Origin of the sequence: Kyrpidia spormannii (assembly GCF_002804065.1) — a bacterium.
Taxonomy (GTDB): Bacteria; Bacillota; Bacilli; order Kyrpidiales; family Kyrpidiaceae; genus Kyrpidia; species Kyrpidia spormannii.
In genome coordinates this window covers 1,783,901-2,014,586 of sequence record NZ_CP024955.1, presented here as the reverse complement: position 1 = coordinate 2,014,586, position 230,686 = coordinate 1,783,901, and the positions used below count along the sequence as shown (strand labels likewise).

The window sequence follows — 230,686 nt, the reverse complement described above, 5'->3', positions numbered from 1 at the left end:
CGAGGAGATTTTCAATATCGAGCCAAAAGCTTTTCGCCTCTGTATGACGAAGCACCTCCAGCCAGCTCGAATCCGCGTCCCTCAGCTCCTCGTCGGCGTCTAGCCACAGGACCCACTCGGCCTGAACATGGGCGAGGCCCGCATTGCGCGCTTTCGAAAAATCGTCCTCCCAAGGGACGTGAATCACCCGGGCTCCGAAGCTCCTGGCCACCTCCGCCGTTCGGTCCCGGGATCCGGTGTCTACCACGATCCATTCGTCAGCCACACTGCGGGTGCTTTCCAGGCTTCGCAAAATCGTTTTCTCCTCATCTTTTGCCAACATCATCACGCCGAGCAAGGGTTTGCTCACCGGGCATCCCTCCTATGGAACGCCCGGGGATCAGGTTCCCTGGGCGTTGAAAAATACGTCAATGGTGGTGGAGGCCCCCGTCGTCGCCGAAGCGTACGACAGCCGCGTGTATTTTAAGAAACGGCTGGGAACGAGCACGTCTACAGACCCAGCAGCCAAGCCGGGTGAAGACACATCGATATACCAGTTGGTCCCATTCGCGCTGATCTCAACGTTTAGATTGGCGGGGTTGGGGCCCGCGTTATAGACAAAGAAGGAATAGGTTCCTAGATTTGCTGTGGTCACGGGAGGAAGGGGCGTAAGGGCATCTGCCGTGGGTGTAGGAGGATAATCGATCTCGGTGAAACTCTTTTGCGATATCGAGGTGACGCTGCTCAGGGTCCCCGCGGTGATCGTCGCCCCCAGTAGGTTAGAGATGGTTCCGTCCAGGAGGTTCGACAATGTTCCGGCGGTCAACGTGGCCCCAAGAACGCTGGAGATGGTCCCGCTGAGCAGGTTGCTCAGGGTACCGGCGGTGATGGTGGCCCCTAAAATGTTCGAAAGGGTCCCGTCCAAGAGGTTGGAGAGCGTTCCTGCCGTGACGGTTGCTCCCAGGACAGAGGAAATGGTGCCGTTCAAGAGATTGTTGATCGTTCCTGCGGTGACCGTTGTGCCGAGGACGCTGGTGATGGTGCCGTCCAAGGCCACGGTGGTGAGGTTGCCCGAGGGGTCAGTCGCGAGGATTCGGCTGGTATTGGTGGTATCTCGCCCGAAAATCAGTGCCCGCAGGTCGTCGGGATTTGGGTTAAAAACAGCGAAGTTTGGCAAAACAATCGATCCTTTCCCTGAAAGTCGATGGTGGGGAGCCATCGCTGGGAGACAGGATACGGAAGCATGTTCATAAAGGTGTGGACGAACACCGCCAGATCGGAAAATGTGCACATGGTCTGGGAGGAAATAAACCGGTGAAATGTAAGGGTCACGGGGGTGGAAGGGGACATAGCATAAATGGAAGTCTGATTATCGATAAACGAGGGGATTTACATGTTCCGCCAGTCGGTTGAAACGTACACAACTTCCGATCAACTCACGGGATCTCGTTTTATTGAGCTGGCAGGCCTCAATATCTACACCTTTGTGGTGATAAATGCGGGTACGGCCCCCGCCACTGTGGGCGTCCAGGTGAGTCCCGATCAAGGGACGCTGATTGCGGATGGCCTGTTGGAGAATGTCATTCCTCAAGGGGCGGTGGCCTTAGTTCCCAGACTTTTTCTCCGCTATGCCCGGGTGGTGTTTCAATCCGCCGAACCCGGGCGGCCCACTGACGTGATCATCGTTTTTAACGGCCAGTGATGCCAAGTCCACAGTCAGCGGACAAGCTCCGGGTCGATGTCTCCCACATCCACCACCCAGGAGGCCAGCCACCCGTGCTCAATGGCGGTTTCACCCCAGATCTCGAACAAAACGGACCGCAGGCGGATATCCTTCGTGCCGTCGATGATCCGCTCGTACAAGGCGAACAGGTGGGCCCAGGTCACATCAGAGATTTCCGATCGAGTGGGTCGCACCTGGACCTCGGGCTCGCCCATCCGGCGCATCTGCCGGCGCAGGCGCCGCACGTGTGCCTCCAGCCGCTGTTTCATTCGGTACCAACCGAGCCGCGTCTCGTCATGGGGCGCCCGACTCATTGGACGGTCCAATCGCCGGATTAAGCGCTCCAGCATCTCGGCGGCTAGAGCCAAGGCGTGGATCGTTTCCTCCGGGGTGAGGGGAAGCCGGCGGCGGATGTCCGCGATGTGATCCCGGGTGATGAGGGGCGGCGAGGCCGGGCGGGGGGCCGCCGAGGAGCGAGCATCAACCGGATCCTGCCGAATCCCCTTTTTTCGAATCATGACCGCTCCCTCCAACCGGAACTTTTCTGCGACCATACGTTGTCGCGCCTTCGGGTTCGATCTTTTCGGTACAGATCCCAGCGGGCCTCCCCGGCGTAGCGGATGCCCGCCGTTCGGGCCACTTCCGGATCCAGGGCAAACAGGTCCGAGGCGCTGACTTCCCGGATGGACATTTTCCCCATGGCCCGAATGCCCATGGCCATCTCATCGGCACAGGATTTGAGGAACAGCGCGAGAGAACGGGCCCCCTCCAGGGGATCGAACCGGTCTGTGCGTTTTCCCACCATGAGCACCAGTTCGGTCGGAGGTTCGAAAGGCAGGGCTTTCTGGAGTTGGCCATGGCTGGCCGCGTAGAGGGCGGGGGATCCGATGGCGACGGCCGTGGCGCCAAGGGCGATCGCTTTTAAAAAATGTCCCGGGGTGGCGAGTCCGCCGGATATAATGAGGCTGACGTCCTTGACCCGATGCGCGTCAAAATATCGCCGGGCTCGGCTCAAGGCGAAAAAGGTGGGCAGGCCAAAATCATCCTCGGCGATGGGCTCGCTGCCTTTGGTGCCCGCTTGAGCCCCGTCTATGGTGATAAAATCCACGCCACACTCGAGCAACGCCTCGAGGCAGGCTTCGATGTCGTCGCCCGGAGCGATTTTGGCTCCAATGGGAACCCCGTTAGACATTTCCCGCAGAAACGTGACCATGCGCGAAACATCCCGCACCCCGTGTACCCCTGGAAATTGCTCTCCGATCCGCGCCCATTCCCGAGGTCCAAGCTTCATGGCAGATCGGGCTTCTTTCAGTTCCTCCGGGGGGATGTGGATCCCAAGCCCCGTGGAGGCCCCTTGGCCGAAATGAATCTCCACTGCGGAGCAGGCCCGGACCAACTGCGGTTCCTTTGCCCAGTGCGCCCGACTCCATTGAAGAATAAAACGTCCGCCTGCTGCATCGACATCCTCGAGGTAAACGACTCCTTCTCCGGTGTTGACCACCGTTCCCATCGCTGTGGCCCCGCCGAGCAAGGCGCTCCACGCTTGCCGGGTGATGCCGACGCCGTACCCCATGCCACCGATCAGGATGGGGATGGCGAGGTGAAGAGGGCGCTGGGCGCCGGGCCCGATGGCCACGGACAGGTCGATGACCCCCGCAGAGGCCGCCCGGGTGACCTGGGCCGGGGTGAAGCCGATGGCGTCGAATTGGGGGGAGGGTTTGGGTGAACCCATCGGGCGTTTGATCACTTCACCGGTGGCGGCCCGCATGCTGTTCTCGATAAGGAGTTGAACGCCGCTGCGCCGGCTGGCGCTGATGAACTCCCAGAGATTATGACGGTAGGGATCCGTCACAAGGATGTCCAGAGTCCGGTCCGCCACAAGATCGATCCAGCGGCGTCCCGTTCGCCACAGAACGAGAACGGCGAGGAGTACGGTCAGGAGGGTGCCGACCAGGGAAGCGCTCAAAAAAACCAGCCACGCATTCACCGGGCATTCAACTCCCATTTTTTGAACAACTGCCGGTGAGAGCGCTCGTCTGCGGCGTGTTCCAGAAACATTTTCCGCACCGCCGGTTCGGTGGTTTGGCGAACCACTCGTTCATAATGGGCGATGGCCAGTTGTTCTGTCCAGGCGTCCCATTTGGCCATCCATCGTTCGGGGAAAACCATGCTCATGGCGATAGTCACCCATCCGGCCACGTGGCCCAGGCGGTTTGGGGCGGAACGACCGTAAAGGTGATGGTAGAGAGATCTCAAACGGCGCACATGCACGTGTTCGATACGGGCGGCCGCGTCGAGAAACGCCACCAGGTAGTCGGAGCTCCCGGCCCGATGCAGTTTGCTGGCTTGGTAGTGGAACATTTTCACCTGCTCCACCTCCAGGCCGATCATGAATTTGAAATTATGGTTGATTTCCTTTTTCTTCAGGGGCACGTTCGGTTCGTGAAATTTGAATTTATAGCTCGACATGTACCCCCGCCACCACCGCCATAGTATAAACACGCCCATGGCGAGAACCGCGATGAGAAGCAGGGCGAGGAGTGTCCCTCCGATCCACCAAACAAGAGGCATGGTCGGTCACCGCCCGGTTTCCTTTGTTTAGACAAAGGTTCTGGGTCTAGTCTGGCCAAGCTCGATTCCGGTTAAAACCTGCACAGCCGCCTAGAATCTGGCGTACAGATAAAAGTGACACGGCCGACGGTGGGAAAATGGCGGCTGGCAGGCAGCGTCGGGGGTGTTTGATCTTGCGCGCAGGATTTGGGGAGTCCGGGGCGGGCGGACAGGGGGGACCAGGGTGAAACGCCGGAAAAAGGCCGCAGGTCCCTGGCTGCAGCGATTTGTGCAGATCCGCGGCGACGGGGGGGCCGCGGGCGACGATGGGTTTCGTCGGGCCCCTAGGGACCCCCAGGTGGTGGAAGTGGGGGAAGGAGAGGCTGCCGATGCGGGAAAGGACGGCCTCATGGACCGGGTGAGGCCTGTGGTTCTGTATCGGTGGGAGGAGGGTACCACGCGGTGGATGGCGGCCGACATGTTGGAACAGGTCTGGCAAGTCGACTGGCTGGCCCCGGTGCCCGGTGTCATGGGGGAGATCGGTGAAAGGGCACAGTGGGAGGCGGAGGTCGAGGTCCAAAGGGCCATACCTCGTTTCGGCAGCGGAGTGCGTGTGGAAGGGACCCTTCGAGTGACGGCGGTGGGCCCCGCCCCGGGGGAATTCTCACTTGAATCCACACCCCTCCACTACGAACGCCGGGAGATCCCCTTTACGCTGATCCTGGGGGAAGAGGTGTTCCCGGGACCTCAGACACGTGCACCTCTCATGGCCGATCTGCCGAAGGTGGGGCAGGCTTCTTCGGGTGAGTGGGGTGATCCCGAGGGGCTTCTTGAGTTCGATGAGCCCAGGCACGTCACCACCTCCGACTGGAAGGCGCACGTCCTGATATATTCACTTCCTGGGCGGCATGCCGGAGGATCGCCGACAGCTTGGGTTCGGGTGACGGGGCGGGCAGCGTTATGGATTCGGGTGGTCAGTCCGATGCCAGGGTAGCGACGGGGGGGGTGAACATGCGGGTTACGGTGGTGGCGAAGGATCTTGGATATGGCGGCCATGCCCGTACGGTGATCGAGCTGGCACATGGACTTCAAAGCGCCGGTCATCGGGTGACTCTGGCGGTGCCGGAGTCGGCGGCGGTGGACTGGCCGGTGCAGTGTCCACTGGTCCGGATCGCTCCGGACGGACCGAATAACCTTCAGGGGTCGGAGGTGGCGGTGGCCGCGGACACTGAATCCTTCGATGTCGCCGCCCGTTGTGCCGGAGGTCGGGTGATTCGCTTTCTCGGGCGGTTTGACCCTTTCTACGTACCTGACACTGCGGCTGCGGAACGAAGTATCCGGGAGGCGGCGGTGTGGGTGACCTCGGAATCAATCGGAGCTCTTGTACGGTCCCGATTCGGGAAGGTCGCAACGGTGTTGCATCCGGGGGTCGATCCTTCGGTGTTTCGAGTGCGGCCGGAACGCCGCCCCGCGGGTGTCGGCCAGAAGGTGTTGCTTCTTGTCGCTCCCGAAGGCCCGGGCTTGCCGCCCCGGGGCCTCGGCGTCGCGTATGCCGCCCTGGATCGGGTGAGATCGGCACTGCCCGGGGTGGAGTGTCACGCTCTCTGCCGGGGGGGCGTCCGGCCCCCCGGAGAAGGCTGGGTCTTGCACGGCCGGCTGCCCGATCACCAGCTGGCCCTCCTGTACAACTCCGTGGACCTGTTCATTCATCCGGCGGGTGGCGAAAGGGCCCCGATTTCCGTCCTGGAAGCGATGGCCTGCGGCACCCCGGTGGCCGGCGTGTATGGAGACGGTATGAACGAAATCGCCGTGTCCGGGTACAACGCCGTGCTCGCCCCACCTGGTGATGTTGAGAGGCTGGCCCGGATGATCCAACTTGCCCTCACAGACCTCACACTGCGAACCCACTTGATCGCCGGAGGGTTGGAGACCGCCCGAGAGGCCCACTGGACCCGACTGTATCAAGAGGCGGTCAAAGCGGTGGTGAGGGCGGCGTCCACTTGGCGATAAAAACGCTGCCAAGTCCACTGGGCGGCAGTGCGAAGCCCCGCCCGGCGCAACCGCTCCCGGAGAAAATTGTTAGTGAGTACCCGTAGGATCGCCCGGGCCAAAAGTTCCGGGGACCGGGGCGGGACCATGAGGCAGTTCTCGCCCGGCACGGCAAAATCCCTCACCCCTCCGGAATCGGTGGTGACGACGGGGGTCCCGCAGGCCATGGCCTCAAGGGCGGGCAGGCACAAAGCCTCAAACCAGGACGCCGAGACGAACAGGTCGCTCCCTGTGTAGAGCTCGGCCATATCCCGGTCGGTGTCCGCCCGGGCCAGGGTGAAGGGTAAATCGGTCTGAATCTCGACCCCGTCCGTGGATACCATCACGATCTCCACGTCCGGGATCACCCGGCGCACGATATCCATCGCTTGAAAGAAATCTGCCGATCCTTTATAGAAATAGCCGTAACTCTCGGCCCGATAGATGAAAAAGACCCGGTGCCTGCGCCGGGGAATCTCGGGGTAGGGCCGAAATACCGATGGGTCGACCCCGGGCTGGACGAGATAACTGGAGCGACCTACCGCCTGGCGGATTTGCTGCTGGAGCACCCGGGAGATGGCCAGGACGGGAACGGGGAGCCGGTACGTTTCCAGGGCGGCTCCTTTATCCGGAACCCACAGGGGTTCGTAGCCGTTGGACAGGCGCACGACCCGAGCTTTTCCCGCTTGATAAGCGGGCATGACGGTCGGGTAAAAATTTGGAATGTAAACGTCCGCTTCCGGCAGGACTTCCGGGATCAGGGCCGGCACGCGGATGATCGGCACCCGGACGTCGTAAGCCAGCTCTGCATTCTCCAACAGTACGATGGACACCCGGTGGCCATAGGCCTGCAAGCCATTGGCCATTTCGGCGATCACCCGGCATCCCCCGCCCCGGTGAAGGCTCATCACCGGGATGACGATATTCACGACGTACCACCTCCAAACTGTTGTCTTCGACGGGCAGCCCGTTGTCGCACGAGATTACTGTAGTAGCGGTCGGCGGCGGGGTTGGCGCTCATGTTCGACCCGTGCCACCGGTAGGACAAGAGCGGTTCCGGGATACATCCCACCTCGTATCGCTCAAACAGCCGCAGCCACAGGTCGTAATCGTGGCCTTGAACCAGTGCCGGATCGAATCCCCCGACTTGGAAAAAGGCATCTTTCCGCACGATCGTGGTGGAGCCGTTAATAAAACAACCTTCCAATAAGGTGGCGTAGAGGCGGTTTCGGTCCGAATCCCAGGGTGAGTCCACCGTATACTGGCGGACGCCGTGGCCGTCGATCACATGAAACGACGTATAGCACAGGGCCGTACAGGGGCGACGGGTGACGTATTGCCACTGAGCGGCGAGTTTTCCCGGCTCAAACCGGTCGTCTGAGGATAACCAGCATACGTAGGGCGCCCGGGCGGCGGCGAACCCCCGATTCAGCGCGGTGGCGGCGCCGGATCTGGGCTGGCGAATCACCTGGATACGGGGCCCAAAGGTTTGCAGAATGCGCGGCGTCCGGTCGGTGGAGCCGTCGTCCACCACCACGACTTCAAAGGGGGGAGCCCCCTCTTGCATCAGAGCGCTGTCCACGCACTCAAAGATATAGCGCTCGTGGTTGTACACCGGCACCACCACGCTGATGAGCGGACTCCCCGTTCCGGCTCCCACCGCACTCACACGTGATACACCTGCCGCATCCACTCCAAAGTCAAAGGGAGGCCTTCGTCCAGGGTGATCTTCGGATCGTGGCCGAGATCCCGCTCGGCCCTGGCGATGTTCGGGCGCTTGTTGACCGTGTTGTGCGCATCTTCGGGGAGATAGGTCACAAGATCTTCCGACGCCCCGGTGAGGGCGAGAATTTTGTCGCTCAATTCATGCACGCTTCGGTATTCCCGTCCGCCGATGTTGTACACCTCTCCGGGGCGGAATCGATCGATGCACCGGACCAACGTCGCGATCAGGTCGTCCACATACATGAAGACCCGGTGGTAGCCTTTATACACGGTATACGGGAGCCGGTGGAGGGCCCGGTACAGGAACAGGCACACCACACTGCGGTAGGGGTGATAAAATTCTCCTGGGCCGTAGGCGTTGAACAGGCGCAACCGCATGACGGGCACCTCGTAACGCTGTTCAAAATTCATGATCTGCACTTCATTCACCCATTTGGTCATGGCGTAGTCGTTATGGGGAATGACCGGCTGGCGAGTCGGCAGATCTTCATCAAGGACTGGCTCCCGGCTTTGCCCGTAGATCTCCGAGGAACTGGCAAAGATGAGCTTAAATCCCTTTTTCCGCTGAAATTCCAAGATATTCCGAGTGCCCACGACATTGGTCTGCCACAGGGTGTCGTAATACTCCTCGCCATTGATTCGCCCGAATTCTGCAGCCAAGTGGTAAACGAAGTCGTAATCCTGCTCGAACACCCGCTCCAGTTGGCGATAATTGCCCACGTCAGCGCGAAAATATTGAGGCTCAGCGGTGTGGTGCAGGTCGCACTGCCACACATCGTGACCAGTTTGCCGCAAGGCCGAGACGAGGCGTTTGCCGAGGGTTCCCCGGCTTCCCGTCACCAACACGGTGCTCACGACGGTTCACTCCTTTCGTTTCACCTTGGATGGGGACGGCAAAAAACGGCCCTTGTCGGCCGCGAACAGTTTTTGCGCCCGCCTGAAGTCTTCCATTCGCCCGACATCGATCCATACGCCGGATAGCGGGTAGTGGCATACCCGGCGGCCTTCGGCGATCAGCCGCTCGATAAGGTCGGTCATATCGTAACGCCCATCCGGAACCATGGCCAAGGCGTCCGGGGAGAGTACGTAGATCCCGGTGCTGACCAGAGCCGGAAGACGCGGCTTTTCCTCCACCCGGAGCACGCGCTCTCCCTCGGTGTGGAGGACGCCAAAATCCACGGGAATCTCCGATGGGTAGGAAACCAGGGTCAACGCAGCACCGTATTCCTCGTGTTTGGCGACGATGTCACAAAATCCCGCCGTGGTCAGGATGTCGCCGTTGACGACGAGCAGCGGCTGATCGGCAGACAACTGGCTGAGACTTCCGGCTGTACCCCGGGGTTCCGTTTCTTCGATATAGGTGATGCGGGCGCCTAAGGCTTCGCCGCCGCCCAGGTAGGTGCGAAGAAGATCAGCCCGATAGCCGACGGTCAACACCAGGTCGTCAAAACCCTGGGACTTAAGTTGCCGGATCAGGATTTCCACCATGGGAACTCCGTCCAAGGGGAGGAGGGGCTTGGGAATGACGTCGGTGAGCGGGCGCAGCCGCTGACCCCGCCCCCCCGCCATAATGACCGCTTTCACAGGACTCCCCCCTCACACGACATAGTTGTCGGCGGGAAACCGGTCCAGGTGGTCGTTGACCCATTCTAACGTTCGTTCCAGCCCTTCCCGAAGGTCGACCTGGGGGCGCCAACCCAGGATTCTCGCGGCTTTCGAGAAGTCCGCCCACAGTCGGCGCACTTCGCTCCGAGTGGGCCGCAGCCGCTTGGCCTCCTGTTCCAAAGGCAGCCTTCGCCCGGTGATCGAAAAGACTTCCTCAACGAGATCGCCGATGGTGATTTCCCGGCCGCTCCCGATGTTAAAGACTTCTCCTACGGCCTCATCCACTTCCGCGGCCCGGACGAAGCCGGCGGCGGTGTCCTCAACATAGGTAAAATCCCTTTTTGTCGACAAATCGCCCAGTTGAATCCGGTCCCGGGTCAGGGCCTGCACGAGAATGGTGGGAATGACACCCCGCAGGGATTGGCGAGGCCCGTAGGCGTTAAAGGGCCGCACGGTGACCACCGGAAGCTCATAAGAGCAAAAAAAGCTCTCGGCCAATTTGTCGGCTCCGATTTTGCTCGCCGAATATGGCGATTGGCCCTGAAGGGGATGATTTTCATCGATGGGCACAAACCGTGCGGTTCCGTACACCTCACTGGTGGACGTGTGGATGACCCGCTTGACGCCTAGGTCCCGGGCGGCGGTGAGAATGTTCAGGGTGCCGATCACGTTGGTCTCCACCACTTCCCGGGGGTGGGCGTAGGAGTAGGGAATCGAAATCATTGCCCCGAGGTGAAAAATCATTTCCACCCCCCGGGCAGCTTGAAGAACGGCCTCGGCATCGCCCAGATCGCCGGCCACCACATCCAATTCCTGCTGGATGGCCGGGTCGAGGTGGGCGAGCCACCCGAGATTGCGGGTGGAGTTATACCGGACAAAGGGCCGCACCCGGGCTCCGCGCCGGACCAAAAGCTCCGTCACGTGACTTCCGATAAATCCTGCGGCTCCGGTGACGAGGACAGGAACTCCATTCCAGTTCATGGCGTGCTCCTCCTCTCTTCCCATTTGCCCCGCCAATACACCACGTCCACGTCCACGCCGTCCCGATAGGGCAGAAAGCCGAGCTTCTTGAGCTGATCCTCGGTGAGAAGGGGATCCTGAGCGAACACTTCCACGCCCTGTTGCTGCAGCTGTCGGCCCAATTCCACCGCCCGGCTTCCCTCCACCACCGGGACCCCGGGCTTATACGTGAGCCCCGCCAAAAGGGCCGCCCGCCTGCCCCGGGCGATTTCCAACAAGTGGCGCCGGTACGCCTGATCCGTGTTGGCGGCAGCTTCAAGGAGAGGGGCGTTGAGCCATTGCTGCAGAAAGCCAAGGTCCTTGGGCAGACACTCCCCGCCGATGCCATAGTCGACATCCGCCAGTCGGACGTTGTCTTTGGTGCCCACAGCCAGGCGTAATTCGTCAAAATCGAGACCCCCGGCGTCACAGCCCATCTTCAAGGCTTCGGCAAAGGCGATCTCCATGTACCGGGCGGAGTTTTCGACGAGTTTGGCCAGTTCGGCGATCTCCGGGCGGCTGACGGGAAAAAGGGGAATTTGGCAAGCGGTATAAAATTGGATCCCCGCCTGAAGGCAGGTCTCCGTGACTCCTGCGATCACCCGGGTGGTGCCGGTCGGGTCTTCGTCTACCCCAAATAACACCCGGTGAGGGACATGGGTGAGATAAAAATCCTTGCCGGGGGTGTATCCCCGGGCGCGAAACCTCTCCGCCGCCTTCGCCGTTGTTCCCACCGGAAGGGTAGATTCGATGCTCACCAGAGCCCCGGGTTTCGGGCGGATACCGTCCAGGGCTTGAAAGAGCCAGGACAGCCCGGGCCCGGTGGAGACGCAGACAATCCACACGTCGACCTGGTCGGGATCCCGACAAATGCCGTCTGCAGAAATGCCCTGCTCTCGCAGGGCGGTTACTTTATCGGGATCGATGTCCACCGCCGTGAGAACGTCGGCGGGTTGAACGCGCCTAAGGTGAGTGAGAACGTGCTGCCCGATATGGCCCGCGCCAATCACACAGATGTGCACGGGGCACCACCTCCAAGGGATGAGGTGTTGCCAGTGTATGAGAGACGGGCAGCCCGCCGTGTGGACGTGTGCGGAAGGGGAGAAAACAGGGCGACGGCCTTGGACAGGGGCCGATTCGTTTTAAGAACCTCGGCCATACCATTGTGGTGAATCCCGATTCTCAAAGAAAGGGGAGGAAATGAGGAATGAGTAGAACACGCAGCCGTCTCGGCTCCCGGACTGCCGACGTCGATGTGCTCGGGATTCGTTCGGAGTGCCGTGAGGCGGAGGTGTTGGAAGCCAGAACACCTCCCGAAGCGCCGAGCACGCTGGTGACCCCTGTGCCCACCGTGGGTCCTGTGACGATCAAGACCCCGGTGTTGTTGGCGCAACTCACTATGCAGATCGACCTGGACGCCTCGATTCGCCTGCCGGATCCGGCCACCGACATCCTTCGCATCGATAAAACGGTCTTCCTAGATCAATGCGACCTGCTGATGCCCACCAATCGGCTGTTTGTCCGCGGGCGGGTTCGGGAGGATATCCAGTACGGCACGGCTTCTCGGGTGACCCGGAGAGCCGTGAGCGGAGATGTGCGCCACACCATCGTGGATGTTCCATTTGAGAGTGTCACCGCGGTGACTTTCCTGGCGCCGCCCATTGAGCCGGCTCCGGAAATTTACGAGGAGTTCCAAATGGTGGGGCGGTTTGGCCGGCCGCTTCGGGAAACGGACTCCATTACCATCGTTGACTATGACAGCAAGCCTTTTTGTGAATTGGTGAGCGCCGCCGTGCTCCAGGCGGATGTCCCTCGCCTCTACGGGGAAGGCAGCTCTACGCCCCTCGGGGAGCGCGACTCCCAGGCAGGGGACCCGCCCATCGGAGAGCGGAGTTTCCGCACCTTTCGGGAGCAGATGATGGTGTTACTGACCATTCAAGTGTTGCAACGCCAACTGGTCCTGGATCCGGCTCCTCCGGTTGGGCCGACCCCGACCCCGACCCCGACGCCGACGCCGACGACACTGCCGCCTCTGCCGCCGGTCTGAAACGTTTGCCGGCTATCGGGGGCCGCTCGGGAGCGACCGAAGCGGCCCCCGCAGGAGGGGCGGTATCCGGATGATGGGCTTCATCGGCGGGTAACGCGGGCCACAAAGGGATGTGTCGAGGTGCCGCCGTTACTCCAAGGGCAGCGCGAAGGTTTGGACAAGCCACTCGTCGCTATGGACCCGGGCGTTAAATAGTTCTTGACGGCGTTCCAGGGTCTGGTGTGAAAGGACCTCCACCAGCAGGTCGAAGCGCATGGGGTGTGTGGACAGCCCCCGTAGGAGCCGGGCCAATCGGGGTCCGCTAAAATGGCTGAGTGCCATTCGAGCCAAGTTGTAGTAGTAATCGTAGGAGGGAACGGCGTAGGGATGAACTTTGCGGAACACGTGGCGAACCACGGTGTTCGGTGTCGTGCCGAGGCGACATCCCATGAGCCACATGCGCAATGACCATTCGATGTCTTCGAACCCCCAGGTGCGAAAGCCATCGTCGAATCCCCCCACCTGTCGAAAAACCTCTGAGGAAACGGCGATGCAAGCCCCGGGGAGAATCGGTACTGCCTGCGGCTGTTCGGGCTTTGGCAGCCAGCGAATCTCTCCGGACCCGGACAACGACTGCCCGAATCCCGCCAAGTCCGTCCGGTCGTGGGCAGCAATCCCCGGACACACCGCATCCCAGTCTCCGGAGCGCAGTAACTGTACCAACTCATCCAGCCAGCCATCCTCAACAAACACATGGGCATCGCAGAAAACCAGAATTCGCCCCCGGGCCGCTTCGGCACCGACATTTCTTGCCCTGGCCGCCCCAAGACCGCCGGTGTGGATCACGTTCAGGCCCGCGGCGGGCGGACTTTCGTGCGCGTGTGGGACAGGCACTTTTGAACCTTCCGGGCTTCTTTGGGCCAATTCGCGGGGCAGAGCCGCGTGGGCGAGGCTATCGGCGATCTCCGGCGTGGTGTCGGTGGAACCGTCCTCCACCACAATCACTTCATAAGTCACGCCGGATCTGGCGCCCCAAATCGACCGAACCGTTTGTTCCAGATGATCCCGTTCATTCCTGGCGGGCAGGATGATGCTGACCTCGGGGTCCACAGCAACCCCTCCCGTAGGCAAATATGGCACGGGATAGTATATGAGGCGGGAAATGCCGTGTGTGAGGAAGACTCCGACCGAGACCGCGAGATCCAGAAAAATTTTTTCTCAACATGAAGGAATCGTGAAGGGACGTGGCGAAATATTTATGTGCAGTTTACTTACAGGCAATGGCTTGGAATGGAAAAGAAAAATTTTTCATGATCCAAGCCGGCCAGTGGTGGTCATCTGTGAAGAATCCCGTTGAAAACAAGGGGGTGAATGTGCCGATTGCGCTGGGGGTCGAACGGTAGATGGCTCATCTTTTGTATACAAATACGTATACAAAAACAATGCATCGTGGATGGGGAGGGCTGTTGTGCTTCCTAACATCGGACGAAACGGTACTCTGTCGGAGCAAGCCTATCAAATTCTCAAGAAGCGTATTATCGACTCAACTTTTCTTCCCGGTCAATTATTGACTGAGGAGATGTTGGCAGAACAACTCGGCATTAGCCGCACACCGATCCGGGCAGCGTTAAAACAGTTGGAACATGATGGCCTTGTGGCCCTTCGTTCCGGCCGCGGGGTGGAGGTGGCCCGCGTCTCCCTGCGGGATGTTCAAGAATGGTTTGAATGCCGGCTGGCACTTGAACCCTTTGCCGCAAAATTGGCAGCCATTCGAAGGCAGCCAGAGCAGATGGCGCGCCTTGGTGAACTCATAGCCGATCAAGATCGTGCAAGACAAGATGGGGAGTACGTTCGATATGTGGAACTCGACCACGATTTTCATGTGGCCTTGGCTTCTCTCGCAGGAAATTCTCGTCTCGTCGAGATGATCGATCGGTTGAATGTTCAGGTACAGCGTTTTTTGATTCTCTCCCAAACACTGTATCAAAGTTCTCTGGCGGCTTTGTCCGAACACGAATCTATTCGGGCAGCCGTAGAGTTGGGGAAACCGGAGGCAGCGGCGAGTTTCATGGAACAACACATTCGTGAGGTACTGTCGCGAATATCTCGCGGCACGATCTTGGACTGAGGAGGAGACCGGGATTTGAAAACGATGAAATGGCTTGGAGCCGTCGCGATGATGGCCTTACTGGCGGGATGTGCGTCGCCCCAGGGCGCAGGGCAACAAAGTGCTTCTTCGTCCAATCAAGGTCCGATAAAAATCGGCCTTGTCACGGCTCTATCCGGAAGTGGTGCGTTATACGGGAAGCAGATGGAAAACGGTGCTCAGCTGGCCGTGGATGAAATCAATCAATCGGGTGGGCTTCTTGGACGGCAATTACAGCTCGTTGCCTTGGACGACCAACAAAATTCGACACAGTCCGTGACGGCCACCCAACGCCTGATCAATCAAGAACACATAGACGCGTGGATGGGTACCCTAAAAAGTCCCGATACGTTGAGTGACGCTGGATTGACCGCGAAAGCCAGCATCCCGACCCTGGTTCCGGTGGCTGTAGCTGACAACATTGTCACGACCGGTTATCCCCATGTGTTTCGAAACGTTGCTGACAACACCATGCAGGTCAAATCTTTAGTGGACTATATCTTGCAAAAAACTTCGGACCGGAACGTGGCAATCATTGCGGAAAACACCGATTATGGCCGGGGAATTGCCTTGACGTTCAACCAGAATTTCCAAGCTGGCGGCGGTACGGTGAGCGACATGGAGTTCTACAATGTGGGCCAAAAGGAATTCACAAACGAATTAACCAAAATGAAAGCGAATCACCCCCAAGGCTTGGTCATCGCGGGTCTTGTGGCGGAAGGTGCCTTAATCGCCAAACAGGCCAAAGACCTGGGCATGAACGTTCACCTCTATAGTTTCGGCGGGTTCATGGGCAGTCAGCCGATCAAATTGGCCGGGAGCGCCGTGGATGGTTTGATTCATACGGATTACTTTTCACCGGTTCAGGGCGACCCAAAGATTGAGACTTTCGTGGCGAACTATAAGAAAAAATTCGGCGAGGTTCCTGATAGCTACTATGCGGCCGCCCCTTATGACGCAGTGTACTTTTATGCGGAGGGCGTGAAAAAAGCGGGGACTACAGACCCGAAAAAGGTCGTGGAGGCTCTGCATGCGATCAAGCAGTTCCAGGGTGTCATGGGCAACATCACCTTTGACGACCACGGACAAGCGCAAGCAAAAGTATGGATTACTCAAGTTCAGAACGGCCAACAAGTTGTCATCTACCGCCCCAAATCGTAAGTTTTATCTCATGTCGGACGAGAGGTGTGAGGGGTCGTGACGGTTTTTGCCCAACAAGTCGTCAACGGTCTGATTAACGGGACGGTGTACGCTTTAGTGGCGTTGGGGTTGACGTTAATCTATGGCGTCATGAACCTTTCGAACTTTGCTCAAGGGGAGTTTGCCATGGTGGGCGGGTTCGGTACCTACCTGTTGGTCCAAGCGGGGTTACCGTACCCCTTGGCGGTGGCGGCCGCTTTCCTCCTGGCCGGAGCGGTCGGATTCGTGGTTCACCTTCTGGCTTTTCATCCGTTGCGCCAAAATGATCCGATGACGATGATGCTCAGTTCGTTGGGTGTTTCTTTATTCTTAGTGAATCTCGCCCAATACCTGTTTTCCCCCGATCCCCAGGTGGTGCACAGCCCGCTGTCTGGGCAAACGCTTCATCTGTTCGGGATCTATCTATCCGAACAAAGACTTCTGGCGGCCCTGGTGAGCCTGGTTCTCTGTGGGCTGATTTACGGGCTACTCCAGTACACGTCCTTTGGGCGATCGGTCCGGGCGGCGTCCCTCGACCCCGATACTGCGACGTTGTACGGGATTCAGACTCGAAGGATCTCGATTCTAACGTTTGTGCTCGGCGTGGCACTGACCGGGGTGGCGGGGGCCCTCCTCGCCCCCCTGTACAACGTGTACCCCACCATGGGGATATCCCTGACCCTGAATGCGTTTGCCGTGGTTGTGCTCGGTGGAATGGGAAACGTGCCCGGGGCTATTGCAGGGGGCCTGCTGGTGGGATTGGTGCAGAGTCTGGCGGCCGGCTATATCTCCAGCGGGTTTCAAGATGCCATTGTTTTCGGAGTGCTCATTGCGGTGCTCATTTTCCGGCCGCAAGGCATTCTAACGAAGGTTCGGGGGGAAAAGGTGTGAAAGAAGGGGTGAAACGCTGGCTTGGTGTTGCGGTGGCCGTCCTCTGTGTGGGAGCGAGTCTCTACGTCCAGAATCTTTACATCCTGAATGTATTGATTCTGGCGGTGATTAGCGCGGTTTTGGCTGTGAGTGTAAACCTTTTGGTGGGATACACCGGGCAGATGTCCCTGGGGCAGGCGGGTTTTTACGGAATCGGCGCTTACACGGTGGCGGTTCTTACAACGACGTACCAATGGGGATATTGGCCTTCGTTTGTCATGGCTTGTTTGATGCCGGCAGTGGCGGGGTTTTTGCTGGGACTGCCCACCACCCGTCTGCGGGGGCATTTTCTTGCGATTGCCACCCTGGGATTCGGCGTGATTGCCAACGTGGTGCTCAACAACTGGACGGCCCTCACCAACGGGCCCTCTGGCATTCGAGGCATCCCATCTCCGGAATTGTTTGGGGTATCCCTTCAGTACCCCAACTTCTTCCTGGCCTTTGCCCTGGCCTGTCTCGCACTAATCGTGGGTCTGGTGGATATTCTGGTGCGTTCGTCCATCGGCCGGGCCTGGAAGTGCATCCGGGGGGACGAAATTTCTGCCCTGACGAGCGGGATTCACGTGCATCGGTACAAGCTTCTCGTGTTTTCTCTGAGCGGTGCTATTGCCGGCTTGGCTGGCGCCTTGTATGCGGGTGCCATCAATTTTGTGAGCCCGGATGTCTTTGATTTGAACCAGTCCATCATGATTTTGATCACCGCCATTATTGGCGGAGTGGGAACGTTATTCGGCCCGCTCGTCGGTGCGGCCTTGTTGTCGTTCATCGGGGAGCTGCTCCGAAGCTTGGGCGGTTTGCGACTGGTCATTTTTGGTGCGCTTCTGGTTGCAGTGATCGTGTTTATGCCTGAAGGGGTTTATCCGGTTCTTTTCACAGGCTTTCGGCGCAATCGACTTCCGGTGAGTAAGGCCCGGGCGAGGAGGCCGGCGGCATGAAGGAGGTCCTTGCGGATATCCAACAGGTTTCCGTACGGTTCGGAGGACTGTGGGCGGTACGGCGTGTTGACCTGCAGATCAGGAGTGATGAGATTCTCGGGATCATCGGGCCCAATGGTGCCGGGAAATCCACGTTATTAAATGTGCTGTCGGGTTTACAGCGACCGTCCGAGGGGTCGTTCGTCGTGGCAGGGCGGGTCAATCCACCACCATGGGTCCTCGCTTCCTTGGGAGTTGGACGGAGTTTTCAAACCGTTCGTTTGTTGAGGGGTGGAACGGTGATGGAAAACGTTCTGGTCGGGGGTCATGTTCACGCCGACCGAAATTTGGTGGATATTCTTTTTCGTCGCCGTGTTTGGAAACGGTCCGAACAGCAACTGGTGGAACGGGCCCGGGAGGTTTTGAACTTCGTGGATATGGCCGGCCAGGAGTCAGTTATAGCGGATCACCTTTCCCTTCAGGAACGGCGACGCGTAGAAATGGCCAGGGCGTTGATGATTCGGCCGAAGATCCTCCTTTTGGACGAACCGACGGCAGGTTTTAATCCTCAAGAATCCTTGCAAATGGCCGACCTGATCGTGCGCTGCAAAGAAGCGGGGATTGCGGTGGTGCTGGTGGAACACAACATGCGAGTCTTGATGCGGGTTGCCGAACGGGTAATGGTGATGGATAACGGGGAAAAAATTGCCGAAGGTCTACCCGAGGCCATAGCCCGGGACAAGCGGGTGGTCGAGGCGTATCTGGGGGGCGCGGGCGGTGCTTGAGGTTCGGAATGTGGTCGGCGGCTATGGAGAAATCCAAATCCTTCACGGTGTGAATTTGACGGTTCACCGGGGTGAGGTGGTGGGGCTGCTGGGAGCTAACGGTGTGGGGAAGACGACACTTTTGCGCGTGATTTCCGGTTTGATTCGCCCAGGCGGCGGCCAGGTCTTGTACCAGGGACAGGACCTCGTCGGGATTTCCCCGGCGCGGCTCTTGCGCATGGGGATCGCTCACGTTCCTCAAGGCAGGCACATCTTCTCCGATATGACGGTTAAAGAGAATCTTTTGGTGGCTTTAGACCGGGTGAGGGATCGGGTGAACGCCGGAGAACGTCTGGAATACGCCCTCAACCTGTTTCCCCGCCTTCGGGAACGTTACCACCAGTTGGGAGGTACGTTGAGCGGCGGCGAACAACAAATGCTGGCCATTGCCAGGGCTCTCGCCCCGAAGCCCGATCTGCTCATGCTGGATGAACCGTCGATGGGACTGGCGCCGGTAATCGTGGAGAGTGTGTTTAAAACGATTCGCCAAATCGCCGAGGACGGTACCACGATCCTATTGGTGGAACAAAACGCCACTGCGGCTCTTCACGTCGTGGACCGGGTTTACGTGATGGAAACTGGCACCATTGTCCACCAATCGGAACGCCTGGACGATTCGGAACTTCAACGGATCAAGGAAGTGTACCTGGGTTTGAGCGACTCCTGATGGGAGGGAAAGACGAGAGGGGATCCGGTGATGGGTGTGGGGCATGAAGAATCCGTGTTATGGATTTCTACTTTAGAAATTGATGCGGCGTTGCTCGGGCGCATCGCTGAGAAAGCCCGCCCTTTTCGGGTGATACAAACGGGGGAAGGGGACGGTGATGCCGTCCCTCTACAAGACGTGGAAATCTGGGCCACCTACGGAGACGATGTGTCAACTGGGATCCTGCGCTGCATGCCTCAGCTTCGGTGGATCCAGTTGCTCCAATCTGGATATGATCGGGTTCCTGTGGATGAGCTCCGCCGGCGAGGGATCCGGATGACGACGACCCATGGTGTCCACGCGGGGGCGGTGGCCGAATATGTGCTGTTTATGACATTGTATTTTTTACGTGATATGGCACATTTTCAAAGACTACAGGTGATCCGGCGCTGGGACCGGAGCATTACAGGCACAGAGTTAGCAGGGAAAGTGTTAGCCGTGGTCGGAACTGGGGCCATCGGTAAAGAAATTGCGAGGCGGGCCTCAGCTTTTGGGATGAAGACCATCGGGATTAACCGCTCGGCTCGGCCTTCACCTTGTTTTGAACAGGTGGTGGGCATTCAGAATTTGGACTGGGTTCTGAGCGAGGCGGACGTGGTGGTTTCCACACTGCCCGGGGGACTGGAAACTCGACACTTTTGGAACAGAGAGCGTCTGGAAAAGCTTCAGCGGGACGCCGTTTTCATCAACGTTGGACGGGGGTCGAGCGTCGATACCGAAGGTCTGCTTTCGGTGGTGCGCCGAGGGGGCTTGAAGGGAGTCGCCCTGGATGTGTTCGAACAAGAACCACTACCCGCCCTCCACCCGCTGTGGAATACTCCTGGAGTGGTTCTTACCCCGCACATGGCGGCGAAAACCCGTGAATATCTGAGTAGGGCTGTTAGTTGTTTTTTGGAGAACCTGGACCGCTATAGGAGAGGATTACACCTGGTTCACGAAATTGCCGTCCAATGAGTGGCGCAGCCGGGTCCATTGAGAGAGGTGCGAGCAGTGAAAGCAGTCAATGACGTGGAAGGTTTCGTGGAGCTCACCAAGCAATTGGTGGCCATTCCGTCTGTGAACGGCACCCCAGGCGAAGTGGATGTGGCGGAATTTGTGGTGACTTGGTTAAAAAAGTTACCCTACTTCCGCCGTTTCCCTCATCGCGTATGGACACAGGAGATTCCGGGGGATCCCTTGGGGCGGAAAAATGTATTTGCATGGGTGAAAGGACAGACGCCGGCCACGGTGCTTCTGCATGGCCATTTGGACACGGTAGGCATCGAGGATTACGGTCCGCTCCAAGAACTGGCTTTCCAATCCGATGCGCTAAAGAAGGAGATCGAAAGGTTTTCGGGTGCTGATGATCGGGTCAAGGAGCAGGCTGCGTCAGGGAACTGGTTGTTTGGACGGGGCGCCCTTGATATGAAGGGTGGCGTAGCTGTACACATGAAATTAGTTGAGTTTTGGTCTAACCGTCCGGAAGAGCCCCCGGGAAGTATTCTGTTCATGGCTAACCCTGTGGAAGAGAATCAACATAGTGGGATCATGGCGGCTCTCTCGGAACTGTTGCGGCTTAGGGAACAAGAGAATCTTCAACTCATGTGTGCGGTCAACGCGGATTATGTCACGGCGGGCTACGAAGGCGATTCGGCGCGTTACCTGTACACCGGAGCAACGGGCAAGCTGCTGCTCAACGTTTTGATACGTGGGCGAGAAACCCATGTTGGAGAGGCCTTTGGTGGCCTCGATCCCGTTTTCGTGATGGCGGAGTGTCTGCGGGAGTTGAACTACAACCCGGAGCTTTGCGACCGGGTGGGACTTGAGACCGGTCAGCCACCCGTCGCTCTTTATGCGCGGGATCTAAAACCGGCTTACAATGTGCAGACGGCCGGGGGAGCCTGGCTGTATTTTAACTGGTTTGTATTGAATTCGACTCCTGAGGCAGTGCTGGCACAAGTGAAGCGGAAAGTCGAGGCGGCTCGAGACCGGGCATTGGCCCTGAGAAATGGCTATATGGACCAGTATACGGAATTCGCCGAAGTCAAGGGGCAGATGCCGCGTTATGAAAGGGAGGATATGCCTGTTCTGACCTTTTCGGAGTGGCTGGAGGGCCTCGAAGATGGGGTTCGGGCTCGGGTTGATGATGTTCTCCGAAACACCCGGTACTCCGTTGAAGTAGACCAGAGGGAAGCTACCCGGGATCTGGTGGAGCGGTGCTTGGCGGCTGCGGGGCAAACCTCCCCACTCATCCTGCTTTACTATAGTTCTCCCTTTTGTCCGCGGAATCGCCTTCAGGAAGAACGACCGGATCACCGAAGGGTGCTGAAAGCTGTGGAGGCGGCGGCTGGGGCCGTGGCGGCGAGATACGGCGAGGTCTTAAAGATCCGCCCTTTCTTTCCTTACCTGTCCGATAGCAGTTATTTAAATATGGTCGATGAGCCCCGGGCCGTTCACATGTTTACAGCGAATTTTCCCGGCTGGGGAACCACGTATTCTGTGCCCCTTGATGAAATCAGAAAGTTATCGATTCCGGCTATAAACCTCGGTGTTTATGGTTTTGATGCCCACAAATGGACTGAGCGATTGTACATTCCGTACAGTTTTGGTGTTTTGCCGAAGTTGATCCAGCGAGTGGTAGAGATGCTGTGGGAGAATCGACAATGGGAGGAAGAAAATTGACGACCCTGTACGAACGGGCCCTCAGAGTGTTTCCGCCGGTGGCTTCCCGGGCGACGAAACTGGGTATCGTGAGGGCTGAAGGATGCTGGGTTTATGACGAGAACGGGAAGGCTTACTTGGATTTTGCCAGCGGGGTGGCGGTGACCAATACGGGTCACAACCATCCAGCGGTGGTTCAGCGGGCTGCGGAACAGATGCGCCAGATGATTCACGTGGGCCACAATGTGTTTTACTACGAACCGTATGTCCAGCTGGCGGAGAGACTGGTCGAGGTTACGGGCGGGGACACCAAGGTTTATTTCAGCAACAGTGGGGCCGAGGCGAATGAAGGGGCTGTCAAACTGGTCCAGTACGTCACGGGGCGCCCGGAAGTGATCGCCTTTGCTCATTCCTTTCACGGGCGAACCCTTGGCAGCCTCGCCTTGACCGGTTCGAACGCCGCCTACCGCCGCATGTATGAAACGGCTCTTCGGCGCGTGTATTTTGCCCGGTATCCAAAACCCGCGCCGGGAGAAGATCCGGAGGAAGCCGTGCGCGCAAGTCTTGAGAGTATCAACGATCTCTTTGAATTGCAGGTCAGCCCGGACCGGGTGGCGGCAATCATTGTCGAGCCGGTTCAGGGGGAGGGCGGATATGTCATCCCTCCCCGAAGCTTTCTGGAGAAACTGAGAGGCATCTGTGATGAACACGGCATTCTGTTAATTTTTGACGAAGTTCAGACCGGATTCGGGCGTACGGGACATCTGTTTGCTTATCAAACCTTTGGGGTGAAGCCCGACATTCTCACTCTTGGAAAAGCAATCGCCTCGGGCTTTCCCCTCAGTGCCGTAATCGCTCGGCAAGATTTGATGGACCGTTGGCCGGCCGGGGCGCACGGCGGGACCTTTGGGGGAAATCCCGTGAGCTGTGCGGCGGGGTTGGCGACCTTGGACCTGCTGGAGGGCGGATTAATCGACAATGCCCGGGCGATGGGGAATTATCTGGTTGCACAACTGAGGGAATCCTTGGCGGAATTTCAAGAGGTTTACGACGTCCGGGGTGTCGGGCTGATGGTAGCTGTGGAATTCCGGGATCCCGGGTCCGGGGCTGAGCTTTCGGACATGGTGAAAGAAATTCTGGCACGGTGCGAACAGGGGGGTCTGATCCTCTTATCTTGCGGACCGGGTAAAACGGTGGTTCGCTTCATGCCGCCTCTCATTGTGGACAAGAAGGACATTGATCAAGCGGTTCAAGTGTTTCGCGATTCGGTCGCGGCTGCGGTGCGGTCGGTGAACTGAACGTTTCTCACCTCCCCACGCCGGATTGGGGGGCGCCGCTCGTCTGCGGGGTTGTGCCTAGGTGAGCCAGGGCGTTGACGATGTCGAGAACGATGGGCTCGGGGTAGCGCAGTCCCGAGCTGTCGGAGATGTCAAGGGCGTCCACGGCGATGGCGTAACGGGGGTGATCGTAGGGAAAATACCCCACAAACCACTGATTGACCCGGCGGGTTTGGCCGGTCTGGGCCGTGCCGGTCTTCCCCGCCACCGGCCAGGCCGCCTGGGCGAGAAGGTCCCCGGTGCCCTGGGGGGAGGCGATGACCTCCCGCATCCACTGACCAACTTCTTTGGCCACCGCCGGGTTGATGGCCTGAACCGGAGACTGGGTGGGAAATGTCCGATACGGATCTCCCTGGGCGGTGGTGAGTCCCATTACCAGCCGTGGGACCGGCCGCTTGCCATCCCCGGCGATGGTGGCGGCCATCACCGCCGCCTGGAGGGGACTGATGCGAACATTTTCCTGCCCGATCCCGGTGTTTGCCAACAAGCGCAGCGCATTGCCCGGCCCGACAAAGATTGAGCCCGGGTCTTCCTCATCGAACACATCCCGGCCATCCACCACTTGTCCCTGCCTCTGGCCCAAACCGAAGGCCTTGGCGTAATCCTCAATGTTCTGACGCCCCAGCTTCATAGAAATCTGCGCAAAGGCCACGTTGCAGGACTGGGCGAAAGCTTGCTCCGCGGTCTCATGCCCGTGCACCTTCCAACACTTGAGTATCCCGTCCCCGATTTGGATCGAGCCCGTGCAGTCGAAAGGAGTGTTGGCGGTGAGCTGCCCTTTGTCCAAGGCGGCGGTGGCATCGACGATTTTAAATACGGATCCGGGAAAATCGGCCTCCACCGCAAGGTTTTTCGGGTAGTTGGCGGCCCCGGACGGAATGTGATTCTGGTCAAAATTCGGCCGGGAGGCCATGGCCAGGATGTCGCCGGTATGCACGTCCATCACCACCGCGGCGCCTCGGGGCAGCGCCACTTTGTCCATGGCCGACTCCACGATCTTTTGCAACCCCATGTCCAGGGTCGTCTGGACGTTCAGCCCGGTATCCGGCCGGGTCGCTTCTCGGATCCCCAGCCCCGGCAAGGGCCGGCCTTCCCCATCCACATAAAAATGAAGGGTTCGAGCGGGGCCGTTCCCGCGAAGATCCTCCTGGAACACGCTCTCCAGACCCATTTTGCCCACTGGTTCGTTCAGGGGGTAGCGCCCGTCGTAAACCTGGGTGACCAGATTCGGGTCTTCCCCGATAAACCCCACGACGTGGCGGGCCAGAGATTGATTGTTGTATCTCACCGTGACCTGGCGGGGCAGGATCCCGTCTATTCCCAGAGATTGAACGGCGGCCGCCTGGGCGTCGGTCAATTCGATGGACGTGGAAGTTCCCCCTGGGCCGGGCAGGCTGAGCAGACCCGGTTGTTTCATCGAGGCCAGGGCGGATTGGATCTGGTTGACCGGGCGCCCCAAGATGGCGGCCAGCCGCGCCAGGTTCGGATCCTGAAGGTCTGGGTGCCAAGGAGGCAAGACCACCAGACCGAGGAAGGTGTGGCCGGTGAGGGATTGGCCGTTTCGATCTAAGATGTTGCCCCGGCCGGAGTCCACCACAAACTGCTCCTGGCGCTGTCCCACCGACAGGGCCAGGAGGTCGTGGCCTTCGTAGTTGCGGGCATCGGCCACCTGAATAAAAAACAGTCGCCCGGCGAGCAGTGCCACCAAGCTCGTCCAGGCTCCGGTCCAAATGAACAAGCGACGGCTGTGCCCCCAGCGTTTCACGGCCATCCCTCCCCGCTCCTTCACCACCTGTGTATCCTTCGACCTTTCCAGTATCGCCCGGTTTTTCACTGGGAAACCTTAGCGACCGCCTGTGAGTCTGCAACTTTTTGGCACCCTACTTCAAAGGTGGCGGGAACCTGGAGCCAACCCCGTGGCACGCCTGCGGACACTTTTGCGGGAACAAACATCTTGGCCCGGCCAATCGCATGCGTCCTCCGTACCGGGCGGACGTGGGACGGGAGTTGGAATCGGCAGACTGGCCAGCCGGTAACCCGGATGAACGAGGATACGGCACGGAAACTCACTTTCGAAAAATCCGTCAAAATTGAAGAGTTAACGGCGCAGCAGAAGGACGGCGTTTTTCCGCTTGGATCGCGGGTTGGAATGTGGTACCATTCCAGGTTGACAGGATGCGATGGAACGACTGCGATTCGCGGCGGGGAGTGGAAGCTGTGCTGCGCCTTTTTGTACCAGATGTGTACGTGCCGTCGATTTACGCCGTGAATGCCGAGGCCCTGGTCCGCAAAGGCTTGCTCGGAGTGGTCACGGATTTAGACAATACCCTGGTGGCCTGGAACGAGCCCCAAGCACCGGACAAGTTGGTCCATTGGCTGGACGATTTGCGGGATCGGGGGTTGAAGGTCTGTATCGTATCCAACAACAAGGAGGTCCGGGTGCGGCCTTTTGCGGAACAGTTGAATATCCCGGCCCTTTACGAAGCCGGGAAACCGCGCATGCGGGCGTTTATGAAGGCTTTGGAGATCACGGGCACCCACCCCCGGCAAACGGCGATGATCGGGGACCAGTTATTTACGGACATTGCAGGAGGAAACCGGATGGGGATGTACACGATTCTCGTGGTGCCGATTTCCGATAAGGAATGGGTGGGGACCCGGGTGATGCGGCTCGTCGAACGCCGGGTGTTGCGCTTTATTGCCCCGTCCCTGCATCGGATCTCTGAGGGGGAGCATCAAGGATGAAGGTCTGCAGTGGTTGCGGGGAGGAACTTCAAAGCGAAGACCCGGGAAAAGCCGGCTACGTCCCGGCGCATCGCATGGATGAACCCGGGGTGTTGTGCCGCCGCTGCTATCGCATCATCCATTATCAGGAAATCGCCCCTGCTGCGGTGCCTCCCGAGCGCCTGCGGGGAGTCTTGGCCCGGGCAAAACAGGAGCGGGCCCTGGTGGTTCAGGTGGTGGATATTCTTGATTGGACGGGCACGCGAATCCCGGACCTGAACGACGTGGCCGGGGATCGACAATGGCTGGTGGTCCACAAAATCGACCTTTTGCCCCGGGAAACGAATTACGATCGGGTTCGGCGGTGGTTTGAACGGCAGCTCGGGCGTGAGGGCTTCCGGGTGGAGCGCGTGTATTTGGCCAGTGCTCACAAGGGAATCGGGATTCCCGGGTTGCTCGCCGATCTGAACCGGGTCGACGGAGCGGTGTATTTTATGGGCGCCGCCAACACGGGAAAATCGAGCTTGCTCAACGCGTTGATGGGAGCCGCCGAAATCTCGTCGGATCGCCCCCTCACCACGTCCCGGGTGCCGGGCACGACTTTGAATGCGGTGACCATCGACCGCGGGGAAGGGCGAAAATGGGTGGACACCCCCGGCATTACGGCGGGCTACCGAGTGGTGGATCGGTTGTGTCCGACGTGCCTGCGGGCGGTGGTGCCTGTTCAGCCGATTCGGCCCCGGGTCTATTCGTTGGAGACCGGGCAAAGTATTTGGCTGGGGGGATTGGCCCGGTTGGACGTATTGGAGGGGGATCGACAACCTTTTGTTTGCTTTCTTTCCAATCGGGTTCCCATCCATCGGACGAATGTACTCCGGGCCCAGCCTTTCTTTGAAAAGCACGCCGGCAAGGACCTGGTCCCTCCCTGTGAGCGCTGTCTTGCGGAAGTTACACCCGTGGCGCGCACCGAGTGGAAACTCGAACCCGGAGAGAAAGTCGACCTGGCGGTGGCCGGCCTGGGATGGGTCTCGGCCCGGGGGCGGGGCGCCCGGGTGGCCCTCTTTGTGCCCGAGGGGGTTGAAACGGAGTTGCGCCCGGCCTTGGTTTGAGTCTAGGGGTGAAAACTTCCGCATATGGCTTGAGTAAGATCGCCGGTGAGGAGGTTGCCCCTTTGGAGACGTTACGGAGACGCAGGGTGGTTCGGGTCCTGTCGTTGCCCTCGGTTTCTTCCCAGCCGATCATCTTCGATGTTGACGGTTGGCTCGATTGGTTGCGCCGGGAGGTCCAGCGGGCCCGGGAGAGTGAGCCGGAGTTGCAGGATTATCATCTCCACGATCTCCACATCGCCTTTGAGGGCACGAATGTCAAACTGAGAATGGATTTTCGAAAATAGCCGTTGTCCCGATGCTCATGGTATGATGGGAGAAAGAGAGCGGCCGTACGGGAAAGTGGGGGCGGGGAATGGTACAGGTGGAAGGCCGCGTGGCCTTGATCGGTCATCCGGTGGGGCATTCTTTATCGCCCGTGATGCACAACCGGGCCTTCGAGCGGCTCGGGTTGGCGTGGCGGTATAATGCCTTCGACGTTCAACCCAAAGATCTCCCTGACGCGATGCGAGGTCTTCGAGCGCTGGGGTTCCGGGGATGGAACATCACAGTCCCCCATAAAGAGGCGGCATGCCGCCTAGTGGACGAGCTGTCCGATGAGGCTGCGGAGATTGGAGCCGTGAACACCGTGCTTGTTCAGGAGGGGCGGTTGACCGGTTATAATACGGATGGTTGGGGTTATGTGGAAGCCCTGCATGCGGAGACCGGTTTGACGGTGGAAGGGAAGGTCTGTGTCGTGGTTGGCGCCGGGGGCGCTGCCCGAGGCATTGCCCACGCTTTGGTGCGGGAGGGGGCCCTGGTACGAGTGGTGGCCCGGCGCCCGGCGCAAGCCGAGAGGCTCGCCGACGAGTTCAGCCGCCTGGGGCCCGGCCGAATGCAGGCCGGGGGCTGGGACAAACTGCAGGTGTGGCTTCGGGAAGCGGACCTCTGTGTCAACACGACACCCGTCGGGATGAGCCCGGGCACGGGCGCAATGCCCTTCGATCCGGGGTGGACCCGGGAGGACTGTGTGGTCAGCGATATCGTCTACAACCCAAGGGAGACCCTGTTGCTGAAGCGCGCCCGAGAGTTGGGACGGTCCACCTGTGACGGGGTGGGCATGTTTGTCTTTCAGGGTGCCGCGGCCTTCCGGATTTGGACGGGACTGGCGGCGCCAGTGGCGGACATGCGGGCGGTGGTGGAAGAAGGTTTGGACGATGGGGCGGTCAAAGGGGGCTCCGATATATGAAACGGATCGGGCTCTTCGGAGGCACCTTTGATCCCGTTCATATTGGACATATCGTCGCGGCGGAATACGTGTTGGATGCCTGTGGTTTAGAACGCGTACTCTTTGTTCCAACCCGAATTCCGCCACACAAAGAGGCGCCGGATACTCCGGCCGAAGATCGGTTTCACATGGTTGAAGTTGCCGTGGCTGACCGTCCGGGCCTCGGGGTGAGCCGGGTGGAACTCGACCGGGAAGGCCCATCGTATACCGTGGATACCCTTCGTTATCTGAGGACTCGGCACCCGGATGTGCGATTCGCATGGATTATCGGCGCGGATCAACTCCTGGGATTCCCGATGTGGAAATCCCCCGAAGAGATTGTTTCTTTAGCCGACTTGATTGCGGTGGTCCGGCCGGGGTATAACGAGCATAAGGGGATGGACGTTGTTCGCAAGCAATTTCCCAGAGCTGCTCTCGAGGTGGTGGAGATGCCCCGGCTGGAGGTTTCATCTTCAGAACTGCGGGCTCGTCTGGAGGCAGGGAGAACGGTCAGTGTATTGGTGCCCCAAGCTGTTCAGGAATTGATCCGGGCAAAAGGGTTGTATAAAAGGGCGGGGCGGGTGCGATGACGGAAGAGCAGATCAAAGAGAAGGTCAAAGGGGCCCTGAGCCCGGCGCGATTCGCTCACGTGGAGGGCGTGGTGGCGGAAGCCGAACGACTGGCCAAGCGCTACGGGGCAGACGAGGATAAAGCGCGCCTGGCGGCTTGGATCCACGATTGGGCCCGGGAATGGCCCGCCGATCGTCTGGAAGAGGAAGCCCGGCGACTGGGTGTCGATCGGGAGCTCTTTGGACCCGTGGCCGTATTGCACGGACCCATCGCCGCCGCAAAGCTCGGGCAGGAATTCGGGGTGGAAGATGACGAAGTTGCAGATGCCGTCCGTTATCACACCACCGGGCGCCCGGGGATGGGGCTTTTGGAAAGGGTGGTGTGTTTGGCTGACGCTGTGGAGCCCGGGCGGGCCTATCCCGGAGTGGATCGGCTTCGCCAATTGGCCAGTCAGGATTTGGACAGGGCTCTGGCGGAGATGTTCGACGCCAGCCTGCGGGATCTTCTTGATCGCGGGAGACCGGTGGCTGTACTGACGGTGTTGGCGAGAAACGAATGCTGGTCCCGGGTCCGCGGTGGGCGGAGCCGCTAGTGGGGCAATACCAGCAATCCAACAGGGGAGGCGTGGGAATGAGTGCACAGATGGCCAGTTTAGCGCGCCTGGCGGCGGATGCCGCAGCGGACAAAAAAGCCGGGAATGTGGTGATCCTCGATATTGGAGAACTCTCCATCATCGCTGATTACTTCGTGATTTGCAGCGGTCAGTCCAGAACCCAGGTGCAGGCCATCGCAGATCATGTGCGCGAAAAAATGGAGGAACACGGGGCGGTGCTCCAAGGTCTCGAAGGACGTGATGAAGCCAGGTGGGTTCTGCTCGACTTTGGGGATGTGGTGGTGCATGTGTTCCGAGAGGAGGAACGGGAGTTTTATCAGCTGGAACGCCTCTGGGGCGATGCCCCAATGTTGTCCCAGTCCTCGTGACATCTCCCGACAACAAATTGACACCTTTTGTCGATCCATGTATAATATAGCATACAATTGGCAGTCGATCGCAGGGAATTTCAGTGTAGATTTCGCCCCAAACAGGCAACCAGCGGCGGGTGAGGGTTGATTCTTTTGGATACCTTCCGGTGTCCGTGGAACGCGACTCCAAGGGTGTGTGCGCGGTGACGGCCTCACCGCGGTCGGCAAGGGCCTCTCGTCCCTGGCACGAGCCGGGGCGAGAGGCTTTTGTGATGAGTGGCGTCAAGGAGGGGTACGTCGTGACCGAACAACAGTATGTGCCGGCAGAGATCGAACTCAAGTGGCAGAATCTGTGGGAGGAGACCGGGCTGTATCGCACCCGGGAGGATGCAAACCGCCCGCATTACTATTGCCTGGAGATGTTTCCTTACCCCTCGGGCAAGTTGCACATGGGCCATGTTCGGGTTTACTCCATCGGCGATGTGGTGGCCCGGGTAAAACGGATGCAAGGGTACAATGTTCTTCATCCCATGGGGTGGGATGCTTTTGGCATGCCCGCGGAGAATGCGGCAATCCAGCACGGTGTCCATCCCCGGCTGTGGACCTACGAGAATATCGACCACATGCGGCAGCAGCAGAAACGCCTCGGGGTCAGCTACGACTGGGAGAGGGAAGTGACGACCTGCGCGCCGGATTACTACAAGTTCACCCAGTGGATGTTCTTGCTTTTCTATCACCGCGGGCTCGCCTATAAGAAAAAAGCGGCGGTAAACTGGTGTCCACAATGTGTCACTGTGCTGGCCAACGAACAGGTGGAGAATGGGCGATGCTGGCGTTGTGGCACAGAGGTCACAAAGCGAGAGCTGGAGCAGTGGTTTCTGAGGATTACCGATTATGCGGATCGGTTACTGGAGGATTTGGATCAGCTCGACCGCTGGCCGGAACGGGTTAAAGTGATGCAGCGCAACTGGATCGGACGCAGCACCGGCGCGGAAGTTGAGTTCGCGCTGGAAGGACGGCCGGAGACGATCCGCGTGTTCACCACCAGGCCGGACACGCTGCTCGGGGTGACGTACATGGTCCTCGCTCCCGAGCACCCTTTGGTGCCTGCGCTCATCGAACACTCGAGTGAGAGGAATCGGGTGGAGGCCTTCGTAGAGGAGATGCGCAAGGCTTCGGAGGTGGAACGCACCGCTGCGGATGGGGAAAAGCGCGGGGTTTTCACCGGCACTTATGCGATTCATCCCCTCACCGGGGACAGAGTGCCGATCTGGGTGGCGAATTATGTACTTCTCGATTACGGGACCGGCGCTGTGATGGGTGTGCCTGCCCACGACGAACGGGATTTTGCCTTCGCCAAAAAATACAACCTTCCGATCCGAGTCGTGATTCGACCGCAAGATCAAGAACTTCCCACGCCCCCTACCGAAGCCTATGTTGAAGACGGAGTTCTCGTAAACTCCGGTCGGTGGGACGGGATGCACAATCGCGAGGCGATTCAGGCCATCACCGCCCACCTGGAGGAGATGGGAAAAGGGCGCTTTGCCACCTCTTACCGCATCCGCGACTGGCTCATCTCCCGGCAACGCTACTGGGGAGCGCCGATTCCCATCGTGTACTGTGATCATTGCGGCATTGTGCCGGTGCCTGAAGATCAGTTGCCCGTCCGGTTGCCGGAAGATGTCTCTTTCGAGCCGGGGACGGTATCGCCCTTGGCTACCAATGAGGATTTCGTCCAAACCACTTGCCCGAAGTGCGGAGGACCCGGCCGGAGAGAAACGGACACCATGGACACCTTTATGTGTTCATCATGGTACTATTTTCGCTACACCAGCCCAAAGGAAACCGCTCGCCCCTTCGATCCCGAAGCGGTTCGCAAATGGTTGCCGGTGGACGATTATATCGGCGGCATTGAGCACGCGGTGTTGCACCTCCTTTACTCGCGATTTTTCACCAAAGTCCTTCAAGACGCCGGGTGGGTCGATTTTTCCGAGCCATTCCGCCATCTTTTAACTCAGGGGATGGTGATCAAGGAAGGGGCGAAGATGTCCAAATCCAAGGGCAATGTGGTGTCTCCGGATGACATCATCAACCGGTATGGCGCCGACACGGCCCGGTTGTTTATCCTGTTCGCCGCCCCGCCCGACCGGGACCTGGAGTGGAGTGACCAAGGCGTGGAAGGTAGCCACCGGTTTCTCCATCGGGTCTGGCGACTCGTAAACCAGAATCGAGAGGTGTTTCATGCTCCGGCCGGAGACCAGATGGCGCCCGCTGCCAGGGAATTGCGCCGCAAGACCCACGCCACGATCAAAAAGGTGACCGAAGACTTCGCGGAACGGTACACGTTTAACACCGGGATCAGCGCCATCATGGAGTTGGTAAACGCCATCTACGCCTACCCGGCGGAGGCGGATCCCTTCACCAAGGCGGCGGCCATCCGGACCGTGTTGCTCCTGCTCGCCCCAGCCGCACCCCATATCTGCGAAGAGTTGTGGAGCCAGATTGGAGGAACGGGAAGTGTGCACCAACAGCCGTGGCCGACCTATGATCCTGCGGAACTGGTGACCGATGAAGTGGAGTATGCGGTGCAGGTCAACGGTAAGGTCAGAGATCATATCGTCGTCTCAGCTTCGGCGGGGGAGGAAGAAGTCCGCCAGACAGCTTTGGGTGCGGAAAAAATCCAGGAATGGACAGGTGGAAAACGAGTGGTCAAGGTGATCGTTGTCCCCAAGAAATTGGTCAATATTGTGGTGAAAGGGTAAACCGCAGTTCATCGAAACGCTACACGGGAGATCGGGGTGCCGATGGTGCTCCATTACCGCTTCCTGCGGCCGGACAAACGAGGTCCGGCCGTTTCACGTGATTCATGTCATTCATCCATCACTTTTAGATTTTCTGTGGAGCGATCTTCGGCCGTTCCGGCCTGTAACCGGCGAAAGCGTTCGAATGCTCGTTGATATTCCGGATACTCCTGAAAGAACAGGACGAGGCTCTGCAAGGAACGCATGGTGCTGGGGCTAATGTGGTGTTCAATGCCTTCCACATCTTTACGAATCGTGCTCTCCCCCACCCCGAGCAGGCGCAGGAAGTCCTCTAACATCCGGTGGCGCTGTTTCATATTCCGACCGAGCTGTTCCCCTTCCGGGGTCAGGACCAGACCGCGATATTTCTCATACGTCACAAAATTCTTTTCGTCCAATTTCTGAATCATCTTTGTGACGGACGAAGGCTGCACGGCGAGGATTGTCGCAATATCCGATACGCGGGCATAGCCTTTTTCCTTCATCAGTTCATAGATGGTTTCTAAATAGTCTTCCATGCTGGGTGTTAGCATGCGACAGGCCCCGCTTTCCAAAGGGTTCTGTTCCATTTTACTATTGCACTCCCCGATGTTGCAAACCAACCTTCCGTCTTAAGTGAAACTCAAGGATTTCAACACGAGGTACCGGACATCCCCTGTCGAATTGGATCTGTCGGAGGTGATAACCGGTGGAGGGGATCCGTATGGCTTGGGCACGAAATGTGGGAAGGGCGGTTCGAAAGGGCTGGTGGGCCTTACTGCTTGTTCTGGTGGCGGGGGCGTGGTTTCTGTGGAGTGAAGGAGTTCAGCCCGGTTCCGATGCTCTTCCGGCAGTGGTCGAAACGGAGCTCCTGGCCGGGCGGGGGCCGGGTGCCCCGAGCTCCCGAACGATCGCCGTGGACGTGAAGGGGGCGGTTCAAACGCCGGGGGTGTACCAATTGCCGCCTGGCTCTCGGGTAAAGGAGGCCCTGGATGCGGCGGGGGGAGCTCTAGAAGCGGCGGAGCTCGCCGGGATCAACCTCGCGGCCAAACTGGAGGATGGCGCCATGGTGGTGGTGCCCGTCAAACCCACGGCGGTCACCGAGGCAGGCCATCCGTCTTTGCCGGAGGCAAACCTTCACGGCGAACAGGCAGGCGGAACGAATGCGCAGGCCGCATTGACCTCGGCGGAATCAGCACCTGCAACCTCAGGATCAGGCGGGATCGTCCACATCAACTCTGGTAGTGTGGATGATATCGATCGCCTGCCCGGCATCGGGAAGAGCAAAGCCGAAGCGATTGTGCAGTATCGTTTAGAGCACGGGCCGTTTTCTTCTGTCGATCGCCTGGAGGACGTGCCGGGCATTGGGCCCAAACTGGTGGAGCGGATCCGGTCACAGGTTGATTTGCAGTGATTCCGCTTTCTACATCCCAGCTATTTCCCCTGTTTGGCATCTGGACCGCCGCGTGGGCAGCCTTGGGGCAGTCAGCCCCTGTGGGGTGGGGCGGGGCAGCCTTGTCGGCCGCAGTCCTGCTGTGGGGATGGATGATGGATACCCGTCGCCGACGGAGCTGGGTCCAACCTGAGGGTATATGGCCATGGATGCGTTTTTACTTGTATCGCTGGGAAAGTGTGGCTCTCGGGCTGGCGATGGCCGCGTGTTTTGCCGGGGGACAGGTGTCCGCCCCCGCGGTTCCACCGTTGGATGGGTGGATAGGTGAACCTGTTGAAGTGGCAGCGCGGGTCGTTGCAGTTTTGCCCCGGATACCCGGTGCCAATCCATCCGTGGAGGCGGAATTGGTACGACTCTTTCACAGCAGGGGTTCCGCCGAATCGTGCAGAGGGGTGCGGGTGCGAATGGAGATGCCTGTGCCCGTGGTTGAAGGGGACTGGATCGAGGCCCGGATCCGTCTCAGTCCCCCTCCGGCGCCCAGGGCTCCATTTCCTCATGGCGTAGCAGACCCGTGGGAAAGAGCGGAACTGTTGTACCGGGCAAAACTGGAGTCTCCTCCTAGCGTACGGTCGACTTGGCGCAGTGTGCCGGGGAAGGCTCGAAGGGCATTCGAAAAGGTGTGGTCGGGGAGGGTGAAGTCTTCATCGGAACCACTCCTCAAAGCGATGGTGTTAGGAGATACCAGCGATTTGGACCCCGCGCTCAGCGAGGCCTTTGCTTTGACCGGCGTGGCCCACGTGGTGGCGGTCTCCGGCGCGCATCTGCACGTGGTGCTGTGGCCTCTCAGGCGATGGTTGGAAGGGCGCACATCCCCCAGGACACGGTTTTTTTGGCTTGCCAGCACAGCGTTTTGCTACGCAGCCCTAACCGGGGGTAGCCCTTCGGCGATGCGGGCGGCGGCGATGGCGACTTATGTGGGGATGGGGGAGGCCTTGGGGCGGCGTCAGGGTCCGCTACACGCGTGGGGAGTGACTCTAGCGGCGGAATCCCTTTTGCACCCCAAGTGGGTCTTTGATCTCGGATTTCAGCTTTCGTACGCGGCCACGTGGGGCATCTTCGTTTTGGCGCCCGCTTTGCGAAGCGCGATGGGAAAAGGACCGGGCTGGATCCTGGAACTCGTCGCTGTGGCCGGCGCCGCAGAGATCGCCATTTGTCCGATTTCGTTTTCCAGCTTCTATGTGTGGAATGGATGGACGCTTTTGGCGAATCTCTGGGTTCCTCCTGCGGGTGCTCTGTTGTTGGGAACCGGTCTCGTGTCTTTGCTCACAGCGCCCAGTCCTGTACTCAGCGACGGAGCGATGTTGATCGCCGACCTTTTGGCCCAAAGTATCATCGGAGGTGTCACGGCGATGGACGGCGACCGGCGCTGGCTTCTCCGGCTGGGTGAACTCCCGCTATGGATCTGGGCCCTGTACGGGGGCGGGGTGTTGTGGGCATTGAGCCGCTGGGGAAAGGGCCAGCGCACGGGCCGATTTTGTACGGTCGTTTTTTGTGCTGTGGTGGTCCTCTCCGCCCGGGCGGTACCAGAGCAGATGGTGGTCTTTGCCCTGGACGGCGGTTCGGCAATCTTTTTGGAATCACAAGGGGTTCGGGAATTGATTTGCAGGGATGACAGAGGGGATCTCGAGATGGTGATTGTCCCGTATCTCCGTCGGTTGGGCGTGTACAAGTTGGACCGGGTGTGGCTGGCTACTTTTGAAGAGTCCGGGGGAACTCGGAGTTCCGGGTCGGGGTTAGAGGTTCTAAAACGCCGACTGGCTCCGGAGCGAGTATTACCATGGGATAGGAATCACTTTATGCGCGTAGAGATCGGCGGCCACCCGATATGGGTGGGCGGTTGGCCCCCACAGATTCTCCTTCCAGGTCGACTTGTCGTGGATGTTCACCCAGGGGAGCCCTTGCCCGGGTTTACAGGGCTAGAGCGTCGGTGGTCGACAAAGGCCTATTCAGGTCTTCTCATTCAGAGCGAGGGTCGGGGAAACGTGGCCATACGTGGAATCCGAGGGACCATTTCAACGCCTTCCCGCGGGCTCGGCCTGTCGTTCCCCCTCGGTCTGTCGCCCTCCGTCCGGCCGCGCCTTAACCTGAACTGCTTGCAGGCTGGCCTGTAAGGCCTCCATGAGGTCGACCACATTTTTTTCGGGAGGCCGCACCTGAACCACTTGGTTTTCGGACACGCGGGAAGCGATATATTCCCGAAGAGCCTCCCCGTACTCGTTATGGAACGCCTCGGGATGAAAGGGGCTCGACAGCCGATTGATCAGCTCCTTGGCCATTTCGAGTTCAGCCGCTTTAACTTCAATGCCGGCTAAGTTTGGAAGTTCCGCCGTAGATCGCAATTCATCGGGGAAGTGAAGCATCGACAGGGCGAGCACATGGTTATAACAGCGAAGGATGGCCAAGTGTTCTTTGCTGCGCAGGGCGATTTTGGCCAAGGCGGCGAGATCGGTCTCTTGCATCGCTCGGTGCAGCAACTGGTAGGGCTTTTCTCCGAATTCCTGGGGCGATAGATAATACGTTCTTTCGAAATAGATGGGGTCCACTTCGCCGACTCGCACAAACTGCGTGATTTCAACGGTGTGCAGGCTTGGAAGGGGCAGGTGTGCAAGGTCGTCGTCGGTGAGGATCACAAACTCACCCGGCCTCCACTCGTACCCGCGGACGATCTCGTCCGCTGTGACCGTCTCGTTACAGTGCGCACACCATTTTTTATACTGAATGGGTGTTTTACACCGGTTGTGCAATTGTCGGAAATGGATGTCCCGATCTTCGACAGCCGCATACAACTTGATGGGAATATTGACCAAACCAAAAGAGATACTGCCTTTCCACAGAGCCCGCACCTGGGATCCCTCCAGTTCCGGAGACTGAACCACTTTTATTGTGCCGCCGATGGATCGATTTCCAACCACGTACTTTGCTCCAAATGTTGGGGGTCGTTGTGGTTCGTTGAAGCGAGGAAGGATGTAAAAGCATCGACAGAATCCTGGGAAAGCACGCTTAACGATGCTTTTCGCAAGGTGTCAGAACCCAGGGAGGCCCCCAGTAACGGATGGTTGTTCCGAGTGATCAGTATAGTGGCGTTGGCAACAGGGACTCCGCTGCGGTAGATCGCCGTGATCACTTTTTGTGCTGTACTTTTTGCCGCTTGGATCGGATTCGGATCGTCCACATCTACGAAAGCCGTGGTGTAGACGATGACCCGACCTTGATTGTCTTTCTCCATGTACACTTCATCCAGGTTTCCGATGGTTTTCAGTTGAGCGAGAATCGGATCGGCCTCGGCGTTAGAAACGTCTTGAAGGGGGGCTTGAACCGGTACTGTGACCCGGGGGGCCGCCGATGCGTAGGCGATGACGAGGAGGATCAGGACGACTACGGGAATGGCAAGCCTGCGGGTTAACCGCTTCGGACGGGTTTTCAATGGCGGCACGCTCCTTTCCGGATTCTGATAAACTCTATGGCTTGGCCACCCTTCCTATGATTACTACGGCATAAAAGGCGCTGAGCCGACCATACTAGGCTCGAAATCAAGGGGGTGGCGCGGGGATGGAGAAGCAAATTTTGATTCTAGGTGCGGGTTACGGCGGTGTAAAAACGGCGTGTGGGCTGCAGCGCCAGGACATACCTTTTGCACTCGTGAACGATCAACCGTACCACCAATTTACTACTTTAATGCACGAAGTCGCGGGCGGCCGGGATCACCCCGACGATTACCGGATAGCGCTACAGGATCTGATCGACCCCCGGGTCGGCAAGATTCGCATCGGCACCGTTTCCGCCATCGATTGGAAAGGTCGGAGGGTACAAGTGGATGGGGCACCGTTAGAATATGATGTGCTGGTGGTAGCCCTGGGCAGTGAAACCGAATTTTTTGGAATTCCTGGACTGCAAAAGTACAGTGTCCAGTTGTGGGGGTTCGATTCGGCCCTGGATATTCGACGGCGGATGGTGGAGTTGGTGAAAAAAGCGACTGCGGAGCATCCCGTGAACGTGATCGTCGGCGGTGGCGGGTTAACCGGAGTGGAACTCACGGGGGAATTGGCAGATTGGATTCCCCATCTTTCTCGTCAGTACGGCGTGCACCCGGAACATATTCACCTGATCTTGATTGAAGCCATGGAGACAATTGTCCCCATGCTCGATGTTGAACTGCAACGCCGGGCGAGGCAGGTCTTGGAGCAAAAAGGCGTTCAAGTGAGAACGGGCACAAAAGTGGCAGAAGTGAAGGAGGGACAAGTGCTCTTCGACGATCACCCCCCCTTGAGTTATTCCTTGTTTATTTGGACCGGCGGGGTTCGGGGCAATCGCTTGCTCGGGGAAAGTGGTTTCCCGGTGGACCGAAAGGGGCGGGTCCCCGTGGATCCCGTATTTCATCCGAAGGGTATGTCCGATGTGTTCGTGATCGGGGACTGCGCGGCTTTCCCAGGTCCGGATGGGCGTCCTCTTCCACCGACAGCACAATTGGCGACCCAGATGGGCGATCATTTGGCTCAAAACATCGGGCTTCTCCTCAAGGGGCGGCCGCTGAACGCCTTTCACCCGCATCTGAGAGGGACACTTGCTTCTTTGGGCCGCGGCCAAGGCATTGGCGAGGTGGGGAATTGGAAGTTGGCGGGCGGAACGGCGAGATTTTTAAAAGAAGCCAATAAAGCGCGGTATTTGTGGAGCATTGGGGGATGGAAAACGTTCTCTCGCAAACGCGGACAGATCCGCTGGGCGTGATCTGTGCTTTCCCCTGTGTTATGCTGGGCTTGAGGTGGGGCGTATGTATTGGGATTCGTGGATTCGAGAGATCCGCGGTGGAATTCTGGCACCGGTCTACGTCTTGGGGGGGCCCGAGAGCTATGTCGCCCGCATGGTCGTCGAGGAATTGGAAAACGCCTGCGGGTTGTCGGCTCCGGAATTGAATCTGGGGCGATACGATCTGTCCGAAACGCCGATTCAGCAGGTCGTCCTTGAGGCGCGCACCACCCCGTTTTTTAGCGATCGCCGTCTCGTGATCGCGACCGGAGGCGAGGCCCTTTCCGGTCGGTCGAAAGTGCCTCACGATCTGACAAGTTGGGAAGAGTATGTGGCTGACCCCTCCCCGACGGCGGTCGTCGTGCTTCTCTTCGGCGATCACAAAATGGATGAGCGGAAAAAATGGGTCCGCAGAGTGAAGGAAGCGGGACGCTGGTGGATGTGTCCTTCCCCAAAGGAATCAGAACTGACCGCCTGGGTGAACAAAGAAGTCCAGCGCCGGGGTTTTCACATGGGAGCGGACGCCGTCAACCGATTGATCCTCCTGTCCGGCGGCCATTTGGAATTGATCGCTGGAGAATTGGATAAATTATCCTTGTATGCGCCGGGAAAAGCGATTTCTCGGGAAGATGTCGACCTATTGGTCGTCCCCTTCCCCGAACAGGATATTTTCCGATGGGTGGACGATGTGGTCCGTCTAGACATGGACCGGGCTTTAACCGGATTGGACCGACTCCTCAAGCAAAAGGAAAATCCCTTTAAGCTCTTGATGCTCCTGGCCAGGCAGTTTCGACTGATGTATCACGCGCTGAATGAATACAAATCCGGACATGTCAACACCGACCTCTCCGCACAGCTCGGCGTTCGACCTTATGCTTTAAAAATAGCTCTGGAGCAGGGGCGCCGTTATACACTCCGGCAACTGAGCGACGTGTTGCAATGGCTGGCCGACGCCGATGCGGACATCAAAACTGGGCGCCGTACCGATCGCGCCGCATTGAATGATTTCGTTGTCACCCTGCCAATTCGATTAAAAGGAGGAGAGTGGAATGCCCCGAAGACGCCGAATCCTCGTGCCGGAAGCCCGTCCCGCCCTGGATCGGTTAAAGCGTGATTTGATGGAAGAAGAAGGGCTTGCATCAAACAAGGGAAGTGACCAACCTCTTGAAGAGGAGGTGGCGGGCCAGCTAGGCATTCCCTTGGGGAAAGGCGATGACGGGGAGTTGACCACTCGTCAGGCCGGCAAGGTCGGGGGAGCCATGGGGGGACCCCTCGTCCGCAAACTCATCGAAATCGCCCAACAGCAGCTGGTTGAGACAGGCCAATACATGCCGGGAACAAAGCGGGAGGGATTGCCCCCTCGGGATGCCGGGCCGGGGCGATGAGGTCCAATTTCTCCTAAATAAAAAAGCCTCCGAGTCGAGGCTTTTTTATGTTCAGGCCGTTTGTTGGGTCTGCTGTTCCTTCACCGCTGCCTGGAACTTTCGAGTCAAGCGAGACTTTTTCCTCGCCGCCGCATTCCGGTGCAGAATTCCTTTTGTCACCGATTTATCGATGCGCCGGATGGCTTCCCGCAGTTGACGTTCCGCAGCCTCGAGATTCCCGCTCTGCAACGTCACGTGGAATTTTTTAATTGACGTCCGGAGCATTGATTTCAACGAGGCATTACGGAGCGTGCGCTTCCGAGTGATCTGTACCCGCTTGATGGCGGATTTAATGTTCGGCAAAGATTGGCCCTCCTTTCCCTCGCCCTTTGCGGCGCCGTTTTCAAGGCCGCCCACATACAGACAAAATGTATTCTACCACGCCATCCAACTCGGTGCAAGACGCGGGCGTCCGGAAAACGCGCATCTCCCCGGGCTCGGCCAGGGTCGAACACGCCCCCGGGGCATACTATGGGCAACTTCAGTTGCTTCAGCCTTAGCCTCAAGGAGGGAAGGACGTGCACAGAACGAACCCCTATGCTTGGAGGCGGTTTGGTGAGTTTGTGGAGTGGACACATCGGGGACAAGTGCCGGAACCCCAAGGGGAACAGCAGGCATCGGACCCCCGGGTGGACCTGGCGGTGGAAGCCCACGAGTTGGCCGGCGGCGGCGACATTCCCGGGGTGGACGTGGAAACCTGGTCCGAAGAAGGAATCACGGTGACCCGGATGCACGTACAGGATGAGCAGGCCGCCCGGCGGGTCGGCAAAGAGCCGGGACGGTACAGCACCCTTGAGGTGCCGGGCCTTCGCAAACGGGACCCCGACCTGCAAGAGCGGGTGTCGGCCCGGATGGCGGAGGAGTTGGCGAGGTTCATCGAACTGCCCGACACCGAGTCCGCACTGGTGGTGGGTCTTGGCAACTGGAATGTTACGGCGGACTCCCTCGGTCCCCTGGTGGTGGAAAAACTATTTGTCACCCGCCATCTTTTCCACCATATCCCCGATCTCATGGGAGACGGATACCGGAGCGTCAGCGCGGTGGCACCCGGAGTGCTCGGCATCACGGGCATTGAGACGATGGAGATCGTCCGGGGCATTGTCGAACACGTCAAACCCAAACTGGTGGTGGCCGTGGACGCTTTGGCTTCCCGGTCGACCAAACGGGTGAATACCACGATTCAAATTGCGGATACCGGCGTCCACCCCGGATCGGGAGTGGGAAATCGACGGAAAGGCCTGACCCGGGAAACCCTCGGTGTGCCGGTCATCGCTATCGGCGTCCCCACGGTGGTGGAAGCCACTACGATTATTCACGATGCCTTGGATTACCTGTTGCAACGACTAAGTCGAGAAGTTTCCGACCAGTTGCGCCCGGTTTTGAACACCTTCGACGTAGCGGAGAAACAAAAATGGATCACGGATATTCTCGATCCTTTGGGAGACAACCTGGTGGTCACGCCAAAGGAAATCGACGCCTTTGTGGACGATGCCGCCCACATCGTGGCGACAGGATTAAACGTGGCCTTCCATCCCGCCATTAGTCTGGAAGATGCTGCGCTGTTTACGCACTAACTCCGGGCCTTTCCGCAGGGCGGGGACCGCGCCCGACCGCTTCTCTCCGTTTATTTTCGTGAATCCATCACGATGGCATAGACCCGTCCATCCGAGCATAGCTTGTACCGAGGGATGGACAGGGGGTATCGGCCATGCGCAAATCGTCTTTCCGAATTGTGACATTTCACGCGCCCCGGAGGGGGTTGAAATTCTCCGTCACCGCATGGCTTGTCGTGGCTTCCGCGGCGCTTCTTGCTTCCGCATTGTGGTTTCTACCGGGACCCGCCGGAGGCTCTGGCTTGTTCGGTGCCGTGGACGCCCTAACCTGGTCCTCGGTGGTGCGCCAAGGCGTGCCGTTGATGGATCAATCCTCTAGCCCCGCCCAGGTGGCCGGTGAACAATCCTGGGCTGCCTTTCTTTTTTATCACTTGACTGACGTCGATCCGACCCGCCCGACGAGCATCCTGGGATGGACGGTACCCGGCATGGCTTTTACCGACTACCCCATCGCTGTCGATGGTCGGACTGTCGACCTGCGTCCTCCTGAAGACGGGGCTCCCTCCCCTGGACTTTTTCAACACGAACAGCCCACCTCCAGCTCTTCCTCCACGGCGCCCAACCTTTCGTCGACGTCGTCGGATCCGTTGGTTTACGTGTATCACACCCACAATCGGGAATCGTTTTTGCCCATGCTTCCTGGGCGCACCAGTTTTGATGACGCTTATGACAAGGCGAAAAACATCACCCTCATCGGGACCGCATTGGTGGATGACCTCAAAAAATTGGGCATTACCGCGATTCACACCACGGTGGACTACTGGCCCATGGGGGATTACAGCAAAATGTACGGCTTCTCCCGGAAGACGGTCAACGAAGTGCTGCAAAAATACCCGGGTCTTAAGCTCATCATCGACATGCACCGGGACTCCGACCCCCGGGATCTGACCACGACGACGATCAACGGTCAGACCTATGCGAAAATCCGCATCATCATTGGCGGCAATAATCCTAACTACCAGGCCAACGAGCGACTTGCCGAGGTACTGAAAGGGGAACTCGACCGCCTGTATCCTCATCTGGTCCGGGACATCTGGGCAAAGCGCAGCACCACCTACGACGCCACTTACAACCAGGACCTTTCTCCCAACATGCTGCTGATTGAAATCGGCGGTCCGGAAAATACCGAGGCTGAATTGGATCGCACGGCAACGTGTCTCGCAGACGGCATCGCGGCCTTGCTGAAGGACCAGGGAGATCTGCGTTTAGCCCGCTGAGCGCCCTGACCATACTGGAAGGTGGAGGGATGTGCGGTGCGAGGGTTTATCGGTCGTTTGCTGACCTATACGGCGCTTTTGCTCATGTGCGCAGGGGTAATCGCCATCGGCTTCGACATCGCCCAGAGGGGAATGAATGCCCTGGCTGGGGATCCGCCTCCGTCCCCCCCTTGGACACCCGTAGGTGAACGGCTCAACCAGCGCATCGAGACCGCGGCCGGCGATGTGTCGGTGGCGGTGGAACAAGTGGGTGTGGCGGCGGGGAGCTGGATGAAAGGTCAAACGCGCAACTTGTTGCTCAAGATGTTCGCTGATCGCTGATGCCGCCTGCGGAGGTCCCTTGCCCGCTCCGTCGGCACGGCGTATAATTCGGGATGATGCTGGCGGACAGGAGGAGGGGGCACTTGGATCCCCGGGACAGACAGAAGAGAATTCGCAACTTTTGCATTATCGCCCATATCGACCATGGCAAATCGACGTTGGCGGACCGGATCTTGGAGTATACCGGTGCCCTAACAGCCCGGGAGATGCACGATCAGGTTCTCGATCAGATGGATCTGGAACGGGAGCGGGGGATCACCATCAAACTTCAGGCGGTCCGTTTGGAATACCGCGCATCTGACGGAGAGGCGTATATTCTGCATCTTATTGATACTCCGGGCCACGTGGATTTCAGCTATGAGGTGTCCCGCAGCCTGGCGGCTTGCGAAGGGGCCCTTTTGGTGGTGGACGCCGCCCAAGGCATCGAAGCCCAGACCCTGGCCAATGTGTATCTGGCCCTGGAAAACGATCTGGAGATCATCCCGGTGATCAACAAGATCGATCTGCCCAGCGCCGAGCCGGAGCGGGTCAAACGGGAGATCGAAGAGGTCATCGGCCTGGATGCCGAAGGCGCGATTCTCGCCTCGGCCAAGGAAGGGATCGGCATTCGGGAGATCCTCGAAGCCATCGTCCACTCCGTCCCGGCTCCCGCAGGAGATCCCGCTGCGCCTTTGCAGGCGCTGATTTTTGACTCCCACTATGACTCCTATAAAGGGGTTATCATTTACGTCCGGGTGGTGAATGGAACGCTGCGCCCGGGGATGAAGATCCGGATGATGGCCACAGGGGCGGAATTCGAAGTGGCCGAGGTGGGAACTTTCCGGCCGAAGATGACATCGGTCCCGGAGTTGTCCGTGGGGGACGTGGGTTTCGTCGCCGCGGCCATCAAGAACGTGCGGGACACCCGGGTGGGGGATACGGTCACCGACGCCCTGCGGCCGGCCCGCGAGCCTTTGCCGGGATATCGCAAAGTCCACCCCATGGTGTTCTGCGGGCTGTACCCGGTGGACTCGAATGATTACCAAGATCTGCGGGAGGCCTTGGAGAAGCTGGAGCTGAACGATGCCTCCCTCAGCTATGAACCCGAAACCTCCGGGGCTTTGGGCTTCGGGTTCCGGTGCGGGTTTCTCGGTTTGCTTCACATGGAAATCGTCCAGGAGCGGCTGGAGCGGGAATACGGGCTCCAACTCATCACCACGGCACCCAGTGTGATCTACCATGTGTACACCACCGCCGGGGAGATGATCCCTGTGGACAATCCCAGCCGGATGCCGGATGCGTCGCGAATTGAGCGCATTGAGGAGCCCTATGTAAAAGCTTCGGTTATCGTCCCCAAAGACTATGTCGGGACGGTGATGGAGCTGTGCCAGGAAAAACGCGGAGAGTTCCAGGACATGCAATATTTGGACGAGAATCGTGCGACCTTGGTGTACAATCTTCCGCTGACGGAAATCGTCTACGATTTTTTTGATCGTCTCAAATCGAGCACCAAAGGGTATGCGTCCTTTGACTATGAACTGGCCAGTTATCGACCCTCTGACCTGGTGCGCATGGATATCCTGATCAACGGAGAGCCGGTGGACGCGCTGTCGTCCATCGTCCACCGGGACCGGGCTTACCAACGGGGCAGGGCGCTGTGCGAGCGATTGAAAGAGTTGATCCCACGGCAATTGTTCGAAGTGCCGATCCAGGCTTCCATTGGCAATCGGGTCATCGCCCGGGAAACTATCCGGGCCATGCGCAAGAACGTGTTGGCCAAATGTTACGGAGGCGACATTACCCGCAAGCGCAAGCTGCTGGAGAAACAACGGGAAGGTAAAAAGCGGATGAAGCAAGTGGGAAACGTGGAGATTCCCCAAGAGGCGTTCATGGCAGTGCTCAAAATGGAATGACGGCGCGCGGCCCATCCGGTCGAGCGCCGTTCCAATCTCGGTGGGAGGCGGTAAGAACGTGAACCGGCTGCCGGTGAAGGCCTTGTACTTGCACGTTCCATTCTGTGAGCGCAAATGTTATTACTGCGATTTTAATACCTATGTCGCCAGGCCGGAGGTGTGGCAACGGTTCGTTCAGGCGTTGGTTCGGGAAATCCGCGCCCTTGGCCGCCTCTATCCGGATACGGTCCTAGAGACGGTGTACGCCGGCGGGGGAACGCCGAGTCTCCTGTCTTGCCGCCAGTGGCAACAGATTTTTGAAGCGCTGCGGGGTTCGTTTCACCTCGCCTCGGATGCCGAGATTAGCCTAGAGGCCAACCCGGGCACGGTGGATCGTGAAAAATTGCATGTTCTTCGGGAGCTTGGGGTCAATCGGCTGAGCATCGGGGCGCAGAGCTTCAACAGGGAATTGCTCCGGAGGCTGGGCCGGTCTCACGGGCCGGAGGAGATTGTTCACAGCGTGGAGCTCGCTCGCTCGGTTGGGGGATTTTCCCTCAACCTCGATTTGATGTTCGGCATTCCAGGTCAGAGTATGGAAGATTGGCACCAGAGCTTGGCGGCGGCGGTGGGGCTCGGCCCGGATCACCTGTCCGCTTATGGCTTAAAAGTAGAAGAAGGGACGCCTTACAGCCGGTGGTACGACCAGGGGGTTCTCGACCTGCCTTCCGAAGATCTCGAGGCAAAGATGTATACCGCATTGATGGAATTCATGGATAAAGCAGGGTATGAGCAGTACGAGATCAGCAATTTTGCCCGGCCGGGAGCGCGCTGCCGCCACAACTTGGTGTACTGGCGCAATGAGCCGTACCTGGCCGCCGGTCCGGGAGCCCACGGGTATGTCGACGGGGTGCGGTACGCCGTCGTCCGGAAAGTACCCGTTTATATGGAGCTCGCCTGGAAGGGGAGCTCGACGGTCGAGGAGCGCCATGAGGTCTCTGACGAAGAAGAAATGGAGGACACCATGATTCTGGGGTTGCGGCTGCTGGAAGGGGTGGGGGATGATCGTTTCACCCAGCGCCACGGCCGGTCGCTGTTCGACGTCTTTGCAGAGCCGGTGGAGCGGTATTTGCGCTCTGGGCTCCTCCTTAAGGAAGGCTCTCGGGTTCGGTTGGCTCGGGAGGCGCTTTGGATCAGCAATGAAGTGTTCCAGTCTTTTCTGGCCCTATCCATTGACAAAGTCTGACCATCTCTGGTATTTTCATCGTATGGAGGTTTAGCACTCGTGATGTAGGAGTGCTAACAGACGGGGGTGTCGGAGGTGCTCACTGAACGGCAACAACTGATCCTGCGGTTGATTGTCGACGATTATATCCGTTCTGCCGAACCCGTCGGTTCTCGTACGATATCGAAACGGATGGAGACACATTTAAGCCCGGCCACCATTCGGAATGAAATGAGTGATCTGGAGGAGATGGGATACCTGGAGCAACCGCACACCTCAGCGGGACGGGTCCCTTCTCATAAAGGATATCGCTTTTATGTCGACCATCTGATGCAACCGCCTATGCTCAACGACCGGGAAGTTGCCGTGATTCGGCGACTGTTTCAGGAACGGTTGGAAGCCATGGAGCATGTGGTCAGACAGACGGCGGGAATTCTGTCCACGTTGACCAACTACACGGCTTTTGTGCTGGGCCCCATGGGCGAGGATGCCAAGTTGCGCCATATTCAGGTGGTGCCCTTGGGAGAGTGGGCGGCGGTGGCCATCCTTGTGACGGACACGGGTCACGTGGAGAAGAAAACGGTGATTCTTCCGGATCCGGCAGACCTGGCGGACATCGAGCGATTGGTGGAGGTGCTCAACCGCCGTTTGGTCGGGGTGTCTATCAGTGAGTTGAAGGAAAAACTGGAACAGGAGATCGGCCTGGAGTTGCGCCGGCACTTGGATCGGTTTGAACGCGGGTTGGCGCTGGTCGATGAACTGACGGCTTCGTCCGAGGAGAAAGTGTATGTGGGGGGCACGTCCAAGATCTTGGAACAGCCGGAGTTTAGGGATCTGGAGAAGTTAAAACCCCTGTTGGTCATGTTGGAAGACGCCCATGGTGTGGCCCGATTGGTGGGAGTGCCGCAGAAACAGGGTGTACAGGTTCGCATCGGGTACGAGAACGAACTGTCCGCGGTTCACGAGTGCACGGTGGCAACGGCCACGTACCGATTTTACGGCGGACGGATCGGAGTGATCGGCGTCGTGGGGCCCACGCGAATGGCGTACAGACGGGTGATCGGTGTGTTGAATGTGTTATCTCACGTGTTGAGCGATCTGTTCAATCGCGAAGGCGCTTGATGATGGGGAAAGAACCACCGGGTGTGGCGGAGGTTGAACTCTGCCCGCCCGTATTTTTGGGAATCTAAAGGAGTGTGGATGCGAGTGGAAGAACAGCGGCGAAGGGAGGCGGATTCCGGCCGGGAGTCCAGCGGGGGCGCAGACCGTCCCGAGGCGGGGACAGGCCCGGGACGAGAGGCAGAGCCCCAGGGATCAGAAGATCGCCGGGAGGCCGGGAAGGAAGAGCGCAGTGAAACCAGCGCCGGCGAAGAGATGGGTCAGCGGCGTGACGAAGGGGAAACGGGCCAGGGTCCCGATACCGGGGAGGGAGACGGGGCCGATGTGGCTGCGGAGATGGAGCGACTCCGGGAGGAGGTTGAGTCCTGGCGGGGACGGGCGCTGAGGATGCAGGCAGATTTTGAGAACTTCCGGCGCCGGACCCGGCAAGAGCGGGAAGAGTGGGCGGCCTCGGCGACGATGGGCGTCATCGAGCGGCTTTTGCCGGTGCTGGACCATCTGGAGCTGGCTCTCCAGTCCGGCCAGCAGTCCACGGATGTGCAGTCGCTTCTTCAAGGGGTCGAGATGGTGGTGCGCCAATTTCGAGAGATCCTGGAAGGGGAAGGCGTCCGGACCATCGAGACTGTCGGCATGCCTTTTGATCCGAATGTCCACGAGGCCGTTGCCCAGGTGCCCGATTCCGGGCAGCCGCCGGGCACGATTATAGAGGAATTTCGCAAGGGATATCGGTATAAAGATCGCGTGTTGCGGCCTGCGATGGTGAAAGTCAGCGGAGATACAGGAGGGAACTAGAGATGGGAAAAGTCATCGGCATTGACCTGGGTACCACCAACTCGTGCGTGGCGGTCATGGAGGGCGGTGAGCCCGTGGTCATCCCCAATGCCGAAGGGGGTCGCACCACGCCGTCGGTGGTGGCGTTTACAAAAACCGGAGAACGGCTGGTGGGGGACGTCGCCAAACGTCAAGCCATCACCAACCCGGATCGGACCATCATTTCCATCAAACGTCATATGGGGTCCGATTACCGGGTGACGATCGATGACAAATCTTACACACCCCAGCAGATCTCGGCGATGATCCTGCAGAAATTGAAAGCGGATGCCGAGGCGTATCTCGGAGAGACCATCACCCAAGCGGTGATCACCGTGCCGGCGTATTTTAATGACAGCCAGCGCCAGGCCACGGTGGATGCCGGCAAGATCGCCGGCCTGGATGTGTTGCGGATCGTCAACGAGCCGACGGCGGCCTCCCTGGCCTACGGCTTGGACAAAGAAGAAGATCAGACCATCCTCGTGTTCGACTTGGGTGGTGGCACCTTCGACGTGTCGATCCTCGAACTCGGGGATGGCGTGTTTGAAGTCAAGGCCACCAGCGGGAACAACCGTTTGGGAGGAGACGACTTCGATCAGAGAATCATCGATTATCTGATCGATCAGTTCAAAAAAGAGACGGGGATTGACCTCAGTCAAGACCGGATGGCTCTGCAGCGGCTGAAAGACGCGGCGGAAAAGGCGAAAAAAGAGCTATCCAGCGCCTTGACCACGACGATCTCCCTGCCTTTTATCTCAGCGGATGCCACAGGGCCGAAACATTTGGAGGTCAACCTCACCCGGGCCAAATTCGAAGAGTTGACGGCTGATCTCGTGGAGATGACCCTGGGGCCCACCCGCCAGGCCTTGGCCGATGCGGGCCTGAACCCTTCGCAAATTGACAAAGTCATCCTGGTGGGTGGATCCACCCGCATCCCGGCGGTACAAGAAGCGATTCGGAAATTTATCGGCAAGGAGCCGTCCAAGGGCGTAAACCCGGACGAAGTGGTGGCGGTAGGGGCGGCTATCCAGGCCGGAGTGTTGACCGGCGAGGTCAAGGACATCGTGTTGTTGGATGTCACCCCTCTGTCCCTGGGCATTGAAACGTTGGGTGGGGTGTTCACCAAGCTGATCGAGCGCAACACGACGATTCCCACCTCGAAGAGCCAGGTGTTCACCACTGCGGCGGATAACCAGACGTCGGTGGAGATCCACGTGCTCCAAGGCGAACGAGAGATGGCCCGGGACAACAAGACGTTGGGTCGCTTTACATTGTCCGATATTCCTCCTGCGCCCCGGGGGGTGCCCCAGATCGAGGTGACCTTCGACATCGATGCGAATGGGATTGTGAATGTCTCGGCCAAAGATCTGGGGACGGGAAAAAGCCAAAAGATCACTATCACGGCATCCAGCGGGCTGTCCAAAGAGGAAGTGGAGCGGATGGTGAAAGAAGCCCAGGCCCACGCCGAAGAAGACCGCAAGCGCCGGGAAGAAATCGAGATCCGCAACCAGGCGGATTCCTTGGTTTATAGCACGGATAAAACCCTTAAAGATATCGGGGACAAAGTGGACAAATCTGACGTGGAACGGGCCGAGGCGGCGAAGCAAAAGGTGAAGGATGCTCTGGCCGGAAACGATATAGAAGCAATCAAGAAAGCCATGGACGAATTGCAACAGGTCGTCCAGCAATTGTCGGTGAAACTGTACCAACAGACATCGGCGAACAGTACCCAAACGGGTTCTACGACCGGCGGGGCCGCGGGCGGCGTGAAAGACGAAAAAGTGGTGGACGCCGATTACACTGTGGTGGACGACGACAAAAAGTGAGCGATAACCGCTCGGGCAGCGATGAGAGGGAAACGTTGGCTTCTGAAGAAGTAGGCCGCGGCGAAGCTCCGGGGGAGGGGGTGTTCCGGTGAGCAAGCGCGATTATTATGAGGTGCTCGGCGTTGAACGGGGGGCATCCGCCGAGGAGATTAAAAAAGCCTATCGGAAACTGGCGCGCCGTTATCACCCCGATGTGAACAAAGAGGATCCCCAGGCGGCCGATAAATTCAAGGAGATCAACGAAGCATACGAGGTTCTATCGGACCCGGAAAAAAGGAGCCGATACGACCAGTTTGGCCACGCGGGGGTCGGGCAGGGGGCAGGCTTCGAAGGCGGTCCGGGCGGCCCCGGGGGAACCGGGTTTGATTTTGGGGATTTTGGCGGATTCGGGGATATCTTTGACATGTTTTTCGGCGGCGGCCGGCAGCGGACCGGTCCGCTGCGAGGGGCGGATTTGGAATACGACCTCTCCCTCGAATTCCGGGAAGCGGCTTTCGGGGTGGAAAAGGAAATTCGCGTGCCAAGGACGGAAACCTGCGACCGGTGTGGGGGCAGCGGCGCCCGGCCCGGGACCCAGGTGGAACGTTGCCCGGTGTGCGGAGGGACGGGTCAACAGGAGAATGTCGTCAATACCCCCTTGGGCCGGATGGTTACCCGAAGGCCGTGTTCCCGATGTAAAGGGGAAGGGCGGATTATCCCGGACCCTTGCCCAAAATGCCAAGGCCGCGGTCAGATACGGGTGGTGCGCACAGTGAGCGTCAAAGTTCCCGCTGGCGTGGATACGGGCAACCGCATTCGGATGGCGGGCCACGGGGAGCCGGGCACCCGGGGCGGTCCGCCCGGCGATTTGTTTATCGTGATCCACGTCCGCCCGGATCCGGTGTTTCAGCGGGAAGGGTTCGACGTGCATTGCCAGGTTCCCATTACTTTTACCCAGGCGGCTCTCGGGGACGATATCGAGGTGCCGACTCTGGAGGGTCGCGCACAGTTGAGGATACCACCGGGCACCCAGACGGGCACTGCGTTTCGGCTCAAAGGTCAGGGCATTCCCCGGCTACGAGGTGGGGGACGGGGCGATGAACACGTCCAGGTGTTCGTGGTGACGCCGACCCGCCTTTCCGACCGAGCCCGGCGTCTGTTGCGGGAGTTGGGCGAGGAGTTGGGGGAAGACATCCACGAACAGAACCAGACTTTTTTCGAGCGCATGAAAAGTGCCTTCAGCCGGGATGGGCGGAACGGCTGAAGGCCGTGATGGCCTACTGGCCTACGGATCTATCCGCTTCGGATCGAGTGGCCGGGGCGGGTTAACGCCCGAGTAAGCAAAGGAAATGGTAGGTTGCGGAAGCGGGGATGGAACCGGTGAATGATCTGTGGACCGTGGTGGAGTTGCGCACGACGAAAGAGGCCGTCGAGGCGGCGACGGCGAAGATGCGGGATCTCGGGGCGCAGGGGGTGGCCGTCGAGGAGGCCGACCCCTTGGGCCCTGATTTTGTGCCTAAATTCGGCGAGATCTACGAGCCAGAAGGAACGGCAGGAAAACCAGGGATGGGCAACAAGGATGTAGCCTCGGAGAGTCCCGGGGCTCCCAGGTGGGCGGAGGTCGCCACCCCGGCGGTGGGGCCCGGTGAGGCGGTGGTCACGGGGTATTGGCCCGGGGAACCGCATCGATGGCAGCATATCTCCGCTCTCCTCAAAAATTGGTTGGACTTGCTCCCCACGTGGGGTCTCGATCCCGGTAAGGGTGACATCGCCGTCCGCACCGTGCGGGAGGCAGACTGGGCGGATGCGTGGAAGCAGTATTATCGTCCGGTGACGGTAAGGGGCAGGGAGAGAGTCCTGACTGTCTGTCCGGCGTGGGAGACTTATATGCCGGAGCTCGGGGAAGTGGTGGTCCGAATCGATCCCGGCATGGCCTTTGGCACCGGCACCCACGAAACAACCCGTCTGTGTCTAGGATGGCTCTTGGACGAGGTCACCCCGGGGTGTCGGGTGTTGGACGTGGGGTGCGGGTCTGGTATTCTCTCGGTCTCGGCGGCGGCTCTCGGTGCCGGGCGGGTTCTGGCTGTGGATCTGGATCCCCTGGCGGTGGAAGCGGCCTGGCACAATGTAGAGGTGGCCGGTGTGGCGGATCGGGTAGAAGTGCGGCGGGGAGACCTACTGGACGGCATCAAGGAGCGCGGGGACCTGATCGTGGCGAACCTTTTGGCTGACCTTGTAGAGCGATTGCTGCCCGATGTCCACAGGTGCTTGACACCCAAGGGGCGGTTTCTCGCCTCCGGGATTCTCGTGGAACAAGAGGATCGGTTGGCCCAGGCGATGGAGGCTGCGGGGCTTTCGGTTCGAGAGATCCGCCGGGACGGAGCATGGTGTGCCTTGTCGGGTGAACTTTTCCGGTGAAGGCGAAAATGGAGGGATGATAAGCAAAGGGGGACTTGTCATGATGGTGCGCAGGCGTGTGACGGAACGGCGGGTGGAGGGCGGGGGCGGACTTTGGCTCTATGTGGAGGAAAGCGGAAATCCCGCGGGTCGACCCATCGTGTTTTTCCACGGTTATTCCCAGAATCACTTGGTCTGGCTCAAACAGACCGAGTCCGATCTGGCGGAAGAATTCCGCCTGATCGCGGTGGATCTCCGGGGCCACGGGAGATCCGACAAGCCTCAGGGGGTATACGGAGATTCCCGGCTTTGGGCGGAGGATGTGGCCGGGGTTCTCCGGGATTTGGAGCTGGCCCAGCCGGTTCTTGTAGGATGGTCGTACAGCGGACTTGTGCTCTGTGATTATGTGCGGCATTACGGCCAGGAGGCGATCGGTGGCCTGGTTTTCGTCGGCGCCGTGACCCGGACTGGGGTTAAAGAGTCTTTTGCGGATTTGGGAGATGAGTTTGTGGCCCTGGTTCGGCCTTCCTTTTCAAACGTGGTAACCGAAAGCCAGTCCGCTATGGAGCAATTGATCCATCTCACCATGAAGGGGTTACTGTCCGAAGAAGAATTCTATCTCTTTCTCGGCTTTAACGGGGCGGTTCCGCCTCATGTCCGGGAAGGGATGATGAAGAGGAAGCTGTCCAATGATGATCTTTTACCAACCATTCAAAACCCGGTGTTGATCGTGCACGGGAGTGAAGACCGGGTCGTGCTCCCGGCGGCGGCGGAGCGGCACGCGGGCATGATCCCCAAGGCCCGACTCCGGATCTATCCTGGCGCCGGACACAGTCCCTTCTGGGAAAATCCCGGACGATTTAACGAGGAGTTACGGGAATTTGTCCGATCGATTTGAAGCCAGGGCGGTTGCCCGGCTCGCTTAAATGGGGCCGGTGACCGCCTTATTTCTCAGGCCGTTTGCGGTATTGACACGGCCAAGAAGATGCGCTATATTGAAAACAAGCAAGCGCTTGCTTAAACAGTGCGGAGATCAAGGAGGCGGCGACGGTGAGCGAAGAAGCGAAGATGCAGCAATTTATGGAACGCATCAACCGCGGCGAGCGGATTGAAGCCACGGACTGGATGCCGGATGAGTATCGGCACTTGGTGCTCAAGCAGATCCACATGCACGGGATCAGCGAGGTGATGGGGGCATACCCGGAGAAGGAGTGGGTTCCCAAGGCCCCGACCTTGCGGCGCAAGTTGGCGATTATGGCCAAGGTTCAGGATGAAGTCGGCCACGGGCAATTACTGCTAAGGGTGGCGGAGGATATCGCAGCTCCCTTGGGGAAAGTCCGGGATGACATGATTGAGGATCTGTTTGTCGACAAGGTCAAGTTTCATAATGTCTTCCATATGGAGGCCAGAACCTGGGCGGATGCTGGGCTGATCGGATGGCTGGTGGACGGATCAGCGATTATCACCCAAGTCTCTTTGCTGGGGTCGTCCTACGGGCCGTATGCCCGGGTTCTGAAGCGCATTGCGGCGGAAGAGAGTTTTCACATGCAGCACGGGGAGTCGATTTGCCTGGCTTTGGCGAACGGAACTCCGACCCAGAAAGACATGCTCCAGGATGCCCTCAACCGATGGTGGGAATCTCTCATGTTCTTCTTCGGGCCTCCGCTGATGTCTTCGGCGGCTCAGAAGATGATGGATTATCGCATCCGCACGAAGACCAACGAACAGTTGCGGCAGAAGTTTTTGACCAGGTATGTACCGCGGATTCGGGCACTTGGACTGGAGATTCCAGATCCGGCCCTTCGCTATGACGAAGAGAAAAAGGTCTGGAGCTACACCCAGCCCGATTGGGAAAAGTTTTACCACATCGTGAAACACAACGCCGGGCCCAAGTCCCAAGAGCGGTTGGCGTTGCGGAAACAGGCTCATGAAGGCCAGCGCTGGGTGCGGGAAGCGATGAGCCGGACCCGGGAAAAAGAGAAAGATTTGGCCGTGGTCTGACGGTGCAGAGGGGGGAGAGCAGATGCAGTTGAACGGTTCAGCCGGGGATTACGAGGTTTATGAAGTCTTTGTTCAGTACGATCACCTGGAGCACCACGTGCACGTGGGGAGTGTGGTGTCTTCCTCGGGAGAAATGGCCCTTCAGGTGGCCCGGGAGAATTTTCTCCGCCGGGACGACGCGGTGAATCTCTGGGTCGTGCCCCGGGGCCAGGTGTTTGCCACCTCTTATGAAGATGCGGACTTTTTCGCCAAGGAAATGGATCATTCTTATCGGGAAGCCAGCGGGTATCCCGAGAACGCGAAGTTGTGGAAATCGTTCAAACAACGGGCCATTGAGCTGGAGGATTTGATTCGAGACTGAGGAGGGTTGGGGATGAGAGTGGAGGATGCCGCCACGGCGCGCGGGAATGAGGAATACCGCCGGGTGTTGACAGATTTTTTGTATCAATTGGCAGACGATGATCTGGTGCTGGGCCATCGGGATTCGGAGTGGCTGGGCATGGCGCCGGAACTGGAGGAGGATGTGGCTTTCAGTTCTATCGCCCAGGACGAGGTCGGTCACGCCACCTTTTATTATGATTTGCTGGAGGCCCTGGGGGAGGGCCGGGCGGACGATTTGGCTTTTGGGCGCAGCGCGGGGGAGCGCAAGAACGCGCTGATGGTGGAGAGAGAAAACGGCGATTGGGCCGAAACCATTGCCAGGCATTATCTCTATGACGTCTGGGAAACGGTGCGCCTGGAGGCCTTGAAGGACTCCGGCTACGTACCCCTGGCCCAAGGGGCCGCGAAGATCATCCGGGAAGAGCGGTACCACGGGCTTCACATGGAGACGTGGTTCCGGCGTTTGGGCCGGGCGGGCGGTGAAGCGAAGGAGCGCTTGGAGCGGGGGGTCCAAGCCCTGTGGCCGGAACTGGGGGATCTGTTTACCTTCGGCTCCGGTGAAAAGTTGCTCGTTGTCCATGAAATTCTCCCGGTGGACCCCGCCGTCCTTTATCGCCGCTGGGAGGAGAGGGTGCGACCGGTGATAGAAGCGGCGACCCTGGCCTGGCCGGGAACGCCTGGACGGCCGGAGAAGAGTGGTCGGGAGGGGAGCCACACCCAGGCTCTGGAGCAGCTCCTTGACGCGATGGGCGAAGTGTACCGGATGGATCCGGCGGCGACTTGGTGAAAGACGATCCGCTCCCCGAGATTGTGAAGGGCAGAAAGTTGAGGGGGTAAAGGGGTGAGAAGCTGTGATTCAGGAAAAAGAGCTTTTGGTGCGCCAGGCCCTGAACGAGGTCAAGGATCCAGAAATCCCGACCCTCAGTATCGTCGAACTGGGAATGGTGTACAGCGTGGAGGCGGGCGAGGATGAGGTCCGGGTACGCCTGATGCCCACCTTTGTGGGATGCCCCGCCCTGGATATCATTCGCCGGGATGTGGAGAATAAGGTGCAGTCCGCCACCGGAATCCCGGTGAAGGTGGACTACGTGCTTGACGAGCCGTGGACAACCGAGCGGATCACCCCTGAGGGGCGGGAACATTTGGCGTCATTTGGCATTGCCCCTCCCATGGCCGAGTGGTGGGAGAAACCGCCCTGTCCCTTCTGCGGGGCTCCGGAAACGGAAGTGGAAAACTTGTTTGGACCCACGGCTTGCCGGGCGATCTATTACTGTACCCGGTGTCGGCAGCCTTTCGAAGGGTTCAAACCTGTATGAAGGCAGCGATCCATGGACCTGGCCCCGGACAGGGGCCTTTCTTATTGGGCGAGGATGGACGGTTGCCGCTGAACCCAGCCGGGCGATTGACACCGCGAATTGCGTTATATTATCATGAAAACAAGCAAGCGATTGTTAATTGTTCGTGACGCCAATCTGACAATCTTTCTTGGCATCGGAGCTGTGGAAAGGAGGCGAAGGCCGTGGCGCGAAGGGGGCGCAAGGAACAGATTCTGGCGGTGTCCGAGCGTTTGTTCAGTGAAAAAGGGTATCACGGGACGACGATTCGGGATATCGCCGAGGCCAGCGGCATCCTTTCCGGGAGCCTGTACGCCCACATCGATTCCAAAGAGGACCTGCTCTTTGAGATCGTTAACCAGGGTGCGGACAATTTTCTCGGGGCCCTGGAGCCGATTATCGCGTCGCCTGGGAATCCCGAAGAAAAGCTGCGCCGGGGACTCGCGGCGCACATCCGGGTGGTGGGAGAACACCTGCATGCGGCGAAAGTCTTTCTTCACGACTGGCGGGCGCTCAGCGACGAACGGAGACAGATCATTCTCGAAAAGCGGCGTCGGTACGAAGCGCTGTGGGGCGCTCTGTTAGAAGAAGGAATCCAGGCGGGGGTTTTTCGACCTGTTCATCCGAAGTTCGCCCAACTTGTGATTCTATCTGTGGCGAACTGGGTGTATCAATGGTATGACCCCGAAGGTCCTTTGGGTCCCGATGAGATTGCCGATCAGTTCGCGAGAATTCTCCTGGAGGGGCTGAACCAGTTGAGCTAACGTTCTTTGACCCGGGCATCCCACATTCTGATGGGGAGGTGAGGTGGAGGCGCGAAGGTTTGTGACATTGGATCAGGCAAGCGGCGGACTTTGTGCCGCATTCGGAAACTTGTACCACAAGTTCGCATGGAAAAGGGGATGCCTATGTTTCAGCCTGAACTGGAGACGATGGATCGCAGCCGGCTACGGGCCCTTCAAGGAGAACGCCTCGCCAAGACAGTAGAACGCGTGTACCACCGGGTACCCTTCTACCGCCGGCTGTTGGACGAGCGCGGGATTCGGCCCGGTGATATTCGCCGGGTCGAGGACGTGGTGAAACTGCCCTTCACCAAAAAAACCGATTTGCGGGAGCACTATCCCTTTGGTCTGTTCGCGGCAGACCGAAAGGAGTTGTCCCGGATCCACGCATCGTCGGGTACCAAGGGAAAGCCGACGGTAGTGGGGTACACCCAGAATGATATCACAAACTGGTCGGAATGCATGGCCCGGGCGATCATTACAGCGGGCGGAAGACCTGGGGATACGTTTCACGTGGCTTTTGGCTACGGATTGTTCACCGGAGGTCTCGGGTTGCATTACGGGGCGGAGCGGGCCGGAATGGCGGTGGTTCCCGTTTCCGGCGGCAACACGCCGCGCCAGATCAGCCTGATCGAGGACCTCCAGCCCAGGGGGATTTGCGGAACGCCGTCGTATGTACTGAATATTGCCGAAACCATGATCGCCATGGGGAAAGATCCCCGAAAAACCAGTCTCGAGTACGGCATTTTTGGAGCCGAGCCTTGGTCTGAAGAGATGCGGCAGATGCTGCAGGATTATTTTGGTATAAAAGCGCTGGACATTTATGGGCTGTCCGAAGTGATGGGTCCAGGGGTGGGGATCGAGTGTTACGAGGCCCAAGACGGTCTGCACGTGGCGGAGGATCATTTTCTGGTGGAGGTCATCGATCCTGTGACCCATGAACCCTTGACCTACGGGGAGACTGGGGAATTGGTGTTCACAACCTTGACGAAAGAGGCCATTCCACTGCTCCGTTACCGGACGGGAGACATCGCCAGTTTAAACCCGGAGCCCTGCCGGTGTGGGCGCACCCATATCCGGATGTCCCGAATCAAGGGGCGCCTAGACGACATGCTGATCGTCCGCGGGGTGAATGTCTTCCCCTCTGAGTTGGAAACGGCGGTGCTCAGCGTCGACGAATTGTCTCCCCATTACCGAATCGTCGTGGACCGGGAAGGAACGCTCGATGAGCTCACCGTGGAAGTGGAGATTCAGCCGAGCCTGCTTCAGGATCTAGGGGGCAGGTTCGACCCGGACCATGAGTCTCTGGTCAACCTCGCTCGGCGGGTCAGCCACCTGTTGAAACAGACGGTGGGCATCACGACTCGGGTCGACCTCAAAGAGCCCGGCACTCTGCCCCGCAGCGAAGGAAAGGCCGTTCGGGTGGTGGATCGGCGGAAGTTATATGGATAAAATGTTCCGATGAATCAGGAGGCGATGGATTTGGTGAAACTTATCGCATTGTACCGTCAACCCGAGGATCGGGACGCTTTCGACCGGCATTATGGAGAAGTCCACACGCCTTTGGCGGAGAAGATGCCGGGGCTTAAGAAACTCGAAGTCACGCGAATCGTCGGCGATCCCATGGGCGGAGCGTCGGAATGGTATCTGATGGCGGAGATGTATTTCACCGACCGCCAGACCTTGGACGCGGCTATGGCCTCTCCCGAAGGGAAAGCGGCCGCCAAAGATCTGATGGGCTTTGCCGGGAAGATTGTCACCATGGTGATCGGCGAGGTGAAGGAGGGGTGAACCCGGCGTATGAGACGGTGGAATATGCCCGGGAGGGCCGGGTGGCCCGGATTGTTCTCAATCGGCCGGAGCAGCTGAATGCCTTCAATCCGCAAATGCGCCGGGAGCTGCTGGATGCCTTGAAGCGGGCGGAGCGGGATCCCGAGATTCGGGCGGTTCTGCTCGGGGCCAAGGGGAGGGCTTTTTGCGCCGGCCAGGATCTGGAGACCATTCGCAGCCAGGCAGGTCTCGATTATGGAGATCTTTTGCGGGAAGGGTATAACCCCATTGTCCAGGTGATTGTGAGGATGGATAAACCGGTGGTGGCGATGGTGCAGGGGGCGGCGGCGGGGGCGGGGGCCAGTCTCGCCTTCGCCTGCGATTTGGCCATCGCCTCCGAAAAAGCGAGTTTTGTGGAGGCGTTCATTCACATCGGGCTCGTGCCGGATACCGGCAGCTGTTGGTTTTTGCCCCGCCTGGCCGGGCTGAAGAAGGCGATGGAGCTCGCGCTTTTGGGAGACCGAATTTCCGCCGCCGAGGCCGAGCGATTGGGGTTGATCAATCGGGTGGTCCCCCCCGAACGGCTGGAGGAGGAAGCCTTGACTTTGGCGGAGCGGCTGGCGGCGATGCCCCCCCTGGCGGTGGCTCGCACAAAGCGCGCTTTGTATCGCGGCCTGAGCGCGTCTTTGGAAGAGACGCTGGCTCTGGAGGCCCGGCTTCAGTCGGAGTCCGGGCGAACCGAGGACCATCGGGAGGGCATGCAGGCCTTTTTTGAGAAGCGCCGGCCGGAATTTTACGGGCGGTAGTCGGGAGCGCTGTTGGGAAGGGGGCTTTGGATGTCAGGGGTTTCAAAGGAATTGGAAGCGCGGTTTCGGAGCGATCCTTTTTCCTCATGGCTCGGTTTTCATTTGGATGAAGTCGGGCCGGGGTTCGCCCGGGTGCGGGCAGAAGTGCGGCCGGAGGTATTTAATTTTGCCGGGGCACCCCACGGTGGGTTCTTGTTCAGTCTGGCGGACGCCGCCTTTGCCGCGGCGAGCAACAGTTATAATCAACTGGCCGTAGCGACCAGCGTTTCGATGCAATTTTACCGCGCAGCCGAGCTGGGGGACACGCTGGTGGCCGAAGCCCGGGAGAATCACCTCACCCGTCGGGCGGGTTATTACGAGATGACGGTGACGACGGCCGAAGGGGTATTGGTGGCGAAATGTCTCGGCGTGGTGCATCGCCGGAATCGGCCATTGGTGGAAGAGTCGCCGTCCGAGCCAGGGGGCGTGGGGGACGGCGGCCACCCGGGGGTCCGTTGATCGGACCGGGGAGGGTCGGCGACCGCGTGCAGAGTGCGTGCCGCTGAACATCGTAAGGAGAAGGGGAGAGGGCTAGATGTTGAAGGAACAGTACTTGATGCTCATCGACGGACAGCACGTGGAAGGATCGACCGGCGAGTGGATGGACACCTATAACCCGGCCACCGGCGAGGTGCTGGCCAAAGTGGCCAAGGGGACCCGGGAGGACGTGGATCGGGCCGTGAAAACGGCGCGGCGGGCGCTGGAGGAAGGAAAATGGTCCAAATGGACGGCGGCCCGGCGAGCCCAGGTGCTGAACCGGATCGCCGGGATTATGCGCGAACGGTTTGACGAGTTGTGCCGGATCGAGGTCCTGAACAGCGGCAAGACCTTGTCCGCGGCCAAGGGCCAGGTCATGCAAGCCATTGAGGATTTTGAGTTGTATGCCGCGGCGGCGATGATGCTGGATGGGCGAACGAAACCTGTACCTCGGGGATTTTTCCACTATACGGTGAAAGAGCCGGTGGGGGTGTGCGCCCAGATCGTGCCCTGGAATTATCCTCTCATGATGGCCGCATGGAAATTGGCCCCGGCCCTGGCCGCAGGGTGCACCGTGGTTCTCAAGCCCGCCAGCCTGACGCCGATAACCGCCTTGATCCTAGGGGATATCTGCCAGGAGGCAGGGGTGCCCGAGGGTGTCGTCAACATCGTGGTGGGGAGCGGATCGGATGTTGGGGCCTATCTGGTGGAGCACCCCGGGGTGGACAAGGTTGCCTTCACTGGGGAGACGGGGACGGGGAAAGACATCATGGCCCGGGCGTCGGAGACGCTGAAGCGGGTGACCTTGGAGCTTGGCGGCAAGTCCCCGAATGTGATCTTTGAGGACGCGGATCTGGATGCGGCGGTGGACGGCTCTTTGTTTGGGATTTATTACAATACCGGGCAGTCCTGCGAGGCCCGGTCGCGGCTGTTCGTCCACGAATCGATCTATGAGGAATTCCTGGATCGGTTTGTGCAGAAGGCGAGCAAACTGAAGATCGGCGATCCCCTGGATCCGAACACCCACATCGGGGCCATCATCTCGGAAAATCAGGAGAAAGTGATCGATTCCTACGTCAAGCTGGGAGTTCAGGAAGGTGCCCGGGTGGCGCTGGGAGGCCGCCGGCCGGAGGGCCAGGAGTTTTCAAAAGGCCACTGGTATCTCCCGACTTTGCTCGCAGATGTGGACAACAGAACCCGGGTGGCCCAGGAAGAGATTTTTGGGCCGGTTTTGGTGGCCACCAAGTTCAGGGACGAGGCGGAAGCCGTTCGCCTCGCCAACGATACCCGATACGGCCTCGCCGCCTCTCTGTGGACCCGGGATTTTGCCAGGGCCCATCGGGTGGCCGGCAGGCTCAAAGCCGGAGTGGTGCTCATCAACAACCCGTTCTCGGCATTTCCGGGACTTCCTTTCGGCGGGTACAAGCAATCGGGATTCGGCCGGGAGCTGGCGGCGGAGTCCCTGGAGTTGTACACCGAGACGAAAAGTGTGCTCGCTTATGTCGGAGAGAAGCCCCTCAATCCCTTTGGGGTCTGAGTCGCGGTCCGCTTGGATTTGCCGGTGGAACAACGGGCGGAGCCGGGGATGTGCAGGAAGGGGTTGAGGCCGTGAAGCCAGGCTTGAAAGTGGGCCACAGGGAGACGATGTCCATTGTGGTGGCTCCCGACATGTGTCCGGCCTTTGGCGGAGTGCAAGTCCATTCCACATTGTCCACCGTTTCCATGATCTACTACATGGAGTGGGTGGGCAGGCGGGTCATCCTTCCCTTTCTCGAAGAAGGGGAGGAGGGAGTGGGAGCGGCAATCAGTGTGGAACACCGCGCCCCCGCCCCGGTGGGGAAAGAGGTGACTTTTACGGCGGAGGCCGTGGAGGTGACGCCCAGGCGGGTCGTGTGCCGGGTGTGGGCCGAGCACGACAAGGGCATCGTTGGAGAAGGAATGTTTCACCAGGCGATTCTGCCCCGACAGAAGATCCTGGATCGTATTGCCAGAATGGAGTGAAGGTGGCCGAAAAAGGCGGGGGGCGCGAGTGGGGCTCCCCGCTTTTTACTGAAGTCAGGGAGCGTGTGAACATTGGCAACCGACCCTCTTGACATATCTGGAGCACTGTTTTTATAATTTCACATTAGAAACTAGATATCTAAATATGAAACTCTGAGGTGGGAGCATGCGAGAAGCGTGGATTGTGGGGGCAGTAAGGACGCCGGTGGGACGGTACGGCGGTGCTCTTTCGTCCGTGCGGCCGGACGACCTGGCGGCGGTGGCCATCCGGGGGTTGGTGGAGCGCACGGGGGTGCCGGCGGAAGAGATCGAAGATGTGATCATGGGTAACGCCAACCAGGCTGGCGAAGATAACCGGAATGTGGCCCGGATGGCGCTGCTGTTGGCCGGCCTGCCGGTCAGCGTGGCCGGCGCGACGGTGAACCGCTTGTGCGGCTCGGGCCTGGAGGCTGTGAATCAGGCGGGGCGGGCGATCCGGGTCGGCGAAGGGGATCTCATGATTGCCGGCGGGGTGGAGAGCATGTCCCGGGCTCCGCTGGTGATGGGCAAGCCGGATAAAGCGTTCCCCCGGGGCGATCGCACCGTTTATGATACCACCATCGGGTGGCGTTTCATTAACCCGAAACTCGCGGCCATGTATCCCCCCTATTCCATGGGGGAGACGGCGGAGAATGTCGCCGAGCGCTACGGGGTTTCCCGGGAAGACCAGGACCGTTTCGCCCTAGAAAGTCAGCAGCGGGCGGCGGCGGCGATCCGGGAGGGGCGTTTTAAAGAAGAGATGGTCCCCGTTCCGGTCGAGACGAAGAAGGGCATCGTATGGGTGGAACAGGATGAGCATCCCCGCCCGGACACGACCCTGGAAACACTCGGAAAGCTGAAGCCGGCCTTTAAAGAAAGGGGTACTGTGACGGCGGGGAATTCTTCTGGAATCAACGACGGTGCGGCTGCCCTGCTCCTGGCGGCACCGGAGAAGGCCCGGGAGTTGGGACTCGCCCCCATGGCCCGGATCGTGACCTCCGCGGTGGCCGGGGTGGACCCCGCGGTGATGGGCATCGGGCCGATTCCAGCCGTGCGCAAAGCCTTGAAGCGGGCCGGACTCACGATCGAGGACATCGACCTCATAGAGTTGAACGAAGCTTTCGCCGCCCAGGCGGTGGCCTGTATGCGGGAATTGAACATCCCCCGGGAGAAGCTCAATGTCAACGGCGGGTCGATCGCCATCGGCCATCCCCTTGGCAGCACCGGGGCCCGGCTTCTCACCACCTTGTTATACGAGATGAATCGCCGAAAAGCCCGGTACGGCCTGGTGACCATGTGCATCGGGGTAGGACAGGGCATCGCCACCATCGTGGAACGGATCGAAGGTTGATCGAAACGCTAGAAAGGAGACTGGCAACGTGCGGGAAGTGAAACGTATCGGTGTCGTGGGCACCGGGGTGATGGGACAAGGCATCGCCTATCAGGCGGCGGTATCGGGGTTTGAGACCTGGATGTACGACGCCCGGCCGGAAGCCCTGGAAAAAGCGCTGGAACAGATTGCGGCTTTGGTGAAACGGCAAAAGGAGAAAGGCTTCCTCCGGGATGAGCCCGGCGATGTGCTCGGGCGACTGCGCACGGCCCGGTCCCTCGGGGAACTGTCAGAATGCGATTTTGTCATCGAGGCGGTGACCGAAGACCTGGCCGTGAAACACAGTGTGTTTCGGGAACTGGACGGAGTCTGTGCGCCGGATGTGGTTTTGGCGACCAACACGTCGGCCAAAAGCATTACCGAGATCGCCGCCGCGGCGGCGATGCCGGAACGGGTGGTGGGCATGCATTTCTTTAACCCCGTTCATCGCATGGAACTGGTGGAGGTGGTGCGGGGGCTGGAGTCGGCCGAGTGGGCGGTGGAGCAGACCGAGGGTGTCGGCCGCAGCCTGGGCAAGGAGACGATCCGGGTGAACGAGCGCCCGGGATTCGCCACCAGCCGGATCAGTGCGATGATTGGCAACGAGGCCTTCTACATGTTGATGGAAGGCGTCAGTTCGGCGGAGGAGATCGACAAGGCCATCAAGTTGGGACTGCATTTTCCCATGGGGCCCTTTGAACTGGGCGACCTGGTGGGATGGGACACGCGCCTTCATGTATTGGAATACCTCCACCAAACCTTGGGGGAAAAATTCCGCCCGTGTCCCCTACTGGTCCAGTATGTCCGGGCCGGCCGGTTGGGAAAAAAGGTCGGCCGGGGGGTTTACGAGTACGATGAGGAAGGGCGCCGGATTCCCGGGTCGGCGTCCGGGCGGTGACCTCGCCGCGAACATCTCGGCGCGGCGAGGATGTCGGGCCAGGTCGTGCCGGGCCCAGGGCGGGGAACCCGTACCCGGCGGGACCGGTGATGGCGAATCGACGGTTCAAGGTCCCGAGAGAAGGAAACGAGCAGGGGGTGCCGCAGTGGATGTGCAGTTGTCAAAGGAGATCGAGCAATTCAGGCAAGTGGTTCGGGGGTTTGTCAACGAGGTCGTGGAACCGGCGGCGGCCGTCATCGAGGAGGAGGACCGCATCCCGGAAGAGTTGGTGCAGCAAGCCAAGCAGTTGGGCCTTTTTGGGTTGTCCATTCCCGAGGATTACGGCGGCCTTGGTCTGAACATGACCGAAAAATGCGCGATCCTCGAGGAATTGGGCAAGACCCATAACGGGTTTACCAGCCTCATCGGGGCTCACACGGGGATCGGCAGCGTCGGCATTATCGAACTTGGCAATGAGGAGCAACGCCGGCGATTTTTGCCGGCCATGGCGGCCGGGGATAAAATCGGGGCTTTCGCCCTCTCGGAACCCGAAGCGGGTTCCAACGCTGCGAATTTGCGAACCGTGGCCGTCCGCAAGGGAGACCGCTACATTCTGAATGGCATGAAACATTTTATCACCAACGGACCTGAAGCGGACGTGGTGACGGTCATGGCGGTGACAGATCCTTCTAAAGGGATCCGCGGGATCACATCCTTCTTGGTCGAGGCGGATTTTGCCGGATTTCGCAAAGGGCCTGCGGACCGCAAAATGGGTCTGCGGGGTTCCCACACCTGCCAACTGTTTTTTGAGGATTGCGAGGTACCGGTGGAGAATCGGCTGGGCGAGGAAGGGGAAGGGTATGTCAATGCTTTGAAAATCCTCACGAACGGCCGGGCGTCTCTCGGGGCGAGGTGTCTAGGATCCTGTGAGAAACTGCTGGCGTTGTCCACCGAACATGCCCTACAGCGGGTACAGTTCGGCAAACCGATTATCGAAAATCAGGCGGTGGCCCATATGCTCGCCGACATGGCCGTGGAGGTGGAAACCCTGAAAAGCTTGTTGTACCGGGTGACCGCCATGGTGGACCGGGGGGAGAAAACGATCAAAGAGTCGGCCATTGTCAAGCTGTACGCTTCGGAGGTCTACAACCGCATCGCCGACCGGGCCGTGCAAATTTTTGGCGGGATGGGATACATGCGGGAGATGCCGGTGGAACGGTTTTACCGGGATGCCCGGATTACCCGCATCTATGAGGGGACGTCGGAGATCCAGCGAAACATCATTGCGGCGCAGTTGAAGCGCGAATACGGCGGGACATGAGGTGGGGGAGACGAGGAGCGGTAGATGTGGACGAAAAATACATCATCCCGTCGGTGGATCAGGCGGCGAAGATTTTGCAACTGCTCAGCCGGGTCCAGCACCGGCACAAAACTTTCGGAGAGATTTGTGACACTCTCGGCATCCCGAAAACGACCTGTTTACGACTGCTGCGGACCCTTTCCATGCACGGGCTGGTCTGGTACGATCAAAAACGGCACACGTACAGTTTGGGGCCGGCGCTTGTGGTCCTCGGGGCCCGGGCGGAGGAGGCCTTGGATTATCTGCAGCTGGCCCGGGACACCGTCTCCAGGATTGCGGAGGAGACGGGCCTCACCACGGTGGCGGCCCAGCGATTGCGGCGCAATCGCCTGACCTATGTGGCGAAGGCGGACAGTCACGGTGAGGTCCACGTGACCGTCTCCTTGGGTCAGCAGTTCCCCATTGACCGAGGGTCTTTTGGAAAATGTTTTTGCGCCTACATGGATGACGATGATCTGAAGGATGTGGCGGCGGCCCGGTACAGCCCGGAGTTTCTCGATGAGCTGGCCGACATTCGACGCAAAGGGTTCGCCGTGAGCCGGGAAGAACAGGTGAAGGGCATCAACGGCGTTGCGGCACCGGTGTTCGATTCCGGCGGTCAGGTGCTGTTGGCGGTGGCGTGTCTGGGGATCGCACAGGAATTGACGACGGAGCGGATGACCGATTGTGCCCATGTGCTCGTAGAGCACACCCAGCGGTTGACCCGAGAGATCGGTGGATCCGCTCCAGAGATGGAACCCGGCACCGCCGGAAGTTGACCAGGTTCCGAAAATCCCCTTTCTCTATGGGCTCAGTATGATATGTTATAAGGGAGTACAGTCGGCTCGTCCCGCTGGTGTGGTCACATCCAAGCGGCGGGCGAGATCTGCGGGCAGTGGTTGGCGCGCACGGCCACTCCCGAATTCCGCCGGCTGACGAGCGACACCCCACTGGCCCTTTTGCGGCGGGCACCGCGGCCGGGCGAGTGAGGATAAGAGGTGTGCGGGACCTGCCGAGGGGTGACGGCCATCGGCTGAGAACGCGGAGATCCCAGGCACGGGTCGAATTGCTCATAGGATAAGGAGTGAGGCGGGTGCAGCGATATCTCGTACCGCCTTCTTGTTTTGTTGGCGATACGGCCGTTCTCCGGGGCGAAGACGCGCACCACATTGCCCGGGTGATGCGCATGGTTCCGGGAGACCGGGTGGAGGTGGGGGACGGTTCGGGCACCGTGTGGACGGCTGTCATCGAGTTGGTCGGGGCCGGGGAAGTCCACCTGAGCCTGGAAAACCCCCTGGAAGAAGATGGGGAAGCTCGGATGGAACTCGTGCTTCTGCAAGGGCTTCCCAAACATGATAAAATGGATCTTATCGTACAGAAGGCGACTGAGCTGGGCGTGGCCCGGGTGATTCCGGTGGCCGCGGCCCGGTCTGTGGTTCGGTACCAAACGGAACAGCAAATTCGGCGGCTCCAGCGGTGGCGGCGCATTGCCAAAGAAGCGGCCGAGCAGGCCAAGCGTTCCCGCATACCGGAGATTGTGCAGCCAGTATCTGCCGCTGAGGCATGGCAATTGGCTTCCCAGGCGGACGTGGCTCTTCTCCTCGATGAGAGCCGGCGGGGACGCCCCCTGGCGACAGCCTTGGCCGGACAGCCGGGGGTGGGCCGGATCGCGTTTGCGGTGGGGCCCGAGGGCGGCTGGGACCCCGGGGAGGTTGAAGAAGCGGCCTCCCTGGGGGTGGAGCCCGTGCATCTCGGGCCCAGGATTCTACGCACCGAGACGGCGGGGATCGCCGCCGCCGCGGCGATTTTGTACCATTATGGTGAGTGGGGGAGGTGAAGGCGGTGAACCGGGTCGCTTTTCACACACTGGGATGCAAAGTGAATGCCTACGACACCGAAGCGATCCGGCACCTGTTTCGCAATGCCGGATATACCGAGGTCCCCTTCGAAGATGAAGCGGACGTGTATGTGATCAACACCTGTTCGGTGACCAACGTCGGAGACCGAAAGTCCCGCCAGATCATTCGCCGGGCTATCCGAAGAAGTCCGGAAGCCACTATCGTCGTGACCGGATGTTATGCCCAGGTGGCGCCGGGGGAAGTGGCGGCCATCCCCGGAGTGGATTTGGTGATGGGCAATGACGGACGGGGGCGGATCGTCGAATGGGTGGAGAGGGTGCGGGAGGAGCGCCGGCCCTACCAGGTGGTTTCCAACGTTCGTCGGGTCCGGGATTTTGAAGAACTCGACGTTCCAGATTTTGCCGACCGAGCCCGGGCGACCTTAAAGATTCAAGATGGGTGCAACAACTTCTGCTCCTTCTGCCTCATTCCATTTTCCCGGGGATTCATCCGGAGCCGAAAGCCGGAGAATGTCCTCCACCAAGCCCGGCGCCTGGCCGAAGCGGGGTACCGGGAGATCGTCCTCACCGGTATTCACACCGGGGGTTACGGGGCGGATTTGGAGGGCTACACCCTGACGGATCTTCTGGTGGACCTGGAGCGCGAGTTGGAGGATTCCGTTCGAATCCGCATCAGTTCTATTGAAGCGAGCCAGGTTGACGAACGTATGCTCAACGTGCTTGAGGGTTCCAAGCAGATTTGCCGTCATCTTCACATTCCCCTTCAGTCCGGCGATGACGAGGTCCTTCGTCGGATGCGGCGCAAATATACAGTGGCCGAGTACGCCGAGAAGATTCACCGGATTCGGGAGGTGCTCCCGGAGGTGGCGGTGACCACCGATGTTATTGTGGGATTCCCGGGGGAGGCGGAGGAACAATTTGACAACACCCGGCGTTTGATTGAAGAACTAAAGTTTAGCCAGCTTCACGTGTTCCCGTATTCACCCCGGCGCGGCACCGCGGCGGCGCGCTATCCGAATCCAGTCCCCGCCGAGGTGAAAGAAGAACGGGTCCGGCAGTTGGTGCGTCTGTCGAAAGAGCTGACCCTGGCTTATGCCTCGCGGTTTGTGGGCAGGGTTCTGCCAGTGGTGGTGGAGAGTTCGTTTGACGACCGGCGGGCGGAGGATGGGAAAATGCTTTTTACCGGCCATGCGGACAATTATCTGGAGATGGTTTTTGCGGCCGACCCGTCGATGGTGGGCCAACTGGTGGAGGTGCGCCTGGAAGATCCCGGGGCCGAGCGGTCCTTCGGCTCCGTGGTCCGGCAGATCAGTTTCGCCCCGCAGGAGGATCAGGAACTTGTCCGGGCTGACCGGCGGGGTGAGACAACCGGAGGTATTTTTCCCATCGCCCTGGAAGGTTAATGGGGTTTGGTCTGTCGGGGGCTTCGGGGAGGTATCGAACCGTCCGGCGGGCCTGAGGCCGGAAGGCTGATGGCGAGAGCCGGGATTCGCAGGAAGGGGTGCGCAAAGATGGAGATGGCGGCGGGAGGCGTGGTGGTGCGGCAAAAGGGCGGGGCGTGGGAGATTTTGATCATCGATGACCGATTTGGCCATGTCTCGCTTCCCAAGGGTCATCAAGATCCGGGGGAAACCCTGGAGCAAACGGCTCTGCGGGAGATCGAAGAAGAAACCGGGGTCCAGGGCGAAATCCTGGGAGCCATCGGCACGGTGAGATATCCTTACACTCGGCCGGACGGACAATCGGGGGAAAAAGAGGTGCACTACTACCTCGTGAAGGCGCGGTCCGAGGTGATTCGCCCCCAGCAGGAGGAGATCGCCGGGGCCCGGTGGGTGGAGGCCCAAGAGGCCCTGCGGTTGCAGCGGGAGAAGGGCTACCCCAACAATACCCCGATTTTTGAAGCGGCGCTTCGAAGCCTGGACAACGCCCGAGGAGCTTCTCAATGACCGGGGGTTTTTCGATCGGGAATCAGCCATTCGATCAGGTCGGCGTACGGCCGGGCCACGGGCAGGACCGCGATGGAACTGATGATGTTAAAGAAAGTGTGGGCGTTGGCCACCTGCAGAGCCGGCGTGCCGCCGGTGTGTTGGATGAAAGCCGTAAAATATGGAAGAATGGGCATAAAGGCGGCTGCTCCCAAAACGTTTAACAGGACGTGAGCGGCCGCCACTCGTTTTGCCGCCGTGGGGGCGCCGATGGAGGCCAGCACCGAGGTGATGCAGGATCCCACGTTGTTGCCGATGACGATGCCCACGGCGCCGGGAAGATCCACAAGCCCCTGGCTGGCTAGGGCGATGGTGAGGGCGGTGGTGGCGCTGCTGCTCTGAACCAAGGCGGTGAGCACGGTGCCGCTGAGGACGGCCAACCAGGGGTTGTTCGACGATTCCAAGAGCAGTCGGCGAAACCAGTCGGATCGGCCAATGGGCTGCAAAGACAGGCTCATGAGTTTGAGGGCCATGAAAATCATCCCAAACCCGATGAGGGTGATGCCGATGTGGTGCCAAAGCCGCCGGGAGGTCAGAGCCAGGAAGACGCCGGCCACCAGGCAGGGGAGCACCAGCGCATCCAGTTGGAGGGCGATGATCTGGGTCGTCACACAAGTGCCGATATTGGCGCCCAGGATGATCCCGATACTGTCCGGAAAGGCCAGGGTCCCGGCCGCCACCAATCCGATGGTGATCACGGTGACCGCTCCGGAACTTTGGAGGACGGCCGTGACGACAGTGCCGGTGATGAGCCCGCGAAAAGGCGTTTTTACCAGTCGATTGAGCAGGGCGGGCAGGTGGCTGGCGGCAAGGGGCTCAAGGCCGTGGCGCAGTGTCCACATCCCGCCGAGAAATCCCACTAAACCCGCGAAAAGTCCAAACCAGGCATACATAGATTGTCCTCCTGGACATCGTGATGGGACATGTATATGCAGGATGTGGCCAAGCGTGAACCGGCGGGAGATTGCAACGGGTGTTGCGGCATGTGGGGAGGTCGTTGGGTTGATGGGTAGAGTCGTTCTTGACAAAGATCGGAAGCGGCGTCTGGAACAAGGAAGTCCGTGGATATTTCGCGGCGAGGTGGCCCGGGTGGAAGGCGATCCGGCACCCGGGGACGTCGTCGAGGTGGTCAACCATCAGGGGCATTTTCTCGCCAAAGGGTATATCAACCCGCGATCCCAGATTCTGGTTCGGGTGCTCACCTACCGGGCCGATGAACCGATCGATGCCTCTTGGGCCGCCCGGCGGGTGGACGAAGCCCTGGCCTGGCGGGAGCGGTTTTTAGCTGGAGCGCGAAGTTGTCGATTGATCTACGGGGAAGCGGATTTTCTCCCGGGATTGATTGTGGACCGGTTCGAAAATATTCTGGTGGTTCAGGTGCTCGCTCTTGGGATGGAACGGCTGTGGCCCTGGATTCGCCAGGCCCTGGTCGATCGCCTGGCTCCCCAGGGGATTTTGCTCCGCAACGACGTGCCGGTTCGGGAGAAAGAGGGCCTGCCTCTTGAAGTGCGCCGGGACTATGGCGAGGTGCCGGCGAGGGTGTGGATCGAGGAAAATGGGCTTCGTTTGGCCGTGGACGTGTGGCGGGGACAGAAGACCGGGTATTTTTTTGATCAGCGGGAGAACCGCCTGGCCATTGCCCCGCTGGTTCCCGGCGCCCGGGTCCTGGATGTGTTCACCCACACGGGGGCTTTCGCCCTTCACGCATTAAAATTTGGCGCGGACAGGGTGGTGTGCGTGGACCAATCCCGGGAGGCCCTGGATTTGGCCCGGGAAAATGTGGAGGCAAACGGCTACGCCGGGCGGGCGGAGTTCGTGGAGGCCAACGCCTTCGATGAGTTGCGGGCCCTCGTTGACCAGGCCCGGCAATTCGACGTGGTGATTCTCGACCCGCCGGCTTTTGCCAAATCCCGCTCTTCTTTGCCCGGGGCGATTCGGGGTTACAAGGAGATCAATCTACGGGGGATGAAGCTGGTCCGGGACGGCGGCTTTCTCGTCACCGCCTCTTGTTCCTGGCATATGCACCGGGATCTGTTTCTCGATACGATTACGGAGGCTGCCGTTGACGCGCGAAAGATCCTGCGGTTAGTCGAACTTCGGGGTGCGGCGAAGGACCACCCGGTCATTCACGGGAGCGAAGAAAGCAATTATCTGAAATTCGCCATGTTTGAGGTCCGGTCCAGGGGATGAAACCAACCGTGGTATCAGCAGTTGCCGAAATATATGATCAAAGCTACTCAACAACCGCTGTCGGCCTGACCTTTGTCTCCTTCCATCCGGAAGGGAGCCGCCCCCGGGGTGGGCGCGCTTCTCGGCGTGTGCTTCCTCCCGCGTCCGGCAATCCAGGATTGGCAAGCCGGTCCCCAAGGAAAGAAGCTCAGGACCATCCCGTACCACACGGGCACTCGCGAAAGGCAGGGGCTTGAACCCCTGTCCCGTCCAGGCGGTTAGCCTCCCGCGAGACCAGAGGGATATTTTGCCCTCAGGCAACCTCTGGCTTTGGGTCATCCCCTTTGCGGGGATACACGAATGTCTTCGTCCATTTCCTGTACAAGTTCATCATCCCCACAAAATCCGCGTCCGCGCTGTACCGGTGGTTCGGGTTCTTGCATGTGAACCGTGAGCCGCCCCGCTCCCCGAGCACTTTGCAGTGCGGACAGACCTGGGAGGTATAGGCTGGGTTGCGCTCCACCGTCAGAATCCCCTCACGAAACGCCAGGTCCCGGACCCATTCCATGATCTGTCCGCGCAACCAGTACGCCCGTTTGTGGTTCTTCCGCCCGCTCCGGCTCATCTTCTCTTTCGGCGGCCGGTACCGGCGCAGGTGCTCGAAGACGATCACCCTTGCGCCGTGCTCCCTCGCGAACCGGACAATGGTCACGGCCGTCTGCTTGGCCGCGTTCTCGTCCAAGTTCCGGATCTTGTTCCACAAGTTCGCGTTGTCCTGGACGGCCGGCTGGAGCCGTCCGCTTTGCTCCCGCTTGCGGTGGATTGCCGTCAACAACCGGTGCCGGCGATGGTTCAGGGCTCTGCCGTCCACGAACCTCGTAGCCGCCAGTTTTCCCTCCACAAACGCTCCCATTACCGCCAGCCGGTTGACGCCCAGGTCCACTGTGACCACCGGCATCTGTGGGTTTGCCCGGCGCTGTTCCTCTGCCTTCCGGGGTTTGTCTACGGATTTCTCCATCGGGATGTGCAGCGCATATCGCACCCCGCCCGGATACCGTTTGTCCCGCTTCCCGTACACCGTCAGGGATTTCGCCACCCATGTCCCGGCCCCGAAGCCCCCTTTTTCTTCGCCGAAACCGACCTGGGTCGTCTTTGACCGTTTCCTTTTCCGAGCGATGCGCTCTTTCTCCAGGGCGGACCCGGCGAGAAGCGATTCGGCCTGGGCATGAACCACCACCGGCAGCGACACCTTTTCCCACTTCTGCCCCGTGTGCAGTTTCAGGCTGATGAACGTGTGCCGCTTTTTCTTCTGCGGGTTCAGGTCATACGCGGGGTGCTCGACCATCCCCGCATAAAACGTCACCGGTTCGTTCGGTGCGCCGGGTCGTGGTTCCCGCCCGCGCTGGTCCTGTGCTGTTTCCTCCCAAGTTTTCAGGTGGCTCCACCAGGACCGCACCTTGCCAATAGCTTGGTTGATCGCCGCCCGGCGCAACTCCGTCGGCATCCCTCTAGCCGCTGGAACGTGTTCGTCGAGCGGCCACCCCGGGTTCGGGTGGGCTTTGGTCGCCAGGGTGTGAAGCTCTGCAAACGTCAGCAGTTCCTGGTTGGTGTGCTTGCGGAGGTAGGGAGTGGGAGTGCCGTCTTTTTTCCGGGCTTCCACCGTCTTGTCCAACACGTCCAGGTGCGCCGCGAAAAACTCTATGTAAAACGCAATCACGGCATTATAGATTTCCTTAGTCCTCTTCAGTGCCTCCGTCTTGCACCGGTGGACCTCCTTGTGAATCCCGATCCGGATCGTCTTGATGACCGCGGCCAGTGACCTCACCTCCTTTGCCCCAGGGTCTTTTTCCAACTCTCAGACAGCGCCGGACAAGCGTCGAGCTCGGCAGCCGCCGCACGGTCGCGCCGCCGGTGGTGCATGATCTCGTTGCACCGGGCCACCGTCCACTGGGGAAACGGGCGATCGACGAGAACAATCTCTTGTCCGGGCGCCACCCATCCCTCTTCCAGCACGCGAAAATACCACCCGCTGCGGCCGGTTTCCTCGGCCCGCTTGGGCAGATCCGCCAGGTTCCACCGACGGCCGAGTTTCCAGCAGGGTTGTCGGGGTTGGGACACCTGCACCACCGCTTCACCGACGCGAAACGTATCTCCGATGCAGACGTCCGGCTCGGCCATGCCGGAGACGACAAAATTCTCTCCAAAGCCGCCCGGCTCCATTTCGGATATGCCCAATTCTTGCCGCCAGAGGGGGTAATGGGCGGCCGCGTAGGCCAGGACGGCTTTGTCCGGTCCGCCGTGATGCTTGAGGTCCGCTTGTTCATCTCCGGCGAGGTTCGTCCGGCTGAGCCAAACGGGCCCGGAGACCGGCTGCTTCAAAATCGCGCTGCGCCATTTCCGGCTCGCCTGGGACGGGTCGGTCATCGTCTTGACCCGGCCAATATGAATCGCAATAAGTAGCCCTTTCATCTTCTCGTTACCCCCGTTCCTGTCACCGAGCCGTTTTCAAGGCCAGCGCTTTGTTCCAGATAAGCCGTGCGCATCCCCGGTAGCGTGTGAGACTCCTGGCTTGTTCCGTTGTGGGTTCCAGGCGGAATCGAAAGGACCTGAGAATTTTCATGTTTCTATGATACACCAAATCCGCCGAGATAGCAAACATATATTTGCCTAAAGAGGTCGCGTTCCTTTGTCCATGATTTGGAAGGATATCGAGGTTTGCGGCGCGTTTTTTCGGATCAGATCCTTTCCGTTAGGCGATACGACCCTCGGAAGACCCGGCTGCACAAAATGTTTGCGGAACAGCTCCCGGGTTCGTTAGGATAGGGACAGAGAGCAACAAATCTTGACGCTGAAGCACGAAGGCGAATGGAGGAAAACAAAGATGGAACCCATCTCGGTGCAGCCGATGCGCGAGCAGGTGGCGGCGATTTTGCGAAAAGCCATTTTTTCCGGTGAATTAAAGCCCGGCCAAGAGTTGGTGCAGGAAGAGATCGCGAATCAATTGGGTATCTCCCGTATGCCCGTGCGGGAGGCTTTTCAAATCCTCGAGAGGGACGGCTTAATCACTTTACAGTCCCACCGCAAAGCGGTTGTCCGGATCCTCACCGATGATGAGATTTCAGATCATTATGAGATCCGCGCTCTGCTGGAGGGGGAGGCGGCGGCTCGGGCGGCAAAACACCCTGGGGAACACGAGGAGATTCTCTCGGCCTTTGAGGACACGGTCAAAATGGCCGACCAAGGTTCGACCTCGGAGTTCGTTTCTGCCAACGAAGCGTTTCACCGCTCGATTTGGGAGGCAAGTCACAGCCCTCGGCTCGTGATGTTGTTGAACCTGTTGTGGAACGGACTGCCTCCGCACCTGCCTGAACTGTTGCCCCAGCAACCTTCCCGGTCCGCTCAAGAGCATGCCAGGATTGTGGAGGCCATCCGCGCCGGACACGACGACGAGGCCCGGGCGGCGATGACGGAACACGTGCTGAGGAGCTTGGGGGATTTTCTTCACCATCGCTCGGAAATCACCGGGGGTGATGCTCAAAAAAACTAAGTCAATTTCTTGTTGATTAAATGTTGGATCCAAGATATAATATGCGATAGTTGGTGGTGTTTTCTGTATTAAGCGATACTTCCCGTCTTCCATTGCAAGCCAAAGATACGCGGTGATCGAGTCGGTGGATTGATGGAAAGGATGGCGAATGGAGATGTCCGCGCTCCTCTTTGTACCGGCCACAGATGAACATAAGATTCAAAAGGCGGAGACACTGGGGTGTTCGGGGATCATCCTTGACCTCGAGGACGCCGTGTCCGAAGCCGACAAGGAGCGGGCGCGGGCAAACGCGACCCGGTGGCTGCAACAGAGGGCTTCCGATGGGCCACCGAGGCGGTGGGTGCGGATCAATGGATTGGATACCCCCCACTGGGAGAGCGATCTGGACGCAGTTTTGCCCGCTTCGCCGGACGGCTTCGTGGTTCCGAAAGTGGAGCGCGCCGGGCAGTTGCGAGCACTGGAGGACCGTTTGCGCAGGTGGGAAAGAGAAACCGGTCAGAATCTCAACGGGATTCAGATGGTGATCCTGTTGGAAACGGCTGCTGGGGTCATGAGAATGGAAGAGTTGTTATCCGCAAGTAAGCGGATTCGGGCTGCAGCCTTGGGCATTGCGGACTTGGCGGTGGACACGGGTATGTCTCTCGATTTTGCCTTCAGACAGAATGGGTTTGCGGCGGAGCGGGTCCGTTTGGTTCTCGTGTCCAGGGCTCTTGGGCTCGAACCCCCCTGGGATGTGGTGTATGTGTTTCTTGATGACAAAGCCGGATTCCGCGAGGACGTGCACTTTGGACACGACATAGGGTGTCAGGGAAAGATGGTCATTCACCCTTCCCAATTGGCTGTGGTTCGCGAAGTGTACGGGGTGTCGGATGAGGAAATGTTGAAAGCCCGGCGTATTCTGGAGATATCTGCCCAGGCCCGGCAGTCCGGACAGGGGGCTGTTTTGACCGAGGACGGCCTCTTGGTGGACGGTGCTCTGGTGCGATGGGCGGAAGACACCCTGCGGCGGGCCGGAGAACAGTGAGAATGGAGCACGAGTCTTTGACAAGGGGGACTTTTGAGGCATGGATGTGTATACGATTGCGGTTATTCCCGGCGACGGGATTGGACGGGAAGTGGTGCCGGCGGCAGTGGAGGTTCTGAAGGTTTTGGCGGAGGTGCACGGTGGGTTTCATTTCAAGTTTCAGGAGTTTCCGTGGAGTTGTGACTACTACGCTGAGCACGGGGAGATGATGCCCGCGGATGGGCTGGACATTCTGAAAGGGTTTGATGCGATCTTTCTGGGGGCGGTGGGGAATCCTGGACTGGTGCCCGACCACATTTCTCTTTGGGGGTTGCTTTTAAAGATTCGCCGGGAGTTCGAACAGGTGATCAATGTTCGTCCGGCCAAAGCCCTGAAGGGCGTGGCATCGCCGCTAACTGACCCTCAAGGATTCGATCTCGTCGTGGTTCGGGAAAACAGCGAAGGGGAGTACAGCGAAATCGGCGGGCGGCTCCATCGGGGCGATGACGAGATGGCGATCCAGGCTGCGGTGTTCACCCGCAAGGGAACGGAGCGGGTCATGCGTTATGCGTTTGAATTGGCCAGGACCCGCCGAAAACATGTAACCAGTGCGACAAAATCGAACGGCATTTACCACACGATGCCCTTTTGGGACGAAGTGTTCAAGGACGTACAGCGGGACTACCGGGATGTCCGGGTTGACTCCTATCACATTGATGCCCTGGCGGCACAGTTTGTCGCCCGGCCTTATGTCTTCGATGTGGTGGTGGCCAGTAATCTGTTTGGGGACATTCTGACCGACATCAGCGGCGCGGTGATGGGGAGCATCGGCATTGCCCCGGCGGCGAATATCAATGTCAACGGACGCTATCCGTCGATGTTCGAACCGGTGCACGGCTCGGCCCCGGACATCGCGGGCAGGGGCATCGCCAACCCCATCGGGCAGATTTGGACGGGGGCCCTCATGCTCGAACACTTCGGGCACCGAGATGCGGCTCAGGAGTTGCTGCAAGTGATGGAAGACGTGACGGCGGAAGGAATCAAGACGCCGGATATCGGCGGACATTCCGGTACTCGAGATGTGTCGGACGAGATCTGCCGCAGGCTGAGAAGGAGGTGATCATTTCACCCGTGGGACTCAACCTATATGTGGTGAGTGGAATTGCTAAAGTGTGGGAAGAGCAAGTTCCGCTCTACCGCATTCCTTGACTAGGATTATGGATCCAATATACAATCGTAGCGAACCGTTCCTGCGGACGGAGATGCGGATCTAGATCGCGAGGGGGCAAGGGGAGATGGAAAGCTTCGTACAAGTTAAGGAGAGGCCGGAAAATTCGACGATCGTTGAAGTGATTTTGGACCGCCCGAAAGTGATGAACGCCTTCAACACGGAAATGGCAGAACAGTTGCTCGAAATCTTCAAGAACCTGAGGACAAGATCTGATGTTCGGGTGGTTGGGCTGCGGTCGGCTCACGAAGGATTCTTCTGTACCGGAGCGGATCTTAAAGAGCGGAATAGGATGAGCGAGGAACAATGGCGAAACCAGCACCACCTGTTTGAAGCCATGTTTTATGCTCTCGCAGACCTGCCCATGCCCACTGTGGCGGTGATTGATGGTTACTGCTTGGCCGGCGGAATGGAATTGGCGCTGAACTGCGATTTGTGGGTGGTGAGTGAAGGTGCCACTTTTGGCTTGCCCGAGGTGACCCGGGGCATTATGCCCGGAGGTGGGGGAACGCGGCTCCTGGCTAAACGGATTGGCGTTCACCGCGCCAAAGAGGTCATTCTCAGCGGTCAAAAGTTCAGTGCCCAGCAGATGGCGGAGATGGGGGCGGTGAATCGACTGGTCCCCAGGGAGAGGTTGGACGCAGAGTTTCTGGCGTTGGCCCAGGTGATCAGTGCCAATGCCCCCTTGGCGGTGCGGTTCTGTAAAGCCGCCATCGACGAGTTGTTCGGGATGCCAGATGGTGAAGCTCGGGTTCGGGAGTTGTACTGGTACAACCAATGCGTGGATACCGAAGACCGTCTGGAGGGAGTTCGGGCATTCAACGAAAAGCGATCTCCCCATTTCCAGGGGCGCTAGTCTTGTGAAGTATCGGGGTTTTGGCGGCGGTGGAAGATCCTTGGAACCGGGGAGGGGAGCGGTATGAAGGAACAGGTGAAGAAAAAGGAGGGCCCCCTGGCAGGGATTCGCGTTGTCGATTTTACCACCAACATTTCCGGACCGTCGGCGACGGCGATTCTGGCGGACCTGGGAGCGGACGTCGTCAAGATCGAGCGGGTGGGAAAAGGAGATGACGCCCGGCACATGAGCCCCGCCTGGAACGGAGAATCGGCGTATTTTTTGGCCATAAACCGGAATAAGCGGTCCCTTGCCCTCGATTTTAGACAGCCGGAGGGCCGGGAGATCACCTTAAAACTCATTGCCCAAGCGGATGTGGTGGTGGAGAATTTTCGGAGGGGCGTGTTAGAAAAGTATGGACTAGACGGGAAAAGCCTTTTGCGCGAACACCCGTCTCTCATTTACTGTTCCCTCAGTGCGTACGGAGATGATGGGCCAGACTGCATGCTTCCCGGTTACGATGCGGTGGTTCAGGCCCGCACGGGGATCATGAGTATCACCGGGAGCCGGGAGGATGAACCCTCCCGGGCCGGGGTTTCCATCCTGGATGCCGGCAGTGCCACGTGGGCCGCAGTCGGAATCTTATCTGCGTTATTTTACCGGGAGCGAACCGGGCGAGGACAGATCGTCGGAACCTCGCTGTTCGAAACGGGAGTCTACTGGATGAATTATCACTTGGTGGCCTACCAGGCCACACGTCGGGATCCCGTGCCTCAGGGGGCCCGGCATACTGCCTTTGCCCCTTATGGGGCTTTTGAGACGGCAGATGGCCCGATCATGATTGGAATTTCGAACGATGGACTGTTTGCCCGCCTCGCCCAGGCCATCGGTCGGCCGGAGTTGACACACGATCCGCGGTTTGCGACAAACCCGGACCGGGTGTTGAACAGGGAGGAACTGGAGGGGCTGTTAAATAAGCAGCTCCGGCAACGCCCGCGGGCAGAGTGGGTGGCGTTGTTTCGGGAAGTGGGGATTCCTTGTTCTCCGATTCAACGGCCCTCTCAGGTCATGGAAGATCCACAGCTCGCGGCATTGTCGTTGTTGCAGTCGACCCCCCACCCGCGAATTGCCGAAGTGAAGATTCCGAGGCTTCCGGTGCGATTGACGGACACTCCTGCCGCGATTCGCACATCTGCGCCGCTACTTGGTCAACATACCCGAGAGATTCTTGCGGAGATCGGGGAGTTGGCTCGGGTGGAGGAGTTGCTCAGTAAGGGAGTTATCGGATTGGACGTTGAAGGAGGCGGGGACAGGTGAAAGAGTCGGAATTGCATCAAGATCTCAGGCAGGCGGTGCGAAAAGTTTGTGAGCGGTTTCCCGATGCCTATTGGCGAGAACTTGATCGACAGCGGGCATATCCCCAAGAGTTTGTGGATGCCCTGACCCAGGCGGGATATCTGGCGGCTTTGATCCCGGAGGAGTACGGCGGGGCCGGCCTGGGCATTACTGAAGCTTCCATTATCCTTGAAGAGATCAATCGATCCGGCGGGAACGCCGGGGCGTGCCACGCCCAGATGTACACGATGGGGACGTTGCTTCGCCACGGTTCCGAGGAGCAGAAACGAGTGTATTTGCCGAGGATTGCCGAGGGAACGCTTCGACTGCAGGCTTTTGGTATTACTGAGCCCAACACGGGTTCGGACACCACTCAACTGAAAACCACGGCGGTCCGGCGCGGGGACCGCTATGTCATCAATGGGCAAAAAGTGTTCATCTCCAGAACCGAACACTCCGATCTGATGCTTCTCCTCGTTCGAACCACTCCGGTGGACCAGGTGCGGAAGCGGACGGAAGGTTTGTCCGTGCTGCTGGTTGACCTGAGGGAAGCGATAGGCCGCGGGCTGACCATGCGGCCGATTCGGACAATGATGAACCATTCCGCCACAGAGCTGTTTTTCGAAGACTTGGAGGTGCCGGTGGATAATTTGATCGGGGAGGAAGGCAAAGGATTTCACTATATTCTTGATGGAATGAACGCGGAGCGGATCTTAATTGCGGCGGAATGTATTGGGGACGCGAGGTGGTTTGTGGGTCGCGCCGCGGAGTATGCACGCCGGCGGGTGGTGTTCGGGCGGCCCATCGGCCAGAACCAAGGAGTGCAGTTTCCCATTGCCCGGGCTTATGTCAATCTGGAAGCGGCCGATCTGATGCGGTTTCGGGCGGCGGAATTGTTTGACGCCGGGCAACCCTGCGGGGCTGAGGCCAACATGGCGAAGCTGTTGGCGGCGGACGCGTCTTGGGAGGCGGCCAATGTGGCCTTGCAAACCCACGGTGGGTTCGGCTTTGCCGAGGAGTATGATGTCGAACGGAAATTTCGTGAAACTCGACTTTATCAGGTGGCTCCCATCTCCACCAATCTCATTTTGTCTTACGTGGCGGAACACGTCCTCGGGCTTCCGCGCTCCTATTGACAGGTCGCGAAGAAAATGTAAACGGAAATAAAAATCGATTATACACAATCGTATTGACAATTGTCCGGGGCGAGATAGAATTATGAGGGGGATGTCGGATCCCGCATACAATTTTAAGATCGGGGTGACGCGAATGATCGGGAAAGTCGCCGTGATGACGAAGCCGGGAACCTTGGTCTTTGAGGAATATGAGGTCCCTTCGCCGGGGCCGGGGGCGGTCTTGATGGAGATCACCCGAACAAACATCTGCGGGTCCGAGCTGCACATCTGGAAGGGCCTTCACCCCACAAAAAAATCGGGGGTCATGGGGCACGAGGCCATTGGTCGGATCCAGGCACTCGGTGAGGGCGTAAAGACCGATTACGCCGGGGCCCCGGTTCAGGTGGGAGATCGAATCGTGGCCGCCTACTATCTCACGTGCCGAAAGTGCCGCCCGTGCCGGGAGGGGCAGTTTCACCTGTGCGAGAACGCCTATTCTTTCTGGTCCAAGGAAGCTGACGAATATCCTCATTTTCATGGATCCTTCGCCACCCACTACTACATTCATCCCGATCAGTATTTTTATAAAGTTCCCGATAATGTTCCGGATGTTGCGGCGGCCAGCGCGAACTGCGCGTTGTCCCAGGTCTATTTTGGCCTCGACAAGGCCGGGTTGCGCTATGGAGAGACTCTGGTGATTCAGGGGGCCGGCGGGCTCGGCTTGAACGCCTGCGCCCTGGCGAAGGAAATGGGCGCCAGGGTGGTCGTCATCGACGCTTTGGAATCCCGCTTGGCCTTAGCCCGGGATTTTGGTGCCGACTACACCATCAACCTGAATGAAGTTGACTCCGTGGAGAAACGTGCCCGGGCGGTCCAGGAGTTGACAGACGGGTCCGGAGCGGATGTGGGGTTGGAAGTCAGCGGTGTCCCGGCTGCCTTTCATGAGGGTATCCACCTGGTGCGAGCCGGAGGTCGGTATGTCAGCATTGGGAACATTTCCCCTGGGGAATTGACCGACTTCGATCCAGGGCTGATGACGCGCAAATCGATTCAGATCATTCCTGTGATCCGTTATAACCCCTGGTACCTTTACCGTTCACTGAAATTTTTGTCGAATAATATCAACAAATACCCCTTTGCTGAGATGCTGGATGCCGAGTTCACCCTGGACCAAGTGGGTGAGGCATTGGATCGGTCCGCCAAACGTCAGGTGACCCGGGCGTCTATCGTGGTTTCCGATTAAAGGGGGAGGCGTGCATGCGCACGGAAGCGCTATGGATCGACGGGGAGTGGGTACCGAGTCAAGCATCATCCGGAGGGCAGGATTTTGTTCGACACGGCATGCAATCCACATGCTATGGGAAAAGGAGGGCGTTGGAGCGAGACCACCCAGGATTAATTTCCATACCTGGCCACCGAGGAATGTTATTTGCCCAATTCCCAGGTGTGGTGTGGTCACGATGCGGAGTAGTTTAAGACGCTCAGGAAGTCCACACAAGGCTACTACGAGTGACGGGATCTCACGACAGGAGCCTTCTCCGCGCCGCGGATACGAAGTTGCGGCACGGCGAAGGCTCCTCGCTTTTGGTGTCCCGAAAGGTTCCTTATAATCCCAGCCAGCTGTCGATCCGCTCCCGGGTCAGGCGATTCCCGACGAAGAACTGGCCGAATTCGCCAAAGCGGGCGCTCACTTCGTCGAAACGCATCTCATAGATGAGCTTCTTAAACACGATGGGATCGTCGGCAAACAGCGTCACGCCCCATTCCCAGTCATCCAAACCCACAGAGCCGGTGATGATTTGCGTCACTTTGCCGCCGTAGCGCCGGCCAATTTCTCCATGACTGCGCATCATGGTCCGCCTGTCTTCCATATCGAGCATATACCAATTATCTTCGCCTTGGCGGCGTTTGTTCATCGGATAGAAGCAAATATGCTCTGTTTTTGGCAGGATCGGTTTTAATCTTCGCTGAATCACCGGGTCGTCACTGGGGTCGGTCCCGGGTTTCGTGGTATAATTGCTTAGCTCCACCACCGACACATAGGAGTACGCCGGTCGCGCGAGAGTGGCGAATTCTGACCGTTCGAAAACCAGTTCCGTCGCCTCGAGATCCTGCAAGGTGGGGCGCAGGTGGACCATGACCAGGTCCGCTTTCTGGCCGACCACCGTGTAAAGAGCTGTGCTCCCTTGCTTGGTTGCCTCGATCTCATCCCACCGGGCCACCAGGTCGAGGAAAGCGTCGCGCATATGGCGGCGCTCGTCGGCCGGCAGATGGGCCCACCGGGGCCAGTCGATATGGCGAAAATCGTGAAGGGCAAACCAGCCCTCAAGGGTTTGTACGGCTTCGCTCATGGGGATCATCTCCTTCGGATCCATCATAGCAAACCGCGGTGTGCCGGACAAAGGGGAAGATCTCGACAAGGAGGTGACAAAAGAAAAACTAATTATTGATTGATACTCGTTATTGATGTATAATGTCATTGGTGGCACGGTGCCCGGGTGGCGACGGGTGGAAACCTGATCTCACCGCGGGGGAAATTCTACATAATGAGGAGGCAGCGAACCATGCCGTTGGTAGGACGACCTGCACCTGATTTTGAGATGCTGAGCACGAAGAACATGAAAACCTTGGATGAGAAAGTTCGCTTGTCCGACTATCGCGGAAAATGGCTGGTGATGTTTTTCTACCCGATGGACTTCACTTTCGTGTGCCCCACGGAGATCACGGCGATCAGCGATCGGGCTCAGGAGTTCTTTGATCTCGACGCCGAGATTCTCGGGGTGAGCGTGGACTCCGTTCACGTGCACAAGGCGTGGATCAACACGCCCAGGGATAAGAATGGCCTGGGAGAAATTCGTTACCCGCTTGCGAGCGACATCACTAAGTCGGTCAGCCGGGCTTACGATGTGTTGATTCCCGAACAAGGCGTGGCGCTGCGGGGACTGTTCATCATTGACCCCGAGGGTATCCTGCGCTATCAAGTGGTCCATGATCTGAATATCGGACGCAGCGTCGATGAGACTTTGCGCGTCCTTGAGGCGCTGCAAACCGGCGGGTTGTGCCCGGCCGACTGGAAACCCGGAGATAAACTTCTGGAAGCCTGATCTCGGGGATCCGGCGGAGCGGGTGTCCACGCCGAGGAGACTGTAAAGGGGGACTCGCTCATGCCCATGCGTTTGGGTACCCCGTTCCCGGGACTGGAGGGAGCGACGGAGTGGCTGGTGGTGGACGGGCCGCCGAACATCGAGATCGGACGGCCGATCTTGATCCACTTCTGGGCGGTGTCGTGCCACATTTGCCACGAGACCCTGCCAAACCTCTTGGCCTACCGGGACCGGTTTGTTCCGAAGGGGCTCCAATTGGTCTCCATTCACATGCCCCGGCAGGAGGCCGACACCGATGTTGAGAAGGTCAAGAAGGACATCCAGGAGTTCGGGATTCATCATCCGGTGGCGGTGGACAATCTGCACCGGATTGCCGATCGGTATCAGAACCAGTTCGTGCCCGCGTTCTTCCTCTTTGACACCGAAGGCCATTTAAAATTCCGCGCGGCCGGGGATCGGGGATTGCAAAACGTCGAGAAGAAACTCGAAGAGCTGTTTGCCGAACCCGCTCCTTCCCAGTCGTGAGGACGGAGGCCTGAAGGCGGATGAAGGCGCACCATGTCAGAGCCCGGGTTGATGCCCGGGTTTTTTTGTGTGCGCCAAGGTCCGGAATGTCGTTGCCATGTGCACCCGCGCGGTATTGTTCCCTGGAGATGAGACGACCCCGGTCATCGCAGCACGCAACTCGGGCGATATACCGAAACCCGAGGGCCTGCGCCTTGTCCGGGTTTTCTTTACATAGTCTCTCGGATGTGGTATGTTAGGGACAGATAAGTTAAGTGTTTTTATCGGTATTGTCGGTTCTATTGGGGCCAGGGTGTATGCGGTGGTTCGAACCAGGGCGTGTGCAATTTGAACGAAGGAGAGATGGAACATGACAGTCGCCAAAAGTGTCGCCGAGTTGATCGGAAGGACGCCGCTGTTGCGGTTGAACCATTTAAGCGACGAGACCGGGGCGGAAGTGCTCGGTAAAGTCGAGTTTTTTAATCCCGGGGGCAGTGTCAAAGATCGGATTGGCTTATCGATGATCGAGGCGGCGGAGCGGGATGGCAAATTGGACCGGGACACGGTCATCATCGAGCCGACCAGCGGAAACACAGGAATCGCGTTGGCCATGGTGGCCACGGCGAAAAAGTACCGGTTGATTCTGGTGATGCCGGAAACCATGAGTGTGGAACGCCGCAGCCTTTTAAAAGCATTCGGGGCCGAGTTGGTTCTTACCCCCGGGCCTGAAGGGATGAAGGGCGCCGTCAAGAAAGCCGAGGAATTGGTCAAAAAGTATCCAAAGGCGATTATCCTTCAGCAGTTCAACAATCCCGCCAACCCGGAGATCCACCGGAGAACCACCGCCGAGGAGATTTGGAAGGACACCGACGGCAAGGTCGATATCCTGGTCAGCGGCGTTGGAACCGGAGGGACGATCACCGGAGTGGCCGAAGTCCTCAAAGGGCGCAAGCCTTCATTCCGGGCGGTGGCGGTCGAACCGGCGGATTCTCCGGTGTTGTCCGGCGGTCAACCGGGCCCGCACAAGATACAAGGCATCGGGGCCGGCTTTGTGCCGCAGGTGCTCAACACACAGTTGGTCGATGAAGTCATTCAGGTCAAGAATGAAGAGGCCTTTGCCGGAGCCCGGTTTTTGGCCCGGGAGGAAGGGTTGTTGGTGGGAATCTCCTCCGGAGCGGCCTATCACGCAGCTTCGATTCTTGCCCATCGCCCCGAAAATAAGGGCAAGACGATCGTCGTCATCCTGCCGGATACGGGGGAGCGTTACCTGTCCACTCCGCTGTTCCAAGAGGCGCAGTGAAGAAGGTTTCTACCCCCCTTTCAGCATCAGAGATAATGCGGGCGGTCTTTTTGAGCATGAACCCCCTGGGTCAGCCCAGGGGGATTTGTTTTAATGGGGCATGGTCATGGTCTTCTGTTGGCCCACGGTTAGCCACACGCCCAGGAGGCCGACAAACACGAGAATCCCGGCGATCAGATAGGGTGCGGTGGGGAACCAGCGTTCGGCTACGACGCCGGCGACCACAGGCGCGATGGCAGCCCCCATCCATCGGACAAAATTATACGCCCCTGAAGCGATGCTGCGCTGGGCATTGCTTGTCTCCACAGCCAGGGTGGAAAAGGTCGTGTTGTTCAACCCGCAAAACAGCCCGGACACGATGATGATGGCCACCCGTCCCCAGAAAGAGGGGACGACGATCAAGAGGACCAAGACGGCGACAATGGCGGAAAGGCCGAATTTAACCGTCCAAGCCCCGCCGTGGCGGTCGAGCAGTTTATGGGCCAGGAACACCGATCCGTAAGCCAGGCACAGACCCCAAGCGAAAAAGATCAACCCGAGTTCAAGGGCGGGGATTTGAAGAAAAATCGGGGAGTAGGCAAGGATCGTAAAAAACGCGAAATAGTAACACATGGCCACGAGGGCGACTCCGAGAAACGGAGGATGGGCCATGGCCCGGCCGAAGTCCCGGAATCCCTTGCGACTTTTCCCACCCGGCGGTTCGTACACCGTACTTAAAGTAAGGATGAAGGCGATGGCCATTAAGGCACTGGTTGCCAAAAATGGGTACCGCCAATTGGCGGCGCCGAGCACTCCGCCCAGGAGTGGTCCCACCGACATCCCCAGGCCCAGGGCGGCCTCGTAAAGCCCCATGCTGCGCTCCAAATTCGATGATAGCCCGATGATGATCGACATCGATGTGGCGAAAAACATCGCATTGCCCATTCCCCACCCGGCCCGGAGGCCGGCCAGTGAGTAGACGCTGTTTGAAAATCCGCAAAAGAGCGCGAACAATGTGACGAGCCCCAATCCTACCACCATCACGCCCTTATTGCCGCGGTTGGCGGCCAGGATTCCCGCCGGGATCATGACGATGGCCATCATAAAAATGTACGTCGTAAACAGCAGCTCGATTTGCCACTTTGCCGCCCCGATCTGGGCAGCGATGACCGGCAGCAGGGGATCCACGACGCCGATGCCCATAAAGCCGAACAGAGCGGCCAGGCAAGTGGCGTAGATCGCCCGGGTGGCCCGTTGGTCTTCTTCTAATGTTCGCATCGTGGATCACCTCTCTTTTGATGACAAAAGTTGTTGTTGCGGGAGGCATATATTTCGCGCAACGAAATACAAGCATTATTTCTTATTCTATGCACGCCCGGGCGACCGGTCAATGGGTTTGCCGGCGGATGCTGGCCAAAAACCTGTTGACTGAGTAAAATAAAAACACATACCATCGGCGCGGATTGGGCCTCGGATAAGGGGTGAACACCGTGTATTGGCTGCTCAAGTGGTTGGTTCGCTTGGTGTTTCGGGGGATCTTTCGAATCTCGGTTTCAGGTGTCGAGCAGATACCCTATGAAGGGGCGGTGATCGTGGCGGCCAACCATCCAACCTGGTTGGACCCGATCCTCCTCGGGGCCTACCTTCCAAGAAAACCGTATTTTATCGCCAAAGCCGAAGTGTTCCGTTATCGGGTGTTCAATCCCTTGATCCGTTATCTCGGCGGTTTCCCCGTACATCGGGGGATGCCAGACATCCGCGCGATCCGGCACAGTCTGCGGCTTCTCCAAGAGGGAAAGGTGTTGGCCATTTTTATCGAAGGTTCTCGAACCTTTAAAGCGGGACCAAGCCCCAAACCGGGGGTGGGCATGCTGGCTGTAAAAAGCGGTGCGCCCATCGTTCCGGTAGCGATTCAAGGACCGTGCGGACTGTTCAGCCGGATCCGGATTCGGGTGGGACGCCCGATCCGGCCGGCCACAGATAGCTACGCGGACATTGCCCAGCTGGTGATGGCGGAGATTCGCCGTTTGGCATCCAGCGCCTGATGGCGAATCTGTCACACGCCGACGAACCGGGCGCACAGGGACCGGGCGACCGCCGGATCGTCCGTGCCTTGAACGAGCACCCGGCCGTCGGGAAAGAGGGTGAGTCGCTTGCCTTCGATCTCGGCCCGCAGCAAGAACGGGTTGCGCCGAACCCGGCCGAGGGCGGATAAACGAGGCTCGAGGGCATCGAGGTCCAGGGGGCTTCCCAGGGTGACTTGAACGGTATTCCGCCCGCACAAGGATATGGCTTCTCGCTCCCGGGGGGAGAGAAAGTCGAAGCGTCGAAGCCCACAGGTCGGGCAATCCGGTCGCCGGGCGTGACTGACGCTGATTTCCGACCATTCGTTGCCCCAAAGATCGAGGTGTAACAGGGTGCGGCGCAGATGGTCCCGGTCGCCCACGAGCCACTTGAGGGCTTCCGCCGCCTGAAGGGATGCCACCACGTCCACCACCGGTCCGATCACGCCTACCGTATCGCAGGTGGGCGCGTCTCCCGGCCCGGGCGGTTCGGGAAAGAGGCAGCGCAGACACGGACCGCTTTCGGGGATGACAGGGAGTAAAACGCCCCGGGCAGACACCGCCCCGCCGTAGATCCACGGAATGTCGTGCTTAATGGCGACATCGTTGATTAAATACCGAATTTCAAAGTTGTCGGTGCCGTCGAGGATGAGATCGACATCGGTTAACAGCTTTTCGGCGTTGCGCCACGTCACATCGGTGACCAGCGGCTCCACGTGGACGCTGCTGTTAAACGCCCGAAGATGGATGGCTGCCGCTTCGGCCTTTGGCAAAGATTGGAGAGCGTCTTGTTCGTCGTAAAGCATTTGGCGCTGGAGGTTGCTCGGTTCCACATAATCCCGGTCGATCAACCGAACGAACCCCACTCCAGCCCGGACCATGTGTTGGGATAGCGCACTTCCCAGCGCTCCGAGGCCCACGATGACCACTCGGGAGGCGCGCAGTTTTTCTTGCCCGGCCACTCCGATGGGGGAGAACAGGAACTGACGGGAATACCGTTCTTGATCTGATATCATGAGGATCCCTTCACTTTCATCGAGAATCGAAGGATGGTCCGAAGGCCCGGACATCATCTTCACACTAACGAATCCCCAAACGGTTGACAAGGGGCGAGAGGAGACGGATGAATGGCGGAGTGGAGCCATTTTAATGAGCAAGGAAGGGCGAAGATGTCGGACGTCTCGGGAAAAGAGCCGACGAAGCGCACCGCCGTGGCCCGGGCGGTGGTTCGGATGAAACCGGAAACGCTCTCGGCGATTCAGGAAGGGAGAGTCAAGAAAGGGGATGTCCTGGCAGTGGCCCAGGTGGCGGGGGTCATGGCGGCCAAACGCACCCCCGACTTGATTCCCATGTGCCATACGATTCCGTTAACTCATGTGGACCTTCGCTTTTTTCCCCGGGAGAGCGAGGGCCGGCGTGATTTTGCCGAACTGGAGATCGAATCGGAGGTCTCCACGGTGGCATCCACAGGCGTGGAGATGGAGGCACTGACGGCCGTTTCGGTGGCGGCGCTCACCGTTTACGATATGTGCAAGGCGATTGATCGGGCCATGGAGGTAACCTCAGTTTATTTGTTGGAGAAGAGCGGAGGTAAAAGCGGGGATTATCGGCGGGACGAGCCCAGGAGGAGGAATGGGGTATGAGCGAAGGGTGGACGGTGGCCATTGTGACGTGCAGCGACAAGGGGGCCAAGGGCGAGAGGCCGGATACGAGCGGGGAGGTTATTCGGGATTATGTGACGGGCCGGGGCATGGCGGTGCGCGGACATCGCGTGGTGCCCGACGAACGGGATCAGATCGAGGCGGCACTGGTGTATTATTGCGACGTGGAACGGGTGGATCTCGTTCTCACCACCGGCGGGACCGGCCTGGGGCCCCGGGATGTCACCCCCGAGGCGACGTTGACGGTGGTGGAGCGGCTGGTCCCGGGGATTCCGGAGCGGATGCGGGCGGCCACGGCGGCGGTGACGCCCACGGCAATCCTGTCCCGGAGCGTCGCCGGCATCCGAGGGCAGACCTTGATCGTGAACCTCCCGGGCAACCCCAAAGGGGTGCAGGAGTGTCTGGAGGCGGTGGGGGACGTGCTGCCCCACGCCTTGGGGGTGCTCAGCGGCCGGGTGCGAGACCACGGCCCGGTTCACCATCGTCACGAAGAATCGAAACGATGATTGTGGAGAGAGGCGGGATCGACTGGGAGGGTGACGATGTTGGATGGTCGATTCTGTTAATGAAAAGTGACGAGTTGGCACGAGCTCAACCCGATCGGAAGCAACAGGGGGGCGGCGAGGGTGGGTCGTCGGTTCCCCGGCGGGCTCCTTTCACTTTCCCGCGCTTTTTCTCCCTATAGTAGATGAACCCGCCGAGAAATCCCACACTGATGGCGATCAGGACGGTGCCCGCCAGGGTGGGTCCTAACCAGGGTTGCGACGGGTTGAACAAGTGACCCATCACGGCGTCCCGGACGAGCGTCACCCCGTAACCGCCGAGCAGGAAAAAGCCGATCAGGATAATCCAGGATATCAAAAGCCCCATGTGACAACCTTCCTTTCAAGCCCCAGGATCCTGGGACCTTGGGCGTGGACGACTGTTACCAGTATACCTGATCTTGAAGAGCACATGGAGCCCCGTGGAATGACTGATATAATGAAAACAAATCCACGGGTCGAAAGCGAGGGGGCGTCGGTGGTACGGGTGCTGTTGGTCGGAGGAGGCAAAGGGGGTACGGCCCTGCTCCGGGCGTTTCACTCCATGGAGGCGGTTCGAGTGGTCGCCGTGGTGGACCTCGACCCCGGCGCCCCGGCGTTGGGCCTGGCCCGGGAATGGGGCATCGAGACCGCGGCCGATTACCGGCCGTACTTCCACGGAGTTGATGTGGTCATTGAGGCCACGGGGGATGTCGGTGTGTACCGCGAGATCGACAGCGCCCGACCGCCTGGAGTGACTCTTGTCCCCGGCCCGGTGGCCGAGCTTTTGATGACCCTGCTGCAGGAGAAAGAGCAACTGATCCACCGGCTTTCCCGGCAACGCCGCGAGTTGGATGCCATTCTCAACTCCACCCACGATGCGATGATGGCGGTGGACCAGGCCGGGTGCATTACACTTTTCAATGCCGCCGCCCAGCGGTTGACCGGTCTGCACGCCGCCGAGGTCCTCGGCACCGAGGCCAAGACTACCATTCCCAACAGCCGTTTGCACATTGTGCTTCAAACCGGGCAGGCGGAACTCAATCAACTGCAGGACCTTGGCCGGGTGAAAATCATCACCAACCGGATGCCCGTACGGGACGAAGATGGCCGGGTGGTGGGGGCGGTGGCCGTCTTCCGGGATGTCACGGAACTGTTCGGCCTGGCCGAAGAAGTGACAAATCTTCGCGAGATCCAATCCCTTCTTGAAGCGATCATCAACGCCACCCAAGACGCGATCTCGGTGGTGGATCGAGAAGGCAAAGGAATCCTCATCAATCCCGCGTACACCCGTCTCACCGGTCTAGGGCCGGATGATGTGATCGGCAAGCCGGCCACCGTCGATATTGCAGAAGGAGAAAGCATGCACTACCAAGTACTGCGGACCCGCCGGGCGGTCAAGGGCGTGCCGATGAAGGTCGGCCCGGCCCGGCGGGAAGTGATCGTCAATTGCGCCCCGATTCTCGTTGATGGCGAGCTCAAGGGCAGCGTCGGGGTGATTCACGATATCTCAGAGATTCAACAGTTAACGGAAGAGTTGGACCGGGCGAAGCGACTGATTCGAAAGCTGGAGGCCAAATACACGTTTGAGGACATCATCGGCCACAGTCCCTCCTTCGTTTCTGCCGTGCACCTCGCCCGGTCGGCGGCGCAAACCCCGGCCACGGTTTTGCTCCGGGGGGAATCGGGAACGGGGAAAGAGCTCTTTGCTCATGCGATCCACAACGAAAGCGCCCGGCGCTATCACCAGTTCATTCGGGTCAACTGCGCCGCCTTCTCCGAGTCTCTCCTTGAGAGTGAGCTGTTTGGCTACGAAGAAGGGGCCTTCACCGGCGCAAAACGGGGCGGGAAAAAGGGAGTTTTTGAAGAAGCCAGCGGCGGCACGCTGTTTCTCGACGAGATCGGTGAGCTTCCCCTCCCCACCCAGGCGAAGATCCTCCGGGCAATTCAAGAAAAAGAGATTGTCCGGGTCGGCGGGAGTCGGGCGATTCCCGTGGACGTGCGGATTATCGCCGCTACTCACGTGAATTTGGAAAAGGCGATCCAGGAAGGACGTTTTCGGCAAGACCTGTACTATCGGTTGAATGTCATGCCCATCGTTCTTCCGCCCTTGCGGGAGCGCAAAGAGGACATCGAGCCCTTGGCACGGCAGTTTGTGCGCAAGTTCAACCAGGATTTTGGACGCCAAGTGGAGGGCCTGACCCCCCGGGCGATTGCCCGGTTGGAGGAATACTCCTGGCCAGGTAACGTGCGGGAACTGGAGAATGTGATCGGCCGGGCCATGATCCGTGTCGGTTACACCGACACCTGGATCGATACGGTCCACCTGCCCCTCTCCGACCTGGGGGCCGGACAGATCAACCCGGAAGAACCGGAGGACGAACGGACCCTGGAGGATGTGGTGAATGCCGCAGAGAAAGCCCATATCCAGCGGGTCCTCGATAAGGTGAACGGCAACAAAACCGAGGCGGCCCGGCGCTTGGGCATTTCGGTGCGCAATTTATATTATAAATTGGAGAAACTTGGGATAGACCCCTGGTCCGGCTGAGGTTGTGCCGAGAAAGGGTTGGCACAGGCTTGTGAAGGTTTTTGCCTGCAAAATACTGCATAACATGCAATGTGTTGCAGGGAGGGTATTCAGAAGCCGGTGGAATCGGGCGTCGGTAATGCGAACCGGCGCCAATTTTATTCCATCCCGCCCTTGGCATGGTTCTTGCGAACCGTATAGGTTCACAGGAATTTACAAACTCTGTGGTCCACCCGGGGTTAGGTGTGGGTGGTGCGGCCGGACCTGAATGTTCTCAAGATGATCTGTGCGGGGAATGGAGGAGCGGACATGGAGATTTTCCGGACGATGACGTCGCTAGATTACGAGCAGGTGATGTTTTGCCAGGACGCTTCTTCGGGCCTGAAGGCGGTGATCGCCATTCATGACACGACCCTCGGGCCAGCGCTGGGCGGATGCCGCATGTGGACGTACGCTTCCGAGGCTGAGGCGGTGGTGGACGCGCTGCGCTTGGCCCGGGGAATGACCTATAAAACGGCCATGGCCGGTTTGAATTTTGGCGGGGGCAAGGCGGTAATCGTCGGGGATCCGCGAACGGAAAAGACGGAAGCGCTGTTCCGGGCCTTCGGCCGCTACGTGCAGAGCCTGGGCGGGCGGTATATTACCGCCGAAGATGTGGGGACCACCACCCGGGAGATGGATTGGATCCGCCTTGAGACCCCTTATGTGACCGGCGTCTCGGTGGCGGCCGGGGGCGGAGGAGATCCGAGCCCCATGACGGCCTTGGGCGTTTTCCGCAGCATCCAGGCCGCCCTTGCCGAGGTGTACGGCAGCGACGATCCCGCGGGACGCGCCGTGGCGGTTCAGGGGCTGGGGAGCGTCGGATATCACTTGTGTAAGCTTCTTCACCAAGCGGGGGCGGAGCTCGTGGTGACCGACCTTCGGGAAGAAGCGGTGCAGCGGGCGGTTCGGGAGTTTGGCGCCGAAGCGGTGGATCTTGAGGGCATCTACGATGTCCCGGCGGATGTGTTCGCCCCTTGTGCCCTGGGCGGAGTCATCAATGACGGCACGATCCCCCGGCTTAAGTGCAGGATTGTGGCCGGTTCAGCGAACAACCAACTGGCGGAGGACCGACACGGGGCCGAACTTGAGGCGAGGGGTATCCTTTACGTGCCGGATTATGTGGCGAACGCCGGCGGTGTGATTCACGTGGCGGATGAACTGGAAGGGTACCGCCCGGAGCGGGTGAGGGCCCGGGTGGAAGGGATCTACGACCGGGTTCGGGATGTGTTCGCCTTGGCCCGGGAAAAAAGGATCCCGGCCCATCAAGCGGCGGACCGCCTGGCCGAGGAGAGAATCGCGGTCCTTCGGCAGGTGCGGAGCACTTTCGTGGTGCACAGTTAAACGGATGCAATGAAGCTCAAATGGTTGAATAAGAGGAGGCGGCACCGGTGAGTGTGGAGATGAGAAACCGCCATGAAGCCCTGGGATTGAGCGGAGAAGACCTTTTGGCCATGTATCGCGTGATGCTCACGGCCCGCCGGGTGGATGAACGCATGTGGGTGCTCAACCGCGCCGGAAAAATCCCGTTTGTCATCTCGTGTCAAGGCCACGAAGGAGCCCAGGTCGGGGCGGCATTCGCCCTGGATCGGCAGAAAGATTACGTGTTGCCCTATTACCGGGATGTGGCCGTGGTGTTGGCTTTCGGGCAGACACCCCGGGATTTGCTTTTGGCAGCCCATGCCAAGGCCGAGGACCCGAACAGCGGGGGACGGCAGATGCCGAACCATTTTGGAAGCCGGAAGCACCGCATCGTCTCGGGGTCCAGCCCCGTGTCCACCCAGATTCCCCACGCGGCGGGCATCGCCCTGGCGGCCCGGATGCGAGGGGACGATGTGGTGGCCTACGTCTCCTTTGGGGAAGGGTCGAGCAACCAGGGAGATTTTCATGAAGGATTGAACTTCGCCGCGGTGCATCGGTTGCCGGTCGTATTTTTCTGTCAGAACAACGGCTACGCCATCTCGGTGCCAACTTCCAAGGAATTGGCCACCCCCAGTGTGGCCGACCGGGCGGCGGGGTATGGAATCCCCGGGGTCGTGGTGGACGGGAGCGACGTTCTCGGCGTTTACCATGCCGTCAAAACGGCGGTGGAGCGGGCCCGGAGGGGGGATGGACCGACTCTGGTGGAAGCGATGACGGTTCGCCTGACGCCCCATTCCAGCGATGACGACGATCGCACCTATCGGACCAAGGAAGAATTGGAAGACGCCCGGCGCAGGGATCCCCTTCCGCAATTTGCGGAGTATCTCATCGCGTCAGGGGTGGCGGACGAGGACACGCTTCGCGCCCTGGATCACGAGGTGCGGGCGGAAGTGGACGAAGCCACGGCCTACGCGGAGCAAGCAAGGGATCCCGATCCCGCGGACGTCCTGCGATTTGTCTATCGGGAAGCATGACCAGGAGATCGAGAGGGGCCTGGGCGGAGAATCGGGCCGGGGGTGGGAAGTATGGCGGTAAAAACGTACATTGAGGCGGTACGGGACGCGCTTCGGGAAGAAATGGAACGGGATTCTTCTGTATTCGTGTTGGGTGAGGATGTAGGAGTTCGGGGCGGCGTATTTCGCGCCACTGTGGGACTGATCGAACAATTCGGCCCGGAGAGGGTGTTGGATGCGCCCTTGGCGGAGTCGGCCATTGTGGGCGTGGCCATCGGGGCGTCCCTTTACGGAATGCGCCCGGTGGCGGAGATCCAGTTTGCCGATTTTATCCTTCCCGCGGTGAATCAAATCATCAGTGAAGCGGCGAAAATGCGCTATCGCTCCAACAATGACTGGTATTGTCCTCTGGTGATCCGGGCGCCTTACGGCGGGGGCGTCCACGGGGCGTTGTACCATTCCCAAAGTGTGGAAGCCCTGTTTTACCATGTGCCGGGGCTGAAGGTGGTGGCGCCGGCGACTCCCTATGACGTGAAGGGCCTGCTCAAATCTGCGATTCGAGACGATGACCCGGTGCTATTTTTTGAACACAAAAAATGTTATCGCTCGATCAAGGGGGAGGTGCCGGAGGAGGATTATGTGGTGCCCATCGGTCGAGCCCGGGTGGCCCGGGAGGGGACGGACATCACGGTGATCTCCTATGGCATGACTCTGCACACCGCCTTGGAAGCTGCGGCAGAGGTGGAGAAAGAGGGGATCTCGGCTCACGTGCTCGACCTTCGGACCCTGCGCCCCCTGGATGAGGCCGCCATTCTCGAAGCGGCGGATAAGACGGGAAAAGTGATGATCATCCACGAGGACAACAAGGTGGGCGGGGTTGGAGCCGAGGTATCCGCCCTCATCGCGGAGAAAGCCCTTTTTTCGCTGGATGCGCCGGTGATGCGCCTTGCCGGGCCGGAGATCCCGGCGATGCCCTTCAATCGCGAATTGGAAAAATCGTATCTGGTGACGGCGCCTCGGATTGCCGAGGCGATGCGGGAACTGGCGCGGTTTTGAGGAGGGGCCGGGATGATCGAAATCAAAATGCCAAAATTAGGTGAAAGTGTCACCGAGGGGACTTTGTCCCGGTGGTTGAAACAGGTTGGGGAACCGGTTCATCGCTATGAGCCCATCGCCGAGATTATCACGGATAAAGTGACGGCGGAGTTGCCCGCTGAGGCCGACGGCATTCTCATGCGCCACCTGGTGCAGGAAGGAGAAACGGTGGCGGCGGGCACTCCCGTGGCGTTGATGGAGACTTTTACCTCAGGGGTGCCGCGGGCTTCCGGTTCTGGTGCTGGGGCCGGGTCCGGGCCGGCGAAGGTTCCGCAGGCGGCGGGGCCGGAGTCCGCCCGCGGCCGGGACGGTCGATCCGGTGTGGCCGGTGCTTCGGGGAGCGGGCTTCGGGGGCGGTATTCCCCGGCGGTGCGGAAACTGGCCCGGGAATACAATGTCCGCCTGGAAGGGATCCCCGGAACCGGGGCGGGGGGCAGAGTGACCCGGCGGGATGTGCTCGCCTGGCTGGAAGGGGCGACAATGCAGAGCGCTCCCCGGCCCGCGGGGGCGAGCCAAGGGATTCTGACCGGGGAGACGGCCCTGGCGGAACAAACTCCGGACGACGTGGAAGTGATCGAAGCTTCGCCGATCCGCCGGGCCATTGCCCGGCATATGGTGGAGAGCGTTCATGCGGCGCCCCATGCCTGGACGATGGTGGAAGCGGATGTCACGGGACTGGTGCGGTTGCGGGATAGGATCAAAGAGGATTTTCGGCGGCGGGAAGGAATCCCTCTGACTTTTATGCCCTTTTTTCTCAAAGCGGTGGCGGAATCCTTGCGGGAATTTCCCATCCTGAATTCGTCTTGGGCGGACGATCGGATTATAATGAAGAAGCGGATCCACCTTTCCGTGGCGGTGGCAACCGAGGACGCCCTGTTTGTGCCGGTAATCCGGGACGCCGACCGTCTCTCGATTACGGGCTTGGCCCACGCCTTGCATGATCTGGCCACCCGAGCCCGGCAGGGGCGGCTGAAAACCCAGGATATGGAGGGCGGTACCTTTACCGTCAATAACACCGGGGCATTTGGATCGGTGTTATCCAAGCCGATCCTAAACGGCGGCCAGGCGGCGATCCTCAGCGTGGAGGCCATTGTCAAGCGCCCGGTGGTCATGCCCGGCGATATGCTCGCCATCCGTTCGATGGTCAACCTGTGTCTATCCTTGGACCATCGGGTGTTGGATGGCTGGATCTCGGGCAGGTTCCTGCAGAGCGTCAAAAGGCGGCTGGAAGCCTATCGGGAGGATGGAGGGATCTAGTCGAACGGGCGAGGTGGGATGGGCTTGGACGAGTTGCGAGTGATATCCGGGACTCCGGCGGGGCAGGGCCGCCGCCCGGATTGGCTTAAAATCCAGTTGCGCACCGGGGAGAATTATCGCGAACTCAAGGCTCTCATGCGGGGGCAAACCCTTCACACGGTTTGTGAAGAGGCCCGGTGCCCGAACCTTTTTGAGTGTTGGTCACACCGTACAGCGACGTTCATGATCCTGGGCCGGATTTGCACCCGGGCCTGTCGGTTCTGCGCCGTCACCAGCGGCCGGCCGACGGAACTGGATCTACAAGAGCCGGAGCGGGTGGCGGAGGCGACGGTGGCCATGGGCCTTCGCCACGTGGTGGTGACATCGGTGGCCCGGGACGACCTGGAGGACGGGGGGGCGGAAATTTTCGCCTCCACCATCAGGGCCATCCGCCGCCGGGCGCCGGGTTGTTCGGTGGAAGTGCTGATCCCGGATTTTCAGGGACAAGAGATGTCTTTGCGAAAAGTGCTGGAAGCCGGGCCGGATATCCTCAATCACAATGTGGAGACGGTGCGGCGGCTCTCGGATCGGGTGCGATCCCGGGCCAAATACGAGCGATCTCTGGAACTGTTGCGGCGTTCCAAGGCGATCGCCCCGCGGATTCCCACCAAATCGAGCATCATGGTGGGGGTTGGAGAGACCTGGGAGGAGATCCTCGCCACCATGGACGACCTTCGGGCGGTGGATTGTGACATCCTCACCATCGGTCAATACCTGCAACCGACCCGGAAACATTTGGCTGTGGATCGGTATTACACACCTGACGAGTTCGCGCAACTCAAGGAGGAAGGACTGAAGCGCGGCTTCCGCCATGTAGAATCGGGGCCTTTGGTGCGAAGTTCGTACCATGCCCATGAGCAGGTGGAAGCGGTTCGCGAAGCCCGGCTCTCGGGGGCGGAGGGCGTTTAGGGAATGTGGGAGCGTCTCAGGCACTCCGAGTATAGCTTCTCCGAGGGATGGCTTCTCGGTGCTCCGGACACAATAGGGCCGTACCGCCATCTTTCGTGGAGGTGCACTTGATGCCCAATAACAAGGACATCTTTCGCAACAAGCGGGACTTTGCCCACGAAGAGTTTGCCACCGAGTTGTACAAGCCTCCGGGAAAGCCCCGGGCCAGGGAGGCCAAGTCCCAGCGGTCCCAGGTGAGGGCCCATCACCCGGGGGACTACAAGGCTCGCAAGCGCACGATGGCCGATAAAACCTGATATTTTTGCCCGCCGAGTCGGCGGGCTTTGTCTTTCTTCGATGCGCATTTAAAGGTCGAATGCTATAATCGAAGACGTTACGGTCGGCAGCGAAAGAGGAGTGAAAAAGAATGACCGATTTTGAAGAACGGTATGAAGAATGGGAGAGGAAAACGGAGCACGCGTTGAAAAAGCGCCCGGAACGGAAAACGTCCTTTACGACATCTTCCGGCATTCCAGTGCGCAGGTTGTACGTTCCCCAGGGCGGGGAGAAAAGAGAGTTGCGCCGCTATTTAGAGAATGTCGGTTTCCCTGGGGAGTTTCCCTATACCCGCGGGGTGCAGAGGACTATGTACCGAGGCCGCTTCTGGACAATGCGACAATACGCAGGATTCGGAACGGCGGAGGAAACCAACCGGCGGTTTCGTTACCTGCTGGAACAGGGACAGACGGGGCTGTCCACGGCTTTTGATCTTCCCACCCAGATCGGCTACGACTCGGATCATCCCATGGCCCGGGGAGAAGTGGGCAAAGTGGGGGTGGCCATATCGTCCTTGGCGGACATGGAGCAATTATTCGATGGGATTCCTTTGGATAAAGTGACCACCTCGATGACCATCAACGCGCCGGCGTCGGTGCTTCTAGCCATGTACATCGCCGTAGGCGAGAAACAGGGAGTCCCCGCGGAAAAGCTCGGGGGGACGGTGCAGAACGATATCTTGAAAGAATATGTGGCCCGGGGTACGTACATTTTTCCGCCCAAGCCCTCCATGCGGCTCATCACCGATGTATTCGCCTATTGTAGTGAAAAGGTACCCCATTGGAATACGATCAGCATCAGCGGCTACCATATCCGGGAAGCCGGGGCCACGGCGGTTCAGGAGTTGGCCTTCACCCTGGCCAACGGCATCGCCTATGTGCAAGCGGCGGTGGACCGGGGGCTGGACGTGGATGATTTTGCGCCGAGGTTGTCGTTCTTTTTCAATGCGCATAATCACTTTTTTGAAGAAGTGGCCAAATTCCGAGCGGCCCGCCGGATGTGGGCGCGAATCATGCGGGAGCGCTTTGGCGCCAAGGATCCGAAGTCGTGGCAACTGCGGTTCCATACCCAGACGGGGGGCTCGACGCTCACGGCCCAGCAGCCGGACAACAACATCGTTCGGGTGACGCTTCAGGCCCTGGCTGCAGTACTGGGCGGAACCCAGAGCCTGCACACAAACAGCCGGGACGAAGCCTTGGCGCTGCCCACCGAGGAATCGGCGAGGATTGCCCTGCGAACCCAGCAGATCATCGCCTATGAGAGTGGTGTCGCCGATACGGTGGATCCCTTGGCCGGTTCGTATTATGTGGAAGAGCTCACCGATGAGATCGAGCGCCGGGCCATGGAATATATCGAGAAGATCGACGAGATGGGCGGGGCCGTGCAAGCCGTGGAGATGGGGTATATGCAGCAGGAAATCCGGGATGCGGCCTACGAGACCCAGATGGCGATCGAGAATGGCGACGAGATTGTGGTGGGGGTGAACGCCTTCCGGATTGAGGATGAGCCAGAACCGGAGCTGTTGCGGGTAGATCCACAGCTCGGGGAGCGCCGGCGGGAAGAACTGGCCAAACTTCGGTCGGGCCGCAACGCGTCCGCGGTGGAGCAGGCCTTGAATCGCTTGCGAGAAGCGGCGATGGGGACGGATAACCTCATGCCCCCCATCTTGGATGCGGTGCGTGCGTATGCCACCCTCGGGGAAATTTGTGGCGTGCTCCGGGACGTATTCGGGGAGTACCGCCCGGCCCAGTGGTAGAGACGAGATTGAAACGACCAGTCGGTTGTTGCGACCGGCCGCCCAGCTGAGAAGTTTGCAAGCAGTGATGGAGGAAAGGAGAGGTGCCGGATGGCACAACGTCGCATTCGCGTGTTAGTGGCCAAGCCGGGTCTCGATGGCCATGACCGAGGGGCGCTGGTGATCGCCCAAGGGCTTCGGGATGCCGGAATGGAAGTGATCTACACAGGACTACGACAAACTCCCGAACAGATCGTGGCGGCAGCACTCCAGGAGGACGTGGACTGCATCGGGTTGTCGTCCCTCTCCGGGGCGCACATGGAGTTGTTTCCCGAGGTGGTGCGCTTGCTCCGGGAGCGAGGGGCTGAAGACATCCTGGTGGTGGGCGGCGGGGTGATTCCCCGGGAAGACATTCCCGCCCTCAAGGCGGCGGGGATCGCCGAAGTGTTCACCCCGGGGACGTCCATCCAGGACACGGCGGAATTCATTCGCACTCATGTGCGGCCCCGGGAAGGGGGGGAGGAAGATCTTCCCGAACCGCCGGAGCAGATTGATCACATTGGTATTGCGGTGACTTCTTTAAGGGAGGCCCTGCCCTTTTATACCGAGCAGCTCGGGATGAAACTGATCCACCAGGAAGTGATTGAAGATCAACAGGTGACCACGGCTTTTCTCGCCGTGGGGGAAAGCACCATCGAGTTGCTGGAGCCCACGAGCCCCGATAGTCCGGTGGCCAAATTCCTCGACAAGCGGGGCCCGGGCATTCACCACGTGGCCTACCGGGTCAAAGATGTGGCCGACCGGCTGCGCCGGGCGAAAAAGGCCGGGCTGCGGCTGATCGACGAAGAGCCCCGGCCGGGCGGACATGGAAAGCTGATCGGCTTTGTTCATCCGAAAAGCGCCGGGGGCGTGTTGACGGAGTTCTGCCAGCGGGTGGAAGACTAAAGAGGATGATCGAGGCAAGTAAGGAGGCTTTATCCCGTTGATCGAGAAAATCATGGAGATGGAAGAGCGCCGGCGGAAGGTGGAGCTCGGCGGTGGCGACCGCCGGATCGCCCAGCAGCACGACCGGGGCAAACTGACGGCCAGGGAACGGTTGGAGATCCTGCTGGATCCCGGCACCTTTCGGGAATTGAACCCCTTCATTGAACACCGGGGCACCTTATTCGGCTTGGATAAAGTGGAAGCGCCCGGTGAAGGGGTGGTAACGGGATACGGAAAGGTGGACGGGCGGACGGTTTACGTGTTTGCCCAGGATTTCACGGTGTTCGGCGGTGCCCTGGGGGAGATGCATGCGCAAAAGATCGCCAAGATCATGGATTTGGCGGCGAAAAACGGTTGCCCCATCATCGGGTTGAACGACTCCGGAGGTGCCCGGATTCAAGAAGGGGTCGTCTCCCTGGACGGGTATGGGCAGATTTTTTATCGGAACTCGATCTATTCCGGCGTGGTACCCCAGATTTCGGTGATCATGGGTCCCTGTGCCGGTGGGGCGGTCTATTCCCCGGCGATCACCGATTTTATTTTCATGGTCGAAGGAACCAGTCAAATGTTTATCACCGGCCCGAAGGTGATCGAGGCGGTGACCGGGGAGTCGATTTCGTCGAACGATCTGGGCGGCGCCAAAGTGCACGGGTGTTTGAGCGGTGTAGCGCATTTTACGGGGCCTGGGGAGGAAGAGGTCCTGGGCCAAGTTCGGCGGCTGCTTTCGTTTTTGCCGAGCAATAGTCGGGAAAAACCGCCCCGGACGAGCGCCCGGGACGACGACGGCTGGGAGGAAGAGCTGATCGATTTGGTGCCGGTGGACGGGACGAAGGTCTACGATGTCCGCCGGGTCATCGAGCGGGTGGTGGACGACGGCGATTTTATGGAAGTCCATCCTCAGTTCGCCAAAAATGCCGTGGTGGGGTTTGCCCGAATCGACGGCCGCCCGGTGGGGATCATCGCCAACAATCCGAAATTCATGGCCGGGGGCCTGGACATCGATTCCTCGGACAAGATCGCCCGGTTCATCCGTTTTTGCGATAGTTTCAACATACCTTTGATCACCTTTGAAGATGTGACCGGCTTTATCCCCGGCGTCAAGCAGGAGCACGGGGGAATCATTCGCCACGGAGCGAAGATTTTGTACGCCTACTCCGAGGCCACGGTACCGAAGATCACGGTGATTCTCCGCAAGGCCTTCGGCGGGGCTTATGTGGCCCTGAACAGTAAGGCCATCGGGGCGGATCTGGTTTATGCGTGGCCCATCGCGGAAATCGCCGTCATGGGCCCCGAAGGTGCGGCGAATATCATTTTTGCCCGGGAGATTGAAGAAAGTCCGGATCCCGCTGCCACCCGAGCCGAAAAAATCGCCGAATATCGGGCGCGGTTTTCGAATCCTTATGTGGCCGCCTCCTATGGCATGGTGGACGATGTCATCGATCCCCGGGAGACCCGGCGTAAACTAAAAGAAGCCCTGGAGATCCTGGAGGAGAAACAAGAATCGAGGCCGGCGAAAAAACACGGCAACATTCCGTTATGAAAGGCGGCGAAAAGTCAGCGCTGGAGGACCGGGTAGTCAAAGAGTTTTTTCGTTTGGTTCAGATCCCCAGCCCTTCCCGGGGTGAGCGGCGAATGGCCGATTATGTGCGCCGGCGGCTCGGGCAGCTGGGGGTGGCGGTGGAAGAAGATCGGGCCGGGCGGTTGATTGGCGGAACGGCGGGCAATCTGTTGGTTCGGCTGCCCGGGAGTGAGGGCCGCACGCCGCTTCTGTTTGTCGCCCATCTGGATACCCGGGGCGGAGGGGCCAAAGCGAGCCCACACCTTCATGGCGACCGCATCGTCGGAGACGGGTCGCGCCCCCTGGGGGCGGACGATAAAGCCGGCGTGGCGATCTTGCTGGAGACCGTTCGGTTGCTTGTGGAGCGGCGCGCTCCCCATGCTCCTTTGGAGATTCTGTTCACCGTCGGAGAAGAAGTGGGGCTGATGGGCGCCAAAGTGTTTGACGTCGACCGCCTGACGGCCAGATGCGGTTTTGTGTTCGATGCGCCGGGCCCGGTGGGATCGGCGGTGCTGCGGGGGCCGGCCCAGGGGGTGGTGCGGGGGGCTTTTTTGCCGCAAGTGAGATCCCGGCGGTGGGGACGGCGGGAGCTGGGGTCGAGCCCCGGTCGGGCGGCTGCGGCGGCCCTGGCCGGGATGGGGTTGAAGCGGAGGGAGCACGGGATTGAGGCTCGGATTCTCTCCATCGGGGGTTTCGCCCGGGGCGAAGGGACCATGAGCATTACCGCCGAAGTGGTGGGGTACGATTCCCAACGTGTATGGGAAAAAATGGACCGCATTGGCCAGAGCGTTCGTCAATCGGCGGAGAGTCATCGGCTGCACGCCGAGGTGCGGACGGCGGTCCTGTTCCCGGCGATGAACGTGGAGCCCATGGACCCCGTGGTCCTACGCTTTTGCCAGGCGGCCCGGCAGCTCGGCGTGCCCATCCGTTTTGGGGAAGCCGACGGAGGCAGTGATGCCCATGTCCTCAATGCCCGGGGTTTGCCGACGATCGCCCTGGGAGTGGGATATGAAGATGCCCATAGCCTCCGGGAGTCGGTGAAGGTGCGTGCTTTGGCGGACGGGGTTCGCCTGGCCCTGGCTCTTGCCGGGTCGGCCGAGGAATAACGGCCCGGAGGTCGCCCATGGGAAAAACGCTGCTCGGGGTTGTCAGATGATGCACGGGGGTGAGGAAGGTTGGCTAGTTCAGAGGTCGGTGAGAAGACCCTGGGAGTGACCACGGTGTTTTCCGGCCGGGTGCTCACCGTGGAGGTGCATGAAGTGGAATTGCCCGGCGGCGGACGCACCTCCCGGGAGGTGGTTCGCCACCCCGGGGCTGTTGCTGTGGTGGCGGAAACGGATGAGGGCCACGTGGTGCTGGTGGATCAGTTTCGCTACCCCATTGGTCGCATGTCCAAGGAGGTGCCGGCGGGAAAACTGGAACCCGGCGAGGATCCCCTAGCCTGTGCCAAGCGGGAACTCGAAGAGGAGACGGGCTACCGGGCGGGCCACTGGAAATTCGTTACACGCTTTTTCACCTCCCCGGGCTTTTCGGACGAGGTCATGTACGTGTATTACGCGACCGGCCTGACCCCAGGCGCCAGTCACCCCGATGAGGACGAATTTCTCGAGGTCTCGTCCATGTCCCCGAAGGAAGTGCGCCACGGCCTGGCGAGCGGCCTCTTTTGCGACGCGAAAACCTTGGTAGCCCTCCAGTGGTGGGCCGGCCGCAGGTCCGAAAAATAACGCCGACCTGGTGCGGAGGCACCCTATTGGGCCGGCACAGGGAAAGGGGGCGGCGCTTTGGTAGAAGACGTCCCGTCGGCCGTGGGTGGTTTTGGTGAATGGTTTGTCGATCTCCATGTCCACATCGGGCGAACGCTCCAGGGGCGGCCGGTCAAAATGGCCGCTTCAGCAGCGATGACCCTTCCGGCGGTGTTGGAGGAAGCGACCCAGCGCAAGGGTCTTGATGTGATCGGAATCGTGGACGCCGCCTGCACCGGCGTCCTGGAAGAGGTTCAGGAACTGGTCGACAGCGGTGTCCTGCGGCCCCATTCCGGGGGTGGGTTGATTTTCCGGGATCGCACCTTGCTCCTGACCGGCGCTGAGATCGAAGTGGCCGGCCCGGAGGGAGGAGCGGCTCATTTCGGCGTTTGGCTTCCGGGTTTGGGTGAACTTCGGGAATTCTCGGCGTGGTTGTCAGAACGGGTGACCAATCCAACTCTCAGCTCCCAACGGATTCGGGCGGACGCCATCGATCTTCAGGAGGAGTGCCGGCGGCTGGGCGGATTGTTCATTATCCATCACGCCTTTACCCCTCATAAAGGTCTGTACGGAAACTGTGTGACTCACATGGCGGACATGGTGGACCCAGATGAGGTCGATGCCGTAGAGCTCGGCCTCAGCGCCGACACCGACATGGCGGATCGGATTTCGGAACTTCAGTCCTTCGCCTTTGTGAGCGATTCGGATGCACATTCCACCGGCCGGATTGCCCGGGAGTACAACCGATTTCGCCTCCGGGAACCGAGCTTCGAAGAGATTCGCCTCGCCCTCCACAGCCGGGATGGCCGGGCGGTGACGGGCAACTACGGCCTCGATCCATCTTTGGGCAAATACCACCGGACCGCTTGCCCCCGCTGTGGCACTGTGGCTTCGGATCCGCCCCCGGTGACCACATGCCCGGTGTGCGGCAATTCCCAGACGGTGATGGGGGTCCTGGATCGCCTCACCCAGGTGGCCGACCTCGACGAACCCCGGCACCCCCCCGGGCGTCCGCCCTATGTGCGTCAAGTGCCTCTGTCATTTATTCCGGGTCTCGGACCCAAACGCCGCTCGGCCCTCCTCAAGGCTTTCGGCAGTGAAATGGGGGTGCTCCACCGGGCCTCCCGGGAGGCCCTGGCGGAGGTGGTGGGTGAAGGGCTGGCTGATCTGGTGATCCGGGCCCGGGAAGGGCGATTGACCCTGCGCACCGGCGGAGGCGGCCGGTACGGCGGGGTCGTTGTGTGACGGGTTTCCGGCGGCGGGCGTTCATAGCCGCTCCTTGTCCAGCATAAGTATGGAACATCTTGGACAAGGAGGGCGCAGAGGTGAAATCCCGATGGCGTCAAGCCGCCGACCTGCACCTTCAGACCCGTAGCGGGCTCTACCGGTTTGTGGCCGTGCTGTTTCTCGTGGGCGTTTTCTTTGGAGCGATCATCGAAGGATCCCTGGGTCCATCCCAAAAACAACTGCTCGCTGACGAAGTCGGCAGTTTTCTCACGATGCTCACGGCGGGTCAAGGAGCGGCGCCCGGGGACGTCGTGCGCCACGCGGCTGCGGTGAACCTGCGGTGGGTGGCATTCATATGGATCTTTGGCCTGTCGATTATCGGGCTGCCCCTGATCGTCGGGATGGTTTTCCTAAAGGGATTCGTGATCGGGTTTTCAGTGGCATTTTTTGTCGAAAAATATGCCTGGCCGGGCTTTGTGATTTCGATGGCGGGGATGTTGCCCCAGAATCTCCTCACCGTACCTGCTCTCATGGCTTGTGCCACGGCGGGCATCGCTTTCTCCCTGGAGCTGATCCGGGTCGGGTTTGCCCGCCAAGGCCGAGGGCAACTGGCGGACCATCTTCGCGGCTACTCTTTGCTGGTGATGATGATGGCGGGGGTTGCTCTTGTCGCCGCCGGAGTGGAGGGGCTGGTGTCCGCCCGATTGATGACCCTTGCGGTCAGCCGATTGATTCACTGAGTGCCTTTGGCAGAGAGGGGGCGGGAGAAAATGGCCAAACGCTTTACGGTTCGAAACGAATCTTTCGTTTGTGTGCACTGCGGCCTCGCAGTGGCCCCCCTTCCCGGGAGTTGCCGGAACCATTGCCCCCGTTGCCTGTGGTCTTTGCACGTGGACGAGCTCCCCGGGGACCGGGCGGCGGCCTGCGGGGGGCCGATGGAACCGGTGGCGGTGGAATACGACGGGAAGAAGGGCTATCGGGTGGTCCACCGGTGCCTCAGCTGCGGCCACATCTCCCGGAACAAGCTATTCTTTGAAGCCCGGGTGCAGCCGGACTCGCTGGAGGCGGCCTTGGCCTTGCTACAAGGGAAAGTTTGACAGAGGAAAACCGGACGTCCTATAATCAAATCAGAGAGACGGACGGGGGGTGCAGGAGTGGAGGAGAGGCTTGCGGATCGGTTGCAGCAGATCAAAAAGCTCTTGCACGCCGAACAGCTAAAGTTGACCCCTCAACGGGAGGCCACGCTGAGGGTTCTCCTGGAGAATCAAGAAGCGCACCTCAGTGCCGAAGAGGTGTTTATGCTCGTCAAGCACAAAGCGCCGGACATTGGGCTGGCCACGGTGTATCGAACCCTTGAACTTTTAGTCGACCTGCGAATCATCGAGAAGTTGAATTTTGGTGACGGAGTGGCGCGGTACGAGTTTCGGGAAAGAGATCAGCCTCACCACCATCACCATCTGATTTGTCTGGATTGCGGCAAGGTGTCGGAGATCGAAGATCTTTTGGGGGATCTGGAACGGAGTATCGAAACGAGACACCGTTTTCGAATTGTGGACCACCGGGTCAGTTTTCTCGGATACTGTCGAGAATGTCAAGAGAAAACGAAGACCGAAGGAACCGCCCTCCCCTCGGTGGCCAAAGACAGGTAGCACGACTATCTGTCTTTTTGTTTGGCCCGGCGGGAGCCGGATGCCCGGACATAGGATACGTCGAGGCGGGGAAATCTGAGGATAAAGCAGCTATCGGGGGAGCCTTGCATGTTGAGAGGAGTGAAACGCCATGGTGATCGGCGTGCCGAAGGAGATCAAGAATAACGAGAATCGAGTGGCGATGACACCGGCCGGGGTGCACGCCTTGGTCGACGCGGGACATCGGGTCCTGGTGGAGGCCGGAGCCGGGGTGGGCAGCGGGTTTACCGATCGGGAGTACCAGAGCGTGGGGGCGGACATCGTACCCGAGGCTTCCGAGGTTTGGCAACAGGCGGAAATGATCGTGAAAGTCAAGGAACCCGAGCCGGGAGAGATTCAATTTTTCCGGGAGGGGCTCGTGATTTTTACATATCTTCACCTGGCGGCAGCCCCGGAATTGGCAAAGGCCCTGCAAGAAAAGGGGGTCACCGCCATCGCCTATGAAACGGTTCAATTGCCGAGCGGCGCCCTTCCCCTGCTGACGCCCATGAGTGAGGTCGCCGGGCGGATGTCGGTTCAGATTGGGGCCCAGTTTTTGGAGAAGCCCAATGGGGGAAAGGGGGTACTCCTCGGCGGGGTGCCCGGCGTGCATCCGGCTCGGGTGGTGATCATCGGCGGTGGGACCGTGGGCACTCAAGCGGCGAAAATGGCGGTGGGCCTCGGTGCCGATGTGGTGATCCTCGATAAGAATCCCGAGCGACTCAGGCAGTTGGACGATCTGTTCGGCGGCCGGGTGACGACGGTGATGTCCAACGCCTACGCCATTGAACAGGAAGTGCGCCAAGCCGACCTTTTGATCGGCGCCGTGCTCATCCCCGGGGCCCGGGCGCCAAAATTGGTCACGGAAAGTATGGTCAAGAAGATGTCCCCGGGCTCGGTGATCGTCGACGTGGCCATCGACCAGGGGGGATCCATTGAAACGGTGGACCGGGTCACCACCCACAGCGATCCGACGTATGTCAAATACGGGGTCATCCACTATGCGGTGGCCAACATCCCCGGGGCGGTGCCGAGAACTTCGACCCTGGCTTTGACCGGCGCCACGCTTCCATACGTGGCCGCCTTGGCGAAGGAAGGGTATCGGGCGGCGGTGAATCGCGACCCGGTTTTGGCCAAGGGCGTGAATGTCGTGCACGGATGTGTCACCAACGCCGCTGTGGCCTCGGCGGTGGGGGTTCCCTACACGCCACTGGAGGAAGCCATTGCCCTGTAGCTGCCGGGGTGCCCGTGCAGAGGGTCGCAGCCTTAGGCGGCGAACGCCCCCGGGGGCTTTCGGGGGTGGCCGGGGGCTAAAGGCGCCGGCGCGGCGGGCCGGGCGGGGCGGCATAGAACCTGGGGTCGGAGCATACAGTGCGGTGGGGGGATCAGCATGGGCCACCGTCAGCGGAGCCGGAGCGAAAGTTGGTGGTATTTCGGTACCGCCATCGCTCTGGCCTTTTTGCTGTTTCAGGCCTGGTTGTTGTGGAACGAGCAGCACCAGGCACGGAACCCGTATCGGGAACCCCGGGGGCCGGCGCTACGGGTCCAGGGGCCAGCAGCCCAGGAATTTTCCTGGGAGGCGGTTTGGCAGAGACTGCAAGAGTTTTACCGGGTGGGGGAGTGAGCGGGAGGATTTACGACATGAATTGTAGAATATTTTCGAGGCACCGAATCGCACCATCCGATCGGGGTGGGATGGACGGGGGCCGATGGCATGAAGACGATGATTGAGCGATTTATTCGCTATTTGGCCATTGAAAAGGGGTTGGCGCCGAGCACGTTAGGGTCTTACCGGAGTGATCTGGAGGACTTTTCCGAGTTCCTCAGGCGGACGGGGTGCGGGGATTGGCCGGAGACCGGGCGGCGACACATCGTGGCGTATTTGGCCCACCTGCAAAAGTTGGGCCGGGCGCCGGCCACCGTGTCTCGGCACATGGCTAGCCTGCGGTCGTTTTATCAATTTTTGTCCCGGGAGGGACTGATCGAGGTAGACCCCACCGGGCAGCTGGATTCCCCGAAAGCGGACAAGCGGCTGCCCCGGGTGTTGAACGTCGAAGAAGTCGAACGGCTCCTGGCGGCGCCCGAGGGATTGACCCCCATGGCCCTCCGGGACCGGGCGATGTTGGAGATGCTCTATGCCACGGGGGTTCGGGTCTCCGAACTTGTGTCCCTCAACGTGGCGGATGTCAACCTGAACATGGGTTATGTGAAGTGTTACGGGAAAGGATCCAAAGAGCGGATTGTGCCCCTGGGATCGGCAGCCCTGGAGGCGGTCCATGCGTACCTGACCAGGGGGAGGGCTGGGTTATTGAAAAATGGGGATCCTGGTGCCCTTTTTGTCAATCACCAGGGCAAACGGTTAACCCGGCAGGGGTTTTGGAAGATTTTAAAGAAATATGCCCGGACGGCGGGCATTCAGAAGGCCATTACCCCCCACACACTGCGGCATTCCTTTGCCACCCATCTGTTGGAGAACGGCGCAGATCTGCGGGCGGTCCAGGAGATGCTCGGCCATGCGGATATCTCGACGACCCAGATCTACACCCATGTCACGCAAACCCGGCTTAAAGACGTGTACGAGCGCACCCATCCCCGGGCCTAGGCCGGGTGGGCCGAGGGCGGGGCGCCGCGGGAGGTCCGAGGCGGGAGAACCGAGGATCTAAAGGCTGGGGAACGATTTCGGATAAGGGCAAAAGGCGAGGAGGGAGTGGCCGGGTTGCGATGGATATGGATCGTTCTGGACAGTTGCGGAATCGGCGCCGCACCGGATGCGGATCGGTACGGGGATGAGGCGGCCAATACCCTGGGTCATATCGCCCAGGCGGTGGGCGGCCTCCGGGTGCCCCATCTTGAGCGTTTAGGATTGGGGCGCCTGGTCGATTTGGGCCATCCGGCGGATCAGGAAGTCGTGGGTTGCTATGGAAAGATGAGGGAGCGCTCCGTGGGGAAAGATACAACGAACGGTCATTGGGAGTTTGTCGGGGTCGTGCTGGACCGCCCTTTGCCCGTCTATCCCCACGGATTTCCCCGGGAGATTATCGACCCCTTTGAGGAGGCCATCGGGCGAAAAATTCTCGGGAATCGACCGGCTTCGGGGACGGAGATCCTGAAAGAGCTCGGGGAGGAACATGTGCGCACGGGCCGCCCCATCGTGTACACGTCGGGGGACAGCGTTTTTCAGATCGCCGCCCACGAAGAAGTGATCCCCCCGGAGGAGCTCTACCACATGTGTGAGGTCGCCCGGGGATTGCTCCAGGGGGAACACGGTGTGGGGCGGGTGATCGCCCGGCCTTTCGTCGGCCAAAACGGACGGTATGTCCGCACCGACCGCCGGCGGGATTACTCTTTGCGCTTCGGTCGGACGGTCCTCGATGAGTTGCACGATGCCGGGTGGCCGGTGGTGGGGATTGGCAAGATTCACGACATCTACGGTGGGGCGGGGATCGGCGAGGCGGTACATACCAAGGACAATATGGACGGGGTGGACCGAATTGTGCAGTGGGGGCGGCGGCTGGATCGAGGCCTGATCTATGGGAATCTGGTAGATTTTGATTCCCTGTACGGCCATCGGAACGATCCTATAGGCTTTGCCAGAGCGGTGGAAGCCTTCGATCGACGGATGCCGGAGATCCTCGATGCGCTCCGGTACGACGATGTGCTTATCATCACGGCGGACCACGGATGTGACCCCACCACGCCCGGTACCGATCACACCCGGGAGTGGGTGCCGCTGTTGGTGTGGGGACCGGGGCTGAAAACGGGGGTCGACCTGGGGGCGAGGGATACTTTTGCTGATATCGGCGCTACTTTGGCGGAAGCCTTTGGAGTTCCGGCGCCCCAGGTGGGGATGAGTTTTTGGAAAGAGGTGCGGGGATGAAGACGCAGTGGGTACGCGAGGTGGCGGAACGGCTGGAGCAGGGACTTGCTGAGAAGCCCCGGGTGGCGGTGATTCTGGGATCGGGTCTGGGAGGAGTGGCGGATCGGTTAGAGGCAAAACGGGTGGTGCCCTACGAAGAGATCCCGGAGTTTCCCGTTTCCACGGTGGTGGGCCACGCCGGGCGCTTGGTGTTTGGACGGCTGGGGGGCGTGCCGACGGCGGTGATGCAAGGACGGTTTCACCTTTATGAAGGCTATACCCCGGAGCAGGTGGCTTTTCCGGTGCGGGTGCTGCGAACCCTCGGGGCGGAGATTTTAATCGTGACCAACGCCTCCGGGGGCGTGAATATAGGATTTCGTCCGGGAGACCTGATGTTGATTCGAGATCATTTGAACCTGACGGGGAAAAACCCTTTGGTGGGGCCCAACGACGATGAACTGGGCCCCCGGTTTCCCGACATGTCCGCGGCGTATGACCGGGAGTTACTCGGTCTGGCTCGGCAGGTGGGCCGGGAGCTCAATCTCCCGTTGCAAGAAGGGGTGTATGCGGGCCTCCTCGGCCCAACCTTCGAGACTCCGGCGGAGATTCGCATGCTCCGCGTCTTGGGAGCCGACGCCGTGGGAATGTCGACGGTGACGGAGGTTATCGCCGCCCGCCACGCGGGAATGCGGGTGCTGGGGATCTCGTGTATCACCAACATGGCGGCGGGGATTCTCGATCAACCCCTGTCCCACGAAGAGGTGTTGGAGACCGGCCGGCGGATCGGCGCGCAGTTCAGCGGGCTCATTACCGAGATCGTGAGCCGACTGTAAGCCGGTTATAAAGCCGGAGGGAATCCGCGTCAATATCGGATAACCCTTCCCCCCCTGACACACACTAGATGCGCAAGGGCAGTGAAGGAGGGAGGAAGGGATGAACCTTCGCGCGGGAATGATCGGTCTGTGCGCCGCCGCGCTTTTTGCATCGCCTACGGTGGCCTCGGCCGAAGTCGGAGTCAAGGGGGCGGGGGTAGCGTCAGAGGCTCGGTCGGTCCCGGGCCTGGAGCCGACGACGGGGGCGGACGCCGGGAGCCCCGTGGCGGCCAAACGGCCGCGGGCGGAGACAAGCCCCAAGCTGGCGGAACACGCGGTTTCTGCTGTGCTCATGGACGCCGCCACCGGGACGGTTTTGATGGAGAAAAATAGCCACGAAAAACTGCCGCCTGCCAGTATCACGAAGATCATGACGATGCTGCTAACCGTCGAGGCGCTGGAACGGGGACAGGTGCAATTAAGCGACCGGATTCGCACCAGCGAACGGGCGGCCAGTATGGGCGGGTCGCAGATTTTTTTGGAACCTGGCGAAGAAATGACCTTGGACGATATGATGAAAGGCATTGCCGTGGCCTCGGCGAACGACGCCTCGGTGGCGGTGGCCGAATACTTGGCGGGTTCTGAAGCGGAGTTCGTGAGCCTGATGAACCGCCGGGCGGAAGAGCTCGGCATGCGGGACACCCATTTTGTCAATTGTAACGGTTTACCTGCGGAAGGCCACTATACGTCCGCTTATGATATTGCGATCATGTCCAGGGAGTTGTTGAAACACCCCCAGGTCCTCAGGTGGACGTCTTTGTACGAGGATTATTTGCGAAAAAATACCGATCGTCCTTTCTGGCTCGTGAACACGAATAAGCTGGTCCGCTTTTACCCCGGTGTAGACGGGCTAAAAACCGGGTTCACCGGGTCGGCCCGGTACTGTCTGAGCGCCACGGCGAAAAAAGGCGATTTTCGGGTGATCGCCGTGGTGATGGGAGAGCCGACCTCGAAACAGCGGAACGCCGAAGTGACGCAAATGCTGGACTGGGCCTTCGGGCAGTACCAATTCGTAAAGCTTTACGGCCCGGGGGATCCGGTGGGGCAGGTTCGGTTGGACAAAGGAGACCCGGAAAAAGCCCCGGTCACGGTGCGGCAAAGTGTGGGGGTTTTGCTTCGCCGAGGCGAATCGAAAACAGGGATTCGGGCCCGGGTCGTGGTTTCCCCCGGGGCGGCGCCGAAGAAAAAAGGGGCTTTGGTAGGCAAGGTGGTGGTTTATCGGGACGATCAGCCCGTGAGCGCAGCGCCCCTGTATCTGGCCAAAGATGTCCGTCGCGCGGGGTGGTGGGCGATGTTCGGGCGCACCTGCCGACATTGGCTGGGGGCGAGTGACCGATGAGGGTGGGCGTGCACCCTGGGCGGCCTGGGCGGGGCGGCCCCATGGCGGGCTGGGGTTGGCCATGCTCACGCCACTTCCCGTCTAAGGTTTTGGCAGGAAAATATTGCTTAGGATGAACAAGATCATTCCGATGAGGAAGATCGCAAAAGCGATCGATAAAAAAATAGATGCTGGACGGGGGTCCAAGGCAAAGGCCACCCGGGCCACGAACCCCGCGCCGGTGGCGATTCCGCCGATCCAAATCAAGGCGATGGATAGTTTGCGCACCACAGCCGTCGTCCCTCCTGTCTGTCTAACTTTCATCATAGCAGAGCGAGGGGAACAAGGCGACTCATAACCCCGGCTCGGCCCGCGTAGATGTGGATGGGGAGGGGAAGTTATGCGCATTCGAGTGGGTGTCGCCGGAACTGGAGGGGGGAGGGAGGGGGATCATCGGTTCGGGATGGGCCATCGGGGAGAAACCCCGCCGGAGGGTCGCGGGGAGCGGAGTGGCGTCGTCGGCCCCCCTCCCGGGGGTGGGCCGAAGGTTCCGCAGTGTGGGAAAAGTGTCGGCACCGGGTCTCCTGATCCGATTTCCCGTCACCCCCTTGGTGCGGACGCTACGGGCAGCCGCGGGGACGGCGATGGGAATCGGGAAGGCCGGGGCGGATCCGGGGGGCCTGAGCGGGAAGGGGAAGCGACCCGAAGGGTGGCCGAAACCGCCGCCAGGATCGAGGAACCTCTTCGGACCTTGGCGGCTTATCTGGAGAGAGGGAATTTTGCCGAATATGTATATATGGTGACCAGGCCATCCCGACTGATCTGGATCAATCTGATCAGCGGCCTGTCCCGGGGGGTGGGCATCGGGGTGGGGTTTACCCTGATTGCCGCGCTCCTTGTCTATCTCCTGCAGGCCCTGGCGGTGTACAACCTCCCGGTGATCGGCGGTTTTATCGCGGAACTCGTCAAAATCGTCCAGGCTCAGTTGCACACGCCCCGGGTGCCCTGAGCAGAGCCCCCGCCCGGGGCAGGGGAGCTCGGTCCCCCGGGTCACAAGATCCCGCCCGGAGACATGTCCGGACTTCGGTGCGGACCCGGCGGGCTGGAAGGAAGGTGTTCCGGGCCGGGATTTTCTCTCCCCGGAACACGATTCACAGGGCCTTTTTGGACCTCGTGACGCAACCGGGAGGTCAGCCGGTGTTAAGGCGGTGCCGGTGACGAGAACCGTGCACCAACCCCGCGTGTTTCTCCGTGTATCGAAGCCACAGGGCGTTGACGAGGAGCAAAAAGCTGGTGGAAAAGAACACATAGTGAAACCCGAAATGGGCGGCGGTCTGGCTGCCGAGCAGTGGCCCCCCGATGTTCCCCAGATATTGGGCGGATTGGTTGTATCCGAAAACCCGCCCGGCCATGGCCTCGGGGACGTTGCGTTTGATCAGGGAGTTGATCGAGGGCAACATTCCCGCCATACACACCCCGAGGAGCAACCGTAAACCGAGGAGCTCCCAGGGCGTGCGGACGTAGGCCTGGGGAATAAACACCAGGGCACCGACCAGAAGAGCCGCGAACAGAATTCGGTGCGGGCCCAACCGGTCGGAGATTCTGCCGAGCCACGAGGCGGTCATCGCGTTGGCGAACCCGGCCGCCGCGACCACGGCGCCGGAGATGAGGGCGATGTGTTCGGTGTTCCCCGCCAGTTGCGTCACGTAGACGGTGACGATGGGCTCAATGGACATGTTGGCCAACTGCAACATGAAGGTCGTCAGAAAGAGGGCCCAAAGGGTTCGCCGATTGGGGATCTGGGCCCAGAATCCTCCTTTGGCCTGGGGTGTCGGTTTCGGCGGCGCAAAATGTTCTTTGGCAAAGATGAGGGTGATGAGAAAGGCGAGCATCATGAAGCCGCCGGTCACAAAAAAGACGTGCCGAAGCCCGATCGCTTCGGCGAGATACCCCCCGATGAGCGGCCCCATGAGGTTGCCGCCCACGGTGCCCGTGGACAGGGTTCCCAGGGCCCATCCGGAGTGTTCCTTTGGCGTCTGGGTGGCGATCAAGGTGATGGCCGCGGCGATGTACCCAGACACCGCCCCCATCAGCAGCCGCAGGCCCACCAGTTGGTAGACACTGGTCACGAATCCCATCGCCGTCATCACAATGGCCATCCCCAAGCTCGCTCGCAGAAGCATCAGTTTCCTCCCTCGGCGGTCGGCGAGGCGCCCCCAGATTGGCGAGACGATGGCTGACATGAGGAAGGTCGAGCCGAAGGCCATGCCCGCCCACTGTTCCACTTCCGCCGTGCTCTGGACGCCCAGTAGTCGAATGTACAGCGGAAGAAACGGGATGACCAAACTCATCCCGGCAGTGGTGGCGAAGGACCCGATCCATGCGATGAGAAGATTTCGTTTCCATAATATCATGGTTGTATCCCTTTCGTCCCACGAAACATTCACTTACGTTAATATTATTATAAAATCCTTGTCAAGATGAAAAAGGGCCCCTCCAGGGTGTCACCCCTTCTGCATGGTTCCGATCCCGGGCAGAAACACTAGCCCAAGAGGCAAGTCCCGCGGGGGACGCGGGAGAAAGGGGGAAACACGTGGAGACGGAGGCGCTGCGCCAGCGGCTGGTACAAGAGGCGGCGGAGTTATCCGAGAGGCTGGGGCGAAATGGCGGGTTCGGCCTCGACCGGCCGATGAACGATTCCGTGGGGGAGCTCTCGGGCTACGACAATCATCCGGCCGATCTAGGCAGCGACATGTTCGAACGGGGCAAAGACATGGCGCTTCGGGAAGCGGGATTCCGCAGGCTCGATCAGGTTCAAGAGGCGCTGGCGAGGATCGACCGGGGGACTTACGGGGTGTGCGAGCGGTGCGGCCGCCCCATCGGGGAAGCCCGGTTGGAGGCCGATCCGGCGGCGGGTTTGTGCATGGGTTGCCAGCAGCGCGAGGACGATCGGGAAGGGGATGACAACAGGCCGGTGGAAGAGGCCTTTCTCGCTCCGGGGTTTGGGAGGACGTTTATGGACGGGCAGGACCAGACGGGGTACGACGGGGAGGATGCTTGGCAGGACGTGGCCTTCTATGGCACGTCCAGCGATGTGGTGAGAACCTTTAGCCCCCAGTCGGACGATGATGACGACGAGGGGTGAGGGTGGGTGAATGCCTGCCCGCAAGCGGCGTTGCGGCTGATCTCCGGCCTGTGATACACTGGGGGCGCTTAGGTATTGGACGGGGTGAAGCCATGTTTTATGTCGGGGCTTTTCTGGTCTGGCTGGTGGACTGGTTGACGAAGTACTGGGTGAGTCACAGCATGGAGCTGGGACAGACAATCCCGGTGTGGCCCGGCGTATTTCATATTACTTATCATGAAAATGCCGGGGCGGCTTTCAGCATGCTGCAGAATCAGCGCTGGTTGTTCGTGGCGGTTACTCTGGTGGTCATCGCCGGGATTCTGTCGGCCAAACGGCGGACCCGGCGCCGTTCCACCCGGATTGCTTTGGCGTTGTTGCTCGGGGGCGCGGTGGGGAATCTCTGGGACCGGCTGGTCATCGGGCGGGTTATCGATTTTCTCGATGTGCGGATCATTCATTTTCCCATCTTTAATGTGGCGGACAGCTGTATCACCATTGCCGTAGCGTGGATGGTGGTGGATGCCCTTTTGGCCGGTCGCACTGTGCATAAGGAGAAGGAATCGTGAAGGAAGAGGCTCTGGAGCGAGATACCCTCTGGTTTGTGGTGGACCCGGAGGAGGCCGGGGAACGATTGGATCGTTTCTTGGCTGAGCGGTTGGCGGGTACGTCCCGGTCGCAGATTCAGGGATGGATTGACGAGGGGCGGGTGCGGGTCGGGGAGCGGCCGGTGAAGGCCAGCCACCGGGTGCGCCCGGGGGAAGACGTGCTGGTAGAGCCGCCGGAGCCCGAACCCTCGGAGCTTGTGCCCGAGCCCATACCTTTGAAGATCGTATTCGAGGACGAAGATGTGGTGGTGGTGGACAAACCCCGGGGGTTGGTGGTTCACCCGGCTCCGGGCCACTCCCGGGGCACGCTGGTTCACGGGCTTCTCGCCCACTGTGGGCGACTGTCGCGTTTGGGCGGGTTTTTGCGGCCGGGGATCGTGCACCGAATCGACCGGGACACGTCGGGCCTTTTGGTGGCGGCGAAAACGGACCTCGCCTATATGGGCTTGGCCAAGCAGTTTCACGACCACACTGTGGATCGGGAGTATCTCGCCTTGGTCCACGGGGTGGTTCCCCACGATCACGGAACGGTGGACGCCCCGGTGGGGCGCCATCCTCATCTCCGGCAGCAGATGGCAGTGGTGAGGGGCGGCCGGCCGGCGGTGACCCATTTTATCGTGATCGAGCGCTTTGCCCGGGCGACGCTGCTGCGGCTGCGCCTGGAGACCGGACGGACGCATCAAATTCGGGTGCACATGGAGTTCATCGGCTTTCCGGTGATCGGAGATCCGAAATACGGTCCCCGGCGTTCCCTGGGGATGAAGGGGCAGGCGCTTCACGCCGGTGTGCTCGGCTTTGATCACCCTCGCACCGGGGAGCGGGTGCGCTTCGAGTCGCCGTTGCCCGAGGATATGCTGGATCTCATCGCTGAACTCAGGGGTTGACGACGTGGAGGGCGCGCGGTATGATAGGCGAGAACAAGGATAGGCCTTCCTTGAAACAGGTCCCGCGAGGCCGGTAAGGAGGGGTGAGGCGGATTATTCACCTTTGCCGGCGGGCAAAGGTTTTTTTGTACCCGGGGGGTGGTGGCGGTGGCGGAGAAGGCGGTTATTCTCGATGCCCAGGCGGTGCGCCGGGCGCTGGTGCGGATCGCCCACGAAATTGTGGAACGAAATAAAGGCACCGAGGATGTGGTCTTGGTGGGGATCCGGACCCGGGGGGTTCACCTCGCCCAGCGGCTGAGCGCGATGATCGCTTCGTTTGAAGAAGGGATGGTGCCGGTGGGCTCTCTGGATGTGACCCACTATCGGGATGATCGGGAACGCTCGGGGGAGGCTCCCCGGGAACCCCGGATCCAAAGCGCCGACATTCCCGTCTCGGTGATTAACCGCCGGGTGGTGCTGGTGGATGATGTGTTGTACACCGGCCGCACCGTCCGGGCCGCCATGGATGCCCTGATCGATGTGGGTCGGCCGCGATCGATTCAGCTGGCGGTGCTCATCGACCGCGGCCACCGGGAGTTGCCGATTCGGCCGGATTATGTTGGCAAGAACGTCCCCACCTCCCGGGAGGAAACTGTGGCGGTGAGGCTTCAGGAGGTGGACGGAGTCGACCGCGTGGTCATCGAGGAGGCGGGGGACGGATTGGCCCGGCCGCCCGGCTGTTAGTGGACATTCTTATTCTCAATCACAGTGATGAACACTCCCTTTAAAAACGGTCCCGCGAGGCCGGAAAGGGAGGGATTCGGCACCTGTAGGGGAGGATTCCCCGGGGAGCCGAGAACCTCTGCGCCGGCGCAGAGGTTTTTTTATGGCCATCGAGGAGGAATGACCATGGGACGGATCGTCGACGTTCAGGACCGGCTTCCCTTAGGCCGGGCGCTTCCCTTGAGCGCCCAGCATATGTTCGCCATGTTTGGCTCCACGGTGATGGTGCCTTTTCTGACCGGGCTCGACCCTTCGGTGGCCCTGTTCACCGGCGGGTTGGGAACCCTGTTGTACATTCTGCTGACCAAAGGCAAAATCCCCGCGTATCTCGGGTCCTCGTTCGCCTTCATCGCCCCGATCCTGGCGGTGTCCAAAGCCCAGGGGATGGGCGAGGCTCTCTTTGGGGCGGCGATGTCCGGGGTGGTGTACATCGCGGTGGCGCTTCTCATCGGGCGGTTCGGCACGGCGTGGCTGGAGAAACTCCTTCCTCCCATCGTGGTGGGACCCGTGGTGGTGGTGATCGGCTTGAGCCTGGCGGGGACAGCTGTCTCCATGGCCGCCGAGGGGTACTTGGCGGCGATAATTGCCCTGGCGGCGGCCATGGCGGCGATGGTCTTCTTCCGGGGATTCCTGAACGTGATTCCCATTTTGGTTGGCATCATCGTCGGTTATCTATACAGCGCGGCGGCGGGCCAGGTGGACTGGCAGGCTGTGGCTCAGGCGCCCTGGTTTTCACTGCCGCATTTTGTCGCTCCAAAACCTTCGACCCTGGCGTTGTGGACGATCGCCCCGGTGGCTCTGGTGACCATCGCCGAGCACATCGGTCACCTGTTGGTGACGGAAAACATCGTCCGCAAGCCGCTCATGCGGGACCCCGGGCTGCATCGATCGCTCCTGGGCGACGGAGTCGCCACGGTGGTGGCCGGGCTCGTCGGCGGACCTCCCACCACGACCTACGGGGAGAACATCGGGGTCATGGCCATCACCCGGGTGTACAGCGTGTGGGTGATCGGAGGCGCGGCGGTGATCGCCATGCTGTTCGCCTTCGTCGGCAAACTGGGCGCCTTGGTGCACTCCATCCCCGTGCCGGTGATGGGTGGGATCAGCGTGCTATTGTTCGGGACGATCGCAGCCGCCGGGGTGCGGATGATGGTGGAGCACCGGGTAGATTTTTCCCGGCCGCGGAACTTGGCCATCGCCAGTGTCATCATGGTGCTCGGTGTGGGCGTGGTGGGGAACACGGTGCTGCACCTGGGCGGACTGGAGATCGGGGGGTTGGCTCTGGCCACCTTTGGCGGCATGATTCTCAACGCGATTTTTCCAGAGAGAAAAGACCGGGAGTCAGGCGATCGCCCGGGAAGTGAAGAGACCGGGGCGGATCTGGGGGCGTCCCGGGGAAAATCGGGGAAAGGTAAAGGCGAAGAGGGGGCGCTGGGCTGATGAGGCACGTGTTGGGAGCCAAACAATTTACCCGGCCTGAAGTCGAGGCGTTGTTTGAAACCTCCCGGACTTTCGAAGAGAAGGTGAAGGGCGGGCAGGTGTTGGACCGCCTTCGGGGGCGAATCATGGCGACGGTGTTTTTTGAGCCGAGCACCCGGACTCGATTGTCTTTTGAAGCGGCGATGCTGCGGCTGGGCGGTCAGGTGATCAGCACCGAGAACGCCGCGCAGTTCTCCTCGGCCATCAAAGGGGAAACCCTGGAAGACTCTATTCGCGTGATCGGCGCCTACGCCGATGTGATCGTGTTGCGCCACCACGAGGAGGGGGCGGCGGCCCGGGCGGCGGCCGTCTCCTCGGTTCCGGTGATTAATGCCGGGGACGGGCCCGGGGAGCACCCCACCCAGGCGCTCTTGGATCTGTACGCGATTTACCGGGAAAAGGGCCGGATGGACGGGCTGCGGGTGGCGATGGTGGGGGATTTGGCCTATGGCCGGACGGTGCATTCCCTGGCCTACCTGTTGTCCCTCTTCCGGGACATTCATATCGATTTTGTCTCACCGCCGGAGACGCCAGTGCCGGATCGCGTGCTGGCGTATCTTGATGAGCGGGGAACCTCCTGGTCCAGGGAGACGGATCTGGCCCGGGTGGCGGCCCAAGCGGACGTCCTGTACCAGACCCGGATTCAGAAGGAGCGGTTTCCTTCTATGGAAATGTATGAACGGGCCTATGGCCGGTATGTGTTGGATCCGTCGCTGCTCGCTCGGATGAGGGCGGACGCGGTGATCCTGCATCCCTTGCCCCGGGCGGGGGAGATTGATCCGGCCGTGGATGCGGATCCCCGGGCGGCGTATTTTCGCCAGGCCGCAGGGGGGCTGTACGTGCGCATGGCCCTGTTGTGCCAATGTCTCGAAGACGCGGGTGAAGTGTACCCGGAGGGATCGGAGGCGCTGTCGGTCCCAGCCATGGGGACCCTCAGCATCGCCGAAGGAGAAGGGACGGCAAAGGCACAGGTTAAGGGGGGAACGCCGGCGTGAAGCACGGAGAGCGAAGGGCGTATCTACTGCTCGAAGATGGGACGGCCTTTGAAGGGAAAGGCTTTGGGGCTGCGGCCGTCTCGGTGGGCGAGGTGGTGTTCACCACGGGCATGACGGGCTATCAGGAGACGTTGACAGATCCTTCTTATTACAGACAGATTGTGACCTTTACCTACCCCTTGATCGGAAACTACGGCCTGGCGCCGGGGGTCGAACAGTCCTGGCAAGTCCGGGCTTTCGGGGTGGTGGTCCGGGAGGCGGCGCCCACTCCGAGCCACCGGCGATCGGTGGAGACGTTGGACGAATACCTGCGGCGGCACGGGGTCCCGGGGATTGAGGGAATCGACACCCGGAGCCTCGTCCGGCACATCCGGCGCGAAGGGACAATGAAAGGAGCACTCGTGTCCACGGGGCCCGGGGAGGGGTTGCCGGATAAAGCAGCGCTCCGGGCGCACCTGGAGCAGCCGATCCCCCGGGATCACGTGGCCCAGGTGACCGCCCGGGCCCCGTATCGGATACCCGGACAGGGCAAGAGGGTGGTCTTGGTGGATTATGGGCTGAAGCACGGCATGTTGGAATCCCTCCGGCACCGGAACTGCGACATCTATGTCGTTCCGGCCTGGACACCCGCTTCGGAGATCTTCGCCCTCCGGCCCCAAGGGGTGGTCCTCTCCAACGGTCCGGGAGATCCCCGGGATATTCCCGAGGCGGCGGAAACGGTACGGGAACTTCTCGGGCGGGTGCCGCTCTTTGGGATTTGTCTCGGCCATCAAGTTTTTGCCCTGGCCTGCGGCGGGAGGACTGAGAAAATGTCCTTCGGCCACCGGGGCTGCAATCATCCGGTGAAAGATCTGACCACAGGGCGAGTGATGATCACCTCCCAGAATCACGGTTACGTCGTCTCCCGGGAGGGACTTCCAGAGGATTTGGAGGTTACCCATGTGAACCAAAATGACGGAACGGTGGAAGGGTTGCGCCACCGGCACCTCCCGGCCTTTTCCGTTCAATTTCATCCCGAGGCCCGTCCGGGGCCCGACGATGCGGCGGAGCTGTTCGACCGGTTTCTGGAAGAGATCGACAACGCGGAGGCCGGGGTGGGGGAGGGGCGAGTTTATGCCTAAACGAAATGATATTCACAAAATCCTCGTCATCGGCTCGGGCCCGATCGTGATCGGCCAGGCGGCGGAGTTCGACTACGCCGGCACCCAGGCCTGCCGGGCGCTTAAAGAAGAAGGCTACGAAGTGGTGTTGGTCAACAGCAACCCCGCCACCATCATGACCGATCCCCATATGGCGGATCGGGTTTACATCGAGCCCCTCACTCCGGAAACGGTGGAGGCGGTGGCCCGGCGGGAGAGACCTGACGGACTTCTCGCCACTTTGGGGGGGCAGACCGGGCTGAATTTGGCCGTGGAGTTGGCCCGGAGAGGGGTGCTGGAGGAGCTTTGCATCGAGCTTTTGGGAACGCCCCTGCACGCCATCGAGCGGGCGGAGGACCGGGAGCAATTCCGAAAGCTGATGGCAGAGATCGGCGAACCCGTGCCCGAGAGCGCCATTGTCACCGAGGTGGAAGAAGCTCTTCAGTTTGCAGACCGGATCGGTTATCCGGTGATCGTGCGCCCGGCTTATACCCTGGGAGGGACCGGGGGCGGCCTGGCGGCCGGCCCGGAGGAGCTGGCCGAGGTGGCGGCCCTGGGGCTGGAGGCGAGCCCGATCCGGCAGATTCTGGTCGAACGGAGCGTGGCCGGGTTCAAGGAGATCGAATACGAAGTGATGCGGGATGGCCGGGATACGTGCATCGTGGTGTGCAACATGGAGAACGTGGATCCGGTGGGGATCCACACCGGGGACAGTATCGTCGTCGCCCCGAGCCAGACGCTCTCAGACCAGGACTATCAACTGCTGCGCAGCGCCTCGTTGCGGATTATCCGGGCCTTGGGGATCGAGGGCGGATGCAACGTGCAATTCGCCTTGGATCCGGCGAGCGACCGGTACTATGTCATCGAGGTCAACCCCAGGGTCAGCCGGTCCAGCGCCCTGGCCTCGAAAGCCACCGGCTACCCCATCGCCCGGGTGGCCGCCCGCATCGCGGTGGGGTATTTTCTCGATGAAATCGTCAATCCGGTCACCGGCCGCACCTACGCCTCGTTTGAGCCGGCCCTGGATTATGTGGTCACGAAAATTCCCCGTTGGCCATTTGACAAATTCAGCACGGCCAACCGGCGGTTGGGCACTCAGATGAAATCCACCGGTGAGGTGATGGCCATCGGGCGCACCTTTGAGGCCTCGCTTCTCAAAGCCATCCGTTCCCTGGAGATCGGCGTGGACGCTCTGGATCTGCCCGGGAGCGGGGAACTGGGGGACGAAGACCTGCGGCGGCGCCTGGCCGAAGCGGATGATGAGCGGATTTTCCTGGTGGCGGAGTCCATGCGCCGGGGATGGGAGGACGATGAGATCCACCGGCTCACGGGGATCGACCTGTTCTTCCTCGATAAAATCCGCAACATCGTCGCCATGGAGGCGGAACTCGCCGAGCGGTTGACGGAAGATCGGCTGCGGCAGGCCAAGGTGCTCGGTTTGCCGGACACCGCCATCGCCCGTTTGGCGGGGGTCCCCCTTTCGAACGTGGAGGGGTGGCGGCGGGATCTTCATCTCTATCCATCTTACAAAATCGTCGATACCTGCGCGGCGGAGTTTGAGGCGGAGACGCCCTATTATTACTCTTCCTGGGAAAGAGAGGATGAAGCCCCGGGGGCCACGGGCCGGGCGGTGGTGGTTTTGGGGTCGGGCCCGATCCGCATCGGGCAGGGGATCGAATTCGATTACTGCTCGGTCCACGCGGTGTGGGCGTTGCAAAAAGCGGGGTATGAGGCGGTGATCGTCAACAACAACCCGGAAACGGTCTCGACAGATTTTAACACCGCAGACCGGCTGTATTTTGAGCCGCTGCACGTGGAAGACGTGATGCACGTCATCCGCCGGGAAAATCCGGTGGGGGTGCTGGTGCAGTTCGGGGGCCAGACGGCGATCAACTTGGCGGCCGCCCTGGCGGCGCGGGGGGTGCGGATTCTCGGGACGGATCTCGAGCAGATCGACCGGGCCGAGGACCGGGAAAAATTCGACGAGCTGTTGGCCGACCTCGGGCTGTCCCGACCTCGGGGCCGCACCGCCTGGAGCCTGGAGGAGGCCCGCCGGGCGGCGCAGGATCTCGGTTATCCGCTGTTGGTTCGCCCCTCCTACGTGCTGGGCGGGCGGGCGATGCAGATCGTGGACCAACCCGAGGAGCTGGAGGGGTATCTCCGGGAGGCCTTTGAGGCGGGTCCGGACCGCCCGGTGTGGATCGACCGCTACATCCAGGGCACCGAGGTGGAGGTGGACGCCGTCTGCGACGGGGAGGATGTCCTGATCCCCGGCATTATGGAACATATCGAGCGGGCCGGGGTTCACTCCGGGGACTCCATCGCCGTCTATCCGGCCAAATCCCTCTCTCCGGCGATGAAGGCGCGGATTGTGGACGCCACCGAGCGCATCGCCCGGGCCCTGGAGGTCAAAGGGCTGATCAACATCCAGTTCGTCATCCGAAATGACGAATTGTACGTGCTGGAGGTCAACCCCCGCTCTTCCCGGACGGTGCCCTTTTTGAGCAAGGTGACCGGCGTCCCCATGGTGGAGGCGGCGGTGCGATCCATCCTGGGCGAGTCTCTCCGCGCCCAGGGCCATCGCCCGGGACTCGTGCCCGAGCGCCAGGAGACGGCGGTGAAAGTGCCGGTGTTCTCCTTTGCCAAGCTCCGCCGGGTGGACGTGACCCTGGGGCCGGAGATGAAATCCACCGGCGAAGTGATGGGCCGGGATGTCTCCTTTGCCCGGGCTCTGTACAAAGGGTTGGCCGGTGCCGGGATTCGCGTGCCCATGGGCGGCAGGGTCGTGGCCACCGTCGCAGACAAGGACAAGGAAGAGGCGTGGCCGATTCTGCGCCGGCTCTCGGAGTTGGGGTTCACGTTGATTGCGACCAAGGGCACTGCGGACTTCCTGGAGTGCCGTGGGGTGGCGGTGACCCGGGTGCGCAAAGTGGAGGAGGGGTCTCCCAGTATCCTCGACGTGGTGCGGGACGGGGCGGATCTGGTGATCAACACCATGACCCGGGGACGGGAGCCGCGCCGGGACGGATTCCGGATCCGCCGGGAAGCGGTGGAGCGGGGGATTCCCTGTTTAACGTCTCTCGACACGGCCCGGGCATTGGTGGAGGTGCTGGAGTCCTTGCGGGTGGCGGTGGAGCCCCTCCCGGCGGGGTCCGGCAAAGACACTGTCCGCCCCGGTCCGGGTGCTCGAGCGAGGGAATGCGGACTTGAGGTTGAGGTAGAGGCCGACCAGGTGCCGGTGACCGGCGGGGCGCCGGGGGTGGCCGATGGATCAGAGACCGCGGGAGACAGGGGGTGAGGGCCGAGTGATTGTCCAGGTGGTGGAACAGGAGCGCCTGACCCGGGATGTGTTTCGCCTTTGGATAGAAATGGAGCAAGACACTCCCTGGTCTCCGGGGCAGTTTTTTTACGTCCGGGTGGGAGAGGGGCTCGATCACGTCCTGCGGCGACCGATCAGCCTGAGCGAAGCGGTAGCAGATCGGCGATTCGCCCTGGTGTACCGGGTGGTGGGGGCGGGCACCCGGTGGCTCGCCGGGCGCCGGCCCGGATCCGCCCTGGACGTCCTGGGGCCGCTGGGGCGGGGCTTTCCCCTTCACCCGGGAGATGGTCGGGTATTGGTGATTGGCGGCGGGGTTGGGGTCCCTCCCCTGATCCAACTGGCCCGGGAAGTCCGCCGCCGGGGAGTCGAGGTGACGGCGGTGGTCGGCTTTCGGGAAGCCCGGGATGTGATGCTGGTGGATGAGCTGGCCGCCCTGGGGCCGGTGCGTCTCCTCACCGAAGACGGAAGCGCCGGGATGCCCGGCAGGGTCACCGATGCCCTGGAGGAGGATCTTCTTCGGGGAGCCGATCGCTTTTACGCCTGTGGCCCGAGTCCCATGCTTCAGGCGGTGCAAGGGAAGCTGTCGGGTCATCTCCCCGGCTATTTGTCTCTTGAGGAGCGGATGGGCTGCGGAATAGGGGTGTGCATGGGCTGCGTCCACCCCCTTCGGAGGGCGGACGGGTCCCTGGTGTACCGCCGGGTGTGTGCCGACGGGCCGGTCTTTCCCGCCGAGGAGGTGGCATTTTCGTGATGGATGTCGATCTTTCGGTGGAATTGGCGGGAATCCGACTTCACAATCCGGTGATGCCCGCCTCGGGGTGTTTTTCTTATGGCCGGGAAATGTCCCGGTGGTACGATCTGTCGCGCCTCGGGGCCATCGTGGTCAAGGGGACGACCCTGGAGCCGAGGCCGGGAAATCCCACCCCCCGGGTGGCGGAGACCCCGTCGGGGATGCTGAACGCCATTGGGTTGCAAAATCCCGGGGTGGATCGGGTGATCACCGAGGAGTTGCCCGCCCTGCGGCATTACGGAGTGCCGGTCATCGTCAATGTCGCCGGATCGGTGGTGGAGGAGTACGTCGAGACCGCCCGGCGGCTCTCGCGCTCTCGGGACGTTGCGGGGCTGGAACTGAACATTTCGTGCCCCAATGTCCGGTGTGGAGGGATGCATTTTGGCACCGACCCGGACATGGCGGCGGAGGTGACGGCGGCGGTGAAAGCGGTGAGCCGGGTTCCGGTGTTTGTGAAACTTTCCCCCAACGTCACGGACATCGTTGCGCTGGCCCAGGCTGTGGAGCGGGCCGGGGCAGACGGGCTGTCGATGATCAACACTTTGGTGGGGATGCGCATCGATATCGAACGGCGGCGTCCAATCCTGGCCAATTTTTTCGGGGGGTTGTCGGGGCCGGCTATTAAACCCGTGGCTTTACGAATGATCTACGAAGTGAGCCGGGTCGTCCGGATTCCCATCATCGGCATGGGGGGCATCACCAGCGGAGAAGACGCGGTGGAATTTTTCATGGCCGGGGCGAGCGCCGTAGCGGTGGGCACGGCCAATTTTATCAAACCCACGGCGTGCGTGGATATTCTCGACGAGTTGGCCGCGTGGTGTCGGAACCACGGAGTCCGGGCGGTGCGAGAGTTGATCGGAGCGGCGCAGAAGGGGTGGAATCAGTGAATCCCGCATCTCTAAAGGAACGAATCTATGTGGCCCTCGATGTGAATACCCGGGAGCGGGCGCTGGAAGTGGTCCGGGCGGTGTCCCCAGTTCTTTCCAGTTTCAAAGTGGGGATGGAGTTGTTTTATTTTTTTGGTCCCGACATTCTCCGAGAACTTCGGGCGGCGGGGGCGCAGCGGATTTTTCTCGATCTCAAATTGCACGATATTCCCAATACCGTCGCCCGGGCCGCGGCGGTGCTCACCAGGTCCGGGGTGGACATGATGACCGTCCACGCCTCGGGAGGGAGCAGGATGATGGAAACGGTGCTCCGGGCTGTGGCTGACCAGGCGGCTGCGGAGGGGATCCCCCGACCCCGGGTGGTGGCGGTGACCCAGTTGACGAGCACCGACCAAAAAATGTTGAATGAAGAGCTCGGGATTCCGGGGTCAATGACCGAAGTGGTTCAGCAGTACGCCCGGCTGGCGCAACAGTCCGGACTGGACGGGGTGGTGGCGTCGGCGGAGGAAGTGCCGCTGATCCGGGAGGTGTGCGGGCCGGATTTCCTCACGGTGGTTCCGGGTATTCGCCCGGCGTTTTACCAAGCTGAGGGGGACGACCAGCGCCGGGTGGCCACGCCCCGGGAGGCTTTGGAGCGGGGGGCGGGATGTCTGGTGATCGGGCGGCCCATCTTGCGCAGCCCGGACTGGAGGGAGGCGGCGGAGGCGGTGCTGGCGGAGTGCGCGGAAGGGAGCAGATTGTGAAGATGGATCGGAGGCATGTGCGGGTGGTGGCCGGAAAATTGTAGCGCTAGCGCCTCGCCAAGGGTGCCGAGGAAAGGCGGTGGACGCCACTGACCCGCGGAAAAAGGTCCCAGTCATGCCGAGGGATAACCCTGCTTTAGGAAAAGACCTCTTGTCCGGACTGACGAAATGGCAAGGGGTCTTTTCGTCTTTCCGACCAAAAGACGGACTCTTTCCTCCAGATTTATGATGAAAGGGAAAGAGAGGGAGGTCCAGTGGCGTCTGTAGAGCGGCTATGGCGAGATTTGATGGAACTGGCCACCATCGGGGCCGGGGCCGGTCGGGGCATCACCCGATTGGCTTTTTCCCAAGATGATCTTCAGGCGAAGATGTGGGTGATCGAGCGGTTTAAACAGGCCGGGCTTCAGGTTCATCAGGACTCTTTCGGGAATGTATTTGCCCGGCGCCCCGGGCGAGTGGCGGTGCCCGCCGTTGCGGTGGGATCCCACTTGGATACGGTGGTGGCCGGCGGAGTATTCGATGGAGCCTTGGGAGTTCTGGCGGCGCTGGAGGTTGCCCGATCATGGAACGAGTCTGGGCTGGAAACTGAATTGCCTTTGGAGATTGTGGTGTTTGCAGCGGAGGAGTCCGCCCGGTTCGGCGTCTCGACCCTTGGCAGTCGCGCCGTGACCGGACAACTGAACGGGGGCGATTTGGATACAATCAGCGACCGGAACGGAGTCCCGCTCAGTCGAGCCTTGGAACAGGCGGGGTTTGATCCTCGGAGCGTTGCGAGTTGCGTGCTTCCCCCGGGAAAGTACGCTTGTTTCGTAGAGCTTCATATTGAACAAGGGCCGGAGTTGGAGCGGCTTGGGGTCCCGGTGGGATTGGTCACGGGGATTGCTGCTCCCACGCGGTTTCGGGTGACGATAGAAGGCACGGCCCTTCATTCGGGAACGGTGCCCATGGGCCGGCGCCGGGATGCCTTGGTGGCCGCCGCGCAATTGGTGGAGGCGGTGGAGGCGATTGCTCTTTCCGAACGAGACCACTGGCTGGTGGGAACGGTAGCGTCTGTGGACGTGTTTCCCGGGAGCACCAATACCATCCCGGGCCGGGTGGAAATGCGGGGCGAGTTCCGAAGTACTTCGAGGGAGGTCAAAGACCGGGCCATGGATCGTTTCCTCACGTATTGTGAGGAAGTCCGTCAGACCCGGGGCGTCACTGTGGAGGTCTCGATTGTGCAGCGAGATGACCCGACGGTGATGCACGAAGGATTGATTGAAGAGCTAGAGCGCACATGTCGCGAACTCGAAGTCCCGTACCACCGTATGCCAAGCGGGGCCGGCCACGATGCCATGAACATGGGGAAAATCTGTCCGGCAGCGATGATCTTCGTGCCCTCCCGGGGTGGAGTCAGTCATCACCCGGACGAATGGACCGACCAAAAAGATCTCGCCCCAGGCTTGGCTGTGCTCGATCGGTTTTTGACCCGCTTGACCGGGGCGGCCGTGGCGAAGCGGCCCGGGATCACCGATCTTGGCGATGTCACCGTCGGCGGGCGAACGGATGGACACGCCATCCATGCGGATGGGGGATTGACATGAGCGCGGACCTGCACCAGGGCCGGATTGTCCTGAATGAATGGGTGGGGCGTCGATACAAACACATGGTGGTGGAGGCTCCGGATGCGGTGGTGGCTGTACCGGGACAATTCTTTCACCTTCGATTATCATCCCAGTGGGATCCCCTCTTGCGCCGACCGATGAGCATCTATGGAATCGACGAGGACCGCGGGTGGGTAGAGTTCTTATACCATGTGCGGGGGCGGGGGACCGCTCTGTTGGCCGGGTTGGTCCCGGGAGATACCCTTGACTTACTTGGCCCTTTAGGGAGAGGATTCTCCCTGGACTCCGCGTGGAGGGGCATTTTGCTCGTGGGGCGGGGCGCGGGATTGGCGACCCTTGCTCCCCTGGCGGAGCAAGCTGTTCAATCCGGGATGGACGTTTTCGCCATTTTGAGTGCGAGAACTCCTGATCGACTCGTGTCCGTCGATCGGCTGCACGAGCTCGGGGCCCGGGTGGCCACGGTGACGGATGTCGAGGGCACCAGCGAGGTACACGTGGTGGAAAGCATGGTCCGCGAGATCCTACATCGGGAGTCGGTGGACGCGGTCTTCACTTGTGGATCCCGGCGATTGACCAAGCTGATGCAACGTCTTGCCGACACGCATGGGATACCCGGGCAAGTTGCCCTCGAGGAAAACATGGGATGCGGCCTGGGCATGTGTTACTGCTGTGTCAAACCTTTTTTCAGAGAAGGACGGGTGTATCCCCTTCGCGTCTGCCGGGAAGGCCCGGTGTTTTCCCTTGCCGAGGTGATCGTGGATGAGCTCTGATCGTTTGAGTGTGCAGGTTGGTCCCCTTCGTCTCAAGAATCCGGTTATGCCGGCATCCGGTACCTTTTCTCCGGATTTGGCCGAATGGATCGATTTTGATCAATTGGGGGCGCTGGTCACCAAGAGTGTGACTTGGCATCCCAGGGCGGGTAACCCCGGCCCCCGCTGTATCGAGACGCCCGCCGGCATGTTGAATGCGGTGGGCATCCAAAACAAAGGAGTAGAAAATTTTATAATCGATCAGCTTCCCGTTTATCGCCGATGGAAGACTCCTTTGGTGGTGAGCATCTCGGGGGAAAGTCCGGAAGGGTATGCCCGTTTGGCCCACCGTCTCACCGTTCCTGGCGTTCAGACCATCGAGGTGAATATTTCATGTCCCAATCTTGAAGTGGGAGGCTGGTCTCCGGCCATGGAAGCCGACGGGACGTATCGGACCATACGGGCGGTGCGGGAGGCCACCGATCTTCCAATATGGGCCAAATTAACGCCAAATACCGGGGATATGGTGTCGGTTGCCCGGGCGGCCCAGGAGGCCGGGGCGGACGCCTTGGTGGTGGCGAATACGCTGATTGGTATGGCGATCGATCCGCATACCAAGAGACCGAAGCTCGGCAATGTCACGGGAGGGTTGTCCGGCCCGGCGGTGAAACCCATTGTTCTTCGCATGGTGTACCAAATTTATCCGCACGTGAACATTCCCATCATCGGGTGTGGGGGCATCTCTAGGGCGGACGATGTCCTGGAGTATCTGCTTGCGGGCGCCCGGGCCGTTCAGGTGGGGACATATAATTTTGTCAACCCACGCGGCATGACGGAAATCATCCGTGACCTCGACGAGTACGTCGAACGGGAAGGGCTCAAATCGATCACCGAAATTGTCGGTCAGGCCAATAAGGGACGTATTTTCAGCGCCAGTTGCAGTTGCAGTCGATCTTCCGAGTCGTAAGGGTTGAGACCGGTCAAGGCCTCTACGCGCCCGAGGCGATACTTTAGGGTATTGACGTGAATAAACAAAGCCTGGGAGGTGGACGTGAGGCTCCCGTTGTGGGCGAAATACGCTTCCAACGTCTCGATCAGGTTCGTATGGTTTTTTTGATCGTAAACCTCCAGGCGACCGACGGTATCCCGGTAAAATCCCGACATCTCTTCTGGATTAAAACCGGTCAGGAGGCGGTAGATACCCAGATCCCAGAATGTGGTGATACGGCGCCGGGCTCGACCGTCGGCGCCGAAGGAGGAGGCCTGGCAGGCCTCCCGGTACGCCACAGGGATTCCTTGCACACCGGGGTAAATGCGGCCGAGTCCCGCAACAAGATCAAACTCCGTCCAGTGTTTTTGGATATCCTGAAGCAAATTGGACAGGAATGATTCGTTGGATGAGTCGACTTTTTTCTCTTCCTGGGAATCCTGTTGTGGGACATTTGTCACGGGTAATAGAAGAATGACCCGATTGCCTCGAACCCCTACCGCCGCCCCAGATGCCCGTTGCTGAACGGCATCCTCAATCTGTCGCGCCAACTCCGACAAGAGACGTCCCTGAATGTCCCCCTCGCTTGACCGATCTCGCATGCCTTTCGCGGACGTCTCGGACTCCCGAGGGAGCAAGCTGATCACGGCTACACAAAAGTCTTGATCCAAGTTCCATCGAAACACTCGCCCCCTGGAGATCAATTCATCGGGGTCACCGCGACCGGCGAGGACATCTCCCAAAAATTCACTCTTGTAGCGTTGCTCGACTTCCATGGCGGTTTTTTGTTTCATGAGTTCTAGAGCCACTAGGGCTGATGCCCGCTCCAATAACATGTAATCCCGTTCTTCTATATGTCCTTCTTGCGGCCACAGGGTGAGGCAACCCTCTAGGATGCCGTGCAAAACCAAGGGGGCGGCAATGCACTCCATTGTTTCTTGGTCCAAATCGCGTTGGATGGGGGTGAGCCGTGCAATCTCCCGAAGTGTATGTTTATCCTCTGCAGAAAACGGCGATATCTTCCGGTTTTCCAGGCGACCGTACCAACGGATGGTGTCATTTTCAAAGGTGAGGGGTTGACGAAGCACCGAGGCCAAGGACCTCAAGAGAAGATCCAGTCCTGCTCCACTAAACGCGATCTCGGTTAGCCAACGCATATCTCGTTCCAAGTCGACGAAAGACGTTGAATTATCCCTGAGCAGTTCGCGCATTAACGGGTTCATGATGTCGAGATACGTGATGTCTCGGGGGATCTCCAACAGGGGGAATCCGGCTTGGTCCGCTTCTTCCACCATCTCCGGCGGGACAGAGTCCACATAGCGCCGGGTTTTGACCGCCAAGGCGCAGGCACCCCGGTCCGCTAAATCCCGGATCAGCCGACGTCGGGCAGCTGGATCGTTTCGCAGTGAGTACAGACTGGTCAATAGCAGATCATCGCTCTTGAGCCACTCGGTGATGTCAGGGACTTCCATGACGGTGACATGGGCAAGGCGCCGGTCCAACCCTCGGACGCCTGCCACCACCCGGCACAGTCGAAGGCCTTCGCAATGAAGTGCTTCGCGCAGGGTGAAGGACAACCGAATCGCCTCCTTACGCCAGACATCATACCACAAAGTGGACCTTTCGGAGCTGCGGGGGCCATATGGGTATCCCCGCCGTTCACGAATCAGTTCTTGGGGGAACGCTATACTGGGGAGGCCACCTTTGCACAGGCCCCGTTCGCTCTTTGCGATACACATGCTTGGTCAGGTATACTCCGTTGGCGGGCACTATCTGCGGCGAAGCCGTTGTCGGCTCCGTGTGGATTGTTGATGACCGACAAAGAGCAGGCAATGGTTTTGGCCGATCGTCCAACAGACAAAGCGGGGTGTAGCGGCTATATTCATGGTAAGTAAAAAAACATAACAAAGCGGTAACAGATCGGAGGGAGGATTCGTGGGAGTTTCGTCATCGGGTGTACAGGTTCCAAAGGCCGGGATGGAACCCGAGCAAAAAGACCGGGTTACACCATATCATTGGAAGGTGTTGTGGTCGTCTGCAATCGGTTATGCGATGGACGGCCTGGATCTGATGATCCTTTCGATGGTTTTATCCGCCATGATCAGTGATCTTCATTTGACAACCGCCCAGGCCGGGGGGATCGCCACCGTAACTTTGTTCGGGGCCGTCATCGGCGGGATTGGCTTTGGAATACTCGCCGACGCCGTGGGTCGGGTGCGGACTTTCACGTGGTCGATTGTAATCTTCGCCGTTTTCACCGGGCTCACGGCCTTCGCGACGAACCTGACCTGGGTGAACGTGTTCCGGTTCATTGCGGGCCTAGGGCTCGGCGGAGAATTTGGGATAGGGATGACCTTGGTGACTGAAACCTGGCCGGCGCGGTACCGGGCCCGGGCCACTTCCGGGGTAGCTCTCGGTTTTCAGGTAGGGGTAGTGCTGGCGATCCTGACATCATTGTGGATCCAACCGCTGTTCGGGTGGCGGGGCGTGTTCTTCGTCGGTGTCATTCCGGCGTTATTCGCGGCTTGGGCGAGGCGGAGTCTCAAGGAGCCAGACTTGTGGCAGCAACGGACCCAAGGTGCGCGTTCGGTCCCTTTGTCGCTTTTGTTCAACACCCCCCGAGCGGCGGCCTCCACGGTGGGGTTAACGATTCTTTGCAGTGTGCAAAATTTCGGATACTATGGGATCATGACTTGGGTGCCGACGATGTTGGCCAAGCAACTCGGGTTTTCGTTTAACAAATCCGGCGTATGGACGATTGTGACCGTGGTGGGGATGATGATCGGCATTGTCGTATTCGGCTGGCTGGCAGACCGATGGGGACGCAGACCGTCCTTCATTCTGTTTCAGTTGGCCTCGGCGGCGGCGGTGTGGCTGTACACACATCAGACCATTCCGGTGGCGCTGCTGATCGGCGGGGCGATCATGGGGTTCTTCGTCAATGGAATGATGGCCGGGTACGGTGCCCTCATCGCCGAGAGTTATCCTACAGAAGTACGATCGACGGCGGAAAATGTTACATTTAATGTGGGACGAGCCATTGGGGGGTTGGCGCCGTTCGTCATCGGTTATCTGGCGTTGCACCAGTCCTTGAGTTCGGCGATCGGGGTGATCTCCGGGGTGTATGTTGTTGCGGCATTGACCACTCTGTTATTGATTCAAGAGCGAAAAGGAGCCGAGCTAACGTAACCGGTCTGGCATAAGGGGGTTTGGACAGGATGTTTGATCTCATTCTTCGGGGCGGGCAGATTGTGACGCCCCGGGAAACGTACCGGGGAGATATCGGGGTTGTCGACGGCAAAATCGCCGCAGTCGGGATGCTGGAAGGCGCCGAGGCCGGGCGGGTGTATGATGCCACCGGGCGGTTTGTGCTCCCGGGCCTCATCGACGAACACGTGCACAGCCGGGACCCCGGACTCACCCACAAGGAGGATTTTGCTCACTCCACCCGGGCGGCGGCGGCCGGCGGGATCACCACGATTCTGGAGATGCCCAACTGCGTACCACCTGTGAGGGACGCGGATCATTTTTACCGTCGGGTGGAGGAAATCGCTCCCAAAGCCCACGTGGATTATGGGCTTTACGGGATTGTGTTGGGGGACGAGAACCTGGAGGCGCTCCCGGGGCTCGCCGAGGCCGGGGTGATCGGGTTTAAGTTATTCTGGGGTTATGCCTTGGACCGCAGGAGCTTGGCCCTTGTGTACGATGCAGCGGAGGGGGGCGACATCGTCCCGCCTCCGGACGAAGGGCAGATTTTTGAAGCCTTTCGGGTGATCGGGGAGCTGGGGCGGGCGGTGGCTGTCCACGCGGAAAACCGGGAACTCATCGCCCGGCTGACCAGGAAGGAGAGGGCGGCGGGGGGAGCCGATTATGATGCATTTTTACGTTCCCGGCCGGCGGTGAATGAGCGGTTGACCACGGAGGCGGCCATGGCGCTGGGCCAGGCGGCGGGGGTGCATGTGCACATCCTCCACATGACGTCGGCGGACGGGGTGGAGGCGCTGGCTGAAGCTCGGCGGCGGGGGTGGTCGGTAACTGGCGAGACCTGTCCGCATTATTTAATGCTGACGGACGAGGATTGGGAGCGGGTGGGGGTGCGGATGAAGATTCTTCCTCCGATCCGCCAGCGCGATCATCAGAAGCGGCTTTGGGAGGCTCTTCGATCGGGAGAACTGCAGGCCGTCGGATCGGACCACTCGCCCCACACCGAGGAAGAGAAAAGCGGGGACATCTGGAGTGTGCCAGCAGGGTTTTTGGGCGTTCAGACTATGGTGCCGTTGATGCTTGACGCGGTGGTGCGGGGGAAGTTGAGCCTCAACCGGCTGGTGGAACTCATGGCGGAAACCCCCGCCCGGATCTGGGGATTCTACGGGGTAAAAGGTGTGATCCGGCCCGGCGCCGACGCTGATTTTACCGTGGTGGACTTGGATCGGACGTGGGTGGTGCGGGGCGAGGATCTGTATTCGAAAAGCCGGGTTCAGCCTTATGAGGGCCGGTCCGGTCGCGGGGCACCGGTGGCCGCCTTCGTGCGGGGGGTCCAGGTGATGGAGGACGGCCGGCCGATCGCGGGTCCGGTGGGGCGGCTGGTGAAGCCGGGGGTGTGAGGGAGACCGGTGGACGGGCTGGGTCGAGCCCCCCGGGAGGACAGGCGTCGGGAATGGGTCGTCTCAATGTGGGGAAGTCTGTCGCCGGCGGACTTGAGGAAGCCGCCCATCTCTGTGATGCCGAGGCTGGGGCGCAGCGCCGCATCCGGCAATGAAAAATTGCGCATTCCCAAGCGTGCGGGCGCATGGGGGCGAATGAAGCCGGTTTCTCTGCCGAATTCGGGGATCGCCCGGGTTGTGTCCGGGCCCTCAAAGGGCCTATAATTTTCCTCGCTGCCCCGATGGGCTCACCCCCGAGGCGGCCGGAAAATGTGCGCGGCAGACGTCGCGGGCGTTTCCACGAACTACCGGTTGCATCATCAGCCGGGATTTGATAAAGTATCTCTCGTCGCCGCTCGAAGCGGCACCTCGATCCTTGAGAATCAAACAGTACGCCACTTTTAGCCCGGATGAATCTTTTCACGGAGAGTTTGATCCTGGCTCAGGACGAACGCTGGCGGCGTGCCTAATACATGCAAGTCGAGCGGGTCGCCTCGGGGCTTGCCCCGGGGAGGCCAGCGGCGGACGGGTGAGTAACGCGTGGGCAACCTGTCCGGCAGACCGGGACAACGCCTGGAAACGGGCGCTAATTCCGGATAGGCGCAAAGGGCGCATGCTTTTTGCGGGAAAGGGGAAACCCGCTGTCGGGTGGGCCCGCGTCGCATTAGCTGGTTGGTGGGGTAACGGCTCACCAAGGCGACGATGCGTAGCCGGCCTGAGAGGGTGGGCGGCCACACTGGGACTGAGACACGGCCCAGACTCCTACGGGAGGCAGCAGTAGGGAATCTTCCGCAATGGGCGAAAGCCTGACGGAGCGACGCCGCGTGAGGGAAGAAGGCCTTCGGGTTGTAAACCTCTGGCTTTGGGGACGAGGGCACCGAGGGGACTCGGTGAGGGACGGTACCCAAGGAGGAAGCCCCGGCAAACTACGTGCCAGCAGCCGCGGTAAGACGTAGGGGGCGAGCGTTGTCCGGAATCACTGGGCGTAAAGGGCGCGCAGGCGGCGATGCACGTCCGAGGTGAAAGGCAGCGGCTCAACCGCTGAGGGGCCTCGGATACGGCATGGCTTGAGGGTCGGAGAGGCAAGGGGAATTCCTGGTGTAGCGGTGAAATGCGTAGAGATCAGGAGGAATACCGGTGGCGAAGGCGCCTTGCTGGACGACACCTGACGCTGAGGCGTGAAAGCGTGGGGAGCGAACAGGATTAGATACCCTGGTAGTCCACGCCGTAAACGATGAGTGCTAGGTGTGGGTGGGGATGCCCATCCGTGCCGAAGGAAACCCAATAAGCACTCCGCCTGGGGAGTACGGCCGCAAGGCTGAAACTCAAAGGAATTGACGGGGGCCCGCACAAGCGGTGGAGCATGTGGTTTAATTCGAAGCAACGCGAAGAACCTTACCAGGGCTTGACATCCCTCTGACACCTTCAGAGATGAGGGGTTTCCTTCGGGGACAGAGGAGACAGGTGGTGCATGGTTGTCGTCAGCTCGTGTCGTGAGATGTTGGGTTAAGTCCCGCAACGAGCGCAACCCTTGCTCTGTGTTGCCAGCACGAGAGGTGGGCACTCACAGGGGACTGCCGGCGAGGAGCCGGAGGAAGGCGGGGATGACGTCAAATCATCATGCCCCATATGTCCTGGGCTACACACGTGCTACAATGGGCGGTACAACGGGGAGCGAAGGGGCGACCTGGAGCGAATCCCTGAAAGCCGTTCGTAGTTCGGATTGCAGGCTGCAACTCGCCTGCATGAAGGCGGAATCGCTAGTAATCGCGGATCAGCATGCCGCGGTGAATCCGTTCCCGGGCCTTGTACACACCGCCCGTCACACCACGAGAGTCGGCAACACCCGAAGTCGGTGGGGCAACCGACCGAGAGGGCGGAGCCAGCCGCCGAAGGTGGGGTCGATGATTGGGGTGAAGTCGTAACAAGGTAGCCGTATCGGAAGGTGCGGCTGGATCACCTCCTTTCTAGGGAGCAAGGCAAAGAGAAGGGGTTGGGGTGCGCGTACTGTTTGATTCTGAGGGAGCGAGGCTCCTTCATCGTTCCTTGAGAACTGAAAAGCCACGCAGCGAGAGAAAGTAGGAAAGGCGCACGGTGGATGCCTAGGCGCTGGGAGCCGAAGAAGGACGGGGCGAACGCCGAAACGCCCCGGGGAGCCGTAAGCGGGCGTTGATCCGGGGGTGTCCGAATGGGGGAACCCGCCGTCTGGGAGAGGCGGCATCGGCGGCTGAATGCATAGGTCGTCGAGGGCAGACCGGGGGAACTGAAACATCTTAGTACCCCGAGGAGAAGAAAGCAACCGCGATTCCCCAAGTAGCGGCGAGCGAACGGGGAGGAGCCTAAACCGGTCTTTAAGGGGGCCGGGGTCGAGGGGCGTCCCATGAGGAGTGAGAAACCGGGTTGGTAGGAGAAGGGTCTGGGAAGGCCCGCCGGAGAGGGTGAGAGCCCCGTATCCGAAACCGACGCGGCTCCGGGGCGGACCCCGAGTAGGGCGGGGCACGAGGAATCCCGCTTGAATCCGGGAGGACCACCTCCCAAGGCTAAATACTCCCCAGCGACCGATAGCGGAGAGTACCGTGAGGGAAAGGTGAAAAGCACCCCGGGAGGGGAGTGAAAAAGGACCTGAAACCGTGTGCCGACAAGCAGTCGGAGGGCGTCACAGAGCCTGACGGCGTGCCTTTTGTAGAATGAACCGGCGAGCGGCCGTATGAAGCGAGGTTAAGGCCTTCAGGGCCGGAGCCGAAGCGAAAGCGCGTCTGAAGAGGGCGAGAGTTTCATGCGGCAGACCCGAAACCGGGTGATCTACCCCTGACCAGGGTGAAGTGGCGGTGAAACGCCATGGAGGCCCGAACCTGTTGGTGTTGAAAAACCATAGGATGAGTTGGGGGTAGGGGTGAAATGCCAATCGAACCCGGAGATAGCTGGTTCTCCCCGAAATCGCTTGAGGGCGAGCGTGCGGCGAAGAAGGCGGGGGCGGTAGAGCACCGATTGGGGGAGGGGCCCGCGAGGGTTACCGAGCCGAGTCGAACTCCGAATGCCGTTGTCGGATGCCGTGCAGTGAGACTACGAGTGATAAGATCCGTGGTCGAGAGGGGAACAGCCCAGACCGACGGCTAAGGTCCCCAAGGGCGGGTTAAGTGGGAAAGGAAGTGGCCGTGCGAAGACAACCAGGATGTTGGCTTAGAAGCAGCCATCATTGAAAGAGTGCGTAATAGCTCACTGGTCGAGTGCGGCTGCGCCGAAAATGAAACGGGGCTGAAACCCGCGACCGAAGCCTCGGACAGGAGACTGTGGTAGGGGAGCGTTCCCGCGTGGGGGAAGCACGACCGCAAGGGCGTGTGGACAGGCGGGAAGTGAGAATGCCGGTATAAGTAACGAAAGACAGGTGAGAATCCTGTCCGCCGAAAGCCGAAGGGTTCCTGGGGAAGGTTCGTCCGCCCAGGGTTAGTCGGGACCTAAGCCGAGGCCGAAGGGCGTAGGCGAAGGGCAACGGGTGGAGAATCCCGTACCACCGAGGTCCGTTTGAGCGAAGGGGGGACACAGGAGGACAGGGGAGCGGCCGGCTGGAAGAGGCCGTCCAAGCGGCGAGGGTGTTGTGCAGGGAAATCCGCACAACGGGCGCCTGAGCCGTGAAGGGGAGGGAAGCATGAGTACCGAAGTCCCTGGGTTCACACTGGCGAGAAAAGCCTCTAGCGAGGACCTGGGTGCCCGTACCGGAAACCGACACAGGTTGGCACGGAGAGGATCCGAAGGCGACCGGGAGAACTCTCGTTAAGGAACTCGGCAAAATGGCCCCGTAACTTCGGGAGAAGGGGCGCTCCGGTAGGGTGAGGGAGAGATTCTGAGCCCGAGGGAGCCGCAGAGGAGAGGCCCAAGCGACTGTTTAGCAAAAACACAGGTCTCTGCGAAGCCGGAAGGCGAGGTATAGGGGCTGACGCCTGCCCGGTGCTGGAAGGTTAAGGGGAAGGGTGAGAGCCCTGAACCGAAGCCCCAGTAAACGGCGGCCGTAACTATAACGGTCCTAAGGTAGCGAAATTCCTTGTCGGGTAAGTTCCGACCCGCACGAAAGGCGTAACGACTTGGGCGCTGTCTCAACGAGAGACCCGGTGAAATTGTAGTCCCTGTGAAGATGCAGGGTACCCGCGGCTAGACGGAAAGACCCCGTGGAGCTTGACTGTAGCCTGATATGGGAGATGGGTCGGTCATGTACAGGATAGGTGGGAGGCAGGGAACTCCGGGCGCCAGCCTGGGGGGAGCCGACGTTGGGATACCACCCTTGGCGGATTGATCTTCTAACCTGCGGCCGTGAACCGGTCGGGGGACAGTGTCAGGTGGGCAGTTTGACTGGGGCGGTCGCCTCCTAAAAGGTAACGGAGGCGCCCAAAGGTTCCCTCAGCGCGGATGGACATCGCGCGGCGAGTGCAAAGGCACAAGGGAGCTTGACTGCGAGAGAGACAACTCGAGCAGGGACGAAAGTCGGGCTTAGTGATCCGGCGGCACTGAGTGGAAGGGCCGTCGCTCAACGGATAAAAGCTACCCCGGGGATAACAGGCTGATCTCCCCCAAGAGTCCACATCGACGGGGAGGTTTGGCACCTCGATGTCGGCTCATCGCATCCTGGGGCTGAAGTCGGTCCCAAGGGTTGGGCTGTTCGCCCATGAAAGCGGTACGCGAGCTGGGTTCAGAACGTCGTGAGACAGTTCGGTCCCTATCTGCCGCGGGCGGAGGAAACTTGAGAGGGGCTGTCCTTAGTACGAGAGGACCGGGATGGACCGACCGCTGGTGTCCCAGTTGTGCCGCCAGGCGCACCGCTGGGTAGCCAAGTCGGGGAGGGAGAAGCGCTGAATGCATCTAAGCGCGAAGCCCGCCTCAAGATGAGGTTTCCCACACCGCAAGGTGGTAAGACCCCTTGGAGAAGACGAGGTAGATCGGTCCGGCGTGGAAGCGCCGCGAGGCGTGAAGCGGACGGATACGAATCGGTCGAGGCTTTCTCAAGCTGTGGTGGCTTTTCGGTTTTGAGGGAACGAGGGTCGGGTGACGAGAGCGGAGGGGAAACACCTGTCACCATTCCGAACACAGAAGTGAAGTCCTCCAGCGCCGATGGTACTTGGGCCACAGGGCCCTGGGAGAGTAGGACGTTGCCGGGCGCGTTCCCGCAAGCCCCGCAGGATCTTTCCTGTGGGGCTTTGTTGTACCTCGATCGCCGGAGTTGTCGGGGCAGGCCCGCGGGTCCAGGAGGCGATAAAAGGCCACCCCTGGCAAAGGGCGGCCCCTACTGCGCCAAGCGCGGCGCAACGACGGTCATGTATACCCGTTACTTTTTATCCTACCAAATCCCCCGCTGCCTTCACCTTGATCCGTGTCGCGTTGCCGGGCAGATATGCCAAAGGCACATCTTCGATATCCACCACATGGCAAGTCTCCGGAGAGGCCCCGGCCTCCACGGCCACTGCCACAGCCCGGCGCTTGGCATCCTCCACGGCGGCGGTGCGCGCCGTCTTCTCCAGGGAGTACACCCGCTCGATTTCCCCGCTTACCTGGGCAATGGCCGCCCCGATGGCGTTGGCGACGTTAAAATGCGCCGGACGTATGATCTGGGAGGCGCCCGCTAGCACGTCGGGGAACAGGGCGCTGCCACCGCCCGTCAGGACCACCGGAACGGCGTCGCCGCTCACCTTGACCCGGTCCACGGCCTCTTCGATCCTCGCTATAATGTCTCGATAGATGGCCATGAGTAACTCCTTGTCAAGACTTGCCGTCCGGGTCGAATCGCCGATGGCCACTTTCCCCAACCCCACGGCGACGTCGGTGAAGGTCAACGTGTCCCCTCCGAATACCAGCGCCTTTTCCGTCAGTCGGTATCCGACGCTCTCCGGCCCCACGCTAAATCCGCCACCTGGCTTCAAGTGGATCACTGTACCTCCCCCGATCCCCACCGACACCAGATCAGGCATGCGAAAGTTCGTCCGCACTCCGCCGATCTCCACCGCCACCGCCGATTCCCGCGGGAAGCCGTTTGCGATGACGCCGATATCCGTGGTGGTGCCTCCCACATCCACCACGACAGCATTTTCCAGCCCGGTCAAATACGAAGCTCCCCGCAGACTGTTCGTCGGCCCGCAGGCGATCATGCGAATCGGGTACTGCATCGCATACTCCGCGCTCATCAACGTCCCGTCATTTTGACCAAAAAATGCAAGGGCGTTCACCCCTTGACCGGCCAAGGCCGCCTCAAATCCCTGAACGGTCCGGCGGGCCACTCCGGTGAGGGCAGCGTTAAGAATCGTCGCGTTCTCCCGTTCGATCAGTCCGATGCTGCCGATTCGATACGACAGGGAAACGGGAAAATCCGCCCCCAGCACGTCCCGAAAAATCGCCGCCGCCCGTTCTTCGTGATCCGGGGAGACCGGGGCGAACACCGACGTCACCGCCGCGGCGTCCACGCGATTTTTCACTGACTGGGCAAAAGCCCGGATGGCCTCGGTGTCTAGAGGGGCGATCTCCCGACCGTCGAATTCATGTCCGCCCCGGACGATCTCTACATAATGGATCATCGCCTGTTTCAGATCCTCGGGGATCCCGGCCAGCGGTTCTACGGCCAGGGTGGCCGGAGCCCCGATCCGCAGCACCGCGATTCTGGACAGGCGTTGCCGTTCAACGATGGCGTTGGTGCACTGGGTGGTCCCGAGCATGGCGTGCCGGATCTGGCGGCGGTCAATTCGGGCGCTCGCCAACACCCGGCTGAGCGCCGTCTCAATCCCGGTGGCCACATCCTCTGTGGTCGCTGTTTTGACTTGGGCAATCACCCGATCTTGTTCATCGAGAATCACGGCGTCGGTGTTGGTTCCCCCGACGTCGATCCCAATTCGATAGCCGACCAATGGCATTTCCTCCTTCGTTGCACATCATTGCGCGGCTGCGGCCACGCGATGTTCCACAGGAACATAATCGACGTCATAGCCAAAATAACGCGGTCCAGCCACCTCAATGCCCTTCGGGGTTCTCCATTTTGGAGGGGCTGGAAAGGCGAGGATGTCCACCCGCATGCCGTATTTCAGCCGGTCGCTGGTGATTGGCGTACCGACGTCGGCGTCCAGGGCGACAATCAGATCTGGGGTCGAGGCCAGAATCCGGTCGCCGCTAGCGGCCAGCAGGTATTCATTTTGAAAATACAGGGAGAGTGATTCCCCCGTTTTCCCCGTCAGTGCCTCCAAAATCGCCTCCCCCTTCGTGAAACCGCCCTCCAGCCGGCGGGTGACATCGCTGATTTTGCCGGTAAATAGCCGAAATCCGTGCAAGGTGTCGAGCAGATCCTGGACAGGCGACCGGTTTTCGCGCCGGGCCTCGAGGATGAGCCGGCCCACTTCCTCGGCTAGGGACAAGGTGCCGAGAATGCCGCTGGTGAGCACTTGGCCGGCGGTCAAGGCGTAATCGCTCATGGCCGCCGAGGCCCCCATCTGAACCGTCAAACTCCGGGCCAGCCGCTCGGACCAGACGGCGTCCACCGGGTGAAACAGCACGGTGTTTCCTTTCTCATCGGCCATGGTCACGGGGTTAGGCACCAGGCCGTCGAGGTAAAAACTTACCATTTGGGCTTCGGGAAAGGCCCGGCCCATGGCGTCTGCGTCCACCACCGGAAGACTCTTCTCCGCCGCCACAGCGATGGGGATCAACGAGTTCACCCCACCGATTTCGATGGGCATCACGGCTGCCGCCCGCTTGCCCAGGTGGGCTTCCATCAATTCAAGAATCTTGACCATCTCCCGGCCGGATGGGATTTTTTCCCAAAGAACCGTCGGGGCGCCAATCATCGAAATTGGCACCACGAGCTCGTCCCGGGACAACTCATCGGCGGCCACCAGAGCCACCGGGCCATATCGCCTCACCGCTTGTAGAGCCATCATCTTGCCGATGTACGGGTCTCCGCCTCCCCCGGTCCCGAGCAAGGTGGCGCCCAGGGTGATGCGTTCAATAGCTTGTTCGTCGATGTATCTCACGAAGGTTCACCTCTTTCAGGGCTGTTGCGGATTGGGATTCTGGCCCTGCTGGGCATCGTCGGCCTGATTCGGAGTCTCCTCCGGATGCGCTGCCCGCCGGCGCTCGGGGAGACCGACCAGCACCTGGACGATGGCGGCCGCCAAAAACCCGTCCAGGGCCGGTACCGTGGTCAGGGAAAACCAGCCAAACCCATCCGGGACCGGCGTTGTCGCGAAGGCCAGTAAAGAACCCACCGCCCAACTGAGGGCGGAACGTCCGATCCATCGGTGGGGGATGTCCGCCCGAAACTGGAGTCGCTCGGCGTCGACGAAAAAATATTCGCCGACGTAGACGCCGCCGATAGGGGCGATGAGCGTGGTGATAATGGACAGGAATGTGATGAAATGGTCGAATATTCCAAAATATGCCAGTCCCGTGGCCAAGATCCCGGCCACCATGGCGATGAGCCGTTTGGGCACCTTGGTGAACACCACAGAAAAGCCCAAACTGGAAGAATACAGGTTGTTGGTGTTCGTGGTCCACTGGGCGAGGGTGAGGACGATGATCGCCGGAATCCCCAGCCCGAGGCCGATAAAGATTTGAGTGAGATTTTCCGTGTTGGTGAGCTTGGACAAAATGATGGCGACCACCAGCATAAAGCTGTTCCCGATGAGAAATCCCACAAAAGCCGCCAGGATGGCTTCTGTTTTGGTTCGGGCCCACCGGGCGATGTCCGGCGCGATCACCGCCCCCACGACAAAAATCCCGATGACCAAGGACACGGCCATCCCAAAAGAGAGGGGTTGGATGGCCGGGTGATGCAGGGCGGCCCATCCGTAGCGGACGCCGGCCAGACCGATTGCGAGAAAGATCAGGATCACCAGGAGCGGTACGGCGACTACGCTCAATTTTTCAATAGACCGATACCCGTAGATTGCTGAGGTCATCATCAGGAGACCGCCGATGACCGCCAACCACTGGACGTTCCAATTGAGCCCGAACACGCTGTGGTTGACGGCGTGGGCGTTCTCGGCGAAAAAGCCGGCCTGGACGCCGAACCAGCCGAGCAAGGACACGCCGAGGATCAGGGAAATGAGTTTGGCGCCGCATTCGCCAAAGATCTGACGGGTGAGAAGAGCGGTGGACAGGCCCGTGGCCGCCCCGACGTAGGCACTGGCCGCGCTCATGGCGGCGAGGATGAGGGAGCCGACAAAAACGGCGGCGAGGGCGTGGCCGAAGCTCAGACCGTTGCCGATCTGTACCCCGAGCAGAACCGAGGACAGGTCGATGCCGATGGCGATCCAGACGGCGCTCAGGCGATACCACGCCTGTCTTTCTTCCTTAGGGACGGGTTGGCGTTCGTAGTCGTTGCTGTTCACAAGTTCTTGCACTGGGAGTCACTCCTGTCATCTGTACGAGAATTCTTGAGCCCATCCCAAAAAATCTTCCAAATCATGCATAGGCGCTCGTCCAGTTCTTCTTTGGGATAGTAAAACATTTCGAGAAAAATACCGTCCATGAGGCAGAACCAGGCGGCCAGGACAGCCTGCCTATTTCCTTTGGCCACGATCCCCTCGTCGATGAGCCGTTGGAGAATTCCATCCACCAGGGCGGAGAGCAGCCGGTCGTAATAGCGGAACGTCTCGTCCATCTCGGCTTTGAGGTGGTGGGGGGGCACCAGGTAGGCTTGTTTATAAAATTGCGTGAGTTCCGTTTCCTGGTCGTGGAAGTCGACGAGACCCCGTAGGATTGAGAAGAGCTGCTCTTCCGGGGGCGCATCTTTTTTCGCTTCCACGGCGCGTTTCAGGAACAGGTAATGCGACTCGAGAACATGGCGGAACGCCGCCAGATACAGGGCATCTTTATTTTTGTAAAACGCGTAGATCGACGGTGTTTTGATCCCGCACGTCCCGGCGATTGCCGACAGCGGGGTCGATCCATAGCCTCCTTCGCCAAAATGGCGGCAGGCCGCCTTCAGCAATTCCTCTCTGGTCGACAATCCGACACTCCTCCTATATAACCTAATTAACATTAGTTAGCCTCCATTGTAGCGTTGTCGTCAGGAATTTGCAATGTGAAAAATGAAAATGGTCCGCGGGAGCGTGTGCGTGCGGCAGGATGGCGGTCTTTGTAGACGAATGATGATTGAGCCGTCGTGATCCTTATGAAAATGGGAAGGATGAGATGGAATCATCCTCAAATTTTGATATAATCATTTCGCGAGCTATCGCGGTGCTTCGACCAAAACTTGGCAAACAGATTGTGAGGCTCTGTTGCAGGGAGGCGCGTCCCAAAGAGCACCTCCGTAACTCGTAAACTGGAGGGAGGAAACCAATGGACGTTTTTCCGGAAACTATTCCCAAGGCGTTACTCCAAAGCGGCGTTCGGGAAGAAACAATCTTTTTCAAGACCGTTACACCGATTTTCGGCGGGGGCGTGGTGTCACGCCAAAACGATCCGCTCACCCCGGTTCGCGGGCCCGCGGTGCGTGGGCAGCTGCGCTTCTGGTGGCGGGCCACTCGGGGGGCTTCGTGTGCGAACGAGAAAGAATTGCGAAAGAAAGAAGAACAGATATGGGGATCCACCACCCACAAGAGCCCGATATCACTACGGGTGGACATGGACCGCGACCATCCGGGTATCAAAAAAGTTTGTGCTACATATCCGCCGGGGAAGACGTATCCAACCTTTACGGCCGACTTTCCCGGTTATGCCTTATTTCCGTTTCAAGGCAAGAACTCCGACAAAGAAGGAAAGGTGCCCCCTGAAAGTGGGCTCATGAGAGCTTGCTTCACCCTGACCCTGCAATATCCGATCGAATATGAGGACGATCTTTATGCCGCCCTGTGGGCGTGGAGCAATTTTGGAGGGATAGGTGCCCGAACACGAAGAGGTTGCGGGGCACTATATTGTCAGAAATTTTCACCTAACAGAAACGCTGATATTCACCACTGGTACCAATCGGCACTGAACGCCTATGACATTCGGTTACCCGAGGAGCCGAAACCCTGGCCGACTTTGCCTCCGCAAATCATTGTTAAAGAAGAGCCGATTGCGCCCATGAAGGCCTGGAATCGAGGGATCGACGTGCTGCAGGCGTTTCGACAGGGCGCGGATATTGGCCGCAATCCTGGGCAAGGCAACCGTCCCGGTCGTTCCCGCTGGCCGGAAGCGGACAGCATTCGCCGCATCTCCGGGAAAGCGTGCCCGCGTCACCGGCAACCGATTACCGGTCGTGAGAATCGCTTTCCCCGGGCGGAGCTCGGTCTGCCGATCATCTTTCATTTTAAGGACAAGAAGAAAGGTGACCCGCCGGACTACACACTGCGGCCGGTCGACCACAGCCGCATGGCGAGCCCCTTGATCGTCAAGCCGCTCGCCCTTTCCGAGCACACGGCCGTTTCGATCATTCTGCATCTACAATCCCCTCCGCTCTGCGGGGCAGAGTTACGATCTGGTAAAAGTCACACTCTTGTACGCGCAGACGAGATCCGCGATCCCAATTTGGTGCGCGTTCCGAAATCTCCCCTGCACTACGGTACAACGGGATCGGCGATTGAAGCCTTCTTGAACTTTGCGACAAAGAAGAGGGGATACCGATGAGCAAGCAACTTCTCGGGATTTCCATCGGTCCGGTGCAGGATTTTATCGCCTCTGCCCGAAAAACCCGGGATCTCTGGTTCGGCTCGTACGTCCTGTCCGAGATCAGCAAGGCGGCCGCAGAGGTTCTGAGAGAACAAGGCGAACTGATCTATCCCAGTTTTGCCCGGGAAGAGGACTGGGATGACGATCGGCAGAATACCGCGAACAAAATTCTACTGGAAATAGATGCAGGGGTCGACGCCCGTCTTGTGGCCGCCAGAGCCAAAGAGGCGGCAATCCGGCGGTGGGAAGAATTTGCGAAAGAAGCTTTAGAGAAGGCGAAGCGAGAGTCAGGGCGCCGTATTGACGAAGAGCTCTGGGCCGAGCAGGTGCGGGGGGACGATGTCATCGAGTTTTATGCCGCTTGGGTACCGGTGGTCTCAACCTATCAAGAAGCTCGAGTCAGGGTCGACCGCCTTCTGGCTGGACGGAAAAATTTGCGGGATTTTCAACCGGTTCAGGGGCGGTTTGGAGTGGCGAAATCGTCCCTGGACGGGGCGAGGGAGTCGGTTTTTCTCGACGAGCAGCCTGGAACTTCCACAGTTTCAGCAAGGGCCGTCAAGGAGCGGGAGCATCTCGATGCGATCGGAGTGGTGAAACGATTCGGAGGAAAAGCTGAGTCTTATGTGTCGGTGGTGCAACTGGCTGTCGATCCCTGGGTGCGGGGTATAGAGGGCAACACGGATCCGCAAATTCAGGGAAAGTGGAAAGAAGTGAAACAGCTCGTCGAAACGACGGGAATTGCGGACCCGAAGAAGAACTATCGCTATTTTCCTTACGATGGGAGCGTACTGCTGCCGTCCCGCTTGGATCTTTTGGCCGGGGAGAAGGGGATCATCGGTCCGGACATCCAGTCGTTGCGAGACGCGCTCAACGATTTATATAAGGCCTTTCAGCCCCCCATCCCCTACGTCGCGGTCCTCTCCGCCGATGGTGACCGCATGGGGCAGACCATGTCGGAGATCCGGGACGCGCGAGGACATCAGCTGTTTTCTCAGGCCCTCTCGCGGTTTGCCCGGGAGGTTCGGGATATCGTGGAAAACAAAGGGGTAAGGCAATCCTCGCCCGCAGCGGCTTTCACCGGGATCCTGATCTACAGCGGCGGAGACGATGTATTGGCCCTGTTGCCTGTGGATTGGGTGCTGGATGTTGCGCGGCTGTTACATGATCGGTTTCAAGCCATCCTCGAGCCGGTCCTGGAGGCCATTCACGCGGATTCTTCCGCTTTGCGGGCAGTTCCCACCCTCTCGGTGGGGATTGGAATTGGCCATTGCTTGGAGCCCATGGAGGATTTATTGAATTTGGCCCGGGAGGCAGAGAGGTGCGCGAAAGGGGATGACCGCAACGGTCTCGCCGTATTCCTGCAAATGCGAAGTGGTAGAGAAACTCTGGGCTTTCGCGAGAGGTGGGATCAAAATCCCGATAAAAAGATCGAAGAAAAGGTGAAAGGGTTTCTCTCTGGAAAAATCCCGCACAAGGTGCCCTATGATCTTCTTCAATTGGCGATCGCTTATGGCGGAAAGGGGGTCAATGATCCCGGTCAGGAGGAGAGTTCCTGGCCGCCTGGGAAGCTGCTCCAGGCGGATATCCGGCGCTTATTTGAAAGAAAAAGAACGCGATCCGGTAAAGTGTTGGAAGGACCCCTGATAGACCAGTTGTCTACGGAGGTGCAGACCTTGGGGGACGTGTACCGTTTGTCCACGTCGTTACTGCTGGCCTACCACGTGGCCCGGAGTTGGCGCCAGTCGGGACGAACGGGAAAGGAGACGTTGTCAACATGATTCATGTGCAGATCTGGCCCCGGGATCCGCTCGTGGTGAGGGATGCTCGCCCTTTTGGTCCGGAAGGCGGCAACAGAATGGTCTGTTTAGACTGGCCATACCCTTCTGTCCTCGCCGGCTTTCTGCGAACCTGGGTGGGGAAACATGTAGTGGACAGCCCAGGGATAGAACCCTTTACACCAACGCGAGTTCAGTGGCTGAAGAGTTTGACCATCGGCGGCCCTTATCCATGTGTCGGCGAGAAACTCTATTTTCCTGCGCCGCTCGATGTCGTTCTTTTTCGGGACGATGATTCGCATTCTTTGCGAGGAATCGCCCTTCGCCCCCACGAAATGGGAGAAGGGGAGGGGTGTGACCTGCCCCATCCCGCTCTACTTCCTGTTGTCGTTACGGAAGACCTCAAACCGGCCAAAGGTCCGGCCTTTTGGTCCCGAGAGCGCATGATGGCGTGGTTGATGGACGATCACCGCAGCAATTTAGCCATACCGGCTGAGGAGGGTACAAGCAACATCACCGATTTCCAGCTATCACCGCCCGAGTACCTTTATCCGTTAAAGCGAGATGTGCGCGTGCACGTTCACATCGACCCGTTGACTGGACGTGCCGGGGATGAACAACTGTTTTCCACATCGGGACTGGCGTTCCCCCACGGCGTGGGGATCGTCACGTGGGTGGAGGGGCTGGAGGAGTCCTCGTGGCCCAGTGAGGGGGCCGTGTTGGCGCCCCTGGGCGGGGAGAGGCGGCTTTCCTTTTTACAGACAACGTCCCCCCTTCCGTGGTTTCCCGATGATGAATTGTCGATCGCCCTGGACGGTGCCGATGGGGTGCGAATGGTTTTGGCCACTCCGGGTCTGTTTCGGTACGGTTGGTTGCCGGGCTGGATTGACCCGGACACGTTACAAGGCACGCCGCCCGGCATGAACGGGTTGCGGCTGCAATTGCGGAGTGCCTGTGTAGGCCGGTGGAAGCCGCTCTCCGGCTGGAGCATAGAGAAGGGCCACTATGGCCCGAAACCGATTCGCCGGATCGTCCCGGCCGGGAGCGTCTACTTTTTCGAAGTGTTGGCGGGAAACCCCGGTGCTTACATAAAGGATGCGTGGCTTCGATCGGTGGCGGACGAGGAACAAGATCGGCGAGACGGTTTTGCAAACGCTCTTTGGGGCCGTTGGCAGCGATGAGCGAAGAAAGGAGATACGTCAACATGCGGGGCCATAACCGGATGTTTTGGTTGCACGCCGTCACTCCCCTCCATGTCGGGGCGGGACAGGGCGTGGGGTTTATTGATCTGCCGATTATGCGGGAAAAGGTCACCCATTGGCCGGTCGTTCCGGGAAGCGCCGTGAAGGGGGTCTTGCGGGACTATTTTCAAGGAACAGATTTGAAAGGGTTTACACTGGCCTTTGGACAGGGAGGAGTGGGGGATGAGCAGGCGGGGTCACTCGTGTTCACCGATGCCCATCTGGTGATGCTGCCCGTACGCAGCTTGTACGGGACCTTCGCCTATGTTACCTCTCCTTTTGTCTTGATGCGCCTGCGGCGGGACTTGGAGATGGTGTACGGCTCAGGAATGCCCGCGGACATGGGAAGCGTAGGGGCTACTATAGCCGAGGGTGAGATTTATCTTTCAGAGCTCAGCAGCTTAGCTATGGACCAGAGCGTATTCCTGGAAGATCTCGATTTCACTGCCAAGACGGACCCGACGGTTAAACAGTGGGCTGACTTTTTCGCGGAGGCTCTTTTCCCTGAAAATGACCCCTGGCGGCCCTTTTTTCTCGAACGGTTTGCCATGGTTTCAGACAATGTCTTCAATTATCTCTGTGAAACGGCCACCGAAGTACAGGCTAGGATCAGGATCAATGACGATACGAAAATCGTGGAGAAGGGAGCCCTCTGGTACGAGGAAAATCTCCCGGCCGAAGCGGTACTGGCCGGTGTGGTGTGGTGCGATCAGGTGTACGGAAAGGACGTCACGCCGCAAGAGTTGATCACAAATTTTTGTCCGTCAAAAGTGAATTTACAGATCGGCGGTCATGCCAGCGTCGGCAAAGGGCAGATCCGCTGCCTGTTCACACCCGGGGAGAAGAAGGGGTGATGGCCATGCAAACGAGACAGCAGCAGTGGGCGCGGGATGTGTACGAAAAGATCGACCGTGTCGAAAAGCGAAGTCGGGAGGAGCAAAAAGATTACGGCCGCATTTGCGTAAATTTCCCGGCGTTGTTGCATGCGTCCGGGTTGTGTCAAGCGGTTGCTTTTTGTCAGGCCAAGGGGTCGGCGCCGGGAAGGGAACATTTTATACAGTTCCTCAATGATTTAGCCGATACCGTGGGGGTTGACCACTCATGGACCGTGGCTCGCGAAGCCGATTTGGTGCAATATATACGGTTGACCCAACGGGTCATGCAGGCAGCCACTTGGTATAAACGATACGCGGAAGCGATTCTAAAGGTTCAACCGGGAGAGGACTGAGGGTCGTGAAACAAGCTTGTCGAAATGTGCAGAAGTCTGCATTGAATCGCCTTTCCCCGCAGGTTTCCACCCACTCGGGTCTGATTCTCCAACGTTTCCTGGAAAGCCAGGCGGAGAAGGCGGATGAGCCAGACCACCGCAAAGGGAATACGCCTGTCGGTCTGCATGGAAAGGAAAAGATTTTAGATATAGCTGAACAATCGGTGGGCGGAATCCTTCCTTGGTATGAACAAGTGTATCAGCGCTACGTGTCTCAGCTACAGTCCTGTGTGACCCGGGAGATGGAGGTAGAAGGACGTTTGGTGGTGGGTCTTGGTTCTGCTTCGCCTCTGGAGACGGGATTGACTTTACACCATACCTACGGCATCCCCTACGTTCCCGCCACGGCCTTAAAAGGGTTGGCCTCCCATTATTGCGGTGAGGTTTGGGGTCAAGAGGACGAGAGGTATCGCAGGGGCGGCGAATATCACCGGTTTCTTTTCGGTACTCTCGAAGAATCCGGTCATATCCGTTTTTTTGACGCGTGGATCACGCCCGAGACCCTCAGAGGGTCCCTCGTGCGGGATGTCATGACGGTGCATCATCCGGATTATTACCAGGGGGACCGGCCACCAACGGATTTTGACGATCCTAACCCCATCCCTTTTCTCAGTTGCAAGGGGCATTTTTTGCTCGCGTTGTCTTCGGAGCGGACCTCTTATAGCGACAAATGGACCTCGCTGACGATGGAACTATTGAACCGGGCCTTGCAGCAATGGGGCGTTGGCGGCAAGACCAACGCCGGTTACGGGAGAATGAAGGCTGTCGTAGAAAAACGCGAACGGGGGGAGAAACGATGACTGTCAAACTTTTGACGTTCCTTGGTGTCGGGAAAAATGGCCATTATGATCCCTATTGTTATCATTTTGGCGAGGACGTGTCGGAGGAGACACCCTACATTCAGCGGGCTCTAATGGAGTTGCTGCACAAAACCGCCCACCCTCCGGAAGAGATGTACGTTTTTCTTACTCCGGAAGCAGAACGGCAGAGTTGGTTAGGACCTGGAAAATTAAAGGAACAACTGATCACCTTGCGGGAGAAAGTGTATTTTTCCTGGATCCCCGTGCCTATCCTCGGTGCTACAAAAACCAAGGAAATCTGGGAAGATTTTAAAACCGTGTTTGATGTGCTTCATCCTGAAGACGAGGTAATTTTCGATATCACCCATTCCTTTCGCCATCAGCCCATGATGGCTCTGTTGATCTTGCATTTCGCTCGCATTACAAAAAATATCATGGTCAGGGGGATTTACTACGGGAACATCTACGAAGTCCCGGCGCAAGTGGTCGACTTGACGTCTTTTGCCGATCTGCAGGATTGGATCATCAACGTCTATGCATTTACCGAAATGGGCCGCGCCGAACCCTTTAATGAGTGGGTACGGAATAAAAAGAGTATGGCGGCGCGAACAAAAGGACAGGGACAGGCCATTGAACCGATTCAAAAAATGGCCCGGAGCTGGGTAGAGTTAACGACCGCCTTGCAGGCCTGTCGCGGGCCCCTAGTTCGCGACAAGGCCGTGTTGGCCAGGAGAATTCTGGAAAATTTTAAGGATCAAGCAGAGGCGCTGCCGGATTTTCAGCCGATTAACATTCTGTTGGACCGAGTGAATCGAGAGTTACAGCCGATGGAAGATGATGATGTGATCCAGGCTGGGTTTGCGGCGATTGACTGGTGCAAACGCCATGGACTCGTCCAACAGACCTTTACCCTTTTGAATGAATTGGTCATCACTGCAGTATGTGAGCGGGAAGGGTATGACAAGCAACGGGTAAATGATCGGGAGGACGTTGCCCGGCACCTCCACTATGCTTCAAAGTTAAAAGATAAGCGACCGGTGGATTCTTCTTCTGAATCGTATAATATGGAACTGGTCAACCGATTGTTGCAATATCCCGAGATGGTCAAATGGTTTCATGACATTGCCAATTATCGCAATGATTTTAATCACGCCGGCTGGCGATCCGACCCCAAGGAAGCGAAGACAATCATGAACTTTCTTGACAATCATTACGAGGAAGTTTGCGACGCGATTCGTGACTATTGGCAACACTCATCCGTTCAGGCTTAACGAATACAGGTTAGGGGCCGGCGGCCCAGAGGCCACCCGCCCCTTCCCCGCACACTCCCTTTCCCACCGTGTCCCCAGGGTGAGCGCGCGGCCGCCCCGGGGTGGGGGTGCGGCCGCCACGAGGGTGCAGCTGTACCGCCTCTCCCTCCGGCGCACCTCACACCTCCGCCCCGGCCTCCACACTCCGGATAAAGCCGAGCAAGGCGCCAAAATACGCCTGGCTGTCGTCCCACATGCACATGTGGCTGCCGTTCGGGCAGACCGCCACCCGGGAGCGGGGGATTCGCCGCCCCATCTCCTCGATGTCCTCCACCGCCATGGTGTCATATTGCCCCACCAAAAGCAGGGTCGGCATCGGCAGCCGGTGAAGATCATCCCACCGATCCCAGTCCTTGAAATTCCCGGTGACCACAAACTCGTTGGGACCCTGCATCACGTTGTACACCTGGTTGTTCGCGTGGGCAAAAGCCCGCAACACCGGCTCCGGCCAAGGGTCCAGCCGGCACAGGTGCTTGCGGTAAAGGTGGTTCATGAGAATCTCCTGGTACTCCGGGGCGTCATACTGGCCCGCCGCCTCATAGCGCTTCATCACATCCACCAGCTCTCGGGGCAGTTGATCGCGCAATCGGTTCACGCTGCGCACGTATGATTCCACCGAGGCGGTCATGTTGGAGATAATCAGCCCTTTCACCGCATCGGGGTAGTGAAGGGCGTACTCGATGGCAAGCATTCCGCCCCAGGACTGCCCGCACAGGTAGAAGGGACCCAGGCCGAGGAAACGCCGGACCTCCTCCACCTCTTCCCGGAAACGATCCACCGTCCAGAGCGATGGATCATCCGGTTGATCGGAAAAATACGATCCCAGCTGGTCGTAAAAATAGAGCTCGATTCCGTTTGGCGGCAGGTGTTCGGCAAAGATCTCCAGATACTCGTGATTGAATCCCGGGCCGCCGTGAAGGAGAAGCAATTTGACGGGACTCTCCCCGAGCCGCCGGGTCCACACGTGGTACCCGCCGGAAATGGGCACGATGCGCGATGCGTCGGCCACGTCGACACACCTCCTGATCAAATGAGGATGGGGGCGGCCCTGTGTGGTGAACTCCCGCCCCCTGGGAGTTCCCTACAGATTCCCAAAGGAAATCCCCATCTCCTCCAGCCAAGCCCGGTCGAACTCCATCCGGGCAGTCTTCAGCGGATCCACCACCTGGCAGATGCGTAACTCCCCCTTGGCGCTGAGCAAAAAGATCGCTTCGGCCCCGGAGATCCCGGTCTGCCCGGACATCCAGTGGGCCATGCGCTTGGTGGCCATGACTGCCGCCTCGTCCAGGGTCGCGGCCGAGGCGATGGTCATCACCCGCTCGGCGTCCACCACCATCGGAGTCGGCCAGGTGAGCCCTTTCAGCACATGGAGTTTCACCGTCACCTTCCCGGCGATCTCCACCCCGCACACCGCCACCTCGCCATCCCCCATGGAGGCGTGCAGGTCCCCCAAGGCGAAAAGCGCCCCGGGCACGTTGACCGGAAGCAGTAGAATGGCCCCTTCGGTGATACGCTTACAATCCATATTCCCGCCGTGATCCCCAGGCGTCCCGCAGGGAATCGGCGAATCTCCCGAGGGCGCCGTCCCGATCACGCCAATCATCGGGTTGGTGGGCACCTCTCGCCCGAAAAGGTTCACCCGGCCTCCCGACACCTGGATCATCCGGATGTGATTGTCAGCCAATTCGTCCCCGAGAACGCCGAGTCCCGGGCCTGTCGTCATCACTCCCCGGGGTGCGAGTTCCATTTTTTCAATGTGAACTGCGAGAATGTCCCCGGGTTCTGCCTCCTCGACGTAGATCGGCCCGGTGGCCGGGTTGATCCGTTCCCAGTCCAACCCGCCAAAATCCTGGGACTCCGAGCGGATTTGATTCTCAAAGCAGTCGGCGGTCTCGATCACCACCCGATCTCCATTGTGCACCCGAAGAGCCGGGCGATTCCCGGCGGACATGGCATAGATCAAATGACTGCTTGACAGCTGATGAGTGGCCATAGGTCATCCTCCATTTTTATCCTGTATTTGTATTCGACACCCAGGAGCCGCCCGGCCGCAGGGGCCCCGGCTTGCCTGGCCGGGCCCGGACACCGGGCGGGGATTCACGCGGTTGTCACACCGATTCGATGTCTTTGGGTTTCACCCGCAATCCCCGGGTGGTGATGAGTAGCACGATCACCCCGAGGATGAACCAACTGCCCCCGAGATAAAACGTCAAGGCATCGAAGTTGAGCCACACATAAAGGAGCACCAGGATCCCCAACAGGGGCATGAGGAAATGCGCCCCCCATCGCCCGGTCCGCCTTTTGCCGAGAAAATAAATCATCACCGTGAGGTTCAAGGCGATAAAGGTGGTCAGTGCACCAAAATTCACCAAACGGCTCAGGTTGTCGATGCTGAGGAAAGCGGTGACGATGATCGAGAGGGCCGCCACCACCAGGGTGGACACAATGGGCGTTTTGTACCGCGGGTGGACGGTGGAGAGGACGGCCGGGAGCATGCGGTCCCGCCCCATGCTATAGAGCAGCCGGGAGATCGCCGCCTGGGCCGCCAAGGCGTTGGCGATGCCCCAGGCAATCACCGTGACCACCAGGGTGAGCAATTTTAACCAGGTGCCTCCCACCCGTTCCGCCACAAAATAGAAAGCGACGTTGGGATCCGGGAATTGCGTGTAATCGGGGTACGCCACCGCGGCCAAATAAGTCAACACCATGAACAGGGCCGCCACCACGATCAGCGCCGCCACCGTGGCTTTGCCCATCGTCGACCGGCCACCCCGGGTTTCTTCCGCCAGGGTGCTGATCCCGTCAAACCCTAAGAAGCTCAGCACCGCAATCGACGTGGCGGAGCCCACCATCGCCCAGCTGAACTCATGCGGGTTGAACACCGGGGTAAAGGTAAAATGCGTGCCTGCTGTCCCCGAGGCCACGTAAATCAGTGCGGCGATACAAAAGGCCAAAAACGTCAGCAGTTCGATCACCAAAATGACCCAGTTGGCCCGGTTGGTCATTTGGATTCCCCGGATGTTAATGATGGTGTTGATGACGACGAACACCACCACCCAACCCCAGGTTGGCACGCCGGGCACGAGTTCGTTCAGCCACGATGCAGAAACCAGGTACAGCAGGCCCGGGATGAGAATGTAGTCCAGCATGATCATCCAGCCGGCAAGAAAACCGATAAACGGGTTCCATCCCCGCTGAACATAGGCGTAAGCCGACCCGGCGATGGGGAAGGCCTCGGACATGCGAAAATAGCTGAATGCTGTAAAAATCATCCCCACCAAGCCGATCAAATACGCCAACACCACCATGCCGTGGGCCGTTTGGACCACCTGGCCGTAAATCCCCATGGGGGCGATGGGCACCATGAAAATAAGCCCATACACAAGTAAATCCCAAAAACTGAGGCTGCGTTTCAACTCTTGCTTGTAGCCAAACTGTTCGACGGAAAGGGACGACTCGTGATCGTCGCATTTATCCAATGCCCTTCATCTCCTTGACATCGTGTGGCCGCCACCTGGCGGAGTGAACTCTTGCGCGCGCAGTTTCGCGCTAAAATATATCTTCGTACTCCATCCATTCCCAGTCTGTCACATGGCGGAGAAAACGTTCCACCTCCTCCCGGCGCAGCCGTAGGAACTGTTCTTTGAAAGACCGCCCGAACACCTCTTCGGTCCAGGGATCCTCTTCAAAGGCATCCAGAGCCTCAGATAGCGATCGGGGAAGCACAGGAGCTGCCATTTCGGACACGTCCCGATCCGCCACCGGGTCTCCCGGATCGATCCGGCGCTCAATCCCGTCCAGTCCGGCTGCCAGGGCGGCGGCCAGAGCCAGGTAGGGATCGGTGTCTGCTCCGGGGAGGCGATTTTCGATCCGGGTCGCTTCTCCCCGGGCCGGCGGCACCCGGATCATCGTTTCCCGGTGGTCATATCCCCAGGTGATCCAATGCGGGGCGAAGGCCCCGGGCTGGAGGCGCTTGTATCCGTTTATCGTGGGGTTCATCAGCGCGCTGACGGTTCTAGCATGAGCCAACTGCCCGCCAATAAACCATCGGCAGAGCTGCGATAACCCATCTTGGGCCTGGGGATCGGCGAAGGCATTGGCACCGTCAGCCCCGTAGAGCCCGTGGTGCAGATGTGCACCACTTCCGCTGAATCCGCTGAGGGGCTTGCTCATAAAGGTCGCCTTGAGACCGTGTTGCGCCAACACCTCCCGGATCGTGGTCCGGTAATAAAAGGCCATGTCGGCGATCTCGAGGTTCCAATACGACGCGTAAGAGATTTCGAACTGTCCTGGACCGTACTCGGTGTTTGCCACCTCCGGCCGGGCCCCCATCGCCTCGAGGGTTTGGATGAGATGGATCAAGAGGGGTTCCAGGGCCGCCTGTTTGATCTCAGAAAAACATTGCAGCCCGGTCCAGGCGGGATGCCCCGGCGGGTGAAGGGACGAGGGACCGGGGGAGATGGAGTCAGGCGGTATGGGGGCTTGCCCGCGGGAATCCCCGTCTCGTGCAAAAGCGTAGAACTCGAATTCAAAAGACCCCTTCACTTGGAATCCCGCTGCCCGTACCCGCTCCAGAACCCGGCGCAGGACGTGGCGGGGAGCATAGTCCACCGGCTGTCCCTTGGACTCGAAGGGATCGGCGATAACCCGGGCAACGCCCGGAGCGTAGGGGAGAACGGAGAAGGTGCTGAGATCGGGCTGCAGGTGCCAGCTGGGGTACCCGCTGCGTGGGCCGGGCCCCGCCCCCGGAACGATGCGAGCCGAGGAATCGAAGGCGAACAATGCGGAGGGAAAAGACAGCCCGTCGGTCGCCATACGTTCCAGAAACCGCCCCGATGGAACCTCTCTGCACCGGCTCATGTGCCCGAGATCCTGGACGCAGACCCGGACCAACTGAATTTGGTGGGCTTGGATGATTTGCTGAACTTCTTGATGCCAATCCGATGATGTCACCTCATTCCTCCGTTCGGGCGTGCGGGAGTAATCCGCCGCCGGGATTTGACAAACGTTAACTCGCAAAAATCGTGCCAAATTGACGGCTCTTCCGGATGACGGTCCGAACTGGCCGGAAAGGCCGGGATTCTGGGACCTGGGGTCTCGGGGTCCGGGGAGGGCGACGCTGCGGGTTCCTCAAGTGGTCCAAAACTGTACCAATGTGGTATATAATTGATCATGATGATGACAAGGGGATCGACCGGGGAAGGAGACTTTGCTGCCGGGAGCCCTCGGCAGGAACCTCGGACATGAGGAAGGATGGGATGTGGCGATGGAGGCGGCGGGACTGGCGGTCTGCGGCGAGGGATTTCGCAAAGTGTTGGAAGAGGCCCGGCGGGTTGCCCAGTACCCATCGACCGTATTGATCGAAGGGGAAACGGGAGTGGGCAAAGAGGTGGTGGCGGATTTCATCCACCGGAACAGTCCCCGGGCCAAGATGCCCTTTACGAAGGTGAATTGCGCCTCGATTCCGGAGACCCTGTTGGAGTCGGAGTTGTTTGGATACGAACGGGGGGCGTTCACCGGAGCCAAACGGGAGGGGAGCCCCGGACTTTTTGAATTGACCGACAAAGGGACCCTGCTCCTCGATGAGATCGCCGAGTTGTCTCCCTTGCTCCAGGCGAAATTGTTGCGGGTTTTGCAGGACCGGGTGATCCGCCGGGTGGGGGGTAGCTGGACGCGAAGCTTAGACGTTCGGGTGATCGCTTCCACCAACCAACCCCTGCGTGATTTGGTGCGCCAAGGCCGGTTTCGGGCGGACTTGTTTTACCGGCTTCACGTGGTTCGAATCGCCGTCCCTCCCTTGCGGGAGCGCAAAAACGAGATCCCCGGGCTGCTCGCGTATTATATGGACCATTTTAACCGCGAGTTCGGCCAGTCCAAGCAGATGAGCCCGGGGCTCGTCCAGCAACTGTCTCAATACGACTACCCAGGGAATGTCCGGGAGCTGCGCAACATCGTCGAATCGTTGTACGTGCGAAGTCCTGGGCGCCTCATCGATGGAGGGCAGGTGTTGGCGGAGATTCTGGGCTCCTGGGTGGGGGACAATTCCGGAGCACCTGTTTTTACGAGTTCCGGCGGTGTCCCGACGCTGGCGGAAACGGTGGCAGGAGCGGAGCGCCGGGCCATCGAGCGGGCGTTGGGCCATACCTCCAGCGTGCGGGCGGCTGCCGCCGTGCTCGGGGTGAGTCACACGACCCTGCTCCGCAAGATGCGCCGCTTGGGCATCACGGATGCCAGGTGAAACTCCGAATGAAGAGTCTCGAAGGCCTATAAATGGGCGGTTTCCACCCGGGCGAAAAATTGTTCCACCACCATGGCCGACGCCCCGATGAGCACGCTGTCCTCCCCTAGCCGGGAGACGTCGAGGATGAGGTGATCTTGGTTGAAAGGAAAGACCCTTTTGCGGACCTCCTGACGGATGACGGCGAGCAAAGAAGGCCCAAAAAGGGCCATGTCGTTGCCGATGATCACAGCTTCGGGATTGAGTCCCTGGATCAACGAAGAAACCCCTACTCCCAAATACTCCCCGACATGATGCAACGCGTCCAGAGCATGGCGGTCGCCGCGGTCTGTCAGGTGTTTGATGGCGGACAACTCTTCCCAAGAGGAAGGATCGTAGGGCCACCCGGCCGTTCCACCCCGTTTCTGCCGAAACACCCGGCTCAAAGCGGAGACCGAGGCGTACAGTTCCCAACATCCGCGATTCCCACAGGTACACTGGGGACCGTCCGGGTAGAGGCTCGTGTGGCCGAACTCCCCGGCGGAGCCCCGACCTCCCCGGTACAAACGGCCGTCCGCCACAATGCCCACCCCGATGCCTGTGCCGATACTGACGTACAGGAGGTTTGCGGTGTCCCGGCCGAACCCGTACCGGAGCTCTGCGATGGCCCCGCAGTTGGCATCATTGTCAATCACCACTGGCCGGCCGGTTTTGGCGGACAACAGGGTCCGGAAGGGCACGTCCGTCCAGTTCAGGTTCGGGGCGCGCAGAATCATGCCGTTCTTGTGGTCGACAATCCCTGGGATTCCTAGTCCCACACCGATGATTCCGTAGGGGGCCGTCCCGTCGACCGCCCCTTCCGCTTCCCGGGATATGGCCGCTGCCGTTTCTGTCACCTGGTCCACGGAAGGATTCGGAGGGAGAGACACCCGCCGTTTCCATACCACTTGACCGTCCAAGTTCGTGAGGGCCATCAGAAGATAGTGCACATCCAGTTGACCGGCCAAGACATATCCCGCGTCCTTTCGAAACACCAACAGCTGCGGCCGGCGCCCCCCGTGAGATCGCCCCTCTCCCACGTCCTGTACCAGATGTTCGGTCTGTAATTCCCTCACCAGGTTGGACACTGTGGCTTTGTTGAGCCCCGTCAAATCCGCGATGTCCGTGCGGGAAAGGGGGCTGTGCCGGCGGATGGCGTCCAAAACCACGGAGCGGTTGAGTTGTTTAATAAAATTCTGATCTCCGGTAACCGGTTTCTTGATCATCGTTCCCCCCCGTTCCCTTCCACCTCTTTGCCTATCATAACAAAGGGATCTTTTTTAGCGCAATAAAAAAAGTTTTTCTGGAGCCGCTTGAAACGATTTTCAGGAGGGGTTCGACAAAATCTCAGATTTACCGGAATTCTTCCCGTGTAAATCGTATCTAGATGTATCGGCTTGCAACATCCGAGAAACTTTGTTTGTATTGTAGTCAAATAAAGTTTCTGTTATACTGCTGTCAGGTCCATTATACTCCGATTGTTCGGAAAATATATAAAGAAGGGGTGGATGATGAATGATACCAAAAGTAAGGTCACGGGTGTGGACTACCGCCTTATCTGGAGTCGCCGCTGCCCTGCTCGTGGCGGGCTGTGGACAGAGTCCCTCCACGGGTTCAAGCCCGTCCCAGGGTCAGTCTTCGGGCAGCGCCAAGATTGCATTGCTGCTGCCGGAGACCGCCACATCGCCGCGGTACGAGTCCCAAGATCGGCCTCGCTTTGAGGATGCCGTGGCCAAAGAGGCGCCCGGGGTGCAGGTGCTCTATTCCAACGCCCAGGGCAGCGCTTCCTCCCAGCAACAACAAGCCGAGGCGGCGATGACCAATGGGGCCAAAGTCTTGGTGCTCGACCCCGTGGACTCCAAGGCGGCTGCGCGCATCGTCACCGAAGCCAAACAAAACGGCGTGAAAGTCATTTCATACGACCGGTTGATCACCGGCGCAGACGTGGACTATTACGTGTCTTTTGACAACGAGCGGGTGGGGGAGATGCAAGGGCAATACATCGCCGACCACACCCGCAAAGGGGGCAAAGTGGTCATGATCAACGGGGCTCAAACGGATAACAACGCCCTGCTGTTTGCCAGAGGGGCTCACAAAGTGCTTGACCCCCTTTTCAATAACGGCACCTTGAAACTCGGTTATGAAACCTATACGCCGGATTGGCTGGCGGAGAACGGCCAGAGGGAGATGGAGCAGGCCTTGACCCGTTTGAATAACAAAGTCGACGGGGTACTGGCTGCCAACGACAACCTGGCCGGGGCGGTGATCCAGGCCCTTCAGCCCCAGGGCCTCGTGGGTAAAATTCCCATCACCGGGCAGGATGCCACCGACGCGGGTCTCCACAACATCCTCAAAGGAGCCCAGTCGATGACCGTCTACAAGCCGGTCAGACAGGAAGCCGAAGCGGCGGCCAAGTTGGCGGTGGCCCTGGTCAAGAATCAGGATCCACCCTCCGGGCTCGTCAACGGGAAAGTGAACAACGGCAACAAAGATGTCCCTTCCGTCTTATTGACGCCCATCGTCGTCACAAAGGACAACATCCAGGACACCGTGATCAAAGACGGGTATACCACCATGCAGAAAATCCAGTAATGGTTAGAAGGTGAACCGGTGGAAAAAGAAAGGCGACAAGGATCTCCGCAAAAACCGCTGCTGCGGGTCGAACATCTGCGCAAATCCTTCGGGGCCGTCCAAGCACTTCACGATGTCTCTCTGGAAGTGTGGCCCGGCGAAGTGGTGGCCTTAGTGGGCGACAATGGTGCGGGTAAATCTACCACCGTTAAGATCATCTCCGGGGTTGAGCGACCGGACGGCGGTAAAATCTTTGTAGACGGTCGCCGGGTGACCTTGTCCGGCCCAGCGGATGCGGAGCGCTTGGGGATTCAGACGGTCTATCAGGATTTAGCATTATGCGACAATTTAGATATTGTTTCAAACCTGTTTCTCGGCCGGGAGCGCACGCGGCCGGTGATCCCCCGTCTATTGCATGTCCTGAGGAAAGCGGAGATGGAGGAGGCGGCGATCCCGGTGTTGCAAAAGCTCGGGATTCGCCTTCCGCCTTTGTCCACCCCGGTGTCCCGGCTCTCGGGAGGACAGCGGCAGACGGTGGCCGTGGCCCGGGCGGTGTTGTGGGGATCGAACATCGTCCTTCTCGATGAACCGACTGCCGCCTTGGGGGTGGCCCAAACCCGGGCGGTGTTGGACCTGATTGTGCGGCTCGCCGGGGAGGGCGTGGGGGTTATGGTGATTTCTCACAATTTGCATGATGTGTTTCAGATTGCCCATCGCATTGTCGTCTTGCGCCTCGGGAGGACGGCGGCGACTTTTCTCAAGGAAAACACGTCGCCCGAGGAAGTGGTGGCCGCCATCACCGGGGCGGCGGTGGAGGTGGCGGGGAAGTGAACGAGCAGCAGATGCTGCAGGCAGCCGCCCGACTGGAATCGGAAGCGGCTTCCGATGTCTCCTTATGGCACCGCATGCGGGCCCGCTGGGCCGAGGGAGATCTGGGACTGTTACCCGTGGTGATCGGGCTGATCGTCATTTGGATCGTTTTCCAAGCCGTGAATGGGAATTTTCTCTCCGGCCGTAATCTGTCCAACCTTGTCTTGCAGATCGCAGAAATCGGGATGTTGGCGGTGGGGGAGACCTTCATTCTCCTGCTCGGGGAAATCGATTTGTCGATTGCGGCGGTCAGTGGTGTAGCAGCGGGCGTCCTGGTTCTGGCTGCGGACGGAGGATGGGGGGCCTGGCCCGCCGTGTTGGCGTCGGTGGCCTGCGGGGCCGCCATTGGAGCGTTTCAGGGGTTTTGGGTGACGGTGATCGGCGTGCCCTCGTTCATCGTCACTCTGGCCGGGTCCCTGGGGTATCAGGGCATTCTCCTAGCTATGTTGGGACAGGAGGGAACGGTGCCCCTGCAAAATGGCTCCCTGCTCTCCATCGCGTCCTCCTATGTCCCCTCGGGGGCGGGATGGGCCTTGGCCGTTCTCGTCACCATCGCTTACGCCTGGGGAGTCTTTCGGGGTCGGGCCCTGCGGCGATCCCGGGGCTTGTCGGCGCCCTCGGCCAAGGAGACCGCCCTTCGGGCCGCCGTGGTCGGCGCGCTGTGCGTGGTGACGGTGGCGGTGTTAAACGGGTATCGGGGCCTACCGCTGTCCGGCCTGATCCTCGTCGCCTTTGTGGCTTTGTTTACATTTATCACCCAAGCTACACCTTTTGGTCGGCACGTCTACGCCCTTGGCGGTAACCCCGAAGCGGCCCGCCGGGCCGGAATCCGGCTGGGAACAGTTCGGATTGCCGTGTTTACCCTTGCCTCCACTCTCGGGGCGATCGGCGGAATCCTCGGGGCATCCCGGCTGGGCTCCGCCTCGCCGGCCTCCGGCGGCGGGAACCTTCTCCTTGATTCCATCGCCGCCGCGGTCATTGGGGGCACCAGTTTGTTCGGCGGGCGGGGTTTCGTGTACAACGCCTTGGCCGGCGCTTTGGTCATCGGGAGTATCGAGAACGGAATGGACTTGTTGAGCGCCCCTTCCAGTGTGAAATATGTGATCGAAGGATCGATTCTCCTCATCGCCGTGACCATCGATACCATCACCCGACGGCGAAGGGCACGCACGGGCCGGTGAACACCGGCCCCGTTTCCCGTCAACCTTCCAGCAACAGTGTCTCCGGGTCTTCCACCATCTCTTTGACCTTGACCAGGAACTGAACCGCCTCGGCCCCGTCGACGATGCGGTGATCGTAGGAAAGGGCCACGTACATCATCGGCCGAAGGACAATCTGGCCCTCCACGGCGACGGGACGCTCTTTAATGGCGTGCATCCCGAGAATTCCCACCTGGGGTGGGTTGAGGATAGGGGTGGAAAAGAGAGACCCGAACACCCCGCCGTTGGTGATCGTAAACGTGCCGCCCTGAAGTTCTTGAGGGTGCAGAGTCCCTTCCCGAGCCCGCTTCGCCAGATCGGCGATCCGGGATTCGATCTCGGCAAAGGTGAGGCGATCGGCGTCCCGCACCACCGGCACCACCAAGCCGGCGGGGGTGGCGACGGCGATGCCGATGTCGTAATGGTGTTTCACGACGATCTCGTTGCCCTCTATTTCCGCGTTCAACATGGGAAAAGCTTTGAGGGCGCCCACCGATGCCTTGGTGAAAAAAGACATAAATCCGAGTCCCACGCCGTGCTCTTCTTTGAACTGGTCCTTTCGCCGACGGCGGAGATCCAAGACCGCGGACATGTCGATCTCATTAAAGGTCGTCAACATAGCCGTGGACTGTTTGGCCTCCAGGAGTCGCCGGGCGATGGTTTGGCGCCTGCGGGTCATGGGAATCCGATCTTCATCCGGCCGCAAGGGGGACGCGGTCGTCGTGCCCGGGGCCACGGGGGCCGTAGGGGCCGTGGCTTCTCGAACAACCTCTGTCCGGGCCGCAGAAGTTGCCGGTGCGGCCTGGGGACCGTCAGCCTGACGAGCCTTTCGGCGCTGGGAAGGGGTCCTCGGGGTCGGCGGCGTGACCGAGGAGGGGGCCGTCGCCTGGTCCAAGGCGGCGGGTAAGGGATTATCCGCCGTCTGGGGCCCGGTTTTGCCCTGGGAGGCTTCGACTGGGCGGGATTCCACCGCCAGGCCTTTTTCCCCGGCGTTAGAGTGCTTGGTTTCCGGAGGGGGGGGCTCCTGGCCCCGGGCTGGTTGGTTCGGGACTTGCTGAGCCGCCTGGCCGGCAGCACCCGATCGGATCCGGGCGATGGTTTCCCCGACGGAGACCGTCTCTCCCGCCGGTTTCAGAATCGCCTCCAACACGCCGTCTTCCTCGGATGCCACCTCCACATTCACTTTGTCCGTTTCTAACTCAACCACCGTTTCCCCCTTGGCCACCGGATCGCCCTCATTTTTACGCCAACTCAGGATTGCGGCCTCGACGATGGACTCCCCGAGTTCGGGTACCTTGATGTCTGCCACAGAAAACCCCTCCTTGTTTCTTTAATGCTGCAAGGCCTGCTGAACAATCTTCGCCTGGGTCGCGCCGTGAGCGTCGGCAAGCCCTTCGGCCGGGCTCGACCGCTCCGGTCGCCCCACATATTTCAGGGCCTGTCCCGGCGGAAGAAGGGCCTGCATCCGGGGGGCCACATAGGCCCAAGATCCCATATTGCGCGGTTCTTCCTGGACCCACACGACTTCCTCGGCCCCGGGGTAACCGGCGAGAATCCGGGACAACTCTTCTTTGGGAAAAGGATACAACTGTTCCACCCGTACCACCCCGAGGGACCCGCCGGCCTCCGGGTCTTTTTCCAGGGCGGCGAACAAATCCACAGATATTTTCCCTGAACACAAAAGCACCCGTTTGATGGCCGACCGGCTTATGTCCCGACGGGGATCGTCCAGGACAGGTTGAAACCGCCCGCTGGTGAACTCCGCCTTTTCCGAAGCGGCCCGGGGATGGCGGAGTAAACTTTTTGGCGTCAACACCACCAGGGGCCGGGGGGCGTGTTGTAGTCGCCAAGCCTGCAGCCGGAGAAGGTGAAAATACTGGGCCGAGGTGGTGGGGTTGGCAACGGTCCAGTTGTGTTCGGCGGACAACTGGAGAAATCGCTCCAACCGAGCGCTGGAGTGTTCCGGCCCCTGTCCTTCATATCCGTGGGGCAAAAGCACCACCATGCCCGAGGTCTGTCCCCATTTGGCCCGGCCCGAGGCCAGAAACTGATCGAATATGACCTGGTCGACATTGGCAAAATCCCCAAACTGCGCTTCCCAGATCACCAACGTCTCCGGCGCTTGTACGCTGTACCCGTACTCAAATCCCATCACAGCCGTCTCCGTCAGCGGGCTGTTGTAGATGGCAAAGGAGACTCGAGACTGCGGAAGATGTTGCAAAGGCACGAAGGGCTCCCCGGTCTGCAGGTCGTGGAGCACCGCTAAACGATGGCCGAAAGTGCCCCGCTGGGTGTCCTGGCCGCTGATCCGGATGGGCACCCCGTCCAGGAGGATGCTGCCCAGGGCCAGAGCCTCGGCGTGCCCCCAATCGATCCTTCCTCCTTCCCGAAAATGGCTCTGCCGCCGCTTCAAAATCCGGTCGACTTTCGGATAGACCCGGAATCCTGCCGGATAATCGGTGAGGGCCTCGTTGATGATGGCGAGTCGCTCCTCGGGGACGCCGGTATTCTCCGGGAGTTCGGGATCCTCGCCCCCGGGATCCGGGATGTCGGGATGCACCGACTCGGAGGTGACTTCGGCATAGGCCCGGCGCAAATGCTCCTGGACCTCCTCCCTCATCTGCCTCGCCTCTTCCGATCGAATCGTTCCGGCATCGGCCAGGCGGTGTCCATACAGGTTCCCCACCGAGGGATGGGCGTTGATTTTGCTGTAGAGAACCGGTTGGGTCATGGCGGGATCGTCACTTTCGTTGTGTCCCCAACGTCGATATCCCACCAGATCGATGAGAAAATCTTTGTGAAATCGCCGCCGATATTCCACGGCAAGTTCCACCGCCGCCAGACATGCTTCGGGTTCGTCGGCGTTCACGTGCACCACCGGGATTTCGAACCCCTTGGCGAGATCGCTGGCGTACCGGGTGGAGCGATCGTCCGCCCGTTCTGTGGTGAAGCCTAGCAGGTTGTTCGTGATGATGTGAAGGGTGCCTCCGGTGCGGTACCCGGCGAGCCCCGAGAGGTTGAGGGTTTCCGCCACCACCCCTTCTCCGGGAAAGGCCGCGTCCCCGTGGATGAGCAGGGCCCAGGCGCCGTCCAAATCCTGACCGGGCAGCCCCGGCCGGCTTCTGTCCTCCTGGGCGGCTCTCGTAAATCCTTGTACCACGGGGTTGACGAACTCCAGGTGGCTGGGGTTGTTGGCCAGGGTCAGGCGCAGATGCACCGCCTCATCTTCATGCCGAGCTCCGAGATGATATCGCACATCCCCGGTCCACCCGTAATTGATCCCCATGGAACCTTCTGAAGGGACCAGGTCTTTGTTCGGCGAGGCGTGAAACTCGGCGAAGATTTTTGCGTAGGGTTTATCGAGAACGTGGGCGAGGACATTGAGCCGGCCCCGGTGGGCCATGCCGATGAACACTTGGCGGGCGCCAAACCGGGCTGCACCCCGGATCACGGCATCCACCATGGGAACCAACATGTCCACACCTTCAATGGAGAATCGCTTCTGTCCCACGAAGGTCTTGTGGAGAAACGTTTCGAACTCCTCCACCTCGATCAGGCGGCGAAGTAGCCGTTTCTGCTCCTCCGGCGGCTTCGGGGTCAGAAACGTTCCCGATTCGACCTGGGCCTGGAGCCAGCGTCGTTCGTCTTCGCGAAAGACGTGCGCGAACTCGTAGGCGATGGGCCCGGTGTACCGGCGGCGCAGAGCTCGTACCACATCCAGGGCTGTGCGGGCATCTGCCGGAGCCTCGGGCAAGACCCAGGAGGCGGGGAGGGTGGACAGGTCGTTCTCTGTAATCCCGTAAGCCTCCGGCCGAAGAAAAGGAACGGCAGGGCGTTCATCCCCCAGCGGGTAGATTCGTGCCTCCAGATGGCCGTAGATCCGGATGTTGCTGATCAGCCGGGTTGCCGCGGTCAGCTTGGTGATCACGCCGGGGTCGATGGTCGGGCGGTCGGCCGCTGTCCGCTTCGCTTCGCCGGGCGCAATGATCTCGCCGACGGGGGGTGGCCCCAAACGATCGAACAGCGCCCGGGTTTCCGGGTCCACCGAATCCGGATCCCGGGTGTAGCGATCGTACCATTCCAGGACATACCCGAGATTGGGTCCATAAAAATCCGCCCAGGTGGCGGGTGAAGGCGCGGTTGGAACTTTGGACATCTCTACCCCTTCCTTTCGAGAGTTCCGATGAATGGCTTGGCCCTCTCGCCTTTAAATTTTACCAGATCCGTCCACTCATGCGCGTGCTCGGCGTCACAGGTGTGCCTCCCTTTCATGGCTCGGAGGATGCGGACAAGATATACTTGGAGTCAAAGGAGGGGAATCTATGTCGTTCCTTGCAGAAACCTTGGCATTCAATCGAGAATTCGTCCAGAACCGCAGTTATGCGGAGATCCCGCAATCAAAATACCCCAAGAAAAAGGTTCTGGTGGTCACTTGTATGGACGCCCGGCTGGTCGAATTGTTGCCCCGGGCGATGAACCTGCACAATGGAGACGCGAAGTTTGTCAAAACGGCCGGGGCGCTGATTTCTCATCCCTTTGGCGGGGCGATGCGGAGCATCATGGTGGGCGTGTATCAGCTTGGCGTGGAAGAAATTCTCGTGATCGGGCACCACGATTGCGGCATGATCGGATTGCGGCCCAAACTGGTTTTGGAGCGGGCCCAGACCCGGGGGATTCCCCCGGAACGATTGGATACGCTGAAGGGGGCGGGCATCGATCTCGAAGGTTGGCTGACGGGATTTGACCGGGTTGAAGAGGCCGTGGCCCACAGTGTGGAGATGATCCGCCAACATCCGCTGATTCCCCGGGATCTCCCCGTTCACGGTCTGGTGGTGGACCCGACGACGGGCCAGCTCGAGGTGCTCATCGACGGGTATAACATGTCTAGAAGTAGAGGTGCTCCTTGATGGAGTACAGGGTGATTCTGGCGGGAAGAGCGGCGAGAGCTTGCTGCCAGCGAAGGAGTTCCCGTGCTGTCTCGGGCTCTGAGAAGGTCGTCAGGCCGGCGGCCCGGGCCTGGCTTTCGTAATCGGTGTCCTCGGGCTCCATAAAAGGGGAGAGAAAAATCACGTCTTCGGATGTGAGGTGGAGGTTGCGGAGGGCCTCCAGCGTCCCGTCCAGATGCTCCTCGGCAAAGGCGGGGCCTCCGGCGCCCACGAGAAGGATCACCCCGAGACGGAAGCCGACCTCTTTCAAGACGTTCAAGGCGTGAACCGCCTCCCGCGCCGTTCCCGGTTTGCGCAAAAATGCCCGGAGTCGATCCGCCCCGGTTTCGAGTCCGGTGTACACGGTGCGCAGGCCGTGGTCGTAGATGCGCCGCAGCCCTTGGGGGGATTTGTGCTCCAATGTGAATGTATCCATAAAGGTGTAAAATTCCCCGGCCACATTGTCTCCCAGGGTCCGCCGGATCTGTTCGAGCATCCCGATGAGCCGCGCTGTCGGCACCACGAAGGCATTGCCATCCCCGAGAAAAATCCCGCTTCGCTCCTCGATGCGCCGCCCCATGAACGCTCGGAGGCGCTCCAGGTGCCGATCCAACTCCTCGGGGGTCTTGACGTGAAACCGCCGGTCCCGGTAAAAGTCACAAAAGAGGCATCGGTTGTAGGAGCATCCGTGGGTGATCTGCACAACCAATGCGTGGTATTGATCCGGAGGGAGGATGCTGATCGGTAGATATACGTCGTCAAAGGCCTCCCGGTCCGTTGTCAAAGCTTCCGGAGTCCAGCGGACGAGTCGATCCTGCCACACCCGGGCCTCATCCCGGGGGAGAGATGCGAGAGAGGATAAAGCGGCATTGTACACCCGGCGGTAAAAGGCGGGTTTCTCGTCGGCTTCGAGGATTTCGTATCTCCGGCCCAGCAACCCTCGGACGGGGAGGGTCCGTGTGCGGACCAACCGGTCGTCCAGCCCTCGGCGCACCGCCCGGCCGGGTCCCGAGGCCAAAAGGAACCGCCCGGTTTGATCGAAGCGAAGAATCCACGGCCCTTGCAACACCATGAGACGGTTTCCCCGGACCTTGGACAATAATCTGGTCATCGGCGACATTCCTCATCCTTCCTTTCGAGCTTCGGTGGCTTTCATGGCCAGGGCCAGTCCGCCGCACAACCCGGATTTTGTGCCCAGGCCCGGAGGCACGATGTACTCATCGATGTTCGCGACAATCTCGGGGCGCTGGATGTATCCATTTAACATCTCCCTGACTTTTTGGCGAATCCGTGGGAACAGGTCGGCCTGTTGCATCACGCCGCCCCCGAGGAGGATCCGTTGGGGAGAAAGTACGCAGATGTACGTGACAAGTCCCTGGGCGAGGTAGCCAGCCTCCAGATCCCAGGCCGGATGGTCCAGAGGAAGATCGCGGCCTTTCGATCCCCAACGCTTCTCGATGGCCGGGCCGGACGCCATTCCTTCTAAACAATCCCCGTGGGCGGGACACACCCCGGGAAAGTTATCCCCGGCTGCCCTCCGAACGATCACATGTCCGGCCTCGGGGTGCATCATGCCGTGAAGAATTTGCCCCTCGACGAGGATACCGCCCCCGATCCCGGTCCCCACGGTGAGATACAGGGCGGTGTGCAATCCTTGGGCCGCGCCCCACCGGTGTTCAGCCAGGATGGCGGCGTTGACGTCGGTATCGATGGCGATGGGGACAGCCAGGCGCCGCCGCAGGTTGGCCAGGATGTTGAAGCCTCGCCACGCCAGTTTCGGCGTGCTGGTGAGGAATCCGTAAGTCGGGCTGGCCGGATCGAGATCAAGGGGCCCGAAGCACCCGAGCCCCAGGGCGCGAATGGCCTTGTCCTGAAAATACTCGGCTACGCGACCCAGGGTTTCTTCCGGCACTGTCGTTGGGATGGTGATCTGGTCCACGATCCGGCCTCGGTCGTCCCCGATTCCACAGACGAATTTGGTCCCCCCAGCTTCGATGGCTCCGAACAAGGCTCGTCCCTCCATCCGCCTCTTGACGCTGCTTTTTGTTCTCATCCTCACTGTATGCGATGATGGGCCGTCAGTAAAGGTTTGTGATGCATCATACAACCAAATCCCTGCGTCTAGCCGCAGTTTATAGAATAGAAATCAATTATACTTTTCCTATCGGACTAATATGTGTATAGTAGGATCAAGGTTTATTTTTTGGAGGGATAGATATGGCAAAACAAACCTTTGTAGCTGATATCTCGTGGTCCGGGGATCGGGTTCGATCTTCGGCCCGGATTCGCGGTCATGAAGTGACGATCGACGAGCCTGCTGTGCTGGGTGGAACGGATCTCGGGCCGAATCCGGTCGAGTTGGTTCTCGCGGCGCTGGGAGGATGTCTGAATGTCCTGATCACTTCTTTGGCCCCTCGCCACGGCGTGGAGGTCAGGGGAGTGGAGATTCGGGTCGAGGGGGACCTGGATCCCGACGGATTCCAGGAAAAGCAGCCAAATGTTCGCCCGGGTTTTCAAGAAATCCGCTATCAGGTGCACGTTGAATCGCCGTCGGCCCCGGAGCTGGTGAGAGAACTTCTCGCCCACGTCGAGCGAGTATGCCCCGTCAAGGACACCTTGCGGGGAGTGCCGACGCGGGCTGTGGAAAGCTGATGGTTTTGTCCAACTTGGGGGAACATAAAGCCTTGATTCATAGCAGCCGCCTCGGTCACCGTCGAGGCGGCTTTGTTTATCCATGTTCCCCAACAGAAGTGCGCTCACTTTCACACTTCTCAGGATGGTCACTGGTCGGCGGCAATGGTCAAGAATATGGAATTCGTGCCTGCCGACGCGGAACAGGGATTGGGGGAACCCGAAGGTCGACGTCGTGTTCATCACCGACTTGGGATCACGAGCATTATTACGTCGTATTGCAACGATGCATGAAGCAAAGGGGGTCTTGACCCCTTTGGTTTTAGCGCTTATAATGTGCATATGCTCATAATAAATGATAAATGGAGGTGAAAAATGCCGAGGCCGAAAAAATGCCGACGGGTTGGGTTTGTTCCCCTTGCTTCGTTTTTTGCTCCAATGCCTGCGCCCGGGGACCAAGCGTCGGAACCGGGTGAAGTGACGCTCACCCTTGAAGAGGTGGAAGCCCTTCGCCTGGCGGACTGGGTACAGTTGGAACAAGGTGATGCGGCCGAGCAAATGGGGGTTTCCCGGGGGACGTTTCAGCGCATTGTGAAGGCGGCGAGGGAGAAGGTGGCGGATGCTCTCCTTCATGGAAAAGGGATTCGCATTCACGGTGGAAATTATGCCGTGATTTTACCCGGTGGTGGATCCGCCCGGGCTTGCGGGTGTGTCGACCAGCGGTCAGGGCCGGGACGCGGATTTTGTGGGCGGCCGCGCTGCCGAAGGTGCGGCGGTCACTATGGATTAAAAAAGGAGAGGCGAACGATGAGATTGGCGATCGCAACGGAAGGGGATCGAGTCGGCGGACATTTTGGCCAGACCCGGGCTTTTACGATTTGTGACATTGAAGGAGAATCGGTCAAGGAGCGGCGGGTGGTGGATACCGAAGGCCATCAGCACGGGGCATTGGTCGGATTTCTGGCCAAGCTGGGTGTGGATGCGGTGATCGTGGGGGGGCTCGGGGCCGGTGCGGTGAGCAAGCTGGCCCGGGAGTCCATCGAGGTCTATACCGGTGTTCGCGGGACGGTGGAGGAAGCTATACAAAAATACCTGCACCGGGAGTTGACGCCGGTGGATGTGGAGCAGGTCCTTGAAGGGACCGGCCCGCACGTCCATGGCATCCATCATCATCACGGCCATCACCATGACCATGGCGGGTGTGATTGCGAACACTGAGCGGGAGGGCGATGGGGCTCTTTTGCCGCATGGCGGCGGAAGGGCTTTTTTTATCGGGTGCCGCGGTGCACCAAAACTGGTATGATGGAGGAGTATGGCGGGGGCGACGGAGGACCTGATTTTATAAAATCGTGAGAGGAACTTGTTCATGTCTCATTCATCGATGTCTTATAGCTCCGTCCATCGCCGGCACAACTGGGCGGCGGTGGTGGCTGTGGTCGTCACCTTGGCATTTTGGTCGTCAGCTTTTGCGGGCATCCGGGCGGCGCTGCTCAGTGGCTATTCTCCCGGGCATGTGGTGCTGCTGCGCTTTCTCAGCGCTTCGGCGGTGTTTGTCGGATACGCGTTGGTCAGGGGCGTTCAGGTGCCGAGAGGCCGGGACTTGCTTGCGGTGGCGGCCTTGGGTTGGACGGGGATTTCGATTTATCATATCGCTCTGACTTTTGGTGAGCTGACGGTGGATGCGGGGACCGCGAGTTTACTCATCGCCGCCGCGCCCGCCTTTACGGCGGTGATCGCCGTGATCGCTTTGGGAGAGCGTTTGAACGGCATCGGCTGGCTGGGAGTGCTCGTCGGGTTTGGTGGGGTGGCCTTGATGACCGTGGGGTCGGGCGGAGGGCATCGGGTGACGGCAGGGGCTTGGCTGATCCTTCTGTCCGCCGTGGCCACGGCGATTTTTTTCGTGGGGCAAAAGCCGCTTTTTGCGCGCTATGGGGCGATCGATTTGACAGCGTGGTTCACCTGGTTCGGCACGCTGCCCATGCTGTGGTTTGCACCGGGGCTGCGGGAAGCGATGGCCCATGCCCCCGGGGCGGCCACGTGGGTGTGCGTGTACATTGGGGTGTTCCCGGCGGCGGTGGCCTACGTGGCCTGGGCGATCGCCTTAAAGTCTGCACCGGCAGGGCTGGTGGCCAGTTCACTGTATCTCAATCCGCTGCTCGCCATTCTCATCGGATGGGTGTGGTTGGGAGAGCTGCCCGGGGTGTGGAGCACCTTGGGTGGGGTGATTGCTGTGGCTGGGGTGGTGATGGTGAATGTCGCCGGGGCGGTGAGGCGGCAGCGGGTTCGGGCGGATGCCGGTTCGGCTCCGACTGCCGGATCGGGACAAGGTTGAGGGGGGGTTCGGCTCCGCCCGTGGACCCGGAATCGTAGGGATCGTTCAAAAAATTTCTTCAGACGGTTGTCTCAAAGGCCGGGTTATGGTATGGTGAAATCGATAGGGAACACATGTTTTCTGCCTGGGTTGTTCGATGCCTCTCCGTTGTTTGTGCCTGGGCCAGGAAATGGCGAAAGCGGGGGATTCCTGGGTGGATGAACAAACATTGCGCCGCATTCTCGGCGAGTTTGCGCAAGGGATCACGGCGGTACTGGAGAACACCAATAAGGAGATCTCGCGGGTTTACGTGGTGGTTGAGGGAATCGGGCAGCGCTTGGACCGCATTGAGGAGCGGTTAGACCAGGTGGAGGCTCGCTTGGATCGGGTGGAAGAGCGTTTAGACCGGGTGGAAGAGCGGTTGGATCGAATGGAGCATCGGTTGGACAGTATCGAGCGTCAACTTGGCTACGTTAAGGTCAAACTTTTTGAACACGATGAGGAAATTTTCTATCTCCGCGGCTCCAACGTGAAATAGGCCTGCGGCTCAAGTGATGTTCGTGGCCTCGGTGCGATACAATGGTGTCAGAACCACCCTGGAGGGACGAGGATGACCAAAGTGGACCGCGACCTGGTGGAGCAAGCCCGCAGTGCCGCAAGTCGCGCAAGGGCCGACTACTCCGGTTTTGCCGTCGGCGCCGCCGCGCTGGCGTCAGACGGTCGAGTGTTTATCGGGGCGAACATCGAACTTTCGGTGTACGGCTTGTCCATGTGCGCCGAACGAGTCGCCTTGTTCAAGGCGTACACCGAGGGGGCTGACGATATTGTTGCCCTGGCGGTGGCCGGATCCACTGTGCGCCCGATTTCGCCGTGTGGCGCGTGTCGCCAAGTGATATGGGAGCTGGCCCCGAACGCCAGAATTCTGCTCGCCAATCAAGACGGTTCCGAGGTGGCGAAGCATACGCCGGCGGATCTGTTGCCCAACGGTTTTTTTCTCGATACAGACCGCATACAGGATTGAAGAGTCAAGCTGGCGATCATACCGGTCCCAGGTAGCCCGGAACGGAGGGGTGCGTATGCATGTGCCCGATCTCATCCGCAGGAAGCGGGATGGCGAGGAGCTGACTGACGAAGAGATCGAGGAATTGGTCCGGGGGTATGTCCGGGGCGTTGTTCCGGATTACCAGATGGCCGCCTTCCTGATGGCGGTGTACTTTCAGGGCATGAATGAAAGGGAAACGGCGGCGCTGACCCGGGCGATGGTCCGGAGCGGCGGGGTTGTGGACCTGTCTTCGGTCCCTGGGGTGAAACTGGACAAGCACAGCACGGGTGGCGTCGCCGACACCACGACGCTCGTCTTGTTGCCCTTGGTGGCTTCGGCAGGCGTTGCCGTGGCCAAGATGTCCGGCCGGGGACTCGGTTACACCGGGGGTACGATCGATAAACTGGAGTCGGTCCCGGGCTTTCGCACCCACCTGTCTGCAGTTGAATTCGTCGCTCAGCTACGGCGAATCGGTCTTGCGCTCACGGCTCAGTCCCGGGAACTGACGCCGGCGGATCAACAGTTGTACGCCCTCAGGGACGTGACGGCGACGGTGGAATCGCCGGCCCTTATCGCCAGTTCCGTGATGAGCAAAAAGATCGCCGGAGGGGCGGACAAGATTGTCTTGGATGTGAAGGTCGGGAGGGGTGCCCTTTTGCCCGATGAACGAGGTGCCCGGGACCTGGCGGAACGGCTGGTGCGTCTGGGAGAGCGGATGGGTCGGGAAGTGACGGCCTTTCTCACCGACATGGATCAGCCTTTGGGATTGGCGATCGGCAATGCCCTTGAGGTGATCGAGGCGGTGGAAGTGCTGCAAGGAAAAGCTGGGGGCGAGTTGCGCGAACTGTCTGTGGCAATCGGGGCGGAGATGGTGCGGATGGCGGGTGTGGAAGTGGACGCGGCTGAGGCCCGGCGACTTCTTGAAGTGAAATTGGACCGGGGGGAAGCCCTGAAGATGTTTCGCCGCTGGATCGAAGCCCAGGGCGGAGACGGTCGGGTGGCGGAAGATCCCCGCCGCTTCCTTCCCAAGGCCGCCTATGTGCGGGTGGTGACGGCCGCGGCGGGCGGCTACATCCAGGATATCGATCCCAAACGGTTGGGACGCTTGGTGCAAAGTCTTGGTGCGGGACGCCGGCGAAAGGAAGATGTAGTGGATCTCTCCGTAGGTGTGGTGCTGGGCGGAAAAGTGGGGGACCGGCTTCAGGACGGGGAGCCTCTGGCAGTCATCCACGCCCGGTCTCGCCAGGATCTGGATCTTGCAGAGCGGGAGGTTCGTTCGGCGATCATCTTGTCTCGGGATCCTGTGCCCCGGCGTCCGGTGATTCTCGATCGCATCTGCCTTGGATCGTGATGGCCGAATCGAGGCCGCCTCTGGCCGGTCGCCTGCACACTTTTGTATACTGTCCGTAGGATAGAAAAATCCTCATTCCACGAGAGGTGACCATAGTGATCGAATTTTTGTCGGAAGATAGCGTGACGGTGTTTCAAGATCCGACGAAGAACTGGGAGATCACTCGGCGGACCACCCAGATCCGGAAAGACCCACTGACCGGGATTCGCACCCGGATTCTCGACTATCCGGTACATATGCCGCCGCCTCCAGATATGACGGAGCTGGCGGAACAGACAGCCCAAACTTGCCCCTTTTGTCGACCCCGAGTGATGGAAGTGACACCGAAGTACTTGCCCGAGGTGTCTCCGGAGGGGCGCTTCACCCGGGGGGAGTCGGTGTTGTTCCCCAATATTTTCCCCTATGATGAAAACAGCGCCGTTGCCGTATTTTCAAATCAACACTATGTCCGGATGTCGGAGTTGACCGCCGATTATCTCATGGACGGTTTTCTCACCGCGGGTGACTATGCCCGGGCCCTCAGCCGTGCCTACCCGGGAACCAAGCGATATTTCTCTCTGAACTGGAACTACATGCCTGTGGCCGGGGCTAGCATCATTCACCCGCATTATCAGATCGTTGCGGGACATGAGCCCACCAATTATCACGACACGCTCCTCAAGGCCAGCGCACAGTTTTACAAAACCCATCAAGTATCGTATTGGCCGAGCCTCGTGGCGGTGGAAAAAGAAAAGGGCGAACGCTACTTGGGTCGGAGGGGGAAAGTGGACTGGCTCATCGCCTATGCGCCCCGGGGGCTGATCGAAGTGGTGGGGGTCGCGGAAGACGCTGCTCAGGTCGAGGAACTCGTACCAGAGCGGTGGCGGGATTTGGCGGAAGGCCTGCAAACGGTGTTCGGATATTTTGCAGAAAAAGGATTCCCGGGCTTTAACTTGACGCTGTTCTCCGGCATGGAAGAAGACCGGGAGCATTACCGACTGCAGGTCCGGGTGGTGCCGAGGACCCTGTTGTCCGCTTTGGGGACCAATGAGGTGAACTATTTCAAGATGCTTCACGAGGAGTGTCTGACCATGATTCGCCCGGAAGAGGCGGCGGCGGAACTGAGGAAAGCTTTCGCGTAGCACGGATGGGTGGCGCCCGGGTCGGCCAATGGCCGGCCCCAGGCGCTCACGATCCGGTGCTCGTGTACACTTTGAGCCCCCGTCGCCACACGATGCCGGCGGTCACAAGAAGGACCAGCGCCACGAGGGGCGATATGAAGGGTAGGATTCCATAGCCCTGGGCCTTCCCCAGAAAGTATAAAGATGGGTAATAGTTCATGAAGGCAAAAGGGAGAAAGATGGTCACGATGGCCTGAAGGGGGCGGCCGAAGATATGAATCGGGTACTGTTGAACCACCCCGAAGCTGAACTGGGTGGCGGTGTTAACCAAAGGGGTCGAACGCCCGGTCCAAAACGCCGTAGAGGCCAGGAGCAGGATGAGCCCGAGCTCCACGGCGGCGGCACTGACGGCGACCACCAAAAACCACAGCCACGTTCCCCCACTCCAGTGCATCCCCAAGTGATGGTAGGCCAGGGCGATTCCCGTGGAAGACACCAAAACGTCCCCCAGACCGAGATAATGAACCTCCCGGCTGAGGAATTGAAGCAGCGGGGACACCGGGCGGAGGAGAAACTGGTCGAAAGTGCCTTCGATGATATAGGTTTCCAACTGACCCACATGGCGGAACAGGATAACCCGAAGTCCGTGGCCAATGAGCCAAAGGTTATATAAAAACAGGATGTCGTAAAATCCCCAGCCCCCGAGGCGGTCGAACCGTTTTAATAAGACCCAGGTGGTCCCCAGGGTCGCCCCGTTGAGGACGAAGACGCCGACGATCCCTACCCAAAGGTCAGCCCGGTATGCCACCCGGGAAAGGAAAGCCGCTCGGAGCATCGCTCTCCAAGCCCGCCCCAGCGCTGCGACCTCTCGAAACACTTGTGCCATGGACTCACTCACCTCCTTCATCCTCCCTGGATCACGACGTGGCGCTGCAAACGCCACCATGCCCAGAGGGCCGCGCCTCCCAGCACCAGGGCCCAAATCCCTTGGATGAGGATGGCCGTGGTCGCCGCCCAACCGTGCAACTGTCCGACGTAGATCGATTGGGGCGTTGCAAACATCGCCTGGAACGGCAGGGCGTATAGAAAGGGCTTGAGGGCTTCGGGATACATATAGATCGGAATCCACTGGCCGGAGAAAAATCGCACCATGGCCCAGTACGCGAACTGGAACCCGACCAGATCCAGGGTATAAAACGAGATCAGACCGAACAAAAAGTGCGCAAAGAACTGAACCACCGTGCTGAGCACCAGGCTGGTCAGGAACAAGGCCGCCTGGCCCGGCGTCTGCGGCACAGGAATGCGAAAAACAATGAGGGCGAAAAGGTATGGGATGGCTGCGTAGAGGGCCACGCGGATCGCCAAATCTCCGAAGGACTCCAAGGCCACCAAACGGACAAAAGAGATCGGTTTCATCAACTCCACGGCGATCATTCCGGTGCGCACCCGTTCGGCGATGCGAATGTGGGGTCCTTCGTCGAGGCTCAGAATTGCCCCAAGCAAAATCCCTACCACGGCGTATCCGAAAACCTGTTCGAATGACAGCACACCAAAGGCGGAGGGCTTTTCTTTGTACAGCAAGCTCCACACGGTGTACATCACATAAATCTGAAGCAGCCGGCTGAACACATCCACCCAAAAAGCGGTGCGGTACGCGGTCCATTTTAAGAACGCCTGACGGATAAACACGCCTGGCAGGGCGAGACTCTCTCTGGACATCCCGGTCACCCCGTCTCACGCCGGGGCCCACGATTGATCTCGGGACCGGCCCCGGCCTCGGCGCTCGCTCGGGGGCTTTGAGAGTCCATAGCCGCCGCGGCGACGGCCACCGACAGTTCTCCCTTTCGCATCTGTTCTCCTTGAAGGTAAATCGACCGGACAATGTCTTCGATGGGGACGTCTTCCACCAAGAGGTCTCGAACGGGCATCCGTTCGGCCACGGCGGCGATGAGATCTCCCACCGAGGTTTGGCGCGGATTGAAACGGAAGAGCACCCGGTGGGCATCCCATTCGATTCTCACAACTCCAAAGGCCCCCCGCCATTCGTCGTCAAACAGATCGAGCCAGCCGGGTCCACGGGTCGATCCAGTTACTTCCTCTGGATACACCGCCAAAGTGCGGTAACCCCCGAACTGCTCCCGCAGGGCTTCGGTCTCCCCGTCGTATAGCAGCGATCCCCGGTCGATGATGAGCACACGGGAACAGAGCTTTTCAATGTCCCCCATGTCGTGGGTGGTCAGGATGACCGTCACTTTCCGTTCCCGGTTGATGGTGCGAATGAAGGTGCGGAGCCTTTCTTTGGCGAGCACGTCCACCCCGATGGTGGGCTCATCCAAGAACAAAATCTGCGGGTCGTGAAGCAAGGCGGCGGCGAGGTCCGCCCGCATCCGCTGGCCGAGGCTGAGCTGGCGCACCGGAACCTGTTCAAACTCGTCTAAGGCCAAAAGTTCCCGAAACAATTCCATGTTTCTGTTCCACACTCCATCGGGCACTCCGTAGATCGCCCGGAGCGTTTTGAGGCTCTCAATGGTCGGAATATCCCACCAAAGCTGGGTCTTCTGCCCAAACAACACGCCGATTTGCCGGGCGTGTTTGCGGCGGTCCCGGGCGGGATGCAATCCTCCCACCGCGATTTCCCCGGAGGTGGGCATGAGAATGCCCGTGAGCATTTTGATCGTCGTGGACTTCCCGGCGCCGTTGGGGCCGAGAAAACCCACCAACTCGCCTTTTTCGATGGCAAAGCTCAGATCGTTCACCGCCCGGTGGATCGTGAACGCCGGTTGCACCAGCCGGCGCAACGTCTTGAACCGTCCTTGGGTCGGCGCCGGCCGGCGGAATTCCTTGACCAAGTGGCGGACTTCAATGAGCGCCACGCTCCCGCCTCCTCTCTCATCACCTCGGGACTCGATCCGCCCGCAGCCTTTCGGCCAAGGCGGGATCCGGGGGTACAAACACCGTTTTCTGGTGGTCGTACAGCACGAACCCCGGTCGGGCGCCGGTGGGCTTCCACACGTGTTTGACCAGGGTATAATCCACCGCCACAGTCCCCGCGTGCCGGGCCTTGCTGTAATACGCTGCCAAACGAGCGGCTTCCTCCAGGGTTTTCGGGGGAACTTCCCGGCTGCGAATCACCACATGGGAGCCGGGGATATTTTGGGCATGAAGCCATGTGTCCTGTTTGTGAGCGGTCTTTGTCGTCAATTCGTCATTCTGCCGGTTGTTTTTACCGACGAAAATATCGATGCCCTCGGAGGAGATAAAATGCATGGGACTTCCGGCCTGATCCCGTTTCTCCCGTGGCTTCGTCCCCCCGCGGCGCCGGGCCCGGAGAAATCCCTGTCCACGAAGTTCTTCCTGAATCTCTTCCAACTCTTGCTCATCTGCGTGCTCCAAGGCGACCAGAACCGATTCCAGGTACTCCGCGTCCCGACGGGCCTGTTCCAGATGGTCGGTCACCACCTCTCGGGTGCGCTTGAGCTTTTGGTAGCGCCGAAAGAACTGTTGAGCATTATCCGCCGGAGAAAGCCCGGGATCCAAGGGTACAGTGACGGTGCCGCCCGTTTCACTGTACGGGTCGGGCAGGGTCACTTCCCGGGCCCCCCGGGGCACCACGTGCAAATACGCGGTCACCAACTCTCCGTACCGCCGCCATTGATCGGCCTCTGCCGCCTCTTGCAACTGTTCATTCCAGCGGGCCATGCGATGTTCCAGGGCACTCAACGCCCCTCGAACGACCGTGGTCAAGGACTGGGCCAACCCCGAAGCCGACCTATCCATGCGATCCGCGTAGAAAGTCGCCACCGCGGCGTTCACCGTTTCAAAAGGGACCACACGCCCCCGCGATTCCCAATGATGCAGGTAAATCCCGGAGACCACCTTGGGGGTTCCGTTTCCGTCGTAGGCGATGCAAGGCGCGAATCGCCCCGCCGACACTTCTGCCGCGCTCTGGGAAATCGCCGCCCAGAGAGCTTGCGAGAAGGCTTCACGATTGTCCTCGGATGCCCGCTTTAGGGCCCGGTGCATCCACTCCTCGGCCGCCGCCGGCCCGATGCCTTGATACCGGCCCATCAAATCTTTCGCGGTCAAATTCGCCCCCTGGGAACCCACCCAGCGAAAAAATCCCTCCCAGGTCTCCTCCCGAGGGTCGATTTTATGTTGTTCCGGAGGCGGAATGTAGGGGCGGCCGGGCAGTACCACCCGATGTCGGCTTATCCCCGGGCTGACGCGAACAATCGCGTCCACCACCCGGCCCCGGGCCGGCCCTTCCTCTCCCCGGATTTCGTCATCTTCGTGAGCCACCAGGATGATATTGCTGTGGCGGCCCATGATCTCCACCACCACATCGTACCACTCGGGGTCGCCTAGGTCACTGCGACTCTCGACCCCGATCCGCACGATCCGCTCCATGCCCACCTGCCGGATGTACCGGACGCGCCCGCCTTCGAGGCGGCGCCGGGCAAGGGCCAGGAAAGGGGAGGGATCACCAGAGGACGGCGGGCGTTCGCCTTCCACTGTGTGGAGACGGGCCGCCCCGGCGTCAGCGCTGATCCGGAGGCGGATCGACCGCCTAGGCAGGCGTATGCGAATCTCTAAATCCCGATCCTCCGGTTGATAGAGGCGCTCGATGCGACCGTCTTCAAGAATCTGGATCTCAGTCATGATGCCCGCCAGGGTCAGACCGTCCACAGCCACCGCCATCTCCTCCTATCGATAACAGCACCAGTATAGGAATCTCTTCGGGCTGCCGTCAAATCCCCCCACCGTCATGGACGGACCTGACAAGGCATAGACATCGTCTAGTGGCAGACCTGGAGGACGGAAAAGGGGTGGCGATGTGGAAAAAGTCTATTGGCACACCGTGGACGGAGAAACGGCGCTGGCTCTGCTGGGGTCGTCGTCAGAGGGCCTGGATGAGGAGGAGGCTGGACGCCGCCTTCGAGAGTACGGGCCGAATCGAATTGAAGAAGGGAAAAAACTGTCGCCTTTGGGGATTTTCCTCAATCAATTTCGGGATTTCATGGTTTTGGTGCTTTTGGCGGCCACGCTGATTTCCGGGTTGCTCGGAGAATACACCGATGCGGTGGCCATCATCGCCATTATTATCGTCAATGGAATCCTGGGTTTTGTTCAGGAATTTCGGGCGGAAAAATCCCTGGCCTCCCTGCGGGAGCTCACGGCTCCCACGGCCCATGTGCTGAGGGGCGGGAAAAAGTGGATCATCCCTGCCGCCGACCTGGTGCCAGGGGATATCGTGTTTCTCGAAGCCGGGGACCGGGTGCCCGCCGATCTGCGGCTCTTGCAGGGTCAGGGCCTCGAGATCGAAGAGTCATCCCTGACCGGGGAATCGGTTCCGGTCCGAAAGACTTTCGGGCCCCTGGAGGAAGAACACTTGTCACTGGGCGATCGCAAGAACATGGCCTACATGGGCACCCTCGTTACCCGGGGCAAGGCCATGGCCGTTGTCATCGCCACCGGCATGCAGACGGAAATGGGGCTCATTGCCGATCTGATCCAGCAGTCTGAAGACACCCAAACGCCTCTGCAGCGCCGTCTCGACCAACTCGGAAAAATTCTCGTGTGGGTGGCGCTCGGTGTCACGGCTTTGGTAGTGGTCATTGGCATCTCCCGGGGACATGACGTATACAACATGTTTCTCGCCGGGGTGAGCCTTGCTGTAGCGGTGATTCCCGAAGGTCTCCCCGCCATCGTCACCATTGCCTTGGCCCTCGGGGTCCAGCGCATGATTCGGCGCCGGGCCATCGTGCGGCGACTCCCGGCCGTGGAGACGCTGGGGTGCGCCACGGTGATCTGTTCGGACAAAACCGGAACCCTCACCCAAAACAAGATGACCGTCCAGGGCCTGTGGGTCGGCGGTACCCGCCTGGCGGTGAGCGGAGTCGGGTACACGCCAGAAGGGAAGTTCTTTAAAGGTGAGCACGTGGTGAACCCAAAGACCCACCCGGATCTGAAGAAACTTTTGGAAATCGCCGTCCTATGCAATAATTCCGAGCTGATCGAGGAGCCCAAAGCGCCGGAGGGATGGACGATTCACGGGGATCCCACCGAAGGGGCGCTTCTGGTCCTCGCCGGCAAAGCGGACATTTGGAGCGATGTCCTTGCGGCAAAATACCAAAAAGTCCTGGAAAACCCCTTTGACTCGAATCGCAAAATGATGTCGGTGGTGGTCCGGCAGACCGGTGAGGAAGAATCTTACCTGCTGATGGCCAAAGGGGCCCCGGATGTCCTGTTGGACCGCTGTGATTTTATCTTGTGGAACGGTCGGGTGACGGCCCTGACAGCCGCCCATCGCAGGGAAATCCTCTCCATGAACGCAGAGATGGCGGGGACGGCGATGCGGAACTTGGCCTTTGCCTATCGGCCCCTTCAACAGGCTCAAGTGCGGCGGGAAGAGAATCAACAAGAGACGGAGATGGTGTTTGTCGGCCTGGCGGGCATGATTGATCCCCCGAGAGAAGAGGTTTTCCAGGCGATTCAGACCTGTCGCCGGGCGGGGATCCGGACGGTGATGATCACCGGCGACCATCAGGCCACCGCCGAAGCCATCGCCAGGCGCCTGGGCATCCTCCCGAAGAATGGGTTGACGGTCAGCGGGGCGGATCTTTACAATATGTCCGACAAGCAATTGGCGGAGCGCGCGGATCGGATCTATGTGTACGCCCGGGTTTCGCCCGAACACAAGTTGCGCATTGTGAAAGCCCTTCAAGCCCGGGGCCATGTGGTGGCGATGACCGGGGACGGGGTCAACGACGCCCCGGCGATCAAGGCGGCGGATATCGGTGTGGCCATGGGACGAGGGGGAACGGACGTCGCCAAGGAGGCTTCGTCGTTGATCCTCGCCGATGATAACTTCGCCACTATTGTAGCGGCGGTGGAGGAAGGCCGGGGGATTTACGACAATATCCGCAAGTTTGTCCGTTATCTTTTGTCTTGCAACGTCGGGGAGATCGTCACCTTGTTCACGGCGATGCTGGTGGGTCTGCCCCTCCCCTTGGTGCCGATCCAGATTCTGTGGGTGAATTTGGTGACCGACGGCCTCCCGGCCATTGCCCTCGGGGTGGATCCCCCGGAAGGAGATCTCATGGAACGGCCGCCCCGGGATGTGAAGGAGAGTATATTTGCCGGGGGGTTGGGTTTTAAAATTATTAGCCGCGGTTTGTTCATCGGCCTGGCGGCCTTAGCGGTGTTTTGGCTGGAGTGGCGGTCGGCCCCGGATGCTCTCTCGAAAGCGCAAACGATGGCTTTTTGTACCTTGGTGATGTCCCAGCTCGTTCACGTCTTCGACTGTCGCAGCGTGGATCAAGGTATTTTTTCGAGGAATATCTTTGGAAATCCGTGGTTGGTGGCGGCGGTGCTGTCCTCGGTGGCGCTCATGGTGCTGGTCCTGTACACGCCGGCCCTGCAACCGGTATTCCGGACGGTGCCCCTCGGAATTTCGGACTGGGTGACCATTCTGGTGGCGGCGGCGATTCCGACCTTTGCCCTGAACCTCCGCAGCCTGTCCCGACCCGCCCGCTCCCGGTTGAGCCCGAGCCGGGGATAGGAGGCTTCTCAGTTGAAATTTGTCAAGATGCATGGCCTTGGAAACGATTTTGTTGTGGTGGAAGGTCACGCCTTGCCGGTGGATCCGGGGGCCCTGGCTCGGAATTGGTGCGACCGCCATTTCGGCATTGGCGCGGATGGGTTGGTGTTTGTGCTTCCGTCGGACCGGGCAGATGTGCAGATGCGAATTTTTAATGCCGACGGGTCTGAAGCGGAACAGTGCGGCAATGCCGTGCGATGCGTGGGGAAGTACGCCTTTGAACGGGGTTTGGTCCGACGCCGGGATCTCGTGGTGGAAACGTTGGCCGGACTGCAGCGCATCGTGCTCGGAGTCAATGGTTCCCGGGTGGAAGAAGTCACCGTGGACATGGGCGAGCCGATTCTTGAGCCGGGCCGGATACCCGTGGCATTGGCCGAGGGCGGCACTCCCTCGGGGAGGGTGGAGGCGGCCGGGCGGGAATGGGCGTTTACGGCAGTGTCGATGGGTAATCCCCATGCGGTCATTTTCGTGGATGATGTGGAAGGCACGGATGTGCGAGGCGTGGGGTCGGAGGTCGAGACGAACCCCCTGTTCCCGAATCGAGTGAACGTGGAATTCGTCGAGACTCTGGGCCCTGGGGAGATTCGGCTGCGGGTGTGGGAGCGGGGATGTGGAGAAACCTTGGCTTGTGGGACCGGGGCCTGTGCCGCCGTGGTGGCCGGGGTGCTGGAAGGTCGATCCGGCCGGAAGGTTCAGGTGCATTTGCCCGGCGGCACGCTGAAGATCGAGTGGGCTGAGGATGGTCGGGTGTACATGACGGGGCCTGCGGTAGAGGTGTTTCGGGGGGAAATTGGACAGCCGGACTAAGGTGCCAAGATGGGTCGAAAAGTTCGCCGCACGGGGTCCGCGGATGTTGACCGCGGGCTTTTTTCATGGCGTTCCTTCCAAGTGAGGGGATCCCTATCGAAAAGCCTCCCGCTTCGCGTTCCTCGCAGGAGCCTGAGATCCGGTGGATCATAGCTGATGGATTTTGTCAAGGGCCGTATGCGTGCATAGCTTTGCAAAGCCGGCAGTGAGGTGGCCTGTTGTCTGTGGTTCCCAGGTTGAAGTAGAATGGAGTGTGAAAAAGGGGTGGCGATGTGCTGAAAAGCATGACCGGGTATGGACGGGGAACCGGCCATGGGGCCGGATACACGGTGGGAGTAGAGATTCGTTCGGTGAATCACCGATTTCGTGAGATCGCGATCCGTGGGCCCCGCGAGTGGCTCGCTCTGGAGGATGATTTCCGCCGGGCAGTGGCCCGAGAGATCTCCCGGGGCCGGGTTGACGTATACATATCCGCTTTACCGGACCCAACCGTGGGGGACCCGGCGATTCTCGACATCGCCCTCGCCCGGGCGGTGAAAAAAGCCGGAGATGCCCTGGCGGCGGACTTAGGCTTTCCCGACGGGATTAGCCTGCGGGATATTTTGGCGATACCGGGGGTGGTTCGCCCCCAGGAGGCGGCCGTCGATCCGGAGGTGGCCCGCCCGGTTGTGCAACGGGCCTTGGATGCCGCGCTAAGGATGCTGGCTGCAGCCCGGCGCCGGGAGGGTGAGCGGTTGGAAGAGGATGCCCGGCACCGCTTCTCCCATCTCAGCCGACTGGTGGAAGAGATCGGTCTGCTGGCCGCGGAGGTCCCCAAAGAGTATCGGCGGCGCTTGGAGGAGAAGATGCAAGAATGGAATCTCCCGGGGGTTGTGGATGCCGGACGGATTGCGGTGGAGGTGGCGATGCTGGCCGATCGAGCGAGCATAGAGGAGGAGATCGTCCGGCTCTCCAGTCACCTGGGTCAATTCGAAGCGGCCTTGGGCAGCCGAGAAGCTGTGGGGCGGCGGTTAGATTTTTTATTGCAAGAGATGTTTCGGGAGTTCAATACGATTGGGGCCAAAGCGGGTAGCGCAGAGATTGCCCTGCGGGTGGTGGACGCGAAAACGGTTCTCGAACAGTTGCGGGAACAGGTGCAGAACGTCGAGTGATCCCGATTCGTATGGCTGGGAGGAATGCGGAGTGAGTATTCGATTGATCAATATTGGGTTTGGCAATATCGTATCCGCCAACCGGATTGTATCCATCGTCAGCCCTGAGTCAGCCCCGATCAAGCGCATCATTCAGGAAGCCAGGGATCGGGGAATGCTGATTGACGCCACCTACGGCCGTCGAACCCGGGCGGTGATTATTACCGATAGCGACCATATCATTCTGTCTGCCGTGCAGCCGGAAACGGTGGCCCACCGTTTAGTGGCTAGGGATGCGGCGGCGGAAGAGGAGGAATAACGCCACGGCCATGGATCAGGGGAAGACGATGGATCGGCCCGAGGGACTCCTGGTCGTCCTGTCGGGTCCTTCGGGTGCGGGCAAGGGAACCGTCTGCACCGCATTGCGCGAACACCTGCCTGCGATGAAATATTCGGTATCGGTCACTACGCGGGCGCCCAGGCAAGGGGAGCAGGAAGGGGTTAACTATTTCTTCCGATCCCGGCAGGAATTCGAACGCATGATTCGGGATGGCGAATTACTGGAATGGGCCGAGGTGTACGGGAACTACTACGGCACGCCGCGGCAATACGTGGAAGACCAACTGCGGGCGGGGCTCGATGTGCTTTTAGAAATCGATATCCAGGGGGCTCGCAAGGTCAAGGAGCAGTTCCCCCGGGGGGTGTTTGTGTTTTTGCTCCCTCCTTCGGTACGGGAATTGAAAAATCGGATTCTTGGCCGGGGTTCGGAGACGGCCGAGAGTTTCCGGTTGCGCTTTGGGGCGGTTTCGGACGAAATTCGACAGTTGTGGGAGTATGATTACGTGGTCATTAACGACGAGGTTGAACTGGCCTGCCACCGCATCCAATCGATTATCGTCGCAGAACACCACAGCGTTCGGCGCAACCGGAAATTTTACGAATCGTGGATTGAAAGGGGGATTGCAGATGCTGTATCCATCCATCGATCAACTGATGACAAAGGTAGAAAGTAAATACGCCCTGGTGGTGGCGGCAGCCCGCCGTGCCAGGCGGCTCCAGGAAGGGGCGCGTTCTCTTGTGTCAGTTCCTTCCGGGAAAGTCGTCTCGGTGGCGTTGTTTGAGATCGCCGCGGATAAGGTAAAATGCGTGCTGTCCAAATAATGGGGCGAGGGAACAACCGATGGGGTTGTTCTTTTTTCTCGGGAGGGGAACAGGGTGAAAGACCGTGAGATCATCGTTGGGGTGACTGGAGGCATCGCCGCTTACAAGTCGGCAGCCCTGTGCAGTCGTCTCGTGAAATCCGGCGCCAGGGTTCACGTCATTCTAACCGAAGGGGCCGCGAAGTTCATCACACCCCTTACGTTCCAAAGCATTACGAAACACCCCGTGGCGGTGGACGTATTCGACGAGACGGATCCTTCGGTGATCCAGCACATTCACCTGGCGGATTTAGCGGATGTGTTCGTGGTGGCGCCGGCAACAGCGGACATTCTCGCAAAAGCCGCTTGGGGGCTGGCGGATGACATGCTGTCCACCACGCTGCTCGCCACGAGGTCTCCGGTCATCTTCGCCCCGGCGATGAACGTTCACATGTTTGGCCACCCTGCTGTCCAAGAAAATATCGCCCGTCTCCGGGCCCGGGGCTGTGTCATCGTCGACCCTGGGGAGGGCCCTCTGGCCTGTGGGTATACCGGGAAGGGCCGCATGGCGGAACCCGATGAGATCGTCGAAGTCGTGGAGGCCGTTTTAAACCGCCGCCGGGACTTTGCGGACGTCCGCGTGTTGGTGACTGCCGGTGCCACTTGGGAGCCCTTTGATCCCGTCCGGATACTGTCCAACCGCTCCACCGGCAAAATGGGCTATGCCGTGGCGGAAGCGGCCCGGGATCGGGGGGCAACCGTGACCCTAGTGGCAGGGCCGGGAGAGCTCCGCTCCCCGGAGGGGGTTCGCCTCATCCGGGTCGAGACGGCCCTGGAGATGCGGGACGCTGTTCTTGCAAACCTTCCGATGCATGATGTTTTAATCAAGGCCGCGGCGGTGTCAGATTATCGGCCGGCGGTGGTTCATCCCTCGAAGGTCAAAAAGACGGAAGGGCCACTCACCGTGGAGTTGGTCCGCAACCCGGATATCCTGATGGAAGTATCCAGGCACCGTCGACCGGATCAGGTGATCGTCGGTTTTGCCGCGGAAACGGAAGATGTAGAGAAAAACGCTCTGGAAAAGTTAAGACGCAAGAACCTCGACTACATCGTCGCCAATGATGTCTCCATGGCCGGGGCGGGGTTTGCCGTCGATACGAATATTGTGACGATCTACGGCCGGGACGGTACCGCTTTGGCGCTTCCTCCGCTGTCGAAACGGGAGGTGGCAGATCGCCTCTTGGACGTGATTCGGGACACCCGGGGCAAGGTGGGGGCAGGATCGTGATTGCCGTTGAAGTGTTGACAGAACTCCGGGCCCAGGCGGTGGACCGGACGTTTACGTACCGGGTGCCTGAATCCCTGAAGTCTTGGGCGCTTCCGGGTGCCCGGGTGTTGGTCCCCTTCGGGCGGCGGTCGGTGATGGGAATTATCGTGGAGCGGACCGATCCGCAGCTCGCGGAGTCCCTGTCCGGACTCAAGCCGATCCGGGACGTGCTGGACACGGAACCGGTGGTGCCCCGGGATCTTCTCGAACTCGCCGAGTGGCTTTCTGAACGGTATCTATGTACTCGATCCGCGGCCTTCCGCACGGTGTTGCCGCCCGGGGCCTTTGGAAAGGTGAACCGGTATTACGAACCGGGACCCGGAGCCGGAGAGGCGGCCCATATCGCCGGAGTTGGCGGTGGGGTGATGGGTCGTTTGGCCCGCAGGCCCCTGTCCAGGGAGCAGCTCTTGGCAGCCTTGGGCGGTGACCTGGGCACCCTGAGAACGGGGCTTGCCAGGGGATGGTGGGTGGAACGGACCGAGGGCCAAGTGGTCGGACCGAAAACGGTCCAGGTGGCCGTCCCTGTCTTGGATAAGAAATCCCTCCAAGAGGCCGCTGAGAGGATGCGCGGTCGGGCGCCTCGGCAAGCAGAGCTTTTGACTTGGTGGCTCTCCCGGGATCTCGACCCACTCCCCGTCGGGGAGATGGCCCGGTTGTCCGGTGTCAGCCGGGAGGCGGTGAGCGGACTGGTCAAGCGCGGCTTGGTGCAGTTGGAGTCCCGGGCGATCCGGAGGGACCCGGGATCGGGCCGGGGCCCGGGGTGGGATACCGGGGAGAGGCCGGAGTTGAATGAAGATCAGCGCCGGGCCTTGGCAGCGATTGTGACCCAGATGGAGGCGCCGGACCATAGGCCGGTGTTATTGTACGGGGTGACGGGCAGCGGGAAGACCGAGGTGTACCTTCGGGCGATGGAAGAGGCGCTTCGCCGGGGGCGCCGGGCGATCGTGTTGGTGCCGGAGATCGCTTTGACCCCACAGACCGTGGCGCGGTTCCGGGGTCGATTCGGGGAGCAGGTGGCGGTTTTGCACAGTCGTTTGTCTCCGGGGGAGCGTCACGACGAGTGGATGCGGCTCCGGCGCGGGGAGGCGTCCGTGGCCGTCGGGGCGCGGTCGGCGATTTTTGCTCCGGTGGACCACCTGGGTCTGGTCGTCATGGACGAAGAGCACGAGGTGTCGTATAAACAAGAGGAGTCCCCCCGTTATGTGACCCGGGAGGTGGCCTGGAAGCGGGCGGCCCAGCACGGAGCCGTGTTGGTGCTGGGCAGTGCTACGCCATCCCTGGAGGCGATTCATTTAGTGGAACGGGGACGAGCCGTGTCGACCTCGTTGAAAGAACGGGTGGGCGGGCGCCCCCTCCCGGAGTGCGTGGTGGTGGACATGCGCCGGGAACTTCGGGAGGGGAATCGCTCGATGTTTAGCCGTCGACTCCAGCGGGAGATGGCGGAACGGCTGGACCGGGGCGAGCAGGCGGTTATCCTTATGAACCGCCGGGGCTACAGCACGTTCGTGTTGTGCCGGGCTTGTGGTCACGTCATGCGCTGTCCCCACTGCGATATCTCTTTGACGTACCACCGGTCCGGGGAAGATTTGCGGTGCCACTACTGTGGGTATACCACTCCCTACGTGGAGACGTGCCCCAACTGCGGGTCGCCGTACATCCGGTATTTTGGCACTGGGACCCAAAGGGTGGAGGAAGAACTGCGGCATCTCTTTCCCACGGCCGAAATTGTCCGAATGGATGTGGACACGACCCGGCGCAAAGGGGCCCATGAAGAGCTCTTGGGCCGTTTCGCCCGGGGAGAGGCGAACATACTCCTCGGGACGCAAATGATCGCCAAAGGTCTCGATTTTCCCAATGTTGGACTGGTGGGCGTCATTTCTGCCGATACGTCCCTGCATGTGCCCGATTTTCGTGCAGCGGAACGCACCTATCAACTGCTCGTCCAGGTGGCGGGGCGGTCCGGCCGGGGGGACACTCCGGGGATCACGGTCATCCAAACCTACAATCCGGACCATTACGCCATCCGGGCGGCGGCGGACCAACAGCCCCGGGTGTTCTACCTCCGAGAGCTGGCCGGCCGGCGCGCCGGGGATTACCCCCCTTTCTCGGAGCTCGCGGTTTGGCGGACAGGACACCCCGAGGCCGATCGAGCGGCCCGGGCGGCGGGCAGCATCGAACGCCGGCTGAAAGAAGTCATGCCCCCCGGGGCGGGTCGGGTGCTTCGGGCTGGCCCGGCCCCTCTGGGACGCCTGCGGGGTTTGTACCGCCACCAGGTGGTGGTGAAATATCGCCAATGGTCGGACGTGGCGGAGGCGTTTCGAGAAGTGTGGCGGGAATCGGCGGGACTGTGCGATCCCGAAGGATCGGTAAGCGTGGACGTGGCGGCCCAGATGTTGTTGTAGCGGTCTTGTAGCGGGGGCGCATCCCGGTTGGGGTCGCGCCGTTAAAGGAGTGAGTTTCAGTGGCGATACGAATCATCCGTTTGCAAGGGGATCCGATACTGCGAGAAAAGGCCAAACCGGTCAGCAAGGTCACCCCGAACATTCAGCGGCTGATCGACGACATGGCGGACACGATGTACGATGCCGAAGGAATCGGCCTGGCGGCTCCCCAAGTGGGAATTCTGAAGCGGGTCATCGTCGCAGATATTGGCGAGGGCCTGCTCGGGTTGGTGAATCCGGAGGTCGTATTAGAGGAAGGCGAACAGACCGGGCCAGAGGGTTGCTTGAGTATCCCCGGCGTCCAGGCGGATGTCACCCGGGCTCATCATGTGATCGTGCGGGCCCAGGATCGGAACGGGGAACCCCTCGTGGTGGACGCCGAGGGACTCCTGGCCCGCTGTTTGCTCCACGAAATCGACCACCTAGACGGGATTCTTTTTCTCGACCGGGTGACCGATCCGCGTTCCATCCGGAGGGTCGAAACGTGACCAACGTATTGTTCATGGGCACGCCGGAGTTTGCCGTTCCCTCCCTGAGGGCGTTGGTCAAGGCGGGGTGGAACGTGGGGGCGGTGGTGACCCGCCCAGACCGCCCGGTGGGGCGCCGTCAGGTCCCGTCGCCGCCGGCGGTCAAGCGCGCCGCCGAGGAACTGGGTCTCCCCGTTTGGCAACCCGAACGGGTGAAAGACGAGGAGTTTTTAAGGCGGGTTCGGGACCTGGCCCCAGAGGTGGCGGTGACCGCCGCCTATGGGCGGATCCTTCCTCAAGAACTGCTCGACCTGCCACCCCGGGGATGTTTGAACATCCACGCGTCCCTGTTGCCCAAATACCGCGGGGCTGCGCCGATACAGCGGTGCTTGATGGACGGACAGGACCGGACGGGCATCACCATCATGAAAATGGTACAAGCTTTGGACGCGGGGCCGATTGTCGATCAGGTAGAACTGGCGGTGGGCGAGGAGGATGACGCCGGCACGTTGACCGAGCGCCTGGCCGACTTGGGGGCGCGGCTCCTGGTGGACGTGCTGCCGAGATGGTTGGCCGGGGAAATCGAACCCCGGGAACAGGACGAATCTTTGGCCACCTATGCACCTCCCCTTTGCCGGGAGGACGAGAAGATCGACTGGTCGCAAGCGGCCCTGGCGATCCACAACCGAATTCGGGCTCTGCGCCCGTGGTCGGGTGGTTATACCCTCCACCGGGGCAAGGTGTTGAAAATTTGGCGGACGACCGTTGAGGCGCGGACCGGGGGTTTCGGCACACCCGGTGAGATCCTAGCTGTGGACCGGAGCGGAGTGTTGGTGGCAGCAGGGGCGGGAGCCCTGTGGCTGCACCAGGTTCAGCCCGAAGGCAAGAATCGGATGGAGGCGGAAGCGTGGGCGCGGGGAAGGCGCATCGAAACTGGGGAGTCCCTGGGGACGTGAGCCCGGATGCCCGGGCGACGAATTCTGTGGGAGACCTGCAGCGCCGGGTTTCGGGAAGGGCAGGGGCAGTATCACCCGCCCGGCGGGGGGCTTTTGAAGTCCTGCTTCTTGTGGAAGAGCGGCGGGCCTACAGCCACATCGCTTTAAGGCAGGTGTTAAACCGCCTGGGTGCGGACCGGAGGGACAGCGCCCTGGCTACGGAGATTGTTCAGGGCACGTTGCGGTGGCAGCAATGGTTAGATGAACAGATCAATGCCAAGTCCCGAATCCCCATTACTCGCCTTGATGCCGTCGTCCGGGTCACGCTGCGAATGGCGGTCTATCAGTTATATAAACTGCGCCACTGTGCCCCTCACGCCGTGGTGCACGATGCAGTCGAATTGGTCAAAGGCACTCAGCCCCGGGCCGCGAGTTATGTGAACGGTGTGTTGCGAGCCTTGGAGCGCCAACAGGAAACGCCTCCCCAACCCCGGGCCGCAGAATCCTGGGAAGATCCTGGGAACCCGGAAGAGTTGGCTCGGCGCACCTCCCATCCGACGTGGATGGTGGAACGCTGGTGGTCGTGGCTCGGCCCAGAAGCGACGATCGCCCTTTGTCAAAGCAACAACGAACCGCCGCCTCTCGCCCTTCGGGTAAACCTTTGGCGCTCATCCGTCGCTGAGGTTATGGAGTCGGTCAGGGAAGCAGGGGGGGAAGGGCGGCCGTCGCCGGTGATCCCCGGAGTCCTGCGGGTCAGCGGGGTGGACGTTTCCCGTCTGTCCACCTTTCAGTCCGGTGCTTGCAGCGTGCAGGATGAGAGCGCCACCCTGGCCGCCTGGACATTGCAACCCGAGCCCGGGGGGGAGGTTCTGGACCTGTGTGCCGCCCCCGGGGGAAAATCTGCGCATCTAGCCGAGTGGATGAAGGGCACCGGGCGGGTTACCGCAGTGGATATCCATCCTCATAAAATCCCATTGATCGAGCAGACCGCACGACGCCTGGGATTGCCAAACGTTCATCCGGTGTGTGCCGATGGGAGAGATGCCCCGTCCCTCGGGATTTTTGACGCCGCCTTGGTGGATGCTCCCTGTAGCGGCCTCGGGGTTTTGCGACGGCGGCCGGAGTTAAAATGGCGCCGGCGCCCCGAAGACATTCAGGACCTGGTCAAACTGCAGGGTGAGTTGCTGGCGGCCGCAGCCAGGGCCGTGCGGCCGGACGGAATATTGGTCTACGCGACCTGCACCGTCTGTGAAGCAGAAAATGATGGGGTCGTGGAGGCTTTTCTGGCAGGGCCCGAGGGACGGGACTTTGATCTCGAAGACCCGGCAGCCCTCTGGCCGGACGCCCTCGGCCAAATGACGCTTTCCACTCGGTTTGGTCGCCAGATTCTTCCGTTTCATTTTGGAGGGGACGGTTTCTATTATGCTCGACTCCGCCGAAAACCCTCGGGGGCACAAAGGGGGATCCGCCGTGACTGAACAGAACACCCAGAGCAAAGGCCGAGAGCCGTGGATTCACTTGTATGGTCTGACGCTGGCTGAGCTCCGGACGTGGCTTGAAGAACAGGGTGAGCCGGGGTACCGGGCCGCGCAACTGTTCGATTGGATGTATAAAAAGCGCGTGACGAGCGTGGATGCGATGACCAATCTACCCAAGGCCCTGCGAAATGTGATTCGGGAGAGGGCCCGGCTCGTGACCATGGAGGAACTGACCCGTCAGGTGTCGAAAAAGGATGGGACGACAAAATTCCTCTTTCGCCTATTCGACGGGGCGACGGTGGAAACGGTGCTCATGCGCCATTCTTATGGCAATAGCGTGTGTGTTTCCTCTCAGGTAGGCTGTCATATGGGTTGTCAGTTCTGCGCATCGACTTTGGGCGGGCTGGTTCGGAACTTGGAAGCCGGGGAGATGGTGGAACAGGTTCTCGCGTGCCAGCGCATGCTCGATCAGGAGGGGCAGCGGGTCTCCTCCGTGGTGGTGATGGGGTCGGGAGAACCTCTGGAGAATTATGGGGCCACCCTTCGCTTTATCCGTTTGATCACCGCCGATGAGGGACTGCGCATCGGGCAGCGACATATTACCGTCTCCACGAGTGGCATGGTGCCCGCCATCCGGAAGTTGGCGGAGGAGCGCCTTCAGATCACTTTGGCGGTATCGCTGCACGCCCCGAATGACGAGGTGCGCAGTCGCCTGATGCCCATCAACCGCGCCTACCCCATCGCCGTCTTGTTGGAGGCCTGCCGGGAGTATTGGGAAAAGACCGGGAGACGCCTGACCTTTGAGTATGCCCTCATCGGTGGAATCAACGATCGACTGGATCAGGCGGATGAATTGGCGGATCGGCTCAGGGGTTTGCCGTGTCATGTGAACCTCATTCCGGTCAATTACGTACCGGAGCGCCGGTTCGACCGGACCCCGCGCCGGCAGGTGGAAGCGTTTCGCGAGCGGTTGGAGCGGCACGGGATTTCTTGCACCGTGCGCCGAGAGATGGGTGCGGATATCGCGGCGGCCTGTGGGCAGTTGCGGGCGGGTTATGAGTTGACGGAGGCGTAGGGGAAAGCGGGAAGAGGTGTCCATATGCAGGTGGAAGTCGCGGCCAGGTCCCACGTGGGCTTGGTGCGCTCGATCAATCAGGATGGGTATGCCATCCACATGGATTTAGAACCCTTAAAAGCGGCCCTCCTAGCTGATGGCATGGGCGGCCACCGGGCAGGGGAGGTGGCGAGCCAGTTGGCCATCGACGTGATCGGCCGCCAACTCCACAGCTCGACCGGTCCGGCGGGGCAACGTTTACTCGAGGCCATCCGGGAGGCGAACCGGGTGGTTTACGAGCGGTCCCACGATCCTTCCGCCACAGACTTGGCGGGTATGGGCACCACTGTGGTGGCCGCCCTGTTTGACGAGCGGGAGATCTGGGTGGGTCACATCGGTGACAGTCGGGCCTACCTGATCGCCGGGGCAGCCATCCGCCAGTTGACCGATGATCACTCTTTGGTGAACGAGTTGCGCAAAAGCGGGGAATTGAGCGAGGCAGAAAGCCGAGTTCACCCGAGGCGCAACGTGTTGACCCGGGCCCTGGGCATGGAACCCCGGGTTGAAGTGGATATCGCCCGGGTTTCCTGGGAAGCGGGCGGCATCTTGCTCCTTTGCTCCGACGGGCTGTCCAATATGGTGGAAGAGGGCGAGATTCTGGAGACGATGCGGGTCGGGACGGTCCCGCTTGAAGGGCGGCTCGATCGTTTGATCGAAGCGGCCCTGGGAAGGGGCGGACCCGACAACATTACGGTGGTGGCGGTGGAGCATGGGGCGCCCGGGGAGCGGGGGGATCGCCTTTGATCGGACGCTTGCTGGGTGGTCGATATCAGATTGAACAGGCGGTGGGCGGAGGCGGTATGTCGGTGGTGTACCGGGCACTGGACACCGTCCTCGGGCGCCGGGTGGCTGTCAAGGTATTGCGCAGCCAATTCGGCGACGATGCGGATTTTATCCGCCGTTTTCGCCGGGAGGCTCAGGCGGCCGCTTCATTATCCCATCCGAATATCGTGAATATCTTCGACGTAGGAACTGACGGGGACGATCATTTTATCGTCATGGAGTACGTCGAAGGTCATACCCTTAAAGAGTGGATCCAACAGCGGGGCCCCCTGCCGGTGGAAGAAGTGGTGGAGATCGGAAGACAGGTGTGCGCGGCCCTGGCCCATGCCCACGATCGCGGCATCGTCCATCGAGACATCAAACCCCATAATATTTTGATCACCGATGCCCGGGTTGTCAAAGTGACCGATTTCGGCATCGCCCGGGCAATCACGGCCAACACGATTACCTATGCGGGATCGGTGATCGGGTCTGTGCATTATTTTTCACCCGAACAAGCCCGGGGAGAGATGACTGATATTAAATCAGACATCTATTCCCTGGGGGTCGTGTTATACGAGATGGTCACCGGCCATCTGCCTTTTTCCGGGGATTCGCCCATCAGTGTGGCCTTGAAGCACGTGCGGGAACCCTTGGTGGAGCCTCGCCAGCTCAATCCCGGAATTCCCCAAAGTATGGAGAACGTGATTCTGCGTGCCATGGCCAAAAATCCGCTGGATCGGTATGATTCAGTTAAAGAAATGGCGGAGGATCTCGATGTCGTCCTCGAACTGAGGGATGTCCCGAAATTCGTTCCCCAGCACGGCGACGGTCAGTCCGAGGAGACGCGATTGTACACACCGGTGTCCGGCGCGGAGAACAATGCTGATCGAAAGGCGGCGGACGAGGCGGCCAAGCCCCGGCGTCGAGGCTGGTTCTATGTGAAACGGGCGGCATTGTGGACGCTGGCGGTGCTTCTCGTCATGGCGGTGCTGGGGGTTGGGGCGTATTATGCATTTACAACCTGGATGCGGGTGCCCGACGTCACCATGCCGAATGTTGTGGGGAAACCTTACGCCGATGCGGTGGCCCAACTCACACAAAGCGGATTTTCTCAAAATAACATCCAGCGGGTGGACATGCCGAGCAATGCGGTGCCTCCTGGAGCGGTGTTCAAACAAGATCCCGATGCTGGAATTACGGTGAAAGCGAACCGCTCCATTACCTTGTGGGTGAGCATCGGCCAGGAAACCGTGGCTATGCCGGCGGTGGAAAACATGCCGCTCTCCCAGGCGAAACAACTGCTTAAACAAAACGGGATTCCGGATTCTCAGATCGCGGTGAATTATGAGTACAGCGACCAGCCGAAAGACACGGTGATCCGGCAATATCCCCGGGAAGAAGTGGCGGTGGTCCCCGGGAAGGACCAAGTACAACTCGTGGTCAGCCAGGGGCCCCAATTGGTGACCGTGCCAAATGTGGTGGGCAGCACGGAACAAGATGCCCGGCAGCAGTTGACGGCAGCCGGGTTGACCGTGGGCAAAGTCCAAACCCAGCCCGATTATAAAGCGCCGAGCGGCGTGGTGATTCAGCAGGCGCCTTACAAGCCCGGAGACCAGGTCCCCAAGGGCCGGGCGGTGGATTTGTGGGTTTCCAGCGGTTATCCCCAAGATGCGAAAACCGCGGTGTTTCCGGTGGTGGTGGCCATCCCGGCCGGTCATTCGCCCGTTCAGGTGAAGATTGTGGTCACGGACGCCCGAGGGGCCAATCAAACGGTGGTCTCGGAGACGACATCGGTGAGTAAAGTGTATCCGGTGCAGGTGGTTCTCAGCCCAGATACGGGCGCGGATATCAAGTGGTACGTGGATGGACAGCAACAGGGCGAAAAAGTGATCCCTTACAATGGAACGTAGCAGGAAGAGGGGGGAGAGCGGCGTGCCGGAAGGGGCACAGGGCCGGATTGTCCGGGTGGTGGCCGGATTCTACGACGTAGATCTCGAAGGGCGAACGGTGCGCTGCCGCGCCCGGGGTGTCCTGAAGAAGCGGGGGATTCATCCCGTGGTCGGAGATGCGGTGCGGGTCCGTTTGTCCGGGCCCTCCGAGGGCGTGGTGGAGGACGTGCTGTCTCGGACAAACGTTTTGGTCCGCCCCCCAGTGGCGAACGTGGACCTGGCTGTACTGGTCTTTTCCATCCGGGAACCCGATCTGAATCGCCACCTGCTCGACCGCCTGCTCGTGTCTGTGGAGTTGCAAAACATCCCCGCTTTGCTGTGCTGGAGTAAAGCGGACCTCCTTCAGGACCGGTCCGATTTTGAAAGGGAGGTGTCGGTATACGGGCGGTTGGGGTACCCGACCCTGTTCGCGTCCTCCCTGACCGGGGAGGGTATCGATGCCCTACGCACCTGGTTGCGGGGAAAGGTGAGCGTCCTCGCCGGTCAGTCCGGAGTGGGCAAATCCAGTTTGATTAACGCTTTGCGTCCCGGGTTGAATCGGGCCGTGGGCGACGTCAGCCGGCGTCTGGGAAGGGGTCGCCACACCACTCGGCAGGTGGAGCTCCTCCGACTGGAAGAGAATACTTATGTCGTCGATACTCCGGGGTTCGGGGTTTTGGCCTTCGACAAGGATTTGGAGCCTGAAAGGCTGCCGAAGGGATTCCCGGAACTGGTTGAGGTGGGCAGAGACTGTCGATACCGAGGCTGCCTGCACGAAGAAGAGGAAGGGTGCGCGGTCCCCGCGGCCCTGGCCGAGGGGCGGATCGATCCTTTGCGTTACGACCATTATCGGGAATGGCTGAAAGAGCTGCGCGAAGCTCGGGAAGAGCGATACCGCTGACGATGACCCTGCGTGAACGGGGGATTGTGAAAGGAGGCAAGGACGATGAGACGATCGGTGATGATGGCGCCGTCGATCTTGTCGGCGGATTTTGCCCGATTAGCCGAAGAAGTGGAATCGGTGACCCAAGCGGGAGCGAATTGGATTCATGTGGACGTGATGGACGGGCAGTTTGTTCCAAATATTACGATCGGGCCGCCGGTGGTGGCGAGTCTCCGCAGGGTTACCGATTTGCCCTTGGATGTGCATTTGATGATTGCCAATCCGGATCGCTATATTGAGGATTTTGCCCGGGCCGGGGCGGACCGAATCACAGTCCACGTTGAAGCTTGTCCACATCTACACCGAACGATCCAGAGTATCCGGGCGACAGGGGTGAAACCTGGGGTCGCTCTCAACCCGGCCACGCCGCCCGAGATGGTGCGCTGGGTGTTGGAGGATGTGGAGTTGGTTTTGGTCATGACGGTCAACCCCGGGTTTGGAGGACAGGCGTTCCTTCCCCGAACCGTGGAGAAAATCCCTCTCTTGCGAGAATGGGCAGGGGATCGGGACGACCTCTGCGTCGAGGTGGATGGGGGGATCGATCCTTCAACCGCTCCCAAGGCGGTGAAAGCGGGGGCCGATGTGCTGGTGGCCGGCTCAGCGGTGTTTGGGCGGGCGGACCGAAAAAAAGCGTTGGGCGATATCCTGGAGGCGATTGCACACATTTAGCCCGAGAAGGAATATACATAAAGAGCAATGGGACCGCAACGCGTTTGGAAGAAGGGCCAGGTCCGAGTACGGATACCGGAGGCGGAGGAGGGGTTTTTGTGCGCTTTTATACCATTAAACTGCCTCGTTTCCTTGGGGAGATCGTAAAAGCGATTCTGAACGCCTTTCACAAAGACTAAACAAAAAAGCACCTCCTCGGTGCTTTTTTGTTTCAAAGAGCCCTTTTGACTTTTCCGGCCTTCAGGCAACGGGAACAGACCCGAATGCGGCGAACGCTGCCGCCGACCTCCGCCCTAATCTTGTGGATGTTGGGCATCCAGCGGCGTTTCGTGAGTATATGGGAGTGGCTCACCGCGTGCCCGGTTGCCGGCCCCCGTCCACAGATTTCACAACGCTTGGCCATCCGTTTCACCCCCGTCCAGTCGATGGATCCGCGGCCGCTCACGGCATGTCGACTTTCCTATGCTACCACAGGGTCGATGTTCGATCAAGGTACTCGGGGGGGCCGAACTCCGGAATTTTCCCTTCAGCCTCCGGAAGAGGGGGCGATCGCCCTCCGTCCCTTTTCCGAGGTCGCCCGATTGTAGTAAAATGCAAGGGAAGTCACACCGTCACGCCCGGATTCCGGGGTGCGAGGGGGAACGATCGGAGATGCCGAAAGAACTGCAGACCGCGATTGGGAAGATTTTCATTGTCGAAGACGTCATTGCCACGATTGCAGGGACCGCAGCTATGGAGTGTTACGGGTTGGCGGGGATGGCCTCCCGGCGCCAGGTCAAAGACAGCCTGACAGAGTTTTTGGGACGGGACAACCCTGGTCGGGGCGTGGAGGTACAGGTTCGGGATGACAAAACCGTGGTGGATCTCCACATCATTGTCGTTTACGGCATGAAAATTTCCGAAGTAGCCCACAATGTGATCGAAAAGGTGCGCTACACCTTGCAGGATACCCTCGGAATCACCCCGGATCGCATCAACGTGTACGTTCAGGGCGTTCGGGTGCCGGAAGAGAAGTAGGAGGGCGTTGGGTTGGAGGACAGGCGATTGGACGGGCAGATGCTCGTCCAGGCATTGGAGGCGGCGGGGCGGCGATTGAGTGAGGCAGGACCGACCATCAACCGCCTGAATGTCTTTCCCGTTCCCGATGCGGACACGGGGACAAACTTATCGTTGACGTTTGATGCTGGGCTCCGGGCGTTGGCTGAACATCCTGCCTCGGGAGCGGCTGAAGTGCTCACTCGATTCGCCAAAGGGTTGATCTTCGGTGCGAGGGGAAACTCCGGCGTCATTCTTTCGCAGTTTTTTCTGGGTTTGGCCGGTAGCCTCCGAGGGGAAGTGGAGCTGTCCCTCACCAGGTGGAGTGAGGCATGGAATCGCGGGGCGGAAGCTGCCTATCGGGCAGTGGAGAAACCGGTTGAAGGTACGATGCTCAGCATTGCCCGGGATACGGCTCGGGCTTGGATAGAGGGATCTGGCGATGGCTGGGAGGCAGCCGCCCGTGCGGCTGTTGCCGCAGCGGAATCGGTGCTTGAGGGGGGAGCCCCGGATCCTTCGGGGCGCCGCCAACCGGGGGTGGTGGATTCCGGGGCCCTCGGTTTTGCCGTGATACTCGATGCTTTTGTCGAAACGCTCGCCGGAATATCGTTGCCGTGGGAGGCGGACATCGCGGTTGTGGCCGAGCGACGGCGGGGAGATGGCATGGCAGTATCCTCCGCCTCGATGGACGAAGACCCCTCAATCGAATGTCGGCGGGGTGAAAGCGTCGGCGGTTACGGCTATTGCACCGAGTGTTTGATCCATGTCGCCGGGCAAGGGGAATCGATGACCGCCCGGCTCGAACAGTCGTTGTGCGGGCTCGGGGACTCCTTGCTCGTCGTCCAGGTGGACGAGTGGGTCAAGGTACACATTCATAGTTTCCACCCGGGGACGGTCTTGGAGCATTGTTTGTCCTTTGGCCCCCTCGATCGGATCAAGATTGACAATATGCAAATGCAAGTGAAGACCAAATCCCTGGAAGTTGCCCCAGCCATTCCGCAGCCGGGATCTTCGGTTCCCCGGCGTTCTCTGGTTGCAGCGGTGGACGACGAAGGGGCGGCTCGTTTGTTTGAAGGGGCGGGCGTTCCCGCTGTCGTTCTCTCGGAAGTGGGCGGGAGATCCGGGGCGGTGTCTGTGTTATCTCGGGTTGTACAAGAGACCGGGAGTGCGGAGACGGCGGTTTTGGTTTGTCAGAGCCGGTCCGAGGCAGATGTCAAACGGGCCTTGCGGACACTGGGGTCCGGCGTGCTTCGGGTGATTCGAGCCGGCAGTGTTCCGGAGGGGTTGGCGGCCGCCTGTGTGTTCGAGCCCACCCGCCCTTTGGACGAGAATGAACGCCGGATGAAGGAGGCCATGGCCAGGGTACGTTCGGGATTCATCCGGAAAGTTTCTGATTCTGGGTCCTTGCCACCAGGTGCGCGGTCCGGACTTTATGAGGGAATGGTGGACGGCCAAGTGGTGGCGGTGGGTGAAACCATTTCTCCCGTTCTCCTTGGTTTGATTGAGCGCCTCGGGGCTGAAGAGGCCGAATTGGTCACAGTGATCTGGGGAAGGCGGGTGAGTGCTCAGGAGGAGCGGGCGGTCCGAGAACAGGTGTCCGTCAAGTTTCCGGGCCTCTCTTTTGAATGGCTTCGGGGAGATGAAACGACTTACGACGCTGTGGTGGGTGTGGAGTGATGGAGAAGGATCCCCGCGCTTCGCAGGATCCGCTCGCCCGGCCGGTCACGTTCTTGCCTGGCGTCGGCCCCCGGAGGGCCAGGGCTTTGGAGAGTTTGGGGATTCGGTCAATTGGCGATCTCCTTTATCATTATCCCTTTCGTTATGAGGATCTCCGTCTTCGCCGTCCTGGAGAGTGGGAAGACGGCCGCCGGGTGGCGGTGGAGGGGACTGTGGCGGGGAAGCCCCGGGTGAGCAAAGGTGGGCGGGTCCCGGCGGTGGCCGTGCCGATGGACGTTCAAGGAATTCGCATTCACGCGGTTTGGTTTCGTCAGGCCTATGTCCTTGAGCGGTTGACCCGTTATCAGCGATGGCGGTTAGTGGGCCGGTGGCAGGCCGCCCGGCGCAGCCTGGTGGTGGAACATATGGAGCCGGTATCCGAGGGCGGCCCTCATCATTCTGCCCATGCGGGCCGGATTGTGCCCGTGTACCAAACCAGCGGGGATCTCCATGCCAAGTGGCTGCGTACGTGGATCGCGTCAGCCTTGAAAGAAGCTGAGCCCCATCTCGTCGATCCTTTGCCGTGGCGCTGGAGGGCGAAGCTGGGGCTCATGGACAAAGCCGAGGCCCTGCGGGAGATTCACTTTCCCCGGGACTGGGAGAGACTTGGTCGGGCCCGGGAGAGATTGGTATATGAAGAATGTCTCAGGTTTCAGCTTCCGCTCCAGTACGCCCGGTGGAGACAAAAAAGCCGACGGGCCCCGGCCCTCAGATTGACCCGGAGGGAGTGGGAAGCCTTTTTGGCGGCTCTTCCGTTTTCTCCCACGGAAGGGCAGCGGCGGGTGTTGCGGGAGGTGGCGGAGGAGATCGCCGGACATGCGCCCATGCGCCGGCTCATCCTCGGCGACGTCGGTTCCGGGAAGACCGTGATCGCGGCTGCCGTTCTCTTTGCGGCGGCGATGAGCGGCGGACAAGGGGTATTGTTGGCTCCCACCGAAATTCTCGCTGAGCAACACGCCCGCACTTTGTCTCGTTGGTTCGCGGGCTTTTCTTTTCCAGTTTGGCTGTTAACAGGAGGGACCGGCCGCGCCGAACGCACCCGATATTTTGCCGATATTTCCGCCGGCCGCCCGGGGATCCTCGTGGGAACCCACGCGGTGCTCGGCGATGTCCCGTACTCCGCTCTTCGGGCAGCCGTGTGTGATGAACAACAGCGATTTGGGGTCGTGCAGCGGATGGCCCTGCTGCGGCCACACGAATCGATCCACCTGTTGTCGATGTCGGCAACGCCGATTCCGCGCACTTTGGCCATGGCCCTCTTTGGCGATGTCGACGTATCCTTTTTGCCTGTCCGCGCTGAAACCCTGGGCCGGCGCGTCACTCGGTGGCTGCCGCTGGACCGGGAAGAAGAGGTCGTCCTTGAACTGCGTCGTCGATTGAGTCGGGGTGAGCGGGCATACGTGGTGGCTCCGGCGATCGGAAGACCCGGGGAACAGCCGGAATCGAAAAAAGATGTCCTTTCTCTGTTTGACTGGTTTCGGGAACAATTGGCGGGGTTTGCTGTCGGCTTGTTGCACGGGCGCATGTCTTCCGGTGAAAAAGAACGGGTGATGCGGGCTTTTGCGGAGGGCGCTGTACAGGCTTTGGTGGCGACAACCGTCGTGGAGGTGGGCGTCGACGTTCCCGAGGCCACGATGATGGTGATTTATCACGCTGAACGATTTGGCCTTAGCCAGTTGCATCAGTTGCGCGGACGAATCGGCCGGTCGGGGCAGGATGCGGTATGTTTTGTCCTAACGGGGCCCCTGACGGACATCGCTCGTCAGCGGATCGAGGCCTTTCAAGCGGTGAATGATGGATACTTATTGGCCAAGAAAGATCTGGAGCTGCGGGGGCCGGGGGAGTGGGCGGGTCTGGCCCAGAGCGGTTGGCCAGATTTCGCACTTTTCGACCCGATTCGAGATGAAATCTGGATGCGCCGGGCCAAACACCATGCCCACCATCTTGTGCAGAGCCGAGAATTTTGGCTTTTGCCGGAGTTTGCCTCCCTGCGGGCGGGACTGGCACCCCTAGCGGTTGGTGAAGGGGTCCACTGAGGTGTACGCGGGGTGATTTAAGATTCCGGCCGTCGGGGTGGCTCCGGTTCGTCCATTCGGGATTGTCTCCGGGATGAAGAGACCGGCGGCATCTCTAAAGTGAAAAAAATGACAAAAGCGAGGACAAGGACGAACAAGATAGCTCCGATCACCATTCCCTCGGTGTATGACAACGGCATGCGGATCACCTCGTGCATAGATTGCCCAGGGATCGATTGTTTATTTCATAAAAAATCCCCCCCGTCCGGGTCAACGAGGGGGTTGTCGCATGGCCTTCGCCAGACGACACGGGAGAGGAGAAACCGGAGGAGAGCATATGGGGACACCCTGCTGCTCCACGGTTTGCGGCGTCGGTTGACAGCCGCCGGTTATCATCATGGACAGGTTTGCGAGCGTTTATACATGTTGGACACGTCAAATGTGGTACACTCTTTGCAACAGGGCGGTGGAGGTGAGTCACATGCGGGTCGTCGCCGGAGAGCTGGGTGGCCGCCCATTGGCTGGCGTGCCGGGCCGGGGGACGCGTCCCACCGCCGATCGGGTCAAAGAAGCGATGTTCAGTATCCTGGGCGGCAGCCTGGACGGGGGATGGGCGCTGGATGCCTTCGCCGGTACCGGAGCTCTTGGCATCGAGGCCCTGAGCCGGGGGGCGGAACGGGCCGTTTTCATCGAAAAATCCCCGGCGGCCCTCCGGGTTTTACGGGGCAACCTGAAACGCCTTGGGTTGGATGCGCGTTGCCGGGTTTTGCCGATGGACGTCCGGGTCGCCTTGCACAGGTTGAATGCCCTTTTGCCGGCTGCAGGAGTTTCGGGCCAGGCGATAGCGTTTCGCTGGGTGTTTTTTGATCCCCCATACAAAATGGCCGGGGCGGTGGATCTACTTGGGGAGTTGGACCGCCTGGGCTTGGTGGAAACGGGGGCTGTGGCCGTGGTGGAGACTTCCGCACAAACGGCGGTTCCAGATAAGATCGGGATGTGGCACCATTGGAAGCGATCGACCTATGGCGATACCGCCCTGACGTTTTATCGAAAGGAGTCGACAGAATGATCACAGCCATATATCCGGGAAGTTTTGATCCGATCACCATGGGGCACTTGGACATTATTGAACGCGGCGCCCAGATATTTGACGCCGTCGTGGTTGCAGTGTTAGAAAATCCGCACAAAAGTGCTCTATTCGCGGTTGAAGAAAGAAAGCAATTGATCGAACGGTCTGTCGAGGGATTCGATAACGTGCGGGTGGAGACCTTCATGGGCCTTTTGGTCGATTACCTCAAACAAAGGGGCGCCAGGGTGGTGATTCGGGGACTTCGAGCTGTTTCCGATTTTGAGTTCGAGCTGCAAAATGCCACCATGAACCGTAAGTTGTGGCCTTGGGCGGAAACATTTTTTATGCCGACAAGCACCAATTACTCTTATCTCAGTTCAAGTATTGTGAAAGAAATCGCGAAGTACGGCGGCGATGTGTCCGGCTTGGTGCCGCCCCACGTAGAGGAGGCGCTCCGGGCCAAATACCGGCCTTAGACGGTATGTGTGGAGTCGGGCCTGTCATATCATGAAAAGAGGATGATCGGCCGTTTTGGTGGGATCGTTCGAGAAGGGAGAACCGAACCGTGGGAAGACCCAGGATCGGGCTGGCCCTGGGGGCGGGGAGTGCCCGGGGGTTCGCTCATATCGGAGTATTGCAAGTGCTGGAGGAGCATCGGATTCCCATCGATCTGATGGCGGGGACCAGTATGGGCGCTTTGGTCGGTTCTTTGTACGCCTCGGGGATCGGGCCCGGGGATCTCGGAAAGCTGGCGTGTTCACTCCCGCGCCGATCGTGGGTGGACCCGGCCGTCCCAAAGATGGGACTGGTTTTGGGGGATAAAATCACTGAGGTGATCCGGTTTCTAACCAAGGGGATGGCTTTGGAGCAGATGTCGCCGCCGTTATGGGTGGTGGCGACGGATCTGGAGGCGGGCAAGAGGGTGGTATTTCGGAAAGGCCCAGCCTTTCGGGCCGTTCGCGCAAGCATTTCGATTCCCGGAATCTTTGTTCCGGTGGTATCCGAAGGGCGCCTGTTGGTGGATGGAGGAGTGATTGAACGGGTGCCGGTGCGTACCGCCAGGGAAATGGGGGCGGATGTGGTGGTGGCCGTGGACGTGGGAAAGGGCCAAGCCGGGCCTGTCCGCCATATTTTCGATGTCATTCTTCAAAGTATCGACATCATGGAACGACAGATTGTGGACGTCCGCCTTCCCGAGGCGGATGTCGTTATTCAACCGGATCTGGGCGCGATCGGTTCCACGGCATTCAGCCAAGCTGAGGTGATGATCGAACGGGGGCGGGAGGCGGCTCTCCAAATGATCCCCCGGATTCGGGAGCTGATAGGCAGCGCGGGCGGGGAGGACGGATCGACGGCGGAGGGGGCGTGACCGTATGAGGCGGGTCTTCCGCAGGTTGTGGAAAAACTACAAGGGATGGGTGTTGGCTCTGGCGGTGCTGGTGGTGCTCGCCTTGGTCCCGCTGCCCTATTACTTGTTTATGCCGGGATCCGCCGACCCGGTGGAGCCTGTTGTCACCGTGCAAGGAGGCCACAAGGACGAGCGGGGAAAGCTGCTACTGACCACCGTATACTCGCTGCCGGTGAGCAATGTCTATCTCCTCGCCTACGGTTTGGTGACCGGGAGCGAAATTGAGCCGAAAAACCGGGCGACCTTTGGTTTGAATGATGCCGATTATGAAGCGTTGATGAAACAGATGATGGAGGGGTCTCAAAATAGCGCGGTGGTCGCCGCCCTCCGGTATCTCGGCAAACCCGTCCAGGTGGTGCAGAAGGGAGTTGAAGTGCGCGGGATTCTTCCCAATTCCGCAGCCCAGGGTATTCTCCACCAAGGGGACGTCATTACCGCTGTGGATGGCCGGGTGGTGGCAAACCAAGACCAATTGGTGCGGGACATAAAAAGTCGTTCTCCGGGAAAGACGGTCCGCCTCACCGTCAAGCGGGACAACGCTACTCTGGAGTTGACGGTCCCTTTGATCCAGCTGCCGGGCAGCACAGGGCAGGATGCCCCCCAGACGGGCCTCGGAGTTCAGGTGGTCACTGTACAGAAGGTGGAATCGCCCGTGCGGGTGGATTTTCAGACCGGGAATATCGGTGGACCTTCGGCGGGCCTGATGTTCGCCCTTGAAATTCTGAATCAGCTTATGCCCGGGGACTTGACAAAAGGGCATATTATTGCAGGAACCGGGACGATCGACGTCGATGGCCGAGTCGGTCAAATTGGAGGGGTCGAACACAAAGTGGTAGCCGCTGAACGGGCGGGAGCGGAGGTCTTTTTCGTTCCCGCCGACATTGGACCCCAGGACCACAATCAGCGAGACGCCGAGGCAGAAGCTCGGCGGATCGGCGCCAAGATGCGAATTGTTCCGGTCCACACGTTGGCTGAGGCCGTCAAGTTCTTGCAGTCGCTTTCGGTTAAGCCGTCAAGTTCTAACCGTTGACAAAAGCCGGCCCCATCGTTATAATTCAGTGCGGTTGCACACGAGGTGATCCCGATGAAGCTGATGTTGCACGACCTTCGGGGACGCCCCGAAGGGATGGCGGTAAGCGGCCGTGTTTCAGTGGATGAGGTGGCCCGTCGGGATCGCTCAGTTGCGGCGGTGGAACCCGTGCAGGTCGAGCTCGAGGCCCGGGAGATTTCCCCTGGGGTATTCCAAGTGGATGGAACCCTGAAAACGCGCGTGGCCTACCGGTGTTCCCGATGTTTGGCGGAGTTTTGGGAACCTCTCGAAACACTCTTTCACGAGCGCTTCGTGCGGCTACCGACGCCAGCCGGCGAGTGGGATCAAGAGGATGACATGACCCCCATTGAATCGGATGAGGTCGACCTCGCGCCTTATGTCGAGCAGGCTTTGATTCTGGCCCTGCCCTGGCGGCCGTTGTGTCGCCCGCAGTGTCGCGGGCTATGTCCGGAATGTGGGGCCAATCTGAACGAGGGACCCTGTGGTTGCTCGGACCGGGCGACAGACCCGCGTTGGGAGAAACTAGGGGAATTATGGAAGGGGATATCCGGGTCCTCCGGTGGTTCCGGATGAGGAGGTGGAAGCGTGGCTGTTCCGTTTCGAAAAACGTCGAAAAGGCGTAAACGTTTGCGTCGGACGCATTATAAACTGTTGGTGCCGGGAATGATCCCTTGCCCGCAGTGTGGTGAGCCGAAGTTGTCCCATCGGGTTTGCCCGACTTGCGGTTATTATAAAGGGCGACAGGTGGTGGAAGGGAAGTAATGGCTGCAACGCCAACGATCCGGGTGGAGCGGGGGGCTTGGGTCGGCGTGGAAACCCGAGGCTGTTGATGGAAGCAGATCAGCGGCCTCGGGCCGTTTTATGGTCCTTTCCCTTTGCCGACGCCAAGGCCCTGTGACCCTGGACCACCGGTTGTTCTCAGCATTGCACGAAAATCCTCTCTTCATGTATACTGTTTTTAGTATCTGGTACTAAATGCCGTGGTCCGGGGTCCCCGGCGGGGGATCGGTCAGTGGGAGGGAAACGCCGTGGCTGTTCGCAATCGAAGGGAAAGGCAGACGGCGTTGCAAGCGCTGCTGGAGGGCAACCCTTTTCTCACCGATGAGGAGATTGCCGCGCGGTTCGGGGTGAGCGTGCAGACGATCCGATTGGACCGCATGGCCCTCGGGATTCCCGAAGTCCGGGAAAGGATCCGGGCAGTGGCAAGAAAACGGCTGGAAGGACCGCGTTCCCTGGATACCGGTGAGTTGATCGGCGAATTGATCGAACTCGAACTGAACCGAATGGCGATTTCCATCTTTGAAGTTGGAGAAGATCACGTCTTTTACCGGACGCGTATCGCTCGGGGACATCATCTTTTTGCCCAGGCGAACTCCTTGGCCGTGGCGGTGATCGACGCTCCGGTGGCGTTGACGGCGGCGGCAGACGTGCGGTTTATTCGCCCAGCTTATCTAGGGGAACGGTTGGTTGCTAAAGCCGTGGTGAGACAGAAAAAACGCGATCTCGCCCAGGTGGACGTATGGACCCGTTCGGGGGAAGATCGGGTGTTTGAAGGGCGATTTCTGGTGGTTCAGCCCCGCGGGGAACGGGAAGGAGTGGCCGGTAGCGGTGAAGATAGCCATTGATGCCATGGGCGGCGATCAGGGGCCTGCGGCGGCAGTGGAGGGAACTGTAGCCGCCGCACGCCGGTACCCGGATTTAGAACTGGTCGTCGTCGGACGGGAGGAACAGGTTCGACCGCTTTTAACGGACGCTCCGGAGAACGTGTCCTTTCTTCACGCCGAGGAGGTAATCTCCCCGGAGGACGAGCCGGTTCGGGCGGTCCGCCGCAAAGCGCGCTCTTCCATCGTCACTGCGGCCCGGTTGGTGAAAGAAGGCTCCTGTGACGCGATGTTGTCGGCGGGAAACACCGGTGCCCTGATGACGGCCGGTTTGCTGATTGTCGGCCGGTTGCAGGGTGTCGCCCGGCCGGCCCTGGCGCCGATCTTGCCGACGGTGCGGGGAAAGGGCGTATTGGTACTGGATGTGGGGGCGAATATGGACCCGGAGCCGAGCCACCTCGTTCAGTACGCTGTGATGGGGAATGTCTATGCGGAAAAAGTGTTGGGAATTCGTCGCCCGAGTATCGGTTTGCTCAATGTCGGGACCGAGGCGGGGAAAGGAAATCGCCTCGTCAAGGAAACCTACCCCCTGTTGTCCCGGTCGCCGTTTCATTTTATCGGCAATGTCGAGGCCCGGGACGTTTTTGCTGAAGCGTGCGACGTCGTGGTGTGCGACGGCTTCGTGGGCAACGTTCTCTTGAAAACCCTGGAGGGTGTGGGACTCGGAGTATTTGTGCAATTAAAGGAAATGTTTACCACATCCGGGGCGGGAAAGTTGGCGGCGGTTTTGATGCATCGCGGGTTGAAGGAGTTCCGCCGGCGGATGGATTACCGGGAGTACGGGGGAGCGCCCTTGCTCGGTTTGCGCGGGTTGGTGGTCAAGGTACACGGAGCCTCCAATGGCCGGGCTTTCGATGTGGCGATCGGCCAGACGCGAAAGTTTGTATCGGAACACGTCACCGACCTCATGCAGAAGCGGTTGAAGGAGACGGCATTTGCCAGTGCAGATAACGAAGGAACGCGCCGAGCGCGGGAGGAGGGATGAGGATGTGGGCGTGGGTGTTTCCGGGGCAGGGCGCTCAGAAGGTCGGGATGGGCAAAGCGGTGTATGATACATACGAGGAAGCGAAGAAAACGTTTCAGGAAGCGGATGCGGTGTTGGGCTTTTCGCTATCGGACCTTTGTTTCTATGGGCCCGAGGAGAAGTTGCGACAGACAGCTTACACCCAGCCGGCGATCTTGACGGCGAGTGTGGCCATGTGGCGGGTTCTCGAGGCCCGGGGTGTGCGGCCTGACGTGGCGGCGGGGCACAGTCTGGGAGAGTATAGCGCCCTGGTGGCGGCAGGGGCGCTGGATTTTGCCGATGCGGTGCGGGTGGTACACCGGCGGGGCCAATACATGCAAGAGGCGGTCCCGGCGGGTGGGGGGACGATGGCGGCGGTTCTTCAGGCCGACCGGGAGACGGTGAACCAGGTCTGTGCGGAGGTCAGCCGGGAGGTTGGACCGGTGGAGTTGGCCAATGTCAACTGCCCGGGCCAATTGGTCATTTCCGGAAGGACCGAGGCGGTGCAGGAGGCCGGCAAGAGACTTTTGGAGCGGGGGGCGAAGAGAGTGCTTCCCCTGGAAGTCAGTGGGCCTTTTCACAGTTCTTTGATGAAGCCTGCGGCCCAGCGGTTAGCCGGGGATTTGGCCCGTGTACCCCTGCGGGATGCGATCTGCCCTGTGGTGAGCAATGTCGACGCAAAACCGAGGCGCAAGGCGGATGAGATTCGCGAGGCGCTGGTTCGCCAGGTGGCGGGTCCGGTGTTGTGGGAAGACGGAGTGAGGGCGATGATCGCCATGGGTGTGACCCAGGTGGCGGAGGTCGGTCCAGGTCGGGTGGTATCCGGGTTGGTTCGAAAAGTGGATCGGAAGGTCGAGATCCTCGCGGCGGAGGATCCGGATAGTTTGGAGGCTTTGTGGAATCGCTGGGAGGCGGTGAAAGAATCGTGACCGATGCGCCACAAGGAGGAAGGGTTGCCCTGGTCACAGGAGGATCCCGGGGGATTGGCCGAGCCGTGTGTTTGGCATTAGCCGCCCGGGGGACGGCTGTGGCGGTAAACTACGTCCATCGGGAAGAGGCCGCCAATGAGGTGGTTCGGCGGATCGAGGAAGCCGGGGGACGGGCCCGGGCTTTTGGCGGAGACGTTTCGGACCCGGTCCAGGCTGACGGATTGGTGCGGGAGGTTCTTCAGGCTTTTGGGCGTCTGGACATTCTCGTGAACAACGCCGGGATTACCCGGGACATGTTGATCCTGCGCATGAAGGACGACGATTGGGATGCGGTGATGAACACCAATCTCAAGGGCGCTTTTCACTGTATTCGCGCCGCAGCCCGGCCCATGATGAAGCAGCGCTACGGGAGGATTGTCAACATCACGTCGGTGGCCGGTGTGATGGGTAACCCCGGCCAGGCCAACTATTCGGCGGCCAAGGCTGGATTGATTGGACTGACCAAAACGGCTGCCCGGGAATTCGCTTCCCGGGGGATAACCGTTAACGCCGTGGCGCCAGGGTTGATTGAGACGGATATGACGGCGGCCATGACAGAAGAAGCGGTGCAGGCCCTTCACGACCAGATCCCTCTGGGGCGCCTGGGGCGTCCCGAGGAGGTGGCTGAAGCAGTGACTTTCCTCAGTTCTGAGGCGGCGGGGTATATTACGGGGCATGTACTTCACGTCGACGGTGGCATGGCCATGTAGTATACTCTGTGAAGGGAGGTGACGAAATGTCTGATACGTTCGACCGCGTCAAGCGGATTATCGTGGACCGCCTGGGCGTCGATGAAGACAAAGTGACGATGGAAGCGTCGTTTAAAGACGACCTGGGTGCCGATTCCCTGGACATTGTGGAATTGGTCATGGAGTTGGAAGACGAATTCGGCATGGAGATTTCCGATGAAGATGCGGAAAAGATTTCGACTGTGGCTGAAGTGGTCCGGTATATTGATTCGCATCAAGGGTAAAACAATAGAGAGTCCCGTACGTTGTTGCGGGACTTTTATGTTACGTGCCGGGGGGGAAGGCCGTGAAGCGTCGGGTGGTGGTGACAGGCGTCGGAGTATTGACGCCTATCGGCAATTCCGTTTCCGAGTTTTGGTCTCATCTTCTTGCGGGGCGTTCGGGCATTCGGCGAATTGACCGGTTTGACGTTTCCGAATTCCCGACCCAGATTGCGGGAATGGTGGAGAACTTCGATCCGGAGGCCTTTATGGATCGAAAAGAAGCGCGGCGGATGGACCGGTTTGCCCAGTTTGCTGTGGCGGCCGCGAAGATGGCTCTCGAGGACGCGGGATTGTCCATGGCCGATACGGATCCGGAACGAGTGGGCGTGTACATAGGATCCGGAATCGGCGGATTGCACACATTAATGGAACAGCATCAGATTCTATTGGAAAAGGGCCCTCGTCGGGTCAGTCCTTTTCTGATTCCGATGATGATCGCCGACATGGCGTCCGGGCAGGTCTCGATCCAGTTTGGGGCGAAGGGGCCCAACAGCGCCCCGATTTCCGCCTGTGCCACAGGCACTCACGCGGTGGGGGATGCGACCCGAATGATCCAGTATGGGGCGGCGGACGTGATGATCGCCGGCGGCACGGAGGCGACCATCCATCCCATGGCCCTGGCGGGATTCTCGTCCGCCAAGGCCATGTCGACCCGGAACGATGAGCCCGAAAAGGCAGTCCGTCCTTTTGAATTGCACCGGGATGGCTTCGTCATGAGTGAGGGCGCGGGGATCCTCATTCTGGAGGCCTTGGAGCATGCCCAAAAGCGGGGAGCCAGGATTTATGGTGAAATAGTCGGCTATGGGATGAGCGGGGATGCCTTCCATGTGACGCAACCGGCTCCGGAAGGAGACGGTGCCGCCCGGGCCATGGCCGCCGCTCTGAAAGATGCGGGGCTTCAGCCCGAGGATGTCGATTATATCAATGCCCACGGTACGGGTACTGATTTGAACGACAAATTCGAGACCATCGCCATTAAGCGGGTGTTCGGTGATCATGCCTATCGGGTCGCTGTCAGCTCGATCAAATCGATGGTTGGCCACATGTTGGGAGCGGCCGGGGCGGTGGAAGCCATTGCCTCCTTGTTGACCCTTCAGCAGGGCAAAATCCCGCCGACGATCAACTATGAGACCCCTGATCCTGAGTGCGATCTGGATTATGTCCCGAATGTCTATCGGGAGGCCAAGGTGAATGTGGTTCTCTCCAATTCATTCGGTTTCGGCGGCCACAACGCCTGCATTGTGGTGCGGAGGATGCCGGAGGCCTAGCTTTGCTCGGAACAGGTGGGATACTGTGGCGACAAAATGGGATGAGTTGGAGGCGCGCCTCGGGATCACTTTCCGCAACGCATCACTCCTCCGTCAAGCGTTCACGCACTCCAGTTACCGAAACGAACACCGGGGCGATGTGGAAGACAACGAGCGATTGGAGTTTCTCGGGGACGCCGTTTTGGAACTGCTGGTCAGCGAGTTTCTTTTCCGGGCTTACCCTCGGTTTCCGGAAGGAGAACTGACACGGATGCGGGCCGCCATCGTCTGTGAGCCCTCCCTGGTGCGGTTTGCGACGGCCCTGGGGCTGGATCAATATATCCGCCTCGGCCGGGGGGAGGAGATGTCCGGGGGGCGGCGCAGACCGTCTCTATTGGCAGACGTCTACGAGGCGCTGATCGGGGCGATTTTCCTCGACCAAGGGTTGGAGGCGGCCCGGGAGTTTTTGCTGCGCATGATGTTCCCGGCCTTGCAGCGTGAGCAGGCCCCGATTCTGGATGATTACAAAACGATGCTACAGGAGCACGTGCAAAAAGTGGGTTTGGGGCCACTGACGTACCGGATCACGGATGAACGGGGCCCTGCCCATCACCGGGAGTTTGTGGCGCAGGTGTGGATCGGTGGACAAGCCTACGGGGAGGGGTCTGGACGCTCCAAGAAAGAAGCCGAACAGCACGCTGCCCGGGAGGCGCTCATGAAATTGACCGTCCTTCCGTCTTAATCCTCACCCGGGCCGGAGAGCCCCCGGTTGCCCCGCCCGCCAGTATGGGAGAACTGCTGCCGTCTCACACTATGGGTGTCGGCGACAGGAGGTGGGCGGATGAACGGTCTCTTAAAAATGTTTCTTTTTCCGGCTGTGCTGCGGTTTTGGGGGACGGCGCGGCCCGTGGCCGTGGGATTGTTGCTCTCGGTGATCGGAGTGGCGGCGGACCGCATACTCCTAACCCGGTTCGGCAATGCCCCGAGTCTTTTCATGGGCTTTCCTTTCATGTATCGAGCGATCCGCGCCGGCGGACGAACTCCGATCTGGCGGGCAATTCCTGCGGTCATCGTCTTGGGGATGGCCGAGTATGCCCTTCACGAACGTTTTTTGTCCTCGGCTTATCGGCGAGCCCCGGTCCAGGGCGGGGATCCCGACCGGTGAACCGGCTCCCCGCTCCGCCCCGTGTGGCGGTGGATCCACCGGCGAAGTGGCTCTAGAGAAGACTCCGGCCGGTAAACGGTCATTCGATGATCCGGGTCGAAGGCGATCACCCGGCCGGATCCCGGTTCCGCCCTCGGCACGACGATCCACAATTCTCTGACCGGGTGTGGCATGCCTGTTTCAACCGCTCCATCGAAGACGATTCGGACAATGTATCCAGGCGGGAAGCGAATCTGGGCCGCCGGATCGATCTTGTGACAGGAGTGGGCGATTCGGCTGACCAACTCGGCAACCTCCGCGTTCCACGGGGCGTGGCCGAGGATTTCGCCGGACCCGGCATCCCCGATCTCGACGTGGGTGCTGTCCGGGCGGGTGGCGTCAGCATTCGGTTGAACCAGGACACAACTAAAGAGCAAGAATCCGAACCACCACAACCAGGATTTTCCCCTGTTCTTACCGTTGTTTCGCACAGCGGACGCCCCCTTTCTCCATTACGTACGCCTCATGGAAGGTGCTCGTTTAGACCCCCTTGCCCCGAGGAAGATTCCCCCCATCACAAACTCGTCGGAACTAGTATCCGATCTCGATGCGGGTCCCATGTATGCTACAATGACACTACCGAATCATGGAACGATGGAACGGGGTCGACGCGCATGCACATTAAACGGTTGGAGATCTCGGGGTTTAAATCTTTCGCAGATCGGACGGAGATCGAACTGCCCCCGGGGATCACGGCGGTTGTCGGGCCCAATGGCAGCGGCAAAAGCAACATCGCCGAAGCACTGCGATGGGTTCTAGGGGAGCAGTCGGCCAAGAGCCTGCGCGGCGCCCGGATGGAGGATGTGATTTTTGCCGGGAGCGACGGGCGAAAACCGATCAATTATTGTGAAGTGTCCTTGACCCTCGACAACGAGGATGGGCGATTACCCCTGGATTACCGGGAGATTACCGTGACCCGCCGCCTGTACCGGTCAGGGGAAAGTGAATATCGGCTGAACCGTCAAACCTGCCGGCTGAAAGATGTCATCGATCTGTTTTTGGATACTGGCCTTGGCAAAGAAGCCTATTCGATGATCGGTCAAGGCCGCATTGACGAGGTTCTCTCCAATCGTCCGGAGGATCGCCGGGGAATTTTTGAGGATGCCGCCGGCATTGTAAAATTTAAAGCCAGAAAGCGCGAGGCGCTGAAGAAATTAGAAGACACCAAAGCCAATATGATGCGCGTGGAAGATGTCATCCACGAACTGACGGAACAGGCGACCCCCCTCGCCGCGGAGGCCGAACGGGAACGGCAGTATCGGGCCCTTCAGGAAGAAGCGGCCACCATCGCCGGGCGCTTGGCGGTGCACCGCATTGAACAAACCCACATGGAGTATCAACGGGCCCAGGATGAAGCGGTCAAAGCGGAACAAGCGGCGGCTCAGGAGGCGGCGGCCCTGGCGGACGCCGAGGCCCATCTGGAGCAGCGGCGCCTGGAGCTGGTGCGCCAGGACCGGGAATTGGAGGAGATCCAGAGCTCATGGGCCTCGTGGCAGGCAGAGAGGGAACGGGAAGAGGGGCAGCGCCGGCTTTTGGAAGAGCGGGTCACTCATCTTGATCAGACTTGGACTGAGGCGAAAAATCGCCTTCAAGACCTGATTTCCCGGAGGGAAACGGCTCAAGGGGAGCTTCAGAGACTGGAGGCGGAGGTCCGGTCGGCGGAGGCAGAGCTGGAGGAAAGGCGGAGGAGACTGGAAGAAGCAGAAGGGGGTTACGGGGACGCGGCCGGGACAGGACTGGAGATTCGCTTGGAAGAGTGCAAAGCTGAGCTGATCGAACGGCTCAACCAGGCGGCGGCGGCCCGGAACGAAGAACGGCATCGACGCGAGGCCCTCGAGGTGGCCGCCCGGCGCCGGGACCGCCTGATGGAGGAGTCGGCGGAGCGGAGTCGGGAGGCGCAAGATCTCAAGGCGAAACTCGAAGAGGTGCAGCGGCAAAAGGAGACCGTGGAAAACCGGGTGAAAAGCCTGGAGGAAGCCGACAGGGATCGGGTCGCCCAGGAGAGGCAACTGCGGGGGCGAATGGACCAGGCAGAAAATGGATGGCGTCGGGATCGGGAGCAGTTGGCGGCCCTGGTATCAAAATGGGAGGTTATGAAGGACCTCGAAGAGTCATATGGAGGGTACGGACGGGGAGTCAAAACTGTGCTCACCGCCGCCAAGGCCGGAAAGCTTTCCGGCGTTCTCGGGGCGGTGGCCGAGGTGATCCGAGTGCCGGACGGTCTGGACTCTGCCGTGGAAGCTGCCTTGGGGCCGGCATTGCAGTACGTGGTGGTTCGGGATGAGGATGCGGGTCGCCAGGCGATCGAGTACCTGAAACGGGCGAAGGAAGGGCGGATCACCTGTATTCCCCTATCGGTGATTCGACCTCGGACGATGTCGGAGGCCGACCGGCAGACCCTGTCCGGGGCGCCCGGCTGGGTCGGAGTGGCGGCCGATCTTGTCAAGGCGGAACCTGCCTTCCAGTCGCTGGTGTCGTATCTGCTAGGACAGGTCGCCGTGGCGAAGGATTTGCGAGGGGCGGTGGAAATGGCCCGCCGGGTCCGCCGCCGGTACAGGGTGGTGACGTTAGAAGGGGATGTGGTCCACCCGGGAGGCACGATGAGCGGGGGAGCGCCGATAAAGGGGAGCGGAAGTTTGCTTTCCCGGCGCCGCCAGGTGGAATTGATGGCCCAGCAGGTGGACGAGCAGAGAAAACGCGTCGACAAGGGAGAGGAGACTCTACGGACTCTTCGGGAGGAAGAGGCTGTTCTCGGGCGGGCGGCCGCAGAAAATGAACGAGCGCTGCACGAGGCGCGCAAGGAGGGGAACCGACTCCAGGGAATTCAAGATGATCTCGGGGCCCGGTTGAAAAGCTTGATTGAGCGGTTAGAGTGGGATCGATTCGAGATGGATCGCCTGAGCCAGGAAGTGGATGAGCAAACGCGGTACATGGAGCAGGCCCGGGAGCGAACGGTTCAAGCCGAGCGTCAAGCCGCCTTGGTTCAAGAGAAGATCAGCGCCCTCGAGGTCGAGCGCCGGGCGATGGAGGGCCAATTGGAGGAACGCCGGGCAATCATCACCGAGCTGAAAGTCCAATTGGCCTCCTTGAGGGAGAGGCGGGCCTACGCCGTTCACCAGCGTGAGGCCAAAGTTTCCGAACTTCGGGAGTTACAGCGCCAGATTGCCGCTCTCGAAAAAGAGATCGGCGAACTTGAAAAACGCCGGGACGAAACCCGAAGCCGTCTGATAACGATCTCGGAGCAACTGGAAGAAGGACAGTCTTTGGCGGCGGAGCGGCTTCGGGAACTGCAAGACGCTAAGGAAGCGAGGTTGCGGGAGGCGGAGGCGGTCAAGCGGGCGGAGGCCGCGGTGGCGGCCAGGCGGCAGGGCCTTCACCGTCTGGAACAGGATCTTCACGCGTGGACGGTTCGCCGGGAACGACTCCAGGTCGAACTGCGGCATGCCTTAGACGATTTGGCGGAGAACTTCCACATGGGGTTCGAACGGGCAAAAGAACGGTTCGGAGATGTGGAGGATCCCGGCCCGCTCTCCCGGCGGTTGGAGGAGTTGCGCCGGTCGATGCAAAGTCTTGAACCGGTGCGGTCCGGAGCGGTGGAGGAGTATGGCCGATTGCGGGAACGGCTCGATTTTTTGAGCGCCCAACGAGATGATCTCCTTGCTGCCTCTGCCCGTCTCAACGACCTGATTCGCGAAATGGACGACGAGATGTCCAGCCGGTTTTTGGCCACTGTCAAGGAAGTCGGCGCGCAGTTTCAGGAGGTATTTGTCCGCCTCTTCGGGGGAGGACGGGCGCAACTGGAGTTGACCGATCCCGCAGATCCCCTGGGGACGGGGGTGGAAATCGCGGCGCAGCCGCCGGGGAAAAAACTTCAAACCCTCTCCCTGCTCAGCGGAGGGGAGCGGGCACTGACGGCCATCGCCCTGTTGTTCGCGATTCTTCGGGTGAATCCGGTTCCCGTCTGCGTGTTGGACGAGGTGGACGCCGCGTTGGACGAAGCCAATGTCCACCGGTTTGCCAAATACCTTCGGGAATTCTCCCATGAGACACAGTTTGTGGTGATCACGCACCGCAAAGGTACGATGGAGCAGGCGGACGCCCTGTATGGGGTCGCCATGGAGGAGGCCGGGGTGTCAAAATTAGTGGCGGTGCGAATGGTGGATCCGGAACCCGAGGAGCAGACGGCCTCTTGACGGATCTTTGCGCATGGCGACGACCCGTTGCCGTGCGGGCCCGCGGGAACCAGTTGAGAAAGGAGGAGACAATTTGGGTTTGTTCGATCGTTTTCGCCAAGGACTTCAAAAAACCAGGGAGGCTGTTTTCGGCCGGATGAGTTCCCTGGTGACCGGTCGGCGGCGGTTGGATGATGCGCTGTTTGACGAACTGGAGGAGTTGCTGATTCTTGGCGATGTCGGGGTGGATCAAGCGGTGGAGTGGGTGGAGGATCTCCGCAACCAGGCCCGGGAACGCGGCGTCCGAGAAGCGTGGGAACTGCGCCCGCTGTTGCGGGAACTTCTTCTTGAAGTTTTGGGTCGGGATTCTGCGCCTTTACAGATTCATCCCGGATCTCTATCCGTCGTGCTGGTTGTCGGGGTAAACGGCGCCGGGAAAACCACCACCCTTGGCAAACTCGCTCATCGGCTCAAGGGCGAAGGCCGTAAGGTACTCCTGGCTGCCGGAGACACTTTCCGGGCGGGGGCTATTGAGCAACTGCAGGTATGGGGATCCCGGGCCCAGGTGGATGTGATTCGCCAGCAGGAGGGGAGCGACCCTGCGGCGGTGGTGTTTGACGCCATCCAGGCCGGGCGGTCCCGAGGGGTGGACGTGGTGTTGTGCGACACGGCGGGGCGTTTGCACAACAAAACGAATTTGATGGCCGAACTGGAGAAAATCCGCCGGGTGGCGGCCAGGGAGGTCGATGGAGCTCCTCACGAGGTGCTGTTAGTCATCGATGCCACCACGGGGCAGAACGCCCTCACCCAAGCCGAACTGTTCTCTCGCTCCGCCGGGGTGACGGGGGTGGTTTTGACAAAATTAGACGGGACGGCGAAAGGCGGAATGGTGTTAACGATTCGCCGGCGTCTCGGCATCCCCGTGAAATTCGTCGGGGTCGGGGAAGGAATCGAGGATTTAGAGCCCTTTGATCCGGAAACCTTTGTGGACGCCCTTCTCGGAACGGACGGGGCCGAGGGCCGGGAGAACCCTTGACAATGGCCCTGCGATCCGGTAACATTCCGGTGTAAAGCCGATTGGCTTGACAAGGCGGTGGCGCCGGTGTTGGACAAAACCACGCGGGTGAATCTGCTGTACGATCATTATGGCGCACTCCTGACGGAGAAACAGCGAAGCTTTGTCGAGTTGCATTATTTGGAAGACCTCTCCCTAGGTGAGATTGCCATTCAGTTCGGGGTCAGCCGTCAGGCAGTTCATGATCACCTGAGGCGGGCGGTGGACCAGTTGGAACAGTACGAGGCGGTACTGGGCCTTGTGAGTCGCCACATGCGCCGGCGGGCGGTCAAAAGGCAGCTTGCCGAGGTGATCGCCGGGCTTCCGGTGGACGATGATCAACAGCGGCGCTTGCTTGAATTGGTCGGGGAACTTTGTGAGGACGGCAACGGGACAGGAGGGGGGGACGGGGATGTTTGAAGGGTTGGCGGGTCGCCTCCAAGAGGCCTTTGCCCGTTTGAAGTCAAAAGGGAAACTCAGCGAGGCGGACGTGGACGAGGCGATGAAAGAAGTACGCCGGGCCCTGTTGGCCGCCGACGTGAATTTTACCGTGGTCCGGGATTTTGTCGCCAGGGTCCGGGAGCGTGCGGTGGGGCAAGAGGTCATGAAAAGCCTCACTCCTGCCCAACAGGTGATCAAGATCGTCCACGACGAGTTGACTTCTCTTTTGGGTGGCAAACCATCCACCCTCAACCTGTCCGGCCGGCCGGCGGTGGTGATGTTGGTGGGTCTGCAGGGGGCCGGGAAAACGACAACGGCCGGGAAACTGGCTCAGTGGGTGCGCAAGCAGGGCCGACGGCCCCTGCTGGTTGCTGCGGATGTCTATCGACCGGCCGCCGTTCGCCAACTGCAAACCCTGGGTGAAGGGCTTAAAGTTCCGGTGTTCTCTCTGGGCGGGGATGCCGACCCCGTGGAGATTGCCAAAGCTTCCCTGGAGCGGGCTTCTCAAGAAGGATGCGACGTGGTTTTGGTGGACACCGCCGGTCGGCTGCACGTGGATGACGCGTTGATGGAAGAATTGGAGAGGATGAAAGCGGCCGTTGCGCCCGGCGAGATCCTTCTCGTGGTCGACGCGATGACCGGCCAGTCGGCGGTGGAGGTCGCGGAAGCTTTCCACGGGCGGCTGGGGTTGACCGGAGCGATTTTTACGAAGCTGGACGGCGATACCAAGGGGGGCGCGGCCCTCTCCATCCTGTCGGTGGCTGGCTGTCCGATTAAATTTGCCGGGGTTGGGGAAAAGCTCGATGCCCTGGAACCCTTTTACCCGGACCGGATGGCCTCCCGGATCTTGGGCATGGGCGACGTCCTGACCTTGATCGAAAAAGCCCAGCAGACGGTGGATGCGGAGAAAGCCAAGCAGTTGGAGCGGCAGCTGCGGGCCGGGGAGTTCAGCCTCGAAGATTTTCTCGATCAACTCCGCCAGGTCCGCAAACTCGGTCCTCTGGATCAGCTGCTGGGGATGCTGCCGGGCATGAACAAGATCAAGGGCTTGGGCAATCTCCAGGTGGACGAGAGGCAGCTAGGCCGGGTGGAGGCCATCATTCTGTCGATGACTCCCGAAGAGCGGCGTCGGCCGGAGTTGATCGACGCCAGCCGGCGGCGGAGGATCGCTTCGGGAAGCGGTACCCGGGTGGAGGATGTTGGCCGCCTCCTGAAACAGTTCAAAGAGATGCGGAAGATGATGAAGCAGTTTTCCAGCATGGGGAAGAAAATGGCTCGACGCAAAGGATTTCGGCCCTTTTAGGCGGGAGCCCTGCTGGTTGGGTGCGCCGGCCATCCTGGTTGGAGCCGGTAATCCGAATATCTGAGTACAAAGGGGGACAAAGGTTCGGTGGTTAAGATTCGTTTGAAGCGGATGGGTGCGAAGAAACGTCCATTTTATCGCGTGGTGGTGGCAGATTCCCGGTCGCCCCGGGATGGGCGGTTTATTGAAGAAATTGGCACCTATGATCCATTAGCTGAACCAGCTGCTATCCAGATCAATACCGAGCGGGCGTTGCATTGGTTAGAGACCGGGGCTCAGCCTTCGGATACCGCAAGGAGTTTGCTTCGCAAAGCGGGAGTGATGAGGGAATTTCACGAGCGACGGGCCGGGCGAAAAGGCAAGTAATTCCCTTTGTTGAACGGCAGTTCCGGGTCCCGGGGATATCTTCCGAAGGGGGATCGCGATGACGCCGGAAGAGCCCATGTACACGGTCGGCGTGGTGGTGGGAACGCACGGTTTGCGAGGAGAAGTTCGCGTCTTCCCGCGCACCGATTTTCCCGAAGTCCGGTTCCGGCAGGGGTCGGTCTTGTGGCTGGACGGGGGGACGGGTCCCGCCCGGGAACTCCGGGTGGAGAAGGCTCGCAAACACAAGAACGTGTACATCGTCCAGTTTGCCGGATTTCATTCCATCCAGGCGGTGGAGCCGTGGAAGGGCCGGGAGTTGAAAGTGCCGGAATCGGCACTGATGCCTCTTCCGGAAGGCCAGTACTACATTCATCAGTTGGTGGGCTGCCGGGTGGTGGACGAGCACGGCCGATGGTTGGGTGAGTTGTCCGAGGTTCTTCAACCCGGAGCGAACGATGTGTATGTGGTGCGGCGGCCGGGGGCGAAAGATCTCCTGGTTCCCGCCGTCCCGTCTGTGGTGAAGCGGGTTTCCGTGGAGGACAGGCTCATGGTGGTTTCGCTCCCCGAAGGGTTGGAGGAATTGTGATCATCGATGTGCTGACCTTGTTTCCGGAGATGTTCGATGGGATCCTTCGCACCAGTATCCTCGGCCGGGCCCTCCAAGCAAAACGGCTTTCAGTACGCCTGGTGAACTTTAGAGATTTTTCCACGAATAAGCATCGGATGGTGGACGACTACCCCTATGGTGGGGGTACGGGAATGGTGTTGGCGCCCGATCCCATCGTCCGGGCCGTGGAGGACGTCGTGGCAAAGACACCCGGGGTCCGCCGGCGTGTGGTGCTGCTTAGTCCCCAGGGCAGGCGGCTGACCCAGGACATCGTTGAAGAGTTGGCCGGGTTGGATCATCTCGTGTTGATCTGTGGCCATTATGAGGGATTCGATGAAAGGGTCCGAACCCTGGTGGTGAATGATGAGATTTCCCTCGGCGATTACATCCTGACCGGGGGGGAGATCCCCGCAATGGCCATCATTGACGCCGTGGCACGGTTGCTTCCGGGTGTGCTCGGGAACGAGGAATCGGCGCGAAGGGAGAGTTTCTCTGACGGGTGGCTGGAGTATCCCCAATACACCCGCCCTCCGGTCTATCGGGGTCTATCGGTGCCCGAAGTGCTTCTCTCCGGTCATCACGGAGAGATCGCCCGGTGGAGGCGCCGGGAGGCGATCCGGAGGACTCTCTTGAGGCGGCCGGATCTGGTGAACTGGTCGGCCCTCACCCAGGAAGAGCGCAAAGAGGTGGAGGCCATCGCCCGGGAGGAAAACTTGCCTCTGCCGCAACAAATCGCGGAAGGCGGTGCGCCCCCGGCCGACCCCGAGGGGGAAAATTGATTGGACCATTTTGCCGACAGTAAGATATAATGAGCGTTGGCGATCAAGGCGGTCCTCTGCGGCTCGGAGAGGCCGGTATGAACGCCTGGTGGAAGGAGGTTGGCCGATGCATCCGGTCATTCGTCAATTGGCGGAGGAAGGCATGAGAAAAGATATCCCCGCCTTTCGTCCCGGAGATACCCTCCGGGTTCATGTCAAGGTGCGGGAAGGAAACCGCGAACGGATTCAGGTTTTTGAAGGTGTGGTGATTAAGCGCCGGGGCGGTGGGATCAGCGAGACGTTCACGGTCCGCAAGGTGTCTTACGGCGTTGGGGTCGAGCGGACGTTTCCGCTGCATTCTCCTGTGATCGATAAGATCGAGCTGGTCCGTCGAGGCCGGGTCCGCCGCGCAAAACTGTACTACTTGCGCGAGCTGACAGGGAAAGCCGCGCGTATCAAGGAAATTCGCTGAACTGGGAGAGGGACTTGTTGTCGAAAACAGGTCCCTCTCCGGCATCATGCCCACGGGTGGTGGAGGAGACCGATCAAGGAGGGGCTACTCATTGTCGATGGAGCGAGAGCAGCGGCCCGCCGGGGAGGCACCCGAGGGAAAGACGCGCGGCACCTCATCCTGGCGGGAATTGTGGGAGTGGGCGGTCGCGATCGCCGTTGCCCTCCTGCTGGCGTACTTGATTCGGCTGTTTGTCTTTGAAATTTTCGTCGTTGACGGCGAGTCCATGGAACCGACGCTACATAACGAGGAACGGCTCATTGTGGACAAGCTCGTATACGACTTTCACCCACCCCAATACGGAGATGTGGTGATTTTCCGGTATCCGGGGGATCCAAGTCAAGATTTCGTGAAACGGGTCATTGGCCTACCCGGGGATCGCATTGAAATCCGGGATGGGGTTGTTTATCGCAACGGTCAACCTTTATCGGAACCGTATATTGCGGCTCCGCCCCGGGCCCCCTACGGGCCGGTGGTGGTGCCCCCGGGTCACCTTTTTGTGATGGGGGATAATCGGAATCACAGCAAGGACAGCCGGGATCCAACGGTGGGCATGGTTCCGGATGCCAACGTGATCGGCCGGGCCGATGTGATCTTTTGGCCCTTTTCCCAGTTTCGGATTCAGCCCTTCCGATGATCCGAAGGTTAACTTTGATTCGGGCAGGTACTGACCATGACCGAGGTGTCATGAGGTTTGGACGGCAGGGGGGAGATGGGTGACGATCCAGTGGTATCCGGGTCACATGGCCAAAGCCCGGCGGGAAGTGGCCACAGCCATTCGATGGGTAGATGTGGTTTTGGAGCTGGTGGACGCCCGCATTCCTTCTGCCAGTCGAAATCCGGTACTCGGCGAATTGATCGGCGATAAACCGCGGTTAGTCGTGATGACCCGGGTGGATTTGGCAGACCCGGATGTGTCCCGGCGCTGGATCGGGTTTTTCGCCCGACAAGGGGGGCGGGCCGTGGCGGTGGATGCTCGCAGCGGCCGGGGGTTGAGGGGGATTGGCGGCGCGGTGCGGGAGCTGGCAGCCCCTTCTGTGGGACGATGGAAAAAGCGGGGGGTGCGGAACCGCGGGGTGCGGGTGCTGATTGTGGGCATCCCCAATGTGGGAAAATCTTCGCTGATCAACCGCCTGGCCGGGCGGTCTGCGGCAAAAACCGGGGATTTGCCAGGTGTCACCCGGGCTCAGCAGTGGATCCGGACATCGGAGGGATTTGAACTCCTGGATACGCCGGGAATTCTGTGGCCCAAGTTCGAGGACCCTGAGACGGGTCTGCTTTTGGCCGCCACCGGGGCCATCAAGGAGGAGATCCTCCCGTTGGAAGAAGTGGCTCTGTTTCTATTGAAGCGGTTGCAGTTGACTTACCCCCGAGCTTTGGCCGGTCGTTACGGCGACCTGGCCGGGGAGCCCGAGGACTGGCTGGAACAGGTGGGGAAAGGTCGGGGGCTTCTGATGGCGGGGGGCCGGGTGAACGTGGCGGCCGCGGCCGAACTGGTTTGTCGGGAGTTTCGAACCGGGCGTTTGGGAAGAATCAGCCTCGAAGCGCCTCCCGATGAGGCATCGGCTGAAGGGGTGGACAACGGATGAGCCCCGGGAACTCGGGGGGCGTCCCCACCCGCCTGCCCGCGCTTGGGTGGGAATGGGAGCGGAAGTTGTGGAACGAGGGCTACTCCCTGGTCGCGGGGGTGGACGAGGCCGGGGTGGGACCCCTGGCGGGTCCGGTGGTGGCGGCGGCGGTGGTGCTCCCCAAAGATTTTGATGTCGCCGGGCTGGGGGATTCAAAGCGACTGACCGCCGGGCAGAGGGAAGAGCAGTTCGAGCGCCTGCGCCGGGATGCCCTGGCCTTGGAAGTGGCGGTGGTGGACGCGGATCTGATCGATCGGCTGAATATTCTTCAGGCTGCGAGGCTGGCCATGCGCCGGGCGGTGGCGACCCTCGGGAAGCGATGCGAGGCAGTGTTGGTGGACGGCCGGCCCGTTCCCGATATGCCGGCTCCATCTTTGGCGGTGGTCCGGGGGGATGCGCAGTCGCCCAGTATAGCGGCGGCTTCCATTGTGGCCAAGGTGACCAGGGACCGGTTGATGGTGGAATACGCCGAGCGGTACCCCGGTTATGGGTTTGAGCGGCACAAAGGTTATCCCACGGCGGCCCATTTGGAGGCCCTGCAGAAGCTCGGCCCGTGCCCCATTCATCGGCGAAGCTTCGGTCCCGTGGCCCGCTGGAAAGAGCCCTGCCCGGGCGGGGCAACGATTTCTGCGCTTTTGCCGGTCCCGGGTGGGTTGGTGGATGAAGCCCGGGAGAAGTAGAATAGGGTCAGCGCGAGATTGAAGGAGGCTGGCGGCGTGTCCAACTCGGAAAACGCAATGGTACGTCGGCGGCGTCTGCTGTTGTTGATGAGTGTGGTCGTCATTCTCCTCGGGGTGTTGGCGAATCGGCTGGTGCAGCTCCAGTTGGTGGAGAGCGCGTCTTATAAACAGTTGGCCGATCGGAACCGGTTTGAAATCCTCACCCGGCCCGCCCCCAGGGGGAAGATTTACGACCGCAACGGTCAACTCTTGGTGAGCAACAAAGCCTCCTACGGTTTGTATTGGGCCGATCTCACCTCTGATGAAAACGTGGAGAAACGAATCGCCAATCAACTGGCCCCAGTGCTTCAGATGACCCCGGATGCCATTTTACAGAAGATGAACGACGCCTCCCTGGGACCGATCTGGCGGCCCATCAAACTCGGGCTTACGGACCAACAGCGGTCGTACGTGGCTGAGCATATGGGGGAGCTGAACGGCGTTCAGGTGGTGGCAACTCCCGAGCGGGACTACAAAGCCGGAACGTTGGCCTGCCACGTGATCGGCTATCTGAACTCCATTGGGCCCGAGCAATTGGACAGCTATCTGGCCCGGGGCTACCGTCGGGATGAGAAGGTGGGCCGCCAAGGTGTGGAACTGTCTTATGAAAAATATCTTCGCGGCACCGATGGGGCGTTCCGGTTTATGGTCAACGCGGCCAACCAGCCGACGGCGGGGATTGAAGCGGTCTCCCCGGTCCCCGGGGACGATGTGGTGCTCACCATCGACGCCCGGGTCCAGCAGGCGACCCAGCAGGCGCTTGCGGATCAAGTGCAGAAATTGCGCTCCCAGGGCGTGAAAAATGCCGCGGCTGTCCTGCTCGACGTGAACACCGGCCAGGTCATCGCCATGGCCAGTTATCCGTACTACGACCCCAATTGGTTTGTGAACGGGATCAGTCAGGCCCACTGGACCCAGTTCGCACCGGCGGAGATGAACCGTGCGATTCAGGATCCGCAAGTCCCGGGTTCAGTAGGGAAACTGATCACGGCCATTGCCGCCCTGCAGGACGGGGTCATCGTACCATCTTGGACCACTTACGATCCCGGTTACATTCGGATCAATCAATGGACGATCCGGGACTGGGCGGCTCACGGGACGGTCAATGTCATCGATGCGATCCGGGAGTCTTGCGACACGTTTTTCTACCGGGTCGGGATGATGGCCAGCAAGTGGACGCCGGGTATGTCTTTTACACAACTGGATCAATGGGCGAAAGGGCCGCGTACCGCTTGGATGAAGCGGTTTCAGCAGTATCAGGAACAATTTGGCCTCGGAGCTTTGACGGGAATTGATCTTCCGAACGAAGAAAAGGGCAAATTAATGGACGACGGAACGCTGCCGGCGGTGTATTATTCGGCCATCGGGCAGTACGAGCAGTTCACGCCCATTGAACTCGCCCAGTACACTGCGACCATCGCCAATGGCGGCAAACGAATGGAGCCCCACGTCGTGGATCGCATCGTGGCGCCGGACGGCTCCATTGTCAAGCGGATCGAGCCGAAAGTGCTGAATACCGTGCCGGTCTCCCCCCAGGTGCTCCAAGTGGTCCGGCAGGGGATGTATCAAGTGTGCAACGTACCTTCGGGCACGGCCTATGGCGCCTTTATCGGGGCACCGTACAAGGCGGCCGGTAAAACCGGGACGGCGGAAACCGGTCAGCAGGGGTACGACAACTCGGTGTTCGTCGGTTATGCGCCTTATGATCATCCAGAAGTGGCGGCCGCCGTGGTGGTCCCGGGAGGAGGCCACGGGGCGGACTCCGCGGCCATCGTGCGGAAAATGTTCGACGCGTATTTTGCCACCAAAGGTCACTGAGAGCCGCGGGACCGAAGCCATCCGGAAAGGAAGGGGGGAGGGCTCGTGGACCGGCGGTCGTTGGGGCGGTACGGGGAAGAGCTCGCTGCGGGGTATTTGATGAATCTCGGTTACGAGGTCATTGTGCGCAATTGGCGATGTCCGCTCGGAGAGATCGATTTGATCTGTTGCGACGGCCCCACTCTCGTGTTTGTTGAAGTTCGAACCCGGACCTCCCGTCGCATGGGTATTCCGGAAGAGAGCCTTGACGATCGCAAAAAGCGCAAGTTGCACCACTTGGTCCAGGCCTTTCTCCTCTCTCCGGTCCGGCGGCGAATGCTGACCCACGACTACCGAATCGATGTCGTGGCGGTGGAATTGGCGCCGGATAGGCGCACCGTTCGCCGCATCACCCACATTCAAAATGCCTTTTAATTCCATTCAGATGGAGAGGTGAACCCTTGATTTACGTGGGATTCATAGGCGTCTTTATTGTCGGGGTCGCGGCGGGTTTTGCGCTGGGCGTGTGGTATTTGCGAAGACAGTTGCAAAACACCCAGATGGACGAAAAGCAGGTTTTGGCCATGGCTCGGAGCATGGGG

At 60.1% G+C, this 230,686-nt stretch carries 222 protein-coding genes, 3 rRNA genes and 1 pseudogene (2 of these 226 cut by a window edge); 179 read left to right on the top strand and 47 right to left on the bottom strand.

Annotated elements, in window-relative coordinates; genetic code table 11:
* Both CVV65_RS10220 and CVV65_RS10215 read right to left on the bottom strand, forming a co-directional pair.
* On the bottom strand, window positions 1–349 hold the 5' portion of the coding sequence (locus CVV65_RS10220) for a glycosyltransferase family 2 protein (RefSeq protein ID WP_100668043.1). The gene continues 1,667 nt to the left of window position 1, outside the view; only the first 349 of its 2,016 coding nucleotides appear in the window; its start codon is at window positions 347–349; its stop codon lies beyond the left edge, outside the window.
* A gap of 30 nt (window positions 350–379) precedes the next feature.
* Window positions 380–1,156, bottom strand: a complete 777-nt coding sequence (locus CVV65_RS10215; protein ID WP_100668042.1) for a DUF6385 domain-containing protein — start codon at window positions 1,154–1,156, stop codon at window positions 380–382.
* A 216-nt stretch (window positions 1,157–1,372) separates the two neighbouring features.
* Between CVV65_RS10215 and CVV65_RS10210 the strand changes: the two genes are divergently transcribed.
* On the top strand, window positions 1,373–1,681 hold the full coding sequence (locus CVV65_RS10210) for a DUF6385 domain-containing protein (protein ID WP_100668041.1): 309 nt from the start codon (window positions 1,373–1,375) through the stop codon (window positions 1,679–1,681).
* Between the two features lie 14 nt (window positions 1,682–1,695).
* On the opposite strand, the gene CVV65_RS10205 is transcribed toward CVV65_RS10210, so the two are convergent.
* From CVV65_RS10205 to CVV65_RS10195, 3 genes are read right to left on the bottom strand one after another with little or no spacing between them, the layout of a single operon-like run.
* Window positions 1,696–2,220 carry a hypothetical protein gene (locus CVV65_RS10205; RefSeq protein ID WP_133121278.1) on the bottom strand — a complete coding sequence of 175 codons (525 nt, stop codon included), beginning with the start codon at window positions 2,218–2,220 and terminating at the stop codon, window positions 1,696–1,698.
* Complete coding sequence (locus CVV65_RS10200) at window positions 2,217–3,689, bottom strand: FMN-binding glutamate synthase family protein (protein WP_157935473.1); 1,473 nt, start codon at window positions 3,687–3,689, stop codon at window positions 2,217–2,219. Before CVV65_RS10200 ends, CVV65_RS10205 begins: the two co-directional genes overlap by 4 nt.
* Entirely contained in the window at window positions 3,686–4,273 is a 588-nt protein-coding gene (locus CVV65_RS10195) for a ferritin family protein (protein WP_100669396.1), read from the bottom strand. The genes CVV65_RS10200 and CVV65_RS10195 overlap by 4 nt, the downstream gene beginning before the upstream one ends.
* 223 nt (window positions 4,274–4,496) lie before the next feature.
* Between CVV65_RS10195 and CVV65_RS10190 the strand changes: the two genes are divergently transcribed.
* Together CVV65_RS10190 and CVV65_RS10185 are read left to right on the top strand one after the other, a co-directional pair.
* A complete protein-coding gene (locus CVV65_RS10190) occupies window positions 4,497–5,246 on the top strand; it encodes a hypothetical protein (protein WP_100668038.1) in 750 nt (249 codons plus the stop codon).
* A gap of 17 nt (window positions 5,247–5,263) precedes the next feature.
* A complete protein-coding gene (locus tag CVV65_RS10185) occupies window positions 5,264–6,262 on the top strand; it encodes a glycosyltransferase family 4 protein (protein WP_133121277.1) in 999 nt (332 codons plus the stop codon).
* Here the strand turns inward: CVV65_RS10185 and CVV65_RS10180 are convergent.
* The 6 genes from CVV65_RS10180 to CVV65_RS10155 are packed head-to-tail and all read right to left on the bottom strand — an operon-like array spanning window position 6,214 to window position 11,631.
* Window positions 6,214–7,209 (bottom strand): glycosyltransferase family 4 protein, encoded by a 996-nt coding sequence (locus tag CVV65_RS10180; RefSeq protein ID WP_100668036.1) that lies wholly within the window; start codon window positions 7,207–7,209, stop codon window positions 6,214–6,216. The genes CVV65_RS10185 and CVV65_RS10180 overlap by 49 nt on opposite strands.
* Window positions 7,206–7,949 (bottom strand): glycosyltransferase family 2 protein, encoded by a 744-nt coding sequence (locus CVV65_RS10175; RefSeq protein ID WP_157935472.1) that lies wholly within the window; start codon window positions 7,947–7,949, stop codon window positions 7,206–7,208. The genes CVV65_RS10180 and CVV65_RS10175 overlap by 4 nt, the downstream gene beginning before the upstream one ends.
* Window positions 7,946–8,860: an NAD-dependent epimerase/dehydratase family protein gene (locus tag CVV65_RS10170; protein ID WP_013075213.1), complete on the bottom strand. Its 915-nt coding sequence runs from the start codon at window positions 8,858–8,860 to the stop codon at window positions 7,946–7,948. Before CVV65_RS10170 ends, CVV65_RS10175 begins: the two co-directional genes overlap by 4 nt.
* A gap of 6 nt (window positions 8,861–8,866) precedes the next feature.
* Window positions 8,867–9,589 carry a sugar phosphate nucleotidyltransferase gene (locus CVV65_RS10165; RefSeq protein WP_100668034.1) on the bottom strand — a complete coding sequence of 241 codons (723 nt, stop codon included), beginning with the start codon at window positions 9,587–9,589 and terminating at the stop codon, window positions 8,867–8,869.
* 12 nt (window positions 9,590–9,601) lie between these two features.
* Window positions 9,602–10,591 (bottom strand): GDP-mannose 4,6-dehydratase, encoded by a 990-nt coding sequence (locus CVV65_RS10160; RefSeq protein WP_100668033.1) that lies wholly within the window; start codon window positions 10,589–10,591, stop codon window positions 9,602–9,604.
* The gene (locus CVV65_RS10155) at window positions 10,588–11,631 is read right to left on the bottom strand and encodes an NAD-binding protein (RefSeq protein ID WP_100668032.1); all 1,044 of its coding nucleotides are present in this window, start codon (window positions 11,629–11,631) and stop codon (window positions 10,588–10,590) included. Before CVV65_RS10155 ends, CVV65_RS10160 begins: the two co-directional genes overlap by 4 nt.
* Before the next feature lie 185 nt (window positions 11,632–11,816).
* Here CVV65_RS10155 and CVV65_RS10150 point away from each other — a divergent pair, with 185 nt between their 5' ends.
* A complete protein-coding gene (locus CVV65_RS10150) occupies window positions 11,817–12,656 on the top strand; it encodes a CsxC family protein (RefSeq protein ID WP_100668031.1) in 840 nt (279 codons plus the stop codon).
* 129 nt (window positions 12,657–12,785) lie between these two features.
* On the opposite strand, the gene CVV65_RS10145 is transcribed toward CVV65_RS10150, so the two are convergent.
* On the bottom strand, window positions 12,786–13,745 hold the full coding sequence (locus tag CVV65_RS10145) for a glycosyltransferase family 2 protein (RefSeq protein WP_157935471.1): 960 nt from the start codon (window positions 13,743–13,745) through the stop codon (window positions 12,786–12,788).
* A 358-nt stretch (window positions 13,746–14,103) separates the two neighbouring features.
* Here CVV65_RS10145 and CVV65_RS10140 point away from each other — a divergent pair, with 358 nt between their 5' ends.
* The 9 genes from CVV65_RS10140 to CVV65_RS10100 are packed head-to-tail and all read left to right on the top strand — an operon-like array spanning window position 14,104 to window position 23,272.
* Complete coding sequence (locus CVV65_RS10140; protein WP_170085842.1) at window positions 14,104–14,763, top strand: GntR family transcriptional regulator; 660 nt, start codon at window positions 14,104–14,106, stop codon at window positions 14,761–14,763.
* Between the two features lie 24 nt (window positions 14,764–14,787).
* Window positions 14,788–15,942 carry an ABC transporter substrate-binding protein gene (locus tag CVV65_RS10135; RefSeq protein WP_232059841.1) on the top strand — a complete coding sequence of 385 codons (1,155 nt, stop codon included), beginning with the start codon at window positions 14,788–14,790 and terminating at the stop codon, window positions 15,940–15,942.
* 36 nt (window positions 15,943–15,978) lie between these two features.
* Window positions 15,979–16,851, top strand: a complete 873-nt coding sequence (locus CVV65_RS10130) for a branched-chain amino acid ABC transporter permease (RefSeq protein WP_100668027.1) — start codon at window positions 15,979–15,981, stop codon at window positions 16,849–16,851.
* Window positions 16,848–17,825, top strand: coding sequence for a branched-chain amino acid ABC transporter permease (locus CVV65_RS10125; RefSeq protein WP_157935470.1), 978 nt, complete (start codon window positions 16,848–16,850; stop codon window positions 17,823–17,825). The genes CVV65_RS10130 and CVV65_RS10125 overlap by 4 nt, the downstream gene beginning before the upstream one ends.
* Window positions 17,822–18,589, top strand: coding sequence for an ABC transporter ATP-binding protein (locus CVV65_RS10120; protein WP_100669394.1), 768 nt, complete (start codon window positions 17,822–17,824; stop codon window positions 18,587–18,589). The genes CVV65_RS10125 and CVV65_RS10120 overlap by 4 nt, the downstream gene beginning before the upstream one ends.
* Window positions 18,582–19,295 carry an ABC transporter ATP-binding protein gene (locus CVV65_RS10115; protein ID WP_100668025.1) on the top strand — a complete coding sequence of 238 codons (714 nt, stop codon included), beginning with the start codon at window positions 18,582–18,584 and terminating at the stop codon, window positions 19,293–19,295. Before CVV65_RS10120 ends, CVV65_RS10115 begins: the two co-directional genes overlap by 8 nt.
* Window positions 19,296–19,325: 30 nt before the next feature.
* Window positions 19,326–20,288, top strand: coding sequence for a D-2-hydroxyacid dehydrogenase (locus tag CVV65_RS10110; protein ID WP_100668024.1), 963 nt, complete (start codon window positions 19,326–19,328; stop codon window positions 20,286–20,288).
* Window positions 20,289–20,324: 36 nt separating this feature from the next.
* Window positions 20,325–21,995, top strand: a complete 1,671-nt coding sequence (locus CVV65_RS10105; protein WP_157935469.1) for a M20/M25/M40 family metallo-hydrolase — start codon at window positions 20,325–20,327, stop codon at window positions 21,993–21,995.
* Complete coding sequence (locus CVV65_RS10100) at window positions 21,977–23,272, top strand: aminotransferase class III-fold pyridoxal phosphate-dependent enzyme (protein WP_198591991.1); 1,296 nt, start codon at window positions 21,977–21,979, stop codon at window positions 23,270–23,272. Before CVV65_RS10105 ends, CVV65_RS10100 begins: the two co-directional genes overlap by 19 nt.
* Before the next feature lie 7 nt (window positions 23,273–23,279).
* On the opposite strand, the gene CVV65_RS10095 is transcribed toward CVV65_RS10100, so the two are convergent.
* A complete protein-coding gene (locus tag CVV65_RS10095) occupies window positions 23,280–25,076 on the bottom strand; it encodes a peptidoglycan D,D-transpeptidase FtsI family protein (RefSeq protein ID WP_198591990.1) in 1,797 nt (598 codons plus the stop codon).
* A gap of 452 nt (window positions 25,077–25,528) precedes the next feature.
* Here CVV65_RS10095 and CVV65_RS10090 point away from each other — a divergent pair, with 452 nt between their 5' ends.
* From CVV65_RS10090 to leuS, 8 genes are all read left to right on the top strand, one after another.
* The gene (locus tag CVV65_RS10090) at window positions 25,529–26,056 is read left to right on the top strand and encodes a YqeG family HAD IIIA-type phosphatase (RefSeq protein ID WP_232059687.1); all 528 of its coding nucleotides are present in this window, start codon (window positions 25,529–25,531) and stop codon (window positions 26,054–26,056) included.
* A complete protein-coding gene (gene yqeH / locus CVV65_RS10085) occupies window positions 26,053–27,144 on the top strand; it encodes a ribosome biogenesis GTPase YqeH (protein ID WP_100668019.1) in 1,092 nt (363 codons plus the stop codon). Before CVV65_RS10090 ends, yqeH begins: the two co-directional genes overlap by 4 nt.
* 62 nt (window positions 27,145–27,206) lie before the next feature.
* Complete coding sequence (locus CVV65_RS10080; RefSeq protein WP_100668018.1) at window positions 27,207–27,428, top strand: hypothetical protein; 222 nt, start codon at window positions 27,207–27,209, stop codon at window positions 27,426–27,428.
* 68 nt (window positions 27,429–27,496) lie between these two features.
* Window positions 27,497–28,369 (top strand): shikimate dehydrogenase, encoded by an 873-nt coding sequence (locus tag CVV65_RS10075; protein ID WP_100668017.1) that lies wholly within the window; start codon window positions 27,497–27,499, stop codon window positions 28,367–28,369.
* Entirely contained in the window at window positions 28,366–28,977 is a 612-nt protein-coding gene (nadD, locus tag CVV65_RS10070) for a nicotinate-nucleotide adenylyltransferase (protein ID WP_100668016.1), read from the top strand. Before CVV65_RS10075 ends, nadD begins: the two co-directional genes overlap by 4 nt.
* Entirely contained in the window at window positions 28,974–29,549 is a 576-nt protein-coding gene (gene yqeK / locus CVV65_RS10065) for a bis(5'-nucleosyl)-tetraphosphatase (symmetrical) YqeK (RefSeq protein ID WP_100668015.1), read from the top strand. The genes nadD and yqeK overlap by 4 nt, the downstream gene beginning before the upstream one ends.
* A gap of 38 nt (window positions 29,550–29,587) precedes the next feature.
* Entirely contained in the window at window positions 29,588–29,938 is a 351-nt protein-coding gene (gene rsfS, locus CVV65_RS10060; protein ID WP_013075226.1) for a ribosome silencing factor, read from the top strand.
* A 254-nt stretch (window positions 29,939–30,192) separates the two neighbouring features.
* Complete coding sequence (leuS, locus tag CVV65_RS10055; RefSeq protein ID WP_100668014.1) at window positions 30,193–32,682, top strand: leucine--tRNA ligase; 2,490 nt, start codon at window positions 30,193–30,195, stop codon at window positions 32,680–32,682.
* Between the two features lie 107 nt (window positions 32,683–32,789).
* On the opposite strand, the gene mntR is transcribed toward leuS, so the two are convergent.
* A complete protein-coding gene (mntR, locus tag CVV65_RS10050; protein WP_013075228.1) occupies window positions 32,790–33,254 on the bottom strand; it encodes a transcriptional regulator MntR in 465 nt (154 codons plus the stop codon).
* A 170-nt stretch (window positions 33,255–33,424) separates the two neighbouring features.
* Between mntR and CVV65_RS10045 the strand changes: the two genes are divergently transcribed.
* Complete coding sequence (locus CVV65_RS10045) at window positions 33,425–34,114, top strand: ComEA family DNA-binding protein (RefSeq protein WP_100668013.1); 690 nt, start codon at window positions 33,425–33,427, stop codon at window positions 34,112–34,114.
* Entirely contained in the window at window positions 34,111–36,264 is a 2,154-nt protein-coding gene (locus CVV65_RS10040; protein WP_100668012.1) for a ComEC/Rec2 family competence protein, read from the top strand. Before CVV65_RS10045 ends, CVV65_RS10040 begins: the two co-directional genes overlap by 4 nt.
* On the opposite strand, the gene ku is transcribed toward CVV65_RS10040, so the two are convergent.
* Together ku and CVV65_RS10030 are read right to left on the bottom strand one after the other, a co-directional pair.
* Window positions 36,166–37,065, bottom strand: a complete 900-nt coding sequence (gene ku / locus CVV65_RS10035) for a non-homologous end joining protein Ku (RefSeq protein ID WP_232796582.1) — start codon at window positions 37,063–37,065, stop codon at window positions 36,166–36,168. The genes CVV65_RS10040 and ku overlap by 99 nt on opposite strands.
* Window positions 37,032–37,577: a hypothetical protein gene (locus CVV65_RS10030; RefSeq protein ID WP_100668011.1), complete on the bottom strand. Its 546-nt coding sequence runs from the start codon at window positions 37,575–37,577 to the stop codon at window positions 37,032–37,034. The genes ku and CVV65_RS10030 overlap by 34 nt, the downstream gene beginning before the upstream one ends.
* 125 nt (window positions 37,578–37,702) lie before the next feature.
* Between CVV65_RS10030 and CVV65_RS10025 the strand changes: the two genes are divergently transcribed.
* Genes CVV65_RS10025 through CVV65_RS10015 form a run of 3 tightly spaced genes read left to right on the top strand, consistent with a single transcriptional unit; the run spans window position 37,703 to window position 40,281 of the window.
* Entirely contained in the window at window positions 37,703–38,878 is a 1,176-nt protein-coding gene (locus CVV65_RS10025; RefSeq protein ID WP_100668010.1) for an NAD(P)/FAD-dependent oxidoreductase, read from the top strand.
* A 43-nt stretch (window positions 38,879–38,921) separates the two neighbouring features.
* A complete protein-coding gene (gene holA, locus CVV65_RS10020; protein ID WP_100668009.1) occupies window positions 38,922–40,010 on the top strand; it encodes a DNA polymerase III subunit delta in 1,089 nt (362 codons plus the stop codon).
* On the top strand, window positions 39,946–40,281 hold the full coding sequence (locus tag CVV65_RS10015) for an alpha/beta-type small acid-soluble spore protein (RefSeq protein WP_100668008.1): 336 nt from the start codon (window positions 39,946–39,948) through the stop codon (window positions 40,279–40,281). Before holA ends, CVV65_RS10015 begins: the two co-directional genes overlap by 65 nt.
* Window positions 40,282–40,332: 51 nt before the next feature.
* Here the strand turns inward: CVV65_RS10015 and rpsT are convergent, their stop codons facing one another.
* On the bottom strand, window positions 40,333–40,623 hold the full coding sequence (gene rpsT, locus CVV65_RS10010) for a 30S ribosomal protein S20 (RefSeq protein ID WP_100668007.1): 291 nt from the start codon (window positions 40,621–40,623) through the stop codon (window positions 40,333–40,335).
* Window positions 40,624–40,838: 215 nt separating this feature from the next.
* Here rpsT and gpr point away from each other — a divergent pair, with 215 nt between their 5' ends.
* The 29 genes from gpr to CVV65_RS09865 all read left to right on the top strand — a co-directional run bounded on the left by gpr (window position 40,839) and on the right by CVV65_RS09865 (window position 69,693).
* Window positions 40,839–41,894: a GPR endopeptidase gene (gene gpr, locus CVV65_RS10005; protein ID WP_100668006.1), complete on the top strand. Its 1,056-nt coding sequence runs from the start codon at window positions 40,839–40,841 to the stop codon at window positions 41,892–41,894.
* 134 nt (window positions 41,895–42,028) lie between these two features.
* Window positions 42,029–43,150, top strand: a complete 1,122-nt coding sequence (gene spoIIP, locus CVV65_RS10000; RefSeq protein WP_100668005.1) for a stage II sporulation protein P — start codon at window positions 42,029–42,031, stop codon at window positions 43,148–43,150.
* A gap of 36 nt (window positions 43,151–43,186) precedes the next feature.
* Window positions 43,187–43,471: a hypothetical protein gene (locus tag CVV65_RS09995; protein ID WP_100668004.1), complete on the top strand. Its 285-nt coding sequence runs from the start codon at window positions 43,187–43,189 to the stop codon at window positions 43,469–43,471.
* 83 nt (window positions 43,472–43,554) lie between these two features.
* Window positions 43,555–45,363, top strand: a complete 1,809-nt coding sequence (gene lepA / locus CVV65_RS09990; RefSeq protein WP_100668003.1) for a translation elongation factor 4 — start codon at window positions 43,555–43,557, stop codon at window positions 45,361–45,363.
* Window positions 45,364–45,421: 58 nt separating this feature from the next.
* Entirely contained in the window at window positions 45,422–46,585 is a 1,164-nt protein-coding gene (hemW, locus tag CVV65_RS09985) for a radical SAM family heme chaperone HemW (protein ID WP_100668002.1), read from the top strand.
* A 75-nt stretch (window positions 46,586–46,660) separates the two neighbouring features.
* On the top strand, window positions 46,661–47,686 hold the full coding sequence (gene hrcA, locus CVV65_RS09980) for a heat-inducible transcriptional repressor HrcA (RefSeq protein WP_100668001.1): 1,026 nt from the start codon (window positions 46,661–46,663) through the stop codon (window positions 47,684–47,686).
* Between the two features lie 84 nt (window positions 47,687–47,770).
* The gene (grpE, locus tag CVV65_RS09975; protein WP_157935468.1) at window positions 47,771–48,475 is read left to right on the top strand and encodes a nucleotide exchange factor GrpE; all 705 of its coding nucleotides are present in this window, start codon (window positions 47,771–47,773) and stop codon (window positions 48,473–48,475) included.
* Between the two features lie 2 nt (window positions 48,476–48,477).
* The gene (gene dnaK / locus CVV65_RS09970; RefSeq protein ID WP_100667999.1) at window positions 48,478–50,319 is read left to right on the top strand and encodes a molecular chaperone DnaK; all 1,842 of its coding nucleotides are present in this window, start codon (window positions 48,478–48,480) and stop codon (window positions 50,317–50,319) included.
* An 88-nt stretch (window positions 50,320–50,407) separates the two neighbouring features.
* A complete protein-coding gene (gene dnaJ, locus CVV65_RS09965) occupies window positions 50,408–51,562 on the top strand; it encodes a molecular chaperone DnaJ (RefSeq protein ID WP_100667998.1) in 1,155 nt (384 codons plus the stop codon).
* A gap of 116 nt (window positions 51,563–51,678) precedes the next feature.
* The gene (gene prmA, locus CVV65_RS09960; RefSeq protein ID WP_157935467.1) at window positions 51,679–52,716 is read left to right on the top strand and encodes a 50S ribosomal protein L11 methyltransferase; all 1,038 of its coding nucleotides are present in this window, start codon (window positions 51,679–51,681) and stop codon (window positions 52,714–52,716) included.
* 40 nt (window positions 52,717–52,756) lie between these two features.
* Window positions 52,757–53,593, top strand: a complete 837-nt coding sequence (locus tag CVV65_RS09955) for an alpha/beta fold hydrolase (RefSeq protein ID WP_157935466.1) — start codon at window positions 52,757–52,759, stop codon at window positions 53,591–53,593.
* A 182-nt stretch (window positions 53,594–53,775) separates the two neighbouring features.
* Window positions 53,776–54,696: a 1,2-phenylacetyl-CoA epoxidase subunit PaaA gene (gene paaA / locus CVV65_RS09950; protein ID WP_232059840.1), complete on the top strand. Its 921-nt coding sequence runs from the start codon at window positions 53,776–53,778 to the stop codon at window positions 54,694–54,696.
* 22 nt (window positions 54,697–54,718) lie between these two features.
* Entirely contained in the window at window positions 54,719–55,057 is a 339-nt protein-coding gene (locus tag CVV65_RS09945) for a phenylacetic acid degradation protein (protein WP_100667994.1), read from the top strand.
* Window positions 55,058–55,069: 12 nt separating this feature from the next.
* Complete coding sequence (paaC, locus tag CVV65_RS09940; RefSeq protein ID WP_100667993.1) at window positions 55,070–55,864, top strand: 1,2-phenylacetyl-CoA epoxidase subunit PaaC; 795 nt, start codon at window positions 55,070–55,072, stop codon at window positions 55,862–55,864.
* Window positions 55,865–55,928: 64 nt separating this feature from the next.
* Entirely contained in the window at window positions 55,929–56,393 is a 465-nt protein-coding gene (gene paaD, locus CVV65_RS09935) for a 1,2-phenylacetyl-CoA epoxidase subunit PaaD (protein ID WP_100667992.1), read from the top strand.
* Between the two features lie 203 nt (window positions 56,394–56,596).
* Window positions 56,597–57,175, top strand: a complete 579-nt coding sequence (locus CVV65_RS09930) for a TetR/AcrR family transcriptional regulator (RefSeq protein WP_100667991.1) — start codon at window positions 56,597–56,599, stop codon at window positions 57,173–57,175.
* Window positions 57,176–57,319: 144 nt separating this feature from the next.
* On the top strand, window positions 57,320–58,645 hold the full coding sequence (locus CVV65_RS09925; RefSeq protein ID WP_100667990.1) for a phenylacetate--CoA ligase family protein: 1,326 nt from the start codon (window positions 57,320–57,322) through the stop codon (window positions 58,643–58,645).
* Window positions 58,646–58,675: 30 nt separating this feature from the next.
* Window positions 58,676–58,984 carry an EthD family reductase gene (locus CVV65_RS09920; protein WP_100669388.1) on the top strand — a complete coding sequence of 103 codons (309 nt, stop codon included), beginning with the start codon at window positions 58,676–58,678 and terminating at the stop codon, window positions 58,982–58,984.
* Window positions 58,981–59,769 (top strand): enoyl-CoA hydratase/isomerase family protein, encoded by a 789-nt coding sequence (locus CVV65_RS09915; protein ID WP_100667989.1) that lies wholly within the window; start codon window positions 58,981–58,983, stop codon window positions 59,767–59,769. The genes CVV65_RS09920 and CVV65_RS09915 overlap by 4 nt, the downstream gene beginning before the upstream one ends.
* Before the next feature lie 30 nt (window positions 59,770–59,799).
* A complete protein-coding gene (locus tag CVV65_RS09910; protein ID WP_100667988.1) occupies window positions 59,800–60,267 on the top strand; it encodes a PaaI family thioesterase in 468 nt (155 codons plus the stop codon).
* Window positions 60,268–60,343: 76 nt separating this feature from the next.
* Window positions 60,344–61,822 (top strand): aldehyde dehydrogenase family protein, encoded by a 1,479-nt coding sequence (locus CVV65_RS09905; RefSeq protein WP_100667987.1) that lies wholly within the window; start codon window positions 60,344–60,346, stop codon window positions 61,820–61,822.
* A gap of 71 nt (window positions 61,823–61,893) precedes the next feature.
* Entirely contained in the window at window positions 61,894–62,286 is a 393-nt protein-coding gene (locus CVV65_RS09900; RefSeq protein ID WP_232796581.1) for a thioesterase family protein, read from the top strand.
* Between the two features lie 166 nt (window positions 62,287–62,452).
* Window positions 62,453–63,655 carry a 3-oxoadipyl-CoA thiolase gene (gene pcaF / locus CVV65_RS09895; protein ID WP_100667985.1) on the top strand — a complete coding sequence of 401 codons (1,203 nt, stop codon included), beginning with the start codon at window positions 62,453–62,455 and terminating at the stop codon, window positions 63,653–63,655.
* A 28-nt stretch (window positions 63,656–63,683) separates the two neighbouring features.
* A complete protein-coding gene (locus tag CVV65_RS09890; protein ID WP_100667984.1) occupies window positions 63,684–64,571 on the top strand; it encodes a 3-hydroxyacyl-CoA dehydrogenase family protein in 888 nt (295 codons plus the stop codon).
* Window positions 64,572–64,716: 145 nt separating this feature from the next.
* Complete coding sequence (locus tag CVV65_RS09885) at window positions 64,717–65,871, top strand: acyl-CoA dehydrogenase family protein (protein ID WP_100667983.1); 1,155 nt, start codon at window positions 64,717–64,719, stop codon at window positions 65,869–65,871.
* Window positions 65,872–65,897: 26 nt separating this feature from the next.
* Entirely contained in the window at window positions 65,898–66,668 is a 771-nt protein-coding gene (locus CVV65_RS09880; protein WP_100667982.1) for an IclR family transcriptional regulator, read from the top strand.
* A 314-nt stretch (window positions 66,669–66,982) separates the two neighbouring features.
* Window positions 66,983–67,726, top strand: a complete 744-nt coding sequence (locus CVV65_RS09875) for a 16S rRNA (uracil(1498)-N(3))-methyltransferase (protein WP_157935465.1) — start codon at window positions 66,983–66,985, stop codon at window positions 67,724–67,726.
* A gap of 5 nt (window positions 67,727–67,731) precedes the next feature.
* On the top strand, window positions 67,732–69,150 hold the full coding sequence (gene mtaB, locus CVV65_RS09870) for a tRNA (N(6)-L-threonylcarbamoyladenosine(37)-C(2))-methylthiotransferase MtaB (protein WP_100669386.1): 1,419 nt from the start codon (window positions 67,732–67,734) through the stop codon (window positions 69,148–69,150).
* 108 nt (window positions 69,151–69,258) lie between these two features.
* On the top strand, window positions 69,259–69,693 hold the full coding sequence (locus CVV65_RS09865; RefSeq protein ID WP_100667980.1) for an NUDIX hydrolase: 435 nt from the start codon (window positions 69,259–69,261) through the stop codon (window positions 69,691–69,693).
* On the opposite strand, the gene CVV65_RS09860 is transcribed toward CVV65_RS09865, so the two are convergent.
* Entirely contained in the window at window positions 69,687–70,625 is a 939-nt protein-coding gene (locus CVV65_RS09860) for a Na/Pi cotransporter family protein (RefSeq protein ID WP_100667979.1), read from the bottom strand. The two genes, CVV65_RS09865 and CVV65_RS09860, sit on opposite strands and share 7 nt — an antisense overlap.
* Window positions 70,626–70,737: 112 nt before the next feature.
* Between CVV65_RS09860 and CVV65_RS09855 the strand changes: the two genes are divergently transcribed.
* On the top strand, window positions 70,738–71,922 hold the full coding sequence (locus tag CVV65_RS09855) for a class I SAM-dependent rRNA methyltransferase (protein WP_100669384.1): 1,185 nt from the start codon (window positions 70,738–70,740) through the stop codon (window positions 71,920–71,922).
* A gap of 292 nt (window positions 71,923–72,214) precedes the next feature.
* On the opposite strand, the gene CVV65_RS09850 is transcribed toward CVV65_RS09855, so the two are convergent.
* From CVV65_RS09850 to CVV65_RS09835, 3 genes are read right to left on the bottom strand one after another with little or no spacing between them, the layout of a single operon-like run.
* On the bottom strand, window positions 72,215–73,726 hold the full coding sequence (locus tag CVV65_RS09850) for a transposase (protein WP_232796580.1): 1,512 nt from the start codon (window positions 73,724–73,726) through the stop codon (window positions 72,215–72,217).
* Complete coding sequence (locus CVV65_RS09840; protein ID WP_100667978.1) at window positions 73,723–74,370, bottom strand: MOSC domain-containing protein; 648 nt, start codon at window positions 74,368–74,370, stop codon at window positions 73,723–73,725. Before CVV65_RS09840 ends, CVV65_RS09850 begins: the two co-directional genes overlap by 4 nt.
* Window positions 74,371–74,392: 22 nt before the next feature.
* Window positions 74,393–74,521 carry a helix-turn-helix domain-containing protein gene (locus CVV65_RS09835; protein ID WP_232796579.1) on the bottom strand — a complete coding sequence of 43 codons (129 nt, stop codon included), beginning with the start codon at window positions 74,519–74,521 and terminating at the stop codon, window positions 74,393–74,395.
* 261 nt (window positions 74,522–74,782) lie between these two features.
* Between CVV65_RS09835 and CVV65_RS09830 the strand changes: the two genes are divergently transcribed.
* The 8 genes and pseudogenes from CVV65_RS09830 to CVV65_RS17165 form a co-directional block, all read left to right on the top strand.
* On the top strand, window positions 74,783–75,448 hold the full coding sequence (locus tag CVV65_RS09830) for a GntR family transcriptional regulator (RefSeq protein WP_100667977.1): 666 nt from the start codon (window positions 74,783–74,785) through the stop codon (window positions 75,446–75,448).
* Between the two features lie 154 nt (window positions 75,449–75,602).
* Window positions 75,603–76,472: an HpcH/HpaI aldolase/citrate lyase family protein gene (locus CVV65_RS09825; protein ID WP_157935464.1), complete on the top strand. Its 870-nt coding sequence runs from the start codon at window positions 75,603–75,605 to the stop codon at window positions 76,470–76,472.
* 40 nt (window positions 76,473–76,512) lie between these two features.
* Window positions 76,513–77,571: a tartrate dehydrogenase gene (locus CVV65_RS09820; RefSeq protein ID WP_100667975.1), complete on the top strand. Its 1,059-nt coding sequence runs from the start codon at window positions 76,513–76,515 to the stop codon at window positions 77,569–77,571.
* 175 nt (window positions 77,572–77,746) lie between these two features.
* Window positions 77,747–78,535 (top strand): enoyl-CoA hydratase/isomerase family protein, encoded by a 789-nt coding sequence (locus CVV65_RS09815; protein WP_100667974.1) that lies wholly within the window; start codon window positions 77,747–77,749, stop codon window positions 78,533–78,535.
* 63 nt (window positions 78,536–78,598) lie between these two features.
* The gene (locus CVV65_RS09810; RefSeq protein WP_100667973.1) at window positions 78,599–79,831 is read left to right on the top strand and encodes a CaiB/BaiF CoA transferase family protein; all 1,233 of its coding nucleotides are present in this window, start codon (window positions 78,599–78,601) and stop codon (window positions 79,829–79,831) included.
* On the top strand, window positions 79,828–80,985 hold the full coding sequence (locus CVV65_RS09805) for an acyl-CoA dehydrogenase family protein (protein ID WP_100667972.1): 1,158 nt from the start codon (window positions 79,828–79,830) through the stop codon (window positions 80,983–80,985). Before CVV65_RS09810 ends, CVV65_RS09805 begins: the two co-directional genes overlap by 4 nt.
* Window positions 80,986–81,076: 91 nt before the next feature.
* Complete coding sequence (locus tag CVV65_RS09800) at window positions 81,077–82,207, top strand: zinc-binding dehydrogenase (protein WP_232796578.1); 1,131 nt, start codon at window positions 81,077–81,079, stop codon at window positions 82,205–82,207.
* A 66-nt stretch (window positions 82,208–82,273) separates the two neighbouring features.
* Window positions 82,274–82,360 (top strand): annotated as a pseudogene (locus CVV65_RS17165) (N-acyl homoserine lactonase family protein); the annotation flags it as partial.
* Window positions 82,361–82,568: 208 nt separating this feature from the next.
* On the opposite strand, the gene hemQ reads toward CVV65_RS17165, so the two are convergent.
* A complete protein-coding gene (hemQ, locus tag CVV65_RS09790; protein ID WP_100667971.1) occupies window positions 82,569–83,315 on the bottom strand; it encodes a hydrogen peroxide-dependent heme synthase in 747 nt (248 codons plus the stop codon).
* Window positions 83,316–83,528: 213 nt separating this feature from the next.
* Between hemQ and CVV65_RS09785 the strand changes: the two genes are divergently transcribed.
* From CVV65_RS09785 to cysK, 3 genes are all read left to right on the top strand, one after another.
* Window positions 83,529–84,068: a peroxiredoxin gene (locus CVV65_RS09785; RefSeq protein ID WP_198591989.1), complete on the top strand. Its 540-nt coding sequence runs from the start codon at window positions 83,529–83,531 to the stop codon at window positions 84,066–84,068.
* 60 nt (window positions 84,069–84,128) lie between these two features.
* On the top strand, window positions 84,129–84,593 hold the full coding sequence (locus CVV65_RS09780) for a TlpA family protein disulfide reductase (RefSeq protein WP_100667969.1): 465 nt from the start codon (window positions 84,129–84,131) through the stop codon (window positions 84,591–84,593).
* Between the two features lie 349 nt (window positions 84,594–84,942).
* Window positions 84,943–85,872 carry a cysteine synthase A gene (gene cysK / locus CVV65_RS09775; protein ID WP_100667968.1) on the top strand — a complete coding sequence of 310 codons (930 nt, stop codon included), beginning with the start codon at window positions 84,943–84,945 and terminating at the stop codon, window positions 85,870–85,872.
* Between the two features lie 90 nt (window positions 85,873–85,962).
* On the opposite strand, the gene CVV65_RS09770 is transcribed toward cysK, so the two are convergent.
* On the bottom strand, window positions 85,963–87,129 hold the full coding sequence (locus CVV65_RS09770) for an MFS transporter (RefSeq protein ID WP_100667967.1): 1,167 nt from the start codon (window positions 87,127–87,129) through the stop codon (window positions 85,963–85,965).
* Between the two features lie 212 nt (window positions 87,130–87,341).
* On the opposite strand from CVV65_RS09770, the gene CVV65_RS09765 reads away from it, so the two are divergent.
* Window positions 87,342–87,896 carry a lysophospholipid acyltransferase family protein gene (locus CVV65_RS09765; RefSeq protein WP_041303852.1) on the top strand — a complete coding sequence of 185 codons (555 nt, stop codon included), beginning with the start codon at window positions 87,342–87,344 and terminating at the stop codon, window positions 87,894–87,896.
* A gap of 11 nt (window positions 87,897–87,907) precedes the next feature.
* Here CVV65_RS09765 and CVV65_RS09760 read toward each other — a convergent pair whose 3' ends face one another.
* Window positions 87,908–88,930: a ThiF family adenylyltransferase gene (locus CVV65_RS09760; protein ID WP_100669378.1), complete on the bottom strand. Its 1,023-nt coding sequence runs from the start codon at window positions 88,928–88,930 to the stop codon at window positions 87,908–87,910.
* Between the two features lie 111 nt (window positions 88,931–89,041).
* Between CVV65_RS09760 and moaC the strand changes: the two genes are divergently transcribed.
* Both moaC and CVV65_RS09750 read left to right on the top strand, forming a co-directional pair.
* Window positions 89,042–89,557 (top strand): cyclic pyranopterin monophosphate synthase MoaC, encoded by a 516-nt coding sequence (gene moaC / locus CVV65_RS09755; RefSeq protein ID WP_100667966.1) that lies wholly within the window; start codon window positions 89,042–89,044, stop codon window positions 89,555–89,557.
* Window positions 89,554–90,081 (top strand): MogA/MoaB family molybdenum cofactor biosynthesis protein, encoded by a 528-nt coding sequence (locus CVV65_RS09750; protein WP_013075318.1) that lies wholly within the window; start codon window positions 89,554–89,556, stop codon window positions 90,079–90,081. Before moaC ends, CVV65_RS09750 begins: the two co-directional genes overlap by 4 nt.
* An 85-nt stretch (window positions 90,082–90,166) precedes the next feature.
* Here CVV65_RS09750 and CVV65_RS09745 read toward each other — a convergent pair whose 3' ends face one another.
* Window positions 90,167–90,445, bottom strand: a complete 279-nt coding sequence (locus CVV65_RS09745; RefSeq protein ID WP_013075319.1) for a DUF2627 domain-containing protein — start codon at window positions 90,443–90,445, stop codon at window positions 90,167–90,169.
* Between the two features lie 150 nt (window positions 90,446–90,595).
* Here CVV65_RS09745 and CVV65_RS09740 point away from each other — a divergent pair, with 150 nt between their 5' ends.
* The 22 genes from CVV65_RS09740 to CVV65_RS09635 all read left to right on the top strand — a co-directional run bounded on the left by CVV65_RS09740 (window position 90,596) and on the right by CVV65_RS09635 (window position 113,632).
* A complete protein-coding gene (locus tag CVV65_RS09740; RefSeq protein WP_100669376.1) occupies window positions 90,596–92,644 on the top strand; it encodes a sigma-54 interaction domain-containing protein in 2,049 nt (682 codons plus the stop codon).
* Between the two features lie 288 nt (window positions 92,645–92,932).
* Window positions 92,933–94,006 (top strand): Glu/Leu/Phe/Val family dehydrogenase, encoded by a 1,074-nt coding sequence (locus tag CVV65_RS09735; protein ID WP_100669374.1) that lies wholly within the window; start codon window positions 92,933–92,935, stop codon window positions 94,004–94,006.
* Between the two features lie 59 nt (window positions 94,007–94,065).
* Window positions 94,066–95,058, top strand: coding sequence for a thiamine pyrophosphate-dependent dehydrogenase E1 component subunit alpha (locus CVV65_RS09730; RefSeq protein ID WP_100669372.1), 993 nt, complete (start codon window positions 94,066–94,068; stop codon window positions 95,056–95,058).
* A gap of 51 nt (window positions 95,059–95,109) precedes the next feature.
* Window positions 95,110–96,093 carry an alpha-ketoacid dehydrogenase subunit beta gene (locus CVV65_RS09725; protein ID WP_100667965.1) on the top strand — a complete coding sequence of 328 codons (984 nt, stop codon included), beginning with the start codon at window positions 95,110–95,112 and terminating at the stop codon, window positions 96,091–96,093.
* 12 nt (window positions 96,094–96,105) lie between these two features.
* On the top strand, window positions 96,106–97,389 hold the full coding sequence (locus tag CVV65_RS09720) for a dihydrolipoamide acetyltransferase family protein (protein WP_100667964.1): 1,284 nt from the start codon (window positions 96,106–96,108) through the stop codon (window positions 97,387–97,389).
* Window positions 97,390–97,413: 24 nt separating this feature from the next.
* Window positions 97,414–98,337, top strand: a complete 924-nt coding sequence (gene lipA / locus CVV65_RS09715) for a lipoyl synthase (RefSeq protein WP_232796577.1) — start codon at window positions 97,414–97,416, stop codon at window positions 98,335–98,337.
* A gap of 110 nt (window positions 98,338–98,447) precedes the next feature.
* Window positions 98,448–98,633 (top strand): hypothetical protein, encoded by a 186-nt coding sequence (locus CVV65_RS09710; protein ID WP_100667962.1) that lies wholly within the window; start codon window positions 98,448–98,450, stop codon window positions 98,631–98,633.
* Window positions 98,634–98,743: 110 nt separating this feature from the next.
* Window positions 98,744–100,408, top strand: coding sequence for an acyl-CoA mutase large subunit family protein (locus tag CVV65_RS09705; RefSeq protein ID WP_100667961.1), 1,665 nt, complete (start codon window positions 98,744–98,746; stop codon window positions 100,406–100,408).
* A 90-nt stretch (window positions 100,409–100,498) separates the two neighbouring features.
* Complete coding sequence (mce, locus tag CVV65_RS09700; protein ID WP_100667960.1) at window positions 100,499–101,332, top strand: methylmalonyl-CoA epimerase; 834 nt, start codon at window positions 100,499–100,501, stop codon at window positions 101,330–101,332.
* A 52-nt stretch (window positions 101,333–101,384) separates the two neighbouring features.
* Window positions 101,385–102,911 (top strand): acyl-CoA carboxylase subunit beta, encoded by a 1,527-nt coding sequence (locus CVV65_RS09695; RefSeq protein WP_100669370.1) that lies wholly within the window; start codon window positions 101,385–101,387, stop codon window positions 102,909–102,911.
* The gene (locus CVV65_RS09690; protein ID WP_100667959.1) at window positions 102,908–104,035 is read left to right on the top strand and encodes a M20/M25/M40 family metallo-hydrolase; all 1,128 of its coding nucleotides are present in this window, start codon (window positions 102,908–102,910) and stop codon (window positions 104,033–104,035) included. The genes CVV65_RS09695 and CVV65_RS09690 overlap by 4 nt, the downstream gene beginning before the upstream one ends.
* Window positions 104,036–104,104: 69 nt before the next feature.
* Entirely contained in the window at window positions 104,105–104,653 is a 549-nt protein-coding gene (locus CVV65_RS09685) for an NUDIX hydrolase (RefSeq protein ID WP_100667958.1), read from the top strand.
* 57 nt (window positions 104,654–104,710) lie between these two features.
* A complete protein-coding gene (locus CVV65_RS09680; RefSeq protein WP_100667957.1) occupies window positions 104,711–105,916 on the top strand; it encodes an endonuclease Q family protein in 1,206 nt (401 codons plus the stop codon).
* 80 nt (window positions 105,917–105,996) lie between these two features.
* Entirely contained in the window at window positions 105,997–106,638 is a 642-nt protein-coding gene (gene spoIIM, locus CVV65_RS09675) for a stage II sporulation protein M (RefSeq protein WP_157935462.1), read from the top strand.
* A 30-nt stretch (window positions 106,639–106,668) separates the two neighbouring features.
* Complete coding sequence (locus tag CVV65_RS09670) at window positions 106,669–106,995, top strand: RNHCP domain-containing protein (protein WP_100667955.1); 327 nt, start codon at window positions 106,669–106,671, stop codon at window positions 106,993–106,995.
* A gap of 57 nt (window positions 106,996–107,052) precedes the next feature.
* The gene (gene fur, locus CVV65_RS09665) at window positions 107,053–107,547 is read left to right on the top strand and encodes a ferric iron uptake transcriptional regulator (RefSeq protein ID WP_100667954.1); all 495 of its coding nucleotides are present in this window, start codon (window positions 107,053–107,055) and stop codon (window positions 107,545–107,547) included.
* 130 nt (window positions 107,548–107,677) lie between these two features.
* A complete protein-coding gene (ald, locus tag CVV65_RS09660) occupies window positions 107,678–108,799 on the top strand; it encodes an alanine dehydrogenase (protein ID WP_100667953.1) in 1,122 nt (373 codons plus the stop codon).
* Between the two features lie 156 nt (window positions 108,800–108,955).
* Window positions 108,956–109,189, top strand: coding sequence for a DUF4227 family protein (locus CVV65_RS09655; RefSeq protein ID WP_100667952.1), 234 nt, complete (start codon window positions 108,956–108,958; stop codon window positions 109,187–109,189).
* A 90-nt stretch (window positions 109,190–109,279) separates the two neighbouring features.
* The gene (xerD, locus tag CVV65_RS09650) at window positions 109,280–110,167 is read left to right on the top strand and encodes a site-specific tyrosine recombinase XerD (RefSeq protein ID WP_100667951.1); all 888 of its coding nucleotides are present in this window, start codon (window positions 109,280–109,282) and stop codon (window positions 110,165–110,167) included.
* A gap of 114 nt (window positions 110,168–110,281) precedes the next feature.
* Window positions 110,282–111,442: a phosphopentomutase gene (locus CVV65_RS09645; protein WP_100669368.1), complete on the top strand. Its 1,161-nt coding sequence runs from the start codon at window positions 110,282–110,284 to the stop codon at window positions 111,440–111,442.
* Window positions 111,439–112,254 carry a purine-nucleoside phosphorylase gene (locus CVV65_RS09640; RefSeq protein WP_100667950.1) on the top strand — a complete coding sequence of 272 codons (816 nt, stop codon included), beginning with the start codon at window positions 111,439–111,441 and terminating at the stop codon, window positions 112,252–112,254. Before CVV65_RS09645 ends, CVV65_RS09640 begins: the two co-directional genes overlap by 4 nt.
* A gap of 100 nt (window positions 112,255–112,354) precedes the next feature.
* Window positions 112,355–113,632: a D-alanyl-D-alanine carboxypeptidase family protein gene (locus tag CVV65_RS09635; protein ID WP_100667949.1), complete on the top strand. Its 1,278-nt coding sequence runs from the start codon at window positions 112,355–112,357 to the stop codon at window positions 113,630–113,632.
* 81 nt (window positions 113,633–113,713) lie between these two features.
* Here CVV65_RS09635 and CVV65_RS09630 read toward each other — a convergent pair whose 3' ends face one another.
* On the bottom strand, window positions 113,714–113,902 hold the full coding sequence (locus CVV65_RS09630; RefSeq protein WP_100667948.1) for a hypothetical protein: 189 nt from the start codon (window positions 113,900–113,902) through the stop codon (window positions 113,714–113,716).
* A 109-nt stretch (window positions 113,903–114,011) separates the two neighbouring features.
* Here CVV65_RS09630 and CVV65_RS17160 point away from each other — a divergent pair, with 109 nt between their 5' ends.
* On the top strand, window positions 114,012–114,620 hold the full coding sequence (locus tag CVV65_RS17160) for a DUF5665 domain-containing protein (RefSeq protein ID WP_232796576.1): 609 nt from the start codon (window positions 114,012–114,014) through the stop codon (window positions 114,618–114,620).
* 181 nt (window positions 114,621–114,801) lie between these two features.
* Here the strand turns inward: CVV65_RS17160 and CVV65_RS09620 are convergent, their stop codons facing one another.
* On the bottom strand, window positions 114,802–116,025 hold the full coding sequence (locus tag CVV65_RS09620) for a multidrug efflux MFS transporter (RefSeq protein WP_100667947.1): 1,224 nt from the start codon (window positions 116,023–116,025) through the stop codon (window positions 114,802–114,804).
* Window positions 116,026–116,204: 179 nt separating this feature from the next.
* Here CVV65_RS09620 and CVV65_RS09615 point away from each other — a divergent pair, with 179 nt between their 5' ends.
* The 14 genes from CVV65_RS09615 to CVV65_RS09550 all read left to right on the top strand — a co-directional run bounded on the left by CVV65_RS09615 (window position 116,205) and on the right by CVV65_RS09550 (window position 131,661).
* Entirely contained in the window at window positions 116,205–116,756 is a 552-nt protein-coding gene (locus tag CVV65_RS09615) for a TraR/DksA C4-type zinc finger protein (RefSeq protein WP_100667946.1), read from the top strand.
* 92 nt (window positions 116,757–116,848) lie between these two features.
* A complete protein-coding gene (gene lspA / locus CVV65_RS09610) occupies window positions 116,849–117,304 on the top strand; it encodes a signal peptidase II (RefSeq protein ID WP_100667945.1) in 456 nt (151 codons plus the stop codon).
* Window positions 117,301–118,227, top strand: coding sequence for an RluA family pseudouridine synthase (locus CVV65_RS09605; protein WP_100667944.1), 927 nt, complete (start codon window positions 117,301–117,303; stop codon window positions 118,225–118,227). The genes lspA and CVV65_RS09605 overlap by 4 nt, the downstream gene beginning before the upstream one ends.
* 147 nt (window positions 118,228–118,374) lie before the next feature.
* A complete protein-coding gene (pyrR, locus tag CVV65_RS09600) occupies window positions 118,375–118,950 on the top strand; it encodes a bifunctional pyr operon transcriptional regulator/uracil phosphoribosyltransferase PyrR (RefSeq protein WP_100667943.1) in 576 nt (191 codons plus the stop codon).
* 159 nt (window positions 118,951–119,109) lie between these two features.
* Complete coding sequence (gene uraA, locus CVV65_RS09595; RefSeq protein ID WP_407928343.1) at window positions 119,110–120,429, top strand: uracil permease; 1,320 nt, start codon at window positions 119,110–119,112, stop codon at window positions 120,427–120,429.
* Entirely contained in the window at window positions 120,429–121,463 is a 1,035-nt protein-coding gene (pyrB, locus tag CVV65_RS09590; protein WP_100667941.1) for an aspartate carbamoyltransferase, read from the top strand. Before uraA ends, pyrB begins: the two co-directional genes overlap by 1 nt.
* Window positions 121,460–122,584 (top strand): glutamine-hydrolyzing carbamoyl-phosphate synthase small subunit, encoded by a 1,125-nt coding sequence (carA, locus tag CVV65_RS09585; RefSeq protein WP_100667940.1) that lies wholly within the window; start codon window positions 121,460–121,462, stop codon window positions 122,582–122,584. The genes pyrB and carA overlap by 4 nt, the downstream gene beginning before the upstream one ends.
* Complete coding sequence (carB, locus tag CVV65_RS09580) at window positions 122,577–125,900, top strand: carbamoyl-phosphate synthase large subunit (protein ID WP_100667939.1); 3,324 nt, start codon at window positions 122,577–122,579, stop codon at window positions 125,898–125,900. Before carA ends, carB begins: the two co-directional genes overlap by 8 nt.
* Window positions 125,869–126,672 (top strand): dihydroorotate dehydrogenase electron transfer subunit, encoded by an 804-nt coding sequence (locus CVV65_RS09575; protein ID WP_133121272.1) that lies wholly within the window; start codon window positions 125,869–125,871, stop codon window positions 126,670–126,672. The genes carB and CVV65_RS09575 overlap by 32 nt, the downstream gene beginning before the upstream one ends.
* Window positions 126,672–127,598 (top strand): dihydroorotate dehydrogenase, encoded by a 927-nt coding sequence (locus tag CVV65_RS09570; RefSeq protein ID WP_100669366.1) that lies wholly within the window; start codon window positions 126,672–126,674, stop codon window positions 127,596–127,598. The genes CVV65_RS09575 and CVV65_RS09570 overlap by 1 nt, the downstream gene beginning before the upstream one ends.
* Window positions 127,595–128,341: an orotidine-5'-phosphate decarboxylase gene (gene pyrF, locus CVV65_RS09565; RefSeq protein ID WP_100667937.1), complete on the top strand. Its 747-nt coding sequence runs from the start codon at window positions 127,595–127,597 to the stop codon at window positions 128,339–128,341. The genes CVV65_RS09570 and pyrF overlap by 4 nt, the downstream gene beginning before the upstream one ends.
* A 254-nt stretch (window positions 128,342–128,595) precedes the next feature.
* Window positions 128,596–129,924, top strand: coding sequence for a Zn-dependent hydrolase (locus CVV65_RS09560; protein WP_100667936.1), 1,329 nt, complete (start codon window positions 128,596–128,598; stop codon window positions 129,922–129,924).
* Window positions 129,921–130,715 carry a dihydroorotate dehydrogenase electron transfer subunit gene (locus CVV65_RS09555; protein WP_100667935.1) on the top strand — a complete coding sequence of 265 codons (795 nt, stop codon included), beginning with the start codon at window positions 129,921–129,923 and terminating at the stop codon, window positions 130,713–130,715. Before CVV65_RS09560 ends, CVV65_RS09555 begins: the two co-directional genes overlap by 4 nt.
* Window positions 130,705–131,661 carry a dihydroorotate dehydrogenase gene (locus CVV65_RS09550; RefSeq protein ID WP_100667934.1) on the top strand — a complete coding sequence of 319 codons (957 nt, stop codon included), beginning with the start codon at window positions 130,705–130,707 and terminating at the stop codon, window positions 131,659–131,661. The genes CVV65_RS09555 and CVV65_RS09550 overlap by 11 nt, the downstream gene beginning before the upstream one ends.
* Here the strand turns inward: CVV65_RS09550 and CVV65_RS09545 are convergent.
* Complete coding sequence (locus tag CVV65_RS09545) at window positions 131,598–133,259, bottom strand: PucR family transcriptional regulator (RefSeq protein ID WP_198591988.1); 1,662 nt, start codon at window positions 133,257–133,259, stop codon at window positions 131,598–131,600. The two genes, CVV65_RS09550 and CVV65_RS09545, sit on opposite strands and share 64 nt — an antisense overlap.
* 358 nt (window positions 133,260–133,617) lie before the next feature.
* Between CVV65_RS09545 and CVV65_RS09540 the strand changes: the two genes are divergently transcribed.
* From CVV65_RS09540 to rrf, 5 genes are all read left to right on the top strand, one after another.
* A complete protein-coding gene (locus CVV65_RS09540) occupies window positions 133,618–134,871 on the top strand; it encodes an MFS transporter (protein ID WP_100667932.1) in 1,254 nt (417 codons plus the stop codon).
* A gap of 29 nt (window positions 134,872–134,900) precedes the next feature.
* Window positions 134,901–136,286, top strand: a complete 1,386-nt coding sequence (gene allB, locus CVV65_RS09535; RefSeq protein ID WP_100667931.1) for an allantoinase AllB — start codon at window positions 134,901–134,903, stop codon at window positions 136,284–136,286.
* A gap of 458 nt (window positions 136,287–136,744) precedes the next feature.
* Window positions 136,745–138,292, top strand: a 16S ribosomal RNA gene (locus CVV65_RS09530).
* A gap of 104 nt (window positions 138,293–138,396) precedes the next feature.
* Window positions 138,397–141,321: ribosomal RNA gene (locus CVV65_RS09525) — 23S ribosomal RNA — on the top strand.
* Between the two features lie 34 nt (window positions 141,322–141,355).
* A 5S ribosomal RNA gene (gene rrf / locus CVV65_RS09520) occupies window positions 141,356–141,472 on the top strand.
* The 16S, 23S and 5S rRNA genes sit together here, the layout of an rRNA operon.
* Before the next feature lie 174 nt (window positions 141,473–141,646).
* Here the strand turns inward: rrf and CVV65_RS09515 are convergent.
* From CVV65_RS09515 to CVV65_RS09500, 4 genes are read right to left on the bottom strand one after another with little or no spacing between them, the layout of a single operon-like run.
* On the bottom strand, window positions 141,647–143,206 hold the full coding sequence (locus tag CVV65_RS09515) for a hydantoinase/oxoprolinase family protein (protein ID WP_232796575.1): 1,560 nt from the start codon (window positions 143,204–143,206) through the stop codon (window positions 141,647–141,649).
* A gap of 24 nt (window positions 143,207–143,230) precedes the next feature.
* Entirely contained in the window at window positions 143,231–144,322 is a 1,092-nt protein-coding gene (locus CVV65_RS09510) for an S-methyl thiohydantoin desulfurase family protein (protein WP_100667929.1), read from the bottom strand.
* Between the two features lie 15 nt (window positions 144,323–144,337).
* Window positions 144,338–145,693 carry a cytosine permease gene (locus CVV65_RS09505; protein ID WP_100667928.1) on the bottom strand — a complete coding sequence of 452 codons (1,356 nt, stop codon included), beginning with the start codon at window positions 145,691–145,693 and terminating at the stop codon, window positions 144,338–144,340.
* The gene (locus tag CVV65_RS09500; protein ID WP_157935461.1) at window positions 145,678–146,301 is read right to left on the bottom strand and encodes a TetR/AcrR family transcriptional regulator; all 624 of its coding nucleotides are present in this window, start codon (window positions 146,299–146,301) and stop codon (window positions 145,678–145,680) included. The genes CVV65_RS09505 and CVV65_RS09500 overlap by 16 nt, the downstream gene beginning before the upstream one ends.
* Before the next feature lie 335 nt (window positions 146,302–146,636).
* On the opposite strand from CVV65_RS09500, the gene cmr1 reads away from it, so the two are divergent.
* From cmr1 to csx2, 7 genes are read left to right on the top strand one after another with little or no spacing between them, the layout of a single operon-like run.
* Complete coding sequence (cmr1, locus tag CVV65_RS09495; protein ID WP_100667926.1) at window positions 146,637–147,905, top strand: type III-B CRISPR module RAMP protein Cmr1; 1,269 nt, start codon at window positions 146,637–146,639, stop codon at window positions 147,903–147,905.
* A complete protein-coding gene (gene cas10, locus CVV65_RS09490) occupies window positions 147,902–149,725 on the top strand; it encodes a type III-B CRISPR-associated protein Cas10/Cmr2 (RefSeq protein WP_100667925.1) in 1,824 nt (607 codons plus the stop codon). The genes cmr1 and cas10 overlap by 4 nt, the downstream gene beginning before the upstream one ends.
* On the top strand, window positions 149,722–150,903 hold the full coding sequence (locus tag CVV65_RS09485; RefSeq protein ID WP_100667924.1) for a type III-B CRISPR module-associated Cmr3 family protein: 1,182 nt from the start codon (window positions 149,722–149,724) through the stop codon (window positions 150,901–150,903). Before cas10 ends, CVV65_RS09485 begins: the two co-directional genes overlap by 4 nt.
* Before the next feature lie 23 nt (window positions 150,904–150,926).
* Window positions 150,927–151,817, top strand: a complete 891-nt coding sequence (gene cmr4, locus CVV65_RS09480) for a type III-B CRISPR module RAMP protein Cmr4 (protein WP_100667923.1) — start codon at window positions 150,927–150,929, stop codon at window positions 151,815–151,817.
* Between the two features lie 5 nt (window positions 151,818–151,822).
* A complete protein-coding gene (locus CVV65_RS09475) occupies window positions 151,823–152,191 on the top strand; it encodes a type III-B CRISPR module-associated protein Cmr5 (RefSeq protein ID WP_157935460.1) in 369 nt (122 codons plus the stop codon).
* A gap of 5 nt (window positions 152,192–152,196) precedes the next feature.
* The gene (cmr6, locus tag CVV65_RS09470) at window positions 152,197–153,030 is read left to right on the top strand and encodes a type III-B CRISPR module RAMP protein Cmr6 (protein ID WP_100667921.1); all 834 of its coding nucleotides are present in this window, start codon (window positions 152,197–152,199) and stop codon (window positions 153,028–153,030) included.
* The gene (gene csx2, locus CVV65_RS09465; protein ID WP_157935459.1) at window positions 153,027–154,301 is read left to right on the top strand and encodes a TIGR02221 family CRISPR-associated protein; all 1,275 of its coding nucleotides are present in this window, start codon (window positions 153,027–153,029) and stop codon (window positions 154,299–154,301) included. The genes cmr6 and csx2 overlap by 4 nt, the downstream gene beginning before the upstream one ends.
* Before the next feature lie 157 nt (window positions 154,302–154,458).
* On the opposite strand, the gene CVV65_RS09460 is transcribed toward csx2, so the two are convergent.
* The 4 genes from CVV65_RS09460 to CVV65_RS09445 all read right to left on the bottom strand — a co-directional run bounded on the left by CVV65_RS09460 (window position 154,459) and on the right by CVV65_RS09445 (window position 159,293).
* Window positions 154,459–155,349, bottom strand: a complete 891-nt coding sequence (locus tag CVV65_RS09460; RefSeq protein ID WP_100667919.1) for a proline iminopeptidase-family hydrolase — start codon at window positions 155,347–155,349, stop codon at window positions 154,459–154,461.
* Window positions 155,350–155,421: 72 nt separating this feature from the next.
* Entirely contained in the window at window positions 155,422–156,333 is a 912-nt protein-coding gene (locus tag CVV65_RS09455; protein ID WP_100667918.1) for an acetamidase/formamidase family protein, read from the bottom strand.
* 115 nt (window positions 156,334–156,448) lie between these two features.
* Complete coding sequence (locus tag CVV65_RS09450; RefSeq protein WP_100667917.1) at window positions 156,449–157,819, bottom strand: APC family permease; 1,371 nt, start codon at window positions 157,817–157,819, stop codon at window positions 156,449–156,451.
* 70 nt (window positions 157,820–157,889) lie between these two features.
* Window positions 157,890–159,293: a glutamine synthetase family protein gene (locus tag CVV65_RS09445; RefSeq protein WP_198591987.1), complete on the bottom strand. Its 1,404-nt coding sequence runs from the start codon at window positions 159,291–159,293 to the stop codon at window positions 157,890–157,892.
* 313 nt (window positions 159,294–159,606) lie between these two features.
* On the opposite strand from CVV65_RS09445, the gene CVV65_RS09440 reads away from it, so the two are divergent.
* Window positions 159,607–160,578, top strand: coding sequence for a sigma-54 interaction domain-containing protein (locus CVV65_RS09440; protein WP_100669362.1), 972 nt, complete (start codon window positions 159,607–159,609; stop codon window positions 160,576–160,578).
* A 26-nt stretch (window positions 160,579–160,604) separates the two neighbouring features.
* On the opposite strand, the gene CVV65_RS09435 is transcribed toward CVV65_RS09440, so the two are convergent.
* Complete coding sequence (locus CVV65_RS09435; RefSeq protein WP_100667916.1) at window positions 160,605–161,822, bottom strand: ROK family transcriptional regulator; 1,218 nt, start codon at window positions 161,820–161,822, stop codon at window positions 160,605–160,607.
* Between the two features lie 289 nt (window positions 161,823–162,111).
* Here CVV65_RS09435 and CVV65_RS09430 point away from each other — a divergent pair, with 289 nt between their 5' ends.
* From CVV65_RS09430 to CVV65_RS09420, 3 genes are read left to right on the top strand one after another with little or no spacing between them, the layout of a single operon-like run.
* On the top strand, window positions 162,112–163,188 hold the full coding sequence (locus CVV65_RS09430) for a sugar ABC transporter substrate-binding protein (RefSeq protein WP_100667915.1): 1,077 nt from the start codon (window positions 162,112–162,114) through the stop codon (window positions 163,186–163,188).
* A gap of 18 nt (window positions 163,189–163,206) precedes the next feature.
* Window positions 163,207–163,998 carry an ATP-binding cassette domain-containing protein gene (locus CVV65_RS09425; RefSeq protein WP_100667914.1) on the top strand — a complete coding sequence of 264 codons (792 nt, stop codon included), beginning with the start codon at window positions 163,207–163,209 and terminating at the stop codon, window positions 163,996–163,998.
* Window positions 163,995–165,218: a sugar ABC transporter permease gene (locus CVV65_RS09420; RefSeq protein ID WP_232796574.1), complete on the top strand. Its 1,224-nt coding sequence runs from the start codon at window positions 163,995–163,997 to the stop codon at window positions 165,216–165,218. The genes CVV65_RS09425 and CVV65_RS09420 overlap by 4 nt, the downstream gene beginning before the upstream one ends.
* 19 nt (window positions 165,219–165,237) lie before the next feature.
* Here the strand turns inward: CVV65_RS09420 and odhB are convergent, their stop codons facing one another.
* Both odhB and CVV65_RS09410 read right to left on the bottom strand, forming a co-directional pair.
* The gene (odhB, locus tag CVV65_RS09415; RefSeq protein WP_100667913.1) at window positions 165,238–166,545 is read right to left on the bottom strand and encodes a 2-oxoglutarate dehydrogenase complex dihydrolipoyllysine-residue succinyltransferase; all 1,308 of its coding nucleotides are present in this window, start codon (window positions 166,543–166,545) and stop codon (window positions 165,238–165,240) included.
* A 21-nt stretch (window positions 166,546–166,566) separates the two neighbouring features.
* Window positions 166,567–169,392, bottom strand: coding sequence for a 2-oxoglutarate dehydrogenase E1 component (locus CVV65_RS09410; protein WP_100667912.1), 2,826 nt, complete (start codon window positions 169,390–169,392; stop codon window positions 166,567–166,569).
* Between the two features lie 166 nt (window positions 169,393–169,558).
* Here CVV65_RS09410 and CVV65_RS09405 point away from each other — a divergent pair, with 166 nt between their 5' ends.
* On the top strand, window positions 169,559–170,143 hold the full coding sequence (locus tag CVV65_RS09405; RefSeq protein WP_100667911.1) for a beta-class carbonic anhydrase: 585 nt from the start codon (window positions 169,559–169,561) through the stop codon (window positions 170,141–170,143).
* On the opposite strand, the gene CVV65_RS09400 is transcribed toward CVV65_RS09405, so the two are convergent.
* Window positions 170,121–171,272, bottom strand: coding sequence for a radical SAM protein (locus CVV65_RS09400; protein ID WP_157935458.1), 1,152 nt, complete (start codon window positions 171,270–171,272; stop codon window positions 170,121–170,123). The genes CVV65_RS09405 and CVV65_RS09400 overlap by 23 nt on opposite strands.
* Before the next feature lie 12 nt (window positions 171,273–171,284).
* Window positions 171,285–172,214, bottom strand: a complete 930-nt coding sequence (locus tag CVV65_RS09395) for an ROK family protein (protein ID WP_232796573.1) — start codon at window positions 172,212–172,214, stop codon at window positions 171,285–171,287.
* A 164-nt stretch (window positions 172,215–172,378) separates the two neighbouring features.
* On the opposite strand from CVV65_RS09395, the gene CVV65_RS09390 reads away from it, so the two are divergent.
* From CVV65_RS09390 to CVV65_RS09360, 7 genes are all read left to right on the top strand, one after another.
* On the top strand, window positions 172,379–172,813 hold the full coding sequence (locus CVV65_RS09390) for an OsmC family protein (RefSeq protein ID WP_100667908.1): 435 nt from the start codon (window positions 172,379–172,381) through the stop codon (window positions 172,811–172,813).
* 354 nt (window positions 172,814–173,167) lie between these two features.
* Window positions 173,168–174,010 (top strand): DUF134 domain-containing protein, encoded by an 843-nt coding sequence (locus tag CVV65_RS09385; protein WP_100667907.1) that lies wholly within the window; start codon window positions 173,168–173,170, stop codon window positions 174,008–174,010.
* Window positions 174,011–174,158: 148 nt separating this feature from the next.
* A complete protein-coding gene (locus tag CVV65_RS09380; RefSeq protein WP_100667906.1) occupies window positions 174,159–175,124 on the top strand; it encodes a DMT family transporter in 966 nt (321 codons plus the stop codon).
* A gap of 193 nt (window positions 175,125–175,317) precedes the next feature.
* Window positions 175,318–175,641 (top strand): hemolysin XhlA family protein, encoded by a 324-nt coding sequence (locus tag CVV65_RS09375; RefSeq protein WP_133121271.1) that lies wholly within the window; start codon window positions 175,318–175,320, stop codon window positions 175,639–175,641.
* Between the two features lie 72 nt (window positions 175,642–175,713).
* Window positions 175,714–176,124 carry a cytidine deaminase gene (gene cdd, locus CVV65_RS09370; RefSeq protein WP_100667904.1) on the top strand — a complete coding sequence of 137 codons (411 nt, stop codon included), beginning with the start codon at window positions 175,714–175,716 and terminating at the stop codon, window positions 176,122–176,124.
* A 55-nt stretch (window positions 176,125–176,179) separates the two neighbouring features.
* Complete coding sequence (locus tag CVV65_RS09365; protein ID WP_100667903.1) at window positions 176,180–177,496, top strand: thymidine phosphorylase; 1,317 nt, start codon at window positions 176,180–176,182, stop codon at window positions 177,494–177,496.
* 95 nt (window positions 177,497–177,591) lie between these two features.
* Complete coding sequence (locus CVV65_RS09360; protein ID WP_100667902.1) at window positions 177,592–178,617, top strand: hypothetical protein; 1,026 nt, start codon at window positions 177,592–177,594, stop codon at window positions 178,615–178,617.
* Window positions 178,618–178,663: 46 nt separating this feature from the next.
* Here CVV65_RS09360 and CVV65_RS09355 read toward each other — a convergent pair whose 3' ends face one another.
* The 4 genes from CVV65_RS09355 to CVV65_RS09340 are packed head-to-tail and all read right to left on the bottom strand — an operon-like array spanning window position 178,664 to window position 183,288.
* Window positions 178,664–179,494, bottom strand: coding sequence for an ABC transporter permease (locus CVV65_RS09355; protein WP_232796572.1), 831 nt, complete (start codon window positions 179,492–179,494; stop codon window positions 178,664–178,666).
* Between the two features lie 5 nt (window positions 179,495–179,499).
* Window positions 179,500–180,315: an ABC transporter permease gene (locus tag CVV65_RS09350; RefSeq protein ID WP_100667900.1), complete on the bottom strand. Its 816-nt coding sequence runs from the start codon at window positions 180,313–180,315 to the stop codon at window positions 179,500–179,502.
* A 5-nt stretch (window positions 180,316–180,320) separates the two neighbouring features.
* Entirely contained in the window at window positions 180,321–181,469 is a 1,149-nt protein-coding gene (locus CVV65_RS09345) for an ABC transporter ATP-binding protein (protein ID WP_100667899.1), read from the bottom strand.
* A gap of 19 nt (window positions 181,470–181,488) precedes the next feature.
* A complete protein-coding gene (locus tag CVV65_RS09340; protein WP_198591985.1) occupies window positions 181,489–183,288 on the bottom strand; it encodes an Rqc2 family fibronectin-binding protein in 1,800 nt (599 codons plus the stop codon).
* A gap of 142 nt (window positions 183,289–183,430) precedes the next feature.
* Between CVV65_RS09340 and CVV65_RS09335 the strand changes: the two genes are divergently transcribed.
* The 17 genes from CVV65_RS09335 (at window position 183,431) to spoVM (ending at window position 201,518) form a co-directional block, all read left to right on the top strand.
* On the top strand, window positions 183,431–186,157 hold the full coding sequence (locus CVV65_RS09335) for a calcium-translocating P-type ATPase, SERCA-type (RefSeq protein ID WP_100667897.1): 2,727 nt from the start codon (window positions 183,431–183,433) through the stop codon (window positions 186,155–186,157).
* 12 nt (window positions 186,158–186,169) lie between these two features.
* Entirely contained in the window at window positions 186,170–187,003 is an 834-nt protein-coding gene (dapF, locus tag CVV65_RS09330) for a diaminopimelate epimerase (protein WP_100667896.1), read from the top strand.
* 272 nt (window positions 187,004–187,275) lie between these two features.
* Window positions 187,276–188,154, top strand: a complete 879-nt coding sequence (locus CVV65_RS09325) for a YicC/YloC family endoribonuclease (protein WP_100667895.1) — start codon at window positions 187,276–187,278, stop codon at window positions 188,152–188,154.
* Between the two features lie 31 nt (window positions 188,155–188,185).
* Window positions 188,186–188,452 carry an extracellular matrix/biofilm regulator RemA gene (gene remA / locus CVV65_RS09320; RefSeq protein WP_100667894.1) on the top strand — a complete coding sequence of 89 codons (267 nt, stop codon included), beginning with the start codon at window positions 188,186–188,188 and terminating at the stop codon, window positions 188,450–188,452.
* 10 nt (window positions 188,453–188,462) lie between these two features.
* Entirely contained in the window at window positions 188,463–189,146 is a 684-nt protein-coding gene (gene gmk, locus CVV65_RS09315) for a guanylate kinase (RefSeq protein ID WP_100667893.1), read from the top strand.
* Entirely contained in the window at window positions 189,100–189,294 is a 195-nt protein-coding gene (rpoZ, locus tag CVV65_RS09310) for a DNA-directed RNA polymerase subunit omega (RefSeq protein ID WP_013075420.1), read from the top strand. Before gmk ends, rpoZ begins: the two co-directional genes overlap by 47 nt.
* Before the next feature lie 54 nt (window positions 189,295–189,348).
* Complete coding sequence (gene coaBC / locus CVV65_RS09305) at window positions 189,349–190,560, top strand: bifunctional phosphopantothenoylcysteine decarboxylase/phosphopantothenate--cysteine ligase CoaBC (protein ID WP_100667892.1); 1,212 nt, start codon at window positions 189,349–189,351, stop codon at window positions 190,558–190,560.
* Entirely contained in the window at window positions 190,557–193,001 is a 2,445-nt protein-coding gene (priA, locus tag CVV65_RS09300; protein ID WP_157935456.1) for a primosomal protein N', read from the top strand. The genes coaBC and priA overlap by 4 nt, the downstream gene beginning before the upstream one ends.
* 59 nt (window positions 193,002–193,060) lie before the next feature.
* Entirely contained in the window at window positions 193,061–193,528 is a 468-nt protein-coding gene (gene def, locus CVV65_RS09295) for a peptide deformylase (protein ID WP_100667890.1), read from the top strand.
* Window positions 193,525–194,463 carry a methionyl-tRNA formyltransferase gene (fmt, locus tag CVV65_RS09290; RefSeq protein WP_232796571.1) on the top strand — a complete coding sequence of 313 codons (939 nt, stop codon included), beginning with the start codon at window positions 193,525–193,527 and terminating at the stop codon, window positions 194,461–194,463. The genes def and fmt overlap by 4 nt, the downstream gene beginning before the upstream one ends.
* Window positions 194,415–195,920 carry a 16S rRNA (cytosine(967)-C(5))-methyltransferase RsmB gene (gene rsmB, locus CVV65_RS09285; protein WP_157935455.1) on the top strand — a complete coding sequence of 502 codons (1,506 nt, stop codon included), beginning with the start codon at window positions 194,415–194,417 and terminating at the stop codon, window positions 195,918–195,920. Before fmt ends, rsmB begins: the two co-directional genes overlap by 49 nt.
* Window positions 195,913–196,995 (top strand): dual-specificity RNA methyltransferase RlmN, encoded by a 1,083-nt coding sequence (rlmN, locus tag CVV65_RS09280; RefSeq protein WP_100667888.1) that lies wholly within the window; start codon window positions 195,913–195,915, stop codon window positions 196,993–196,995. The genes rsmB and rlmN overlap by 8 nt, the downstream gene beginning before the upstream one ends.
* A gap of 24 nt (window positions 196,996–197,019) precedes the next feature.
* Window positions 197,020–197,778, top strand: coding sequence for a Stp1/IreP family PP2C-type Ser/Thr phosphatase (locus CVV65_RS09275; protein ID WP_013075427.1), 759 nt, complete (start codon window positions 197,020–197,022; stop codon window positions 197,776–197,778).
* The gene (gene pknB, locus CVV65_RS09270; RefSeq protein ID WP_100667887.1) at window positions 197,775–199,709 is read left to right on the top strand and encodes a Stk1 family PASTA domain-containing Ser/Thr kinase; all 1,935 of its coding nucleotides are present in this window, start codon (window positions 197,775–197,777) and stop codon (window positions 199,707–199,709) included. Before CVV65_RS09275 ends, pknB begins: the two co-directional genes overlap by 4 nt.
* Window positions 199,710–199,731: 22 nt before the next feature.
* Window positions 199,732–200,628 carry a ribosome small subunit-dependent GTPase A gene (gene rsgA / locus CVV65_RS09265; protein WP_100667886.1) on the top strand — a complete coding sequence of 299 codons (897 nt, stop codon included), beginning with the start codon at window positions 199,732–199,734 and terminating at the stop codon, window positions 200,626–200,628.
* 45 nt (window positions 200,629–200,673) lie between these two features.
* Complete coding sequence (gene rpe, locus CVV65_RS09260) at window positions 200,674–201,339, top strand: ribulose-phosphate 3-epimerase (protein ID WP_100667885.1); 666 nt, start codon at window positions 200,674–200,676, stop codon at window positions 201,337–201,339.
* Window positions 201,340–201,437: 98 nt separating this feature from the next.
* Entirely contained in the window at window positions 201,438–201,518 is an 81-nt protein-coding gene (gene spoVM, locus CVV65_RS09255; protein WP_041303890.1) for a stage V sporulation protein SpoVM, read from the top strand.
* A 32-nt stretch (window positions 201,519–201,550) separates the two neighbouring features.
* On the opposite strand, the gene rpmB is transcribed toward spoVM, so the two are convergent.
* Window positions 201,551–201,742, bottom strand: coding sequence for a 50S ribosomal protein L28 (gene rpmB / locus CVV65_RS09250; protein WP_100669356.1), 192 nt, complete (start codon window positions 201,740–201,742; stop codon window positions 201,551–201,553).
* A gap of 248 nt (window positions 201,743–201,990) precedes the next feature.
* Between rpmB and CVV65_RS09245 the strand changes: the two genes are divergently transcribed.
* The 17 genes from CVV65_RS09245 to CVV65_RS09165 all read left to right on the top strand — a co-directional run bounded on the left by CVV65_RS09245 (window position 201,991) and on the right by CVV65_RS09165 (window position 216,689).
* The gene (locus CVV65_RS09245) at window positions 201,991–202,356 is read left to right on the top strand and encodes an Asp23/Gls24 family envelope stress response protein (protein ID WP_100667884.1); all 366 of its coding nucleotides are present in this window, start codon (window positions 201,991–201,993) and stop codon (window positions 202,354–202,356) included.
* Between the two features lie 12 nt (window positions 202,357–202,368).
* Window positions 202,369–204,051 carry a DAK2 domain-containing protein gene (locus tag CVV65_RS09240; RefSeq protein ID WP_100667883.1) on the top strand — a complete coding sequence of 561 codons (1,683 nt, stop codon included), beginning with the start codon at window positions 202,369–202,371 and terminating at the stop codon, window positions 204,049–204,051.
* A complete protein-coding gene (locus CVV65_RS09235) occupies window positions 204,051–206,126 on the top strand; it encodes an ATP-dependent DNA helicase RecG (protein ID WP_133121270.1) in 2,076 nt (691 codons plus the stop codon). Before CVV65_RS09240 ends, CVV65_RS09235 begins: the two co-directional genes overlap by 1 nt.
* Before the next feature lie 460 nt (window positions 206,127–206,586).
* Window positions 206,587–207,174: a 16S rRNA (guanine(966)-N(2))-methyltransferase RsmD gene (rsmD, locus tag CVV65_RS09230; protein ID WP_157935454.1), complete on the top strand. Its 588-nt coding sequence runs from the start codon at window positions 206,587–206,589 to the stop codon at window positions 207,172–207,174.
* Window positions 207,171–207,650 (top strand): pantetheine-phosphate adenylyltransferase, encoded by a 480-nt coding sequence (gene coaD, locus CVV65_RS09225; RefSeq protein ID WP_013075437.1) that lies wholly within the window; start codon window positions 207,171–207,173, stop codon window positions 207,648–207,650. The genes rsmD and coaD overlap by 4 nt, the downstream gene beginning before the upstream one ends.
* Window positions 207,651–207,739: 89 nt before the next feature.
* Entirely contained in the window at window positions 207,740–208,543 is an 804-nt protein-coding gene (locus CVV65_RS09220) for a patatin-like phospholipase family protein (protein ID WP_100667880.1), read from the top strand.
* Between the two features lie 4 nt (window positions 208,544–208,547).
* A complete protein-coding gene (locus CVV65_RS09215; RefSeq protein WP_100667879.1) occupies window positions 208,548–209,612 on the top strand; it encodes a SepM family pheromone-processing serine protease in 1,065 nt (354 codons plus the stop codon).
* A 54-nt stretch (window positions 209,613–209,666) separates the two neighbouring features.
* A complete protein-coding gene (locus tag CVV65_RS09210; protein WP_100667878.1) occupies window positions 209,667–210,206 on the top strand; it encodes a YceD family protein in 540 nt (179 codons plus the stop codon).
* 12 nt (window positions 210,207–210,218) lie between these two features.
* Window positions 210,219–210,395 (top strand): 50S ribosomal protein L32, encoded by a 177-nt coding sequence (gene rpmF, locus CVV65_RS09205; RefSeq protein ID WP_100667877.1) that lies wholly within the window; start codon window positions 210,219–210,221, stop codon window positions 210,393–210,395.
* Window positions 210,396–210,661: 266 nt separating this feature from the next.
* Window positions 210,662–211,258, top strand: a complete 597-nt coding sequence (gene fapR / locus CVV65_RS09200) for a transcription factor FapR (RefSeq protein WP_100669354.1) — start codon at window positions 210,662–210,664, stop codon at window positions 211,256–211,258.
* Window positions 211,242–212,279 carry a phosphate acyltransferase PlsX gene (plsX, locus tag CVV65_RS09195; RefSeq protein ID WP_100667876.1) on the top strand — a complete coding sequence of 346 codons (1,038 nt, stop codon included), beginning with the start codon at window positions 211,242–211,244 and terminating at the stop codon, window positions 212,277–212,279. The genes fapR and plsX overlap by 17 nt, the downstream gene beginning before the upstream one ends.
* Before the next feature lie 2 nt (window positions 212,280–212,281).
* Entirely contained in the window at window positions 212,282–213,226 is a 945-nt protein-coding gene (fabD, locus tag CVV65_RS09190; protein WP_407928341.1) for an ACP S-malonyltransferase, read from the top strand.
* Window positions 213,223–213,975 (top strand): 3-oxoacyl-[acyl-carrier-protein] reductase, encoded by a 753-nt coding sequence (gene fabG / locus CVV65_RS09185; protein ID WP_100667874.1) that lies wholly within the window; start codon window positions 213,223–213,225, stop codon window positions 213,973–213,975. The genes fabD and fabG overlap by 4 nt, the downstream gene beginning before the upstream one ends.
* 26 nt (window positions 213,976–214,001) lie before the next feature.
* Entirely contained in the window at window positions 214,002–214,238 is a 237-nt protein-coding gene (locus CVV65_RS09180) for an acyl carrier protein (RefSeq protein WP_100667873.1), read from the top strand.
* A 62-nt stretch (window positions 214,239–214,300) separates the two neighbouring features.
* A complete protein-coding gene (fabF, locus tag CVV65_RS09175) occupies window positions 214,301–215,545 on the top strand; it encodes a beta-ketoacyl-ACP synthase II (protein ID WP_100667872.1) in 1,245 nt (414 codons plus the stop codon).
* 25 nt (window positions 215,546–215,570) lie between these two features.
* Entirely contained in the window at window positions 215,571–216,266 is a 696-nt protein-coding gene (gene rnc, locus CVV65_RS09170; RefSeq protein ID WP_100667871.1) for a ribonuclease III, read from the top strand.
* A gap of 99 nt (window positions 216,267–216,365) precedes the next feature.
* A complete protein-coding gene (locus CVV65_RS09165) occupies window positions 216,366–216,689 on the top strand; it encodes a hypothetical protein (protein WP_100667870.1) in 324 nt (107 codons plus the stop codon).
* Here CVV65_RS09165 and CVV65_RS16760 read toward each other — a convergent pair.
* Window positions 216,647–217,159 (bottom strand): hypothetical protein, encoded by a 513-nt coding sequence (locus CVV65_RS16760; protein ID WP_157935453.1) that lies wholly within the window; start codon window positions 217,157–217,159, stop codon window positions 216,647–216,649. The two genes, CVV65_RS09165 and CVV65_RS16760, sit on opposite strands and share 43 nt — an antisense overlap.
* A 183-nt stretch (window positions 217,160–217,342) precedes the next feature.
* Here CVV65_RS16760 and smc point away from each other — a divergent pair, with 183 nt between their 5' ends.
* From smc to CVV65_RS09095, 14 genes are all read left to right on the top strand, one after another.
* Window positions 217,343–220,921 (top strand): chromosome segregation protein SMC, encoded by a 3,579-nt coding sequence (smc, locus tag CVV65_RS09160; RefSeq protein ID WP_157935452.1) that lies wholly within the window; start codon window positions 217,343–217,345, stop codon window positions 220,919–220,921.
* A 73-nt stretch (window positions 220,922–220,994) separates the two neighbouring features.
* Complete coding sequence (gene ftsY / locus CVV65_RS09155; RefSeq protein ID WP_232796570.1) at window positions 220,995–221,936, top strand: signal recognition particle-docking protein FtsY; 942 nt, start codon at window positions 220,995–220,997, stop codon at window positions 221,934–221,936.
* A 66-nt stretch (window positions 221,937–222,002) separates the two neighbouring features.
* Window positions 222,003–222,374 (top strand): YlxM family DNA-binding protein, encoded by a 372-nt coding sequence (gene ylxM / locus CVV65_RS09150; protein ID WP_100667867.1) that lies wholly within the window; start codon window positions 222,003–222,005, stop codon window positions 222,372–222,374.
* Window positions 222,367–223,698 (top strand): signal recognition particle protein, encoded by a 1,332-nt coding sequence (gene ffh, locus CVV65_RS09145; RefSeq protein ID WP_100667866.1) that lies wholly within the window; start codon window positions 222,367–222,369, stop codon window positions 223,696–223,698. The genes ylxM and ffh overlap by 8 nt, the downstream gene beginning before the upstream one ends.
* 87 nt (window positions 223,699–223,785) lie before the next feature.
* Window positions 223,786–224,064, top strand: coding sequence for a 30S ribosomal protein S16 (gene rpsP, locus CVV65_RS09140; protein ID WP_100667865.1), 279 nt, complete (start codon window positions 223,786–223,788; stop codon window positions 224,062–224,064).
* A gap of 58 nt (window positions 224,065–224,122) precedes the next feature.
* Window positions 224,123–224,650 (top strand): ribosome maturation factor RimM, encoded by a 528-nt coding sequence (rimM, locus tag CVV65_RS09135; protein ID WP_100667864.1) that lies wholly within the window; start codon window positions 224,123–224,125, stop codon window positions 224,648–224,650.
* Entirely contained in the window at window positions 224,647–225,450 is an 804-nt protein-coding gene (gene trmD / locus CVV65_RS09130) for a tRNA (guanosine(37)-N1)-methyltransferase TrmD (RefSeq protein WP_100667863.1), read from the top strand. The genes rimM and trmD overlap by 4 nt, the downstream gene beginning before the upstream one ends.
* Before the next feature lie 106 nt (window positions 225,451–225,556).
* Window positions 225,557–225,901, top strand: a complete 345-nt coding sequence (gene rplS, locus CVV65_RS09125) for a 50S ribosomal protein L19 (RefSeq protein WP_013075457.1) — start codon at window positions 225,557–225,559, stop codon at window positions 225,899–225,901.
* Between the two features lie 97 nt (window positions 225,902–225,998).
* Window positions 225,999–226,577 (top strand): signal peptidase I, encoded by a 579-nt coding sequence (gene lepB, locus CVV65_RS09120; protein WP_331250465.1) that lies wholly within the window; start codon window positions 225,999–226,001, stop codon window positions 226,575–226,577.
* Between the two features lie 79 nt (window positions 226,578–226,656).
* Window positions 226,657–227,529 (top strand): ribosome biogenesis GTPase YlqF, encoded by an 873-nt coding sequence (gene ylqF / locus CVV65_RS09115; protein WP_100667862.1) that lies wholly within the window; start codon window positions 226,657–226,659, stop codon window positions 227,527–227,529.
* Window positions 227,526–228,248, top strand: coding sequence for a ribonuclease HII (locus tag CVV65_RS09110; protein WP_100667861.1), 723 nt, complete (start codon window positions 227,526–227,528; stop codon window positions 228,246–228,248). The genes ylqF and CVV65_RS09110 overlap by 4 nt, the downstream gene beginning before the upstream one ends.
* Window positions 228,249–228,284: 36 nt before the next feature.
* Entirely contained in the window at window positions 228,285–230,105 is a 1,821-nt protein-coding gene (gene mrdA / locus CVV65_RS09105) for a penicillin-binding protein 2 (RefSeq protein ID WP_100667860.1), read from the top strand.
* 45 nt (window positions 230,106–230,150) lie between these two features.
* Window positions 230,151–230,519, top strand: a complete 369-nt coding sequence (locus tag CVV65_RS09100; RefSeq protein WP_100667859.1) for a YraN family protein — start codon at window positions 230,151–230,153, stop codon at window positions 230,517–230,519.
* 35 nt (window positions 230,520–230,554) lie between these two features.
* Window positions 230,555–230,686 carry the start of a YneF family protein gene (locus CVV65_RS09095; protein WP_232796777.1) on the top strand. It continues 162 nt past the right edge of the window, so 132 of the gene's 294 nt are visible here — the first part of the coding sequence; its start codon is at window positions 230,555–230,557; its stop codon lies beyond the right edge, outside the window.

Coding starts and splice junctions, on each gene's coding strand:
- CVV65_RS09165 (WP_100667870.1), top strand. CDS start 216,366: ATGAACGGTCTCTTAAAAATGTTTCTTTTTCCGGCTGTGCTGCGGTTT.
- yqeK (WP_100668015.1), top strand. CDS start 28,974: ATGACGGAAGAGCAGATCAAAGAGAAGGTCAAAGGGGCCCTGAGCCCG.
- CVV65_RS09570 (WP_100669366.1), top strand. CDS start 126,672: ATGGATGTCGATCTTTCGGTGGAATTGGCGGGAATCCGACTTCACAAT.
- CVV65_RS09770 (WP_100667967.1), bottom strand. CDS start 87,129: ATGCGAACATTAGAAGAAGACCAACGGGCCACCCGGGCGATCTACGCC.
- CVV65_RS10205 (WP_133121278.1), bottom strand. CDS start 2,220: ATGATTCGAAAAAAGGGGATTCGGCAGGATCCGGTTGATGCTCGCTCC.
- uraA (WP_407928343.1), top strand. CDS start 119,110: ATGACCATGGGACGGATCGTCGACGTTCAGGACCGGCTTCCCTTAGGC.
- CVV65_RS10110 (WP_100668024.1), top strand. CDS start 19,326: ATGGGTGTGGGGCATGAAGAATCCGTGTTATGGATTTCTACTTTAGAA.
- CVV65_RS09235 (WP_133121270.1), top strand. CDS start 204,051: ATGGAGAAGGATCCCCGCGCTTCGCAGGATCCGCTCGCCCGGCCGGTC.
- CVV65_RS09550 (WP_100667934.1), top strand. CDS start 130,705: ATGAGCTCTGATCGTTTGAGTGTGCAGGTTGGTCCCCTTCGTCTCAAG.
- CVV65_RS09395 (WP_232796573.1), bottom strand. CDS start 172,214: ATGAGAACAAAAAGCAGCGTCAAGAGGCGGATGGAGGGACGAGCCTTG.
- spoIIP (WP_100668005.1), top strand. CDS start 42,029: ATGCGCAAATCGTCTTTCCGAATTGTGACATTTCACGCGCCCCGGAGG.
- CVV65_RS10100 (WP_198591991.1), top strand. CDS start 21,977: ATGGGAGGAAGAAAATTGACGACCCTGTACGAACGGGCCCTCAGAGTG.
- CVV65_RS09840 (WP_100667978.1), bottom strand. CDS start 74,370: ATGAAAGGGCTACTTATTGCGATTCATATTGGCCGGGTCAAGACGATG.
- CVV65_RS09725 (WP_100667965.1), top strand. CDS start 95,110: ATGGCGGTAAAAACGTACATTGAGGCGGTACGGGACGCGCTTCGGGAA.
- lepB (WP_331250465.1), top strand. CDS start 225,999: ATGGAGCGAGAGCAGCGGCCCGCCGGGGAGGCACCCGAGGGAAAGACG.
- CVV65_RS09690 (WP_100667959.1), top strand. CDS start 102,908: ATGAAAGGCGGCGAAAAGTCAGCGCTGGAGGACCGGGTAGTCAAAGAG.
- CVV65_RS09955 (WP_157935466.1), top strand. CDS start 52,757: ATGATGGTGCGCAGGCGTGTGACGGAACGGCGGGTGGAGGGCGGGGGC.
- rimM (WP_100667864.1), top strand. CDS start 224,123: ATGACGCCGGAAGAGCCCATGTACACGGTCGGCGTGGTGGTGGGAACG.
- hemQ (WP_100667971.1), bottom strand. CDS start 83,315: ATGAGCGAAGCCGTACAAACCCTTGAGGGCTGGTTTGCCCTTCACGAT.
- CVV65_RS09110 (WP_100667861.1), top strand. CDS start 227,526: ATGAGCCCCGGGAACTCGGGGGGCGTCCCCACCCGCCTGCCCGCGCTT.
- CVV65_RS09720 (WP_100667964.1), top strand. CDS start 96,106: ATGATCGAAATCAAAATGCCAAAATTAGGTGAAAGTGTCACCGAGGGG.
- CVV65_RS09825 (WP_157935464.1), top strand. CDS start 75,603: ATGTCCGCGCTCCTCTTTGTACCGGCCACAGATGAACATAAGATTCAA.
- CVV65_RS09780 (WP_100667969.1), top strand. CDS start 84,129: ATGCCCATGCGTTTGGGTACCCCGTTCCCGGGACTGGAGGGAGCGACG.
- rsmD (WP_157935454.1), top strand. CDS start 206,587: ATGCGGGTCGTCGCCGGAGAGCTGGGTGGCCGCCCATTGGCTGGCGTG.
- CVV65_RS09815 (WP_100667974.1), top strand. CDS start 77,747: ATGGAAAGCTTCGTACAAGTTAAGGAGAGGCCGGAAAATTCGACGATC.
- coaD (WP_013075437.1), top strand. CDS start 207,171: ATGATCACAGCCATATATCCGGGAAGTTTTGATCCGATCACCATGGGG.
- cmr1 (WP_100667926.1), top strand. CDS start 146,637: ATGGACGTTTTTCCGGAAACTATTCCCAAGGCGTTACTCCAAAGCGGC.
- CVV65_RS09830 (WP_100667977.1), top strand. CDS start 74,783: ATGGAACCCATCTCGGTGCAGCCGATGCGCGAGCAGGTGGCGGCGATT.
- CVV65_RS10075 (WP_100668017.1), top strand. CDS start 27,497: ATGGTACAGGTGGAAGGCCGCGTGGCCTTGATCGGTCATCCGGTGGGG.
- rsfS (WP_013075226.1), top strand. CDS start 29,588: ATGAGTGCACAGATGGCCAGTTTAGCGCGCCTGGCGGCGGATGCCGCA.
- leuS (WP_100668014.1), top strand. CDS start 30,193: ATGAGTGGCGTCAAGGAGGGGTACGTCGTGACCGAACAACAGTATGTG.
- CVV65_RS09730 (WP_100669372.1), top strand. CDS start 94,066: ATGAGAAACCGCCATGAAGCCCTGGGATTGAGCGGAGAAGACCTTTTG.
- CVV65_RS10150 (WP_100668031.1), top strand. CDS start 11,817: ATGAGTAGAACACGCAGCCGTCTCGGCTCCCGGACTGCCGACGTCGAT.
- CVV65_RS09945 (WP_100667994.1), top strand. CDS start 54,719: ATGCAGTTGAACGGTTCAGCCGGGGATTACGAGGTTTATGAAGTCTTT.
- rpe (WP_100667885.1), top strand. CDS start 200,674: ATGAGACGATCGGTGATGATGGCGCCGTCGATCTTGTCGGCGGATTTT.
- CVV65_RS09640 (WP_100667950.1), top strand. CDS start 111,439: ATGAAGACGCAGTGGGTACGCGAGGTGGCGGAACGGCTGGAGCAGGGA.
- CVV65_RS09210 (WP_100667878.1), top strand. CDS start 209,667: ATGAAGCTGATGTTGCACGACCTTCGGGGACGCCCCGAAGGGATGGCG.
- CVV65_RS09485 (WP_100667924.1), top strand. CDS start 149,722: ATGATTCATGTGCAGATCTGGCCCCGGGATCCGCTCGTGGTGAGGGAT.
- rpmB (WP_100669356.1), bottom strand. CDS start 201,742: ATGGCCAAGCGTTGTGAAATCTGTGGACGGGGGCCGGCAACCGGGCAC.
- yqeH (WP_100668019.1), top strand. CDS start 26,053: ATGAAGGTCTGCAGTGGTTGCGGGGAGGAACTTCAAAGCGAAGACCCG.
- CVV65_RS09390 (WP_100667908.1), top strand. CDS start 172,379: ATGGCAAAACAAACCTTTGTAGCTGATATCTCGTGGTCCGGGGATCGG.
- CVV65_RS10025 (WP_100668010.1), top strand. CDS start 37,703: ATGGAGAAGCAAATTTTGATTCTAGGTGCGGGTTACGGCGGTGTAAAA.
- nadD (WP_100668016.1), top strand. CDS start 28,366: ATGAAACGGATCGGGCTCTTCGGAGGCACCTTTGATCCCGTTCATATT.
- CVV65_RS09635 (WP_100667949.1), top strand. CDS start 112,355: ATGAACCTTCGCGCGGGAATGATCGGTCTGTGCGCCGCCGCGCTTTTT.
- CVV65_RS09925 (WP_100667990.1), top strand. CDS start 57,320: ATGTTTCAGCCTGAACTGGAGACGATGGATCGCAGCCGGCTACGGGCC.
- pcaF (WP_100667985.1), top strand. CDS start 62,453: ATGCGAGAAGCGTGGATTGTGGGGGCAGTAAGGACGCCGGTGGGACGG.
- CVV65_RS09855 (WP_100669384.1), top strand. CDS start 70,738: ATGGGTAGAGTCGTTCTTGACAAAGATCGGAAGCGGCGTCTGGAACAA.
- CVV65_RS09800 (WP_232796578.1), top strand. CDS start 81,077: ATGTCGGATCCCGCATACAATTTTAAGATCGGGGTGACGCGAATGATC.
- smc (WP_157935452.1), top strand. CDS start 217,343: ATGCACATTAAACGGTTGGAGATCTCGGGGTTTAAATCTTTCGCAGAT.
- CVV65_RS09275 (WP_013075427.1), top strand. CDS start 197,020: ATGCAGGTGGAAGTCGCGGCCAGGTCCCACGTGGGCTTGGTGCGCTCG.
- mce (WP_100667960.1), top strand. CDS start 100,499: ATGGCACAACGTCGCATTCGCGTGTTAGTGGCCAAGCCGGGTCTCGAT.
- CVV65_RS09785 (WP_198591989.1), top strand. CDS start 83,529: ATGCCGTTGGTAGGACGACCTGCACCTGATTTTGAGATGCTGAGCACG.
- gmk (WP_100667893.1), top strand. CDS start 188,463: ATGGATCAGGGGAAGACGATGGATCGGCCCGAGGGACTCCTGGTCGTC.
- cdd (WP_100667904.1), top strand. CDS start 175,714: ATGACCAAAGTGGACCGCGACCTGGTGGAGCAAGCCCGCAGTGCCGCA.
- CVV65_RS09655 (WP_100667952.1), top strand. CDS start 108,956: ATGGGCCACCGTCAGCGGAGCCGGAGCGAAAGTTGGTGGTATTTCGGT.
- paaC (WP_100667993.1), top strand. CDS start 55,070: ATGAGAGTGGAGGATGCCGCCACGGCGCGCGGGAATGAGGAATACCGC.
- mntR (WP_013075228.1), bottom strand. CDS start 33,254: ATGCTAACACCCAGCATGGAAGACTATTTAGAAACCATCTATGAACTG.
- CVV65_RS09820 (WP_100667975.1), top strand. CDS start 76,513: ATGGATGTGTATACGATTGCGGTTATTCCCGGCGACGGGATTGGACGG.
- CVV65_RS09745 (WP_013075319.1), bottom strand. CDS start 90,445: ATGGGGCTTTTGATATCCTGGATTATCCTGATCGGCTTTTTCCTGCTC.
- CVV65_RS09750 (WP_013075318.1), top strand. CDS start 89,554: ATGAGCGAAGGGTGGACGGTGGCCATTGTGACGTGCAGCGACAAGGGG.
- CVV65_RS10185 (WP_133121277.1), top strand. CDS start 5,264: ATGCGGGTTACGGTGGTGGCGAAGGATCTTGGATATGGCGGCCATGCC.
- CVV65_RS09440 (WP_100669362.1), top strand. CDS start 159,607: ATGGAGGCGGCGGGACTGGCGGTCTGCGGCGAGGGATTTCGCAAAGTG.
- CVV65_RS17160 (WP_232796576.1), top strand. CDS start 114,012: ATGCGCATTCGAGTGGGTGTCGCCGGAACTGGAGGGGGGAGGGAGGGG.
- CVV65_RS09400 (WP_157935458.1), bottom strand. CDS start 171,272: ATGACCAGATTATTGTCCAAGGTCCGGGGAAACCGTCTCATGGTGTTG.
- csx2 (WP_157935459.1), top strand. CDS start 153,027: ATGACTGTCAAACTTTTGACGTTCCTTGGTGTCGGGAAAAATGGCCAT.
- CVV65_RS09215 (WP_100667879.1), top strand. CDS start 208,548: ATGAGGCGGGTCTTCCGCAGGTTGTGGAAAAACTACAAGGGATGGGTG.
- CVV65_RS09860 (WP_100667979.1), bottom strand. CDS start 70,625: ATGTATGCCTGGTTTGGACTTTTCGCGGGTTTAGTGGGATTTCTCGGC.
- CVV65_RS10160 (WP_100668033.1), bottom strand. CDS start 10,591: ATGAACTGGAATGGAGTTCCTGTCCTCGTCACCGGAGCCGCAGGATTT.
- CVV65_RS09710 (WP_100667962.1), top strand. CDS start 98,448: ATGCCCAATAACAAGGACATCTTTCGCAACAAGCGGGACTTTGCCCAC.
- fabD (WP_407928341.1), top strand. CDS start 212,282: ATGTGGGCGTGGGTGTTTCCGGGGCAGGGCGCTCAGAAGGTCGGGATG.
- cmr4 (WP_100667923.1), top strand. CDS start 150,927: ATGCGGGGCCATAACCGGATGTTTTGGTTGCACGCCGTCACTCCCCTC.
- dnaK (WP_100667999.1), top strand. CDS start 48,478: ATGGGAAAAGTCATCGGCATTGACCTGGGTACCACCAACTCGTGCGTG.
- CVV65_RS09365 (WP_100667903.1), top strand. CDS start 176,180: ATGCATGTGCCCGATCTCATCCGCAGGAAGCGGGATGGCGAGGAGCTG.
- pyrB (WP_100667941.1), top strand. CDS start 120,429: ATGAGGCACGTGTTGGGAGCCAAACAATTTACCCGGCCTGAAGTCGAG.
- CVV65_RS09760 (WP_100669378.1), bottom strand. CDS start 88,930: ATGATATCAGATCAAGAACGGTATTCCCGTCAGTTCCTGTTCTCCCCC.
- CVV65_RS09810 (WP_100667973.1), top strand. CDS start 78,599: ATGAAGGAACAGGTGAAGAAAAAGGAGGGCCCCCTGGCAGGGATTCGC.
- CVV65_RS09410 (WP_100667912.1), bottom strand. CDS start 169,392: ATGTCCAAAGTTCCAACCGCGCCTTCACCCGCCACCTGGGCGGATTTT.
- ffh (WP_100667866.1), top strand. CDS start 222,367: ATGTTTGAAGGGTTGGCGGGTCGCCTCCAAGAGGCCTTTGCCCGTTTG.
- CVV65_RS09380 (WP_100667906.1), top strand. CDS start 174,159: ATGTCTCATTCATCGATGTCTTATAGCTCCGTCCATCGCCGGCACAAC.
- CVV65_RS09430 (WP_100667915.1), top strand. CDS start 162,112: ATGATACCAAAAGTAAGGTCACGGGTGTGGACTACCGCCTTATCTGGA.
- cas10 (WP_100667925.1), top strand. CDS start 147,902: ATGAGCAAGCAACTTCTCGGGATTTCCATCGGTCCGGTGCAGGATTTT.
- CVV65_RS09735 (WP_100669374.1), top strand. CDS start 92,933: ATGGAGATTTTCCGGACGATGACGTCGCTAGATTACGAGCAGGTGATG.
- CVV65_RS09385 (WP_100667907.1), top strand. CDS start 173,168: ATGCCGAGGCCGAAAAAATGCCGACGGGTTGGGTTTGTTCCCCTTGCT.
- CVV65_RS09350 (WP_100667900.1), bottom strand. CDS start 180,315: ATGTCCAGAGAGAGTCTCGCCCTGCCAGGCGTGTTTATCCGTCAGGCG.
- CVV65_RS10210 (WP_100668041.1), top strand. CDS start 1,373: ATGTTCCGCCAGTCGGTTGAAACGTACACAACTTCCGATCAACTCACG.
- cysK (WP_100667968.1), top strand. CDS start 84,943: ATGACAGTCGCCAAAAGTGTCGCCGAGTTGATCGGAAGGACGCCGCTG.
- rpoZ (WP_013075420.1), top strand. CDS start 189,100: ATGCTGTATCCATCCATCGATCAACTGATGACAAAGGTAGAAAGTAAA.
- CVV65_RS09455 (WP_100667918.1), bottom strand. CDS start 156,333: ATGGCCACTCATCAGCTGTCAAGCAGTCATTTGATCTATGCCATGTCC.
- CVV65_RS09555 (WP_100667935.1), top strand. CDS start 129,921: ATGAGCGCGGACCTGCACCAGGGCCGGATTGTCCTGAATGAATGGGTG.
- CVV65_RS09835 (WP_232796579.1), bottom strand. CDS start 74,521: ATGAAAATTCTCAGGTCCTTTCGATTCCGCCTGGAACCCACAACGGAA.
- carB (WP_100667939.1), top strand. CDS start 122,577: ATGCCTAAACGAAATGATATTCACAAAATCCTCGTCATCGGCTCGGGC.
- paaA (WP_232059840.1), top strand. CDS start 53,776: ATGGAACGCATCAACCGCGGCGAGCGGATTGAAGCCACGGACTGGATG.
- moaC (WP_100667966.1), top strand. CDS start 89,042: ATGGCGGAGTGGAGCCATTTTAATGAGCAAGGAAGGGCGAAGATGTCG.
- CVV65_RS09705 (WP_100667961.1), top strand. CDS start 98,744: ATGACCGATTTTGAAGAACGGTATGAAGAATGGGAGAGGAAAACGGAG.
- CVV65_RS10045 (WP_100668013.1), top strand. CDS start 33,425: ATGGCTTGGGCACGAAATGTGGGAAGGGCGGTTCGAAAGGGCTGGTGG.
- CVV65_RS09620 (WP_100667947.1), bottom strand. CDS start 116,025: ATGATATTATGGAAACGAAATCTTCTCATCGCATGGATCGGGTCCTTC.
- CVV65_RS09905 (WP_100667987.1), top strand. CDS start 60,344: ATGTTGAAGGAACAGTACTTGATGCTCATCGACGGACAGCACGTGGAA.
- CVV65_RS10120 (WP_100669394.1), top strand. CDS start 17,822: ATGAAGGAGGTCCTTGCGGATATCCAACAGGTTTCCGTACGGTTCGGA.
- rplS (WP_013075457.1), top strand. CDS start 225,557: ATGCATCCGGTCATTCGTCAATTGGCGGAGGAAGGCATGAGAAAAGAT.
- holA (WP_100668009.1), top strand. CDS start 38,922: ATGTATTGGGATTCGTGGATTCGAGAGATCCGCGGTGGAATTCTGGCA.
- CVV65_RS09575 (WP_133121272.1), top strand. CDS start 125,869: ATGGATCAGAGACCGCGGGAGACAGGGGGTGAGGGCCGAGTGATTGTC.
- CVV65_RS10015 (WP_100668008.1), top strand. CDS start 39,946: ATGCCCCGAAGACGCCGAATCCTCGTGCCGGAAGCCCGTCCCGCCCTG.
- CVV65_RS09670 (WP_100667955.1), top strand. CDS start 106,669: ATGGCCAAACGCTTTACGGTTCGAAACGAATCTTTCGTTTGTGTGCAC.
- xerD (WP_100667951.1), top strand. CDS start 109,280: ATGAAGACGATGATTGAGCGATTTATTCGCTATTTGGCCATTGAAAAG.
- allB (WP_100667931.1), top strand. CDS start 134,901: ATGTTTGATCTCATTCTTCGGGGCGGGCAGATTGTGACGCCCCGGGAA.
- CVV65_RS09245 (WP_100667884.1), top strand. CDS start 201,991: ATGCCGAAAGAACTGCAGACCGCGATTGGGAAGATTTTCATTGTCGAA.
- ald (WP_100667953.1), top strand. CDS start 107,678: ATGGTGATCGGCGTGCCGAAGGAGATCAAGAATAACGAGAATCGAGTG.
- CVV65_RS09435 (WP_100667916.1), bottom strand. CDS start 161,822: ATGATCAAGAAACCGGTTACCGGAGATCAGAATTTTATTAAACAACTC.
- CVV65_RS10135 (WP_232059841.1), top strand. CDS start 14,788: ATGAAATGGCTTGGAGCCGTCGCGATGATGGCCTTACTGGCGGGATGT.
- CVV65_RS09695 (WP_100669370.1), top strand. CDS start 101,385: ATGGAGATGGAAGAGCGCCGGCGGAAGGTGGAGCTCGGCGGTGGCGAC.
- CVV65_RS09180 (WP_100667873.1), top strand. CDS start 214,002: ATGTCTGATACGTTCGACCGCGTCAAGCGGATTATCGTGGACCGCCTG.
- CVV65_RS10195 (WP_100669396.1), bottom strand. CDS start 4,273: ATGCCTCTTGTTTGGTGGATCGGAGGGACACTCCTCGCCCTGCTTCTC.
- CVV65_RS09910 (WP_100667988.1), top strand. CDS start 59,800: ATGTCAGGGGTTTCAAAGGAATTGGAAGCGCGGTTTCGGAGCGATCCT.
- lspA (WP_100667945.1), top strand. CDS start 116,849: ATGTTTTATGTCGGGGCTTTTCTGGTCTGGCTGGTGGACTGGTTGACG.
- CVV65_RS09475 (WP_157935460.1), top strand. CDS start 151,823: ATGCAAACGAGACAGCAGCAGTGGGCGCGGGATGTGTACGAAAAGATC.
- CVV65_RS09405 (WP_100667911.1), top strand. CDS start 169,559: ATGTCGTTCCTTGCAGAAACCTTGGCATTCAATCGAGAATTCGTCCAG.
- CVV65_RS09865 (WP_100667980.1), top strand. CDS start 69,259: ATGGAGATGGCGGCGGGAGGCGTGGTGGTGCGGCAAAAGGGCGGGGCG.